We start from the raw sequence: 168,476 nt of genomic DNA on the forward strand, positions 1-168,476 counted from the left end.
CCGCGCAAGCATTGTCATAACAGTTTCCAGTTCGACTCATACTCGCCTCCATACCATAGCTATCAAGTCTTTGGCGATAATCATTTGACGTATATTGTGTTCCACGATCTGAATGGTGAATTAATCCCTTTTCTGGCTTTTTAGACTCATATGCATCATCCAACGCTTCCAAAACGAGGTCATTTGCCATGTGACTTTTGAGACTCCAACCTACAATTTCACGAGTACAAAGATCTAATACAGTGGCCAAATATAGCTTGCCTTCACGACAAGGAATGTAAGTGATATCTGTTGCCCAAACGCTGTTAGGAGTAAGTACGTTAAATTTCTGGTTTAATATATTAGGGGCGATTGGATTCGAATGGTTAGAATTTGTAGTAGCTATCCTGAATTTCCTTGAAACGCAAGAGCGTAATCCTAGCTCATTCATATATTTGCTCACCGTACGCTCACTAATAATGTAGTTTTCTTTTAATAATTGTTGATGAATTTTAGGACTCCCGTAACGCTCGTTAGTATCGTAAAAATGAAACTTAATACGCTTTTGAACATTTAGTTTACGTTGTTCTTGTGCACTGACTTCATGGTTTAGCCACTTGAAAAAGCCGCTCCGAGATACTTCTAGCACTTTACACATCTTCTTCACCGAAAATTCGGAGCGATGACTCTCGATGAACTCAAACCTCATGGCCGTGGTCTGCTGAAGATGTGCACCGCCTTTTTTACAATAGCTAATTCTTCTTTTGTAGATGCTAGCTCGCGGTCCTTTTCTTTCAATTGACGCTCTTTATCACGTAGCTGTTGTTCTAACTGAAGGTTACGTTCTTCAGCTGCTAGAGGTTCATTCTCAAACTCACGATATTGAGTCATCCACTGATGCAAGCAACTAAGCGGAATATCTAATTCCTGTGCAATATCTCTCATTGTTTTCCTTTGTCTTTGTTCTTGTGCGAATTTAACCGTTTGTCGCTTAAATTCTTCATTATACCTTTGCCGATGTTCACCCATGGGAACCCCTCCTTGTTATTATCATCATATCCAAAAATGATGTTCGTTAAAGGGGTGTCCACTTTTTATTCTAATTGCAGTGAGTTCCCTAATAATAGTAACGCTTCATATTACAAGCGTTAGTGCAGGCGGTTGTTTATATAAAGGAGATTGCTTCATAACACAATATAACCGATAAACACGCAGTACATATTTTCTGCATTTTTTAGGGACTATAATAATGAAGGTATTACCTGCAAATCCGTTGTAAGGTAATGATTATACATAAGAAGGTTGATAGAACTTCTTTACTCGAGACGTTTTAAATCTAAGTAACATAAATAAAGCAATGTGGAGGTTCCTTAAATGAAGAAAGAAAATATTGCAGCAAATAAACCAACGCTAACAGATACGCCGAATAAAGAAGAATATTCGATCCGGTCTGATGTGAGCAGCTATACACCACAAGATTCAAACCCTTACTACGCTGGGGACTCAGTAAACGAACATAAAGAACAAGAAGAAGCGAATCAAGGTATAGCAGGAGATGAAATTAAACAGCAAAACGAAAACCTGTAAAAGCCCGGTGGCGGTACCACATCGGTGCACTACCAGTGTCGCATCGGTGCCAGGTACCTTTAGTACTATGCTGTACTAAAGGTACCTGGCACCGTAAACAGTGGCGCCGGCTATAGATAGGAGTGGGAGGCTTGTTATTTATCTTCGACTTAATGAAAATAGTTGTGAAGATCAAAAACCTGACATTAGTTCTAGGTACTATTATTTTCATTGTTCTAAGCTCCTTTATTGTTCATTATTTAGAACCTGAGACTTTTCCAACTTTATTTTTAGGTTTTTGGTATGTAATGACAACTATAACAACGACAGGTTATGGTGACTTCGTTCCTCAAACAGTAGCAGGGAAATGGTTTGCTCTTTTTCTATACTTATTTGGGATAACTTTAATCGGTGTATTTATCGGAAAAATGGTAGAAGGAATAGGTGTGTACCGTAAGCTTAAGGAGGAAGGGAAATTGCGCTTTAAAGGAAGTGGCCATTATGTCATCATCGGTTGGTCGCAGAAAGCCCAAAAAACAATTGATGAACTTCTATTAGCAAAAGAAAAGGCAAATATCCTCATTATTGACCTTCACCATGTGACGCCCTATGACAAAGAACAAATTCATTTTATCCATGGTGATGCGACTGATTCTGACACACTTGAAAAAGCCAATATTACGAAAGCAGATTCTGTTCTAATCTTTGCTCCCGATACGATAAATGACCCAATATCAGTTGATGGAAGATCACTTTTGATTGCTTCTTCCATAGAGCACTTGGCGAGTAAAAAGAAAAAAGACATTTATACGATTGTGGAAATTGTGAGAGAAAGTCATATCCCAACATTTAAACATGCCTGTGTAGATGAATTTGTGTTATCTAGTGAGGCTTTTTCTGATTTAATGGCAAAGTCCGCATTGCATAAAGGGTCGACGAAAGTATTTATGCAATTGTTAAGCCGGGAGTACGGCGATAATGTATGGGAAATCGAAAAAAATCCAAATTGGAAAACTTACAATGATGCTTTTGAATCGTTGAAACAGATAGGCGCTAATTTATTATCAGACCGCAATGATTTTAGCATTATTCGCCGCCTGCAAGATGAAGTTCCAGACAACGCCAAACTGTATGTCATTTGTGATGAACCTACGTATCAAAAAATTAAATTAATGTGATATCGGTAGAGTTATTCTCCCAAGAGGATATTGCTTGATGATAAAAAAGACCCCTTTCTACATCGTCCAAATACATAATGATGCGGTATGTGAAATATGATTGAGATATATATTGCATACAACATTCTTAAATGTATTGGACAACAGAAGTAAGGGGTTTTGCAGATGATGCATGTAATACTGAGAAACTTCTTTTTGTTCCTTTCAAAAAATCAAATATTAAATCGCGGTGCAAGAAAGTGGGGTCTGAAATTAGGTGCTTCTCAAGTTGTAGCGGGTGAGACGATCTCTAAAGCAATGAATGCCGTGCGTGGTCTTAATGAAAAGGGGTTAGTTTGTACCGTGGATCATTTAGGGGAATTCGTAAAAACCGAAGAGGAGGCTGCTGTATCCACGGAATATTGTATTCGAACGTTAAATGCAATTGCGAAAACAGGTGTGAACTGTAATCTCTCACTGAAGTTAACACAACTCGGTTTAGATGTTGAACCGCAGCTCTGTTATGAAAATATGAAAGCCATTTTATCCACTGCAAAAAAGCATGATATTTTTGTTCGAATTGATATGGAAGATTATTCGCATTGCCAACAAACGATAGATATTCTTGAAAAGTTAAGAAGAGAGTATGATGGGTTAGTAGGAACAGCCATACAAGCCTATCTCTACCGGGCGATAGACGATGTAAAGAAATTAAAGGGGGTAAATCTCCGCCTTGTAAAAGGTGCTTACAGAGAATTACCAGAAGTTGCTTTTCAGAAGAAAGACGAAATTGACGACAATTATTTAAAGATCATCAAACAGCATTTACGAAGCGGTAGTTATACAGCGGTTGCAACTCACGATCACCAAATTATTGAGAAGGTAAAAGATTTTTGTCGAGAAGAAAAAATCGCGAAGACCCAGTTTGAGTTTCAAATGCTTTATGGATTTCGAACAGATCTACAAGAACAGATTGCAAAAGAAGGATACACAATGAGAATTTATGTCCCCTACGGGAAAGATTGGTACGGCTATTTCATGAGAAGGTTAGCAGAGCGCCCGCAAAATGTTTCATTTGCATTGAGGGGCTTTTTTTCCAAGTAACGTTAAAACATCCCAATTAAATAAAAGTTCTTTTCTAGTAACCGATTTGAGTTAGCTAGAGTCCTGGGTTTTTAAACATTGACTGCGTTTGACGTATCCTACTAGGTGAAAGCAGTAACTAGTAGCACGAATGGCGAGCGCTGTAGGGAAAAATTAGGAGAAAGCGTGAACGAAAAGAGCGGAATGACGAGCGGTATAGGAAGAATATAGGAGAAAGCGTGAACGAAAAGCATGGATTGGTGAGCAGTAGAGGAAAAAACTAGGAGAAAGCGTGAACGGAAAGAGCAGAATGATGAGCGGTAGAGGGAAAAACTAGAAGAAAGCGTGAACGAATAGAGTAGAATGATGAGCGGTAGAGGGGAAAACTAGGAGAAAGCGTGAACGAAAAGCATGGATTGGTGAGCAGTAGAGGGAAAAACTAGGAGAAAGCGTGAACGAAAAGCGAGGAATGATGAGCGGAAGAGGAAAAAACTAGGAGGAAGCGTGAACGAAAAGCACGGAATGGTGAGCGGTAGAGGGAAAAACTAGGAGAAAGCGTGAACGGAAAGAGCAGAATGATGAGCAGTAGAGGAAAAAACTAGGAGAAAGGGTGAACGAAAAGCGAGGAATGATGAGCGGTAGAGGGAAAAACTAGGAGAAAGCGTGAACGAAAAGCGAGGAATGATGAGCGGAAGAGGAAAAAACTAGGAGGAAGCGTGAACGAAAAGCACGTAATGGTGAGCAGTAGAGGAAAAAACTAGGAGAATACGTGAACGAAAGGCGAGGAATGGTGAGCGGTAGAGGAAAAAACTAGGAGGAAGTGTGAACGAAAAGCACGTAATGGTGAGCGGAAGAGGAAAAAACTAGGAGAAAACGTGAACGGAAAGCGCCCAATGGTGCACTGTGAAGGAAAAAAACTAGTAGAATCCATTGATCAATACCAGTATTTAGTGTTCAAGGGAGCTAGCCTTGGCTTTTAAAACAAATCAACTAGACTCTTTAACAGCATTAAATGAGGAGGCAGATTATGAAAATCTGTACTCCTCATCTACGTGTTCGAGTCATTTACACTATCCTTGTTTATTTTTAAACTTTCGAATGCGGTATTGTAAGTTTTGGCGGCTGAGTCCTAATGCTTCGGCTGCTCTAGAAATATTGCCATCATGCTCTGATAATGCAGCATTGACGTATTGTTCTTCGATGTTATCTAAATAGGCTTTTAAGGGGAGTCTATCTTTTCGCTGAAAATCATTGACAATTGGCGCTTCGACCTTAACGACTTGTGTCTGCTTTTGTGACAGAAACCGCTGTTGGAATATTCTAGGCAGGTATGTCATAGTTATTTCTTCTTCATCCAGCATTAAATTCATAGCAGCTTCAACCATGTGCTCTAATTCCCTGACATTTCCGGGCCAATCATAGCTATATAATTGATGGAGCGTCTCATTTGCAACCCCTGTGACATTCATGTGGAATTTATAATTATAGAGATCAATAAAGTGCTTCATTAACGGTTCGATATCTTCTAATCTTTCGCGTAACGGCGGGATAAATAATGAAACGACACTTAGACGGTAATAGAGATCCTTACGTAAACGACCCTCTGCAATCGCGTTGATTGGATCTTCATTAATGGTCGATATAATACGAACATCAATTGTACGGTCTTTCGTATCACCGACTCTTCGAATGGTTTTTTCCTGAATCGCCCTTAATAACTTAGCTTGAAGATTAGGATTTAAAGAATTGATCTCATCAAGCAATAACGTCCCACCATGTGCTTGTTCAAATAATCCTGGATGATCTGCAGCACCGGTAAACGATCCTCGTTTTGTTCCAAATAAGAGCCCCTCTATTAAACTATCAGGCAGCGCGGCACAGTTTTGCGAAATGAATGGTTGATCTGCACGGTCGCTGCCGTTATGAATACTTTGAGCAAATATTTCCTTTCCAGTACCTGTTTCACCAGTAATTAGAACTGAGGAAGGGGTACGTGTAACTCTCTTGGCATCTTCAATGACTTCTTTAATCGCTGTGCTCGTACCGATAATGCTATCAAAAGAATAGCGTGTGTTTTGGTTTTGTCTGTTTTGACGAATTAATTTTTCAATCTTTGTTACGTCTTTTGCAATCTCGAAAGCACCTTCAAGTTTATCGTTGTAAAGAAAAGGATACGTATGATTAATGGTGATGATTTCTTCGCCTTTATTATTGAAATACTGTTGCTTCACATTTTTAGTTGTTTGTTTCTTTTCTAAAGCTTGAAGTAGAGTACTCGTCTGTTCATGAGGAAACTGAAAAACGTCTCGAATGTTCTTCCCAATCACATCCTGGGCATTCATCGACTCAATCGCTGACATTTTATGATTATATAAAATCGTTTCCCCGTTTTTATTTACAACATGAATACCAACATCTAACTCTTTAATGACAGTGGTCAACATTTTTATTACCTTTTCATGATTGATGTTAGAACGATCTTGCTCTTGCTCCATAGCTTCTCACCCTCTCATTCTATATAAAAGTATAGAAGATTCATAATTCGCAAGCAAATATTTTTTGCATGAAAAATTAATAACCAAAATAATGTGCAAAAAAAATCATTTCTGTGATTATGAAAAGAAAAAACAGCGCTAGAAGTGACTTAAAATACTGTATAGTTGGCACAATTTTTGCAATAAGTAAAAGTAGAAAAGATCATGGAATGGAGGAATTGAAAATGACTAGAACAACTGAAATTATTGAAAAGACGGAAAAATACGGTGCCAAAAATTATCATCCACTTCCGATTGTCATCGCAAAAGGTGAGGGTGTGTGGGTGGAAGACCCTGAAGGCAATCGCTTCATGGATATGTTAAGTGCTTACTCTGCATTAAACCAAGGGCATCGCCACCCGAAAATTATACAAGCACTAAAAGATCAAGCAGACCGGATTACCCTTACGTCACGTGCTTTTCACAATGATAAGTTAGGGGATTTTTATGAAAAGGTGACGGCCTTAACAAGAAAAGACATGGTTTTACCGATGAATACAGGTGCAGAGGCAGTTGAGACAGCTGTAAAAGCTGCAAGACGTTGGGCATACGATGTGAAAGGTGTTGAAAACAATCAAGCTGAAATTATCGTTTGTGAAGAAAATTTTCACGGTCGTACGATGACAGCAGTATCGATGTCATCTAGTGAGGAATATCAACGAGGCTTTGGTCCAATGCTCCCTGGAATAAAAGTAGTTCCTTACGGTGATTTAGAAGCTTTAAGAAGTGCCATCTCAAAAAATACAGCAGCATTTATTGTTGAACCGATTCAAGGAGAAGCAGGTATTAATATTCCACCTGAAGGATTTTTATTGAAAGCTTATGAACTGTGTAAACAAGAAAATGTATTATTTATCGCTGATGAAATTCAAACAGGATTAGGAAGGACAGGTAAGTGGTTTGCGTGTGAATGGGAGAAGGTTGACCCGGATATGTATATATTAGGAAAGGCACTAGGCGGTGGCGTAATGCCAATTTCGGCTGTTGCGGGTGATGAGAACGTACTAGGCGTATTCAATCCAGGTTCTCACGGTTCAACATTTGGTGGAAATCCACTTGCATGTGCTACTGCAGTTGCATCTATAGAAGTGCTTGAAGAAGAAAACTTAGTTGAAAAGTCAGCGAATTTAGGTGCGTATCTATTAAATGAACTGCAAAAAATTGATCATCCTCATATACATGAGGTGAGAGGAAGGGGATTATTTATTGGAATTGAATTAACGGTCCCCGCTAGACCTTATTGTGAAAAGCTCAAAGAACTTGGACTGCTTTGTAAGGAAACTCATGAAAATGTCATCCGTTTCGCCCCGCCGCTTGTAATCAGTCAAGAAGAATTAGATTGGGCACTAGAGCGGGTACGCACTGTTTTTAAAGCATCATAATGAAGGGCTCTTCTCATAGATTGTTGATCTTGCTTTTTAATTGTAAGCCAAGCGAGATACATGATTCTCACGCATAGCGTGAAGCGCTTGAATAAAAAAGCCTCAGACAAATATTTTAAATAAGTAATGAAAAGCCGGCTTAATGAAAAGTACTTTTGCAGTTGTATTGTTTAAAAGACAATACTTCAAGTACGGACTTTAGCCGGTTTTTTTAATTCTATAACTTTATAATAAGATTTCACTGGAACTAATTAAATCTTTGTAAAATAAAGAATAATATTGCAAAATAGAATTTATATACATATATTTTTAACCAATAAAGAGAGGGTGGCACGGATGATTAAGCTTATAAAAAATGGAACGGTGTATAGTCCCGAGTATCAAGGAAAAAAAGATATTTTAATTGTCGATCGAAGAATTGGTGCAATTGATGACGACATAAATGTAGAAGGACTTCCTAATGTGGAGGTATTGGACGCTGAAGGAAAACTGGTTGTTCCTGGGTTTATTGATAACCATGTTCATATTATGGGGGGAGGTGGCGAAGGTAGTTATAAGACACGGACGCCGGAGCTTCAACTTTCAGATGCTATTAAAGGCGGAATTACAACTTTAGTCGGTGTCATTGGAACTGACGGAACAACACGAACGATGGCAAGTCTTGTGGCCAAAGCCAAAGGGATAAAAGAAGAAGGGCTGTCTTGTTTTATCCAGACGGGTTCTTACCAGGTCCCTGTTAAAACACTGACTGGGAGTGTAGAAGATGACATTATTTTAATAGAAGAAATCATCGGAGCTGGAGAAATTGCAATCGCTGATCATCGTTCTTCGCAACCTACATATGAGGAATTAGCTAAGATTGCTTCTCAGGCACGAGTCGCTGGAATGCTATCTGGAAAAGCTGGAATTGTAAATGTTCATATCGGTGATAGTCCTTCAAAGCTCTTATTAATAGAAGAAGTTGTTGAAAAGACGGATATTCCAATCCGACAGTTTTTACCTACTCATATTAACCGGAATCGGAAGTTATTTGAGGCGGGAATTAACTATGCTAAAAGCGGCGGGTATGTCGATTTTACAACATCGAGTATTGAGAAAAAAGTGACGAAAGGCCAAGTGAAGTGCAGTGAAGGTTTAAAAGAAATGCTGGAAGCTGGGGTACCGCTGGAACATATTACTTTTACTTCAGACGGTCAAGCTAGTTTACCAGAGTTCGATGAAAATGGTGTGTTTATCGGATTGCAAGTCGGCAGAGTGACGTCATTATACAAAGAGGTAAGAGATGCGATTGTTAATGAAAAAATTGAAGTAGAAAAAGCGATAAAAGTAATTACTTCGAATCCTGCTGATATCTTAAAGTTTACTTCGAAGGGTTATATTGAAGCAGGGAAGGATGCCGATCTTGTTATCCTCAATCAAAAAACGTATGACATAGAGTCTGTGATTGCTTTAGGGCAAACGATGATGTGGGAAGGCGATGTCCTTGTGAAAGGTACATTTGAATAAATTTCACAGAAATAACAACCGATAGTTTAAGGTTTGTTAGTACAAACGAAACGGGGTGCGCTGGCACTCCGTTTCGTTTGCAGTTTGGCAGTCGTTTAGTTTCTGCCATGACCGTTTCCATTGTTTTTGAGAAGAACTTTAAGTCCTTGACCCATATCAGATGCTAATACATAGTTTCGGTCTACAAATACGCCCCAAACGTTTGATTCCTCTGGTGTGTAGCGAGCAATTTCTACTGGATTACTAGGATCAGTAATGTCAACGGCTAGAACACCGCCAGAATAATAAGATAAGTATAAAGTGTTGCCGTGAACTTTTGGATCATGGACTGTCTTAGCAAACGAAACTACAGGAGCAGAGAAATCAAACGTTAAGTCTGTTTTAAATTCACTTAGTAATACTGGATTTGTTTTATCTTTAATATCAAAAATTCTTGTATAACCGTAGGCGCTTTCGTAGCCTGCACCGTGTGGATTAGCGATTTCGCGGGTTTCAATCAAAACAGTTCCACCTTTAGCAAGTGCTGCAGAGTGAGCTGCACCTTTTTGGTTATTCGCATAATCTGTTCGTCCAAGGTAAACTGGATTTTCCGGATCTTTAATATCGAAAATCACTGTCCCTAAATCCCACATCGACACATAAGCATGTTGTGCGTTATTGTCGGTAATTACACTATGGTTAAATACAGGGCGTGTTTTCCCGTCTGGAGATGCCCAGTGGTAACCGTTAAAATCTTCTGCAACTTCATCTAACTCTCTTGGATCCCATTGCCATAATAATTCAGGTTCTGCTGGGTTAGATACATCAATAATTTGAAAGTCTTTCTGTTCTCCGTGAGTGTAATAGTCTGCATATGGATTTGAAGCTAGAACAAGAGCACGATTTCCTTGCGTTGTTAAGTAAAGCTCATGTGTTCCTGTAATTTTTCGATCTAATTGATAAAAGCCTAAGCGCTCTGGGTTATAAGGGTCCGTTACATCATAGAGTAAAACACCGCCGACACTGTCTGGCCTGTTAGCATTATTTCTAGAGGTTTGCTGTAGACTTACTGCTGCTAGGTCGCCTTTAAAATGCGGAGTATTCACAGATTTAACAATTACTTTTTCTTGCCAAGTATTTGGAATTTCATCTGCAAAAACGGCGACCTCAACAGGATTTGAAGGATCTTTTAGGTCAAAGACTCTTACGCCCCCGTTTGCTCCGTTTGCAGTATGAGTGCCAGTATAAGCAAAGCCTTTATGGGCATAGACATCCGCCATATTATTTTGAACACCATTATTCTTTTCAATTTGTACGGCAGCAGCTTCTCTTAGGAACGAGAGGTTTTTTTGTCCTGTCATGGAGTGGGTTAAAGTTTGAAGTGCCTCACTATCGAATACATAAGCTTCTTTAGAAACACCTTCCTCCAGCGCATCATGTGCAAATACAACAGGAGAAAATGCGGAGAATGCGAGGACGCCTGCCAGTGTAGTATTAATAAATAATTTCTTTTTGTTCAATCAAAACAACCTCCAATTATTTGAATTTTATTACATTTCAGATTATAGCTGTATTTTTTCTTGTTCACTATATTTAACGTTCTTGGTATTTCGACATTCGAAGTTTTATAGTAGATTAGTAGTGGGACGTGATTATTTAAAGAGGATTGTTCAATATATTGAATTTTAATAAATGCGATAAAAGTATTGTGAGAAAATATACTTTTTCTCGTAAAAGTTAGTTCAATTATCATGTAAAAAAAAGTAAGTACTATCAATTTAGTGTAAAAGTAGGGTTTTTATAAGATTTTATTAAAAAAGTGAAAAATCAGCTCCATATCTAACATTTTTTGAAGGATTTAACTGCATGATATTGCCCCTTTTGAAACGTTTTTTCTAGTTACGAGATCAAAAATTCGGTACAATAAGAGGAGCAGAAGACGGAGAAGCAAGGGGATTAAATATGAGTGATTACAACTCAAAGAAAAATGAATTTAAAGTTGCGTTTAGTAACTTACAGGAAGTGGTTGATAAAATAAGTGAATTGCTTCATTGTCCTGTGACACTTGAAGACGAGACTCATCGATTAATTACTTATAGTAAACATGATATTCATACAGATCCTGCCAGGCTGGAGACAATCATTAGTCGTCAAGTACCTTTTAAAGTAACGCAACGGTTGTGGAAGCAAGGGATCATACAAAAATTAAATGAAAGTAATCAACCTTTGCGAATAAAAGCAATTGAAGATATCGGCTTAGGAAATCGAGTCGCCATATCTATTCGGCAAAAAGACGACGTTTTAGGATATATTTGGGTTATCGAAATGGAAAATACGATAGATCAAGTTGGTTTTGATCTGTTAACGGTCGCAGCTGAAACGTTGCGTATGTTTCTAATTAAGCATCGATTACAACAACGGAAGGAAACAGAGGGGCAACAACGTTTCTTTTGGAGGTTGCTAAATAATAGTTACCAAAAGAGAGAAGACATTATCGAGGGGTTTAATAAACTACAAGTCAAAATACCAGAACGCTTTGCGATTGCCAGCTTTCGATTTTCGACTAGGATAACCTCTAGACAAGAACAGCAATTTATTACGTACCTTCATGCTAATCAGGATTTAGAAATGGTTTTTTATCACATTGACCAATATGATTTTACACTGCTTCTGTCACCTAAACATCCGCGTATAACGTTACAAAAGCTTCCTGATATAATAGAAGACATTGTCACTTCTCTTAGTGGAAAAGAAAAAGGCGCTATTCAAGTAATAGGTGGATGTAGTCAGTTATATACCCAAATAGAGCGGATTGATAAAGCTTATCGTGAAGCACTTACTGTCATAGATTTGAAAGAAACATATGCAGGTGAGTTAACATCGACTTATGGTTATTGGGAATTGGGTGTTTTTAAATACCTGGATATTATGATTGAGAGAAAAGCAGAAGACAGTATTGATTGTTTTCCGATTTCGTTCTTAACTGAGTATGATGAAAAAAATCAAACGAATTTATTGGAAACATTAGAAGTGTTTTTGAATATGGATGGGAATGTAAATGAAGCGTCTAAAGAACTGCATGTACACCCCAATACGTTAAACTATCGAATGAAAAGAATTGTGGAGTTAACAGGAATAAAACTGAAAGATCCTAAATTAAAGCTGGATTTATACTTAGAGTTTAAAATAAGAAGGTGGATGGGCAAGTAACTTTGTAAAAATACACAAAGACACTTGCTCTTTTTTTAGGAGTTTAACAAAGCCGGAAATCTTTATAATCTATATACTGTAATTAAAGTAATTAGTTTATAGGAGGCATGTCCAATGATTATCGGCGTTCCTACAGAGATCAAAAATAATGAAAACCGCGTTGCACTTACGCCAGCAGGTGTTGTGGCACTAACTAACGCAGGTCATCAAGTATTAATTCAAGACCAAGCGGGAGTTGGCAGCGGATTTACAAACGAAGATTATACAGCAGCAGGTGCGCAAATTATTGCTTCTGCCAAAGAGGTTTGGAACCAAGCTGAAATGGTTATGAAAGTGAAGGAACCCCTTCCATCAGAGTACGAATACTTCCGTAAAGGATTAATTTTATTCACATACTTGCATTTAGCTGCAGAACCAAGTCTAGCTCAAGCATTAGTTGAAAAAGAAGTTACAGCTATTGCTTACGAAACAGTTGAAGTGAACCGTACTCTTCCATTACTTACTCCAATGAGTGAAGTAGCGGGACGTATGGCTGCGCAAATTGGTGCTCAATTCCTTGAAAAACCTAAAGGTGGAAAAGGGATTTTACTATCAGGTATTCCTGGTGTGAAAAGAGGAAAAGTTACCATCATTGGCGGCGGTGTTGTTGGTACAAATGCTGCGAAAATTGCAATCGGTTTAGGTGCAGAAGTAACAATGATCGACTTAAGCCCTGAGCGTTTACGTCAACTAGATGATATTTTTGGAAACTCTATTCAAACATTAATTTCGAATCCATTAAATATAGCTGAAGCAGTAAAAGAAAGTGATCTCGTTATTGGAGCTGTTCTTATTCCAGGAGCTAAGGCACCAAAGCTTGTCACTGAAGAAATGATCCAATCGATGACAACAGGTTCGGTTGTTGTTGATGTTGCGATCGACCAAGGTGGTATTATCGAAACGGTTGACCAAATTACAACTCACGATAATCCAACGTATGTTAAGCATGGTGTTGTTCATTATGCAGTTGCTAATATGCCAGGTGCTGTTCCGCGTACATCTACGATCGGATTAACGAATGTTACAGTTCCTTATGCATTACAAATTGCTAATAAAGGTGTACAACAAGCAATCACTGATAACACAGCATTAAAATTAGGAGTTAATGCTGCAAATGGTGTAATCACATATGAAGCGGTAGCTAAAGCTTTAGATATGTCATATGTGCCAGTAGAGCAAGCAATCGCTGGTGTTACTGCATAATTCAAACGTTTTCCCCAAAAATGTTTAATTATATAAAAAGAGAGGAAAAGCCATTTGGTTTTTCCTCTTTTTTATCAGCTCAGAAGTTATAAAGTTCGAGGGTGTCTAGCTCCAGTGCCCAGCGACTAGCGAGACTTCGCTCACCTCCTTGCGATAAGTCAACATCGGCTCACTAGCGATCACCGTGTTTCCTTTATCTCCTATGGTTCACTTCAGTCCGTTACGTCGCTAAACGGGCCCTTGCGCTTTTCTAATTTACAAATCTAAAGCAATATTCATGTTTAATTAATATGCTCTTAATAATCATTTGTTATCTTTTACTAATATATTACTGAGTTTTGAACAGGTTTGAAAGAATGTAAATGAACACTTTGGGGGGCACTGATGAAGGAATACAAAACATTTTTCTTTCATTTAGATAGTATGATAGTAACTGGTAACCTAACATTTCCATACATTAGTGAAGTTATTAAATTATTAAAACAACAAAGTAAAAAAGTTTATTTTTTTACGAATCAACTTGATTGCTCGACAACCATAAAGAAAGAATTGGAATTAATCGGGATAAAAACGGCTCTCAATCAAATTATTACCCCGATGCACGCCATCCAAGATTATTTTAGTGACAGAAGTAAAATAGTCAGTCTGTTTATTGCAGGTTCTGACCTGATAAAAGATGAAATGCGCAAGAAGGGAAGTCATATATTAGCTTCCGCCGGTGAGAAAACCAAAGGAGAGGTTTATGTTATTCTCTCGTTGACAAGTACTTTAGAAATTCAAGAGCTGCAAGATGCGTTTTCTCTATTACAACGAGGAGCGAAGCTTATTTTGTTAAATCCAGATTTAAATGGCCCTAATCAAAACAAAATGGAATCAGGATCGATAGCAAGAGTTTTTATCGGTGAACAACCAATCAATAGATTGAAGATCAATGTAACGGGGAAACCATCGATTTGGATGCAACAAGTGTTATTAAAGAAGATCCATAATCAATCTGGCCATGCAGTCATGGTTAGTCATTCATTAGCTAGTAATGTGGCTATAGGTCAAGCTTTAGGGATGGATACCATACTAATTACTGATGGCCAAACGCAAGAAGAAGTAATAAACATAAAGCAGAAACCAACATATACCTTTACAAACCTGGAAGAATTGACTAACGAACTAAAAGGTAAGCAAATGGTACAAGATCAATAGTTTTGAATTTTTCTAAAGGAATAAAGCGAAAAGTTTAGAATAGCTTTAACAAATTAAATACAATGTACAAGATAAAGTTTACTAGTGGCTACAATAAAAAAGGAAGAAAGAAGGGGTAAAAATGAAAAAGGTACATACGGAAGTATTTGCACACCGTGGATTGTCCAGCCTTTATCCTGAAAACACGATGATTGCATTCAAAGCAGCTGCCAAGCTGCCCATTGATGGGATTGAATTAGATGTACAATTAACGAAAGATAAAATACCTGTTATTATTCATGATGTGACGTTAGAGCGAACAACTGAAGGAAAGGGAATGGTACGTGACCATACACTAGACCAACTAATGACGTACAGTGCTGGTGCTTGGTACAGTGAACAATTTCGTCAAGAGAGAATTCCAACTTTAGAGGAAGTATTAATATGGGCAAAGGATTATACTTTCAGGCTTAATTTAGAGTTGAAGTGTCCCTCGTGGGAACGGAAAGAAATGTGGGAAGCTGTTAAGCATTTAATCGATCACCACGGTATGAGTGACCGCATTCTTATTTCATCTTTTGATCATGTATTAATTGCCAGTATAGAACAAGAGGCAACAACAGTAGAGACAGCGGTTATTGTTGTTGCTGGATTGTTTAAACCACTATCTTATATCCAATCAACTGGCACAAGAGGGTTTCATTACTTTTTTCCAATGATGCTAGATGGTGAGATAAAGCCCTTGATGGAAGCAGGCATTTCAGTAAGGCCTTATACGATTAATGATAATCAAATGATGAAACAGGCTTTCCAAAGCAGAGTGACTGGAATATTTACAGACTATCCACATGTCGCTCTTCAAATTAGAGAAGAAATATAAAAGATGAGGCTAAACCTTTTTTTACATTGGTTTAGCCTTTATCGATTAATCTTCAATTGACACCAGATGAGGACGGTTAGTGTTGATATAAACCAGGTTGACTTTTTTACCGACTAATTTATCAAATTTCTTTGCTGTTCCGTATGGGATTTGCAGAACTTTATGCTCTCCTCCAATAAGAACCTCAATTGAGATGTTATCAACAATTCCTACGACCGTAGCTGCGTTCTTTTTGATGTCATTTTTTTTAATAATCAGCTTTTGGTCAATAAGGATAATATCACTTTTGAGTTTATTATCACGTTTGATAGCCTCTATAGAGGTATTAAAGCGTTGTGCGATGCCCCATAACGTGTCGCCAGCTACTGCTGTGTATATGGCAGTTGTATGACTCTTTTGTGAATGGTTACGTTCAGTATCGTTTTTATGGTTGCTTTCACTAGTATTAGTCGATGTTTTAGGTATAACGAGCAGTTGATCGACTCTAATAAGGTCAGATGTCAAATGATTTGTTGATTTAATTTCTTCTATTGTAATTTGGTACCTTTTAGCGATAGAAAAAAGACTATCACCTTGTTTCACTCTATATTTTATATTGTCAATAGATACATCATGATTCGAGCTTTCAATTTGTGGGGGAATGTCAGTGTTGTTATGACTCGAGTTCGTTGGCAGATATAAAAGTTGTCCAGCTCTAAGAAAATCTGTCGTAAGATCATTTGCTGACATAATGTCATGTACTGAAACCCGATGCTTTTTAGCGAGCGAATAGAGAGTATCACCATACTTTACCTGATATTCAGCGCTGCATGCCAGCGCTTTTCCTGTAGCGCTATTAAGGTTGATTAAAGCACTTGTTACAAGAGCTCCTGCTAACGCATAACGTACGACTTTACCTCTTCTTATTTTACATGCTTTTTTCCTCTCATCTAAAATTCTTTGTTTTCGAGTTTTAGTAATCATTTTGTAATCAGACAATGTAAACCTCTCCCCATAACAAAAACTATGTGTCAAATTCCGCAATTTTTTAATAACCTTGTTTATTATTCGACAATTTTTCACATTTGGGAATATGGTTTTGACAAAAGGGTAGAAAAGTAATGTCATAAATCTTTTAGAGCAGGGAATAGGGAGGAGTTAATGAATATACGAGGGGGGATATTTTACTGTAAAGAGATATCTCACTTTATGTCTAAAGACACATTTGTCAATAGGTAGTTTATGGAATTCTATAAAAACAATCTAAGTTGCAGTCTATTATCTAAAGTATGATAAAAAACTCCTCATGGTGGATGCAACCGTTTCAGTCCATTCCCATAGAGGAGTTTTTTATTAATGAAGAGCTTTACTTAATATAAATTATTTATAGTTACTTCGTTTAAACGTGAACCGGACTAAGACGCCATATTTCACTGGCATATTCCGAAATTGTTCGGTCACTAGAAAATTTACCTGAATGAGCGATATTGGTAATACTCTTCTTCAACCAATTGTTTTGATCGCGGTAATTTTGATCGACCATTTCTTGAGCCTCAATATAGCTGTCAAAGTCTTTTAGTACAAAAAACTCATCATTGTTAGATAAAATATTATAGTAGATATCTTTAAATTCATATTCGTCCTTATTAAAGAAGCCATTAACTAGTTGATCAAGAATGGTCCGGATCCTATGGTCTGAGTTATAAATATGTCTTGCGTTATATCCGCCGAACTGATAATAGTTTAGGACTTCTTGTGCTGTTAAGCCGAAAATAAAGATATTCTCGTCACCGACCATTTCTTTAATCTCTACGTTGGCACCATCTAATGTTCCAAGAGTTAAGGCCCCATTCATCATTAACTTCATGTTGCCTGTTCCAGAAGCTTCTTTGCTCGCTGTGGAAATTTGCTGGCTGACATCTGCGGCAGGAATGATTTTTTCAGCAAGAGAAACACTATAATTCTCTAGAAAGACGACCTTTAATTTATTGTTCACAACTGGATCATTATTAATTAAGTTTGCTGCTGTGACAATAAGATTAATGACTTCTTTTGCAAAGTAATAGCTTGGTGCTGCTTTTGCCCCAAAGATAAATGTACGGGGTGTTATATCTAAGTTTGGATTTTCGCGAAGTACATTATATAGATGAATAATATGGAAAATATTCATCAGTTGACGCTTGTATCCATGGAGTCGTTTAATTTGGACATCAAATATCGAATGTTCGTCGACAGTAATACCGCACTGGTCTTTAATTAATCTTGCTAGTTTTCGTTTATTGTCTTGTTTGACATTTCTAACTTTCTCCTGGAATGACGGGTCTGAAGCATATTTTAGTAATCCAATCAGTTCTTTTGGTTGGCTGATCCATCTTTTGCCGATGGTATCTGTAATCAACTCAGCTAGTTTTGGATTAGCATTCAATAACCAACGTCTGTGAGTAATTCCATTTGTCTTATTGTTATACTTGTTAGGATAAACCGTGTAAAAATCTTTCATTTCTTTTTGTATTAAAATATCGGTATGAATTTTCGCAACACCGTTTACACTGAAGCTTCCCACAATTGCTAGATGAGCCATATGTACTTGGTCATAAGCGATGATGGCCATTTGTGGAATTTTTTCTCGTAAGTTAGGAAAATCAAACCATAGCATCTGACAAAAACGTTCATTGATTTCTTCAATGATCATGTAAATTCGTGGAATAAGTTGTTGCACAAGAGAAACGGGCCATTTTTCCAGTGCTTCACTTAAAGTTGTATGGTTGGTATAGGCTACTGTTTCTGTAGTAATCGCCCATGCTTCATCCCAACCGAAACCTTCTTCATCCATTAATATTCTCATTAATTCAGGAACTACTAAGCTAGGGTGGGTATCATTAATTTGCATTGTAATCTTTTCGGGAAGTTTTCTTAGGTCATTGTTATATTTTTCTTTAAACATCTTAATAATGCTTTGGACTCCAGCTGAAACGAGAAAGTACTGTTGCTTTAGGCGAAGCAGTTTCCCTTCAAAGTAGGAATCATCTGGGTATAGGAACTCAGAAATGGACTCTATAGAACGTTTATATTCTAGGTATTTGTAATAGTCGTTTCTATTAGAAGAATGGAAGTTAAAGTCGTTTGTAGTAGATTCAGCACTCCATAAGCGTAACGTATTAACCGTCTGATTTTCATAGCCTACAATAGGTACATCATAAGGAACAGCCATAACGGTTTCATAGTTCGTATGATGGAAAGTTAAACGACCATCTATAAATTCAGGGTTGACATTTCCGCCGAAGCGAACCCCAATTGCTTTGTCAGATCGACGAACTTCCCACACATAGTCTTCTTCTAACCAATAATCAGGAAGTTCTACTTGATGACCATCAATTAGTTTTTGCTGGAATAATCCATACTTATAACGGATCCCGCACCCGTGACCTGGGAGTTCTAATGACGCAAGCGAATCTAAAAAACAAGCTGCGAGCCGGCCAAGTCCGCCGTTCCCAAGACCAGCATCATGCTCTTGTTCAAAAATTTCTTCAGGGTCCATCCCTAGTTCTATTAATGCGTCTTTGACAGTTGTTAGTGTACCTGTATTTAATAGGTTACTTTCCAATAATCGTCCTAGCAAAAATTCCATTGAAAAATAATAAACTTGTTTTTCTTCATTTTTTAAATAATGTTTATTGGTTTCAACCCAGCTTTTATTCATTTTCTCTTTAACAAGTGTTCCAATCGTCTGATAGATTTCAATGGGTGAAGCGTCTTTTGCATCTTTACCAAACTTTTTTTCTAACCTTTCAGTTAAAGCAACTTTAAATGACTCTTTACTAGAAAACATAATCCCCACTCCTTAAACCTTTAAGGTTTTTATATACAAATCTGTATAACGTTTGGCCGATTGTTCCCACGAGTAATTGGATTGATAAACATTTTCTAAGATCTTGGTCCAGTGTTCTTTGTCTTTATAAAAACGAAGGGACCGTTTAATCGTATATAACATGTCATGTGCATTGTAATTGGTAAAACTAAAGCCATTGCCGTTAGATGAAAACTCGTCGTAAGGTTCAATTGTGTCCTTAAGACCGCCGGTTTCTCTAACAATTGGTACACTTTCATATCGTAAGGCGATAAGTTGGCCTATTCCACAAGGTTCAAAGCGGGAAGGCATTAAAAATAAATCGGAAGCAGCATAAATTTTTCGAGCTAACGGTTCACTAAATGTTACACTTGTTGAAACTTTTTCTGGAAAGCGATTAGCGGCATCTTTGAACGCATGCTCAAACTCGGGATCACCAGTACCTAAAATAACGAGTTGAATATCTAAAGAAAGTAATTCCTCTAATACATGTCGAATAAGCGGAAACCCTTTTTGCTCTACAAATCGACTAACGATAGCTATCATTGGAACATCTTCAACTTTAGGAAGACCTAATTCTTCCTGGAGGAGGCGTTTATTCACCATTTTTTCGATCGGTGAATGACTATAATTTTTATAAATATAAGGGTCTGTTTCAGGGTTATATTCTTCGTAATCAACTCCATTAACAATTCCGTGTAAATCATCTTTACGGTGGATGAGCATTCCTTCTAAATTCTCACCGAAGTATGGATATTGAATTTCTTTAGAATACGTTTCACTTACTGTTGTTAGCACGTCTGAGTGAAAAAGGGCTGCTTTCATGAAGTTAATACACCCGTTGTATTCTAAACCAAAATAATGTTCATCCGAAAAGTTAAGAAGATCATGAAAAATCGTTGCAGGATAAATTCCCTGGTACATCAGATTATGAATTGTAAAAACAGTCTTTAATTCACGGTAAAACGGCTGATATGTATACATTGTTTTAATGTAGGCAGGAATTAACCCTGTCTGCCAATCATGACAATGTAAAACGTCTGGTTTGTCTTCTAAATAAGGTAAAGAGTCGATTACGGCATGATTAAAGAAGGCGAATCGTTCGCCATCATCAAAATGTCCGTATAATCCCTTTCTCTTAAAGTAGTATTCATTATCGATAAAGTAATAAGTAATGCCATTATGAATGAACTGAAGCAACCCGCAATATTGTTTTCTCCATCCGACATGAACCGTTAATGTTTTAATTAGTTTCATTTCGTCTCTATATTCTTCCGGGATGTCACTGTAATTTGGTAACATAATAGATACATTAACACCAGTTTTTTTTAAGGAGGAAGGCAGAGAGCCGATCACATCGGCTAATCCACCTGTCTTAATAAATGGTGTACATTCTGATGCAATGAAGAGTACGTTCAATTTTTCCATCTCCTTGATGATGTTTAATATGTCCGTTTCGGCTATTAAACTTAGTTATAATGAAGTTTGTTGGTTAGATGACTTTACGCTTAGCAACAACATAGGGTTGTTCGCTGCAACCGACAAGTGTTCGTTCGGGTGATAAGACCACATCTTTATCTAATATGACATTCTCAAGTTTGCCATCTTCTTTAATATCACAACGTTGCATAACAATTGAATTTTTAATGACAGTTCCTTTTTCTACATGAACTCCCCGGAATAGGATGCTATTTTCAACCGTTCCTTCAATTATGCACCCATTAGCAATTAATGAGTTTTTGACAGAAGAGCCTTTTAAGTATTTGGCAGGAGGTTCATCTTTTACTTTTGTATAAATTAGGTTTTCATTAAAGAATAGATTTCGATACACTTTAGGGTCAAGTAAAGACATACTATGTTTGTAGTAACTTTCAATCGAATTAATCACCGCTAAGTAGCCATGATAAGAGTATCCCATAACTTTGAGTTGATCTAAGTTTTGGATAATGCCATCTCTAAAGAAATTATCCATTCGCCTTGCAATACAATGGTCAACGATATCCATGAGTAGCTTCTTATGAATAATCATCATATCTAGAGATACAAAATGGTTGAAATGGTCGTTAGTAATAGCTGTAATTCTTCCAGTCTCATCCATCTCTACTTTGTGACATTGCTTATGTTCCTCTTCAAGATTTGGGACAGGTTTATAGATCACTGTTACATCTGCACCTGTTTCTAAGTGATATTTAAATGCATGATTATAGTCGATATTACATACATTTTGACTACCTGTGATTAATACGTATTGAGAAATTCCTCTATCAAAAAAATCACGATTATTATGAAAGTGCTGAAGATCTCCTTGCGATATGTCAGAAGGATCATTCCAGTCAGGTGGAAGAATAAATAACCCTCCACGCTTACGGTCTAAGTCCCAAGCTGCGCCTGTACCAAGGTGGTCCATAAGCGAACGATATTTTCTTCTTGTAAATACAGCAGTATCACTAATTTTAGCATTGGTCATGTTAGATAAGACAAAATCGATTAATCGGTATCTTCCCCCAAAAGGAACCGCAGCCCCGCAACGAAAATATGTTAACTCATTTAACAAATCTAATTCACTATCTAAGTTAATAACACCCATCATTGAATCCATATAACATTCCCCTCTCTACTAAGACCCTCTACTAATAAGATCCTCTCCTAAGATCTTTTATCCATTTACAACGGCAATATCTGAAAGAACGGTGTCTTTGTCTATCACTACAATATCTTTTGGTGTACTTGGCTTAATGACAACATTATCCGGAATGATGGTACCATCATTTATAATAGCTCTCTCTATGGTTACATTCTTGCCAACCGTAACATTTGGCATAATGACACTGTCTTTAATTTGACTGTTTTCTTGAATTTCAACTCCATAAAAGAGGATAGAACGATAGACACTACCATAAATCAAGCAGCCTTCGTTAATCATCGAACACTCAATAGATGCTGTAGGAGCAATATATTGAGGTGGTTGATTAGGGTTTACCGAGTAGATCTTCCAATTCGGGTCACTCAACTGTAAAGATGGAGAATCTCTCAATAAATCCATATTGGCTTCCCAGAAACTTTTAACAGTACCGACATCTTTCCAATAGCCTCTAAACGGGAAGGCAACCATGTTCTTACCATCTTCAAGCATCTTTGGAATGATATCCTTTCCAAAGTCATTACTCGAATATGGGTAAGTTGAATCTTCAATTAAATACGATTTTAGAGCTTTCCAATTAAAAATATAAATTCCCATAGAGGCCAAATTATTTTTTGGATTTTCCGGTTTTTCTTCAAATTCATTAATGACATAGTTGTCATCTGTATTCATAATCCCAAAGCGACTCGCCTCATCCCAAGGAACTTCAATGACGGATATAGTAGCATCGGCATTATTCTTCTTATGAAAATCTAGCATAGCAGCATAGTTCATTTTATAAATGTGATCACCCGAGATGATCAGTACATATTCCGGGTCATACTGTTCAATAAAATTAATGTTTTGATAGATGGCATCTGCAGTTCCTTTATACCAAGAGCCACCTGTTTTTTCGATAAAAGGAGGCAACGCACTTAACCCGCCATTCCGGCGATCTAAATCCCACGGGCTTCCAATTCCTAGATGTGTATTTAATGCCAATGGTTCATATTGTGTAAGAACACCAACGGTATCTATACCAGAATTTGTACAATTACTAAGTGTAAAATCAATAATTCGATATTTTCCACCGAAGTAAACAGCTGGTTTAGCAATTTTTTTAGTCAGAAGACCTAATCTTTTGCCTTCTCCTCCAGCTAATAACATCCCCACACATTCTTTCTTTTGTTTCATATTATCGCCTCACTCTCTTTCTATTTCACTGCCTGTAAATTTCAAAACTAGCATAGCTAATGGAGGAACTTTAATCGTTAACCGATATGGTTGGTTATGCCATGTTTCTTTTTCGCTAATTAATGGCTGGTCTAGCGTTTGATTAGAGCCGCCAAATTCTTGTCTATCACTATTAAATGCTTCAACATAAGTCCCCATAAAAGGAACTCCGATATGATAGTTATAACGAACAATAGGAGTAAAATTGCAAACAACGATAACGAAATCTTTAGAGTCATTACTTTTTCTCATAAAACTAACAATACTTTGTTCATAGTCATGCGGGTCAATCCATTCAAACCCATCATTGTGATGATCTAATTCCCATAATGACTTTTCAGATTTATAAAAGGTGTTAAGTGATTTCATGTAGTGGGAAAAATCTTGGTGTGAAGGATACTCTAGTAGTTCCCAATCTAAGTCTTCAAGGTCTTTCCATTCATCAAATTGACCAAATTCCCCACCCATAAATAACAACTTCTTACCTGGGTGAGTCATCATATAGCCGAGGAATGCACGTAAATTGGCGAACTTTTGCCAATAATCACCTGGCATTTTGTTGAGTAATGATTTTTTACCATGAACAACTTCATCATGTGATAAGGGAAGGATAAAATTCTCTGAGAAAGCATAAAAAAAGGAAAAGGTTATTAATTGATGGTGCCATTTACGATGAACAGGTTCCATTTCCATATAACGGAGCATGTCATTCATCCAGCCCATATTCCACTTATAATTAAATCCTAGTCCGCCGACATATGTCGGGGCGCTGACTAATGGCCAAGAGGAGGACTCTTCTGCCATCATGTAAGTATTAGGGAAAACCTCAAATACGGATTCATTTAGTTTACGGAGAAATTGAATAGCCTCAATATTCTCTTCACCGCCATATTGATTAGTAATTTTTTCTTCATCTTCTCTGTCGAAGTTTAAGTACAGCATACTTGAAACAGCATCCACCCGGAGTCCGTCAATATGGAACATATCAAGCCAAAAAAATGCGTTTGATATTAAAAAACTATTCACTTCAGAACGTCCAAAATCAAAGGACAGAGTTCCCCAGCCCTTTTTTTCAGCTTTGCGCTCATCTGCGTATTCAAATAATGGTTCACCGTCAAATAATCGAAGACCGTGTTCATCTTTACAAAAGTGACTTGGAACCCAATCTAACAATACTCCAATATCATTTTGATGACATTGGTCGACGAAGTACATAAAATCTTCGGGTGTCCCAAATCGACTAGTTATTGAAAAGAATCCCGTGGATTGGTAGCCCCAAGAACGATCATAAGGATGTTCGGTAATCGGGAGGATTTCAATATGGGTATATCCCATCTCTTTTACATAATTAATCAACTCGGTAGCTAATTCTCTGTATGTATAAAACTCACCATTGTCTTTGCGTTTCCAAGATCCAAGGTGAACTTCATAGATGAGCAACGGTTCATTTAATAGATTTTTTGTTTTCTTTGCTTTTTGCCAAGCCTCATCTCCCCATTTGTAGTTATTTAAATTAGATACAATGGAAGCAGTTTGTGGGCGGAGTTCAGAGTAGAAGGCGTATGGATCTGATTTTAGGAGAACTCCCCCATGTTTGGAGTGGATTTCATACTTGTAGATTGCTCCCTCATGTAGATTTGGAATAAAGCACCACCAAACGCCTGACTCACTTATTTTATGCATAGTGTGGTTTGTTCCATTCCAATTATTAAAATCGCCTACAACACGGACGGCTTCTGCATTAGGTGCCCAAACTGCAAAGCGTACCCCTCTTGTTCCCTCTTTTTCACATAGATGGGCTCCAAGAGTTTTGTAGCTGTAAAAAAGGTTGCCTTGATGAAATAAATAAAGATCATATTCACTAAGCTTTTCTGTTTGCAAAAGACCTACAACCTTTCTGAAATAAAGTTCTTAGGTTAAGCTTTCTACATTATAAAAAGAAACCCTCTTGGATTTACACAAAGAAAATAAAATTAATGTTACAAAATCTAACAATCTTCTAGTGGTGATGAAGATTCAAACATCATAAAGGAAGAAAATAATACGGAATGTTGTCTAAAGATAAGAGGTTTTGTCGCAAAGAAGAGAAAATATAGTACAATGGAATTACTTGTATTGAAAGTTGCTTAGGTATAAAGTATTTATAATGTTATATTTTAATAATAATGTAGTGTTAAAATTTTAGTAGGTGATGCTAGTGAAACAGCAAATTGAGCCTTTATATGACAAAGAGATAACTTGTTTAGTATGTGGAGAAAGATATACTACAAAACGAATTCGTACTAGGTTTATAAGGACAGAAAGAATAGAAAGTGATTTTTTTACAGTGTATAAAGACGATAGCTGTAACCCTTATTTGTATGAGGTACATGTTTGTCCAAATTGTGGCTTTGCAGCAACGGACCATTTTACAAACACCTTCCCGCCGGAAGCAAAAAACAGAATTGAACAGGACATATCGTCACGATGGAAGCCAAGAGATTTTGGAAAGGAACGAACAGTTGTTGATGCAATAATGACCTATAAATTAGCTGTCCTTTCAGCGACATTAAAAAAGGAAAAGCATATTGTCTTAGCCGGAATTTATATGAGATTAGGTTGGTTGTATAGGATGATGGAAGAAGAGGATCAAGAGCAGCGTTTTTTAAGATTAGCACTTAAAGAATATGAACAGTCATTTGAACAATCTGATTTTATTGGGACACAGTTAACGGAAATAAGAGTTATTTATTTGTTAGGAGAATTGAATCGCAGAGTAGGTTCAGAAACAGAAGCGATTAAATATTTTTCTAGAGTAATACAACATCGACAGCGTGATACCGATGCTAAAGTAATAGAAAAAGCGAGGGAACAGTGGTATTTAATTAGAAACAAGGAGGAAAGTTATGGTATTTAATAAAATTTTCTAAAAAAATGCCATGTGATCGGTAGTGTATGATAAAATTGACACATGAATAAAGTTGCAGTTAATTCCGAGTGTTATACTTATATCATATCGTTTAAGTATTAATATCTACGATTAGTATGTGGAGGCTATTATGAATGTAAATCACGTGAATGCAATTTGTCGCGCAACGCAAACTATCTTACAAAGTCACTTTGGCATAGAAGTTACACCTTTAAAACCGTCAGCTGGAAAAGGGCCAGTGCCTTCTAATCATGTTTCTGTTATCTTAGGTGTCAGCGGTCAGCTGAATGGACAAATTATTTGTTCATTTTCTGAGAGTACAGCCAAAGGAATCGTTGGTGTCATGATGGGCGGGGTCGAAGTAGAAACCCTAGATGATATAGGCTGGAGCGCTGTGCAAGAGTTTGGAAATTGGGTGGCAGGAAATACAGCGACGGAGCTGTCTAAAGAAGAATGTATTATTGACGTCACGCCTCCTATCGTAAATGAAGGGGCTTCAAAATATCATTCGAATAAAACGTTTATTAGCATTCCATTAGATAGTCAAATCGGAATGATTGAGGTACATATTTCTGTATCAGATCAATAAGAGTTTTTAATTGAAGTGACATATACAAAACTAATATTGAAAACACAAGCAGCCGAAATAATTTTTTGGCTGCTTGTGTTTTTGTCCTAGTCATTGCTTTATTTGCTTGTATAGACTAGTCAATATGCTTATTATTGGTGCAATCGTGTGCGATGGAGGAAGAAATTAGGAGGAAGTGTGAATAAAAAGCGTAATCGTGAGCGGTGGAGGAGGAAATTAGGAGAAAGTGTGAACGGAAAGTGCGTGAACGTGTGTGGTAGAGGAAAAATCTAGGAGAATGATCCTCAAATCAATATAAACTATTAATGTCTTGAGTATTATCTGAGTATTATATGCCCGAACCAGGAGTGGGAGAAAGGACGTTAATTAAAACGCGTAAGTAAACTCATATAATTGAAGATAAATGAATCTGTTTAATGGTTCCTATTATAGGGGATAGGTTGTTATGGTTGTTGAAAGAGCTCGGTTAAGGGTACACTTCTTAATAGAGCTTCAAGGAAAAAGGAGTTGATGGCATGACAAAAATAGATGTATCAAAGTTTGAGAAAAAGATAGAAATTAGAAATATCATGAGAAAAGATTTTGATGAGATTATGGCACTGCAAAAACTTTGTTTTCCTAATATGGAACCGTGGGAAATTCAACACTTAGAAAGCCATATTCGCGTTTTCCCTGAAGGGCAGTTTGTTGTAGAGTATGATGGGAAGATTATAGGTTCATGTTCAAGTTTAGTAATCAATTTTGATGAATACGATGACCAGCATACTTGGGATGAAATTACGGATAAGGGGTATATCACGAATCATAATCCGGATGGATACAACCTATACGGTATTGAGGTTATGGTACACCCGGATTATCGAAGAATGAAAATCGGGAAACGGCTGTATGAGGCGAGAAAAGAATTAGCGAGAAGTCTTAATTTGAAAAGTATGATTATTGGCGGGAGAATTCCTAACTATTATAAACATGCAACGAAATATACACCTCGTGAGTATGTCGAACAAGTCATGTTACATAATATTTATGATCCAGTTCTAACTTTCCAAGTGATGAATGGATTTACACTTAAACGAATTAATCCGAATTATTTAGAAGATGATAAGGCGTCAATGAGATATGCGACGTTAATGGAATGGAACAACATCGATTTTCAACCGAAAAGTAAACGACATTTTAGAACATCGTTTCCTGTCCGGATAACAAGCATCCAGTACATGATGAAAAGAATTGACTCATTTGAAGAGTTTGCTACCCAATGTGAATATTACACTGATGTAGCTGCAGGGTATGGATCTGATTTTGCAGTGTTCCCTGAAATTTTTACCACTCAGCTGTTATCATTCTTACCGGAAAAAAGTCCGAGTCAAGCGATCAGACGCTTAACTGAATACACAGAAGACTATATTAAATTGTTTACCAGTTTAGCTGTAAAGTACAATGTTAATATCATTGGCGGCTCTCACTTTGTGGAGGAAGAAAATAAAATTTATAATATTGCCTACTTGTTTAGAAGAGATGGAACGATTGAAAAACAATATAAAATTCATATCACTCCAAATGAACGTAAATGGTGGGGGATCAGTCCAGGTGATGAAATCAAAGTTTTTGATACCGACTGTGGAAAAATAGCCATTCAAATTTGTTATGACGTTGAGTTCCCAGAGCTTGGACGAATTGCTGTAGATAAAGGAGCAAATATTATCTTTACGCCGTTTTGTACAGATGAACGCCAAGGGTATTTGAGAGTTCGTTATTGTGCGCAAGCACGCGCGATTGAAAATGAGGTTTATACCGTTATTTCGGGTACAGTTGGTAACCTTCCACAAGTCGAAAATATGGATATCCAATATGCTCAATCTGGAATTTTTACACCTTCTGACTTTGAATTTCCGCGTGATGCGATTGTTGGTGAATGTCACCCTAATATAGACACCGTTGTTGTTGGGGATGTTGATCTTGAAATATTGCGTCGTCACAGACGGAGCGGAAGTGTAAATCAATTACGTGATCGAAGAAAAGATTTATATGAAATTAACTACAAACTAGAAAAAAAATAATTTTACGATTGATTGGAGAGGGGCCGTTCGAATGGATCAAAAAAATCTTTTCGAACGGTCTTTTTTCTTTAGTATCATTCAAGATATTGTTAGTAGTTGAATGTGACCATATCATCAGAAATGTTTGTCTTATAAGCTTGGGTTGTAAATGCACATATATAAAACCGAAATGATTCACCCTTATGAGTTTAATTCATTCTTTCGTTGGAAAAGCTGTGATGAGAGAAAGGATGAGCAATTTGAATTTAGAAAAAGTAGTTGTAAAACGATCGGTTATGACCATCTTTATTGCTATGTCTTTTTTGATTATTACGGGATTACTGAGTTATGCTCTCTTATTTCGTGAAAATCTCGTTACGGATTGGTACATGGATGTTGTCGGAAGTGAAAATGTCATTTCGGCGGGGACCACTAATGATCTTCATATTTTTCTGTACGATGAAGAAGGAAATCCAATAAAAAATGCTAATGTTAAAGTAATATTAGACATGCCAGAAATGGTTCACTATATTAAGAAGCCGATGCGTCATGTGGAAAATGGTTTATATGAAGCTGAAATCCTATTATCCATGGGTGGAACGTGGGTTGGTTGGGTAGAGGCAAAACGCGGTAGTGAAACATACATTAACCAGTTTTTACTCCAATCTGATGGTAAAGTTATGTCCAATGATTTTCGTGATCCAAAAGACCACTTCCATTTAGATCAACCACTACCTCCTGTCATTCAACAACAGTTAGATTAACTGTTTATACGTTATTGACAAGCAGAACATCTACTGCTTAAATGACGTATTAGAGGAGGATGACATGTGATGGAGAATTTTAATGGACAAAAAATATTACCTGCTGCAAGAGATATTAAACAGCTAGAGAAATTGTTAGAAAGTCAGTTCACATATATTATTTTATTAAATAGTCATATCGGTCAGTTGAGGAGTCTCACCCGATTGGCAAAAAGTAAAAATAAACAATTGCTTTTGCATGCGGATTTAGTACAAGGACTTAAAAATGATGAATACGCTGCCCAGTTTTTATGTCAGGATATTCGGCCTGCAGGTTTAATTTCAACGAGGAAAAGTGTGGTACTATCAGCTAAAAAGAGTGGGTTAATTGCGATTCAACGATTATTTTTACTAGACAGTATTGCACTTGAAACGAGTTATAAATTATTAGAAGTAACAAAACCTGACTTTATCGAGGTCCTCCCAGGTGTAATGCCACATATTATAACGGAAGTTTATGAAGAAACAAAAATACCGATTATAGCAGGTGGACTTATCCGAAAAAAAGAAGAAGTAGATCATGCTATCAAGGCCGGTTCGGTTGCAGTGACTACTTCAAGGGAATTTTTGTGGCAGTATTAGGTTTATTATCAAAGTACATAAGGTAAAGAAAAGGCTGGAAAATTAATTCTGGCCTTTTTATTATGTGACTGCAGTTTACAATATCTTTAAACATCAATCCCATCGGCGGTCCATAACGTACCACTCATTGACATAGGTTTAATACTTATCTTATTTTGTAAAATACAGGGGGTTTCTGTCTTTATTTTTATAGAAAATTAGCAATGTGATGGCAGGAATGGTAAAGTATTTAGGGAAATAAATAAGTGTTTACTATTAATGAAGTAAGGTTATGTAGAGGACAAGGAGGAGACTATGGTCTGGAAACAAGCTTATAGTAGATGGGTAGGTTTTGGTGGTTTAGAAGTGGAGTTAAAAGAGGCATTAGAGGCTTTAAAGAATGATGATGTTCGCCTGGAAGATTGCTTTTATAAAGGACTAGAGTTTGGTACAGGGGGAATGAGGGGAGAAATTGGCCCGGGACCTAACCGGATGAATACATATACAATTCGTAAAGCCTCTGAAGGTTTTGCACGATATATTTCTGATTTTGGAGAAGAAGCGAAAAAGCAAGGTGTTGTTATTGCTTATGACTGCAGACATAAATCACCTGAATTTGCTAAAGAAGCAGCGTTAACACTTGGAAAGCACGGGATTCAAACGTATTTATTCCGTGATTTACGTCCTACTCCAGAATTATCATTTGCTGTTCGAACTTTAAAAGCATTTGGAGGAATTGTAATTACAGCGAGTCATAACCCTCCAGAATATAATGGTTACAAAGTGTATGGTCCAGATGGGTGCCAACTTCCACCAGGCCCAGCGAATACTCTCATTGAAAAGGTTAATGAGGTTGAAGATGAATTATTAATAGAAGTAGCAGATGAAAACGAGTTAAAAGCAGCTCAACTTTTAAAAGTAATTGGTGAAGAAATTGACTTAGCTTATAATGACGAGCTTCAAACGATTATTGTTAATCCGGAGATGGTGGTTGAGAAAGGAAATAATGTAAACATTGTGTTTACACCATTGCACGGAACAGCAAATATTCCAGTTCGTCGTGTCCTTGAAACGTCTGGTTTTAAAAATGTAGTAGTTGTAAAAGAACAGGAACTGCCTGACCCGAATTTTTCAACGGTTAAATCACCAAATCCTGAGGAGCATGCAGCTTTTGAACTTGCCATCAAATACGGCAATGAACACGATGCTGATGTACTAATTGCAACTGACCCTGATGCTGATCGTGTAGGGATTGCGGCAAGAAATGAACAAGGAGAATATATTGTACTGACAGGGAATCAAACGGGTGCGTTAATGCTTGAATATATTCTTTCACAAAGAAAAGCAAAAGGAAACCTTCCTGAAAATGGGGTAGTCCTAAAAACAATCGTTACTTCTGAATTAGGTAGAGTGATCGCCGAAGAATATGGACTTGAAGCAGTCGATACACTGACAGGCTTTAAATTTATCGGTGAAAAAATGAAGGAGTATGAAGAAACAGGATCTAAAACTTTCTTATTCGGCTATGAAGAGAGCTACGGTTATTTGGTTGGAGACTTTGTTCGTGATAAAGACGCCGTTCAAGCTTGTTTGTTAGCAGCAGAAATGGCAGCCTACTATAAGTCTCGTGGAATGACGTTGTATGATGGACTAATAGAAGTATTCTCTAAATATGGTTTTTATCAGGAAGGATTAGAATCACTAACGCTCAAAGGAAAAGCAGGAGTGGAACAAATCCAGTCGATCCTCGCTCATTTTAGAGCAAATCCGCTTAACGAAATGGGCGGAATGAAGGTTACTGTAGCTGAAGATTATCACTCACAGGAACGGTCCTTCCTAGTAGAAAATCGTAAAGAAGCATTGACACTGCCAGTTTCAAATGTTTTAAAGTATACACTAGAAGATGGTTCTTGGATTTGTATGAGACCATCGGGTACAGAACCAAAAATTAAATTCTACTTTAGTGTGAAAAGACCAACTCTTGATGAAAGCCAAACATGGTTATCAGAACTAAAGCAAGAGTTAATGAGTAAAATTAATGGTCTATTGAAGCAAGCGTAATGTGTGAGGGTGGATTGTAATAAGTCCACCCTCATGCTTTTTTATATAGCCATAAATATTGAACAGCAAAAATGATGTCGAAAAGTTATATCAAAAAAAATTGATATATTAGTTGTCAAAAGAAGAAGAACGATATAAAATAGGATTAACAAGATGACAATATTTGGTGGTGAACAAGGATGAAAGAAATTCCACTACTAGACGTTAACTTAGATAAGACGTTTGAGGAATATGAAAGCAAGTTTAAAGCTTTGGCTGATAAAAAACGGCTTGAAATTATGTATGAGTTGACGCAACGGGGAAAAGTATGTGTATGTGACTTATGTGAGATCTTTCAGATGCCTCAATCAAAAATTTCTTATCACTTAAAAATTCTTTTAAGTGCTGGTTTAATTAAGAAAGAAACAAAAGGTACTTGGAGTTATTATATGTTAAATGATGAACAGGTAAACCATCTTCTATCTGAAGAATTATGTTGTTTGTTTCGAGGCTGATTGTTTTCAGTCAGTCTTGATAACTTATAAATCAATTTTTTTTGTTTTAAATATCAATATTATTTGATTAAAGGGGAGATTGGAAATGAACATTCACGTGGGTTTAAATGTAACAAATTTAGGAAGGTCCATTGAGTTTTACTCAAAGCTTTTTGGAGCACAGCCAGTTAAAGTAAAAGAGAACTATGCGAAGTATTTAATCTCTGATCTTTCATTAAATTTTACGTTAAATGTACAGACCGCTGTCGAGGGAAATCAAATTAATCACTTTGGTATTCAAGTAGACCGGCCAGAAGATATTGAGAGGCATCGAGTTCGTATGACTGCTCAAGGAAATGAAACAAGAGAAGAAATAAACACCGTTTGTTGCTATGCAAGACAAGATAAATTTTGGATTTCTGACCCCGATGGAAATGAGTGGGAGTTCTTTTACACGTGGGAAGATACAGAACTAGAAAATAACTCTAATACATGCTGCTCATAAAGAGGAGGTTATTAAATCATGCTTAATGAACAGACATATCGGGCTGCTATTCAATATAAACAAGAAGTAATTAAGAAAACCTATGATGAAGTTCATCGTAAAGTTAGTAGTGAGGAGAAAAAACAGGGCACTTTATTTAAACGATTAGTAAGTTTTTTTGCAAAGAGAAGAGAAATACAGGTACAAAAACCTTGCTGCAACATGACGTGCTGCGCAGCTTAATCAATAACAGAAAGTAATTCCAAACCTAAAGAGCAACAACCAAAATTATGGTTGTTGCTCTTTTTGCTACACCACATTAAAGATGGAAAGAGTTAGAGAATTAAAGGTGCCAGGTACCCCTTTATGGTGCCAGGTACCATAAAGGGGTACCTGGTACCATAAAGGCACCATAAAAGGGTCATTATTTGCCTGTTTTTTTCATAAATTGTTATAACCGGAAGACTAGAGGAGGGTCGTCTATGTTACCGCACGAACAGAAAGATTTAGAATATGCGATTGATGAGATCACTGAAATTGCTCAAGGGTTTGGCTTAGATTTTTTTCCAATGCGATATGAAGTTTGTCCTGCAGATATTATTTATACGTTTGGTGCTTACGGGATGCCGACGAGATTTTCACACTGGAGTTTCGGAAAACAATTCCACAAAATGAAGCTCCAATATGATTTAGGTTTAAGTAAAATTTATGAGTTGGTCATTAATTCAGACCCTTGTTATGCCTTTTTACTCGATTCCAACACACTTATCCAAAACAAGCTGATCGTTGCCCACGTTTTGGCCCATTGTGATTTCTTTAAGAACAATGTCCGTTTCTCCAACACGAGACGGGATATGGTCGAAAGTATGAGTGCGACGGCTGAAAGAATTTATCGTTATGAAATGATCCATGGCAGGGAAGAAGTCGAGAAATTCTTAGATGCGATTTTAGCGATTCAAGAACATATTGACCCAAGTATTTTACGTTCTAAATTAGCTTGGTCGATGGAAGAAGAGGAAGAAGACGAAACAACGAAGGCAACTTCACCATATGATGATTTGTGGGACCTTGGAATTAATAAACCTGCTGAACCTCAAAAGAAAAAGAAGAAAAAATTCCCGCCAAAACCAGAAAAAGATTTATTGTTATTTATTGAAGAATATAGCCGTGAACTTGACCCATGGCAAAGAGATATCCTTACCATGATGCGTGAAGAAATGCTTTATTTCTGGCCTCAACTAGAAACAAAAATCATGAATGAAGGTTGGGCGTCGTACTGGCATATTCGAATTATGCGTGAACTTTCACTTACAACCGATGAAGCTATCGAATATGCTAAGCTAAACTCCGGTGTTGTTCAACCATCAAAGACGAGCATCAATCCATATTATCTCGGTCTTAAAATTTTTGAAGATATTGAAGAGCGATATAACAATCCAACGAAGGAAATGAAAGAACGACAAGGTGTGAAACCTGGCAGCGGAAGAGAGAAAATCTATGAAGTAAGGGAAATAGAATCCGATATTTCGTTTATTCGCAATTACTTGACGAAGGATCTTGTTAATCGTGAAGATTTATTCTTATTCCAAAAGCAAGGATCAGATTATAAGATTGTTGATAAAGAGTGGGAAAATATTCGTGATCAACTCGTTCAATCCCGAGTTAATGGCGGCTTCCCGTATTTAACAGTTACGGACGGTGACTATTTAAAGAATGGAGAGTTGTATATTACTCACCATTATGAAGGTACGGAATTAGACGTAGGATATTTAGAGAAGGTTATGCCGTATATCCACCAGTTATGGGGCCGGTCCACTCATATGGAAACCGTTATTAATGAAAAGAAAATCGTTTTTACGTACGATGGGAAGAAAATGCATAGAAAATATTTATAAAATGAAAAAAGCTGTCTCAGTGGGATGTGTGCCCATTTGAGACGGCTTTTTTGCTTTGTTTAAGGTGAAAGTTTATGGAATGAATATATAAGTCTTTGTTAATAGTAAAAAAGTAGGTTTATAAGGTGTTAGATTTGGGTATGGGTACTTTAGCATGGTGAAATATTAGTGTTTTACTATGGGGGAGTTTCAAAGAAATCATTTGGAGGAGTAAAAGTGAAAAAGAAAGTATTAATAGCCTTTTTACTGATCAGTTTAGTACCAATGTTAATTTTATTTAGTTTGAGCGTTACAACGTCCTCTTCTGCATTAGAAGAATCGACACTTAATCATCTAACATCGATTAGAGAAGTAAAAAAAGGAATGGTTGAAGATTATTTTGATGAAAGAGAAGGGGATATCACACTTTTAGCTAGAAATCGAATTACATATCTAACGATGGGAAATCAAACAACTGATGAAGGAAGGAATAATAATAGAACAATAGAGCGAACGGCAGAAGAGTATTTTGAAGAATTTATCAAGACGTACAATTATTACGATTTATTTTTAATAGATACAGAAGGAAATATCATATATACAGTGGAGAAAGAAGCTGATTATGGTACCAACTTAATAACGGGTCCCTATAATAATACTAGACTAGCTGATGTTTTCAAAAATGCCAATGATGGCTTTGCAATTGCTGATTATGAACATTATGAACCTTCCGATGCACCAGCTGCATTTATAGCTCACTCTGTTCGAAATAGCACTGGAGAGCATCTTGGCGTTGTGGCCTTACAACTGTCGGATGCCGATATTAGCCAGATGATGCAAAGCAGTGAGGGGCTAGGAGAAACAGGAGAAGCTTACCTTGTTGGTCATGATTTTTTAATGAGATCAAACTCTCGCTTTATTGAAGATTCTACCATAGGTGTAATGGAAGTGAAAACAGAGGCGACAGAGAACGCAATACAAGGTGAAACCGCGGTAAAGATCATTGAAGATTATCGTGGAAATGAAGTGTTAAGTGCTTTTACACCATTAAATATTAATGGACTGGATTGGATAATAGTAGCTGAAATGGATTCGAATGAAGCACTTAGTTCTGTTCAATCGTTGCTTTGGAAAATGGTGCTAGCTCTAATCATTACCACTGCGATTGTTATTATAGTTGCAATTTTATTTGCTTCTAAGTTAACTAAGCCATTACTTTTGTTAAGGTCAGAGTTAGATAATTTATCGCAAAGTGGTGGAGACTTATCGAAAAAAATTAAAGTTAATAGTAATGATGAAATTGGAGATTTAGCGGATTCAACCAACTTATTTATTGGAAATATCAAAAATATTGTTACTAGTGTTAAAGCAAATGCTGATAAAGCGGCATTAACGTCTCAGCAATTATCATTAAGTGCGGAACAGACGGAGCATGTTTCAAATCAGATCGCAGTTACAATTGGTGAGATTGCAGATGGAGTTACGACACAAGCTGATTTTTCAAGTCAAATTCTCACAAAAATGCAAAAGTCATCGGAAGAAGTTGTGCACGGCAGAGAAGAAGCGGTTCTTATGTTTAAACAAGCTAAGGAAACAACTCAATATTCCTATAATGGTGAGCAGTCGATAAAAGAGGCAATTGATCAACTTGCAACGATGTCTCTATCTGTAAAAAAGGCAGCTGATTCTGTAGAACAATTAGGAAAAAGATCAGGTGAAATTGGTGAAATTACGAGCATTATTACCGGAATTTCAGAACAAACCAACTTATTAGCTTTAAATGCTTCTATAGAAGCTGCAAGAGCTGGTGAACATGGAAAAGGATTTGCTGTAGTTGCAGATGAAATTAGAAAATTAGCAGAACAATCGAATGCTAATGCTAACCAAATTGCAAACCTAATTAAATCAATTCAATCTGAAACGAATGAAACAGTTGAACTTATGGGCGAAAATTCAAAGTTAGTTCAAACTCAAGTCGAGAAAATAAAGCTTGGCGGTGAAGCATTAACGAAAATAGTAGAACAAGTAGAATCGACAGAACGAGGCGCAAATGAAGTTAAAGAGTATTTTACAAAAATAGAAGAAAACATAAAAGAAGTGTTAGAGTCCATTGAACAAATATCAAGTATTACAGAACAATCAGCTGCAGCGGCAGAAGAAGTTGCAGCTGCGACAGAAGAACAGGCAGCAACTGTAGAAGAGGTAAATGTAAGTTCAGGGGAACTTGCCGATGTTGCTGAAACGTTACAAAAGGATGTTTCCAAATTTATCGTTTAATTAACAATAATAAACTACTATTGCTCGGATGATGAATAACCACACCTTGATAATAAGGTGTGGTTATTCTGTTATTGGCGGGTCTCAGTAATACCCCAATAGGTTACTTATTTTCAGTGGGAGATGAAAAAACTCCTGCTGAAAAGTTTCACTTTATTAGGATTATAAATATAAAATTTTTTTAAGAGAAAAGATTTTATATGTTTCTGTTTTATATCTAAAAAGTTTTAGTTTTTTTCAATAAATAATTTGACAATTTTGTATATTATAAATATAATCATTTTAGAAACTATAGTCGGTGACTGCGGTTTGTAAATTTTGGTACAAAATTGTTCAACAGCTCCTATTTGTGAATGTGACAGATTTACATTGCTAGGTAGGTAAATCGATTTTTAAGTGCCGCAGACTTTGATTAAGGAAAACAATCTATGAAGAAAGGGCTTAACTTGTCCATCAACTCAGAAAAAATGTAAGCGGTTACCACGTTTACCAACATTACGATATTGTTTTTATTAATTACTGGGGGTGATGAAGAGGTTAACTTGTTAGGTTCAAACTTAACTGGATTAAAAAATGGAAAGGGGCTAATCTAATGAAAAGAAATAGGAACTTCATTGTTTTTTTACTTATTTTAACCGTTATAATTATGAGCGCTTGTATGAACCAAGAGGCTGGCAGCAACCAAAACAACAACAACGATAATACTTCAACGAATACGGCTAGTGGAGAAACTTTTAATTGGCGAATGGTAACGCCTTGGGGTGGAGGCTCATTACACATTGGGCAAGATGAAAGATTTGCTGAACTTGTGAAAGAACTTAGTAACGGTCGATTAAACATTACTGTTCATCAAGTCGGGGAACTTACTGAAGCTGCTGGTGTTCTTGAGGCTGTTCGTGATGGTGTTGTAGAAATGGGTACGGATACACCGCTTTATTGGTCGAATATTAATCCTGCCTTTGATCTATTAAGCTCACAAGTCGTCGGGTTAAGTAATATTGATTATTTATTGTGGATGTATGCTGCTGATGGTTTAGAGATGTATAACAAAATCTACGGTCAACATAATATGGTTTATTTTCCACATACAGTTCATAGCATGGAGTCAGGAATTCGTTCTACTAAACCAATTGAGAGTTTAGATGATTTGCAAGGAATGAATATTCGTTTTGTAGGGTTGATGCAATCTCGTATCATTAACAAATTTGGTGCAAATCCCGTATCCATCCCAACAGTAGAAATTTATGAAGGATTACAGCGTGGTGTTATTGATGCCGCAGAATTTGCTACACCATGGGCAGATCAAATTATGGGACTTGATGAAGTGACAGATTATTGGGCTGTACCAGGCTGGCATCAAACGTCATGTGTGTTCGGTGCGATGATCAATGAAAAGGCTTGGAATTCTCTTCCTGAAGACTTACAAGAAATTGTTGCGATTGCAGCGAAAACGGCAATGCTTGAAAATACAACAAAAGCGATGTATAACGATGCAGTTGCTGCGAATGAAATGGTAGAACAAGGTATTACAATCAATCGAATGTCTGAAGAAGATATCAAACGAATTGAAGAAGTTGCAAATGAAGTGCGTGAGGAAATTGCGAGTGAAAACGAAGATTTTGCTATGGTATTGAATAGTCAAAAAGCGTATTTAGAGACATACGGAATGTATAGAGAGCTACAAGGTAAATGGGGCTTTGGAGATAATTATCCTTCCTTGCTAGATTGATAAGGAGAGGTTGTCCAAGGGCAACCTCTTATTACTATATGAAACATAAAATTTACCTTTTAGGAGAGTCTTAATGAAACTATTGAGAGGAATTATAAAGAGCATTGATACATTGAATAATTTTATAGGTAAGGTTGGTGCTTGGTCTGTTATATTGCTTACATTTCTAGTGGTCTATGAAGTTATAAGTCGCCGCTTTCTAGGTGCACCGACAATTTGGACCTATGAAACGATAACGATGATTTACGGCTTTCATTTTATGATTGTTGCTGCTTATGCTCTTGTGCATAAAAGTATGGTATCTGTAGACATTCTCTATGAAAAACTTCCCCTTAAAAAACAGGCAACCCTAGATATTGTAACGTATTGTATATTATTTTTCCCTTTTGTAATAAGTATTTTCTATGTAAGTATCGGCTACGCTCAATATTCTTGGAGTACTAAAGAGGTTTCCACCTCATTATTTGCACCACCTTTATATCCAATCAAAACGATCATCCCTATAGCATTTGGTTTACTTATGCTGCAAGGAATTTCGGAAGTTTTAAAACGAGTCTATATATTAATAAAGGGGGAGCGTTATGAGTCCTGAACTATTTATTCTTTTAATATTTATCGCTCTCCTAATTGGTTTGGTAACGGGTCATCCACTAGCGTTTGTTTTAGGTGGAGTTGGATTTCTTTTCGGTTATATTGGCTGGGGACCACAAGTAATTAATATTTTTGTCAGTCGAACTTTTGGTGTAATGAATAACTACACGTTAGTAGCAATCCCGCTTTTCACCCTAATGGCTAATCTGTTAGCGCGGTCACAAATCGCAGATGGATTATTTGAGTCGCTGCGTTATTTGCTAGGACGGTTACGTGGAGGTATTGCTTTAGCAATCATTGTTGTTTCAACAGTATTTGCAGCTACAACAGGAGTAGTTGGAGCTTCTGTCGTTACAATGGGGCTTTTAGGAATTCCTGTTTTGCTTAAATATGGATACAACAAAGAACTCTCAACAGGTGTTGTAGCAGCTGGAGGAACATTAGGTATATTAATCCCACCGAGTATTATGCTAGTCATCATGGGAGCACAATCACAAGTTTCCGTTGGGGATTTGTTTAAAGCAACACTTATCCCGGGGCTGATTTTAGCCGCATCGTATTGTATATATGTTCTATTTATTTGCTGGAAAAATCCGGATTACGGTCCTGCTTTATCGGTTGAAGAAGCTGCTGCAATGCCTATCAGGAAGAGAATTACAGGAGCTCTAGTAAACTTAATTCCACCAATGATACTAGTCGTTGCAGTTCTAGGTTCGATCTTTTCGGGGGTTGCAACACCGACAGAAGCATCAGGGGTTGGAGCGTTTGTAGCACTTTTAATGACTTTTGCCTATCGCAAATTCAGTATGAAGATGTTAAGTGAATCTGTGTATGATACGGCGAAAACAACGGCAATGGTTATGGTCATACTAGTTGGTGCAACCGCATTTTCTTCGATGTTTATGACACTTGGCGGCGATCAGGCAATTCAGAATTTTGTTCAGTCACTAGGCTTAAACAAGTGGGGCGTATTCATTATTATGATGGCTGTTACCTTTTTACTTGGAATGTTTATTGATTGGATTGGGATCGTTATGATTGTATTCCCTATTTTTCTGCCGCTTATTCAATTATATGATTTTGAGATGCTTTGGGTTGTTACTTGTATTGCACTCATGTTGCAAACATCGTTTTTAACACCACCGTTTGGTTATTCATTATTTTATGTCAAAGGTATTGTGCCTGAGGGGATATCATTAGGAACGATCTACCGAGGAGTTATACCTTTTGTAATCATTATTGTCGTTGTTATTGGATTAGTCGCTATTTTCCCGCAGTTGGTTCTTTGGCTGCCATCAATTTTAAAAACATAGAACAACTCTCTGCTCCTTTTTTAAGGAGCTACTCTTTACTACTTTTACAGACTGAAGTCTTTGAAATGCTTGAATGATTGGGGCTAGCTTTTCCGCAGGTATTAAATGATTAAGGTTTCAAAGTGGTAGATAGATAGTTTGATTGAGATTAACAAGGAGGGATTTATGGATGGAAAAAATCTGTGTTGACTTTATGAATGTCGGATTTATGTTGAAAAGAAATGCTCGTCACTATCCAAATAAACTGGCGGTTGTCGTAGGGGATTTGCGACTTACGTATAAAGAATTTAATGACAGAGTCAATCAAACAGCGAATTCTCTTGTTCAGCTAGGAGTGAATAAAGGAGATAAAGTGGCGATGTTGCTTTCAAACAGCATTGAAATGTTAGAACTGTTCTGGGCAACGGCAAAAATTGGTGCGGTCATTGTACCGTTAAATCCAATGGTAAAAGGTAAAGATAACGTGTTTATTATTAATGATTGCAGCCCTAATTTAATTGTGGTCGGTGAAAATTATTGGGATGAAATTGAAAGTATTAAAAAGGAAATTAAATGTACGAATACGTATGTTGTTGTTGGGGATACAAAAACACCGGGAGTATACAAGTACACTGCTGAAAGAGAGATGGCTTTAACAACCGAACCAATAACTGAAATCTATGAGCAAGATGAGTGTAATATTATGTACTCATCAGGTACAACCGGTCTGCCGAAAGGAATTGTTCATACCCATAAAACAAGAATTATGTATGCTTTTCTTTGGTCTGTTGAATATGGAGTTTCGTTTGAAAGTAAAGTACTAGCAGCTGGCAGTTTAGTATTTAACGGTTCATTAGCTTTTATGTACCCTGCCATTTGTGCGGGAGCTACTTATGTACTCATGCCAAAGTATGATACAGATACAGCGTTACAATTAATTGAAAATGAACAAATCACTCATACGATGTTTGTTCCGACGCAGATTATATCATTATTAGATTCCCCGAATTTTGATAGTGAAAAGCTTCATTCGTTAAGAGTTCTACTAACGTTAGGTGCTCCGCTGCCAACTACAAGGAAAAAGGAAGTTTGTGAGAAGTTACCTGGACGTTTATATGAATTGTATGGGTTAACAGAAGGTTTCTTAACGACGCTTCGCCCTGACGATGTGCTGCGAAAAACCGGATCTGTCGGACCGCCGATGATTTTTAATGAGTTTAAAATCATTGATGAGGGTGGAAAAGAGGTAGCTTTAGGAGATGTGGGTGAGATTATCGGGCGAGGACCGACCATTATGTCTGAGTATTACAATAACCCAGAAGTTACGAGAAGCTCGTTAGTTGATGATAATTGGATTAAAACAGGAGATTTAGGATATTGTGATGATGAAGGTTTTATTTATTTAGTGGATCGGAAAAAAGACATGATCATTTCTGGCGGTGTTAATATTTATCCTCGAGACATAGAGGAAGTTATTAGCAGTCATTCTGAAGTTGCTGAGTGTGCTGTATTTGGCATCCCGCATCAAAAGTGGGGGGAAACACCAGTAGCTCAAGTCATTCTAAAGCTAGGGGCATCGATTCCGGAAGAAGAACTTTTATTATGGGTAAATGAAAGAGTTTCAGCACGTTACCAGAAGCTAAGTCAATTATCAGTTGTTGATGAGTTTCCTAGAAATGCATCAGGGAAAATTTTAAAGCGGAAAATGAAAGAGGAATTTCCACTAACGAATTAATGCGATATGAACAATTGAGAGTAGGCTGAAAAAGAAAGGAAGGAAGGCATGCGAAGTGTTTCTGTTATTGGTATAGGTGAAACAAAAATGGGAAAGCTTCCTGATCAATCCTTAAGGGATCTAATTCAGGAGGCGGGAGTGAAAGCGATACAAGATGCAAAGGTCGATAAAAATCAAATACAAGCTTTATACATTGGAAACTTTAATGGATCTCAACTAGTAAATCAGAGTCATGTGAACGCATTGGCCTCAGAAGTATTAGGGTTGGGGTCTATCCCAACTATACGTACAGAAGGGGCATGTGCTTCAGGTAGTTTAGCTTTCAGGCAAGCATATATTGCGGTAGCTTCAGGCTTATATGATGTTGTTTTAGTTGGCGGAGCTGAAAAGATGACTCATCAAGATACGAATACGGTGACTTCAGCAATAGCTAGTGCTGCGGATGCCGAATTAGAAGTAAATCTCGGGACAACATTTCCTTCAATTTTTGCCATGATTGCAAATCGTTATATGTATGAATATGGTGATGTTCGTGATGCGATGGCTACGTGCGCGGTTCAAAACCATAATCACGCTCTATTAAATCCAGATGCCCAGCTCCATAAAAAAATAGATATCGAGAAGGTAAAAGCTGGTGTTCCTGTAGCGGATCCTTTTACTGTATATGATTGTTCACTAGTAAGCGATGGAGCGGCATTTACCGTTCTCGCAGCTACAAATGTTGCTAAGCAATATACAGATCAACCATTAATAGAAGTGATCGGTTCTGGTCATGCTGGAGATACATTAACCATCGCAGCAAAATCTTCAATTACTACTTTTCGTGCAACGGTTAATGCGGCAGAAGAAGCTTATCGAATGGCTAGATTAAGTCCGAGTGATATTGATTTAGCAGAGGTACATGATTGTTTTACGATTACCCAAATTATTAATATTGAGGATCTTGGTTTTTTTGAGAAAGGCAAAGGGGCAAAAGCTGTTTTATCTGGAGAAACAACATTTGGAGGAAGGATCCCTATTAATACGAGTGGTGGTCTAAAAGCAAAAGGTCACCCAATTGGTGCAACTGGTATTAGTCAAATTTATGAAGTAGTCACCCAGCTAAGAGGAAAGGCAGGGGACCGTCAAGTAAAAAATGCACAAATAGGTCTGACCCATAATTTAGGGGGAACAGGGGCAACTTGTCTAGTTCATATTTTTAAGAAAGTATAAAAATTCAAAGATGTCTATTCCTTGCGCTTTTCTTAAGAGGAGGTAATCGTGTTGTCTGAGAGAGCAAAAATTTATACTTATTCTGTCATTCATGTGGCATCTGTAGAGTTTTCGGAAAAAGTTCCTTATGTCGTTGCTGTTATTGAGGATGGTAACCGCAAACTTTTAACAAGAGTTGAGGGATATAGTCAAGATCAGCAAATCGAGATTGGGATGGAAGTAGTATATAAAACAGAAGATGAAAACGGGAAACCAATATACGAATTAATTAATGCATAGGAGATGGAGTTTATGAGATTACTAGATAAAGTATCAATCATAACAGGAGCAGGAACTGGTATTGGGCAAGCAACTGCTATTAAGTTTGCTCAAGAAGGTGCTAAAGTTATAGTCGTTGATGTGAATGAAGAAAATATGGAAGAAACTGTTTCTAAAATAACCGATCTTGGTGGAGAAGCATTAGCGTTTAGGGTTGATGTGACGAACAAACAACAAATTACTGAAATGGTTGATGCAGTGATGAAAAAATATACTCGTATAGATGTTTTAGTCAATAATGCAGGAATTATTGATGATGCCCAACTATACAAGATGACCGATGAGCAATTTGATAAAGTAATAGATGTCAATTTAAAAGGAACGTACAATACGACTCGTGCACTTGTTGATATTATGAAAAGCCAAAATTCAGGTGTTATTTTAAATGCATCATCGATCGTTGGAGTTTACGGCAACTTTGGCCAGACTAATTATGCAGCGACCAAGTTTGGTGTCATTGGGATGACCAAAACATGGGCAAAAGAGCTTGGCAGAGATGGAATTCGTTCTAATGCGGTTTGTCCTGGATTCATTGCTACGTCTATTCTGGCACCTATGCCAGACAAGGTGATTAAAGCAATGGAAGCCAAAGTACCTCTTGGTCGACTAGGGAAGCCGGAAGAACTTGCCAATGTCTATGCCTTTTTAGCATCGGATGAAGCAAGTTATGTGAACGGAGCTGTTATTGAAGTAAGCGGCGGCGTTGTAGTTTAATTATATTATTTATGTTTACACCCTTGTCTGTTCTTAAATTAATCATTGGTGAGTATCTAGGTCGTTAACTTGTCCAACATGATATTCCGTTATTTCTTACAAACAAACAGATGTGCTAATCCTAGTGATTGGCACATCTGTTTGTTATTTTAATAATTGGGCTCAATAGGTGAATTCTATTATATACCCCTGGGACAGGTGTTTTTATCATCTATCTGCTTTTAATGACGTTCTGTTTTTATTCCTTCTATTATAAGCTCGAGAAAGGTTGTACCTTCTTCTACGAGGTTAAAGTTATCATATAATCCCCAATCATAAAGTGTCCCCCGCGTACATCTGGTAACATAATTTGTTAATCGTTCAGCGTTCATATCCGTTCGAAATTCACCCGTTTCTTGCCCGGCTTCTATAAAGGTTTTTACGATCCTGTAATAAGGTCTTGCGGTACTTACGAGGAAATCGGATTGATTAGGATGAAGCGCATTAATATAGATGGTTCGAATTACTTCTTTACCAAGTTGTTCTTCTAGAAAATGTAACTGTGCATGGATAAGTTTTTTTATTTTAACTTCCTCTGTTTGTTCATTTTCTAGTTCCCTAAGAAAGTTGATATAGAAATCATCAATTTCCTTAAATTTCTCTAAAAATATTTCATACTTCGAGTTAAAATGGTTATAAAAAGCTCCTTTTGATGTACCAGAATCTTTTGCAATATCATCTATAGTTACATTGTTATAACCATTTTTCGAGAAAAGGTCTAGAGCTGTATTTAATATTTTCTTTTTCGTTTCAAGAGCTTTTATTTTTCTAGGGGTTAGTTTAGTCATGAAAATCTCCTCTATTTATTTTTTTTGCTCTTGTCACTTGGCTTTAAAAATCAATACAACAGAGCCAAAGATCCAAAAGTTTCTTAGTATAAAATTTTACAAACTAGAGTCCAAGACTTGAGTTTTTCATTTTGAATAAATTATACACTATTCCAGTTTCAAATTGAAATAAATGAGAAATATAATATGACTTATTGATTAAATCTTACAAAAATTTTCAATTTAAGATAAAATATAAGTAACATCTATACTAGTTATTTAATTTTTTTACGGAGGATACTAATGTGTTTAAACTTTCGAATAGTCAAGTAGAACAGGCATTGTATCAAAATGCTTTTGAGTATGCCTCTAATGGTAAAGCAATTGTTACGTTAGATGGAAAGTTTCATTTAGTTAATAGTACGTTATGTACTATTTTAGGATACTCTAAACGTGAGTTACAAATGTTAACACTATCACAATTATCTCATCTTGAAGATATTTCGAAGACTAATTATTTATTTACAGAACAACCGCCTAATATAGAAGGTAAAATTATTATTGATCAACGATTTATTCATAAAAACGGTAAAGAGCTATGGGTGGCTTTACATTTTTCATTGCTTAAAATAAATGAAGGAAGTAAACATACATCTCATTATCTTGTAGATATTTATGATATTAGTAAACAAATTGAAAAAGAGAAAGAGATTAAAAAGCTTAATCAAATTCATCAACTCATTTTAGATTCTATTTCTGATGGAATTTATGGTATTGATTTAGATGCGAATGTTATCTTTTGGAATAAAGCTGCCGAAGAAATGGTAGGTTATGGTGAAAACGATTTAAGTACTCAAAATTTGCATGATCTTATACATCATACAAATAAACAAGGAAATAAAGTTTCTATAACAAGTTGTCCTGTGTTCAAGGCACTTAAAGATGGTGAGAGCATTCATATCACTGATGATGTATTTTGGAGAAAAGACGGAATGAGTTTTGACGTCGAGTATACGACCAACCCAATCATAGAAAATGGTGAATATATAGGTTCGGTTATAACATTCAGAGATATTACCGAAGTTAAGAAAACGAAGGAAATCTTGCAGAAGTCAGAAAAGCTCTCCTTAGTTGGGCAAATGGCAGCAGGGATTGCCCATGAAATACGAAACCCCCTAACTTCTTTAAAAGGCTTCTTGCAACTTATACAGTCCGGTGAATCTGATAAACAATTATATTACAAAATAATGAATGAAGAATTTAATCGCATCGAATTAATTCTTAATGAATTGTTATTGTTAGCCAAACCCAATCCAACAACATTATGTGAGAAGAATATTATAGGTGTCTTAGATCAGGTCGTAGCTATTCTTCAACCACAGTGTAATATTCAAAATGTACAAATTAATTGTCTTTATCAAACAGAAGAAATTTTAGTCTTTTGTGATGATAATCAGTTAAAACAAGTATTTATCAACCTTATTAAGAATGCCATTGATGCGATGCCTAAGGGTGGTGAAATTTCACTGGAGGTCGAACGTGAAAGTGAACAGGTTATTATTCGTGTTAAAGACCAAGGAGTTGGTATTCCAGAAGAAAAACTTGCATCTATCGGACGACCATTTTTCTCAACAAAAGAAAATGGAACCGGCTTGGGGCTTATGATTTCATTTGGAATTATAGAAAATCATAACGGAAAAGTATCCGTCACTAGCAAAGAAAATCAAGGTACGACGTTTACTATTACGTTGCCTTTATAATAAGCTTTTGAAATTCAAACAAGGCAGTACTCCACATTTTATGGAGAACTGCCTTTTCTAGTTGTCATTTGTTGTACACTCTTATGCATCTACATCCTCATTTTACACTTCACAAACTTGCTTTATTTCTTCGACAAGAATCTTTTTTAAAGTTGTTTGAATTTTCCTTATAATTATTGACTTTATTTTTTAATGAGGTATATTTATTAAAAATTCGGAAAAAAACAGGGGTGTATATCATGAAGTATGCATTTGCAAAACGAGTACGCCATCTTCAATCTTCGGCTGTCCGTGATATATTAAAGGTCGTTTCTAAAGGGAATGTCATTTCGTTTGCAGGAGGTCTTCCTGACGATGATTTATTTCCACTTGAAGGGATTAGAGAAGCTTTTGAAGAGACGTTTAAATCAGGTAAAAAGTCTTTACAATATATAGAAACAGAGGGCTTTCTTCCACTGCGTGACTTATTAATTGACCGTATGAGCAGGAAAGATATTACTAGTTATCATTCAGATGAAATTTTGCTGACAACAGGTTCACAACAGGCAATCGATTTATTTTCTAGAGTTACATTCAACCCAGGAGACATCATTTTAACTGAAAATCCAACGTACTTGGCCGCACTTCAAGTTTTTGAATCGTATGAAGCGAAAGTGGTTCCTGTTGAATCAGATGAACACGGAATGATTGAAGCTGATCTGGTGAAAAAAATAAAGAAATACAAACCGAAATGCATTTATGTCGTACCGACTTTTTCCAATCCCGCAGGAAAAGTATGGTCAAACGAGCGTAGGAAAATGGTTTTGAAACTTGCACAAAAATACCATGTCATTATTTTTGAGGACGATCCGTATGGAGATATTCAGTTTAATAAAGATGAAACTTATTATCCCATCGCTTCATTTGATAAAGAAGGAACTCATGTATTGTATACGAGTACATTTTCTAAAACGGCCGTTCCAGCGTTAAGAACGGGATGGATTGCTGGTCCGCACCAAATTATTAGAATTATGTCTCAGGCTAAACAGGCGAATGATTTACATTCCAACTCTTTGTCACAGCAGGCTTTATATCATTTATGTACGAACTATGACTTAGATGGACATATTCGTAATTTAATTGAAGTCTACCATTCGAGAATGAACATTATGTTGCATGAGCTAGAGAAAGCGAATCTTCCTGGTATGTCTTACGTAGTTCCAAAAGGAGGAATGTTCTTTTGGATTGAATTGGATGAGAGCATTGATACGACCGAGCTATTGAAAACAGCGGTCGAAAGAGGTGTCGCTTATGTACCAGGAGCTCCTTTTTACGTTGGAAAAGGAAAGAAAAATGCACTTCGTTTAAACTATACACACTCAACTCCGGAAAAATTGGAAACAGGAATGAAGATATTAACTGATGTTATTAAAGAGCATACTTCGTTAAAGGAAGTCGTACGATAAACTGTAGTGTATATAAAGAGAGTGCAACTTCACTCTGTGTGTGTTGCTTGCTTATCAACTAACCTGTGAAAGGAGGATCCTTATTTATGCTAGTTGTTAATACAGAGCAGGTCGTAGGTAAAGAAATAGAAACTTCGCTTGGGGTAGTGAAGGGGAATACCGTACAGGCACGACATATTGGTAAAGATATTATGGGCGGTTTGCGCAATATAGTTGGTGGAAGAATGAAAGAGTATGAAGAGATGTTTATTGATGCTAGAAATTACGCAGAACAAGAGATGATCCGTGAAGCAGAAGCACTCGGAGCTGATGCGATTGTAAATGTCCGTTATACAACTTCTTCTATTATGGAAGGTTCATCTGAGATTTTGGTGTACGGGACAGCAGTGAAATTCAAATAGTATTACGAGGGCAGGAGGTGTACCTTCTGCCTTATTAAAGTTTAAGAAAGGTCTTTATTAAAAGACGAACTATTTTGAAAATAATTGTCGGATGATTAAATTTTTTGTATAGTAAGAGATAGAGATATTCTAATAGGTATAAAGGGGAATAAATGATGGTAGAGGTAGAAGATAAATTTTGTCAATATTTAGAGACAAATGCTGAAAGCTTTCTTTCTAACTGGAGGAAAAATGTGCGTATATCTGATGCTGATCCATTTACAATTAATGTAGAGGGTAATGGACAAGCGATGTTTGAACTTTTAATTTACTGTTTAAAAAATCCTTACCAAGACGAATTCGTGCAAGACCTAGCCTACAAAGTTGCAATTGAAAGAGCTGCAGCAAACGTAAACATTAGTGAATTTATTTACAACGTTAACATTGGGAGAAGTATTATTTTCCAATCACTAGAAGAAATTGACCTATCACTGAAAAGTATGCAACCGGTTATTAATAAGATTAATTTTTGTTTTGATCAGTTCATTTATCATGCGGTCTATAAATATACGGAGCTAAAAGATATCCAGCTCCAAGATAAGAGTTTATTTATAGAGCAATCACATAAAGATCGTCTAACCCTGCTAGGTCAAATGTCATCTAGCTTTGTACATGAATTTCGTAATCCGCTAACTGCTGTAATGGGCTTTGTAAAGTTATTAAAAGAAGAAGATCAAAATATCAAGTATATTGATATTATCACGCATGAACTAGAGCAATTAAATTTTCGAATTACACAATTTCTAGTAGCATCAAGAAGGGAAACCACTTCTCATCATCAAAGAGAAAACTTTGATATGAAGCAACTCATGGATGAAATTATTGAGTTTGTCTATCCGAGTATAGCTGATGGTGATGTGATTGTTACTACGGAAATAGGTGAAGAAAAAACAGTCAAAGGATTTCGAGAAGAGATACGACAAGTTTTTATTAATTTGATCATCAACTCTATTGATGCTTTAAAAGATAATAGCGGTAAAAAAGAAATTGTCATCAAATCAAAGGTTACACCAGATCAAAAGATAGAAATTACAGTTACGAATAATGGACCAGCTATACCTGAGCATGTACAAAAAACGATTTTTGAACCGTTTTTTACGACGAAAGAAATGGGTACAGGTATTGGTTTATATGTTAGTAAGAAAATTATGGAAAAGCATAACGGAGAAATATCCTGTGTATCTAATGAAGAATCAACGACTTTTACTGTTACTCTACAACTTGAATAAAAAAGCGTGCAGGCTAGGTTTATGCCATACACGCTTTTTTCTGCACTAGATTAATTGAATAAACCAATTGCACTCAAGAAGACGAGCGCAATTAGAATTGGTGCAATAAATCGAAGAATAAAGATCCAAGCGTGACCAATGAATGTATCACCGAAATCGGATTCTTTCATCGCTTCAGATTTGTTCCAGCCCCATCCAACAAATGTGGCAATAATTAACCCACCAAGTGGAAGGAAAATGTTCGAAGCTAGAAAATCCATACTGTCTAAAATGTCTCGATCAAAAATCGTTATATGTGACCAGACACCTAGACCTAAAGATGATGGGATCCCAAGCAAGAAAATAAAAGATCCAATCACTATGGCAGTAAACTTACGAGTCCAGCCAAACTTTCTAATGAAGTAAGCAACCGCAACTTCTAGCAGTGAAACAGCGGATGAAAGCCCAGCTGCTGCTAATAAGAAAAAGAATGCTAAGCCAACGAAACCGCCGTAAGCGATACTGTCAAATATATCAGGAAGTGTGACAAAGGCAAGTCCAGCTCCATATCCTGGCTCAATACCAAAGGCGAACACGGCAGGGAAAATCATAATACCAGCAACGACAGCGAATACAGTATCAAGTGAAGCAACGCTATATGCTGCACCTGGCAGTTTTTCTTCTTTTGATAAGTAGCTGCCATAAGTGATAAGAGCCCCCATCCCTAAGCTTAAAGAGAAGAACGCTTGACCTAAGGCGGCTAAATATACTTCTGGTTCTCTAAACGCAGACCAGTCGGGTGAAAATAGGAAGGCCAGCCCTTCTTTAGCGCCTCCTAGTGTTAAACTATAACTAGCCAAAACGAGTAACAAGATGGCTAGAATAGGCATTAACAGTTTATTTGTTTTTTCAATTCCATTCTTAACACCAATTAATACAACTCCAATCGTTAAGGCCATAAAGATAAATTGCCACAGAATTGGATGCGTAGGGTGTGTAATAAAACTTTCAAAATAGGCTCCGTATCCTTCAGGTGGAGCACTCCACAATGTTCCTGTTAAATAGTTAATAAAATAATATAAAGTCCAACCTGCGATCACACCGTAAAAGGAAAGAATGATAAATGCAGAAGCTACTCCTAAAAAACCGCCAATGAACCACGGCTTATTTGGCGCGAGTGTTTGAAATGATCCGACGACATCACTCTGTGCTCGACGTCCGATTGTAAACTCAGCCATCATAATCGGGATACCGATTAATAATATACAGAGAAAATATAAAATTAAAAAGGCTGCTCCTCCATTTTCTCCAGTTACATATGAAAAACGCCAAATGTTACCTAGTCCAACGGCTGAACCCATTGCGGCTAAGATAAAACCCAGTCGTGATGCCCATTGCTCTCTAGGTTGATTTCCTAACTGATTACTCAAAAAATTTCCTCCTTTAAACCACTAAAGATAAAACAGTGCTACTAATATAACATAGTATTTAGAAAAATTCGACACTGTTTGACAAAAAGTAATGGAATTAAAAAACATATAACGTTATAAGGAAAAAGGTGGAAATCATATCTACTACACTGAGGAAAAATAAAAAAGTTACAGAATTTTTCTCCCTTAATTTTCCTATTTATATATGCAAGAAATAACATTCATAGACTGTAATTCGGCATAGAGTGACCCCATAAATATAGGGATTTCATCTTATCTATTAAGTCAGGGATGATTTAGATGTTTTGCTGTAATAGTTTTGTTCTCGAAATAGTAAAATATCTAATTTAGAATTTTCTTAAAATTATAAATTTTATATTGACATGAACATATGCTCATCTTTATAATCATGATAGCGCTTACAAAATTACCAAAATCATGAGGAAAAGGGGGAAAATGCATGGGAGCGATATTGGAGGTGCAAAATGTTTCACTTCAATTTGGTGGTGTAAAAGCATTGAATGATGTGAGCTACCATATTAAAGAAGGCGAGATATTTTCACTGATCGGGCCAAACGGTGCAGGGAAAACAAGTATGCTGAATTGCATTAGTGGCTTATACCGTCCTTCAAATGGTTCAATTCGCTTTAAAGGCCAAGAAATACTAAATATGAAGCCTTATAAAAGAACGACGTTAGGAATTGCTAGAGCTTTCCAAAATATTGCCCTTTTTGCTCATATGTCAGTACTTGATAATTTAAAGTTGGGCAGACATACTTTAATGAAATCAGGACTATTGAAGGGCGGGCTATATTGGGGATCCGCACAAAAAGAAGAAGTAGAACATCGTAGGGCCGTTGAAGAAGTAATCAATTTTCTCCAATTACAAGATTATCGGCATACACCAGTTGGTACTCTCTCTTATGGACTTCAAAAAAGAGTCGAAGTAGGAAGAGCCTTAGCTTTAGAGCCAGAATTAATATTACTTGATGAACCAATGGCTGGTATGAATTCCTCGGAAAAAGAAGATATGTCAAGGTTTATCTTAGATATGCATGAATTGAAGAAGATGACTGTTGTCCTAATTGAACATGACTTAGGTGTTGTTATGGATTTATCAGACTCAATAGCAGTATTAGATTTCGGAAAGCAAATTGGGTTCGGTACACCTGCAGAAATCCAAAATAACCCTGAAGTTATTAAAGCTTATATTGGTGAGGAAGCTATTTAAGAAAGGAGGAACTGATAGCTATGTCCAAAGAAAAAACGTTACCTCATCTTTTAATTGAACGTGGTACAAAGATGGGCAACCAAGTGGCATTAAGGCAAAAGGAACTTGGCATTTGGAATGAAATATCGTGGGCCGATTACTTAGAAAACGTCCGCACATTGAGCATAGGGTTAGCTTCTGAGTTAGATGTCAAAAAGGGTGATAAGGTTGCTATTCTAGGTGATAATCGTCCACAATGGCTATATTCTCAGCTCGCAGCACAAAGCTTAGGGGCAATCGTTATTGGTATTTACCAAGAGGCAACAGGTGATGAATTAATTTACTACTTAAATCACTGTGATGCTAAAATTGTTGTTGCTGAAGACCAAGAGCAAGTTGACAAACTGCTTGAGATTGAGGAATTAATACCGAATGTTGAAAAAATTATTTACTACAACGATAAGAGTTTAAGGACCTATAAGAATGAAAAACTTCTTTATATGAGGGAGTTGCAAAAAGCAGGAGAAACACTCACTCAAAAGGAGCCGGACTTTTTTAACAAAAAAGCTGAGCAAGTATTCGGCGATGACGTAGCTATAATCTCCTATACATCAGGCTCTACTGGTGATCCAAAAGGGGTAATGTTAACTCATAACAATTTAATATCTGCCGCAAAAAGTTTAGCTGAAGTTGACCCTGTAGCTGAAAAAGATGATTACTTATCCTTTTTACCACTAGCTTGGATTGGTGAACAAGTAATGAGTGTTACGATGTCGCTGTGTAAAGGGAATACGATTAATTTCCCAGAACAACCGACAACTGTATTGACGGATTTAAGGGAAATTGGTCCACACTCACTTTTTGCACCACCAAGAACCTATGAAAATATCATTTCGAGATTTAAGTTACGAATTGATGGAGCTACATGGTTCAAGCGTAAAGTCTATAACTTTTTTAAACCATTCGGCGATAAAATGGCAGATGCAAAATTAAAGCAAGAACCAATATCACTACCCGCGAAAATCATGTATGGTTTAGGTGACTTTCTCGTGTTCAGTGCCATCCGTGATCATCTTGGTTTATCACGCATTAAGCGAGCGTACAATAATGGTGCTCCATTGGGAGAAGAAGCGATCCACTTCTTTCACTCATTAGGGGTTAACTTGAAACAGTGCTACGGCGCATCAGAAGTTTGTGGTATTTCACTTGTGCAAAGAGATGGTGATCTTAATCAATCAAGCGTCGGCTTACCGCTGCCAAATACGGAAGTAAAAATCTCAAATGAAAATGAAGTCTTGATCAAAAGCTCAAGTCAATTTGTCGGCTATTATAAAGAAGCTAGTGATCATGTTTCTGGAACCGATGGCTGGGTTTCATTAGGCGATCATGGAGACATAGATGACAAGGGTCACTTGCACATAAAAGATCAAGCAAATAGTATCTTTACTACACAAAATGGTGAAACCATTGCCCCGAGTTATTTTGAAAACAAATTAAAAAATAGCCGCTTTATAAAAGAAGCACTCGTCTACGGAAAGGATAAACCTTACTTAGTTTCAATGATTAACATTGATATGGCTAATGTGGGACGTTGGGCTGAGAAAAATCAAATCGTTTATACAACATTTGCAGACTTATCAATCAAAAAAGAAGTCCTTCAGTTAATTGAAAAAGAAGTTGCTTCTATTATGAAGGATATTAAGAGTGAAACGAGAATTAAAAAAATAGTCATCTTCAATAAAGAACTTGACGCTGATGATGGTGAGTTAACACGTACACAAAAAATACGTCGTGGTTATTTAGAAGATAAGTATGAATCTCTTCTTGAAGGCTTATACTCATCCAACGGTCAAGTAAGTCTAACATACAATAACGGAAATCAAAGTGACGTTAATACAAACTTAGAAGTTATTGATTTAGATACGAACAAGGAGGTGGCTTAATCTATGAGTTTTTTCTTGCAACTACTCATTACTGGTGTAGTCGTTGGAAGTATCTATGCATTGGTTGCTCTAGGCTTTGTACTTATCTATAAAGCAAGTGATGCATTAAATTTAGCCAACGGTGAACTTGTTCTAATAGGTTCCTATATATGTCTTACTTTAGTCGCAGTATATAAAATACCTTTTATCATCGCACTTATTATTACACTAATGTTCAATGCTCTTCTAGGAATGGCAATTGAACGAGTCGTACTAAGACCTCTCATAAATGCTCCAGTTATTTCAGTTATTATGGCGACAATTGGTTTAGCTAGTTTACTAGCTGGTCTTGTCCATATGATTTGGGGACATCAAACAAAATCTTACCCGCCTATTTTTCCATCAGAACCAATCCGAATCGGTGAAATTATCATTGCTCCAGTTTACTTATGGTCTTTCGTTATCGTCATGGTGTTACTCGTTATTTTTACAATCTTCTTCAAATACTCCAAAATGGGTCTTGCTATGAGAGCTGTTGCGGATGATCAAATGGCTGCACTTTCTATGGGCATTAGTGTTAAATCTGTATATGCTATCACATGGGGGATTGCTGCTTTAGTAGCTGCAGTAGGTGGAGTTTTATTAGGTAACATCAATGGTGTAAACGCTTCCATGGCTACGATCGGTCTAGCTGTACTCCCAGTTGTTATATTAGGGGGATTAGATAGTATCCCAGGTGCTATTATCGGTGGGTTTATTATCGGGATCGTTCAAAACTTGGCTGCGGGTTATTTACAACCTATCTTTGGTGGAGGATTAAAAGAAGTTATCCCATTTATTATTGTAACGATTATTTTAATGCTTAAACCAAATGGGCTCTTTGGTAAAGGCGGAATAGAGAGGGTGTGAGTCAATGAGAAATCCATTTGTTATGGAATGTGGAAACTATAAAACGAGTTACAGCAGAGACATGGAACTATTCCGAACGCCACAGATGAAACTGAGGATGCTGATCATCGTTATCTTGCTATTCTTGTTCCCGCTAGTTGCATCTAATTATGTTGTTGGTTTAGCAACCCTTTGTGCAATCGCTGTTATTGGTGCAATTGGTTTAAATATTCTAACTGGATTTACAGGGCAAATTTCTGTAGGGGTTGGGGCATTTTTAGCGGTAGGCGGTTACACTTCAGCCATTTTAACGATGACACTTGGATGGAGCTTCTGGATTGCACTGCCTCTAGCTGGGTTAATTACAGCTGTTATTGGTGGATTGTTCGGAATTCCATCTTTAAGGTTAAAAGGTTTATATTTGGCCATTGCCACTTTAGCTGCACAAGTAGTTATTCTATGGATCATCGGCCGCTGGAGCAGTTTAACCGGTGGTGGAGCTGGAATGGTATTAAATCGCCCCTCTATTGGCGGCTACACATTTTCTAGCCATAACAGTTATTACTTCTTGTGCTTGACCATTGCGATTTTAACAACTATTTATGCACTCAACTTATTCCGTACCCGTACAGGTCGAGCTTTTCTAGCGGTAAGAGACCGAGATGTGGCTGCACAAATTATGGGGATTAACTTATTTAGTTATAAAGTAATGTCATTTGCCATCTCTTCTTTTATCGTGGGGATTGCGGGGGCTCTACTAGCTCACTATACGATGGTTGTTACCGTAGAACTGTATAGTATTCAAGTTTCTATTCAATATTTAGCGATGATTTTAGTAGGTGGATTAGGTAGTGTATTCGGAGCGATCTTAGGAGCCATTTTTATTACACTCCTTCCAGTTGGTTTAGGTTTCATGGTTGAATTTTTAACGATTTATATGCCAAATGCTTACCATCTGCTTTCGTCGTTCCGTGAATTTGTCTTCGGTTTAGTCATTATCTTGTTCTTAATCTTTGAACCAGGTGGGTTAGTACACATATGGAATAACATTAAAAATTACTTTAGATTATGGCCATTTTCGTATTAAGGGTTCGCATTGAACTACCACTAAGGGATTTCGAAGTCTCTTACATAAAGGGTCTTCAGCCAATAAATGATGTATCTATTAAGGGGGAAAACAAATGAAAAAAAGTCATTGGAAAAAAACGATGGCAGCTGTTGCAACTTCTGTACTTGCACTAGGGTTGCTCGCAGGTTGTGGGGGAAATGAGGCATCAAGTGATACATCAAATGACTCCGACTCAGGAAAAGTCATTAAATTAGGTGGGATCTTCGATGAGTCAGGTGCAACTGGGGATGTAGGTGCACCTTATGCAGAAGGTGAAAGGGCATTCTTTGAATACTTAAATTCAAACGGCGGCGTTGATGGTTACACAATTGACTTTGTTGGAGAAGATTATGCTTATGATACAAGTCGTGCACAACAAGTTTATCAGTCATTAAGAGACCGACATGAAGTGGCTGCTGTTCTAGGTTGGGGAACAGCAGATACAGAAGCGTTACGTCAACAAATTATTAATGATGAAATTCCATTTTTCTCAGCTTCTTATTCTGAAAATTTAAAAGATACTGGAAGTGAGAGCGGATTTAATTTCCTTGTCGCAGCAAGTTATTCTGATCAGGGTCGTGCGATGCTCGAGTGGATTGCCGAAAATCATCAAGGGTCTTCTCCTGCAACAGTAGCATTAGTTTATCACGAAGGACACCCGTTCAGTGAATCGCCAATTCAAGATATTAAAAACTATGCGGCAGAACACTTAGCAGGTGTAGTTGAAATTGTTCCTGACATCCAAATCGAACTAGGTGACACGGATCCGCAAACTACTCTTCAATCATGGGCAAGAAATAATGAAGTTCCAGATTATGCGATCATCAACTATACATGGAATCAAACAAGAAATGTTGTACGTGATGGGAAACAACTTGGTTGGGATACGCAATTCATGGGTCTGAACTGGACAGCTGGAGAAGGTCTAGTTCCTAGTGGAAGTGATAACCAACAATGGGTTGATGCATTAGACGGATTTATCGGGGTAGTTACACACGCATTCCCGACGGAAGATCTTCCAGGAATGGAGCCTATTATTGAGTACCTAGATTCAAAAGGCAGAACGGTTGAAGATATTAACCAAAAGTTCGTTCAAGGATGGGCGACAGCATCAATCATGGCAGAAGCCATTCGAATTGCCATTGCTGAAACAGACGGAGACGTGACTGGCTCAGACATTCGTGCAGCGATTGAGTCGATCAACAACTTCGATCTTGGTGGTTTAGGTGCAAACGTTTCATTCGCTCCAGATAATCACGCAGGTACAGATCAAATTCGTTTAGGTCAACTGAATAACGGTGAGTGGGATATTATTACTGATTATTTTGGCGTAAGCGATATGCGTTAACTTTAAGGAGAGAGGGTACTTGCCGCTTAGTACCCTCTCAACCAATAAAGTATTTAGACAGTCTGCAAAGTTCAAGTCCTATCACTGTTTTTTCTAGACGTGGGCGAGTTAGCCGAACATCTAGTTTGGATCTTTTAGTTTCTTTATCTACTTTTTAGGGAGGGTAAATAATGCTCCGTCTAAACAATATAGAGGTTGTTTATAACAAAATGATTTTAGCCATCAAAGGAATGTCATTGGAGGTACCTGATGGAAAAATTGTTGCTCTTTTAGGAAGTAATGGAGCAGGTAAATCAACCACATTAAAAGCCATATCAGGATTACTTAAAAATGAAGGTGGCCAAGTAACAGACGGCTACATCGAGTTTGAAGGAGAAAAGATTAGCGGGGTTGATCCAGATAAGATTGTAAAACAAGGAGTCTTTCAATGTATTGAAGGAAGAAGAGTATTTAAACATTTAACGGTTGAAGAAAATTTATTAGCTGGAGCGTATACGAGGAAAGACCGTAAGAACATCTCAGACGACCTAGAGAGAGTCTATCATTACTTTCCGAAGTTAAAAACACTTAGAAGCAGGGCATCAGGGCTTCTTTCAGGTGGAGAGCAGCAAATGCTTGCCATCGGAAGAGGTATTATGGCAAAACCTAAAATTTTATTGCTTGATGAACCATCCCTTGGAATTGCACCGCTTCTTGTAAAAGAAATCTTCCAAAATATCAAGCAAATCAATCAAGAAGAAGGCACATCCATCTTAGTAGTAGAGCAAAACGCCAATGTGGCCCTTTCAATAGCTGATTTTGGTTACATTATGGAAAACGGAAGAATTGTTATGGAAGGACCTGTCGATCAGTTGCTTTCAAATGAAGGTGTCCGTGAATCCTATTTAGGAATGAATAAAGAGGGGAAGAAAAGTTTCCGCGAAGTAAAGTCGTATAAAAAAATAAAACGTTGGGTGTAAAACAGGTATTTTTTTCAAAGAGAGATACTACTTTATTAAGAGGTATCCAAATTAGAGGTTGATTAAAAGAATTTTAGTAAAGGCAATAATTAACTAGCAGTGCGTGTTCAAAAAGAAGGACAAAAAGATCAAGAAGTTCGAGGCGGGCCAGCTGCGAGTACCACAGCGTATGGTATTAATACGTGAGGAACGCAGCAACAAACCAATGAGCTTCCACAGGATGTGGTGACTTCGACGTTCCCACAGGACGTGGGGGGCTTAGTCGAAAGTCTTCTACCGCCAGAGATTCTTCCCGGACTTTTTGAACATCCTCTAGCTATCACTTTTTTTTAGTGAAAATTTGAACCAATGCTCAGTTACATCAAATTTATAAAAAAATTGATTATACAATAGGAGGAAATAATTATGAATTTTGAATTAACGAAAGAACAACAAATGATCCGTGATATGGTAAGGGATTTTGCACAAAACGAGGTAGCTCCAAAAGCAGAGCATGTTGATAAAACGGCTGAATTCCCGATTGAGACGTTTAAAAAAATGGGTGAGTTAGGCATGTTGGGAATTCCGTTTCCAGAACAGTATGGCGGATCAGGCGGGGATACGATTTCTTATGCTTTAGCCGTAGAAGAAATCGGCCGTGCTTGCGGAAGTACTGGATTAAGCTATGCGGCGGCAGTTTCATTAGGAGCGAGTCCAATCTATTATTTTGGCAGTGAAAAGCAAAAGCAAGATCACCTTGTTCCACTTGCTTCAGGGGAAGCATTAGGTTCGTTCGGCTTAACAGAACCAAATGCTGGATCAGATGCAGGTGGTACACAAACTCGGGCGGTTATCGAAGGAAATGAATACGTTATCAACGGTGAAAAATGTTGGATTACAAACGCAGGATACGCAAGAACCGTCATTGTTACGGCAGTAACTGGAAAGGATGCAAGAGGAAAAAATATTATCTCAGCCATCATCGTTCCAACAGGTACGCCTGGATTTACGATTAATAGTAATTATGAAAAGATGGGTGTCCGCGGATCGAATACATCAGAGTTAATCTTAGAAGATGTTCGTGTTCCAACCGAGAACATTTTAGGAGATCCACAAGCTGGATTTAAGCAATTTCTATACACATTAGACGGCGGCCGAATTTCAATTGCTGCACTTGCTGTTGGTATTGCTCAAGGTGCTTTTGATAAAGCATTACAATATTCAAAAGAGAGAAAGCAATTTGGTCAATCCATTTCTAACTTCCAAGCGATTCAATTTAAACTAGCTGATATGGCGATGGAAATTGAACTTGCACGAAATATGGTAATGAAAGCAGCATGGTTAAAAGATCAGGAAAAACCATTCTCTAAAGAAGGTGCTTTTGCAAAACTATTCGCATCCGAGATGGCCACAAGAGTTTGTAACCAAGCGATTCAAATTCATGGCGGATACGGTTATATGCGTGAGTACGAGGTTGAAAGAATGTTACGTGATGCGAAACTAATGGAAATTGGAGAAGGGACATCTGAAATTCAACGTATGGTAATTGCGCGTAATCTAGGTTGCGGTGAAAAAGCTAGAGTAAAAGCGTAAGACAAATCATAAAGTAAAAGTAAATAGATTAAAAGGAGGAATACAAATTGGCAGAGTTAATGAATGTTACGGTTGGTAGATTGCTAGAAGAGGTAGCAAGAAAGCAGCCGAGTCATGAAGCTGTCGTATATCCTGACCGCGGCTTGCGTTATACGTATCAACAGTTTGATGATCTATGTCGTCAAGTTGCCAAAGGGTTTATGAAGCTTGGGGTTGAACGCGGTGAACATGTTGCCATATGGTCGACAAACATGCCTGAGTGGCTGACTTCTCAATTTGCCACAGGAAAAATGGGAGCCGTATTAGTAACGGTTAATACAAACTACCGTACGGCTGAGCTTGAATACTTACTGAAACAATCTGATTCTACGACAATTGTTTTAATGGACGAATTTCGTGGTGCTTCTTACACAGAGATGCTCTATGAAATTATTCCGGAGCTAAAAACTGCAGAACCCGGAAAGTTACAATCAAAAAAACTGCCATACTTAAAAAATGTCGTTTTTCTAGGAGATGAGCGTAAGCCTGGTATGTATACTTGGGCAGATCTACTTGAAATGGGTGACCAAGTAACAGATGCCGAATTAAATGAACGGATGAGTTCGCTTGAACCAGATGATGTGATTAATATGCAGTACACTTCTGGTACAACTGGTTTTCCAAAAGGAGTAATGCTTACCCATAACAATCTAGTAAACAATGCTATTAATATTGCAGAGTGCATGAACTTAACAGCGGATGACCGAATGTGTATCCCGGTACCGTTTTTCCATTGTTTCGGATGTGTGCTAGGGACGATGGCATGCGTGACGGTAGGAGCAACGATGATCCCTGTCCAAGAATTTGATCCGAAACAAGTTCTTCAAGCCGTTCAGGATGAGAAATGTACTGCATTACATGGTGTACCAACGATGTTTATTGCAGAATTAAATGATAAAGAGTTTGAAAAGTACAATTTGTCTTCATTACGTACAGGTATTATGGCTGGATCGAATTGTCCAATTGAAGTGATGAAAGCTGTAATTGAGCGTATGGGTGCTTCTGAAATTACAATTGCCTATGGCCAAACGGAGTCTTCACCTGTTATTACGCAAACGCGTGTAAACGATTCGTTGGAACGACGAGTAGAGACAGTTGGCCGTGCCTTGCCTAATGTGGAAGTCAAAATTGTTGAACCAGGTACTGAAAAAGAAGTTCCGCGAGGCGTTCAAGGTGAACTTTGTACTCGTGGGTACCACGTGATGAAAGGATATTATAAAAATCCGGATGCAACTTCTGCAGCAATCTCCGAAGATGGTTGGCTTCATACAGGTGATTTAGCCGTCATGGATAAAGAGGGATATTGTCGTATTACAGGACGTCTCAAAGATATGATTATCCGCGGCGGGGAAAATGTTTACCCGCGAGAAATCGAAGAATTTTTATATCAACATCCAAAAGTACTGGATGTGCAAGTTGTAGGTGTGCCGGATCCAAAATTTGGTGAAGAAGTTTCCGCATGGATTGTATTAAAAGAAGGAGAATCGGCTACTTCTGACGAAATACGTAACTATTGCAAAGGAAAAATTTCCCGTCATAAAATTCCGCGCTATATCGAATTTGTTTCAGAGTATCCAATGACTGCGTCTGGAAAAATCCAAAAATTCAAACTTCGGGAAATTGCAATGGGTCGTTTTAATTTAACAGAGTCGGCAGAAGTTTAACTTTTTGTAAGCGTTATCAAATACTGAAGAACCTTGTCGAAACAGGTTCTTCAGTATCCTACTTTATTTCAAGAGCAAATATTTTAAAGAGGTGAAGCTATTGTTTCAAAAAGTGTTAATCGCAAACCGTGGGGAAATTGCATTAAGAGTTATTCGTACATGTCAACGTCTAGGTATTAAAACTGTAGCTGTATATTCCGAAGCTGATGCAGAGTCATTGCATGTAAAACATGCAGATGAAGCGTACTTAATTGGAAAACCGAGAGTTAATGAAAGTTATTTAAACATGGAAAAAATTCTTGAGAAGGCGAAAGAAACTGGAGCAGATGCTATTCATCCTGGTTACGGTTTACTTTCAGAGAATAGTAGTTTTGCGAAAAGGTGTAAAGAAGAAGGTATTGCATTTATAGGCCCTTCACCTGAGGTTATTGCTAGTATGGGCAGTAAAATTGAAGCGAGAAAAGCAATGGAAAAAGCCGGTGTTCCTGTTGTGCCAGGAATTACAAGACCGCTTGCTGATGCTGATGAGGCTGTTCTTATAGCGAATGAGATTGGATATCCGGTTATGCTAAAAGCTTCTGCAGGTGGCGGCGGAATTGGAATGCAAGTAGTAAGAAGTGATGAAGAAATTAAAAAAGCGTATGAAGGCAATCAAAAACGAGCAACGGATTTCTTCGGTGATGGAGCGATGTATGTTGAAAAATTCGTTGAAAACCCTCGCCATATCGAAATTCAAATATTAGCCGATCAAGCTGGAAATACATTGTACTTATGGGAAAGAGATTGTTCGGTACAAAGACGACATCAAAAAGTAGTCGAAGAAGCTCCTTCTCCATTTCTAGATGAAGAAACACGTAGAAATATGGGGGAAGCTGCTGTACGTGCTGCGAAAGCAATCGGCTATGAAAATGCCGGAACAATTGAATTTTTAGTAGATGAACACAAAAACTTCTATTTTCTTGAAATGAATACGAGATTACAAGTCGAGCATCCGGTAACAGAAGAGATTACAGGCTTAGACCTCGTCGAACAACAGCTGAAAATTGCTTCCGGACAATTACTAGAAATGAAGCAGGAAGATGTACAGCTGCAAGGACATGCGATTGAAGTTCGCATTTATGCTGAAGATCCAAAAACATTCTTCCCTTCACCAGGAAAAATTACGGCTTTTCAATTGCCTGAACAGCCATTTGTCAGAAATGAATGTGCAGTGAGCGAACACTCAGTTGTTACACCATTTTATGATCCGATGATCGCTAAATTAATTGTTAAAGGTGAAGATCGTGAAGAAGCGATTGAATATTTACAACAAGCATTAAAAAGTTATGTAGTTGAAGGAATTAAAACAAACATTCCAATGCTTCAGCAAGTTGTAGAACATCCTTCATTCATAGTTGGCGATGTGACAACGAACTTTGTATCTGAAAAATTACAAAATAAACCAATTAAAAAGTAAACCGAGGAGGAATTATTATGAGTCAAGTAATTACAAATATGGCAGGTAACCTTTGGAAACTATTAGTTCAAGTAGGAGATAAAGTAGAGGAAGGGCAAGACATTGCAATCCTTGAGTCGATGAAAATGGAAATCCCTGTTGCTGCAGAAGAAAGCGGAACAGTAAAAGAAGTATTAAAAGAAGAAGGCGATTTCGTAGATGAGGGTGAAGTGTTGATCGTACTTGAATAGTAACGGACTTTTTAGTGTGAACATTTATTTTCACATAAAGAAATTCAAATGATTTATTGTCTTCTCGGCAATAAGTTGGGTTTCTATTAAGGGGGAAAATCGGTGAAATTTCCTAACAACATTTTATTGAAGGAAGTTGGCCCAAGGGATGGACTGCAAAACGAAAAGTCCTTTATTTCAACTGAAGATAAAGTGGAATGGATCAATAGGTTGTCTGATACCGGACTTTCTTATATTGAGATTACATCTTTTGTTCATCCGAAGTGGATTCCAGCACTTGCTGACGCTGTCGATGTAGTCAAAAAAATTAAACGAAAACCAGGTGTCACTTATGCAGCGCTCGTCCCTAATGAAAAAGGGCTACAACGTGCTTTAGAGGCTGATATCGATGAAGTTTCGGTCTTTATGTCTGCAAGTGAAACACATAATCAAAAAAATATAAATAAAACGATTGATGAAACATTTAAGGTGCTCAGACCTGTAGTTCAGGAAGCCAAAGCAAATGGTAAGACGACAAGAGGTTATGTGTCTACTGTTTTCGGGTGTCCCTATGAACAAGATGTCTCAATCGAAGATGTGATTAAAGTGTCAGAGCACTTGTTTGAAATGGGAATCGATGAGTTGTCTTTAGGAGATACGATTGGTGTTGGCAACCCTGCACAAGTACAACGTATTTTAGATGAACTGCTAACGAGATTTCCAGCTAGTCAACTTGCTATGCACTTTCACGATACGAGAGGTACTGCTTTAGCAAATATCCTAGCTTCATTAGACATGGGAATTACCAAGTTTGACGCAGCTGTAGCTGGTCTGGGCGGTTGTCCATACGCTCCAGGTGCATCAGGCAATGTTGCTACTGAAGATTTACTTTACATGTTAGATGAAATGGGCATTGAAACGGGTGTAAATCAAGACCGTTTATTAGCAGCAGCACAGTGGATTGAAGAAAAAGTCGGCAGAACATTGCCTAGTCGAAATTTACAAGTAGCAAAAGCGGGCTGTCAAACTAGAGCCTAATTGTAAGGGGGACTTAACATTGGATAAAAAAGTATTGTTGACGATAGACGAGGCAGGTGTAGCACATATTACACTTGATCGTCCAGAAGCAGCTAATGCTCTATCCCTTCAAATGTTATACGATCTACACGAAGCGATACATGAAGTGAAATACAATCCAGAAGTCCGTTGTGTCGTTATAAAAGCATCGGGAGAAAAGGTATTTTGTGCAGGTGCAGATCTAAAAGAACGTGCAGGAATGGACCCTATTCAAGTGAAACGTACAGTGTCTTTAATTAGGGGTAACATTAATGATATCGAAGCTCTTCCTCAGCCAGTTATTTGCGCTTTAAACGGAAGTGCATTCGGTGGTGGACTTGAACTTGCCTTAGCTTGCGATATTCGTATAGCAGCAGATCATATCAAAGTGGGCCTAACCGAGACGTCTTTAGCTATTATTCCAGGGGCTGGGGGAACACAACGTCTTCCAAGGCTCATTGGAAAAGGAAAGGCTAAAGAGCTGATTTATACCGCTAGAAGGGTAGATGCGTATGAAGCAGAGAAAATCGGTTTAGTTGAATATGTAGTGCCTCTTGAAAGCATGGATCAAAAAGTGAGTGAAATCACTTCACAAATCGCAAAGAATGGACCGATTGCCTTGCAACAAGCAAAGTATGCCATTGATAGAGGGTTAGAAGTGGACCTGCAAACGGGATTAGCACTTGAACAAAAAGCATATGAAGTAACGATTCCAACAAAGGACCGAATAGAGGGGTTATCTGCTTTTAAAGAAAAGCGAACACCTAATTATACTGGAGAATAAAGAAATGATTTGAGGAGGAGACCTAGCATGTCATTTGAAAAAGAATTACAGGATCGCATTGAAACGATAAAAAAGGGCGGCGCGGACAAATATCATCAAAGCAATGCTGAAAAGGGAAAATTATTCGTTCGTGAAAGGCTCGAACTTTTATTTGATGACGGATTAAATTTAGAAGATGGATTTTTTGCTAATTGCACGGCTGAAGGACTTCCAGCAGACGGGGTAGTTACGGGGATTGGAAAGATTAACGGTGAGACAGTGTGTGTAATGGCAAATGATTCGACCATAAAAGCGGGATCTTGGGGATCGAGAACGGTTGAAAAAATCATTCGTATCCAAGAAACGGCTGAAAAGCTAAATGTACCAATGCTATATTTAGTAGATTCTGCTGGTGCTCGTATTACTGACCAAGTCGAGATGTTTCCAGGGCGTCGCGGGGCAGGAAGAATTTTTTATAACCAGGTAAAGCTGTCTGGCCGTGTTCCACAAATATGTTTATTATTTGGTCCATCTGCTGCTGGAGGAGCTTATATCCCAGCATTTTGCGATATTGTAATTATGGTTGACGGAAATGCTTCCATGTACTTAGGATCACCACGTATGGCAGAAATGGTTATTGGAGAAAAAGTGACACTAGAAGAAATGGGTGGAGCCAAAATGCACTGCTCTGTTTCCGGATGTGGTGATATTCTAGCCAAAACCGAAGAAGATGCCATTGAAATGGCAAGACAATACTTATCTTATTTTCCAGCAAACTACGGTGAAGATGCACCTGTTAAAGAACCGGTTGCTCCAAAAGCTTTTGACAAAACATTAGAAGAAATTATTCCTCAAAATCAAAATGCACCATTCAACATGCACGACCTTATTAATCGCATTATTGATGAAGGAACGTTCTTTGAAATTAAAAAACTGTTTGCTCAAGAGTTAATTACTGGATTAGCTAGAATAGATGGCCGTCCTGTTGGGATTATTGCGAACCAACCGAGAATGAAAGGCGGGGTATTATTCCACGACTCGGCTGACAAAGCTGCGAAGTTTATTAACTTATGTGATGCTTACAATATTCCTTTATTATTCTTAGCTGACATCCCAGGATTTATGATTGGTACGAAAGTAGAGCGAGCTGGAATTATTCGCCATGGTGCAAAAATGATTTCTGCCATGAGTGAAGCGACAGTACCTAAAATCTCAATTATTGTTAGAAAAGCGTACGGTGCCGGATTATATGCAATGGCTGGTCCAGCGTTTGAGCCTGATTGCTGCTTAGCGCTTCCGAACGCACAAATAGCCGTAATGGGACCTGAAGCAGCAGTAAACGCTGTTTATGCGAATAAAATTGCCCAACTTCCAGAAGAAGAAAGACCTGACTTTGTAGCGCAAAAACGTGAAGAGTACAAAGAGGATATCGATATTTATCGGTTAGCTTCTGAAATGGTTATTGACGGCATTGTTCCTGCTAATTCATTACGTGATGAATTGTCAAAACGTTTTGAAGCTTATATGTCTAAGTATGTTGCATTTACACACCGTAAGCATCCAGTATATCCAGTATAAGATAGGATACAGACTCATAAGTGCCTGGCTCAATCCCAATGCGATGTTGGTGGTGCCCGGCACTTGATGTTTTATGATGAAGCCCATAGTCATTAAAATTAAGAAATTAGTGTTTAAGGGGGATTATGCATGACTGTAGCGTGGAAGCCATCAGATGAAATGATTGAAAAGACGCGTCTTTATCAATGGATGAGACAGCTCGGATATACGGATTATGAAGAGTTTCTTAATGCCTCTACAAAAGATATTGCTTGGTTTTGGAAGGAAGCAGAAAAAGTCCTTAATATAGATTGGTACGAGCCATATAAAGAAACACTTTCACTTGAGGATGGTGTGAAGTGGCCGAAATGGTTTGTAGGAGGCAAATTAAATACAGCCTATAATACAGTTGAAACGTGGGCCGATAAAAAAGAAACAGCGAACGCAAAGGCTATTGTTTGGGAAAGTGAAGATGGGATTGTTCAAACGTACACGTATGAACAATTAGCAGAGGCTGTTGCTCGTGTGGCAAACGGCTTTAGACAACAAGGTTTGAAAAAGGGTGATATTATCGCCATTTATATGCCGATGGTGCCGGAGACAGTCATTGCGATGATGGCGGCAGCAAAAATTGGTGCGATTTATTCACCGATTTTTTCAGGGTATGGAACAGATGCGGTGGCAACACGCTTAAACGCGGCCAAGGCCAAAATGATCGTAACAGCTGATGGCTTTCTACGAAGAGGTCGACCGGTTGCAATGAAAGAAGAAGCCGACCGTGCAGTAGAAAAATCTCCATCAATTGAGAAAGTTATTGTCTTTCGAAGACTCGATCGAGATATTCCATGGAATGATTCAAGAGATGTCGATTGGAAACAATTAATGAAAGAGGAACCGTTAAAAGAAACCCTCTCAATGGATAGTGCAGATCCTTTAATGTTAATTTATACATCAGGTACTACAGGGCGTCCAAAAGGTGCTGTACATACACATTCTGGCTTTCCAATTAAAGCGGCGTTCGATGCTGGAATTGGAATGGATGTAAAGAAAGGCGACACATTATTCTGGTATACAGACATGGGATGGATGATGGGGCCGTTTTTAGTATTTGGTGGTTTGATGAATGGGGCAACGATTTTATTATATGAGGGGACACCTGATTTTCCGCAACCAGACCGGTTATGGGAAGTCGTTGATAAACATCAAGTGACCCATTTAGGGATATCGCCAACGCTTATTCGGTCCATGATGAAGCATGGTGAAGAGTGGCCTCAAAAACATAATTTAAGTACATTGCGTGTTATTGCTTCAACTGGTGAACCCTGGAACCCAGAGCCGTGGTTATGGTTATTTGAAAAAGTAGGTCAATCGCGAATCCCAATTTTTAATTATTCAGGAGGAACGGAAATTTCCGGTGGTATTTTAGGAAATGTATTAGTCCGTCCCATTGGACCGATTACATTTAATTCACCTCTTCCGGGGATGGACGTTGATGTTTTGGATGAAGACGGAAAACCGGTATTAAATTCAGTTGGAGAGCTTGTAATTAAACAACCATGGGTGGGGATGACAAAAGGATTTTGGAACGAACCCCAACGGTATGAAGAAGCCTACTGGAGCCGCTGGGAAAATATATGGGTTCATGGCGACTGGGTCATTAAAGATTCAGATGGCTTCTGGACCATTACCGGAAGATCGGACGACATTTTAAATGTTGCCGGAAAGCGTCTAGGTCCAGCAGAAATTGAGTCCATTTTAGTTGAACATCCTAATGTAGTTGAGGCAGGTACAATCGGCATTCCTGACGACATAAAAGGAGAGGTAGCGGTTTGTTTTGCTGTGCTTAATCAAAATGGTTTGCAGCTAGAACAATTGAGAGAAGAATTGCTTCAACTCGTAGCGGTGAAAATGGGGAAAGCTTTAAAACCGAAAGCGATTTACTTCGTTCAAGATTTACCGAAAACGAGAAATGCCAAAGTCATGCGTAGAGCAATCAAAGCGGCATACTTAAATAAAGATGCAGGTGATTTGTCATCACTTGAAAATCCACAGGCGCTTACGGAAATTAATCAATTAGGTAAAAACGCTTAAGTGTGTTAATTTAGCAAAACATCGCATCGGTCAAAACAACCAATGCGATGTTTTTACTTTAAACTAATTGTTACCTAATATTTCTAATTAAAATTGTACATAGACTTGTCCAAATGAAACATACTATGTTTACAAAGAGGAGGTGAACACACATGCCAACAAACAATAGCAACAACTCAAATCAACTATTAGTACCTGGTGTCCAACAAGCACTAGACCAAATGAAGTATGAGATTGCTCAAGAGTTTGGTGTTCAACTTGGTCCTGATGCTACTTCTCGTTCTAACGGTTCAGTAGGTGGCGAGATCACAAAGCGCTTAGTTCAAATGGCTGAGCAACAAATGGGTGGTTATCAACAACAATAATATATTTTGGCTTAGAAGAGGTGGGTAAACCATCTCTTCTTTTTAAAGAGATCACAATTTTTTTAGGTGACGGGCGTTTGCGTTTTTATTTGGTAAGACGATAGACACTTAAGGAGCTTATGATATGGACCACATTTGCCCAATATGTAATGGTTTTGAAATGATTAGAGCAGCTTGTGATCGGTGTGGGTGTACGCTTGAAGACAAAGGAAGGTTAATGGATTACTTTGACGACTATAGTGCATATTTAGAAATTGATGATATGAAGAAGTCAAATACAATTTCAAATGATTTACAAAATAATCAATGTCCACACACTCTGTCATGCCCCAATTGCGGTACTAACTCAATCATGCTCGTGGGTGAGTGGTAGAAGACAACTTGTAAATGTGAACAAATCAAGTCAGAGCTCGTAATTTATATACAGAAAGGCCACCGATTTTTAAGATCGGTGGCCTTTTCAGGATTAATTAACGAATGCGTTCTTCTGTTTCAGGGTTAAAGAAGTGAACTTTGTTCATGTCAAATGCAAGGTCGATGTTTTGTTCGTTTTGAATATCTGTGCGAGAGTCAATACGTGCTATAACATCTTGGTTATCAATTTTAGTATATAATACTGTTTCTGCACCCGTTAATTCAGCTACTTCTACTTTTGCTGTTACTTTTGTTTCCGGTGAAGATTCGATGAAAAGCAGTTCATCATGGATATCTTCAGGGCGAACCCCTAGAATAATTTCTTTGTCAGCAAAGCCTTTTTCTTTTAATGTTTTTAATTTACCTTGAGGAATACGTACTGATACGTTGTTTAATTTGAAAAACTCGCCTTCAATACGTCCGTTTAGGAAGTTCATTGCCGGAGATCCAATAAATCCACCAACAAACACATTTTCAGGGTTATCATAAACATCTTTAGGTGTACCTACTTGCTGAATAATTCCATCTTTCATAATAACAATACGAGTAGCCATCGTCATTGCTTCTGTTTGATCGTGTGTAACGTAAATTGTAGTTGTTTGCAGACGGTGGTGAAGTTTTGTAATTTCAGCACGCATTTGTACACGAAGCTTGGCATCTAAGTTAGATAATGGTTCGTCCATTAAGAAAACTTGTGGATCACGAACGATAGCTCGTCCAAGTGCAACACGTTGACGCTGACCACCTGACATCGCTTTCGGTTTGCGATCTAGCATTTCTTCTAAGCCAAGAATTTTAGCGGCTTCTTTTACACGACGATCAATTTCTTCTTTCTTGAACTTTCGAAGTTTTAGACCGAAAGCCATATTATCGTATACATTCATATGGGGATATAGCGCATAGTTTTGGAAAACCATTGCGATATCACGATCTTTTGGAGCAACATCATTCACACGCTTATCGCCAATGAAAAGATCACCTTTTGAGATATCTTCAAGTCCTGCAATCATTCGAAGAGTTGTTGATTTACCACAACCTGATGGTCCAACGAATACAATAAATTCTTTATCTTTAATATCTAGGTTAAAGTCAGTAACTGCTGTTACATCACCATCGTAAATTTTATAAACATGATTTAATTTAATATCAGCCATTTTTCATTACCTCCAGATTGTTTTTCATAGTCTTATTGTAATCCCTTACATTACAACTCACAATTGGCACCGTGAACAAAAAATAAACTCCCCCTTGTGCATAGTGCACTATTAGAGAGTCTGGTAAATAATAAGGGCGATATAAACAGAAACGGCTTGGTCAAAATGTTTAATATCAATCCCTGTTTTTTCAATAAATTTATCAATTCGATATTGTAAAGTGTTTCGATGCATAAATAACTCTTTGGCAGCAAGAGTCGTATTTAGATTGTTTTTAAAATACACTTGGATCGTCTTAATGAGCTCTTTATCTAGGTTTACTTCTTTAATTAATTGGCTCGATATCTTTTGAAGTGCTTCAAGCGGCACATGTTCTAGAAGTAAATAAGGAGTTGCTTGGTGAAAATAAGTAACGTGCTGTGAGGTAGAAAGATTTTTCATTACGGCGAAACACTTTTCTTCCCAACCGTATTGCTGGCGTGCTGTTGTAACCTTTGATAATTTAGCTCCTACAAAAAAGTGAACATTTATAAAGAAATCAGAAGTTAAGGCAGCGCTTAGCTCTTCAAAATCATCCGTTTCGATCGGTAAATCATTAAAGAATTCAACAATCAGTCCTTCTTGATTGCTTTTCCAGATAATTATGATTTGGTGATCAGAAAAACTATGTAAAAAAATATCATTGAGCTCACTGGTGTTTTCAATTTCATGACTTGTAGAAAAGTGAATAAATCGAAAGTAGTCTTTATCAAATTGCGGTTCATTTTCATTGGCATGTGTTAAATAATTCAGCCATTGTTGTTCTCTTTCATTTAATTGAACCGGTTGGATCTCCGTTTCCTCTAGAATAATATCCAATAAAGAAATATCTTGATCATCAACTGAAGCTGTATCAATTCCAAACACTTCTCCTGCGGGAGTTGTATACCACTTTATCGTGTTCGGTAACGACGATTGATATTTTAAGTAAAAAGAAGTCCCAAAACGACGTTCAAGTTCGTTAATCATATGTTTCTCCTTATAAGTTCTTATGGTTTGTGGACGATTAGGAGGTCTTTTATTGCCTCATTCAATATTATATCAAAAAAAGAAAGGGCAATCGCCCCTTCTATTTTCGTTCGTCTTCAGGCTGGTTTGGCGGTTCCTCTTCAACTAGGTCTCGTGCTTCTTCTATTATACCTGAGTTATTTTCGTAGCTGACCGTTCCGCCTCCGAGTCCTTCGTTTATCATTCGATCCACATCCATAAAGAAATTTGCCCGATCTTCATTAGCATTTTCAAATTTATCTTTATTTTGATCTTTTTCCAATGTAAATCCCTCCTTTCCCATTAACTTTTGACATTTGTTCAATGGTTATTCATTCTTCAACAGCTTAAAGTAATAATCAAAAAAAGACTAACTCATGACAGTAAGGCAAGGTGTGTAGGTTGGCACCTGGATAGTGCCAAATTCCTTAAATGCTTTACATATGAGTTAGTCTATATTCGTAATGGTTTTAATGTTCTTCATACACATGATAGAGGAAAAGGTCATGAACTCGGGGTTCTAACTGCTTTCTTTCTTCCTCTTTTGGCGCTGGGTCTGACCAGCTAATCGAACCATCTTTATAATATACGCCAAGAAAATATTCTCCTTTATAGAAAAAAGAAAACTCCCACTCTTGACGGACAAGGTTGTTACGAAGTTCTTTCCATTGAAAGTGTGAAATCATTGGCTTCTTCCCCTTTCTTTTCTGCACACAATCTTCATTTTAGCGCATCGAAAAAAAGAAAGCTAGGATAAGCCGTCTGAAACGAACGATTAGGTAATCAACTGATTAATAAATTGATGAGGGGATTCAAAGGCTCTCTTACTCAGATAAATGGCATACTCTAGAGGAAGTTCTCTAGAAATAATATCTTCTCTTTTAAGCTTGCCTTGTTCAAAAATCAATCGTCCTGGCTTTGAGTTTGCTTCAAACAGCCAAACATCCCCGTTCTCATCAATTCCTAAATCGAAGCCAATCTCACCAATGCACCCCTCTAATTGATGATCAAGTGCGTGACTTAATGTGAGCGCAGCCCGTTTCAGTTGACTCACTCTTTTCTTTGAAAGAAGTCCATCATGGACAAGGTCATCTACTGAGATCACTTCGCCTCCACGGTGAATGTGTGTCGTTACACTTTGCCAACCAGCCTTCTTTGCAGCGATCGCAGTAATCTCCCAGCGGCCGTCTATGTTTTTATTTGTATGAATCCGAAAGTCCATCGGTTGTTTACCGAGCTTTAATAGATGGATTCCCTGCTGGACAATGACATCCTCTAATCCATCGGGATATTCATGTTGTAGAAGGCGTGTTAAGCTAGAGTATCTTCGTAAGCGTATTTGATCTTCATCATGGTAACGACAGTAAAAATAAGGTTCTTCCGGAAGCTTAATGATTTGTTTGATTTGTTCACCGTGACTGCCTTCAATTGGCTTAAGATACAAATGCTTATACTTACTTAGTAATGCTTTAAGCTCATGAGAACTTGGTTTAACTAAGCTTTCAGGTAAAAAGGGTAGAACCGTGTCATCCTTAGATAATCTTTCATGAATTTCCTGCTTATTAAAAAAGTTCGGGTTAAAATACGGAATCGCATATTCTGTTTCAAATTTCTTTTTTGTCGATTGGATCGTTTCTAAATTTTCAGTTCGCCGGTTAGGGATACGATTATAAATAACATTTGGAAATGGAACCGTTAATAAAGTCCAAGATCCATCGTTTAAGAAGTACCCGTTAATCTCTCCATTTTCCCAATCGATAAGGTGGTGACCGAATACAAAATAAAAGCCGCCTATGTCCTCTTGGGATTGCAATATTTTTGCATACTGTGACGTTCTCTGGCCCAATGGAAACTGTTTAGAAGACGTAAATCCGGCTGTGAAAATTCCAACAAGAGGTCCCATTAGTAAGCACCCATTTTGATAAAAAAGATGAATAGACGTTTCAAATGGCAGCTTTAACTGTTCCCAAAGAGAGTCTGAAAGATAGACTGATTGATCACATTCGTTATTTTCTGTAACTCGACAACGGACGGTTTTGCTTCCAAATGACAATTCAATTGAAGTGTTCGCAACTAACGAATGTTGTTGGAGATAGGAAGCTGGCAGCTGAATGGCAGACTCTTCATCGAACCTTCTATTTAATTGAAAAGTTTGTTTCATTAGGAGCTCTCCTTCATTAATAAGATTTATCACATGATGGACATTTCACATGATCAAAATAAGATGTAGCCATTTCTTTTTTATCCATTTTTCGATATGATGGATAATAGTGTCAGTTTTAAATCCAATTTTATATAGGCATTTGCTGATAGCGTATAGTATGTTTTTAATCAAAATTTCGTGAATAGTTGAGTTTTAGGGGGCAAGTGGTAACGTGAAGGAAGTAATAATTATTCTTATGATGATCGTTATTGGAGCAACCATTGGAGGAGTAACGAACTCTTTAGCTATAAAGATGTTATTTAGACCTTATAATCCAATCTATATAGGTAAAAAACGAGTACCGTTCACACCAGGGTTAATTCCGAAAAGAAGAGATGAGTTAGCTGAGCAACTAGGTAAAATGGTTGTACAACACCTTTTGACGACTGAAGGACTGCAAAGAAAGTTACTGGATGAAAAGTTTACAAATGAAATGAAGTTATGGGCGCAAGGAGAAGCTAGAGCTATCCTAGAAAGTGATATGACATTAGCAGCTTTATTTAATGAACGATTTGGTGTAGAAAATGTTAGGGGTACGATTGAAGATAAAACCGAACAATGGATACGAGATGGATTTGAGACGTTCCGGATGCAAAATGGCTCCCGTCCTATTTCTGAAGTGTTGCCATCTAACCTAACACAGAAGTTAGATAATGCAATTCCCGATTTCACTCAATTTATCTTATCAAGAGCGAAAGATTATTTTGAAAGTGAAGAAGGAAAAGATCGTCTCAGTGATATGATTGATCGATTCTTAATGGGCAAAGGAACCCTGGGGAATATGGTGTCGATGTTCTTGGGGAATGACAGGCTAGTCGATAAAGTCCAACCTGAGATTATTAAGTTTTTGGATGATGCGAGTGCTGAGAAGATGATCGAGTCAGTGTTAAAAAAAGAGTGGAATAAACTAAAAGAAAAGCCCCTTTCGTACTACTTAAATAAAGTAGATAAAGAAGAAGTCATTTCTCTAATTAAGAAAACGATTATCAACAGAGTTCCTGTATATGAATGGATTGACCAACCATTGAATGATTGGACAAAGCCATATATGGAAACAATAGTTTCTGACTGGGTACCTAAAGGTGTCGATTTAATAGGACAAGCACTGGTCTCTCGTCTAGACCGTCTAATGAAAAAACTGAACTTAGAAGAGGTTGTTAAAGGTCAAGTTCAAGGATTTGCTGTCGAACGTCTAGAAGAGATGGTACTTTCGATCTCTAGGCGAGAATTTAAAATGATCACCTATCTTGGGGGATTACTTGGCGGAATGATTGGATTAATTCAAGGTATAATTGTTATTTTTCTTTAGGTTTTATAAAAAAATCGACATGAGAGATGAAATTAAACTCATATTATGTTAGAGTCGGTGAAGACCACTTTGAAGGAGGAATCGTTATGTCAAATATTTATGATATAGCTAATGAACTTGGAAGATCAATTAAGGAAAGTGACGAGTTTAAGTTACTAAAACAGTTACATGAGGAAATTGAAAAAGATCCGGCTGCGAACCAAATGCTTGAAAACTTCCGTAGAATGCAAATGGAATTACAACAAAAGCAAATGCAAGGAATGCAAATTACAGAAGAAGAAGCACAAAAAGCGCAACAACTATTTGAGTTAGTTCAGCAGCAACCAATCATTTCTAAAATGATGGAAGCAGAACAGCGTTTAAGTGTTATTATTACAGACATTAACCGTATTATCACTGAACCATTAGAAGAATTATACGGCAACCCTGAACAACAATAAGCTTTACAGGGTATGAGTTCAAAAAAGAGGATTAGAAAACAAGACTTAGCGCCTAATACTGCCAAAGTAAATGTCTTTTCTTATACTTTAATTGAACTAAAATTAAAAATGTTCTATTCAAGCCCCCGTTTTCATAGTCTTTACTATAACGTACGTCACGTTCGTAGTAGAAACAATGAGAAGGGGGATTTTTGTGGCTTATCGTCTATTAGCTCTAAATATTGATGGCGTTCTATTACGCTCAAACGCTCGCCTTAGTAGACAAACTAAAGATGCAATTGAATATGTAAAAAATAAAGGTGTATATATTACACTAGCGACCGACCGACCGTTTCCAGCTGCTAAGAGGGTTGCTAAAGCTTTAAAGCTAGATACGTGTTTAATTACACACGACGGTGCATACTTAGCTTCAGAATTAGATGAGCCTATATTTGAAAGACGTATTCATGAGGATAAAGTTTTTCAGATCGGTGAAATTCTAGAAAATTATACTTGTCATATTCGACTTCTCCATGAAAAATATGGGATCGGAAATAAGCTCAAAAGCAAAAGTCAACTCTTGGCCAAGATGACGATAGGAATTGGTGACCCATTATTTTATCCGGTAACATTTGTTGACTCTATCTGTGATTATATATTAGATAATCCGGTTGCCCCTCCCAAAATCCAAGTCCAGTTTTTAGATAAAGAGCAGCAGTTAGAAGCAATGGAAGAAATTGAAAAACAAGTTTCTAACATAAACATCATTGAAGGAAAACAAGGACGGATCAGCATTGTGCCTGAAGGTGTTTCTAAAGTTAGAGGCTTACAACGTTTAGGGCGCGAGCTTGATATTGGTCTAGATGAAATGGTAGCGATTGGCTCTTCTGAAGAAGATTTGGATTTAATTACTCAAGTAGGCTTAGGAGTGGCAATGGGGAACTCACCTAAAGCGGTCCAACAACAAGCCGATTGGGTGACGCGCTCTAACGACATGCATGGAGTAGCGTACATGGTACGCGAAGTTTTTCGTAAACAATTGAAAATTGAAAAATAATACACAAATAAGGAGACTGCAATTCAGTCTCCTTATTTGTGTAATCAGACGCACCGTTATTCTGTTGTCTAGCTCCAGGTACCATCGGCTCGTTTCTATCGATGGAATAAGAGAATTTTTCCTGCTCTTGTTAGGCGGTGAGCGTACTGACTGTAGTTTGTTTCTGCTAGTTTTTGCTCACCCATTTTTTTTGCTTCTTCATCATTTGCAGCTTGAATCGTTTCGTTTAACAACTGTTCACCAGATTGGTCAAATACAGTTAAATAGTAATCTGCCATTGCGTATCCACCTCTAATATTTGTTAGACTTGTAATAATATTTTAAATTCAATCGCTTACATATTCAAGTGTAACATATTTTGAAATAATATAGCTTTTTAGTGGTTGTTCAAAAGTATTTTAATATTTTGTGAAACATAATCCTAGTTCAACCGTATATAAAAGATAACAAGAGTTTTGGAGGTTTAAAATGAGTTTATTAATAGAGGATCTAACAAAAAAGTTTGGTAAAACAACCGCAGTCAATCATTTAAATTTGAAGATTGAGAAAGGTCAAATGTTTGGGATGTTAGGTGCAAATGGTGCAGGAAAGACGACAACCTTTCGAATGATTTTAAATCTACTAGAACCAACAGAAGGAAAGATTTCATGGAATAATGAGAAAATTAATTACAAGTCAAGTCAAATCATAGGATACTTACCAGAAGAAAGAGGATTGTATCCAAAACTGAAAGTATCCGAGCAATTAATTTATTTAGGAAGACTAAGAGGTATGGGAAAAGCTACTATTTTAAAAGAGATGAATCAGTGGCTTGAACGGTTTAAAGTTCCTGAATACAAGGATAAAAAAGTAGAAGAGTTGTCGAAAGGTAATCAGCAAAAAATTCAATTTATTGCCTCGGTTATTCATCGGCCGGAGTTACTCATCTTAGATGAACCTTTTAGTGGTCTTGACCCTGTAAATGTTGAGCTATTAAAAGAGGCAGTAATTGACCTTAATAAATCAGGAACGACGATCGTATTTTCCAGTCATAGAATGGAGCATGTAGAAGAACTGTGTGAACACTTAGTAATATTACATAATGGTTCGCCTGTTGTAAAAGGAAATATTCGAGATGTTAAACGGTCTTTTGGAAAAATGAATGTCGTCATCCGGGCCGATTTCTCACTCGAATTTCTTGATCAGTTAGAAGGTGTCCAAAAGGTTAAACATACGAAAGAAGGGGCTTTAGTTCAAATAGATGCTGAAGAAACAGCACATAAGTTATTTCAATTATTAGCAACAAAAGGGTTCGTTCGAAAGTTTGAGATAGAAGACCCATCGTTACATGACATTTTCATAGAAAAGGTGGGTGCTCAGTATGAATAAATTTTTTATTGTTTTAGCACATACATATCTTTCAAAGTTAAAATCAAAATCTTTTCTCATATCGACAGCAATAACCCTGTTATTTATTTTTGGCTTCATGAATTTTGATCGAATAATTACTATGTTTGATCAAGATCAAAAAGAGAGTAGTGTTGTATTAGTATTGGATGAAACGGGTCAACTTTTTGAACCTCTTAAACATACAGTTAGTCAAATTAACCCTACTGTAGAATTAAAGGATTTTGGGGGCTCGTATTCAGAAGCGGAAACGTTAGTTATAGATCAAGAAGTGGAAGGTATGATTGAACTATCACTAGGGGACACCGGGTTGCCTGAAGGAAAATACTATGCGATGACAGTTGTCGAACAAATATTGCCTTGGCAATTAGAGCAGGCACTTCAGCAAGTGAAAGAAGAAATTGTAACTTCGGGCTTAAATTTACAACCAGAAGAAGTAGCTAGCATTTATGCCCCGATTCAATTTGAGCGGGTTGCGATTGCGGAAACAGCAAAAACAGAAATGGAACTTAATCAAGCACGTATTTTTGTTTATATCTTACTCTTTATTATTTATTTTTCTGTCCTTATGTTCGGTAATATGATTGCGACGGAAATAGCGATTGAGAAGTCGTCAAGAGTAATGGAAATCTTAATTTCTAGTTCTTCGCCAGTCCAACAAATGTTTGGCAAAATATTCGGGATTGCTTTGTTAGGATTAACGCAATATGTATTAATTTTCTTAGTAGGAGTTCTTTCCCTTAGACAAAGGTTGTCAACAGACTCTTTTGATCAAGAACTAGGGGAGTTAATTGTTGGTCAAGGACTTCCGCTGCATTTGATTGGCTATGCATTCTTATTTTTCATACTCGGTTATTTCTTGTATGCAACGATATCAGCAATGTTAGGTTCGCTTGTTAGTCGCATAGAGGACGTTAATCAAATGGTATCACCGATGATATTTTTAATTGTAGCTGCCTTTTTAATCGCCATGTTTGGCTTATCGAATCCAGAAGCAAAGATTGTTACCGTGACTTCGTTTATTCCATTTTTTGCACCGATGATCATGTTTTTACGAGTAGGAATGCTGTCACTCCCATTATGGGAAGTGTTACTTGGAGTAGCTATCCTTATAGTAACAATCGTTTTATTTGCATGGGTTGGTGCTCGCGTCTATCGCGGTGGTGTACTAATGTACGGAAAGTCATCTTCCTTAAAAGACTTTAAACGAGCGCTACAGTTGTCCAAAAGGGAAAAATAATCGAATAATTCTCTCATACGGTGTACTCTAGTCGCCGATAAGCAGGCACCTTGCGCTTTTCTATGTCTAGCTCCAGGTGCCATCGGCTCGAGGTCGCTTCGGTCCATCAAGCGTGTCTAAAGAGCAAGACACTTATTGCTGGCCCTCCAGCGCTTGTCGCCGATAAACAGGCACCTTGCGCTTTTCTATACAAATGTTATAATTTAACAAAATAGGACTAGAAAGGGGGCGATGAGTGTGTTTGAGGTGACGTTTGATCTTCCTGTTATATGGCTTTTACTCGGTGTGTCCATGGTCTATATTACCGCTGCGTTATCGAGAAGAGTTGTACATTGGCATTTTCAACGCAAGGACTTTGCTAAAAGGAATGATAGAGAAAATCAAATACTCCATGTTATGCCGACAGTACTCATCGTCCTATCGTTTATATTAATAAAAAGAAAGATACCGAACTCTCATGATCGGAACTCGAAAAACGATGATGATGCAAACTCTTCCTTATTATTGAACTCATAGTATTCAATAATAAGGAGGATGTTCATTGAAAAAGACTACGAATACATTTATACTTTTCATTTTGTTAATAGGTTGTACCCTGTTGCTTGCAAGTTGTGGAGCAACGACTCAACCAATTACAGCAGAATCAACAGGGGTTTGGAATCACTACTTTGTGTATCCTTTATCATGGTTAATTACATTTGTTGCTCAACTCTTTAATGGCAGTTTTGGTTTATCGATTATTGTAGTTACGATCTTTATTCGCTTGATGATTTTACCGCTTACTTTAAAACAAAACCGAAGTAGCCGCGTGATGCAAGCGATTAAACCTGAAATGGAAGCATTAAAAGATCGATATAATATGAAAGATCCAAAAGAACAGCAAAAATTTCAAAAGGAAATGCTTAGTATATATCAGAAACACGGCGTTAACCCTATGGCAGGTTGCTTACCAATACTCATTCAAATGCCTGTTTTAATGGCTTTCTATTTTGCGATTATGAGAACGGAAGAAATTGCAAGGCATTCTTTTCTGTGGTTTAATCTAGGCAGTCCAGATCCACTGTTTATATTACCGATTGTGGCTGCGGTTACTACGTTTATTCAAGGGAAACTAACAATGCGTACGTTGCCCGCAAATATGCAAGTCACAATATATATCATGCCTGCAATGATCTTGATGGCTGCATTAGCGATGCCGTCAGCTCTAGCCTTGTATTGGGTAATTGGAAATCTATTTATGATCGTACAAAGTTATTTCCTGTATGGAAAAACAAAAGATCTTGAATTAAATGTATAAATTAGAATGACAGAGGATGACATTTATTAGTCATCCTCTTTTTATGTAGAAAGTATGAAATTCCAAGTGGTCGCGCTTCTCCATCAAAAGAGAGCAAGACAGTTATCGCTGGCCCTCCAGCGTTTGTCGCCGATAAGCAGGCACCTTGCGCTTTTCGAGTCACCATTCGCCCAATGTTGAATATGATGAAATGGACTAATCTTGAGGAGGGCGTAAACATGTATAATAAACAGTACATGCAATCGCTATGTCAGCAATACATGAATCAGCATGTAATGGTGCAAACGGCGGATCAGCAAACGTATCAAGGTATTATCGAACACGTTGATAATGATCATGTATACTTAGCGGTGCCAATGGATGATATACAGCAATCCGGTCATGGATATATGAGAAGTGATGAACGACAATGGGGTTACCCTTACGCGGGATTTGGATATCCTTATGCTCCGTACCCATTCTATCCAAGACCACGGCCGTTTCAACGACTCGTTTTGCCATTAGCAGCTTTAACTGCCATTTCCTTATTACCTTTTTTTTGGTGGTAAGTTCAAAAAAACAATCGGGAGGCTGGGGCCTCCTTTTTTGTTTGTGCTGTTAGTTCACCCTTGAAGAAAAAACAAGGAGAAAGCATGAACAAAAAGCGAGCAATCGTGAGCAGTAGAGGGAAAAAATAGGAGGAAGCATGAACAAACAGCGCGGTATCGTGAGCAGTAGAGGGGAAAATTAGGAGAAAGCGTGAACGAAAAGCGCGGAATCGTGAGCGTTAGAGGAAAAAGTTAGGAGAAAGCGTGAACGAAACAGCGTGAATCGTGAGCAGTAGAGGGGAAAATTAGGAGAAAACGTGAACGGAAAGCGCGAAATGACGAGCGCTAGAGGAGGACCCTAGGGGAGCCCACGGACCCATCAACCTAAACGCCTGAATGGTATACACTAGAGAAAATATCTATGAGACGACAACCGTCGTGAGCAACAGGAGATGGATGATGACGTTGCTTATGGTTATCACCTTATTACTCTTTTCTAAAGCTGCCAAACTATAGAAGTGGGATAGAACACATGTTCACTTTTTGCTATAATAAAACTATGAAAAACAGAAAGAGTTTCTAAGAGGTGGTGAAACATTGAAACAGTTACGTTTTATACATACTGCTGATTTACATTTAGATAGTCCTTTTAAAGGTTTGGTACATTTACCTGAACCACTGCTTAATCAGATATATCAAAGCTCGTTTGATTCATTTAGAAAAATCATTGACATAGCCATACAACATCAAGTTGATTTTATATTAATCTCAGGGGACTTATATGATCTTGATCAAAGAAGTTTAAAAGCTCAACTTTTTCTTAGGAAAGAATTTGCGAGATTAGCCGAAGAAAACATTCCAGTTTATATTATCCATGGGAATCACGATCATCTTAAAGGGAACTGGGTGTCTGTGAATTGGACCAATAATGTTCATTTCTTTTCAAGTGAATTAGAATGTAAACGATTTGTTAGTTCAAATGGTACATCAGCTCATATCTACGGGTTTAGTTATCAAGAACGAGAAATCTATGAGAGAAAAATTGACCATTATAAAAAAATAGAAGGAGCAGATTTCCATATTGGAATGCTTCATGGACAAGAGCATAGTATAACCGGTCATAACCCATATGCACCATTCCATACGAAGGAATTAGAAGAAAAAGACTTTAACTACTGGGCTTTAGGACACATACATCAAAGGATTCAACTAAAACCAACAATTTTCTACCCGGGAAATATTCAAGGCAGGCATAAAAAAGAAACAGGGAAAAAAGGGTGCTTACTTGTAGAGATTGATGAAACAAATGAAGTTCTTGTGGAATTTCATGAAACAGCTCCATTACTATGGGAAACGTTAGAAATCTCGATTAACAACATCCAAACACATGAACAGTTCTTAGCTTACTGTGAACAAATGATCGATGATCGACGGAATTTAAAGAAAAGCGCCATGTTACATCTCCAATTTACCGGCGAAGGGCCAATGACAGAACTATTAGAAGAAACAGATCAAATAGAGGATTGGATAACACATGTGAATGAGGACCAAGACGATGAAGAAACTTTCGTTTGGATCTCTTCTTATGATAATCAAACAGAAAAGAAATGGGATATTCAACAATTACAACAGCAAGATGATTTCTTAGGTGATATTACGAGAGTTGCAGCTGGATTAATGGAAAGTTCTCATGATGATGTAAAAGAAGTTCTCAAAGAATTATATAATCATCGAAAAGCTAAATCATTTCTAGAGCCATTGAGTGATGAGGACTATGAAAAATTACTAGAAGATGGCCGGGATTTGATATTAAAAGAATTATTAAGGGAGTGGAGTTAATGAGAATTACACACTTACATATTTACGGATATGGAAAATTCTACGATAAGCAAATTAACTTCCATTCTACAGGTTTACAAGTTATATATGGAGAGAACGAAAAGGGTAAGTCTACAATAAAATCGTTCATTACAGTGATGTTGTTTGGTTTCCCGACAAAATCACAAGCAGGTGCCCATTACGAACCGAAGCACGGGAACAGTTATGGTGGAAAATTAACGATAGAAATAAGTGATATAGGTAAAGTTACGATTGAGAGACAAAAGGGAAAAAATAATGGAAAAGCTATAGTCTATTTTGAAGATGGAACGGTTGGCGGTGAGGAAACATTAAATAATTTGCTAGGTGGAATAGATAAACGGGTATTCTTAGGGATATTTTCATTTAGTGCTAGTGATCTGCAAAAAATGGAGCAGTTAAAAACGGAAGAATTAAATCAATATTTGCAGGGGGCAAGTATTTGGGGAAAAGGCTCATTAAGTGAACTTGAAAAAAAGATCGAAAAAGGACAACAAGAATTATTTAAGCCTAATGGAAAAAGGCCAGTCCTAAATGAAAAGTTACAACAGTTAGAGGAAATGAAGAAAAATTTAAAACAAGTTGAGAGCCAACTCAATCATTATAATGACTTACTAGTAGAACGAAAGGAACTTCATTCTCAATATAAGCAGGTCAATGAAACGATTAATGTACTAAAGGACAGAATAAAAATTCAAGAAAAACTAAAGCTTATTGAGCCATTGTATGTTCAGGAAAAAGGTATTATTTCACAACTAGAGCAGCTTCCGTTTATTGAAAATTTTCCGATGCATGGCATAGATGCAGTGAAAGACAGCCTAGCAAAAGAACAGACACTGAAAGAGCAGTTAATCGACTTAGAACTTAAGTTAAGCGAACATAAACAACAAATAAAGGAAGGGACAGTAAAAGATGACTTTGAACTAATTAAAGAACAAGCACTACTGCTAAAAGAGCAGTCCTACGAATATGAAAGATTGAAAGAAGAGTTATCTAGTGTAGAGCTAGAGCTGCGAAAAACCAATCAATTAATTGCAGCTCATACAGAAAGATTGGGTCGCAATTGGAGTAATGAAACTATTTTACGTGCAGAAACTAGTTTAACGGGAAAAGAAGAGTTAAAAATACTAGTGCAACGAGAGAGAAAAACTCGTTATGAACAAGAACATTTAGATGGTGAACTGAAGACGAAATCCTTGCAACTTGAACAAATAAAGGAAAAACTTACAGACATACGTAAGCAGTGTCTGTCCAATGAAGATAAAGAAGAAATGGAACAAGAGTTGATAAAACGTAAAGAGGAAAAATCGCAAAGACTTGAATTAGAACAACAGATTCATTGGCAGAAGTTTCAGCCCAAAACCTCGGATCATCAAAAGAAAAACGGGTACTATCTTCTCCTTATATCTCTCCTGTTAGTTGGGGTTGGGGTATGGTTAGCCTATGTACAACAATGGATTCCATCTATGCTTTCATTGATTGCTGCCACCGTTATGCTCTATATGAACAGTACTAACAGGATGAGTACCGATCAAACTAGTGACTCTGAAATTCAAGACCTTGGAAAAAAACTCGAACGGTTAAGAACCATTCCTGAGCTAGAAAGAGAGATTGAACATATAGATCGGATCCTTAACGATAATACAGTCAAAGAAAATCAATTAGAGATAAGGCAACAACAGTTATCACAAGAGGAAAAAGGGTACAATCTAGTATTAGCAGCGATTGAAACTTGCGAAAACGAGCTTGAGCTTATTCAAAATCAATTAGTTGAATGGTGTAGAAAATATCAATTTGGTCATTATGGCAATGGCGAACATCATTTAGAATTGTTCGATCTTATTGTTGACACAAAACAACTAATCAACGATCACAACTACTTCGAAAAAAGAAAAACAGAAATTGGTGAGCGACTTGAGGAAATTGAAAAACTAGGAAAGAAAATAGCCGGTGAATTATTCATTAAAGAAAACGACAGTTTTGCTGTACTTGTACATAAAGTTCAGGAAGTGATAGAACGAGAAGAAAAAACAAGAATGCAAATCTTAGAAACAAACAAAATTATGAAGAGACTCGAATTAGAAATTGATACGCTGAAAAAGAAAATTCAGTATTTACAAGAGGAGCGTTCAACGTGGTTAGAGAAGGGTTCAGCTAATGAAGAAGAAGAATTCTTTTGTTTAGCAAACATTGCAAGTGAAAGACAAAAGCTTGAAAAAGAATTAGTATTTCTTCGTTCTCAACAAGCCCAAATTGGAACTGAAAGTCTAACTAAAGAAGAAGCAGGTGCTCAATTAGAGCAGGGTCTTGTTACTATTGAAGAAACTCTAGCCATGTTAAATGAGCAGTTAACAGAAACAATAGAACTCCAAGCTGCACAACAAAAGCAACTTGGGAGAATAGATCATGAAATTGAACAATTGGAGAAGGGAACGAATCATTCTCAACTCTGTCAAACGTATGAATTGCAAAAATCAGAATTTCAGGAAGCGGCCAAAGAGTGGGCTACCTTGCGAATCGGCCAATTGATACTGAGGCAAGCTAAGTCCATTTATGAATTGGAAAGACAGCCTGTAGTTGTTCAAAAAGCAAAAGATATCTTCTCACAGATGACAAATGGTGAATATATTCACTTATTTGCACCTATTTCAGAGAATACTTTCGTCGTTGAGCGACACGATGGGGTTCGATTTTATCCGGATGAATTGAGTCAGGGAACAGGTGAACAATTATATTTATCTCTTCGACTCGCTTTAGCACTGGCGTATCAGGCACATTCTCCTATGCCGATTATTTTAGATGATATTATGGTCAATTTTGATGATATAAGAAAGGTTAATGCCAAGACAGTCTTAGAGGAAGTAGCTAAAAAGCATCAAGTTCTTTTCTTTTCATGTCACGAACAAATTAAAAATCTTTTTCAACAAGAGTCAACGATGGTACTGTCATAATCATGTTTCTTTATAAAAAGAAATAGATTTGATAAAATATAAATCATATGTGATGACACATTTGTTTGAAAAGAAGAAAAAATCCTGCTGGAGAAGTGGGATTTTTTTAAAATTATAAGTTGTAGAAATTTATGTTGTTGATATTCGTTGATTTTGAGGTACTGCTGTTTTTAAAGTCAACTTCTTGTTAATCCTAGGAGGGATAAGGTATGAGTCAATTTATTGTACATTTAGTAGAAGATGAAGAAAATCTTTCTCAAGTTTTAAAGGCTTATTTAGAAAAAGAAGGTTGGTATGTAAAGACATTTGATAATGGTGATGCAGCTGTCCAGGCGATAGAAGAGAAACCACATTTATGGATATTAGATATTATGTTGCCTGGAACAGATGGTTATCAAGTATTGAAGGCAATTAAGGAACACGGCGATACACCAGTAATATTTATATCAGCACGTGATCAAGATTTGGATCGAGTTTTAGGGTTAGAAATGGGCAGTGATGATTATTTGGCAAAGCCGTTTTTACCTCAAGAACTAATTATTCGAGCAAAGAAATTGCTTTCACGTGTGTATGGAACTGGACAAAACGAACAGCGAAAGATTGAACTAAATGATTATCTGATTGACCCGATTGGCAGAACGGTGGTTGATAAGCACGGGCCTGCAGATCCGGTTGATTTAACGACGAAAGAAATGGACTTAATCTTATTGTTAACAGGAAAAGTCGGTAAGGCTTTTTCGAGGGAAGAAATAATTGAACATGTATGGGGAGAAAACTATTACGGATCGGAACGGGCCGTTGATGATGTGGTAAGACGAGTTCGTAAAAAGATGCCTCGCGTACACTTAGAAACTCTTTATGGATATGGATATCGAGTCTTATCATCATGATTAGAGTCAATTTAACACAAAGGATTTGGCTTTCGTTTATTTCGTTAATTGTACTCGTTGGCCTCTCCATAATTATTATTTATCCAATTTCCCTAAAAGGAACATTGACTGAAGAAACGTATCGAATTATTGAACAAGAGCAGGCAAGATTTGCTAATCCATACAGTGAATTTTTTACGCCACCCCAATCGGAGGTCGATTTCATTGAACGGCGTGAAGCTGAACGGTCTGTAGGGCATTTGTTTGTCATCAACCAATATGGTACAAGGCGTGGAGACTCCGTGCCAAACGAAGTTCTTCAAGAAATGGGTGAAAATGCTTTTGCTCAAGAAACAACTAGAGGGCGTTATGAATTAACATACAACGGAGCTACCTTATTTTATGTTATTACGAAAATTAAGACCACAAATGAGGAAGCTTATCAAATTTCTTATATGTGGGATACGTATCGCGACCGTATGGTTAATAGACTTTGGGAACGATTACTTTATATTTTATTGCTTACGAGTGCATTAAGTTTATTACCAGCTATTTATTTAAACCACTACTTAAGACAGCCTCTTACGGTATTAGGAAATCACTTTGAACAAATTGCTAAAAGAAATTGGCAAGAACCTTTTATTTGGTCGGGCGATGATGACTTCCAAAAGCTATCTTACCAATTTGAACGAATGCGCCAAAATCTGATGCGTTACGATCGAGCGCAAAAGACATTTATTCAGCATGCTTCCCATGAATTAAAAACACCAATTATGGTGATTAAAAGTTATGCTCAAAGTGTTAAAGACGGCATACTGCCAAAGGAAAATATAGAAAGCACAATGAATGTCATCCTTGAAGAAGCGGATCGAATGGAACGACGAGTAAAGGATATGTTGTACTTTACTAAATTAGATTCTTTAAAAGATGAGGATCCTGTACGAGAGGAAATTACATTTGGGGCGATCGCTTTCCACTTAGAAGAACGTTTTCGAATTCAGCGTGAAGATGTGACGTTCATTATTACTGGAGCCGATATTAAGTTCAGAGGAGATAAAGAACAAATACAAGTATTATTAGAAAACTTTATCGAAAATGCCCTTCGTTATGCCAATCAAAAAATCTATATTAAAGCTGAAAAAGGTGAACACACAGTTAGACTTACGGTTGAAAATGACGGTGATCAAATACCGGTAAGTGACATTCATAATATTTTTACCCCTTTTCATAAAGGAAATAAGGGTCAGTTTGGATTAGGATTAGCTATTGTAAAACGGATTGCAGAATTACATGGGGGTTATCCAGGTGTTGAAAACAAAGAAGAAGGTGTGAACTTCTTTGTTGTATTACCGCATGACTATGATTTTAACAAGAAAAAAATTAAAGTGAAAAAAGAGGAATAAAGAAAGAAGGTCAATCACTGATGGAGCAGCAATTCGAAGAAGAAAGAATGAGTAAGAAACCATTAATTATGCTCATGTTAAATATGTTTGTCATCATGATGGGAATTGGATTAGTGATTCCCATTCTCCCATACTATATAGAACAATTTGGTGCTTCAAGTATTGAGCTCGGTATTCTTATCGCCATTTTTTCTTTTATGCAATTTTTGTTGGCGCCATTTTGGGGAAGGTTATCGGACCGTGTAGGAAGAAAGCCGTTAATTGCCCTGGGAATGTTTGGTTTTGCCATAGCTGAATTTATTTTTGCATTTGCCACGCAACTATGGATGCTTTTTCTTTCAAGAATGCTGGCAGGGGCGTTTGGATCTGCGATCATGCCGTCAGCGATGGCCTTTGTATCTGATCGAACATCAGAACGAAAAAGAGGTCAAGGAATGGGGATGTTAGGAGCTGCTATGGCTCTAGGTTTTGTAGTTGGTCCTGGAATTGGAGGGTGGTTGGCAGAAATCAATTTAGCTGCACCATTTGTGTTTGCAGGTATTGCTGCTAGTCTTGCCGGGTTGTTTTCTTTATTTTTATTACCTGAGTCACTTCCAAAAGAACAAAGAGAAGCAAATGCAGTGAAACAAAGCGAAGTAAAACAAAGTCAAATTGCACAAATGGGAAAAGCAATCAAGAGCCCGATTGGATTTTGGCTGATCCTTGTTTTTGTGATGAGCTTTGCTCTCGCTAACTTCCAAGCGATCTTTGGAATTTATGCTCTCTATCAGTTTAACTATTCTCCTAGTCAGGTCGGTACGATCATGGTATTTGTCGGTGTCGTTGGCGCTGTTGCCCAAGGAGTTCTCGTCGGTCGTTTAACAACAAAGTTTGGTGATGATAAAGTCGTGTTAGGTGCCTTATTTATAGGTGGAATCGGATTTATATTCATGTCTCTCGCGTTTAATTTTACAACCGTTCTATTAACGACTTGTTTCTTTTTCTTAGGCAACTCCATATTGCGCCCTGCATTAAATACCACGCTATCAAGACTAGCAGACGGACATCAAGGGATGGTCATGGGCCTAAATAATTCGTTTATGAGTCTAGGAAATGTCGTCGGAGCTCTCATAGCAGGTGTATTATTTGAAGTAAATATCTATCTGCCATATAGTTTAGGGGCTGTGACATTGCTCATGGCATTTTTCGTTACAATCTTTTGGTTAGCTCAAAAAAAACGACGGCAAGCCGTTATCTAATTACATTCTCTTTACTTAATGTAAAAGAACGATATGATATACTAAGGGTAAGAAAACTGTTGAAAGTGGTGTAATTATGAGTAAAGGAATTGTCCACTACCGAACTGGGGATTCTTTAGATAGTTACTTTTTAATAAAAACTGCAATGAAAGGAACAGCCAGCAATGGCAAGCCTTTTTTGACACTTATATTAAGTGACAACACCGGGGAGATTGAGGCCAAACTATGGTCTTGTTCCCCTGAAGATGAAGCGACGTTTAAAAGTAAAGAAATCGTTCATATTATTGGTGAGCTTTCTGAATTTCGCGGAAAGAACCAATTGAAGATTAATAGTATTCGTCCTACTACAGCAATGGACAATGTTAAAATTGCTGATTTTATTCGATCAGCTCCCATTTCCCCTGAAGAAATGCTAGAGAAGGTAACTCAATATATTTTTGATATGAGAAATGCTAATATCCAAAGAATTACCAGACATTTATTAAAGAAGCATCAAGATGCTTTTATTGAGTCGCCGGCAGCTACGAAAAATCACCATGAATTTGTGTCAGGCTTGGCCTATCATGTCGTATCGATGTTAGACTTAGCTAAATCCATTTCGGTGCTGTACCCTAGTCTAGATACAGATTTACTCTATGCTGGAATTATCTTGCACGATTTAGGTAAAGTAAAAGAATTGTCTGGACCGATTGATACACAGTATACGATTGAAGGTAAACTTCTTGGTCATATAACGATTATGGTTAATGAAATAGGAGAGGCGTCAAAAGAGCTTGGAATTGACGGTGAAGAAGTGCTCATACTTCAACACCTTGTCCTTAGTCATCATGGTAAAGGAGAGTGGGGAAGTCCGAAGCCGCCTCTTATTCGTGAGGCAGAAATTCTTCACATGATTGATAACGTCGATGCGAAGATGAATATGATGGATCGAGCCTTAGAACGGGTTCAGCCAGGAGAGTTTTCTGATCGAGTACATGCTCTAGAAAATCGTTCATTGTATAAGCCTAGTTTTCATGAAAAACCGTTAGATATTTAAAGACTAATAATCTATTTAAGTGTGTGTTCAAAAAGGATAATAAGATCACTTTTTGAACAACCTATTAAAAAAACTTCCTTTCATTGTTAATTTAGACATACAAAAAAAAGACAAGCATAGATTAATAGAAAGACAGTGAAAGGAAGGGAGATTTGAATGAAAAATAAGCAAATGCAAATGATAGTCCTCGTATGTATCGGTCTTTTATTATTTCTTGTTTCAGGACTGGATTTTTCATCAATTGTTTTATTGAATGTTGAGCCATGGTGGATGTATTTTGTTATCTTAGGGATTATAATTAGTGCTTATTATTTTATAAAACATTCGCTAGAAGATAAGAAAGTGGATGATGAATTTATTGAAAAAGAAGGACAAGTTTTTATGGAACGGATCCAAGAAGACCGTGAAAAGCGAAAGCGCTACAGTGAAGAGCCATAAGTGATTTCCACTTATGGCTCTTTTTTAAATGCCGTGCTAAACCTGCGCTGGTTAGCAGTAAGCTGCACCGACAATAATTAATAAGATAAATAAAACTACGATTAAAGTAAATCCGCCAAATGCTGGAGTTGCTTTTGTCATTTCAATCATCCTTTCAGTGACCTGATTAGTTATCTAACTATACAATACCCTATGCAAAATGATTGAAGTGGGTTCTAGGCGGATTTAAAAACAAAGAAAACAGGTGAAGCAAAAATGCTACACCTGCGCGGTTATTATTCTTTAGAAAAGTTCTTTAAATTGTGGGTCATTTACCTTAATGTTAGCTTCATTGTATAGTTCTTCCATAACTTCATCGTACGTTTTTACAATGACACGCTTATCGGTAACTTTAATGATGTGGTAACCATATTCAGTTTCTACAAGCTCACTCACTTCACCAATTTCTAAGTTAAACGCAGCTGCCTCAAATTCAGGAACCATTCTCCCTTTTCCAAAAAAGCCAAGTTCGCCACCTCTTTGAGCTGAACCAGGATCAATGGAATGTTCAGTAGCTAGTTCTTGAAAGTCTTCACCTGCATTGATTTTAGCAAGTATTTCTTCAGCCGTTTCTTTTTCTTCCACTAGGATATGACTTGCTTCAACTTCAATTTGATCTTCATCAATAATTTCAAGGTCAGCTCCATCAATGTCCTGAGTCATTAAACCTTGGATAGCCAGTCTTGAAATAATAAATTCATTTTTAAATTCTTCCATTGTTTCTACAGGAAGACCAAATTGCATTTGAAGAATTTGCAGTAGTTCTTCATCAGTTTCTACACCAAATTCTGCTTTAAATGTATTAACTTCTTCTTCAACCTTTGCTTGGTCAATATCAGCATTAGCAATTACTTGATCTAAAATTTGCTTTTCGACCATTTCTTTTAATAATTCATCACCATGTCTATCTTTTAATTCCTGAAGAAAAGCTTCTTCGGTAACTGAAATGTTAGTTCCTTCAACAATAGTTCCACCTGTTGCACTGCCGCCATCATTTGCACAAGCCCCTAATAATAGCGCACCAGATAAACTAAGTGCGAGAATACTTTTTTTCATCATGCTTGTCCACTCCTCAACCAATATGTTTTTGCCTTTTTCCTTGCGCACTCTCTACTATAACATAATCCTTGATGAAAGAAAAAAGATGTTTTTTTAATCAATTGGCGGAATTGGTGCATTCGCCCAGTACGTTGAAATGGTTCGTGCATAGGATATGGTAACGAAGCAATGAGGAGGTGTTATAGATGTCTCACGCATATTACGGTGGCTTCGCGTTAATTGTTGTGTTGTTCATCTTACTAATCATCGTTGGTGCATCTTGGTACTAAGAGATACGGTCTAGATAAACCTCAATCATTTACTTCTGAGTAATTGGATCAAAGGCGATTCTTTTGATGAATGGTCTATAAAAATCCGAATCAATTTAAAGGAGGATGTATTATGTCACACGGATATCACGGTGGATTTGCGTTACTAGTAGTTTTATTCATCTTGTTAGTAATCATCGGAGCTAGCTGGGGTTACGGTTACTAATTAACTCATTAATGTAACAAAAAAGGATGAGACTACGTCTCATCCTTTTTTTCGTTAAGAAATATTAAATTGTAGGAAAAGAAGTACATTTTGACGTAGTAAACAATTTTAGTATTAAGTACAACTACGACTCAGTATTCGCTTAAACACTCGCCAATCCGCGAGTGTTCTTTATTGTTTTGTATTATGTGAATAGTATCTTTACATAAGTTGATGTTAATAAGATAGTAATAAGAACATTTATTGTACGAAAAACAATAGGTTGTCTTTCTTCTGGAATTTCTTTTTGCAAACATAAAGCATTCGTCATAGAATTAAAAATAAATAAAATAAATAAGGCAAATATAGCAAATATAAAAAGCATGAAAGAGCCTCCAATATATTTAATAAAAATAAGATGGACGTGACGCAGCATATTCTTATAAAATTACTTTAACAAAAGATTGGTGAAAAAGATAGTTGTTCGCCTTGAAGTTCTAAATATGATCAACATTAGTAACTAATTATATAGGTGGTGTAATGTGAAAAAGACGATCAATTGGAAAATTAGTTTTTTCATTTTAGCTGGGATCAATATCATCTTTTTACTTACAGTCTTCATTATCATTTTAACACTATTTCCAGCGGTTGATAAGAAAGAGTATTTGACAATTCCTGATGGAACACCTGAAGCAAACTTTACGATCCATACGACAAGAGATGAAATAAATCAACTTATTCAACTAAAACTTCTCGAACAACCTAATCACCTAGTTACATACGATGTTTATTTATCGGAAGAGCAAATTGAATTTAAAACGATGATACCGATATTGTCTAGGGATATTGGAGTACAAGTGGATATGGTACCTGAGGTTGCACCAAATGGGGACTTATTGCTGAACATCTCAACTATTTCAATGGGGGATTTCCAAATACCGCGGCATTTAGTTTTGCAGATGCTTATGGATTACATTTCATTTCCATCCTATGTAAATATTTATCCTAATGACCAATTAGTACATCTTAACATGTCAGAAATTACAGAAGAAGAGAATATCTCATTCTCTTTCAGCAAGTTTGACCTACTTAACAATGAAATTGAATTGTTATTAAAAGTGCAATAGCTAAAGGCTGACTCGGCTTTTAGTAAACGTTTCCCGAGAGTCAGCCTTAGATAGTACTGTTACTTAATGGAGTTTTCAAGTGAAGTTAGCTTGCTTTATTTAATAATATATGAAAGCCGTCTAGGTGATCCTCTATGAAGGATGATTTAGGTGCTTTAATTAAATGATTAACATAAATAATATCGTACACACTAAGTCCAAAATTGATCGTTGCATAAATAGCCAAGTAGGGGAGATGTTCTGGTGAATATATCGCCCCAATCGTTGAAAATAGAGTGATCGTTAGCAGCGGGAACAATGATGATGTAATACATAATCCTTTTGAGATTTTATTAGGTATATAACAAAATAAAACGGGGATTTTCCCGGTACGCTTTAACGTTAATCTCGCTCGTTTTCCGCAAATCCAAATCGGTAAACCATGCAGTAATTTATGAAATAAAGGAACTAAAAAAAGTCCAATAATAAAAGGAATTATTCCATATTGGTTAACAGTTGTAATTTCGACAAATGAACTCAAAAATAAATAGAAAAATAGAAAAAATAAAATTGCAGCACTTATTGATACAATGGCAAGTCTTGTACGACCGAAATCACGTGTAATATTAACAGATTTCCAGCAAAACAAGGTGGATGGCACCTCCTTAATCTATTTGAATAATTTACGATGAATCTGCAAGAAAATCAATAGGTACGACAAAAATATTAAATTTTCTATTTTTAACGACAAATGAAAATAAAAGGAGGGGGAGACATGAAGTTGTATGATGAGGATTATATGAGTAAATTAAAGTTTCAACACAGTTTGTTATTAAAAATGATTGATAAAAATTCGTTTCCTTTTTATTCTCTTGCACTTGAAAAAGACTTGTCGGAGAGCGAAGTAGAACAAGTATTAGTTTTATGTCAAGAACTGCAAAAAGAATACGAGGAGCAGTGTGAACTTGGTTTCGTCCATCATACACCGCTTCTCGTACACTTTGTTGGAATGTTGCCTGATAAATTACCGGTATCTGAAACTTTACAAGCTTTAAAAGCACAAAATTTATATGTTGACTTAATAGATGTATTGCAAAGAGCTGAAAAAAGAGTAGAAGAAGACTAATAATAAGGCTTTCTTATCTAGTTTCAGCAGTTTGTTGAGGTTTTAACGTTCCATCTTCGTCTGTAAATTCATTCTCAAATTTATTTAGTGTCTTTTCAAATATTTCTATAAAGTCTGGACCATAGATATGGCGAACGATACTCATTAACTCAGAAAACTCAGGAAATTTACCGTATAAATCTTTAATCGGCAAGGCCCCGCCATAAATGCTGTATGTCCCAGGGTTATAACATTCTAAAGTTTTAAGAAGTAACTCCTCACCTGCCGGCGTTAAATAAACATAAGTATTTCGTTTATCATTTTCTTTTTTTGAAAAAGTTAGTAAACCGCGTTCTTCAAGCTTTTTAGAAAAGTTGAAAGCTGTAGAGACGTGCATCACTCCGAATTTTGCAATATCAGAGATCGAGGCCCCCTCCAAGTGATAAGCAATCCATAGAATATGATGTTCATTGATGTTTAAATCGAACGGTTTAATCCATGACTGCCAATCTTTTTCAACAGATTTCCACAAAGCCTTACTGAGCTGAGCAACCTTGTGGCTGAACATAATTGACTGCTTAATTGAGTAAGGTACGTTATGGTCCATTGTTCTCCCCCATTACTAAAATATTTTTATACTATATTTTCTTTATATTATGACAAGAAATTGTATATTAATAAAGAGAAATTTTATTTTTTTTCAAAAAATTAGATTTTTTTGTGAATTAATATTCAATCAGGGAGATTAATCCCAGAAAATTTATCGCCACGTCCTGTGGCACCTCTGTGTGACACACATCGTATGGGTCTGAGTAACAATACGATTGCTTCACCTCCTTTTTCAGCGGAGGTGAAGCAATCCGCACTGAAAAAGTTTTAGTTTATGTGTTGCGGCTGTTTTGAAAAACTTCCTGTAATTCATCAATTTCTTTTTGGAGTTGTTTTATAGCAGGTTCGACTTCTTGCTTCCAGTCGTCAATTGAAACCTTTACATCCTGAGAAACAACTTCTATTGCTTCTTTACTTATTTTGGCTGTTTCAGACAATTGATGTTTAAGAGAAGTAGTTTGTTCTTTCGTTTCATTTAAATTTCTTTTTATTGAATTTACTGAATTTGTTAGTGAGGCTTGAACCTCTTTTCCAGACTTAGGTGTCACTAGAAGTGTTGTAATGCTTGCAATCGCACTTCCCGCAATTACTCCATATATCAACGATTTAAGCTTCATAAAAAGACCTCCAAAATTAATTAATTAATTTATTTATTTTCAGGAAATTAGACAATCGTTCCCACATATAATGGTTAAAATCGACACTGTCATACTATAAAGGAGGCTTACAATGATTGGATTAACTTTTGCTTTCTTTGCCTTTGCCATTTTACTATTTTTTAGTACGGGCTATACTTTATTAGTTACGGTTGAACGTTCCCAAGATTATGACGAAAGGAAGAAATGGAAACGATATGGACTAAAGTTAGGTATTTTATCGTTGCTATTTCTAGGTATGGGAATATGGTTATATGTCTCCTTTCATTAAGTTTTTAATAAAGCACCTCCAATAGAAATGGAAGGTGCTTTAAAAGTCCGTTTATTGGTTGTTTCTAAACGTAATCATAAATTCGCGCAGTGCCTCACAAGCCTCTATTGGAACCGCATTATAAGTCGATGCCCTGCAGCCGCCTACAGAACGGTGTCCATTCAGGCCAACAAACCCAGCAGCTTTTGCTTCCGCTAAGAATTTTTTATTCAGCTCATCACTAGGAAGATTAAAAGTAATATTCATGAGAGAACGACTGTCTTTTTCAGCATGCCCACGATAGAAGCCATTACTTTCATCAATGGCATCATAGATGAGTTTAGCTTTCTCTATGTTTCTTTTTTCAACGGTTTGAACTCCACCTTGATCTTTTACCCATTCCAGAACTTTAGCTAACATATAAATAGCGAAAGTAGGAGGAGTATTATAAAGTGAATTAGCATCAGCGTGGGTAGAGTATCGTAAAATTGTCGGTATATCCTGTCTTGAATCTTCAATTAATTGTTTTTTTACGATAACGACTGTTACTCCAGAAGGTCCGAGGTTCTTCTGAGCCCCTGCATAAATCATTGAGAAATTCTCTACTTGGATTGGGCGACATAAAATATCACTAGACATATCAGCTATTAGAGACGTATTTTCAAATTCAGGGAATTGATGCCACTGTGTTCCATAAATCGTGTTGTTAGATGTAACATGAAGGTAAGCGTCATTTTTGTTAATTGAAATCTCTTCTACATTAGGTATTGAGCGATATCCTTTTTCTTTAGTTGAAGCACCGATGAAAGTTTCTCCAATTAATTTCGCTTCTTTTAAAGCTTTTTCTGACCAAGAACCTGTAAGCACATAATTTCCGATCTTTCCTTCTTTAAGAAGATTCATCGGAATTTGTGCGAATTGAAGGCTTGCGCCACCTTGAAGAAATAGAACTTCGTAGTCGTTAGGAATTTGTAACAGTTCCTTTAACATGGATTGAGCTTGTGTATGAACGGCATCGTATTCTTTACTTCGATGGCTTAGTTCCATAACAGACATTCCAGTTTGTTTGAAATTCACAAGTTCTTCCTGCGCACGTTTTAAAACTTCTAATGGTAATGCAGAAGGTCCCGCATTAAAGTTGTATGCTCTCTCCAAGTCTTCCCACTCCTTTAACTCTTTAAAACACTAAGGTTTATAATACTCCTATACTATCATGGGCAGGGTCCTGTTTCTATTATTTTTTTAATTATTAATAAATTTGTCTTTTTTTGAAAAGAACGAGAACTACGAAGTCCTGTGAAGGCAGCAAATTGGGAACAAAAAAGTGAGACTGTTTAAATTCAGTCTCACTTTTTTACTATTTAATTCCGGCAGCAATAGAAGTCGCCATTTCTTGTAGTTGTTCAAATGAATATTGACTGCTGTGGTCTTTCCATACGGCACCAAATCCATCTCCTTCACCATAGCGAGGAATAAGGTGAATGTGATAATGGAACACAGTTTGTCCAGCAGCTTCACCATTGTTATTAACAATATTTAAACCAAGAGGCTTAAATTGTTTCTTAATTGAGTTTGCAATCTTCGGAACTACACTGAAAAGGTGTGAAGCCACTTCTTCATCCAGTTCAAAAATATCTTCTTGATGTACTTTAGGAATGACTAAAGTGTGTCCTTTTGTCACTTGGCTAATGTCCATGAATGCTAAAACATGCTCGTCTTCATAAACTTTTGCGGCGGGAATTTCCCCCTGTACAATTTTACAGAAAATACAGTTTGGATCAAAATTGGTCATCAATTACCCCCACTTTCAATTTAATGGTACTTTTTACTATATGTAAAGGATAACGTTTAATAGATAGGGATGCAACACACTAACAGAATAAGAAATAAAAGTAAGTAAACAAAGTTAATTACTCTGTTATAAAACAGTTGATAATTTTAATAGAATTATCATACAGAATATAGACACAGACTGAGCGGTTTGTTATAATTATTTTAAACATTAGAAAAATATAAAAAATTAAGTGTGGAGAAGATATCACCCAGGGGAGGAATACGATATGCATGTACCTTTAGTTTTAACTCATTTTTTAGACAGGGCTGTCAGTCTTTACGGAGAGAAACTAGCAATCATTGATGACACAAGAGAAATAACGTATAACCAATTAAATGAAAGAGTAAATCGCCTTTCACACGGCTTGAAAGCGCTTAATATTGAAAAAGGCGATAAAGTTGCCTACCTTGCACCAAATACAATAGAAATGTTAGAAGGTTTTTATGGAGTGTATCAAGTAGGCGGGGTAATGACACCGCTTAATACTCGTCTAAAGCCCGAAGACTATGTTTTCATTCTCAATCATAGTGAAAGCCAAGTCTTATTTGTAGATGAAGAGTTGTATCCTTTAGTTGAGCCAATTCGTAATGAATTAACAACAGTTAAAAAGGTAATTGTTCAGGGGGCTACAAAGGCATACGAGGACTGTGAGAACTATGATGAGTGGTTAAATCAATATCCTTCAACATGTTTTGAGCGTGTTGAATTAGAAGAAACAGATATTGCTAGTTTACTATATACAAGTGGAACTACAGGGAATCCAAAAGGTGTTCTATTAACACACCGTTCAAACTATTTACATGCTCTGAGTGTACAACATCATTTAAGAGTTTCTGATCAAGATAAATTGCTTCACATTTTACCGATGTTCCACGTAAATGGCTGGGGTTCGCCTTTCTACTATACAGCAAATGGAGCAACGCAAGTTATGCTTCGTAAAGTAGATCCTAAAGTCATTTTAGAAAAAGTACAAAAATACAATATTTCGATCATGCACATGGCACCGACTGTATTAAATATGCTTTTAGAAGAATACAATCAATCCAAACCTACGATTGAACAAGATGTACGTGTTGTCATCGCTGGTTCAGCACCACCTCCAGCCTTCGTAACACGTGTAGAAGAAGATCTTGGATGGGAGTTTATTCAGGTTTATGGTATGACTGAAATTTCGCCGCTAGTTACTATTGCTAGAGTGAAATCACATCTACAAGACTTACCGATGGATCAGCAATACCGCATCAAAGCGAAAACAGGATACCCGATGATCGGTACGCAAATTAAAGTTGTCGATGAAGATGGAAATGAAGTGGCAAAAGATGGTGTTGCAATAGGTGAGATCGTTACTCGTACGAATGGAGTAATGGAAGGATATCTAAAAAATCCAGAAGCGACAGCGGACACTATTCGCAATGGATGGCTTCATACAGGTGATATGGCGACAGTTGATGAGAATGGATATATTGAAATCTGTGACCGTAAAAAAGACGTCATCATCAGTGGTGGAGAAAATATTTCTTCAATCGAAGTTGAAGGGGTTCTTTACGACCATCCGGCAGTACTTGAAGCAGCAGTCATTGCTGTTCCACATGAAAAGTGGGGAGAAGTTCCGCATGGTGTCGTTGTTCTTCGCGAGGGAGAAACGCTTACTGAAGAAGAACTGATTGCATTTTCTCGTACAAAACTTGCTAATTTTAAAGCACCAAAAGGCATTACATTTACGGACGCTCTTCCAAAAACAGCATCTGGTAAAATTCAAAAAGTTGAAATTCGTAAAGAGTTCTGGGGCGAACGTACTCGCCTTGTGAACTAATAGCAACCAAAGGCTGACCATGTGTCAGCCTTTTATTTTTATCAAGAAAGGTCCCCTTCTATCAGTTTTCTTTTTTGTCAAATCGTTTGGACATCGTTTGTGATATACTTTCTTTGACTACAGGGAAGGTGGGAGTGGCAGAAATGAAACGACTTTCAATTATATCTTTATTTTTCCTACTAATGGCTTCTTTTTTAGCAGGTTGCGGCCAAGACCAAACTACGAACCATCAAGGTCACGAGGTAGGTCATGTTGAACAGTTTAAAGAGGATACTAGAGAGACAACAGCTTCTATTGAAGAGCTTCCAAATTTCTTAGAACATTATCATTCTAATATTATAGATATCTATGAACGCGTACCCTATTATCAAGATCTTTTAGAGCATATCCCTTGTTACTGCGGCTGCGCTGATTATGTGTCTCATCGTCATACTTACGATTGCTTTGTCCATGAGCACTTTGAAAACGGCAATGTTCAATGGGATGATCACGGTGCTAGATGCGGAGTTTGTTTGGAAATTGCACATTATTCCATGAAATATTACGATGAAGGAGTTTCTCCATTACAAATTCGACAGATCATTGATGAAATGTATAAAGAAGGTTTTCCGGAGCCAACAGACACTCCAATGCCTGTTTCTTAAAAAGTAACCATTATAATAATAATGTGTGTTCAAAAAAGAGGACAAAAAGATCCGAGAAGTTTGAGGAAGCGCAGTCTCTGAGTACTGGAGCGTATGGTGATAATACGTGTAGCACGGAAGAGCAAGCTGACAAAGAAATTCAACAGAGATTTTTCCCGGACTTTTTGAACAACCTCTAAAAGAGGCTGTTACCCCTAAGTGTTAGAGACGTTCAAAGTTAGTTGTTGCACTAATATGCACCTATCTTTTGTTTCCCTAATACTTACCGTAGGGTAGAGCCTCTTTATTCATGTATGATCATCGTTTAACGGCTGAATATCTGGTACAATAAGGTAATAGAATTGAGGAGATACAATCATTTTTGAGGTTAATATGTGCAAGATGTTATATAAACGGATAGAAAAGGAAGGGATAGACTAGTGGGAAAAGTATTGGATGTTAGAAACTTAACGGGTGGGTATCACGCCAGTAAACCGGTTCTTCATGATGTAAGTTTTGAAGTTCATCCAGGGGAAATTGTCGGCCTGATTGGCTTAAATGGTGCTGGTAAAAGTACGACCATTAAACATATTCTTGGATTGATGGAACCTATAAAAGGTAGTGTTACGATAGATGGACATTCATTTATAGAACAACCAAATGAATACCGCGCTTCTTTAGCATACATACCAGAGATTCCGATCTTATATGAAGAATTAACATTATGGGAACATCTAGAGCTAACGGCAATGGCTTATGATGTGGATGAAAAAACATTACAAGTAAGAGGAGAAGCGTTACTTAAAGAGTTTAAAATGGATAAAATGAAACGGTGGTTTCCAAGTCACTTTTCCAAAGGTATGAAACAAAAAGTGATGATTATGTGCGCTTTCCTAGTAAACCCTAGCGTTTATATTGTAGACGAACCAATTGTTGGTTTAGACCCTGTCGGTATTAAATCATTTTTAGACTTAACAGTTGAAATGAAAGAGAACGGGGCAAGTGTCCTAATGTCCACACATATTTTAGCAACAGCAGAGAAATACTGTGATCGGTTTATTATTCTCCACCGTGGAAGAGTTATTTTATATGGGACGTTACAAGATTTACAAGCGAAGTTAAACATGCCGAATGGAAGTCTCGATGATATTTATATTGAGGCGACAAAGGATGATAGCCAATGAAAGATGTAGGGCAGTTATGGAGTAGTCGTTTAAAGAGTTACTGGGAGATCGCTATAAGATATTTACGTCTAATTGGGAATAGCGGCTTCTTGTTTACGATCTACCTGTTAATTATTGTAGGCAGTTATTATTATCGTCATTTTCTAGATTGGCTTCCTCAGACATTTCCTGCAGTATTGTTCTTTGTGATCGTGAGTACGTTTTTATTGACGAGAGGTGCAGTTCGAACATTTGTAAAAGAAGGCGATTTAGTTTTTCTATTGCCTATGGAAGGTCGCTTGCAACCTTATTTTCGCTCTTCAATCATATATTCTAGCATTTTACAGAACTTTACGCTGATCGTTATTTTCTTTATTTTAGCTCCAATATTTGCAGAGAGAATTAATAGTTCATTTTCCTACTTTTTAGTCGTGTTACTTATTTTAGCTGGGGCAAAGGTATGGAACTTGCTCTGTCATTTCGAAGAGCAGCGGTTAGCTTCTTCAAGAGAAAGAATTTATCATATCGTGCTGCGTGTTGCAATGAATGCCAGCTTTTCATTTTTCTTATTTGTAGAAGGCAGCTGGGTCTTCTTATTAGCAGTAGCGGTTATTATGTTAGGCGTGTATTTGATTTATTATCGAAAGCTGCAAAGGAACCATAGTATAAAGTGGGAACAACTTCTTTCAATTGAAAATAAAATGCTAACTCTCTTTTTCCGAGTGGCTAATATGTTTACGGATGTTCCTAGTTTAAAAAGTTCATTTAAGAAGAGACGGTGGGCAAATGCGATTGTAACTAGAATTCCATACAAGCATAAGCATACGTTTGACTATTTATATACGAGAGCTTTTCTTCGTTCTAATGATTACTTCGGTATATATATTCGACTGATCATTGTGGGCACGATTATTTTGTTAGTGCTGCCTGATGGAATCGTTCGGTATCTCTTGTATTTTGTATTTATTTACATGTCGGGACTGCAATTATCTACGCTTTGGAAGCATTTCTACAAAGCGATATGGGTTGACTTATACCCAATACAGGCAAAAGATCGACAGCAGTCTTTTTTAAGATTAATATTTATTCTTCTATCAATTAAAGCAACGGTGCTTGTTGCACTATTAGTTATGTTTGCTGAAGTTAATATGGTAACACTTATCCTATTACCACTTGGACTTGCATTCTCATATGCATATAGCTTTCATTGGATGCATAGAAAAGTGAATGTAAGGTAATTACGCTTGTTGGGAGGGAGGAGGTCTAGATGACAGTAGATGTTAGAGTTCAAGATGAACTTCGGAGCTGGCAAAAAAAGATGGAAAAACGTCAATCCATGACAGGACGATTGGCGAAACGATTACAAACCAAAATGAATCAAATCATTCCTGAGAAAGTTCATCACGTCGTAACGACTAGTATAAAAAAGATGGTCCATGCGACTTTGATCGGATCAGAATATACAACTTCGGTAAAACGAATAGATCATACAAGCTTTGAAGAGCGAGAACGTCGAGTGGATGAAGCAATTAAAAAGTATAAAAAAACAGCTGCAGTAGAAGGTGCGGGTACTGGGGCTGGTGGTATCCTGTTAGGAATGGCTGACTTCCCGCTTTTGTTAGGGATCAAAATGAAGTTCCTATTTGAAACAGCAAGTTGTTATGGTTATGATGTAAATAATTTCAGGGAACGTTTATTTATTCTTTATTTATTTCAATTGGCATTTTCAAGCGAGGAGAAACGTAAAGAAGTGTATGAAATCGTTTCTAACTGGGATGCGTATGTTCATACGATCCCTACAGAAGAAGAGTATTTAGAAAACATCAATTGGAAGGAATTCCAACTTGAATATCGTGACCACATCGACTTAGTAAAAATGCTCCAGCTTATTCCGGGGGTTGGAGCCATTGTCGGTGCGGCAGCTAACTATCACTTTTTGGATGTTCTCGGGGAAACCGCTAAAAATGGATATCGAATGAGGTTATTGAAACTGTAAAAAGAATATGAAATAGCATATCAATTAACATAGTGATTGGTATGCTATTTTTTCGTTCGTACACTCACAATTGTGATGAAGGACAAAGCAAGGAAGAAATACAAGGAAAGTGGTCTTCGTAACGTATCGGAAACTACTTCGCGTTTTATTATGCTTTTTTCTTTTTACTGCTCACCACATTGCATAAATTACAATCTGACAACAGAGTCCGCTAATATGAAACATGAGCAGCATCAGGCTTCTTTATAATTAAGAGCGTTTCCACCTCAATAGTGAAAACGCTCAATCTCAAATAATATGGCATGGTAATATATTATACCGTTACTCTTTATCTTCATTACCAAGATAATGTAACGTAATATGACCTAACGTTTTTGCTGCAATTAGCATTGCTCTTTCATCAAAATCAAATTTTGGATGATGATGAGGATAAGCAACATTCCATTCTGGGTTTCTAGCACCTGTAAAGAAAAACGATCCTTTCACATGTTGAAGATAGTAGGCAAAGTCTTCTCCACCCATTTGCGGATCCATGTTTTCTGCCTCGTAGACGCCGGGTACTTTATTAGCGACTGTTGCTACAACTTCGGTTTCCTCATCATGATTTACAACTGCTGGGTATCCTCTAAAATAGTGATAAGTAGCCGAAACATCAGCAGCTAAAGTCGTACCGTCTATTATTCTTTTAATCTCTTGCTCCATTTTAGTACGGATGTCTTCATCAAAGGTCCGAACAGTACCAATCAATTTAGCTGAGTCAGCGATAACATTAAACGCATTTTGTGCCTGAAACGAACCGATAGACAATACGGCTGCCTTTAATGGATCCACTCGTCTGCTCACAAGTTGTTGTAAGTTCGTAACAAGTTGAGCACCAATGACCACTGCATCTTTGGTTAGATGAGGCATGGCACCGTGCCCGCCTTGGCCGTGAATTTCGACTTCAAACCGGTCAGCTGCTGCCATGATAGGGCCTTTTCGATACTGAATTTTTCCTAATGGTTCAGTTGCCCATAGATGAGTTCCGAAGACATAATCCACTCCGTCTAAACAACCGTCTTGGATCATGGCAATCGCCCCGCCTGGAGCATACTCTTCTGCATGTTGATGGATAAATACAACCGTCCCTGACAATTGCTCTTTCATACTGTTAAAAACTTTAGCTAAACCGAGCAGACTAGCGGTATGACCATCGTGACCACATGCATGCATCGCGCCGTCTACTTTTGATTTGTATGGAACCTCTTTCTCGTCTTGGATCGGCAACCCGTCAAAATCAGCACGCAGAGCAATCGTTTTTCCCGGCTTACTTCCGCGAAGAATGGCAACTACTCCTCGTTCTCCTACTCCTGTTTTAACTTCATGTCCAAGATTTTTATGAAATTCAGCAATGTACGCTGGAGTTTTCTCCTCTTGAAATGAAAGCTCAGGATATTGATGCAGGTATCTTCTCATATCAACCATTTCTGAATAAATGGCGTCCAACCCTTTATTAAGCAGTTCTTTCATGACTATCACCCCAACACTAAGAAAATGGCTTTCTTAACATCATACTTCGAGAAACGATCGAAATATTCCTCTAATTCTAATGTTTTAGAGGTTAAACAGTTGAAAACGAGTTAAGTAAGCTGCAATAGCTGCAAATTTTCCAGTGAATAGCAAGATCCCAAGAATGATTAAGAGATATCCGCTGGCTTTTTGGATCTTAGGAAGGATACGGTTTAATTTACGCAGCTTGTCAAGTGATCTCGACCATAATAACGCGACAAGAATAAATGGAACTCCAAGCCCCATGGAGTAAATGAACAGCATAAACATCCCTCTAAACATCGTTTCAGATTCCATCGCTAATAAAAGAATTGACGATAGCACGAGTCCAATACACGGTGACCAGCCTGCACCAAAAAATAAACCGAAAAATACAGAATTTGCAAAGCTTGTTGATTTCTTCGGTGTGTTATTAAAACGTTTTTCGCTTAGAAGCATCGATATCGAAATAATCCCAGCCATTTGCAATCCAAATACAACAATGACAATCCCGCCGATTTGTTGAATCAATTGCTGATTTTCAAGAAATGTTCTTCCAATGAACGTAGAAGATGCCCCGAGCATTACAAAAATTATAGTAAACCCGATAATAAATCCAATACTTCGTGAAAGGATTAAGGACCGATCTGCTTGTACTTGATTGTCACTTACTGATGTTCCTGTTAGTTGTGCTAAATAAGCAGGTACTAATGGGAAGACACAAGGAGATAAAAAGGAAATAACTCCTGCGAAAAAGGCTAACCATATTGTAATTTCTGTCATCATCTCACCTCGTTTAATAATTGCACTTTCGTTTTTCAGTTCGACCTCTCACTTTTAAGGAGTCTATGAAATAGGCAGACAAGTATTCATGTAATACCGTCATTATAACTGATTTTCCCTAAATGAAGAAAATGAATGGACGTTACAATCTTATGATACTTAAAAAATGTGTAGTATTTGTGAAGTTGGTCTGAAAAACAATCCGCCTCAAGGCGGATTGTAAAACCGTTCTCATGCTCGTTATCGCTTCACTTTTTACTGATTACAATAAAGGTAGCTTAAGACAAAGGAGGCGAGGAAATGAATTGGACTGGTAAAGCGATAGTAGGAATTATTCTACTCTTTATTGGAGCGAATCTTTTCTTACAAACATTAGGTATTCAAATTGGAGGGTTAATTGGATTAGCGATATCGGTACTCCTCATTATTTATGGGTATCGAAAAATGAAGTCAGATCACGGATCTAATTTACTCGGAATGGCCATTTTAATTTTTGGATTACTTCTTGCCATTGGTCACCTTCATATATTTACCGGCATCTTCATTGCGGCGATGATCATTTACTTTGGTTATCGATTAGTTACAGGTGAGAAAACGAAAAGAGTGGTTGACCAAGACGAAGAAGTAGCAGCTTCAACATCAGATGCATCTCAAACAAGCAAAGATGCTTTCGATGAAGAATGGAATAAATTTTTAGAAAAAAATCATTTGAAATCTTAGGAGGAATAAAGATGATATTTAAACGAATTCGCGACTTAACGGTAGCTAGTATTCATGAAGGCTTGGATCAATTAGAAAATCCAGTTGTGATGTTGAACCAGTACTTACGTGACATGGAAAAAGAGATCGTTGCAGCGGAAAAAGCAATTACGAAGCAAATGACAATTAAAGCAAATTTTGAAAAACAAAAAAACGAAGCTGTTGAATTGATGGAAAAACGCGGGCAACAAGCCGAACTAGCATTAAAAGCTGGAGAGGAACAGTTAGCCAAGAAAGCCTTACTCTCAAAAAAACAATATGAAGAAAAGGTATCCTATTATGAGGAAGTTTGCTTACAAAATGATGAAAAAATAGCTGAGTTAAAAGATCAGTTATATGAAATGAGAGAAAAGTATCAAGAAATGAAAGATAAAAAAGTAGTTTTAATCGCTCGAGCTAATGCTGCAAAGACAAAACAATCGATGGATGAAGCTATGGACCGTTTTGATCATGAAAAAGCTCAAGCAGGATTTGAGAGAATGGAACGCAAAATCTTTGAAATGGAAACGACCATTAACCTAAACAGAAATAAACGAGATGTTCTATTAAACAGTCAAACGATTGAATTCGAATATAATGAAGCGGTTGAACATGAATTGAATACACTTAAAGAAAAAATCCGCTCCCAAACAACAGTCTAAGGTAAATTTCATAGCAAATAAGATAGGAGAAAAGGAAAATTCTCCTATCTTCCTTTCTTATAGCTATAGTAAAATGAAGATGACTTGAAAAGGGAGGGTGAAAGTGTGAAACGTCCTTTAGGAGTATTGCTTATTATTATCGGCATCTTAATCGCTTTTAGTACCATTTTTCAACCGTTAATAAGCTCTAATCGAACGAGTACTGTCAACGAACAAGGGATTAATATCAATAATGGTTATGATAAGCTCTCTATTACTACATCTGTCGCAGATTTAAATATTCGTCAGTATCCGGGTGAAGAACTAATGTTGGAAGTAAAAGGGAACTCTTCAAATTATCACATCCAGTCAGAATCAAAAAAATCGATCTTAGAAATAGAAATAAAAAGTAATAAAAGATGGCAGTTCTTTAATGCTAGTAAGTCATCTGTAGATGTTCTTATTCCTGATCATTATACGAGGTCGGTCACGATTGAAAATACAGTTGGCGATTTAAGGTTTCAATCACCGCTTACCTTGGCAGAGTTAAATATTAAAATGACAGCAGGCGATGTTAAAGGATTAACAGGTTCGATTGATCACCTTACTTTTCATAGTACGGCAGGCGACTTTCATGCTTATGATTTAAATTCAGTAAGAACTGAGATAAAAGGAACTGCAGGTGACTTCCAAATAGAGAGATTTACAGGAGATTTAAAAGGGACAAACACAGCAGGAAGTATTACAGTAGAGTATGAACGAGAAAATGGTGACATTGAGTTGCAGACGACTGCAGGAGATGTCAGGCTATTGATTCCTGAACCATCTTTTGAACTTAATGCAAGCACAACATTAGGTGATGTTTCTATAAATATTCCAATTATGCTGGAACAAAGCGGGAAGACGTATAAAGGTGTTGTCAATAATGGTGAGAAGAAAGTTAAAGTATCAACAACAATAGGCGATATTAAAATTGATTAAGTGAAAAAACAAAGCAATGTTTACAGGAAGGAGGAACGAAGAATGCACACGTCAAGAAATGTAATCATAGGTATTATTATCATCCTCATTGGACTTAGTGCATTGTTAAACACAATAGGATTTAACTTTCATCTAGGGTTGTTAATCGGTCCCCTTATTTTCTTTGTTATCGGTCTATTCTTTTACCGGAAAGGTCATAGATGGTTAAGTATCATTTTTTTATTAATCAGCTTCGTTACGTTCTTCGACAATGTAGTAGGCGTTAATATTACTGGTATTATTATTGCTGTTGTATTTATATACTTTGGATACAAATTATTAACCGGGCATGAAAAAGCAAAAGACAATGGGGTCAATGACAATACGATTGATAGAGAAATTGATGAACTTGTAAAATCAGTGGATGAACTTGTAGAGGACGTTCCCTTCACAAAAGAGAAACCAAAACAAGAGGAACCGGTAAAAAAAGTTCATACTACACCTTCTTTTAGAAGTGCACTGATTGGAGATTTCAGGTTACTGTCAGACCGTTATGAATTACAAGATATGAACATTCGAAATGGGATTGGCGATATCAAAATCGATCTTTCCAAAGCAATTATTCCAGAAGGTGAAACGGTTATTGTTATTCATGGTTGGATTGGGGATATCGATGTTTACGTTCCCTACGATTTAGATCTGTCTGTCCAAGCTATGGTTACCGTCGGTGATTTAGATATTTTAGACAGCAGGCAAAGTGGAATTAATCGTAATATTGCAATTGCTACTAAAGATTACAAGCAAGCTCCTCGTCGAGTTAAGCTTGTGTTATCACTACTCATTGGAGATATAGATGTGAGGTACGTGTAATGAAACGAGTTCTTCTGGCTAATATTCAATGGCAAATGGTTCGAAATTCGATTTGGATCAGCTTACTTACGGCTTTATTTGCTGTTTTTATTTTAACATATGGGGAAGCAGAGGGGCTGGCCGTCCTGCTGCGAAAGAAATTATTCGGAATTCCTATACTTCTGGTTATCCCGGTGATAGCCATATTCATTGGCGGTGCTTTTGGCTATCTTGCTGGAGATAAGGTGAAAAAACGGTTAGAAATCTTACAACAAGGAACATTGTCATTAGAGCGGGGGAATTTCTCGTATCGCTTCCCGGATCTTGGTGCTGATGAAGTAGGATTGATAGGGAAACAGCTTAATGAAATGGTAAAAAGAGTAGAAAGCCAGGTCATATCGTTACAAAAGTTATCAACGGAACGAGCAGAGTGGCAGGAAACGATCAAACAATCTGCGATAAACGAAGAAAGGCAGCGTCTTGCTAGAGACCTGCATGACGCGGTCAGCCAACAACTATTTGCGATATCCATGATGACAGCAGCATTGCCGCACACTTTAGATAAGGATGTTAAAAAAGCAGCCCAACAAATTGAAATGGTCGAACAAATGGCCTCGAATGCACAATCTGAAATGAGAGCCCTGCTCTTACATTTACGTCCGTCCCATCTTGAAGGTAAGGATTTACAGGAAGGAATTCAAGAGTTACTCGTTGAAATAAAAACGAAACATGGCTTACAAATTGATGCAAAAATTGAAAAAACGAATCCGATACCAAAAGGAATAGAAGATCAACTGTTCCGAATTGTACAAGAAGCATTATCGAATATCTTGCGTCACGCAAAAGCTAGTCGAATTGAGTTTCAATTAAGACAAATCCATGATCAACTTCGATTAAAAATAATCGATAATGGAATTGGTTTTGAATTTAGTGGTCAAAAAATGGGCTCGTACGGTTTACAAATGATGAAAGAGCGGGTGACTGAAATTGGAGGGACGTTAGAAATTATATCAATCCCTAATAAAGGAACCCAAGTCGAAGCGATGATTCCTCTCGTTCCACTTTAGTATAGAGCGATATAATTCTTATCTAAATGCAGTTGGAGGTGGATGGATTTGATTAAAGTTTTACTTGTTGATGATCATGAAATGGTCCGGATGGGGTTAAGTGCATACCTATCAACGGAAGAAGATATAGAAGTAGTAGGAGAAGCTTCTAATGGTAAAGAAGGTGTAGCACTTGCATTACAATTACAACCGGATGTTATCTTGATGGACTTAGTTATGGAAGTGATGGACGGGATTGAAGCGACAAAGCAAATTACAAGTCAATTGCCGGCTGTGAAGGTAATCGTGCTAACAAGCTTTGTTGATGATGAAAAAGTATATCCTGTTATCGAGGCAGGAGCTTTTAGTTATTTATTAAAAACGACAAGAGCGCCTGAAATTGCCCAGGCAATCAGGGCAGCATTTGAAGGTGAATCAGTTGTTGAGTCTCAAGTGACGAATAAAATGATGCAACGAATGCGAACCCAGCAAAAGAAATTGCTGCATGAGGAATTAACACCAAGAGAATTAGATGTCCTTAAGCTAATCGGGATCGGTAAGACGAATCAAGAAATTGCAGATGAGTTATACATTGGAATAAAAACAGTAAAAACACATGTAAGTAATATATTAGCGAAACTAAATGTTGACGATCGTACGCAAATAGCCATTTATGCACATCGTCATGGTCTAGTAAATTAAGAAACTGTCTAAGGTATTGAATATACTTAGGCAGTTTTTTTCTTTAGTCATATGCAATTTCCATAATGTTGATTTCACGCTCATTGTTTTAATTAGAAGTAAAACTATATTATAATTACACTTAATCGGTTTCGACAAAAGGTGATGATTATGACGAAAAAACGACTACTTTTGAGTATTCTAGTTTTATTAGTAGCGATCGGTTTAGGATTTATTATTTATTTTTCAATTATATTAGCCGGGAATTACGTCGTTGATGATAAAAAGCTAGTCATGCACAGTTCATCTTCATTAGTAGATGAAGATGGGAATTTATTAACGAAATTATTTATAGAGAATCGGCAATTAGTTTCTATTCAACAAGTACCTCAGCATGTACAAGATGCGTTTGTAGCCATAGAAGATGCGCGTTTCTATGACCATCAAGGTATTGATTTTCGAGCGATCACTAGAGCTTTATATCGAGATATACGAGCAGGCGCTAAAGTTGAAGGTGGAAGTACGATTACGCAACAACTTGCTAAAAACACTTTCCTCAGTCATGAAAAAACGTTCTGGCGGAAGACAAAAGAAGTCCTTATTGCGATGAATCTAGAACATAAATATAGTAAGTCAGAAATTCTAGAATTTTATTTAAACCGCATCTACTTTGGGCATGGAGCTTACGGCATTCAAGCAGCCTCTAAACTATATTTCGATAAGGATGTCAGTGAGCTGACGATCGAAGAAGGAGCTTTATTAGCAGCGCTTCCGAAAGCACCCAATGCTTTTTCGCCGATTACCTATCCTGAAAGAAGTAAACAAAGAAGAGATGTTGTCCTAAGTGTAATGGAACGAAGAGGCTATTTATCACCAGAAGAAGCTGTTCGGCTGCAGGGAAAAACAGTTTCAGTGCAGCGAAATACAGTCAGTAAAAAAGAAGAATACTTAACGTATATCGATATGGTTCTGGATGAAGCTGAACAACGATATCAAATCTCAAACGAAGAGTTATTAACGGGTGGATATACAATCGTTGTACCGATGAGAACGGAACTGCAAGAAAGTGTTTATGAAAAGTTCCAGCAAAATGAATTTTTCCCTGGCCAAGATCCTAACGTCGAAAGTTCGATTGTTTTAATGGATGTTGAAACGGGCGGTGTTCTTGCGGTACAAGGTGGCAGAGAGTACGTGAGCAAAGGAATTAACCGAGTGAATGTAAAACGTCAGCCAGGATCGGTTATTAAACCATTAGCTATTTTTGGACCAGCGATTGAAACAGGGCAATATCATCCATATTCGATGTTAACCGATGAACTACTTGATTATGATGGATATGAACCGAGAAATTTTACGAATGAGTATAGAGGGGAAGTACCAATGGTCGATGCGCTGACACATTCATTAAATGCACCTGCTGTTTGGTTGTTTAATGAATTAGGAATCGACCGAGGAAAAACATACCTAGAGCAACTCGGTCTGAATACTGAAGATAATGGATTGGCTCTAGCATTAGGAGGAATGACAGAAGGATATACTCCTCTTGAAATTACAAAAGCTTACCGAGCACTTGCTCATCAAGGAACGTACACAGATCACTATTTTATTAAAGAGTTGTATGATCGTAATGGCGAACTTCTTGTAAATATTGAAAATAGTGAACAAAAAGTATTCTCAGAACAGACAGCTTGGTACTTAACGAGAATGCTTGAATTAGTAGTTGATGAAGGAACGGGTACTTCTGGATTTACAAGTGAACCGTTAGCAGGAAAAACAGGGACAACTTCGTTTACAGCTGTAAGTGGAGGGACAAGAGATGCATGGTTTGCAGGTTACACACCAAAAGTAGTAGGAACCGTATGGATGGGTCATGACCGAACGACAGAAACGTCCTACTTACAAGGTGGGAGCAGCTATCCTACAGCATTATTTAAAGACATCTTGAATGAATTGCCTGATGATCTTAAAACCGACCGTTTTGAAAAGTCAATAGCAGTAAATGATCTTGAACCGGCAATTCACCTTGAGAAAATTTCAGACCTTAACGCTTCAATAGTTTTTGGAGGCAGACGGGTTTTAAGTGTGAAGTTATCGTGGACACCAGCAGCTGATGAACGAGTTCGCTATCATATTTATGAAGTCACAAATGAACAAGGTGCTCAAAAAATTGGTTTCGTTGATGGGAGCGGTGAATACCTAGTTAGAAGTATTAACTTATTCCGACTGCACGAATACTTCGTTGTCCCGTATGATTATTTAACCGACCGAGAAGGGCCAGCATCCAATCTATCATCTGTGTCAGGTCCATTTGGTTTTTAATATCAGCATCATTTTAAAAAAGGTGTCAGTTCTTTCTAGAAAAAGGATGATTAATAATGTTGTTTTCAAATCAACCACAAAATAAACAAATATTGTATAAACAAATGTTAAATTCTGCTGGATCTTTATCAAATCTTTTCTCCGAAAGTGATTCACCTTTTCTAGTTTCAAGAAACGTAGAAAATGCCTATTGTGAGGCATTTGGTGCAAATAACCTGGGGCGGGCAGATTGCTCTGCTGATGCTTCATTAAACAATATTGGGGTAGGAATTAAAACATTTCTGCACGGCAATGGTAAGTCGCTTCAGAAAATTGCAGAATTTAATAAAGATGCCGACTTGTATCGAGATCAGTCGCCTAAGGCACTTGTACAAACAATCGCTAACCTTCGGAATGAACGGATTAAGTTTACAGAAAGAACATATGGCCTCAGCTCGATGATCTATCATTGTGTGACAAGAAAACCAGGGAAAATTCTCATCTTCGAAACGCCTATGGACTTAGTAAATGTTGAATCAATCACAAATATCAAGGTAAGTAATAATAGAAATAATATCACGTTTGAAGATGGCCTCAATGAATATAGCTTTAACGTTACCAAAAGTACTCTTTACAAGCGTTTTATTACAAAAGATCCATTAGAGCAAATTGATGTAGAAATATTCGCGAAACCCTATGAACAGTTGTCTAAATTATTCGGATTTGAGTTAAGCCCAGTCGAAACACCAACTGTTGTCAATCCATTAGAGAACGTTGAACATGTTGTCTTACCGCTGTTCTCTGATCGTGGCGGACGGAGACACGTCCCAGAAAAGAGCGGTTTAAACCAATGGAACGCAGCGGGTAGACCTAGAAATGAAAATGAAGTTTATATTCCTATCCCCATCTGGATTCACAGAGAGTTCGGTGAGTTCTTCCCTGAAAGAGATAAAGAATTCAATTTAACTCTTCCTGACCAGACATCATTGTCCGCAAAAGTTTGTCAAGATAACAGAAAGGCACTTATGACAAATCCAAACAGCGCATTAGGAGAATGGCTATTAAGGCAAGTTATGAATTTGAAGGAGAGAGAACTTCTCACATATGACCAACTTGAAGGTTTAGGAATTGACTCAGTAATAGTCTTCAAGCATGGAAAAGGACAATATTCAATTGATTTCCGTGGATTAGGCACTTATGACGATTTTGAAAATGAACATAACAAATGATATAGAAAAACCACCTATTATAGGTGGTTTTTTCCTTACACTATGGTGTCAATTCACTATTTTACTTATCAAAATATCTATGTGCATTACACTTTGAAATTCGAGATTTTTTGTTCAAGTTCACTCGCAATAATGGATAATTCTTCTGCGGATTGCGTGACACTTTCCATCGTTGCGACTTGTTGTTCCATTGTAGCCGAGATACTGTCCGTGCTGTCATTAGCAATCGTAGAAATGTTTTGAATTTCATTTACAGTCGCTAAGATGTTTTGACTTAACGTATTAACAGAAATAACCATTTCGTTTATTTGACTTGCTTGAGACAGCACCTGTTTTACGGATGTTAAAATTTCCTCAAATGATAGGCCTGTTTCTTGTATGACTTGTTCACCATGTTTAATCATCGTTGTACTAGCATGTGACTTTTCAATCGAATGTCCGACTTGTGTAGAGATTCGGTTAATAATTTCAGAAATCGTATTTGCGGCTTTTTCACTTTGAGCAGACAATTTACGAATTTCATCAGCAACGACTGCGAAACCTTTTCCAGCTTCTCCAGCACGAGCTGCTTCGATATTTGCATTTAAGGATAACAAATTCGTTTGTGCTGAGATTTCTTGGATCATTTGCACGATGTTTTGAATTTCTGTTGAATTTCTTCCTAATTCTTCAATGACAACAACATTCTCTTCATTTTGCTTGCGAATATTTTCCATCGACAAGATCGAATCTTCGAGCTTGTCTTTTCCAACAGTTGCTTTTTCGTTAGATGTTTGTACAGCGGTAACGATCGTTTGTGTAGAGTCCTGTACTTGTTTCAAGCGATCTTCCATCTCCTGAAAAATCGTTGCTGATTGATTGATCGATTGATTTAACTGAGTTTGTCCACTAGCCATTTCTTGTAATGAACCGGCAACTTCTTGCGACCCTGCATTGACTTCTTCTGATGAAGAAACGAGCTCATGGCTTGCAGCGGATACATTTTGTGAAGTCGACGTAATATTAGCAACAAGATCACGAAGGTTACGAGTCATTTCGTTAACGGCTGTCCCTAATAAACCTAATTCATCATTAGAACGAACTTTAATTTCTTCAGTTAAAAGATTACCTTTACTAACTTCAGTTGCTACAGTTAATGTACTTTGCACGGATTGTTTAATAGACCGTGATAAAGCGTAGAATATGATACCACCAAGTACTGCTGATACGATAAATGAAATCACACTAATAATGACAGCTAAAGTCACCGCATTATTTAAGTTAGTGCTTGTCTCAACCATTCGATTTTTTAGGATCGCATCTAGTTCATTAACTGCATTAATTGTTTCATTACGAATTAGCGCAAGTTGCTGCATGGTTTGTGGATTTGTGCCCGTTAAACCTTCAAGGATCGCATCGACCCTGCTGTCAAATTGTGAGTTATAAAGTAAAAGTGATTGATATAGTTGCTGTTCCGCTTCAGTCACCATTACATCTTCAATTGCAGCTAATGTTTCATGAAGTTTAAAGTCATATTGACGATAAAGGTTCTGATCAATTACTCCGTGATAATCGACATCGGTTATTGCTATGTATTTATATCGGAATATAGAGCCTATATCCGAAACTTGAAGTGCTCGATCACTTATTAGTTCCATATCACTTCTATGTTTATCTACTACTTGATACTGATAAAAATTAAGAATAAATCCAATAAAGAATAAGCCTAGAACGAATGCTAAACCACCTAAAAGTTTAAACTGAATACCGATGAAACGTTTCTTTCCTTTTTTTATGTTCTTCTTTTTACCTATTGACCTCATTTTCTCACCTTAGCCCCCTAATTCTAAAAGATGTCTTTGTGTTGCTTGGCTCAGCGCAAGTAGCCTTGCAGGTATAAATGTGCAAAAGCTACAAGTTACAAATATAGAACCAATGATTAAATATAAAGTACTATGTTCGCCAAAAATTTAAAATTTTCGACAAAATATCTTAACATAATTTTAACACATTTTAGTACTATTTGAACATTTGAAATACAAGGAATGTATAAATATATTAAAAAAAGCGGTTTCAAAGTAGGTTAGTTGTGAAAAATATAGGTAAAACATCCTGTTTGGACTTCAAGCTTTTAAATATACGAATGTAAATAAGTCCTAGATATTCATCAATTTTTTGACACTTTGTGACGGAGTATATACATTGTAATTTGTGGGATTTATATTAAAAAGAGTATTTTATCTTACTGTTTAGAAATTCAGAGAAAAATACCCTTTAATAGTTAGTTTTTTTCTTTTAAATTTGTTGCAGGACAACGTTAAGAGGATAAAAATGATTTTTTCCAAAGAATGATTTACAATAAACAGCGTATGATTTATTCGGAAGCAGAAAGGTGTGTAGGAATGACTACCCAATTTAATGATAACTTTTTACGAGCATGTAAAGGTGAAAAAACAGATCACACTCCAGTATGGTACATGAGGCAAGCAGGACGATCGCAGCCAGAATATCGAAAAATCAAAGAAAAGTACTCACTATTTGAGATTACGCATCAACCTGAGCTTTGTGCTTACGTAACGAAGCTTCCAGTTGATCAATATAATAATGATGCAGCGATTCTGTATAAGGACATTATGACACCACTTCCAGCAATAGGTGTTGATGTTGAAATTAAAGCAGGTATCGGGCCTGTGATTGATAATCCAATTCGCTCCAAAGCGGATGTTGAAAAGCTAGGAACGATTCATCCTGAAGATGATGTGCCTTATGTCTTAGAAACGATTAAGCTTTTAGAAGAGCAACTAAATGTTCCTTTAATTGGCTTTGGCGGTGCGCCATTTACGTTAGCCAGCTACATGATCGAAGGCGGACCTTCAAAGAACTATAACAAAACAAAAGCTTTTATGTATGCTGAGCCGGAAGCATGGCATCTCTTAATGGACAAGCTTGGAGAAATGACGATTACATATATAAAATCACAGATTAAAGCCGGGGCAAAAGCAATTCAAATTTTTGATTCGTGGGTTGGAGCATTAAATGTTGCAGATTATCGTTTATTTGTGAAGCCTGTAATGAATCGTATTTTTGCCGAGTTAAGAAGTGAAGGAGTCCCGTTAATTATGTTTGGTGTTGGGGCAAGTCATTTAGTCAATGAGTGGCATGACCTTCCATTAGATGTAGTTGGATTAGACTGGAGACTTTCCATCGCAGAAGCACGAGAAAAAGGTGTGAATAAGCCTGTTCAAGGAAATTTAGATCCAGCTATTCTTTTAGCCCCATGGGAAGTTATTGAAGAAAAGGCAAAGGCTATTATAGATCAAGGGTTAGATCACGCTCCTGGCCACATCTTTAACTTAGGCCATGGTGTATTTCCTGAAGTAAATCCAGATACACTACGCAGACTTACTGCATTTGTACATGAATACAGCAGCACTAAATAATTAGCATTGGAGTGTATGAAGAATGTCTAAACGTAAAATCGGTCTTTTAGTCATGGCCTATGGTACTCCTCGCAGTTTAGATGAGGTAGAACCTTACTATACTCATATCCGCAGAGGAAGAAAGCCTTCTGAAGAAGCGTTAAACGAATTAACTGAACGTTATGAAGCAATTGGCGGTATCAGTCCTTTAGCGAAAATTACAGAAGCACAAGCGCAAGGTCTTGAAGATGAAATGAACAAGCGCTTCGATAACCTAGAGTTTAAAGCGTATTTAGGTTTAAAACATATAGATCCTTTCATTGAAGATGCGGTTCAACAAATGAAAGAAGATGGAATAGAAGAAGCGATTAGTATTGTTTTAGCACCGCATTATTCTACTTTTAGTGTTAAGTCATATAACGGTCGTGCACATGAAGAGACAGAAAAAATATCCGGTCCGACAATACACAGTATCGATAGTTGGTATAATGAGCCATTGTTTATTGAATATTGGGCAGATCAAATTAAACAAACGATGGCTAATATTGAGGATAAAGACTCTGCTGTTGTCATATTCTCAGCTCACAGCTTGCCAGAGAAAATCCTTCAATATGGAGATCCTTATCCTGAACAGCTTCAAGAAACCGCTGATCTGATTGCAAGTGCAGCTAATATTAAAAATTACACGATCGGCTGGCAAAGTGAAGGAAACACGCCGGATCCTTGGATCGGACCAGATGTTCAAGATTTAACTCGTGACCTCTATGAAAAAGAAAAGTACCAATCTTATGTCTATTGCCCAGTAGGATTTGTCGCTGATCATCTTGAAGTTCTTTATGATAATGATATTGAATGTAAAGTTGTAACTGACGAGCTCAATGTGGATTACTATCGACCGGAAATGCCAAATGCGAAGCCGGAATTTATCGACTGTCTAGCAAAAGTGGTGACGGAAAAGCTCAAAGAGAAAGTGCGTGACATCTAGTGGCAGATGAACGGAAAAAAAGTGTGGCTATCGTTGGAGGGGGAATTACAGGTTTAACCATTGCCTATTATCTGCAAAAAGAAATTATGAGCAAAAGGTTAAACTTAGAGTATAAGTTGTTTGAGTCGAGTGACAAACTAGGCGGAAAAATTCAAACCGACTATACCAATGGGTTTGTCATTGAACAAGGTCCTGACTCATTTCTTGCGAGAAAGCAAAGTGCAGCTAAATTAGCAAGAGAAGTTGGACTAGAGAGTGAGCTTGTACATAACGATACAGGTCAATCATTCGTTTTAAAAGGAGACCAACTCTATCCCATTCCAGGTGGTGCTATTATGGGGATTCCAACCAAACTGGCACCATTTGCAACGACAAAATTGTTTTCACCAATGGCTAAATTACGAGCTGCCGGAGATTTGTTTTTACCTAAAACGAGTCAACCAGATGAAGATCAATCACTTGGTCACTTCTTTAGAAAGCGGTTAGGGGATGAAGTCGTTGAAAATTTAATTGAACCACTGTTATCAGGCATATATGCAGGTGACATTGACCAATTAAGTTTGATGGCCACTTTTCCACAGTTTCATCAGGTAGAACAAAAACATCGCAGTCTTATTCTTGGAATGAGCAAGGTCATGCCAAAACCAGCAAAAGCTGTACCGCCCACCAAGTCTAGAGGAATGTTCATGTCCTTTAAAGGGGGCTTACAGTCGTTCGTTGACAGCATTGAAAATCATTTAGATGAAGACGCAGTAAAAAAGTCTGTGCGTGTTCATTCCATTATGAAAGAAGGTGAGCAGTACAAGCTCACCTTTACAGATGGTCAGGTCGAGACTTTTGACCGTGTCATTCTAACAACACCACATGAAGTGACTTCGGATATATTAAGAAATTATTCTCACATTATTCAACCTCTTAAAGAGATCCCGTCAACATCAGTTGCCACGGTTGCGATGGCTTTCCCGCTGTCGAGTATCAAAGGTAATCTCGGTGGAACTGGGTTTGTTGTCGCTAAGAAAAGCGGATATTCCATTACGGCATGTACGTGGACGCATAAAAAGTGGAAACATTCTGCTCCAGAAGGTTATGCGCTTCTTCGCTGCTATGTGGGTCGGTTTGGAAATGATGAAATTGTAAGTCGATCAGATGATGAAATCCTTGCAGCAGTAAAAAAGGATTTAAATAAGATAATGAACATTGATGAACAACCAGATTTCTACAATATAACTCGTTGGAAAAAGGCAATGCCGCAGTATATTGTTGGTCATAAACAAAGAATTGAGATGCTGAAAACGAGCTTACAGAACGATATGCCAGGTGTGTATGTAGCTGGTGGAGCTTACGAAGGACTTGGTTTACCTGACTGTATCGATCAAGGTGAAGCTGTCGTTCAGAACGTCGTTCAATCATTGTAACAGAAAAAAGGAACGAGATTATATCAGGCTTAAACCAATATTTTATACTGAAATGTTAGGTGAACAAAGTTCCATTATAGTAGGATAAAGAACCACTAACAGATTAGTGGTTCTTTGCTTTCTGGTAGATAAACTATAATCCTGAACACAACAAAGTAGATTATGACGTTCAACTTTGGAAAAGGTGTCTTTTCTCTTTTATAGACCAAATCGTTCAAACTAAACCGTCCTAACTTCCTCTCTCACAGGATCAGCACCACCAAGCTCTGGATGGACTTTTCGAATTACAGCTGGCCTTGCAAGGACGAAAGTAGCACTAATTAATAAACTTGCTGACAATAGAAGGATCCACTGTCCTGGAAATTTATCGTACAAGAAACCGTATAACACCATTCCTAAAGGGATCAGCGCCATGGACATCGTTTCAATAATAGAAAAAACTCGCCCTTTGTATTTATCATCAATGGTCTTTTGCAGCATGACTTGTAGCGGTGTATTGACAATAATAATAACGGAACCGAAACAGAACATTAACACTAAATAGTAACCAAACACGAGATGATACGTCAATGGTGTTAATAAAGGAACTGATACCGCCCCAATAATCGCCCCCAGAGCAAGGATTCCTCGCTTTGATACGAGTATCGGATATTTCACTTCTTTTCTCATTGAAAAGTAAATTGACATTAATAGCATCCCTGCTGAAAAGGCACCTTGTGTAAAACCGAAATGCTGTGATTCCATTTTTAATTCCTCTATCAAAATATAAGAGTACCCTACTTCAAATGCGCCAAAGAAGAAATTCACCATTAAACCGATCCACAGCATGATTAATATAATCGGCTGCAGCTTTAAATAACCGATTCCTAATTTAATACTTTGCCAGATCGTTTCCTTCTGCTCTCCTTCAACGACCTTTTTCGGAGTGGCATATAGTTTAAAATTCATTGTTGATTCGAGGAAAACAGCAATGATTGATGCTGCCATATACATAACCAAAAATACAGGCATTGATACTGTTCCATACAATAAGCCGCCGATCGCTGGGCTTCCAATCGCTGCAAAAGAAATCGACATCTGATTTAAGGACATGGCCTTTTGAATACGCTCCTTATTAATCAGTGCAGTAATCGATGAAGTAAATGCAATTCCTGAAAACATCGATGTAATCGATAGAATACTTGTTGTCACATAAATAGCACCTAATGATAGGCCAGACGTTAAGGTAAAAACTAGCAGACCGCCTATAGTTAGCGTTGTAGCAATTTGTGCACTAATCACAATGGCTTTTTTCGAATAGCGATCTGTAATTGCCCCAGCGAACGGAGCTAAAACCGTTCGCGGTAGAATACTGCAAATTAAATTCGTTGCAAAGCTTGTAGCTGATCCGGTCATTTGTAAAATATAAAAACTAATCGCAAATGTATATACTTGTGCGCCAAACGAAGAAATAAGTTTACTAATCATAAATGTATACAGATGATATGTCGCCTTTTTTAACTTTAGTTTTGCGTCCATACGAACACCTCTTTTTTACAAAAAGTTTAATTTAATTAAACAAATCATAACACCCTTAAACTTCACTTTCAAGTCAAAGTTTAATATAATTAAACAAATGGGCGAAAAGGAGTGTTTTGATTCGTATGCTAGGAGAACGGATTAGAAAATTTAGAAAACAGAAAAAGATGACTCTTGAAGCATTAGCGGGTAAAGAGCTGACAAAGGGAATGCTTAGCCTTATTGAAAATAACAAAGCAAAGCCATCAATGGAAAGCTTGTCATATATCGCTCAACAGCTTGAAGTTGAAGTATCTGATTTATTAGGAGCCTTAAGTTCAGAGGAATTGAGAGTTATTTTAGAAAAAGCAGAAAAAATATACAATAGTGATCTTAATAAAGTAAAAGAGAGATCCAAACGGCTTATTGAGTTAATCGAGCCTTATGTTGATAAACTTTCACAAGGCTATGAAGCAGCTCGCTTATTAGAAATTTACAGCTACTCACTTTACAACGAAAAAAGACAAGGTTGGCAGGAACTGTCGGACCTGGCGGCTATGATGTATGACCAAATGAATATTTCAGTTAATCGAGCAGGAATTGCAGTTTTTCGTACATTGGACAAGTTCAATAAGCATGACTATGAGAAAGCGTTAGAAATCTTTTTGCATGAACGGAGCTTAATTGAAGAAAATCACGCTTATATTGACCCGTTGACTAGGCTCGAACTTGATTATCATGAAGCTGTTCTCTACTATGCAGTCGGTGATACAAAAGCTGCAACGGAGATTATGGAAAGTGCACTTCATTTTTCTAAAGAAAAACAGATTTTTTACCGCGTGGATGAATTATACCGACTTGCTGCAGCACATGCGATGATGTTAAGAAATGAGCGTCAAAAAGACTACTACTTAGAAAAGCTAAAGCTATACAGTGAATTTGCGGACAACTTGTTTTCGCTTCAGTTTTACAAGCTCATTCGTATTATGTCTCTAATCGATGAGAAACGTGAATACAAGAAAGCAATAGAAGAGATAGATCAACTCTTTTCCGACGGAGAAAAAATAAACTTTTACGATCCTTGGTTTAATCTTGAAAAGGGCAAGGCCCTTTATTATTTAGAGCGCTATGAGGAAGCTCTTTTATATCTTGACGTGGTTGTCATTCCACCAGAAATCCATCACCCGTTTGATTTATCGATTTTCTATGTCGTGGATGCCTTTAAGGCGCTTTGCTATCATGAGCTAGGAAATAAAAATGATGCGGTTACAGCAATTAAAAGAGCAGTACATCATTTTGAAACGCTCCCAGATACACCGTTTAAGGAAATGGTTTTAAAAGCGAATGAGAAAATAGGAAGTCAACGGTAAGAAGGAAATACATTAATCATAGCAACGGGTTCATAAATTGTACAAGTTAATAAAAAAGGACATGGAGATTAAACTCCATGCCCTTTTTAAAGATAATAATGTGATTTTTGAGATTTACAATTTCCAAGCTCACAAGTAATATCAGTAAATTTAAAAACGACTGTCATTAATTATTTTAACAGTTCTTCAAGTTTAGTTGTATCTACAAAGCCTGTTAAATCTGGATCGTCTTCAATAAAGCTTAATTGATATGAAGCATCAGCCCATGCTTGTAGTGCTTCTGGGAACGTATCTGTAGTAACGACCATACGTTGCCATGCGTTTTCTAGTACACTTTCTGGTAAACGTTGTTGTGTTAAGTTATATAGTGAGTCATTGATTGTTTTTAACGTATCTTCAGTGTTTTCATGTGTGTAGTTAACAGCTTGAATGTGTCCTTTAAGCATAGCTTCAACAATCTCAGGTTGTTCTTCCATGAAACGCTTAGAAGTAACGAGTACAACACTTGCTAATGTTTCTCCAAGGAATACATCATTCCATTCTGAGACAACTTTTGCACCTAATTCTTCAACAAGGTACGTTCCCCATGGTTCTGGAGCTGCAGCCGCATCAATTTGCCCTTGTTCAAACATAGCAACCATGTTAGCAGGAGCGACACGAGATTGGTGCTCTACAGTACCACCTAGACGGTTGGATTGAAGTCCAAGGTCTTGCAGCATAATTTCTAATTGAACGTTATGAGTACAACCATTTCCTGGCGTACAGAACGACTTCCCGTCGAAATCCTCAAGAGTTTCAATACCAGCATCTTCACGAGCAACAATTAATGTAGCACCATTAGCGGCTGCACTAATAACAACAACATCTCCACCACGTAAGAAGTAGTTAATTGCTGGACCTGGTCCGACATAACCGATATCTAACGTACCAGCATCAAGCGCTTCGATAAAGTCATTTCCATTTGGAAAGTCTCTGAAGTTTGCTTCAACCTCTCCAAGTTCATCTTGGAAGAAGCCTTTCTCCATTCCTACAATACCTGCAGCGTGATCTAAGTTTGGAAAGTATCCAATAGATACGCTGTCAGCTGAGCCGTCACCAGATGTGTTACCAGATCCACAAGCAGCGAGCATTCCAACTAAGGCAACACTTGCAACAGTTTTTAAAAACTTTTTCACTTTTTTTCCCCCTAAAAAATTAATTGTTTTTTGATAATCCAAAGCGAGTAAGCACTCGTTTTTCAACTCTATTAAAAATTAAATACTCAACAGTTAAGCCAATTAAAGAAATAATGACCATAATTGCGATAACGAGGTCCATATTAAACATATCTTTTGCATTTAATAGGGTACGTCCCAGACCACCTGTACCGAGAAGCTCCCCAGCCATCAATGCACGCCATCCGAATGCCCATGCAAGTCTGGCACCGGTTAAAGCAGAAGGGATAGAAGCTGGTATCATCACTTTCCAAACGAGTTCGGAACGGTTATAGCCCATAGTCCGTGCTGCCCGAATTAGCAGCGGTTGAACATTCTTTATTCCCATTCTTACATTCATTGTCATTGCCCATGTTCCACCTAACACAATAATAAAGATAATGGCAAGGTCACTTCCTGCAAAAATCATAAGCGCGATTGGTAACCACACAATACTCGGAACCGATTGAAGTGCAATAACGAGAGATCCTAATGTTTCATCAGCCAGTTTTGAACGTGCTAACAAAATACCTAATGATGCACCTATAATAACAGCGAGCACAAAACCGATTGCTATCCGCTGAATACTTGTTGTCAGCGCATGAAACAAAATACCAGTTTCAAAGAAACCACGATACAGCTGGGTTAGTGTCCCGCCTGGTGATGGAAACATCATAACAGAGAAGAACTGATAACTAAGGTTTAGTCTATATGTGATCTCCCATATCGCGATGAGTGCCATAAAGAAGAGCAGCCTTCTTACTATTGTAGTCATCTCCCATTTCCTCCCTCATGACTTTTTCGATTTCACCAGCTAGATGCTCCATAATTTCTTCTTCTAGTTTAATAAATTCTGGACTAGCTTGTTTTCTAGGCCTTGGAATCGTAACGTCAAACGTTTTAATAATTCCGCCGGGTCTAACACCCATTAAGACTATGCGATCAGATAAAAGAATGGCTTCACGAATGTTATGTGTAACAAACAAGATCGTTTTCTTTGTTTCTTCCCAAATGTATTGAACTTCTTTGTGAAGCATAGATCGTGTCTGTTCATCTAGAGCACCGAATGGTTCATCCATTAAAAGGATCTTCGGGTCCATTGCTAAAGCTCGGGCAATCGATACACGCTGCTTCATTCCTCCTGAAAGTTCATGAGGATATGAATTGATAAATTTGCTTAAATGGACGAGCTTTAAGTATTCGATTGCTTTTTTCTTTGCTTCTTCTTTTTTTATTTTCTTTTTCAAAGCAAACATGACGTTTTCAAGTACTGTCAACCAAGGCATAAGTGCTGCTTCTTGGAATACAACCCCGCGGTCAGATCCTGGACTAGTAATTACTTGGTTGCTAACTTCAACCGTACCAGTTGTTGCTTGGTCCAATCCTGCAACAATATTTAATAGTGTTGACTTACCGCATCCAGAAGGACCTAATAACGAAACAAATTCTCCTGATTTTAAATCAAGATTAATATTTTCAAAGACTGTGTAAGCTGTTTTATCATCTTTGTTATGAAATGTCTTACTTACATTTTTAATTTGAACCTCAGCCATTGCACAGACCTCCTTTTATATCCCTAAATTTTCTAATTTTTGATAAAACATATCTTTTTAGTCGGCTTTAATCATGTTGTTAGTATATGACGGAACTTTTTGTCTGTCAACACTTATTTCCGTACATTTTTAGTAAGTTCAACCCCTTGATGACAGCCATCTAAACATGTAAGGTTATATTTACGAAAACAGCCGTATGAAAGTCACATACCAATACAACAAGGGCATGAAGCAAGGGTTCTTCATGCCTTTGTTGTGAGGGGACTCTTCAAATCCCAATATATATCTTCTGATTTTATAACTCTTGTTGTTGATGTAACTGATGGTTTAATTCATATAACATGGCTTGGATTTGTTGTTCCGTTTGCAGTATTTCCTGTTGAATTTGCGGGACGGCTGATTTTTCTTCTTCTTTTAATTGTCGCATTAAATCCTGAAGTTTATTTTCGGCGTCGTACATTAAATTTGGGTTCTGGTCTTTAGTCTGCAAAGCTTGTAAAGCACGCTGCATAGCAAGTATTGATTGATGCACGACTTCGTTCTGTGATTGAGTCACTACAAATCCTCCTATGTAAGACTTTACGATTATTTAAAATTAAATAGAGTCTAACGTCTTTCAAGAAATTGAGTGTAAGATAGGCCAGCCATTTAATAGTATGGATTGGAAAGTAAGGATTATTTGCAAATGTTGTTTAATATGACTTTTATCCTATAAGATGCGGAATTGTCTGCTCAGTTAATAGGTCTTAATAAGATCGTCAGGATCGTCAGACGATTTAAGATATCGTAGAGAAATAGGTCTTAATAAGATCGTCAGGATCGTCAGACGATTTAAGATATCGTAGAGAAAAATGATGGCTGCGGTAATCTTTTTGCACTGAAAAAAGGATAAAACAATGAGCATTTGCTTATAACTTATAGGAAATAATTAGCTGACTTTCGCTTTTCTGACACAAATAAAAAGAAACGTACGTGAATTTTTGCTATACTGTTTAGAGCATAGTAATGATAAGGTGGAGTACAGGCATGGCAAAACCAAATGAAATTATTGATATTTTACGTCATTCCAGGCACGATTGGTTAAATGTAATGCAGTTAATTAAAGGAAATCTTGCCTTGAACCGACCTGAACGAATCGAAGAAATTATTCGTTCAGTCATACAGCAGTCTCAAAATGAAAGTAAGTTATCCAGTTTAAACATACCAGCGTTAGTTGCGGATTTATTAACTTTTAATTGGGAAAACCATTGTTATGAACTAGAAATCGAAGTCATTGGTGATGTGAAAGATTTAAGCCATTATGAGAATGAGCTCCATGAGTGGTATTCTCAATTTATAAAATTGCTGGATCAATGCTGTGATGAAGGTACTGAAAATCATTTATTAGTTACGTTCCAATTATTAGAGGAAGAAGTAAAGATCATTTTTGATTTTCAAGGACAGTTCAAAGATATTTCTGTAATTGAGTCTTGGTTCAAGTCCCCATCATCAGAACTATTAGTCATTGCTGAAAAAGAGCTTTCAGTTAATGAGATGTTTTGTGTAGTAACGTTGAATTAATTTAGAGGTGAGATCACGATGTTTGTAGATAAGGTCAAGGTTTATGTAAAAGGTGGCGACGGTGGAAACGGAATGGTTGCCTATCGCCGTGAAAAATATGTTCCAGACGGCGGGCCAGCTGGCGGTGACGGTGGAAAAGGGGCAGACGTAGTTTTTGAAGTGGAAGAGGGATTACGAACGCTCATGGATTTCCGCTACCAGAAGCATTTTAAAGCACCAAGAGGAGAGCATGGTCGTCCAAAAAATCAACATGGAAAAAATGCGGAAGATTTTGTGATTAAAGTTCCGCCTGGCACAACGGTTGTTGATGATGATACGAAGGAAGTAATTGCTGATCTAACACAACACGGGCAACGTGCAGTCATTGCTAAAGGTGGTCGCGGCGGACGAGGAAATTCGCGCTTTGCTACTCCTTCTAATCCGGCACCTGAAATTGCTGAAAATGGAGAACCGGGTATTGAACGTTATATCTCGTTAGAACTAAAGGTTCTTGCAGATGTTGGTTTAGTCGGTTTCCCGAGTGTTGGTAAATCAACATTACTATCTGTCGTTTCTGCAGCCAAGCCAAAAATTGCGGATTATCACTTTACAACGCTTACCCCGAACTTAGGTGTTGTAGAGACGGAAGATGGAAGAGGCTTTGTTATGGCCGATTTACCAGGATTAATTGAGGGCGCCCATTCAGGAGTAGGGTTAGGTCATCAATTTTTAAGACATATTGAACGTACGAAAGTCATTGTACATATTATCGATATGTCTGCTTTAGAAGGTAGAGATCCTTATGAAGATTACGTCAAAATTAATGATGAACTAAAACAATATAATATGCGTCTATTAGAAAGACCACAAGTCATTGTTGCGAATAAAATGGACATGCCTGATGCAGAAGAAAATTTAGCTAAATTTAAAGAGGCATTGCAAGAAGATATTCAAATTTTCCCGATATCTGCTTTTACAAGACAAGGGGTAAGGGAACTTCTTTTAGCAGTTGCTGATATAGTAGATACAACGCCAGAATTTCCGCTCTATGAAGAAGCACCGGATCAAACAAGAGTTCTTTATAAGCATGAGAAGAAAGAAGATCCTTTCATGATCTCTAGAGCTGACGATGGTTCGTATGTGATTTCAGGGACAGAAATTGAAAAGCTTTTCAAAATGACAGATTTCTCTCGCGATGAGTCCGTTCGTCGCTTTGCTCGCCAGTTGCGTGGAATGGGAGTAGATGATGCACTTAGACAAAGAGGTGCCAAAGACGGCGATATTGTCCGCTTGCTTGAATACGAATTTGAGTTTATTGAATAAGCTGTAAATAGAGAGCTGCCTTAATCTAGGGCGGCTCTTTAGACTTTCACAATTTAGAAAATTAACGATGTATAAAACTAAAAAGTGAAAATCAAATGACCAAGGCACGAAAAGTATTATGAGGTCCAGTGGATTTTACCATTGTCAAAAAGTTCTAACAAATTTATAATGAAAAATAACTTTAGGTAGGGATCGGTGGTGGTATTATGTCCAAGGGAATTGAACAGTTTTATCTTGTTCGAGAAGATATGTTAACTGAAGCGATGCAAAAGACGCTAGAAGCGAAGGAATTACTAGAGTCTGGAAAAGCAAAGAAAATTAATGAAGCGGTTAAAGAAGTCGGATTAAGCCGAAGTGCATTTTATAAATATCGTGATGGGATATACCCTTTTCATAAAATGCTTAAAGAAAAGATTATAACTTTATCGATTAATTTAGAGGATCGCTCAGGAACATTATCGCAGCTTCTATCGATTGTAGCTGAATCGGGATGTAATGTACTCACCATTAATCAAACCATCCCGTTAAAAGGAAGAGCAAATATTACGTTATCATTAGATACGGTGTCAATGAAAATGGAAGTAAGTAAACTTATGCAGTCAATTCGTGATTTAGAGACCGTAATTAAGGTAGAAATTGTAGGTTCAGGCTCTTAACAGAAAGGAACGGTGTACTTAGGTGAAAACGATTGGATTTTTAGGACCGGTGGGGACATTTACAGAAATGGCTGCTATGTCTATATTCCCGAAACAAAAACGAAAAGAATTTTCTACAATTCCAGCATGTATGGAAGGTGTTTCTACTGGAGAGGTAGATGCTGCAGTTGTTCCATTAGAAAATGCGATTGAAGGATCTGTGAACTTAACTCTAGACTATATCATTCATAAACATCAGCTTCCAATTGTCGGAGAAGTCGTTGTACCTGTCGAACAACATTTGCTTATCCACCCAAAACATATGAATGATTGGAAAGCCGTTAGTACCATATATTCTCATCCCCATGCCATTGCTCAATGTCATGAGTTTCTTAGAACGGCCTTACCTCAAGGTGAAGTGGAATATACCAATTCTACAAGTGCAGCAGCAAAATTTATAATGGAAAACTCAGATCTGAAAGCAGCGGCAATTGGTAATGAATTAGCAGCGAAAACCTATAATCTTTCAATTATTGCAAAAAATATACATGATTATGATAATAATCGTACTCGGTTTGTTATCTTATCTAAAAAGAAAGATGAAATCATTACACCTTATACTGTAGGGCATAAAACGACATTAATGGTGACCTTGCCGTCTGATTATTCAGGGGCACTCCATCAAGTGTTAAGTGCATTTTCTTGGAGAAAACTTAATCTTTCAAAAATTGAGTCTCGTCCAATGAAGACGGGCTTAGGTAATTATTTCTTTGTCATAGATGTTGAACAAAAAATGGATGAAATTTTAATTCCTGGTGTTATGGCTGAATTAGAGGCATTAGGATGTGGGGTTCGTGTACTAGGAAGTTATCCTTGTTTTACAATCGCATCGGTTAATGATGTATCTAAAAAGCCAATTCCGGAATAACAATACGAATAAAATAAAGAGTGGAACGATCCCCTTTTCTAATAATTGGTTACCTCCACTCTTTAATCGTGTTAATTTAATAAAAATCCCCTATGTTTTAAAGCCTCAATGGCAGCCTCAATATGCTCCATTCGATCCGCTTCTATCGTGTGAAGATGTACTCCTTCGGTTAATTCGGAGAGGAGAGCAGCTTTTGTATTACGCATTTTTTCAATAAATATTTTTACATCATTTCGATTATTTAACATTAAAGAACCTGTTAAATCCCCATATATCGGGTGTTCAATCATGACATCGCGTATCGTTACGCGATTATCTACGAGTAACAACAGCTCTTCTTCTGTTTCTTCTGGGGAATGCTGACAAGCAATGACTTGCTTAACCGTTTGCTCTTCTGAAGTTGGTTTTATATACATATAGCCTTGTGCCGTAGCGATGAGCGGATAATTTCTTGCTTTTAAAATTGAAATATCTTGGACGATCACTTGACGGCTTACACCTGTTTTTTCTGCTAGTTCATTTCCCGTAAGAGGAGTACTCGCTGTTTTTAACCAGCCTAAAATTAAATTCCTACGCTCTTCTCCTAATATTTTTTTTGTAGTCATTGGTTTCCCCTTCCTGTGTGTTTCAATTATGAGTGTTCCATTTCGAACTAGTGAATTAATTTAATGAGAATAAAATTGTTCAATGATTTCATTTAATGCAGCTACCGTGTAACGGATATGCTCTTCCGTCGTTTCTCTTCCAAACGATATGCGGATCATTTCTCTCGCTTCATCGAGAGTTTTTCCTGTTTCGGTCATTGCTCTTGAAGGTGAAGTTTGTCCAACTTTACAAGCACTTCCTGTTGAAATGGCGATACCCCTCCTGTTGCATTCAAGCATAATATACTGACCTTCTATTCCTTTTATCCGTAAACAAAGATGATGTGCTAAGCGGTTCGTCGGATGCCCTTCAAGGATAATCTTAGTTCGATCAATGGAATTTAAAAACAGCTGTTGTAGTTGCTGACAGCGTTTCATCTCTGTGTCTTGTTCTAAAAACATTTGCGATGCAGCAATTGTAAAGGCTGCGATTCCCGGGACATTTCCTGTACCTTGCCTGAAGCCTTTTTCTTGTGTGCTGTTTGGAACAGTAGCTTTCCATGACAGTTCAGGTGACAAGTATACAGCGCCAACTCCTTTTGGTCCATAGATTTTATGGGCAGACATTGTGACAGCTGACAGATTGCAGGCTCTCACATCAATTGGAACTTTTCCAAACGTTTGTACACAATCACTATGAAAAAAGATGTTTCTATCTTTTAACAGTAGTCCGATCTCTTCCATATTCTGAATGGTTCCAAGCTCACTGTTAGCATGTCCGATTGAAACAAGGACAGTTTCTGGATTGATTTGTCGTTCTAATTGTTCGAGTTCCACTTCCCCGTATGAATTGACAGGTACAAATGAAATTCTAAAACCTTCTTCTTTTAAAAGTTCTAACGAATTAAGAACAGAAGGATGTTCAATGTTTGTCGTTATAATGTGATTACCACGGTGCTTATTCCCTCTTGCAATCGATAAAAGTGACAAATAATTACTTTCTGAACCACCACTAGTAAAATAAATGCCCTCTTTTTCCCCGTTAATCATCTTTGCAATGTCAACTCTTGATTGATCCAGTAACTGGTTAGCGGTTGTTCCATAATCATGTAAACTGCTAGGGTTTCCAAAAAATTCTTTCGCTGCCTTAGTGTATATTTCCAACGATGTTTCAGACATGGGTGTAGTTGCACAGTAATCCAGATATATCATTTATAAAAACCTTCTTTCAGGCGGATTTGCTTGCGTTTCTATTATCTTACACGAATAGAATTGTAAAAAACTCTTGTCACTAGTTTAAAATTATGTAAAGATAGGTGTCAAGACAGGTGTAAATGGCTAAGGGGGTCATTTAGTATGAAAGTATTTACGTCAGATGTCATTATCATAGGAAGTGGAATTGCAGGATTAATGGCAGCTGAGCTTCTTTCTTTCGATAAGAATGTGATACTTATCACAAAGTCAGATGTGGTAAGCAGCAACTCAATTATGGCCCAAGGCGGTATTGCTGCAGTCGTTGATAAAGAAGATGATTGGAGAGATCATTTTCTTGATACGATTCGAGCGGGGTGTTACTACAACTGTGAGGATGTCACTGAGCTTCTTGTTAGACAAGGCGCGAAAATGATTGAAAAGTTGAAAGAAATTGGAGTTCAGTTTGATAAAGGAAAAGATGGTAAGTACTTACTAGGCCAAGAAGGTGCACACTTAAAACGGAGAATTCTTCATGCTGGTGGAGATGCAACAGGTAAGGAATTAATTACAAAACTAATTTCCAGAGTGAAACAAAATGTCACTATTCATGACCATATGGATGCGATTGATTTAATTATTGAGAATGGTCGTTGTAATGGTGTCATTTGTATAGATGAAGATCAACATTATGTTCAATACTTTGCACCGCATGTTGTTTTGGCTACAGGTGGGGCAGGTCAATTATATTCAGTTACTTCAAATGATATGTCGATCACAGGTGATGGTATGGCATTGGCTTATCGTGCAGGTGCTAGATTGGCGGACATGGAGTTTGTCCAATTCCACCCCACAATGCTTGTAAAGAATGGAAAAGGTGCCGGGTTAGTTTCTGAAGCAGTAAGAGGAGAAGGTGGTCGTCTCATTACAGAAGGTGGCAACTTGTTAATGGAAGGTAAACATGAACTAGGTGATTTAGCTCCTCGTGATGTAGTCGCCAGAGAGATTTATGAGAAGGCAGCGAATCATCAAAAAGTTTACTTAGATATAAGACCCATTAAAGATTTTAAACAAAAATTCCCTTCAGTTACTTCACTTTGTACGAAGGCTGGAATTAAATTAGAAGAAGGTCTCATTCCGATTGCTCCTGGTGCACACTTTGTCATGGGAGGCGTAGAAACAACATCGTTTGGAAAAACGACTGTAGAAGGTTTGTATGCGGTCGGTGAAGTTGCCAATACAGGTGTTCATGGAGCAAACCGGCTCGCTAGCAATTCGCTTTTAGAAGGAGTTGTGTTTGCAAATGAACTGGCTCGAGCCATCATTCATTCCGATGAGAGTATTATGAAAACGAATATTAAGCCGATTGCTATTATGGATAAGAAGTATCCGCAACCGCTTCCGACACAAGCTGAAGTACAAGCGGTTATGTCTAAGTATGTTGGTATTGTCAGAACGAAAGACAATTTAGTAAAGGCACTGAAATGGTTTGAGAAGTATCAAGAGTTCATTCAATCTAATCGAAGATACATCCTTTCAGGTGAACAACATACGGTACGTAATATGTTGACGGTTGGTTACTTAATGACGGCTTCGGCACTTTGCCGTAAGGAAAGTCGAGGAAGCCATTTTCGTTTAGATTATCCGCTTGCGAGTAATCGTTGGCTTAACCAAACGGTATGTTGTTCGATTAGTAAACAACAACCGTATGTACGAAATAAAAAAGATTACGTTAGGAACTTTGTTATATAGGGGGACAATCATGAACCATCTTAAGGTAAAAGAAAAACTACAGCAATTTTTCATTGAGGATATCGGTGAAGGAGACGTTTCAACCAGCACGATATTTTCCGATGATGATATTCAGACAGGAAAATTCATTATAAAAGGCGAAGGGGTCATTTCCGGGCTGCAAATTATTAAGCTAGGGTATGAACTTCTAAATCCAAATGTAGATGTCCAGTTGCATTATAACGATGGAGATAATGTCACCTTTGGAACTTGTGTCGCTCAAGTAACAGGACCTGTAAAAACATTACTGACTGGAGAAAGAGTCATTTTAAATTTATTACAGCGAATGAGCGGAATTGCAACCTTTACAAGAACCGCTGTAGATACATTAAATGATAACCATACAAGAATTTGTGATACGAGAAAAACGACTCCAGGCTTAAGAATGTTTGAAAAGTATGCTGTGCGAAGCGGCGGAGGGTTTAATCATCGTTTCGGACTTTATGATGGGGTCATGATTAAAGATAATCATATCACGGCAGCTGGCAGTATAATGTCTGCAGTAAATCAAGCAAAATCAACGCTTGGTCATATGGTTAATATTGAAGTGGAAGTCGAAACAGAGGAAGAAGTCCGAGAAGCAATTGAAGCTGGTGCCCATATTATTATGTTTGATAATTGTCCTCCAGAAGTAATGAGAGAATGGGTGAAACTTGTTCCAAAACATATCGTTACGGAAGCATCAGGCGGCATACAAGTCAGTAACCTTGGAAATTACCGAAATATCGGTGTCGATTATATTTCATTAGGTGCATTAACACATTCTGTTAAGGCATTAGATATTAGTTTTAATTTAGAAGGGGGTAAAAAAGGATGAGCTTAGTAGAATTAATGAATACAAATCAAGGTCTTCCTGAGAAATATAAACAAATGACAACAGAGGAAATGGAAAATAGGATTCGTGAAATCAAAGCGGAGTTAGGCGAACGTCTATTTATTCCAGGTCATCACTATCAACGAGATGAAGTCATTCAATTTGCCGATGCAAGCGGTGATTCGTTACAACTTGCTCAAATTTCTGCAAAAAACAGTGAAGCAGATTACGTTGTGTTCTGTGGTGTTCACTTTATGGCGGAGACTGCGGATATTTTAACCGATGACCGCCAAGTTGTAGTATTACCTGACATGAGAGCCGGCTGTTCGATGGCTGACATGGCCGATATTAACCAAACAGAAAAAGCATGGAAAGCATTGGGCAGTGATTTTGGAGATACAATTCTGCCGTTAACTTATGTAAACAGTACAGCAGCTATTAAAGCATTTTGCGGACGTAATGGTGGTGCGACTGTTACTTCTTCTAATGCTAAAAAAATGGTTCAATGGGCTTTTACACAAAAAGAAAGAATATTATTTTTACCTGACCAACATCTAGGAAGAAACACGGCGTTTGATTTAGGAATTCCACTGGAACAAATGGCAGTGTGGGACCCAATTGAAGAAAAGCTGGAGTATGAAGGAAACATAGACGATATCAAGGTAATTCTCTGGAAAGGTCATTGTTCCGTTCATGAGAAATTTACAGTCGAAAATATTAGAGAGCTTCGCGAAACGGACCCAGAATTCCAAATTATTGTACACCCTGAATGTACACATGAAGTTGTTCAATTATCAGATGATGCTGGATCTACACATTATATCATTGAAAAATTAAAGGCTGCTCCAGCAAATAGTAAGTGGGCAGTAGGAACAGAAATGAACTTAGTTCGCCGTTTAGGACAGGTTCACACAGATAAAACAGTGATTTCATTAAATCCTAATATGTGTCCATGTTTAACAATGAATCGAATTGACCTTCCACATTTATTATGGTCGTTAGAATCAATTGTAGAAGGAAAGCCAGTAAATCAAATAAAAGTTGATAAAGATGTTGCAAAAGATGCATTGTTAGCCTTAGAGCGCATGTTAGAACGAGTTTAACTCGTAATGAAGGGGGATTATTTCCTCCTTCTTTTTTTATTTTCTTATCATTTTGGTTCGGTTAAGGTGATGGTAGGTGGTTATAGGACGAGGTTTGAGCGCATAGATTGACCTTAGAGTAATCATTTCGTCCATTTATTTTATAAAGCAAATGGAAATTAAGCTAAGGAGGGACATTTATGAAGATTCACATCGTTCAAAAAGGAGACACATTATGGAAGCTTTCCAAAAAGTACAACGTCGATTTTGAACAGTTAAAAGCAGCTAATGATCATTTGTCTAACCCAGACATGATTATGCCAGGAATGAAAATTAAAATTCCAACGGGGAGTGTTCCTGTAAAAAAAGAACAGCCGTTAGATGCTCTCGTAGGGATGGCTAAGAAGAAAGAAGCTCCTATTAAAAAAGAGGAACCAGTAGCTCCTCCAGTAAAAGAGAAACCTATTGTTGCACCAAAACCGCCTGAAAAACCAAAGGAAATGCCAATGCCAGAAATGCCTCCAATGATGATGCCAACTGCACCACCGCCGCCGCCACCTCAGCCACAGCCTATTACTGCAAAACAAATGCAAGAATTTAATATGAATTTTAACATTTATAAGCCGCAGCCGTATCAACCACCAGCACCAGCACCTAAAGTGCCAAAACCACCTAAGCCTATTGCTCCAAAGGTGGAAAAACCGATGGTAAAGCCAGAAGTACCGAAAAAACAGCCAATTAAACAAGAGATGCCGAAAAAACCAGCAGTAATGCCAAAAGAGCCAATGAAAATGCCAACAATGCCAAAAGAGCAGCCGATGAAAATGCCGACAATGCCGAAGGAGGAGCCAATGATGAAGCCTCAAATGAAGCCTCAAATGGAACCGATGGAGCAAATGGCGCCGATGCCTCAAATGGCACCAATGCAGCACATGGCGCCGATGCAGCAAATGGCACCTATGCAACAGATGGTCCCATGCCCGCCATATTATCCTGTATCACCAGTTCTCCCGGGTTGTGCTCCTTGTGGCAGTGGCGGACAGTGGGTATACGGGCAACCAATGGCACCAAGTTACGGACAGCAAATGATGCCACAAGCGATGCCACAACAACATCATCAAATGATGATGCCACAAGCGATGCCGCAACAACATCATCAAATGATGATGCCACAAGCGATGTCGCAGCAACACCATCAAATGATGATGCCGCAAGCGATGCCGCAGCAACACCATCAAATGATGATGCCACAACAAGGAATGCCACAGCACCAGCAAATGATGGTGCCACAAGAAGGAATGCCACAGCATCATCAAATGATGCCACAACAACCATTTGCACCAGAGACACACGAAATGCCTGGAATGCAACCATGGACTGGAATGGCGCATTCGCCACAACTGCCAGGATCTCATCACCAAGCAGGGATGCCTGGATCAATGACAGGTCCAAGTCAGCCGATGAGTCCCCAGATGCCACATCAATTCCAAGAGTTTGATGAATTTGATGACTAATTAAATGAACTTATATATGAAGAGACAGTGTAATGATGCTGTCTCTTTTTTATATTTATTACACCACGGTAGTCATTTTATTTTTTTGTGAAGAAATCCGCACTCAATGAAAATTTTGAGATTTAAAGCCCTTGTTTTTACTTCTTTTCCTACATATTAACAGACTAAAAAAGATCACAAAATGCCACTATAAGTGGTGAAAGGAGGAGATACAAATGCGAAAATTCGCGATCACAATTACTGCAGCAACAATGATAATAGGTGGTTTAGCTGGATGTGGTGTCGATAATCAAGCAAGAGATATGGGTGGCGCTGGTGCAGCTAACAGAGAGATTGGTTATACAGATGCTGGTAGACATGGAGCCGCTGGAGCAGGTGCAGGTGGTCATGGTGAAGTTGGACTATTTGGTCAAGGCCGTGGAGCTGGCATGACTGGACAGGGAGCTGCTGGAGCAGGTGCTCATGGTGGTACTGGAGCTGGAGCAGGTGCTGGTGCTGGTGGTGGATTGTTCGGTGGTGCTGGATTTGGTGGCGCTGGAGCTGGCACTGGTGGACACGGAATGACAGGAGCAGGAGCTGCTGGCGGTCGTGGAGCAACTGGTGCAAGATGGACAGGGGAAGGTCCAATCACGGATATGTTTACACCAAATAACCGTGCTGGACGTCAAGGAATTACTGGCTATGGCGTTGAACAACGTCGTGGACAAGGTATCCGCGGTGGCCAATTAGGCGTTAACGACCGCAATGCTGGTTTAAGAGGTACAGGTGGAACAATGAACCAACGTATGACAGGTCCTAACTATGATATGCGTGGCACTGGTATCGGTGGAGCAGGTTTCACTGGTCGTGGCATGGCTGGAAGAACAGGTATGACTGGTGCTGGAACTGCAGTACCACATGGAACATTAGATGATGGTAACCAAACAGGTATGGGCGGTGCAGCTACTCGAGGCGCTGCTATCCAAGGTAAAGCAGGTACTCGTGGAGCAGGTATGCACGGTCAAGCTGGTACTCGTGGTGGTGCTACAGGTATTACAGGTGGCAACCGTGAAGGTATGGTAGACCAACGTGGTGTTCTACGTGGTCAAAATCGTACAATGAGAGGTCAGACTACAGCTAATTATCACCGTGGGTATGATGGACAAACAGTTCAAGAAATTGAACGTTCTGTAGAGAATATGGACGGTGTTAGAGATTGCCGTGTCGTTATGCATGACGATCAAGTTGTAGTAGCAGTTGAAGCAACAAATAAAGATAATGCAGCAAAATTAGAAGAAAAAGTTGAAAACAACATTGAAAACATGGTACGTGGTAAAAACGTTCATGTTGTAACAGAAAAAGATGCTATGACACGTGTTCGTACAATGGACGATCGATTACGTGGCGGTGCAGCATTTGATGAAGTTGGTGCTACTTTCACTGAAATGGTAAGAGACTTAGGACGTGCAGCGGGTCGACCGTTTGAACGTACTCGTAACTAGTTCTATGTAGGTCATTAAGATTGAGCAGGAGATCATTCTCCTGTTCAATATACATATTATGTATTCAATCCTTCTGTCTACTAGCATATTCAGTAATGGTAAATTTATACCTTTTTACCTTCGTCCCAATCATTGGAATGAATTTCATCACTTTACGGATAAAAGCATTTATTCATGGCTAGAATAAATATGAATAAATGCTTTTATTTTTTATATGGTGGTGATTATATGAAGGACGGTCAAATCATTAAGAAAATAACAAAAAAACATATGGTGATAGCTGTCCTATTTTCTTTATGCTTTGTCTTACTTTTAGGATTTCAACCAGAAGGTGCAAATACTATTCAATCCCATGCTTCTAAGTCAGTAGTTCCAGTAATGAAAATGGTTGAAAATGCAGATGCAGGACCTAAAACGATACAAGTAAAATTACAACGAGTATATCTAGATGGTGAAATAAGTGAAGAAGTAGTTGAAGAAACCATTTGGTCTATGGAAGATTTTTGGGCATTTTATGACCAATGGCTGCTGGTTGATCAAAACGAAGAAGAAATACTTTTTAAGCAGGAGATAGATGATATATCACCTTTATTAAAAATTAATGGATATTTTGGGATCTCGGAAGATGGTGTCTTAAATATTTATGAAGGAAAACCAGACGACCAAAAAATAATCCAGTCGTTCTTCCAGATCAATACCCAAAAATTAAAGAGCCATCATGAAAGTGAATTAAAAAATGGAATTCCCGTAATGTCACGTGAAAATTATCAGGAAGTTTTAAAAACGTTAGAAAAATATGCAATAACAGAAATGTAAAGAGACGTGATACTTCACGTCTTTTTTGTGTTTAGTGTTGCTACTTGTGTTATTACGATGCATTGGAGAAACAATCAATGGTGTGCCTACTAGAAAAAATAGGCGGAAGCAGTAACCAAAAGCACGGAATGACAAGCGACAGAGGAAAAAACTAGGAGAAAGCGTGAACGAAAAGGGTAGGATCGTGAGCGGCAGAGGGAAAAACTAGGAGAAAGCATGAACGGAAAGGGTTGAGTCGTTAGCGGTAGAGGGAAAAACTAGGAGAAAGAGTGAACGAAAAGGGTTGAATCGTGAGCGGTATAGGAAAAATATAGGAGAACCCAGTAACGAAAGAAGAGACTACGTGTCTCCTTCACTCCCCCTTGACACTTAGCTAAAGGGGTAAGGTTGTGTTTACACTATATGAAAAAGTTTGTATGTGATAATATAGAAATACATGTTCGTTTTTTTACATAAGATTAGACTATACTGAATTAAGAAATTAATGTTTTCACAAAGCATCCAGTTAAAAGGGAGAGAGTCGGTTGTTTGATTATATTCAAGGAAAAGTAGACCATATAGATGTTCAATTTATCGTAATTGAAACCCACGGGATTGGATACCAAATTCATTGTCCTAACCCATATATATTCCAAAAAGAATTAGAAGAAACATGTAAAATCTATACATATCAACATGTCAGAGAAGATTTAATCCGCCTCTATGGTTTTAAAACGAGGAAAGAGCGACACTTATTTGAAAAGCTATTAAATGTTTCTGGAATCGGACCTAAAGGTGCTTTAGCCATTCTTGCTTCGGGTCAACCTGAACAGCTCGTTAATGCAATTGAAGAAGAAGATGAAAAGTTCCTTGTCAAGTTTCCTGGTGTTGGTAAGAAGACAGCACGGCAAATCATTTTAGATCTAAAAGGTAAATTAGATGAATTCGCACCAAATCTTTTTCAACAAGATCTATCGGAAGCATTTAGTAAGCCTAAGAATAGCATTGCCTCAAAAGAGCTGGAAGAAGCAGTTGAAGCGTTAAAAGCACTAGGCTATGTGGATCGTGAAATCAATAAGATTGTTCCACAGTTGGAAAAAGAACAGTTGACGACAGATCAATACATAAAAAAAGCATTACAACTTATGCTGAAGCTGTAATAACAATCGGACAGGAGGAAAAATGGTGGAAGAACGTATAATTTCTGCACAATCGCAGATCGAGGAAGACATGATTGAGGGCAGTCTCCGTCCGCAGCAATTCTCTCAGTACATTGGACAGGAGAAGGTGAAAGACAACCTTAAGATCTTTATTGAAGCGGCTAAAATGCGTCAAGAATGTTTAGATCATGTCCTTTTATATGGCCCGCCAGGACTTGGGAAAACAACGCTGTCTGCTATAATTGCCAATGAAATGGGAGTTCAGATGAGAACGACTTCAGGACCAGCAATAGAAAGACCAGGGGATTTAGCTGCCGTATTAACAGCATTAGAACCAGGGGATGTCTTATTCATCGATGAAATCCACCGATTAAACAGGGTTGTTGAAGAAGTGTTATATCCTGCGATGGAAGACTTTTGTATTGATATTGTTATCGGTAAAGGACCAACAGCCAGGTCGGTACGTCTCGATTTACCGCCGTTTACGCTTGTAGGTGCAACGACAAGAGCAGGATTATTGTCAGCGCCGTTGAGAGATCGTTTTGGAGTTTTATCAAGGTTAGAATATTACAATGAGAAAGAACTGTCTCAAATTGTTTTACGGACCGCAGATATTTTAGAAGCAGAGCTAGGAGAAGAGGCTGCATTAGAAATTGCAAGAAGATCTCGTGGAACACCGAGGATCGCTAACCGCTTACTCCGCCGAGTCCGTGACTTTGCTCAAGTACAAGGAGATGGTCAAATAACGGCACCCATAGCTCATCACGCTTTAGAACGTCTGCAAGTAGACCGTTTAGGATTAGACCATATTGATCATAAATTATTAATGGGGATTATTGAAAAGTTTCGAGGTGGTCCAGTCGGTATTGATACGATTGCAGCAACGATCGGTGAGGAACCAGATACTATTGAAGAAGTGTATGAACCATACCTTCTTCAAATCGGCTTCTTACAAAGAACACCGCGTGGAAGAATAGTTACGCCTTTAGTCTACAACCATTTTCAAATGGAGGTGCCAGAAGCTTGAGCAATATGCCTAAGCTGTTAATAACGATTGGTGTCATTTTAATTATTATAGGAATTTTGTGGCAAGTAGGGGGAAGAATATTACCTCTAGGAAAACTGCCTGGTGACATCTTAATTAAAAAGGAAAATACCACTTTCTATTTTCCGATTGTTACTTCCATTGTATTGAGTGTAGTGATTTCACTTATTCTATTGATCATCGGACGATTTCGTTAGGTTGTACTTGTGTTTAAGTTTTTGTTTATGTATGCTAATAAAGATTGACATCTGACCATTTTGAAAAGGAACGAATAAAATGAATGTAAACGACTTTGACTTTCACTTACCAGAAGAATTAATTGCTCAAACCCCTTTACTTGATCGAACGGCATCACGGCTGCTTGTTTTAGATAAAGAAACGGGTGAAATAAAAGACCGACATTTCTACGAAATCGTTGATTTTTTTAACGAAGGAGACTGTCTTGTATTAAATGATACGAGGGTTCTTCCTGCTCGGCTATTTGGAATAAAAGAAGATACTGGAGCTAAAGTAGAAGTTCTTCTTCTCAAACAATTAGAAGGTGACTCTTGGGAAACGTTAGTAAAGCCAGGCAGAAAGGTAAAAGAAGGGACTGTACTCACTTTCGGTGACGGGAAACTTCGCGGGGTCTGTAGACAAAGTCTTGACCATGGTGGCAGAATTATCGAGTTTCAGTATGAAGGAATCTTTCATGAAATATTAGATTCTTTAGGTGAAATGCCCCTTCCACCATATATTAAAGAACAGCTTGAAGATCAAGATCGTTATCAAACCGTATTTGCTAAACATCGCGGGTCAGCTGCAGCACCTACTGCAGGTCTTCATTTTACTGAGGAACTTCTCGAAAAACTTCGAGAAAAGGGTGTACACATTGCTTTTATTACGCTTCACGTTGGTTTAGGTACATTTAGACCAGTTAGTGTTGAGAGTATTGAAGAGCATGAGATGCATGCTGAGTTTTATCAAATGACTGAAGGAACAGCTGGGCTTCTTAATCAGGTAAGGGAACAAGGCGGGAAAATTGTTGCTGTAGGGACAACGTCAGCCCGAACTTTAGAAACGATTGCCAGCCAATGTGATGGAAAGTTTGAAGCTGCTTCAGGATGGACGGATATTTTTATTTATCCTGGTTATACCTACCGTGGAATTGACTCTTTAATTACAAACTTTCACCTGCCAAAGTCAACACTAGTCATGCTTGTGTCCGCATTAGCAGGAAGAGAAAATATACTTTCAGCTTATGAACATGCCGTCCGAAATCAATATCGCTTTTTTAGTTTCGGTGACGCTATGTTTATTAGAGAAGGAGGGCAACGTTAATTGTCTGCCGTAACCTATGAATTAATTAAAACGTGTAAACAATCTGGAGCTCGACTTGGAAAAATTCATACTCCCCATGGCGTAATTGAAACACCGATCTTTATGCCAGTAGGGACATTAGCAACAGTAAAGACGATGAGTCCAGAAGAATTAAAAGAAATTAACGCACAAATTATCTTAAGTAATACGTACCACCTATGGTTGAGACCAGGTCAGGATATTGTTAAAGAAGCAGGGGGCTTACATAAATTTATGAACTGGGACCGTCCCATCTTAACCGATTCTGGCGGGTTTCAGGTCTTTAGTTTAAGTGACTTACGTAAGATCGTAGAAGAGGGTGTCCATTTTAGAAATCATCTAAGTGGTGAGAAGCTGTTCCTTAGTCCTGAAGGCGCGATGGAAATCCAGAATGCGTTAGGACCGGATATTATGATGGCGTTTGATGAATGTCCACCATACCCTGCGGAATATGATTATATGAAAAGCTCGGTAGAACGGACGAGTCGCTGGGCCGAGAGATGTTTAAAGGCTCATAAACGTACAGAGGATCAGGCGTTATTTGGAATTGTTCAAGGTGGAGAATATGAGGAACTGCGTAAACAAAGTGCTGCCGACCTTGTCTCATTGGATTTTCCGGGCTATGCCATTGGTGGTTTATCAGTAGGTGAACCGAAGGATGTTATGAATCGAGTGTTGGAATTTACTACACCGCTTTTACCGACAAATAAGCCCCGTTATCTAATGGGGGTAGGTTCGCCGGATGCTCTTATCGATGGTGCAATTCGAGGAATCGATATGTTTGATTGTGTATTGCCGACACGTATTGCCAGAAATGGGACATGTATGACAAGCACGGGACGTCTTGTTGTCCGTAATGCAAAATATGCTAGAGATTACCGACCGCTTGATGAAAATTGTGATTGTCATGTATGTAAAAATTACAGCCGTGCGTATATTCGACATCTTGTAAAATGTGAGGAAACTTTCGGATTTCGACTTACCTCTTACCATAATCTTTATTTCCTGATAAAATTAATGGAACAAGTGAGACAAGCAATTCGTGAAGACCGTCTTCTTGACTTCAAAGAAGAGTTTTTCGAACAGTATGGATTTAATAAACCTAATGCGAAAAACTTCTAAAGGTGGTTCAAAGGAAAGATCGTATGATCTCTTTTTGAACAACGAAAAACATTATATTTTATAAAGGGGGGAAATTAACATGGAAATGCTAACTACTATTTTACCGTTGCTGTTGATGTTTGCTATCTTCTGGTTTTTACTCATTCGTCCACAGCAAAAGCGTCAAAAAGCAATTCGTGAAATGCATGCAGCCTTACAAAAAGGTGATAAAATTATCACAATTGGCGGCCTGCATGGTGTCATTGATTCAATCGACGAAGACATTATGGTTATTCTTGTCAACGATAATCGCAAGCTTACGTTTGACCGTAATGCGGTACGTGAAGTTGTAAATCCAGATTGATTTACATAAAAGAGACTGACTCCTAAAGACTCGGTTCTTCTACCGCCATTGGTGTAGAAATGAACCTGAGCCTGTAAGTCAGTCTCTTTTTCTTTTTTGTGTTAGTAAGGGTGGAAATATTTGTTCGCGTAATAAAACAAGCTGTCCCTTAAGTGAGTAAACTTATAAGACAGCTTGTTTTATTTATTTTCCTACATTCACGCCAATTATTCCGCCAAATACTGAAGCGAGTAAATACCCGCCGTGATATAGATATTGTTCCATCGTAAAGGTCGAATTGTATCCTAAGTATTGGATCAAGAATGTGATGACTGTAAATAAAAGTGCGGTACCTGCTCCTACCATCCAACCTTTTTGTTTGGCTTTAACACCAGCAATCATCCCACCAATGAAAAGCGCCAAAAAGGAAACGATAAGAATGAACCAAGAAAATGATGCTTCAGTTAAAGAACTGAATGATAATATTAATGAAATAACAAAGCTAAAGGCAACAGCAATAAACAATACACCGATTAGACCATAAAGCATGGATCCGAATATTCCACGGTATACCAATGAAACCCTCTCCTTTCAACCATTCATTTATACAGTTAATACAGCTTATTCATGCTTGGCCAAACCTAGAATAAACTTTTAAAAAAAATGTTTGGTTTGTTAAAAATCAACATGAATGGGACATCCCTGACATAGGATGGTAGAAATAATAGGGAGAGGAAAATTCAACATGGAAGTGACCTTAGCCTTTATCATTTTTATCATCAGTTACATATTCATCATTAGTGAAAAAGTTAATCGGGCGTTAGTGGCCTGTTTAGGTGGAGTAGGGATGCTCTTTGTTGGAATTATTGATTTGGACGGAGCTTTCCTGCAATATATTGATTGGCATACGATCTCGCTATTATTAGCGATGATGATTTTAGTTTCCATTACTAGTCAAAGTGGTTTTTTCGAGTACATTGCCCTTCATGTTGCCAAATACGTAAATGGAAGGCCTATTCCACTTCTCATATTAATATCGCTAATGACTGCACTCGGTTCAGCTTTTTTAAATAATGTGACTATGGTTTTATTAGTTGTTCCGATCATTTTAACTCTAACTAAGCTATTAAAGCTTAATGCTGTTCCTTTTTTGTTATCGATCATACTGGCGTCAAATATTGGGGGAACGGCAACCTTGATTGGGGACCCGCCTAATTTGATGATCGGGCAAGCTGTAGAGCATTTAACGTTTAATGATTTTCTTGTACATCTGGGTCCTGTGGTAGTACTTATTTTTATAGTTGTCATGTTTGGCCTCGTTGCGTACTATCGAAATTCTTTACAGGTTTCATTAGAGGATCAATCGAAGTTAGAAAGAGTACGGCCGAAAGATTATTTAAAGGATAAAGTTTTATTATTAAAATCCATTTCAGTGTTAAGTATTACGACGATAGGCTTTATTATTCAACCGCTTTTGAATGTTGATATAACGAGTATTGCCATGGGTGGTGCGCTTCTGCTCATGTTGTTAACTTATCAAACGCAAGATGTAGAAGAAGTGTTTAAGTCGATTGAGTGGGTGACATTATTCTTTTTTATCGGGTTATTTATGCTTGTAGGTGGAATTAAAGAAGTTGGCTTGATTGATGAAATTGCTAAGTCGATTATTTATTATACAGAAGGTGATTTACCAAAAACCGCTATCTATATCTTGTGGGGATCAGGCATACTTTCTGGTTTTGTTGATAATATTCCGTTTGTGGCAGCAATGATACCAGTCATCCTTGAGTTTGAAAGTTACGGGATGACGAACTTAGATCCTTTATGGTGGTCCCTTGCTTTAGGGGCATGTCTTGGTGGGAATGCAACATTAATTGGCGCGACAGCAAATGTGATTGTTGCAGGCTTAGCGGTTAAAGCGAAACAATCCTTTAGCTATTTAGAGTTTTTAAAAGTAGGTGCGCCGGTTGCTCTTGTTTCGTTTATTATTTCCACTATTTATATTTATTTTCGTTATTTGATCTACTTTTAAAAGATCCTGTATTGTGTATGCGAATGGGAATGCAAAAAATACATTGGACGTGTTGCCAAAAGCTTCATCTCATTTTATAACTGTCTAAGGCAAAAATAAACCTAACTTTACTTGTCACAAGGAGGATTAGGTTTATTTGCTTTTACTGTGTGTTCAAAAACGATGACAAATAAATCCGGGAAGTATGGGAAGCACAGTCTCCGAGAATAAAGTTGGTTGCTCCGTAGCATCATCCTCGCACGCTGTTAATACGTGAAGAGCGAAAGAGCAAGCTGAATTCGACAGAGATTTTTCCCCGACTTTTTAAACAACTTTTAAGATAGGGACGTAGGAGTGAGACGAAGGGAGGCGCAATCAATGGATTTTTCAACGATAATTTTACGGACAATCTTTATTTATTTTATCATTTTGTTTATTTTTCGTTTCATGGGTAAACGTGAAATTGGTCAGTTATCAGTCCTTGACTTTGTCGTTTCAATTATGATTGCAGAGTTAGCGGTAATTTCAATTGAGAATATTCGTGTCCCGATGTTACATACCATCATTCCGATCGTCGTACTTTCATTAATTCAAATTCTATTTGCATTTATTTCGCTTAAAAGTGAGAACTTGCGAAAACTGGTAGATGGTAAACCGTCAGTGTTAATTAATCAAGGAAAAATTGATGAAGGAGAAATGCGAAAGCAGCGGTATAACTTTGATGATCTACTCGTTCAACTGAGGCAAAACAAAGTAAGTAGATTGTCTGATGTGGAGTTTGCTATTCTTGAACCTTCGGGTAAATTATCGGTGATTGAAAAAGATAAAGACCGGCCGGATGATCAGCAACCAAGATTACCATTACCGGTAATTCTCGATGGAAAAGTAAATGAAGAACATCTCGAACAGCTCGGTAAAACGCCATTATGGTTAAGACAACAGTTACGAAAGCTTGGATATCGAGAAGTTAAAAAAATTTCTTATTGTGCTATACATGACGACGACAGCTTCTTTATTGATCTAAAGGATGAAAAATAAAGCAAGTCCCCCTTTATGGATGGGGGACTATATTTTGTTCTTGGGCTTGTATAATTAAAAAAATTGTACAATACAGTACATCCGTACAAGCAATAGGCTCCTTTCTGCAATAGGATGCAGTAGTAACAGAAAGGAGGAGACAAATGGATTATTATCAAATGTGCTGCAAGCACCGAGGTAAGGTTGTTACTATTTATGAAAAATGTGGACGTAGGCATTATGGCCGTATCGTTAATGTAGATCATCAATTTGTTTATATTGAACCGGTACACCCACATTCTGGTGGATTAGGTGGATTTAGTTATGGGTTTTATGGAGGATGGGGTTTCCGTCCATGGGGAGTTGGAGTCGTTCCAATTGCATTAGCAGCAATCGGTGGATTTGCTTTAGCAAGCGCCTTCTTATGGTGGTAAACCACAAATTGCTACCACAGCAGTAAACGGTAATAAACGGTAGCAGGCACCTTTAACACATTAGTTCGTTAAAGGTGCCTGCTACCGACTTTTTTATGCCTTTGTGAATGGGGCTAGCCATTTTCCGATAAATGGTACGCGAATGATTTCTTCTCTTTTGATTAAACCTAATACGATTAGGAGTAATCCGTAGAATAGACCAACAATCGTAAGAGAGAGCAGGGTCTTAACAAGTAAGCTCATCGATAAGAAAGCATGTTCATATAAGAGCATTCCAACGGCTCCAGTCGCTACCATTGCAAGAAGCGATTTACCGACTTCTCGGACATGTAACGTAAAGCTTAATACTTTAACGATAGAAGCGAAGTGTAACAGCGTGACAAGGACCATGCCAATAACAATCGCTAAGGCAGCACCCATTATTCCAAGCTCTGGTCTAGTTGCAAGAACAAATATAGCAGCGGTTTTAATGACGGCGCCGAATAAACTGTTCATCATCGCAGCTTTTGCTAAATTTAAAGCTTGCAAAGTCGCTTGTAACGGCCCCTGAAAATATAAAAAGATGCTAAATGGTGCCATGACTTGTAAATAGATCGCTGTGTTTGGAGCATTATACATTAATGACATAATCGGCTCGGCAAAGATATATAAAACGACAACAGATATTCCACCTGAAATCAGGGCAAGTCGTAAAGCTTGATCTAACCGATGATTAATTAATCGATACTTTTTTTGTGCAGCTGCTTCACTAATTGCAGGGACAAGTGAAACAGACAATGAATACGTAATAAATGTCGGTAATAAAAGCAATGGAATAACAAATCCAGCCAGTTCACCGTACTGCTTAGTGGCAACGACAGTTGCAACACCAGCAATCGCGAGACTTTGAGCAACAACAATTGGTTCAAAGAAAAAAGCAATGGATCCGATTAGTCGACTACCCGTTGTTGGAAGCGCGATACTCATCAGTTCATTAAATGTCGTTTTTCCTTGACGCAAGTAATCCATAAAGCCTTTACGAATACGAATGCGTTTATTTGTTTTGAACATAAACAGCATGTACAGGAGTGATGCAAGTTCTCCAATAACGACAGAAGCCATTGCCCCAGCCGCAGCGTATTCGACCCCGTAAGGTAAAAACGCACTTGTCATAACCGCAACTAGTGTAATTCGTACAACTTGCTCGATAACTTGAGAAAAAGCGGTAGGCCTCATATTTTGACGCCCTTGAAAATATCCTCTAAGCACACTCGACAATGCTACAATTGGGACAATCGGTGCAATGGCAATTAGGGGAAGGTAAGCTCGTTCGTCTGTTAACAGGGTTTTAGCAATGATAGGTGCAAAAGCAATCATAGCTGTAGTAAAAATACCACTTAAAATTCCTGTCGTTGCTAATGAAACCACTAGGATTCTTTTTATCTTTTTACGGTCTTTTTTAGCTTCTGCTTCCGCCACTAATTTCGAAATCGCAACAGGCAACCCTAATTGTGTAATGGTAATTACGAGCAGTAGGGTCGGTACGGCCATACTATAGAGCCCTACACCTTCAGCACCCATAATTCTAGCGACTACAATTTTATTTATAAACCCTAAAATACGTGTAATTAGTCCAGCTAAGATTAAAATAATCGTACCTTGTATAAAGGTTTGTTTTGACATGTGAGAAGCCCTACTTTCTAATAATGGTCTATGTCTACATTCATTTATATGCAAGCAAGGTGGTCAAGCATGACAAGTTGTTCGGTGAAAATAATAGCTGAAAAATAAATTGACATAACTGTTAGAAAGTGAGAAGATGACTTTTGATTCTGAATGTTGACAGCATAAATAAAACAAGCTGTACATAAATTGAAATACATCTCATTGTTGAAGGGGATACAATATGTTTGAGTGGAAAAATATCTTTCGCGGTATGATGATTGGGATATCTGACCTCGTTCCAGGTGTTAGTGGAGGGACAATAGCAGTTATCCTAGGAATTTATGATCGTTTAATTGCAGCAATCAGTGGGTTTTTCAGTAAAAAGTGGAAAGACTATCTGGGCTTTTTAATTCCGTTAGCCATTGGAGCAATATTAGCAGTTTTTCTCTTAAGTCGTCTTATTAAATGGTTGTTGGAGTTCTATCCACAGCCCACTTATTTTTTCTTTCTAGGTTTAATAGGTGGAATTATTCCTTACCTATTTAGCAAGATAGATTATAAGAATACGTTTAAGCCCGCACATTATTTAGTTCTGGTTGTGTCTAGTATAGCTATTGGATCGACAACCTTCTTTGTTGAAAGAGAAAGTCATACCATAATTGAAACGGTGACAGCTTCATCTGGACTAGTATTTTTCTTCTCAGGCTGGATTGCGAGCATGGCGATGCTATTACCTGGAATTAGTGGATCTTTTGTCTTGTTATTACTAGGTGTATATCATTCTGTTATTCACGCTGTTGCGGAGTTAAACCTATTAATTATATTAATTGTTGGAGCAGGAGTAGGGGTTGGCTTAATTGTGAGTAGTAAGATCATTCGTTTCTTGCTTAAGACGTTACCTGTTTTCACATATGCTTTTATCATTGGAATGGTCATCGGATCAATCGTAGTGATTTTCCCTGGAATTGAAAATAACATAATGTTACTGATCGTTAGTGTTGTAACGTTTATCGCTGGTTTTTTTGTAGCTACCTTCTTTGGCAAAATGGAAACCAATCGGAATGGAAAACTGTCCTAAGGGGCAGTTTTTTTTTGGAGGTCGGGAAAACCCTAGCTGATTAAAAAACAAACGCGGAATGATGAGCAGTAGGATCAAGATCAACCCCCACCCAACCCAAAGCCTGGAATGACGAGCGTTAGAGGGGAAAATTAGGAGAAAGCGTGAGCGAAAAGCGCTGGATCGTGAGCGGTAGAGGGAGAAATTAGGAGCAAGCGTGAACGAAAAGAAATGGATCGTGAGCGTTAGAGGAAAATACTAGGAAGAAGTGTGAACGAAAAGGAATGGATCGTGAGCGGTAGAGGAAAATACTAGGAAGAAGTGTGAACGAAAAGGAATGGATCGTGAGCGGTTGAGGAAAGAATTAGGAGAAAGCGTGAACGGAAAGCGCTGAATCGTGAGCGGTAGAGGGAGAAATTAGGAAAAAGTGTGAACGAAAGGGGTAACGAATCGTGAGCGGAGGAGGAAACAATTAGGAGAAAACGTGAACGAAAGCTGAGATTATTATAGAATACACCCGAAGATTCCCAATCGAACGAAAAACAAAAACCATATGAATATAATAGTTTTTTTATCAGAAAAAAGATTATAATGGAAAAAAGGGGAAAAGGAGAGTCGATGGAATGAAACAGCAGTTTGAAGTTTGGAAAGATGATGTCATGCCCGCTTTGCAAAGTAAAGTGGAAGAGTTCCAGATGCTTGGATATAACAAAGCGACAGTGGATCACCTATGGAAAAGTGTTATGTACAAATTACGTAAAAAAAAGGAATATATACATCTCCATGAATTTGTTAATGTGATCTTAACCCTTCGTGCCCCTGAGTATATGAATTATTTAACCGTCGAAAATTACAATGCTGCCGATTGGTTTGCAAATGAAGGAGTTATCGAAGAGTTAGTGGGCGAAGGAATAAGTAAACCGTAATACTAACTATAATTGACATGGAAAAAGTACAATAGCTATAATTGAACTATTGCTTATTTTTTGGACAAGTATAATTGTTGTGATTGTTAAGGAGGAAGTTCATACTATGGTGAAAAAAGGTCGTATTATTACTTTTTTTCTCATTGTAATTATTCTTGGTGGTTTAATAAGTACGACCATTATGGGAATTGCAAAAGAAATTAAGTTAGGTTTAGATCTTCAAGGTGGATTTGAAATTTTATATCAAGTCAAGCCTGTGGATGAAGGCGGTGTCATTGATGATGACGTCCTCAATGCAACCGTTAGTGCTCTAAATCAACGTGTTAACGTTCTAGGTGTTTCAGAGCCATACATAACCATTGAAGGGGAAGACCGAGTTAGGGTTCAGTTGGCTGGAGTAGAGGACCAGCAAACCGCACGTGATTTACTTGCAACTGAAGCACAGCTAACCTTTCGTGACGTCGATGATGTTGTTAAATTAGATGGGGCGGACCTTCAAGAAGGTGGCGCACGTGTAACTTTCAATGAGGCGAACCAACCAGAGGTAGCGGTTACGCTAAAAGATGCGAACCAGTTTGGTGAAGTAACAAGAGAAATTCGTGACCGGGCTCCATTAGGTGAAAACCTTCTTGTCATTTGGTTAGATTTTGAAGAAGGCGATAGCTTCTATGGAGAAGTAGGTAAAGAAAACCCGAAATTTTTATCTGCACCAACGGTTAGGGAAGTTTTAAATACTAGAAATGTAGTTATCCAAGGAAACTTTACGATTGATGAAGCGACGTTTTTAGCAGAAGTACTGAATGCCGGTGCTCTTCCTGTTCAACTAGATGAGCTTTATTCGAACTCAGTTGGAGCGTCACTCGGTGAACAGGCGATGAAAAATACGATCTTCGCTGGATTTATCGGCGTCGCGCTTATTTTTATCTATATGTTAATTTTCTATCGTTTTATGGGGACAATCGCAGTTATTACTTTATCCGTTTACATTTTCCTCGTCCTCGTTATTTTTAACTGGATGAATGCGGTTTTAACACTACCAGGGATTGCGGCATTAATTCTAGGGGTCGGTATGGCAGTTGACGCCAATATCATCACATATGAACGAATTAAAGAAGAAATTCGTTCCGGGAAATCAATCATGTCAGCGTTTAAAGCTGGAAGCAGACGTTCATTATCGACGATACTTGATGCAAACATCACAACAATTTTAGCGGCTAGTGTTCTGTTTTACTATGGGACAAGTTCTGTACAAGGTTTTGCGATTATGTTAATTGTCAGTATCTTAACGAGCTTTTTAACAGCTGTTTACGGTTCAAGATTATTATTAGGGCTTTGGGTAAATAGTCGAATTTTCAATAAAAAGCCTCGTATGTTTGGTGTAAAGGAGAGTGAGATCAATGAGCTTTAATTTTCATGACCGGACGATTGACTTTGTCAAGCACCGTAAAAAGTTTTTCATCCTTTCTTTGGTCGCAGCTCTCGTTGGGGTGGTCTTACTCTCAACCGTTGGATTAAATCTTGGTATTGATTTTGAAAGTGGTTCACGAGTTGAGGTGGCGACAACTGAACCTGCTACGGCAGAGCAAATCATGGAGGACTTTGCTAGTATCGGTGAAGGGTACACCCCAGATGATATTACGATGGCGGGAGAACAAAATAATCTCGTCCACGCACGATTCATTGGTCAGCTTGAACCGAATGAGATTGCTGAGATCCAGATCTATTTTAACGAAAAATACGGCGCAGAACCGAATGTGAGTACTGTATCTCCGATGGTTGGTAAAGAGCTGGCTCGTAACGCTTTAATATCGGTAATGATCGCATCTGTTGGGATTGTTATTTATGTAGCGATTCGGTTTGAATGGCTTTATGGAGTTGCAGCGGTTGTGGCGTTATTCCATGATGCATTCTTTATTATTGCTGTTTTTAGTGTCGTACAGTTTGAAGTCAATGTTCCGTTTATTGCGGCTGTACTGACGATTGTAGGTTACTCGATTAATGATACGATCGTTACTTTTGACCGGATTCGAGAAAATATGAATAAAGCAAAGCGTGTAAAATCTTTTGATGACTTAGCAAATATCGTTAATGTAAGTTTAACGCAAACATTGGCTAGATCGATTAATACAGTTCTTACTGTAATCCTAGCTGCGGCTGCGATCTTCATTTTTGGTGGAGAAGCGATCCGTTCGTTCGCATTTGCTCTCGTTATTGGATTAGTAGCTGGAACCTATTCTTCCATTTTCTTAGCGGCTCAATTGTGGCTCGTATGGAAATCTAAGCAATTAGAAAGAAGAAAATTTAAAAGTAAACCCCAAGCTGAAGGGGAAGTATAAAATACTTAAGGTCATGGTGCATACCGTGGCCTTTTTGTTGGTATAATTTACTTATGTGCTTTTTTACACAGGACAATACGTAATGGAATACGATATTAAGAAGGTGACAGTATGGATGAAGAAATTCGCTATCAGAAAGTGAAGATGGGTGCATGGGTTGGAATTATCGGTAATATTATTTTAGCAATTATTAAAGGCGTCGTTGGATTTCTTTCAAACAGTCGCGCCTTAATTGCTGATGCTGTTCACTCAGCTTCTGATGTCGTAGGTTCAGTTGCTGTGCTCATTGGTGTTCGTGCAGCGAAAATGCCTCCTGATCGCGATCACCCGTACGGACATGGAAAAGCTGAGTCCATTGCTGCGATTATTGTTGCAGTACTTCTGTTTATCGTTGGCGTAGAAATTGCGATTGATGCGATAAAGGCTTTTACTGAACCGATCGCAGTTCCAAAGGTGATAGCCATCTATGCTGTCATTTTTTCCATCGTTGTGAAAGAAATTATGTTTAGATATAAGTATCATTTGGGTAAGAAATATAGAAGTGAAGCGTTAATAACAGATGCGTGGCATCACCGTTCTGACGTTTTTTCCTCAATAGCAGCTTTACTTGGTATTGGTGGTTCTATTATTGGAGGAGCTGTCGGAATACCTTGGCTCGTCTATGCAGATCCAGTCGCTGGGTTATTTGTCTCGATATTAATCGTTAAAATGGCGTGGAGTCTCGGAAGTCAGTCGATCCACAATACGTTAGATCACGTTCTTCATGAAGAAGATACGGTTGAGATGAAAAAAGCAGTAACTTCAGTTGAAGGGGTTTTAAATCTTGATGAATTTTTAGCGCGAGAACACGGTCATTACGTCATTATCGATTTAAAAATTGCCGTCGACCCTGACATTACGGTTAAGGAAGGTCATGCGATTGGGAAAGCGGTGAAAACGAGACTGCTTGAAGAAAACCATGTCCATGATGTGTTAGTGCATATTAACCCATACGAAAAAAATAAGGAGGTGACGTAAGATGCGCGGTCAATGGGGGTTTATATTAGGAATTATTGCTGCACTTATTATTGCAATTTTTGCTGTCATCAATGTTGAAGCAGTTCGTGTCAATTATTTATTTGGAACGGCCGATTGGCCATTAATTCTCGTCATTATCGGTTCCGTATTAATGGGCGGGATTATTGTTGGCGCGGTAGGTATGGTTAAAGTTTACCAATTGCAACAAGAAATAAAGCGTCTAAAGCAAACGAACGCTGTGAAAAATAGTCCAACGAATCAAAAGAAAAAGGACATAAATCAAGATCAATCAAACAAAGAAGGTAGTGAACAAACGAAAGCCAAGGGAAATTAAAATCGATCTAGCTGGATTTGTTATTCCTGTATAATTGGCTATTCATAATAATTGACGGACAATATTATTCCCGTTCATTGAAAACTACCAGATTATTATTCATTGCCCCTCTATGACCCCTCTTGTATAATAGTTAGGTCAAGGGGTGTTTTTTTTATGCTTAAATCAAACAAAAGATGGAAGCTAGCACAGCTAGAACAAGAGAAAGTAGATTTATTAGTAAGTGAATTGAACTTAACACCAATCGTGGCAAAGTTGCTCGTACTAAGAGGTATCGAGACGGTAGAGGCTGCCACACGTTTTTTATATAAAGAAGAAGTTTCTTTTTACGATCCTTTCTTACTTGATGGGATGAGAGAAGCTGTGGATCGAATTAAGTTGGCTATTGAGAGAAATGAAAAGATCTTAATATTTGGTGACTACGATGCGGATGGTGTTAGTAGTACATCCGTTATGGTTTATTTAATGCGAGAATTAGGAGCTAATTTTAATTACTATATTCCGAATCGCTTTACTGAAGGATATGGTCCTAATGAAGCAGCTTTTCGTCAAGCTAAGGTTGATGGATATGAGCTAATAATTACAGTGGATACTGGTATTTCCGCTGTTCATGAAGCAGAAGTAGCTAAAGAAATCGAGATTGACCTTATTATCACGGACCACCACGAAGCGCCGCCGCAATTGCCGGATGCCTATGCGATTGTAAATCCTAAAAAGCCAGGGTGTACATATCCGTTTAAAGGCTTAGCGGGAGTTGGAGTTGCATTTAAACTAGCACATGCGTTACTAGATGAAGTACCTGTTCATTTATTAGATATAGTAGCGATAGGAACGATTGCGGACCTTGTACCGTTAGTTGATGAAAATCGACTTCTTGCTAAAAAAGGAATTGAAGCGTTACAGCGCACGACGAAGCCTGGTTTAAAAGCATTAAAGAAGATAGCGGGTATTGATACGCAAGTAATGAACGCCGAGCATGTCGGTTTTGCAATTGGTCCTCGTATTAATGCAGCAGGCCGGCTTGATTCAGCAGATCCAGCAGTAGAACTTATGACGACAGATGATGAGTTAACTGGAAAAGAAATAGCTGAAGAAATCGACCAACTAAATAAAGAAAGAAAAGCAATCGTGGACGAAATGGCAAAAGAAGCGATTGAACAAGTGGAAACACAGTTTCCGCCTTCTGAGAATCATGTTTTAATCGTTGGAAAAGAAGGGTGGAACCCTGGCGTTATCGGGATTGTAGCTTCACGGTTAGTTGAAAAGTTTTATCGGCCGACGATCGTGCTGAGCATTGATAAGGAAAAAGGAGTAGCAAAAGGATCTGCCCGAAGTATTGAAGGATTTGATATGTTTGTCAATTTATCGGAAAGCAGAGATATCCTTCCACACTTTGGCGGACACCCAATGGCTGCTGGACTTACAATGAAAATTGAACATATTGAAGAGCTGAGAAGCCGGTTAAATAAACAAGCGGATGAACTTCTTACAAAAGAGGATTTTGTACCAGTTACGAACGTTGACCTTGTGGCTAAATTAGATGAAATTTCACTAGATGTCATTAATCAGTTAGATGAATTAGCTCCTTATGGCGTAAGTAATCCGATACCAAAAGTCATGATAGAAGATGTGAATATCGGACAAATCCGCCGAATCGGCAGTGATGAAAACCACTTAAAGGTCCTTTTTGAACAAGATGGAACAACGTTAGATGGTATCGGGTTTCAACTGGGTTATGTCCATCCTGAAATCAATCCAGCTGCGAAGGTTTCTGCCGTTGGTACGGTATCAGTCAATGAGTGGAACGGACATTGTAAGCCGCAACTGTTTATTGAAGATGTTCAAGTAAACGAATGGCAGCTGTTTGATTGGCGAAATGCCAAAAAGTTAGCAGCAAATATCGCGTCTTTACCCAAACAAAAACGAAAATTAATTGCATTCCAATCTACTACGATGGATAAGCTAGGATTAGACACTCTAAATGAAGAAGTTTGTTATGTTGGTTCGGATGATGATGTTAATATAGCCAATAAATATATTGTACTGTTAGACTTACCAAGGTCTACCAAGCAATTGGAAGGGTTACTTCTAAAGGAAACGGGAGGGCCGGAACGTATCTATTCCGTATTTTACCAAGAAGATTCCAACTATTTTTCAACACTTCCGAAACGAGAACACTTTAAATGGTATTATGCATTTTTATCGAAAAAAGGATCTTTTGATATGAAACGCTATGGTCAGCAACTTGCGACCCATAAAGGCTGGTCGAAAAATACGGTAGATTTTATGACACAGGTGTTTTTTGAATTAGATTTTGTTACAATAAACAATGGTATTATTAGCCTGCATCCTACCCCTTCGAAAAAAGGACTCGACGAATCTGAGACGTATCAACGAATGACAGAACAGTCGAAGCTAGAGCAGCAATTTTTATATTCCTCTTATTATGAGTTGAAGCTCTGGTTCGATCAAGCAATAGACCAGGTAAGAAAAGTTAAGGAGTCGGTATAAGAGATGGATTTTAAACAGTATATTACGATAGTAGAGGATTACCCAAAAGAGGGTATTCGATTTAAGGACATTACAACTTTAATGCAAGATGGACAAGCGTATAAAAAAGCGATTGAAGAACTAGCGAATTTTGCTCGCGAAAAAAATGCTGACGTTATTGTAGGTCCAGAAGCACGTGGGTTTGTTGTCGGATGTCCAATTGCTTTCGAATTAGAAAAAGGCTTTGTTCCTGTTCGTAAAAAAGGAAAGCTTCCCCGTGAAGTTATTTCAGTAGATTATGGATTAGAGTATGGAAATGATAGTCTTACGATTCATAAGGATGCTATTCAAAAGGGGCAACGCGTAGTAATTGCCGATGATCTTCTTGCAACTGGAGGTACGATCGAAGCAACCATTAATATGGTTGAACAGCTAGGTGGAGAAGTAGTTGGAATTGCGTTCTTAATTGAGCTGACTTACCTTGATGGAAGAGATAAGCTTCAAGATTACGATGTGTATACATTAACACAATACTAAATAATAACAGGCTGACTTAAAAGTAAATTGTCAGGAGCCTCCATAATGACTAAAGTTCTTTGGAACAAGGGTAATATTAATAGGTCATAGTGTGGGGAACCGAATACTTTTAGGTCAGCTTTTTTTAATGTTGTGTGTGATTTACGTTCAAATAGCGTCTCTCAGTCGGCCAAATGAGAAAAAAGTTTTCATTCTTTACTTATATACTACTCAAGCCCCTGAATCCACTGATCAAAGCTTTCTGCTTCAAATTTAAGGGCTATAATTCAAAATTCTCGTCTAAAATATAAATGAAGTTCGACATTTTTCGTATTTTATCTTTACACATATAGGCTACTTAATGATAATATAAAGAAATATAGAAAAAATGGGACCAATTATGTAGGGATAAAAAGGTGATTCCATGACGATAGATCAATTATTTGAAAAAGCAGAACGTTATCTTTCAGAGAAAGATATGGCGTTTATAAAAAAAGCATATGCGTACGCAGAAGAAGCCCATAGTGAGCAGTACAGGAAATCAGGGGAACCGTATATCCACCATCCGATTCAAGTCGCTGGAATTCTAGTTGAATTAGGAATGGATCCTGATACGATTGCAGCCGCTTTTCTTCATGATGTCGTTGAAGACACAGACGTAACGATTGAGGAACTGAAAGAAGCTTTTAATAGTGAAGTTGCGATGCTGGTAGATGGCGTTACAAAACTCGGAAAAATTAAATATAAGTCAAAGGAAGAGCAACAGGCAGAAAATCACCGGAAAATGTTTGTGGCGATGGCAAAAGACATTCGGGTAATCTTAATTAAATTAGCCGATCGACTTCACAATATGCGGACGTTAAAACATTTACCGCCTGAAAAACAACGTCGTATATCAAACGAGACGTTAGAAATTTTTGCTCCATTAGCACATCGTTTAGGGATTTCAACGATTAAATGGGAATTGGAAGACACAGCTCTTCGTTATTTAGATCCACAGCAATACTATAGAATTGTTAATTTGATGAAGAAGAAGCGTGCCGAGCGAGAGCAGTATGTAGATGAGGTTGTTAAGAGAATACGAGCGAACTTAAATGACATTCATGTCATTGCGGATATCTCAGGACGGCCCAAGCATATTTATAGTATATATCGGAAAATGGCGCTCCAAAATAAACAGTTTAATGAAATCTATGATCTATTAGCTGTTCGCATCATCGTTAAGAACATTAAGGATTGCTATGCCGTTTTAGGTGTCATTCATACGTGTTGGAAACCAATGCCTGGTCGTTTTAAAGACTATATTGCGATGCCAAAAGCGAACATGTATCAGTCATTACACACGACGGTACTAGGACCGAATGGTGATCCGTTAGAGGTTCAAATTCGTTCAGAAGAAATGCACCGGATTGCAGAATTTGGGGTTGCAGCTCACTGGGCCTATAAAGAAGGAAAAGACGTAGGAAATGATGCTGAGTCACTAGAAACGAAATTAACCTGGTTCCGAGAAATTATCGAGTTTCAAAACGATTCACAAGATGCTCAAGAATTTATGGAGTCACTTAAAATCGATTTATTTTCTGATATGGTCTTTGTTTTCACGCCAAAAGGTGATGTAATTGAACTTCCTAGAGGATCGGTACCTTTAGACTTTGCTTATCGGATTCACTCCGAAATTGGCAATCGCTGTATTGGAGCAAAAGTCAATGGGAAGATGGTTCCGCTTGACCATGCACTGAAGACTGGTGACATCATTGAAATTATGACGTCAAAACACTCTTATGGACCTAGTCAAGACTGGATTAAAATTACACAAAGCTCACATGCAAAAAATAAAATCCGCCAATGGTTTAAGAAAGAACGCCGCGAAGAAAATGTGATGAAGGGGAAAGAAGTCATTGAACGAGAAGTTAAAGCATTAGACTTAGATCCTAAAGATGTCATTACAACTGAGAACCTTGCTGAGGTGGCTCAAAAATTCAGTTTCGCAGGCGAAGAGGATATGTTCGCAGCGGTCGGCTATGGCGGAATGAGTCCGAAACAGATTGTGAACCGTTTAGCTGAAAAATTTAAAAAGGACACTGAACCAGAGCAAGAAGAGCAATCGCTCGCGCAAGCAGTAGCCGAAATTCAAACGTTGGCACCTAAGAAGAAGACGAGTACAGGTGTAACCGTAAAAGGTGTCGATAATTTATTAATACGTCTGTCAAAATGTTGTAATCCTGTTCCAGGTGATGACATTATCGGCTACATTACGAAAGGCCGGGGAGTGTCCATTCACCGTACCGACTGTCCAAATGTACTAACGGATGAAGCAAAAACGCGTCTGTTGGGAGTGGAATGGGAAGCTAACCATCTAGAAAACAAAAATTACAACGTTGATATTGAAATTACCGGCTTTGACCGCAACGGCTTACTGAACCAAGTGCTTCATGCTGTAACAGAATCGAGAACTACAATAAATGCTGTGTCCGGTCGTTCGGATCATCGCAATAAAGTCGCAACTATTCATATGACGATTTTAATTCAAAATGTAGATCACTTGCATAAGGTGGTCGAAAAGATAAAGCAATTACCTCATATTTATTCCGTACGAAGAATTATGCATTAAGGAGTTTTAATATGAAAGTCGTATTACAAAGAGTAAGTGAAGCGTCCGTAACGGTCAATGAAGAAGTAGTTGGAAAAATTGGTTCTGGCTTAATGCTTCTTGTGGGTATAACGCATGAAGATACGGTCGAAGATGTTCAGTATCTAACGGATAAAATTGTAAACCTTCGTATTTTTGAAGACGATGAAGGAAAATTAAATCTTTCTCTCTTAGATGTCGGTGGTCAAATACTATCTATTTCTCAATTCACATTATATGGTGATTGTCGGAAAGGGCGTCGACCGAATTTTATGGGAGCGGCTAAACCAGATGTAGCTGAACCCTTATATGAAGCATTTAATGAACAGTTACGCCAAAAAGGTGTTCAAGTAGAGACCGGTATTTTTGGTGCGATGATGGATGTACAGCTTATCAACCATGGTCCGGTTACTCTAATTATCGATAGTCGGCAAAATTAACATGTTTTTCTTCCAAAACTGAAAGAATTAGATGACTTTTGGTTATGCTAGTTCTAGATGTTATTACGGAAGGAAGATTCGATGCGGACAAGTATGAAGCAAGAAGGCAGCGGAAGAAACGAACACCAGCTATTTCATGTGAACTTTCACGATTTTGTAGAAAAAGAAAACAGCAGTACAAGTATGGAACTCGCAGATGAGTTTGGATTGTCGTTAAGAGAAGTAAAGCAATTGAAGAAAAAGCTTGGACGAAACTAATAAATTTATTGACAACTTTATTAAACATTCGTATGATAAAAAGCAAATGCAAAGACCGTAACAAACCGATGATGGGGAATAGTAATTAAGGTAGCACATGTTAAGAGAGGAAATGCCGTGGCTGTAAGCATTTCTACATGGACCTTAATGAATGAACACTCCGTAGGTTTTTTTCTGAAAACTGTTGGTTAGTAGGAAAAAACGTAAGCAAGGCGTTAACTGCTTAAAGTGGAAGCTTAGGCTTCAATAAGGGTGGCACCACGGGTATAACTCTCGTCCCTGATTGATTTATAATCAGGGATGGGAGTTTTTTATATTGCAATGAAAACTAAGGTGAAAGATAGGTATCTTAGTTGAAGCTGTGTAAGCTTTATTAGATGTTTTTGAAATGGGAGGATCAAGATGAGTATACATATTCCAAGAGGTACGCAAGACATTTTGCCAGGAACTTCAGAACTGTGGCAGTATGTCGAAGCCAAGGCACAAGATATTTGCCGCCGTTATAACTATAAAGAAATCCGCACGCCAATTTTTGAACATACAGAACTTTTTCAGCGCGGGGTTGGGGATACGACAGATATCGTTCAAAAAGAAACGTATACATTTACGGATCGCGGCGATCGAAGCCTAACGTTAAGACCAGAAGGAACAGCTTCAGTTACGAGAGCATTTGTAGAAAATAAGTTATATGGAAATCCGGGACAACCGACCAAACTTTACTATATCGGTCCAATGTTCCGATATGAGCGTCCACAATCAGGGAGAATGCGTCAGTTCGTTCAATTTGGCATTGAAGCACTAGGCAGTAATGATCCAGCAATAGATGCCGAAGTAATGGCACTGGCAATGGAGTTTTATCGTGAACTAGGCTTATCAGGTTTGAAACTAGTTATTAATAGTCTTGGAGATACGGAAAGCCGAATTGCACACCGTGAAGCATTAATCAATCATTTTAAACCGAGAATTAATGAGTTTTGTTCAGATTGTCAGCAACGTCTTGAGAAAAACCCGTTGCGAATTTTAGACTGTAAAAAAGATAGAGATCATGAATTGATGGCAACTGCGCCTTCGATTTTAGATTATTTAAATGAAGAGTCAGTCGCCTACTTTGAAAAAGTGAAACAACACCTCGATGCAATGGGCATTTCCTATGTCGTTGATCAAACATTAGTACGTGGTCTAGATTACTATAACCATACGGCTTTTGAGATCATGATAGAAGGTGAAGGGTTCGGTGCGATTACGACATTATGCGGAGGTGGCCGCTATAATGGACTCGTTGAAGAAATCGGCGGTCCTGAAACACCAGGTATTGGCTTTGCACTAAGTATCGAACGTTTGCTTATGGCTCTAAAAGCAGCGAACATTGAAATTCCAATCGAACAAACGATTGGCTGTTATCTAGTGGCACTTGGTGAAGAGGCAAAAGACAAAAGTGCAAGTTTATTGTTTGAACTGCGTAAAGCAGGGTTATCTGCTGAAAAAGATTACCTAGATAAAAAGGTTAAAGCACAATTTAAAGCTGCCGATCGACTAGAAGCGAAGTATACAGCTGTACTGGGTGATGATGAACTAGCTGCTAATAAAATTAATGTAAAAGAAATGAGCACTGGAGAGCAAGTGGAAGTATCACTCGATGATTTTATTACATATATGCAAGATAGATTAAAGGAGGAGTAAGAATGATAGGGAGAACACATCAATGTGGCCAAATATTAGAAAATACAATTGGAGAACGAGTGCAGTTAAAAGGTTGGGTACAAACTCGTCGTGACCTTGGGCAAGTTATTTTTATTGATTTACGAGATCGCTCAGGTATTGTTCAAGTCGTTTTTAACCCTGAAGTATCAAAAGATGCCCATGCAATTGCAGACCGTGTACGCGGTGAATTTGTTTTAGATGTAGAAGGTACAGTTGTTAAACGTGAAGATGAAACGATTAATGAAAAGATTCCTACTGGAAAAGTCGAAGTGCATGTTGATAAGATTACGATTTTAAATGCATCCAAACCGCTTCCGTTCCAGATTGAAGAAGATACAGATGCTTCTGAAGATGTTCGTTTACGTTATCGTTACCTAGACTTACGTAGACCAGATATGCAAAACATCTTTAAATTACGTCATCAAACGACGAAATTAATTCGTGAAACACTAGATAATGAGCAATTCTTAGAAATGGAAACACCAATGTTAACGAAAAGTACGCCTGAAGGAGCACGTGATTATTTAGTACCAAGCCGTGTGCACCATGGTGAATTTTATGCACTTCCGCAATCACCGCAGCTTTTTAAACAGTTATTGATGGTATCTGGTTTCGAACGTTACTATCAAATTGTTCGTTGTTTCCGTGACGAAGATTTACGAGCGGACCGTCAACCGGAATTTACTCAAGTCGATATCGAGACTTCCTTCATGGACAAAGAAGACTTACTTGCCATGATGGAAAACATGATGGCAAAAATCATGAAGGAACTAAAAGGAATTGAAATTTCAACTCCTTTCCAGCGTTTAACGTATGTTGAAGCCATGAATCGATATGGATCAGATAAGCCAGATACACGCTTTGGCTTAGAGTTATCTGAATTAACAGATGTAATGAAAAACTCACAGTTTAAAGTGTTTGCTAATGCGATTGCTAACGGCGGAATTGTAAAAGGGTTAAATGTAAAAGGGGCAGCTACAAAACTGACTCGTAAAGAAATTGATGACCTAGCACATTTTGTAGCGATTTACGGTGCAAAAGGTTTAGCTTGGCTTAAAGTCGAAGAAAACGAGTTGAAAGGACCAATCGCAAAATTCTTAAGCGAAGAAGAGGCTGCAGGCATGCGTGAAGCGATGAATGCAGAACCGGGCGATTTATTATTCTTTGCAGCGGATAAGAAACAAGTGGTGTATGACAGCTTAGGTGCACTTCGTCTTAAATTTGGTAAAGACCTAGACTTAATTGATAAATCTAAATTCAATTTCTTATGGGTAGTTGACTTCCCACTTGTTGAGTTTGATGAGGATGCTAATCGTTACGTCGCTCTTCACCATCCATTTACGAGTCCAAAAACAGAAGATCTGCATCTGCTTGATACGGATCCGGGTCAAGTACGTGCAGAAGCATATGACCTTGTGTTAAACGGATATGAGCTTGGTGGAGGTTCACAACGTATTTATCAGCGTGATGTACAGGAAAAAATGTTCTCTGCTCTTGGTTTTTCTGAAGAAGAAGCAAAAGAACAATTTGGTTTTCTGCTAGATGCCTTTGAATATGGTACACCACCACACGGCGGAATTGCGTTAGGACTAGATCGGCTAATTATGCTATTAGCAGGCCGAAACAACCTACGTGATACAATCGCATTCCCTAAGACTGCGAGCGCAAGTTGCTTATTAACCAATGCACCGAGTTCGGTTAGTGAGGCACAATTACATGAGTTGAATTTATCAATCGTTCCGAAAAAAGAGGAAGAAAAGAAAGTTCAAGTATAAACTTTAAGTTGACAAAGATAGAATAATCGCATTATAATCATAACTATTAAAATTCAAATAATTAATTGTAAAAATAAAACTTATCACGAGAGGCTGAGGGACTGACCCGATGACGCCCGGCAACCGGTTTGTCTGCCAGACAAACAAAGGTGCTAATTTCAGCAGAGCAAATTGCTCTGAAAGATAAGTGGAGGCGTTTTAAAAAAACCTTTCCCTTATCGGAAAGGTTTTTTTATTTTATGCACAACTGATGAGACTAAAGATAGAATCACTCTAAGTAAAAAAGAACTGTGGTGCGGAGGAGTTATCGGGGCATAAGTAAGTGTTTTATACAAGGAGGAGCTTAGGATGTTAAATGTTGGGGTTATCGGGTTCGGAACAGTTGGTTCGGGTATTTATGAGCGGTTATTGAATTCAAGCGAGGAATTAAAGGAGATTTTTCAAACTGAGGTTCAGATGACAAAAATTCTCGTGAAGGACGATACAAAAGATCGTGGTTATACTCAAGTAAAAACACTTACAACAAGTGACCCTAATGAGTTTTTTAATCAACAGTACGATATTGTCTTTGAAGCAATTGGCGGGGTTGAACCTGCTAAAGGCTATATTGTGCAGCTCATTCAATCAGGTACAGCGATTATTACAGCAAACAAAGAATTGATTGCGAAGCACGGTAAAGAGCTTGAAGAGCTGGCTCGCCAAAACGGAGTTTATTTAGGGTTTGAAGCAGCTGTTGGCGGTGGAATACCGATTGTGAACAGCTTTAAAACGTTATTTTCGACAACCCCGATCCATTCTGTGACGGGAATTTTGAATGGGACAACGAATTATATTTTAACAGAGATGAAAGAGAAAAATCGGCCGTTTGCTGATGTGTTAGAAGAAGCGCAACAATTAGGTTATGCCGAAGCGGATCCTACAGATGATATTGAAGGATATGATGCATTATATAAACTCAAAATTTTAAGTCGGCTGGCGTTTAACTCATGGCCAAATGAAGATAACTTTTTCTGTAAGGGGATGAATGTCATTGAGGAAGAGGCGATTGATTTTGCGGAACGAAATGAATTAGCAATAAAATTGATTGCTAGAACATCGAATGAAAATAGAGTTATTCGTGGCTTTGTATCACCCGCATTCGTTACAAAAGATCATCCGTTATATAATATTAACGGAGTGACGAACGGTATCTGTATTGACGGTGCAACCATCGACCGTATTACGATGAGCGGTCCAGGTGCAGGAAAGGATGCAACCGCAAACAGTATGGTAGAAGATTTTGTTCTGCATGAGCAGTTTCAAGGGTTTAATCGTCCATTAAGTCAACAACATAACGATAGAGCAAACGAGGAAATGAGTGTAATTGTCTTTGTTTCTGAACTAAAAAAGGAACAGTTTCATGCGGATTTACTCGGTATTATAAGCGAAGTTGAAATAGATAACGGTTTTAACGATAAGCAAGCGGTGATCCTTAAATTAACGAAGGGCAAGTCGTTGAATGACTTACCTCCTTTATGGCAGCAAAAAAGCTACCCGGTATTAGGTAAGGTAGCTGTTAATAAAATTGCTTTACCTTTTTAAATGTATCAATAAAAGGAGTTGGGTTGGTTTTCACGAGATGAGGTAAAACACCTTGATTCGTATGCAAATACAAAAAGCCAATCTTTTCTGTTGCTTGACGGTAAGAAATATCAAATACATGTTCTAATAGAAACTCTTTGTCTCGTGAGCGGATTTTATCATTAAAGAGCTCCATGTCGAAGTTTCTTTCAACTGTATACTTCTTGGTGTATTCGATTTTTTGTTCGACTTCGATGCAAACTTGAGTTGTAATGGGCTTCATGGAAAACATCCTTTATATAAAGAGTAAGAAACTTTGCTTGTAGAAATAAAATTTTATGGGACTCAAGGGCCCTTATTCCTTTAAAAAGCATGCCTTTTAAGTACGTAACGGACTCGGAGGCCCTTATTCCTTAGTTATTGTAGTAATGTTTTGTGATTTTAAGCAAATAGGGTCCTCTGTGGACCTATGTCAAGAAAGTGGACACCTAAATAACGGATTTTAGTTTTTATAATGGAAACAGTAGGCCCTTCTTCACTTTTTAAAAGCATAGATGATGCCGTGGATGCATCAAGCCCAACCCGCTTGACCCAACCACTCTATCATCTGGTTGGTGGTTAGGTGAAGAAGGAGCCTAACTGCCT

General features: G+C 37.7%; 156 protein-coding genes, 1 riboswitch and 1 other annotated feature. Of the genes, 117 read left to right on the plus strand and 39 right to left on the minus strand.

What is annotated here, in order from left to right:
• Together N7Z68_RS16095 and N7Z68_RS16100 are read right to left on the minus strand one after the other, a co-directional pair.
• On the minus strand, positions 1–688 hold a 688-nt coding region (locus tag N7Z68_RS16095; protein ID WP_275119497.1), incomplete at its 3' end, for an IS3 family transposase.
• Complete coding sequence (locus N7Z68_RS16100; RefSeq protein ID WP_275116927.1) at positions 685–1,008, minus strand: transposase; 324 nt, start codon at positions 1,006–1,008, stop codon at positions 685–687. The genes N7Z68_RS16100 and N7Z68_RS16095, both read right to left, overlap by 4 nt.
• Positions 1,009–1,353: 345 nt before the next feature.
• Here N7Z68_RS16100 and N7Z68_RS16105 point away from each other — a divergent pair, with 345 nt between their 5' ends.
• The 3 genes from N7Z68_RS16105 to N7Z68_RS16115 all read left to right on the plus strand — a co-directional run bounded on the left by N7Z68_RS16105 (position 1,354) and on the right by N7Z68_RS16115 (position 3,806).
• Positions 1,354–1,566 carry a hypothetical protein gene (locus N7Z68_RS16105; protein ID WP_275119498.1) on the plus strand — a complete coding sequence of 71 codons (213 nt, stop codon included), beginning with the start codon at positions 1,354–1,356 and terminating at the stop codon, positions 1,564–1,566.
• Positions 1,567–1,697: 131 nt separating this feature from the next.
• A complete protein-coding gene (locus N7Z68_RS16110) occupies positions 1,698–2,723 on the plus strand; it encodes a potassium channel family protein (protein ID WP_275119499.1) in 1,026 nt (341 codons plus the stop codon).
• A gap of 165 nt (positions 2,724–2,888) precedes the next feature.
• On the plus strand, positions 2,889–3,806 hold the full coding sequence (locus N7Z68_RS16115) for a proline dehydrogenase family protein (protein ID WP_275119500.1): 918 nt from the start codon (positions 2,889–2,891) through the stop codon (positions 3,804–3,806).
• A gap of 1,049 nt (positions 3,807–4,855) precedes the next feature.
• Here the strand turns inward: N7Z68_RS16115 and N7Z68_RS16120 are convergent.
• A complete protein-coding gene (locus tag N7Z68_RS16120; RefSeq protein WP_373323166.1) occupies positions 4,856–6,229 on the minus strand; it encodes a sigma-54 interaction domain-containing protein in 1,374 nt (457 codons plus the stop codon).
• A gap of 275 nt (positions 6,230–6,504) precedes the next feature.
• Here N7Z68_RS16120 and N7Z68_RS16125 point away from each other — a divergent pair, with 275 nt between their 5' ends.
• Together N7Z68_RS16125 and iadA are read left to right on the plus strand one after the other, a co-directional pair.
• Positions 6,505–7,701: an ornithine--oxo-acid transaminase gene (locus tag N7Z68_RS16125; RefSeq protein ID WP_275119502.1), complete on the plus strand. Its 1,197-nt coding sequence runs from the start codon at positions 6,505–6,507 to the stop codon at positions 7,699–7,701.
• Positions 7,702–8,037: 336 nt separating this feature from the next.
• Positions 8,038–9,207, plus strand: coding sequence for a beta-aspartyl-peptidase (gene iadA / locus N7Z68_RS16130; protein WP_275119503.1), 1,170 nt, complete (start codon positions 8,038–8,040; stop codon positions 9,205–9,207).
• A gap of 95 nt (positions 9,208–9,302) precedes the next feature.
• On the opposite strand, the gene N7Z68_RS16135 is transcribed toward iadA, so the two are convergent.
• Positions 9,303–10,706, minus strand: coding sequence for an LVIVD repeat-containing protein (locus tag N7Z68_RS16135; RefSeq protein WP_275119504.1), 1,404 nt, complete (start codon positions 10,704–10,706; stop codon positions 9,303–9,305).
• Between the two features lie 442 nt (positions 10,707–11,148).
• On the opposite strand from N7Z68_RS16135, the gene N7Z68_RS16140 reads away from it, so the two are divergent.
• From N7Z68_RS16140 to N7Z68_RS16155, 4 genes are all read left to right on the plus strand, one after another.
• Positions 11,149–12,396, plus strand: coding sequence for a PucR family transcriptional regulator (locus N7Z68_RS16140; protein ID WP_275119505.1), 1,248 nt, complete (start codon positions 11,149–11,151; stop codon positions 12,394–12,396).
• Positions 12,397–12,510: 114 nt separating this feature from the next.
• Entirely contained in the window at positions 12,511–13,638 is a 1,128-nt protein-coding gene (gene ald / locus N7Z68_RS16145; protein WP_275119506.1) for an alanine dehydrogenase, read from the plus strand.
• 384 nt (positions 13,639–14,022) lie between these two features.
• The gene (locus N7Z68_RS16150; protein ID WP_275119507.1) at positions 14,023–14,835 is read left to right on the plus strand and encodes an HAD hydrolase-like protein; all 813 of its coding nucleotides are present in this window, start codon (positions 14,023–14,025) and stop codon (positions 14,833–14,835) included.
• A gap of 121 nt (positions 14,836–14,956) precedes the next feature.
• Entirely contained in the window at positions 14,957–15,694 is a 738-nt protein-coding gene (locus N7Z68_RS16155; RefSeq protein WP_275119508.1) for a glycerophosphodiester phosphodiesterase family protein, read from the plus strand.
• A gap of 45 nt (positions 15,695–15,739) precedes the next feature.
• On the opposite strand, the gene N7Z68_RS16160 is transcribed toward N7Z68_RS16155, so the two are convergent.
• From N7Z68_RS16160 to glgB, 6 genes are all read right to left on the minus strand, one after another.
• Positions 15,740–16,672: a LysM peptidoglycan-binding domain-containing protein gene (locus tag N7Z68_RS16160; RefSeq protein ID WP_275119509.1), complete on the minus strand. Its 933-nt coding sequence runs from the start codon at positions 16,670–16,672 to the stop codon at positions 15,740–15,742.
• 400 nt (positions 16,673–17,072) lie between these two features.
• Complete coding sequence (locus N7Z68_RS16165; protein WP_275119510.1) at positions 17,073–19,502, minus strand: glycogen/starch/alpha-glucan phosphorylase; 2,430 nt, start codon at positions 19,500–19,502, stop codon at positions 17,073–17,075.
• Between the two features lie 12 nt (positions 19,503–19,514).
• Positions 19,515–20,939, minus strand: coding sequence for a glycogen synthase GlgA (gene glgA, locus N7Z68_RS16170; RefSeq protein WP_275119511.1), 1,425 nt, complete (start codon positions 20,937–20,939; stop codon positions 19,515–19,517).
• Positions 20,940–21,012: 73 nt separating this feature from the next.
• Positions 21,013–22,119, minus strand: a complete 1,107-nt coding sequence (glgD, locus tag N7Z68_RS16175) for a glucose-1-phosphate adenylyltransferase subunit GlgD (protein WP_275119512.1) — start codon at positions 22,117–22,119, stop codon at positions 21,013–21,015.
• Positions 22,120–22,176: 57 nt separating this feature from the next.
• On the minus strand, positions 22,177–23,334 hold the full coding sequence (locus N7Z68_RS16180) for a glucose-1-phosphate adenylyltransferase (protein ID WP_275119513.1): 1,158 nt from the start codon (positions 23,332–23,334) through the stop codon (positions 22,177–22,179).
• A gap of 9 nt (positions 23,335–23,343) precedes the next feature.
• A complete protein-coding gene (gene glgB, locus N7Z68_RS16185; protein WP_275119514.1) occupies positions 23,344–25,254 on the minus strand; it encodes a 1,4-alpha-glucan branching protein GlgB in 1,911 nt (636 codons plus the stop codon).
• A gap of 316 nt (positions 25,255–25,570) precedes the next feature.
• Between glgB and N7Z68_RS16190 the strand changes: the two genes are divergently transcribed.
• From N7Z68_RS16190 to fabG, 18 genes are all read left to right on the plus strand, one after another.
• Positions 25,571–26,269, plus strand: coding sequence for a DUF2225 domain-containing protein (locus tag N7Z68_RS16190; protein WP_275119515.1), 699 nt, complete (start codon positions 25,571–25,573; stop codon positions 26,267–26,269).
• 142 nt (positions 26,270–26,411) lie between these two features.
• Complete coding sequence (locus tag N7Z68_RS16195) at positions 26,412–26,870, plus strand: chemotaxis protein CheX (protein WP_275119516.1); 459 nt, start codon at positions 26,412–26,414, stop codon at positions 26,868–26,870.
• Positions 26,871–27,385: 515 nt separating this feature from the next.
• Positions 27,386–28,930, plus strand: a complete 1,545-nt coding sequence (locus N7Z68_RS16200; protein ID WP_275119517.1) for a bifunctional GNAT family N-acetyltransferase/carbon-nitrogen hydrolase family protein — start codon at positions 27,386–27,388, stop codon at positions 28,928–28,930.
• 230 nt (positions 28,931–29,160) lie between these two features.
• Positions 29,161–29,673, plus strand: a complete 513-nt coding sequence (locus tag N7Z68_RS16205) for a FixH family protein (protein ID WP_275119518.1) — start codon at positions 29,161–29,163, stop codon at positions 29,671–29,673.
• Between the two features lie 69 nt (positions 29,674–29,742).
• A complete protein-coding gene (locus N7Z68_RS16210) occupies positions 29,743–30,294 on the plus strand; it encodes a glycerol-3-phosphate responsive antiterminator (protein ID WP_275119648.1) in 552 nt (183 codons plus the stop codon).
• A 294-nt stretch (positions 30,295–30,588) separates the two neighbouring features.
• Positions 30,589–32,334, plus strand: a complete 1,746-nt coding sequence (locus N7Z68_RS16215; RefSeq protein ID WP_275119519.1) for a phospho-sugar mutase — start codon at positions 30,589–30,591, stop codon at positions 32,332–32,334.
• Positions 32,335–32,513: 179 nt separating this feature from the next.
• Positions 32,514–32,828: an ArsR/SmtB family transcription factor gene (locus N7Z68_RS16220; protein ID WP_275119520.1), complete on the plus strand. Its 315-nt coding sequence runs from the start codon at positions 32,514–32,516 to the stop codon at positions 32,826–32,828.
• Positions 32,829–32,913: 85 nt separating this feature from the next.
• The gene (locus N7Z68_RS16225) at positions 32,914–33,312 is read left to right on the plus strand and encodes an ArsI/CadI family heavy metal resistance metalloenzyme (protein ID WP_275119521.1); all 399 of its coding nucleotides are present in this window, start codon (positions 32,914–32,916) and stop codon (positions 33,310–33,312) included.
• 18 nt (positions 33,313–33,330) lie between these two features.
• The gene (locus tag N7Z68_RS16230) at positions 33,331–33,534 is read left to right on the plus strand and encodes a hypothetical protein (RefSeq protein WP_275119522.1); all 204 of its coding nucleotides are present in this window, start codon (positions 33,331–33,333) and stop codon (positions 33,532–33,534) included.
• 239 nt (positions 33,535–33,773) lie between these two features.
• A complete protein-coding gene (locus N7Z68_RS16235; RefSeq protein WP_275119523.1) occupies positions 33,774–35,186 on the plus strand; it encodes a SpoVR family protein in 1,413 nt (470 codons plus the stop codon).
• 216 nt (positions 35,187–35,402) lie between these two features.
• A complete protein-coding gene (locus N7Z68_RS16240; RefSeq protein ID WP_275119524.1) occupies positions 35,403–37,442 on the plus strand; it encodes a methyl-accepting chemotaxis protein in 2,040 nt (679 codons plus the stop codon).
• Positions 37,443–38,034: 592 nt separating this feature from the next.
• Entirely contained in the window at positions 38,035–39,171 is a 1,137-nt protein-coding gene (dctP, locus tag N7Z68_RS16245; RefSeq protein WP_275119525.1) for a TRAP transporter substrate-binding protein DctP, read from the plus strand.
• 73 nt (positions 39,172–39,244) lie between these two features.
• Positions 39,245–39,763: a TRAP transporter small permease subunit gene (locus tag N7Z68_RS16250; protein WP_275119526.1), complete on the plus strand. Its 519-nt coding sequence runs from the start codon at positions 39,245–39,247 to the stop codon at positions 39,761–39,763.
• Positions 39,753–41,075: a TRAP transporter large permease gene (locus N7Z68_RS16255; protein ID WP_275119527.1), complete on the plus strand. Its 1,323-nt coding sequence runs from the start codon at positions 39,753–39,755 to the stop codon at positions 41,073–41,075. Before N7Z68_RS16250 ends, N7Z68_RS16255 begins: the two co-directional genes overlap by 11 nt.
• Positions 41,076–41,244: 169 nt before the next feature.
• A complete protein-coding gene (locus N7Z68_RS16260) occupies positions 41,245–42,789 on the plus strand; it encodes a class I adenylate-forming enzyme family protein (protein WP_275119528.1) in 1,545 nt (514 codons plus the stop codon).
• A 48-nt stretch (positions 42,790–42,837) separates the two neighbouring features.
• Positions 42,838–44,001, plus strand: a complete 1,164-nt coding sequence (locus N7Z68_RS16265) for a thiolase domain-containing protein (protein WP_275119529.1) — start codon at positions 42,838–42,840, stop codon at positions 43,999–44,001.
• Positions 44,002–44,052: 51 nt separating this feature from the next.
• Complete coding sequence (locus N7Z68_RS16270; RefSeq protein ID WP_275119530.1) at positions 44,053–44,280, plus strand: Zn-ribbon domain-containing OB-fold protein; 228 nt, start codon at positions 44,053–44,055, stop codon at positions 44,278–44,280.
• Between the two features lie 12 nt (positions 44,281–44,292).
• On the plus strand, positions 44,293–45,033 hold the full coding sequence (gene fabG, locus N7Z68_RS16275) for a 3-oxoacyl-ACP reductase FabG (protein ID WP_275119531.1): 741 nt from the start codon (positions 44,293–44,295) through the stop codon (positions 45,031–45,033).
• 221 nt (positions 45,034–45,254) lie between these two features.
• On the opposite strand, the gene N7Z68_RS16280 is transcribed toward fabG, so the two are convergent.
• Positions 45,255–45,860, minus strand: coding sequence for a TetR/AcrR family transcriptional regulator (locus N7Z68_RS16280; protein WP_275119532.1), 606 nt, complete (start codon positions 45,858–45,860; stop codon positions 45,255–45,257).
• A gap of 284 nt (positions 45,861–46,144) precedes the next feature.
• Here N7Z68_RS16280 and N7Z68_RS16285 point away from each other — a divergent pair, with 284 nt between their 5' ends.
• From N7Z68_RS16285 to N7Z68_RS16300, 4 genes are all read left to right on the plus strand, one after another.
• Entirely contained in the window at positions 46,145–47,599 is a 1,455-nt protein-coding gene (locus N7Z68_RS16285) for a PAS domain S-box protein (RefSeq protein WP_275119533.1), read from the plus strand.
• A gap of 239 nt (positions 47,600–47,838) precedes the next feature.
• Positions 47,839–49,044, plus strand: coding sequence for an aminotransferase-like domain-containing protein (locus tag N7Z68_RS16290; RefSeq protein WP_275119534.1), 1,206 nt, complete (start codon positions 47,839–47,841; stop codon positions 49,042–49,044).
• 86 nt (positions 49,045–49,130) lie between these two features.
• The gene (locus tag N7Z68_RS16295) at positions 49,131–49,445 is read left to right on the plus strand and encodes a YbjQ family protein (RefSeq protein ID WP_275119535.1); all 315 of its coding nucleotides are present in this window, start codon (positions 49,131–49,133) and stop codon (positions 49,443–49,445) included.
• A gap of 152 nt (positions 49,446–49,597) precedes the next feature.
• Positions 49,598–50,713, plus strand: a complete 1,116-nt coding sequence (locus tag N7Z68_RS16300; RefSeq protein ID WP_275119536.1) for a histidine kinase N-terminal domain-containing protein — start codon at positions 49,598–49,600, stop codon at positions 50,711–50,713.
• Positions 50,714–50,763: 50 nt separating this feature from the next.
• Here the strand turns inward: N7Z68_RS16300 and N7Z68_RS16305 are convergent, their stop codons facing one another.
• Entirely contained in the window at positions 50,764–52,122 is a 1,359-nt protein-coding gene (locus N7Z68_RS16305) for a sodium-dependent transporter (RefSeq protein WP_275119537.1), read from the minus strand.
• A gap of 460 nt (positions 52,123–52,582) precedes the next feature.
• Between N7Z68_RS16305 and N7Z68_RS16310 the strand changes: the two genes are divergently transcribed.
• The 16 genes from N7Z68_RS16310 to N7Z68_RS16385 all read left to right on the plus strand — a co-directional run bounded on the left by N7Z68_RS16310 (position 52,583) and on the right by N7Z68_RS16385 (position 70,702).
• Complete coding sequence (locus N7Z68_RS16310) at positions 52,583–53,353, plus strand: ABC transporter ATP-binding protein (RefSeq protein WP_275119538.1); 771 nt, start codon at positions 52,583–52,585, stop codon at positions 53,351–53,353.
• 20 nt (positions 53,354–53,373) lie between these two features.
• Positions 53,374–55,275 (plus strand): AMP-binding protein, encoded by a 1,902-nt coding sequence (locus N7Z68_RS16315; RefSeq protein ID WP_275119539.1) that lies wholly within the window; start codon positions 53,374–53,376, stop codon positions 55,273–55,275.
• A 3-nt stretch (positions 55,276–55,278) separates the two neighbouring features.
• Complete coding sequence (locus tag N7Z68_RS16320) at positions 55,279–56,163, plus strand: branched-chain amino acid ABC transporter permease (protein ID WP_275119540.1); 885 nt, start codon at positions 55,279–55,281, stop codon at positions 56,161–56,163.
• A 4-nt stretch (positions 56,164–56,167) separates the two neighbouring features.
• Positions 56,168–57,229, plus strand: a complete 1,062-nt coding sequence (locus N7Z68_RS16325) for a branched-chain amino acid ABC transporter permease (protein ID WP_275119541.1) — start codon at positions 56,168–56,170, stop codon at positions 57,227–57,229.
• 94 nt (positions 57,230–57,323) lie between these two features.
• The gene (locus N7Z68_RS16330; RefSeq protein WP_275119542.1) at positions 57,324–58,598 is read left to right on the plus strand and encodes an ABC transporter substrate-binding protein; all 1,275 of its coding nucleotides are present in this window, start codon (positions 57,324–57,326) and stop codon (positions 58,596–58,598) included.
• A gap of 170 nt (positions 58,599–58,768) precedes the next feature.
• Positions 58,769–59,557 (plus strand): ABC transporter ATP-binding protein, encoded by a 789-nt coding sequence (locus N7Z68_RS16335; RefSeq protein ID WP_275119543.1) that lies wholly within the window; start codon positions 58,769–58,771, stop codon positions 59,555–59,557.
• A 405-nt stretch (positions 59,558–59,962) separates the two neighbouring features.
• Complete coding sequence (locus tag N7Z68_RS16340; RefSeq protein ID WP_275119544.1) at positions 59,963–61,129, plus strand: acyl-CoA dehydrogenase; 1,167 nt, start codon at positions 59,963–59,965, stop codon at positions 61,127–61,129.
• A gap of 59 nt (positions 61,130–61,188) precedes the next feature.
• Positions 61,189–62,832 (plus strand): AMP-binding protein, encoded by a 1,644-nt coding sequence (locus tag N7Z68_RS16345; protein ID WP_373323168.1) that lies wholly within the window; start codon positions 61,189–61,191, stop codon positions 62,830–62,832.
• A gap of 100 nt (positions 62,833–62,932) precedes the next feature.
• Positions 62,933–64,288 carry an acetyl-CoA carboxylase biotin carboxylase subunit gene (accC, locus tag N7Z68_RS16350; RefSeq protein WP_275119546.1) on the plus strand — a complete coding sequence of 452 codons (1,356 nt, stop codon included), beginning with the start codon at positions 62,933–62,935 and terminating at the stop codon, positions 64,286–64,288.
• 17 nt (positions 64,289–64,305) lie between these two features.
• On the plus strand, positions 64,306–64,518 hold the full coding sequence (locus N7Z68_RS16355; protein ID WP_275119547.1) for an acetyl-CoA carboxylase biotin carboxyl carrier protein subunit: 213 nt from the start codon (positions 64,306–64,308) through the stop codon (positions 64,516–64,518).
• Positions 64,519–64,620: 102 nt separating this feature from the next.
• The gene (locus N7Z68_RS16360) at positions 64,621–65,535 is read left to right on the plus strand and encodes a hydroxymethylglutaryl-CoA lyase (protein WP_275119548.1); all 915 of its coding nucleotides are present in this window, start codon (positions 64,621–64,623) and stop codon (positions 65,533–65,535) included.
• 19 nt (positions 65,536–65,554) lie between these two features.
• Entirely contained in the window at positions 65,555–66,337 is a 783-nt protein-coding gene (locus N7Z68_RS16365) for an enoyl-CoA hydratase (protein ID WP_275119549.1), read from the plus strand.
• 27 nt (positions 66,338–66,364) lie between these two features.
• Entirely contained in the window at positions 66,365–67,894 is a 1,530-nt protein-coding gene (locus N7Z68_RS16370) for an acyl-CoA carboxylase subunit beta (protein WP_275119550.1), read from the plus strand.
• A gap of 129 nt (positions 67,895–68,023) precedes the next feature.
• Positions 68,024–69,964, plus strand: coding sequence for an AMP-binding protein (locus N7Z68_RS16375; protein WP_275119551.1), 1,941 nt, complete (start codon positions 68,024–68,026; stop codon positions 69,962–69,964).
• Between the two features lie 152 nt (positions 69,965–70,116).
• Complete coding sequence (locus N7Z68_RS16380; protein ID WP_275119552.1) at positions 70,117–70,329, plus strand: alpha/beta-type small acid-soluble spore protein; 213 nt, start codon at positions 70,117–70,119, stop codon at positions 70,327–70,329.
• Between the two features lie 124 nt (positions 70,330–70,453).
• On the plus strand, positions 70,454–70,702 hold the full coding sequence (locus tag N7Z68_RS16385; RefSeq protein WP_275119553.1) for a hypothetical protein: 249 nt from the start codon (positions 70,454–70,456) through the stop codon (positions 70,700–70,702).
• A gap of 97 nt (positions 70,703–70,799) precedes the next feature.
• Here N7Z68_RS16385 and N7Z68_RS16390 read toward each other — a convergent pair whose 3' ends face one another.
• The 5 genes from N7Z68_RS16390 to N7Z68_RS16410 form a co-directional block, all read right to left on the minus strand.
• Positions 70,800–71,897 carry an ABC transporter ATP-binding protein gene (locus N7Z68_RS16390; RefSeq protein ID WP_275119554.1) on the minus strand — a complete coding sequence of 366 codons (1,098 nt, stop codon included), beginning with the start codon at positions 71,895–71,897 and terminating at the stop codon, positions 70,800–70,802.
• A gap of 111 nt (positions 71,898–72,008) precedes the next feature.
• Positions 72,009–72,905 carry a PucR family transcriptional regulator gene (locus N7Z68_RS16395; RefSeq protein WP_275119555.1) on the minus strand — a complete coding sequence of 299 codons (897 nt, stop codon included), beginning with the start codon at positions 72,903–72,905 and terminating at the stop codon, positions 72,009–72,011.
• A gap of 100 nt (positions 72,906–73,005) precedes the next feature.
• Complete coding sequence (locus N7Z68_RS16400) at positions 73,006–73,206, minus strand: hypothetical protein (RefSeq protein ID WP_275119649.1); 201 nt, start codon at positions 73,204–73,206, stop codon at positions 73,006–73,008.
• Between the two features lie 187 nt (positions 73,207–73,393).
• Entirely contained in the window at positions 73,394–73,609 is a 216-nt protein-coding gene (locus N7Z68_RS16405) for a YheE family protein (protein ID WP_275119556.1), read from the minus strand.
• 89 nt (positions 73,610–73,698) lie between these two features.
• A complete protein-coding gene (locus N7Z68_RS16410) occupies positions 73,699–75,084 on the minus strand; it encodes a YheC/YheD family endospore coat-associated protein (protein WP_275119557.1) in 1,386 nt (461 codons plus the stop codon).
• A 214-nt stretch (positions 75,085–75,298) separates the two neighbouring features.
• Between N7Z68_RS16410 and N7Z68_RS16415 the strand changes: the two genes are divergently transcribed.
• From N7Z68_RS16415 to N7Z68_RS16425, 3 genes are all read left to right on the plus strand, one after another.
• Positions 75,299–76,435: a DUF445 domain-containing protein gene (locus N7Z68_RS16415; protein WP_275119558.1), complete on the plus strand. Its 1,137-nt coding sequence runs from the start codon at positions 75,299–75,301 to the stop codon at positions 76,433–76,435.
• Between the two features lie 86 nt (positions 76,436–76,521).
• Positions 76,522–76,875, plus strand: a complete 354-nt coding sequence (locus N7Z68_RS16420) for a YlbF/YmcA family competence regulator (protein WP_275119559.1) — start codon at positions 76,522–76,524, stop codon at positions 76,873–76,875.
• A 193-nt stretch (positions 76,876–77,068) separates the two neighbouring features.
• Positions 77,069–77,911, plus strand: a complete 843-nt coding sequence (locus tag N7Z68_RS16425) for an HAD family hydrolase (RefSeq protein ID WP_275119560.1) — start codon at positions 77,069–77,071, stop codon at positions 77,909–77,911.
• 95 nt (positions 77,912–78,006) lie between these two features.
• On the opposite strand, the gene N7Z68_RS16430 is transcribed toward N7Z68_RS16425, so the two are convergent.
• Entirely contained in the window at positions 78,007–78,189 is a 183-nt protein-coding gene (locus tag N7Z68_RS16430; RefSeq protein ID WP_275119561.1) for a YhzD family protein, read from the minus strand.
• A gap of 190 nt (positions 78,190–78,379) precedes the next feature.
• Between N7Z68_RS16430 and N7Z68_RS16435 the strand changes: the two genes are divergently transcribed.
• The 12 genes from N7Z68_RS16435 (at position 78,380) to N7Z68_RS16490 (ending at position 92,153) form a co-directional block, all read left to right on the plus strand.
• The gene (locus tag N7Z68_RS16435) at positions 78,380–79,279 is read left to right on the plus strand and encodes an ABC transporter ATP-binding protein (protein WP_275119562.1); all 900 of its coding nucleotides are present in this window, start codon (positions 78,380–78,382) and stop codon (positions 79,277–79,279) included.
• Entirely contained in the window at positions 79,272–80,537 is a 1,266-nt protein-coding gene (locus N7Z68_RS16440) for an ABC transporter permease (protein WP_275119563.1), read from the plus strand. Before N7Z68_RS16435 ends, N7Z68_RS16440 begins: the two co-directional genes overlap by 8 nt.
• 237 nt (positions 80,538–80,774) lie before the next feature.
• Positions 80,775–81,053, plus strand: coding sequence for a hypothetical protein (locus tag N7Z68_RS16445; protein WP_275119564.1), 279 nt, complete (start codon positions 80,775–80,777; stop codon positions 81,051–81,053).
• A 25-nt stretch (positions 81,054–81,078) separates the two neighbouring features.
• Positions 81,079–81,834, plus strand: coding sequence for a membrane protein insertase YidC (gene yidC / locus N7Z68_RS16450; protein WP_275119565.1), 756 nt, complete (start codon positions 81,079–81,081; stop codon positions 81,832–81,834).
• Positions 81,835–82,052: 218 nt separating this feature from the next.
• Positions 82,053–82,382 (plus strand): hypothetical protein, encoded by a 330-nt coding sequence (locus N7Z68_RS16455; protein WP_275119566.1) that lies wholly within the window; start codon positions 82,053–82,055, stop codon positions 82,380–82,382.
• A 576-nt stretch (positions 82,383–82,958) separates the two neighbouring features.
• A complete protein-coding gene (locus N7Z68_RS16460) occupies positions 82,959–84,200 on the plus strand; it encodes a metallophosphoesterase family protein (protein WP_275119567.1) in 1,242 nt (413 codons plus the stop codon).
• On the plus strand, positions 84,200–87,169 hold the full coding sequence (locus N7Z68_RS16465) for an ATP-binding protein (RefSeq protein WP_275119568.1): 2,970 nt from the start codon (positions 84,200–84,202) through the stop codon (positions 87,167–87,169). Before N7Z68_RS16460 ends, N7Z68_RS16465 begins: the two co-directional genes overlap by 1 nt.
• 209 nt (positions 87,170–87,378) lie before the next feature.
• Entirely contained in the window at positions 87,379–88,059 is a 681-nt protein-coding gene (locus N7Z68_RS16470) for a response regulator transcription factor (RefSeq protein ID WP_275119569.1), read from the plus strand.
• Positions 88,056–89,441 (plus strand): sensor histidine kinase, encoded by a 1,386-nt coding sequence (locus N7Z68_RS16475; RefSeq protein ID WP_275119570.1) that lies wholly within the window; start codon positions 88,056–88,058, stop codon positions 89,439–89,441. Before N7Z68_RS16470 ends, N7Z68_RS16475 begins: the two co-directional genes overlap by 4 nt.
• A 20-nt stretch (positions 89,442–89,461) precedes the next feature.
• Entirely contained in the window at positions 89,462–90,679 is a 1,218-nt protein-coding gene (locus tag N7Z68_RS16480; RefSeq protein ID WP_275119571.1) for an MFS transporter, read from the plus strand.
• A gap of 76 nt (positions 90,680–90,755) precedes the next feature.
• Positions 90,756–91,715 carry a 3'-5' exoribonuclease YhaM gene (yhaM, locus tag N7Z68_RS16485; protein WP_275119572.1) on the plus strand — a complete coding sequence of 320 codons (960 nt, stop codon included), beginning with the start codon at positions 90,756–90,758 and terminating at the stop codon, positions 91,713–91,715.
• Positions 91,716–91,871: 156 nt separating this feature from the next.
• Positions 91,872–92,153 carry a sporulation YhaL family protein gene (locus N7Z68_RS16490; protein ID WP_275119573.1) on the plus strand — a complete coding sequence of 94 codons (282 nt, stop codon included), beginning with the start codon at positions 91,872–91,874 and terminating at the stop codon, positions 92,151–92,153.
• Between the two features lie 51 nt (positions 92,154–92,204).
• On the opposite strand, the gene N7Z68_RS16495 is transcribed toward N7Z68_RS16490, so the two are convergent.
• Both N7Z68_RS16495 and N7Z68_RS16500 read right to left on the minus strand, forming a co-directional pair.
• A complete protein-coding gene (locus tag N7Z68_RS16495; protein WP_275119574.1) occupies positions 92,205–92,294 on the minus strand; it encodes a YjcZ family sporulation protein in 90 nt (29 codons plus the stop codon).
• Between the two features lie 141 nt (positions 92,295–92,435).
• Positions 92,436–93,251: a peptidylprolyl isomerase gene (locus tag N7Z68_RS16500; RefSeq protein ID WP_275119575.1), complete on the minus strand. Its 816-nt coding sequence runs from the start codon at positions 93,249–93,251 to the stop codon at positions 92,436–92,438.
• Positions 93,252–93,436: 185 nt separating this feature from the next.
• On the opposite strand from N7Z68_RS16500, the gene N7Z68_RS16505 reads away from it, so the two are divergent.
• Positions 93,437–93,520 (plus strand): YjcZ family sporulation protein, encoded by an 84-nt coding sequence (locus N7Z68_RS16505; protein WP_075387556.1) that lies wholly within the window; start codon positions 93,437–93,439, stop codon positions 93,518–93,520.
• A gap of 112 nt (positions 93,521–93,632) precedes the next feature.
• The gene (locus N7Z68_RS16510) at positions 93,633–93,725 is read left to right on the plus strand and encodes a YjcZ family sporulation protein (protein WP_216829380.1); all 93 of its coding nucleotides are present in this window, start codon (positions 93,633–93,635) and stop codon (positions 93,723–93,725) included.
• Between the two features lie 184 nt (positions 93,726–93,909).
• On the opposite strand, the gene N7Z68_RS16515 is transcribed toward N7Z68_RS16510, so the two are convergent.
• Positions 93,910–94,089 carry a hypothetical protein gene (locus tag N7Z68_RS16515; protein ID WP_275119576.1) on the minus strand — a complete coding sequence of 60 codons (180 nt, stop codon included), beginning with the start codon at positions 94,087–94,089 and terminating at the stop codon, positions 93,910–93,912.
• Between the two features lie 157 nt (positions 94,090–94,246).
• Here N7Z68_RS16515 and N7Z68_RS16520 point away from each other — a divergent pair, with 157 nt between their 5' ends.
• A complete protein-coding gene (locus N7Z68_RS16520; protein ID WP_275119577.1) occupies positions 94,247–94,831 on the plus strand; it encodes a YpmS family protein in 585 nt (194 codons plus the stop codon).
• Between the two features lie 85 nt (positions 94,832–94,916).
• Here N7Z68_RS16520 and N7Z68_RS16525 read toward each other — a convergent pair whose 3' ends face one another.
• On the minus strand, positions 94,917–95,459 hold the full coding sequence (locus tag N7Z68_RS16525) for a DUF3267 domain-containing protein (protein ID WP_275119578.1): 543 nt from the start codon (positions 95,457–95,459) through the stop codon (positions 94,917–94,919).
• A gap of 126 nt (positions 95,460–95,585) precedes the next feature.
• Between N7Z68_RS16525 and N7Z68_RS16530 the strand changes: the two genes are divergently transcribed.
• Complete coding sequence (locus N7Z68_RS16530; protein ID WP_275119579.1) at positions 95,586–95,936, plus strand: DUF1878 family protein; 351 nt, start codon at positions 95,586–95,588, stop codon at positions 95,934–95,936.
• 13 nt (positions 95,937–95,949) lie between these two features.
• On the opposite strand, the gene N7Z68_RS16535 is transcribed toward N7Z68_RS16530, so the two are convergent.
• Positions 95,950–96,522: an HTH-type transcriptional regulator Hpr gene (locus N7Z68_RS16535; RefSeq protein ID WP_275119580.1), complete on the minus strand. Its 573-nt coding sequence runs from the start codon at positions 96,520–96,522 to the stop codon at positions 95,950–95,952.
• Positions 96,523–96,796: 274 nt separating this feature from the next.
• Entirely contained in the window at positions 96,797–97,141 is a 345-nt protein-coding gene (locus tag N7Z68_RS16540; protein WP_275119581.1) for a YtxH domain-containing protein, read from the minus strand.
• Between the two features lie 112 nt (positions 97,142–97,253).
• Between N7Z68_RS16540 and N7Z68_RS16545 the strand changes: the two genes are divergently transcribed.
• Positions 97,254–97,451, plus strand: a complete 198-nt coding sequence (locus N7Z68_RS16545; protein ID WP_275119582.1) for a hypothetical protein — start codon at positions 97,254–97,256, stop codon at positions 97,449–97,451.
• Between the two features lie 51 nt (positions 97,452–97,502).
• Here N7Z68_RS16545 and serC read toward each other — a convergent pair whose 3' ends face one another.
• Positions 97,503–98,585, minus strand: a complete 1,083-nt coding sequence (gene serC, locus N7Z68_RS16550) for a 3-phosphoserine/phosphohydroxythreonine transaminase (protein WP_275119583.1) — start codon at positions 98,583–98,585, stop codon at positions 97,503–97,505.
• A 202-nt stretch (positions 98,586–98,787) separates the two neighbouring features.
• Positions 98,788–99,222 (minus strand): HIT family protein, encoded by a 435-nt coding sequence (locus N7Z68_RS16555; protein WP_275119584.1) that lies wholly within the window; start codon positions 99,220–99,222, stop codon positions 98,788–98,790.
• 268 nt (positions 99,223–99,490) lie between these two features.
• Here N7Z68_RS16555 and N7Z68_RS16560 point away from each other — a divergent pair, with 268 nt between their 5' ends.
• From N7Z68_RS16560 to N7Z68_RS16580, 5 genes are all read left to right on the plus strand, one after another.
• Positions 99,491–101,077 carry a long-chain-fatty-acid--CoA ligase gene (locus N7Z68_RS16560; protein WP_275119585.1) on the plus strand — a complete coding sequence of 529 codons (1,587 nt, stop codon included), beginning with the start codon at positions 99,491–99,493 and terminating at the stop codon, positions 101,075–101,077.
• Between the two features lie 143 nt (positions 101,078–101,220).
• The gene (locus N7Z68_RS16565) at positions 101,221–101,721 is read left to right on the plus strand and encodes a PCYCGC motif-containing (lipo)protein (protein ID WP_275119586.1); all 501 of its coding nucleotides are present in this window, start codon (positions 101,221–101,223) and stop codon (positions 101,719–101,721) included.
• 419 nt (positions 101,722–102,140) lie between these two features.
• Positions 102,141–102,884, plus strand: coding sequence for an ABC transporter ATP-binding protein (locus N7Z68_RS16570; RefSeq protein WP_275119587.1), 744 nt, complete (start codon positions 102,141–102,143; stop codon positions 102,882–102,884).
• Positions 102,881–104,101 (plus strand): ABC transporter permease, encoded by a 1,221-nt coding sequence (locus N7Z68_RS16575; protein ID WP_275119588.1) that lies wholly within the window; start codon positions 102,881–102,883, stop codon positions 104,099–104,101. Before N7Z68_RS16570 ends, N7Z68_RS16575 begins: the two co-directional genes overlap by 4 nt.
• A gap of 29 nt (positions 104,102–104,130) precedes the next feature.
• On the plus strand, positions 104,131–104,859 hold the full coding sequence (locus N7Z68_RS16580; protein WP_275119589.1) for an EcsC family protein: 729 nt from the start codon (positions 104,131–104,133) through the stop codon (positions 104,857–104,859).
• A 321-nt stretch (positions 104,860–105,180) separates the two neighbouring features.
• Here N7Z68_RS16580 and N7Z68_RS16585 read toward each other — a convergent pair whose 3' ends face one another.
• Positions 105,181–106,368, minus strand: coding sequence for a M20 metallopeptidase family protein (locus tag N7Z68_RS16585; RefSeq protein WP_275119590.1), 1,188 nt, complete (start codon positions 106,366–106,368; stop codon positions 105,181–105,183).
• An 84-nt stretch (positions 106,369–106,452) separates the two neighbouring features.
• Positions 106,453–107,169 carry a cytochrome c biogenesis CcdA family protein gene (locus tag N7Z68_RS16590; RefSeq protein WP_275119591.1) on the minus strand — a complete coding sequence of 239 codons (717 nt, stop codon included), beginning with the start codon at positions 107,167–107,169 and terminating at the stop codon, positions 106,453–106,455.
• Between the two features lie 300 nt (positions 107,170–107,469).
• On the opposite strand from N7Z68_RS16590, the gene N7Z68_RS16595 reads away from it, so the two are divergent.
• From N7Z68_RS16595 to N7Z68_RS16630, 8 genes are all read left to right on the plus strand, one after another.
• Entirely contained in the window at positions 107,470–107,889 is a 420-nt protein-coding gene (locus tag N7Z68_RS16595; protein ID WP_275119592.1) for a LiaF transmembrane domain-containing protein, read from the plus strand.
• An 11-nt stretch (positions 107,890–107,900) separates the two neighbouring features.
• Complete coding sequence (locus N7Z68_RS16600) at positions 107,901–108,569, plus strand: PspA/IM30 family protein (RefSeq protein ID WP_275119593.1); 669 nt, start codon at positions 107,901–107,903, stop codon at positions 108,567–108,569.
• Positions 108,570–108,674: 105 nt separating this feature from the next.
• Entirely contained in the window at positions 108,675–109,529 is an 855-nt protein-coding gene (locus tag N7Z68_RS16605; RefSeq protein WP_275119594.1) for a DUF4097 family beta strand repeat-containing protein, read from the plus strand.
• Between the two features lie 42 nt (positions 109,530–109,571).
• On the plus strand, positions 109,572–110,378 hold the full coding sequence (gene liaF / locus N7Z68_RS16610) for a cell wall-active antibiotics response protein LiaF (RefSeq protein ID WP_275119595.1): 807 nt from the start codon (positions 109,572–109,574) through the stop codon (positions 110,376–110,378).
• Positions 110,378–111,424 carry a sensor histidine kinase gene (locus N7Z68_RS16615; RefSeq protein WP_275119596.1) on the plus strand — a complete coding sequence of 349 codons (1,047 nt, stop codon included), beginning with the start codon at positions 110,378–110,380 and terminating at the stop codon, positions 111,422–111,424. Before liaF ends, N7Z68_RS16615 begins: the two co-directional genes overlap by 1 nt.
• 48 nt (positions 111,425–111,472) lie before the next feature.
• Positions 111,473–112,105: a response regulator transcription factor gene (locus N7Z68_RS16620; RefSeq protein ID WP_275119597.1), complete on the plus strand. Its 633-nt coding sequence runs from the start codon at positions 111,473–111,475 to the stop codon at positions 112,103–112,105.
• 144 nt (positions 112,106–112,249) lie between these two features.
• Complete coding sequence (locus tag N7Z68_RS16625; protein WP_373323169.1) at positions 112,250–114,403, plus strand: transglycosylase domain-containing protein; 2,154 nt, start codon at positions 112,250–112,252, stop codon at positions 114,401–114,403.
• Between the two features lie 56 nt (positions 114,404–114,459).
• Entirely contained in the window at positions 114,460–115,611 is a 1,152-nt protein-coding gene (locus N7Z68_RS16630; RefSeq protein ID WP_275119599.1) for a phospholipase D-like domain-containing protein, read from the plus strand.
• Between the two features lie 86 nt (positions 115,612–115,697).
• Here N7Z68_RS16630 and N7Z68_RS16635 read toward each other — a convergent pair whose 3' ends face one another.
• Positions 115,698–117,413: a methyl-accepting chemotaxis protein gene (locus tag N7Z68_RS16635; RefSeq protein WP_275119600.1), complete on the minus strand. Its 1,716-nt coding sequence runs from the start codon at positions 117,411–117,413 to the stop codon at positions 115,698–115,700.
• Between the two features lie 579 nt (positions 117,414–117,992).
• Here N7Z68_RS16635 and hemE point away from each other — a divergent pair.
• The 3 genes from hemE to hemY are packed head-to-tail and all read left to right on the plus strand — an operon-like array spanning position 117,993 to position 121,409.
• Entirely contained in the window at positions 117,993–119,030 is a 1,038-nt protein-coding gene (hemE, locus tag N7Z68_RS16640) for a uroporphyrinogen decarboxylase (RefSeq protein ID WP_275119601.1), read from the plus strand.
• Positions 119,031–119,052: 22 nt separating this feature from the next.
• Entirely contained in the window at positions 119,053–119,994 is a 942-nt protein-coding gene (gene hemH, locus N7Z68_RS16645; protein ID WP_275119602.1) for a ferrochelatase, read from the plus strand.
• Positions 119,994–121,409 carry a protoporphyrinogen oxidase gene (hemY, locus tag N7Z68_RS16650; protein WP_275119603.1) on the plus strand — a complete coding sequence of 472 codons (1,416 nt, stop codon included), beginning with the start codon at positions 119,994–119,996 and terminating at the stop codon, positions 121,407–121,409. The genes hemH and hemY overlap by 1 nt, the downstream gene beginning before the upstream one ends.
• A gap of 219 nt (positions 121,410–121,628) precedes the next feature.
• Here the strand turns inward: hemY and N7Z68_RS16655 are convergent, their stop codons facing one another.
• A complete protein-coding gene (locus N7Z68_RS16655; RefSeq protein WP_275119604.1) occupies positions 121,629–122,927 on the minus strand; it encodes an MFS transporter in 1,299 nt (432 codons plus the stop codon).
• A gap of 125 nt (positions 122,928–123,052) precedes the next feature.
• Between N7Z68_RS16655 and N7Z68_RS16660 the strand changes: the two genes are divergently transcribed.
• On the plus strand, positions 123,053–124,276 hold the full coding sequence (locus tag N7Z68_RS16660; protein ID WP_275119605.1) for a helix-turn-helix domain-containing protein: 1,224 nt from the start codon (positions 123,053–123,055) through the stop codon (positions 124,274–124,276).
• 170 nt (positions 124,277–124,446) lie between these two features.
• Here the strand turns inward: N7Z68_RS16660 and N7Z68_RS16665 are convergent, their stop codons facing one another.
• From N7Z68_RS16665 to N7Z68_RS16680, 4 genes are all read right to left on the minus strand, one after another.
• The gene (locus N7Z68_RS16665; RefSeq protein ID WP_275119606.1) at positions 124,447–125,451 is read right to left on the minus strand and encodes an aliphatic sulfonate ABC transporter substrate-binding protein; all 1,005 of its coding nucleotides are present in this window, start codon (positions 125,449–125,451) and stop codon (positions 124,447–124,449) included.
• A 19-nt stretch (positions 125,452–125,470) separates the two neighbouring features.
• A complete protein-coding gene (locus N7Z68_RS16670) occupies positions 125,471–126,244 on the minus strand; it encodes an ABC transporter permease (protein ID WP_275119607.1) in 774 nt (257 codons plus the stop codon).
• Positions 126,177–127,022, minus strand: coding sequence for an ABC transporter ATP-binding protein (locus N7Z68_RS16675; RefSeq protein ID WP_275119608.1), 846 nt, complete (start codon positions 127,020–127,022; stop codon positions 126,177–126,179). Before N7Z68_RS16675 ends, N7Z68_RS16670 begins: the two co-directional genes overlap by 68 nt.
• Before the next feature lie 295 nt (positions 127,023–127,317).
• Positions 127,318–127,578 (minus strand): hypothetical protein, encoded by a 261-nt coding sequence (locus N7Z68_RS16680; protein ID WP_275119609.1) that lies wholly within the window; start codon positions 127,576–127,578, stop codon positions 127,318–127,320.
• Positions 127,579–128,048: 470 nt separating this feature from the next.
• On the opposite strand from N7Z68_RS16680, the gene N7Z68_RS16685 reads away from it, so the two are divergent.
• From N7Z68_RS16685 to pheA, 4 genes are all read left to right on the plus strand, one after another.
• The gene (locus N7Z68_RS16685) at positions 128,049–128,582 is read left to right on the plus strand and encodes a sporulation initiation phosphotransferase B (RefSeq protein WP_275119610.1); all 534 of its coding nucleotides are present in this window, start codon (positions 128,049–128,051) and stop codon (positions 128,580–128,582) included.
• Positions 128,583–128,600: 18 nt separating this feature from the next.
• Positions 128,601–129,884, plus strand: coding sequence for a GTPase ObgE (gene obgE / locus N7Z68_RS16690; RefSeq protein ID WP_275119611.1), 1,284 nt, complete (start codon positions 128,601–128,603; stop codon positions 129,882–129,884).
• A 206-nt stretch (positions 129,885–130,090) separates the two neighbouring features.
• Positions 130,091–130,540 carry a transcriptional regulator ThrR gene (gene thrR / locus N7Z68_RS16695; protein WP_275119612.1) on the plus strand — a complete coding sequence of 150 codons (450 nt, stop codon included), beginning with the start codon at positions 130,091–130,093 and terminating at the stop codon, positions 130,538–130,540.
• Between the two features lie 22 nt (positions 130,541–130,562).
• The gene (gene pheA / locus N7Z68_RS16700; RefSeq protein WP_275119613.1) at positions 130,563–131,447 is read left to right on the plus strand and encodes a prephenate dehydratase; all 885 of its coding nucleotides are present in this window, start codon (positions 130,563–130,565) and stop codon (positions 131,445–131,447) included.
• A 71-nt stretch (positions 131,448–131,518) separates the two neighbouring features.
• Here the strand turns inward: pheA and N7Z68_RS16705 are convergent, their stop codons facing one another.
• Both N7Z68_RS16705 and N7Z68_RS16710 read right to left on the minus strand, forming a co-directional pair.
• Positions 131,519–132,052 (minus strand): transcription repressor NadR, encoded by a 534-nt coding sequence (locus N7Z68_RS16705; RefSeq protein ID WP_275119614.1) that lies wholly within the window; start codon positions 132,050–132,052, stop codon positions 131,519–131,521.
• Between the two features lie 60 nt (positions 132,053–132,112).
• Positions 132,113–133,243: an IscS subfamily cysteine desulfurase gene (locus N7Z68_RS16710; protein WP_275119615.1), complete on the minus strand. Its 1,131-nt coding sequence runs from the start codon at positions 133,241–133,243 to the stop codon at positions 132,113–132,115.
• Positions 133,244–133,387: 144 nt separating this feature from the next.
• On the opposite strand from N7Z68_RS16710, the gene nadB reads away from it, so the two are divergent.
• From nadB to yajC, 12 genes are all read left to right on the plus strand, one after another.
• Positions 133,388–134,974 (plus strand): L-aspartate oxidase, encoded by a 1,587-nt coding sequence (gene nadB, locus N7Z68_RS16715; protein ID WP_275119616.1) that lies wholly within the window; start codon positions 133,388–133,390, stop codon positions 134,972–134,974.
• A 10-nt stretch (positions 134,975–134,984) separates the two neighbouring features.
• Positions 134,985–135,830, plus strand: coding sequence for a carboxylating nicotinate-nucleotide diphosphorylase (gene nadC, locus N7Z68_RS16720; RefSeq protein ID WP_275119617.1), 846 nt, complete (start codon positions 134,985–134,987; stop codon positions 135,828–135,830).
• On the plus strand, positions 135,827–136,930 hold the full coding sequence (gene nadA, locus N7Z68_RS16725) for a quinolinate synthase NadA (RefSeq protein ID WP_275119618.1): 1,104 nt from the start codon (positions 135,827–135,829) through the stop codon (positions 136,928–136,930). The genes nadC and nadA overlap by 4 nt, the downstream gene beginning before the upstream one ends.
• Before the next feature lie 179 nt (positions 136,931–137,109).
• Entirely contained in the window at positions 137,110–138,423 is a 1,314-nt protein-coding gene (safA, locus tag N7Z68_RS16730; protein WP_275119619.1) for a SafA/ExsA family spore coat assembly protein, read from the plus strand.
• Positions 138,424–138,638: 215 nt separating this feature from the next.
• Complete coding sequence (locus N7Z68_RS16735) at positions 138,639–139,904, plus strand: YhcN/YlaJ family sporulation lipoprotein (RefSeq protein WP_275119620.1); 1,266 nt, start codon at positions 138,639–138,641, stop codon at positions 139,902–139,904.
• A gap of 228 nt (positions 139,905–140,132) precedes the next feature.
• Positions 140,133–140,720, plus strand: a complete 588-nt coding sequence (locus N7Z68_RS16740) for an intercompartmental signaling factor BofC (RefSeq protein WP_275119621.1) — start codon at positions 140,133–140,135, stop codon at positions 140,718–140,720.
• A gap of 524 nt (positions 140,721–141,244) precedes the next feature.
• Positions 141,245–141,859, plus strand: coding sequence for a Holliday junction branch migration protein RuvA (ruvA, locus tag N7Z68_RS16745; RefSeq protein WP_275119622.1), 615 nt, complete (start codon positions 141,245–141,247; stop codon positions 141,857–141,859).
• A 70-nt stretch (positions 141,860–141,929) separates the two neighbouring features.
• On the plus strand, positions 141,930–142,886 hold the full coding sequence (gene ruvB, locus N7Z68_RS16750) for a Holliday junction branch migration DNA helicase RuvB (protein WP_373323170.1): 957 nt from the start codon (positions 141,930–141,932) through the stop codon (positions 142,884–142,886).
• Positions 142,883–143,101, plus strand: a complete 219-nt coding sequence (locus tag N7Z68_RS16755) for a DUF2905 domain-containing protein (RefSeq protein ID WP_275119624.1) — start codon at positions 142,883–142,885, stop codon at positions 143,099–143,101. Before ruvB ends, N7Z68_RS16755 begins: the two co-directional genes overlap by 4 nt.
• A 79-nt stretch (positions 143,102–143,180) precedes the next feature.
• Positions 143,181–144,224: a tRNA preQ1(34) S-adenosylmethionine ribosyltransferase-isomerase QueA gene (gene queA, locus N7Z68_RS16760; protein ID WP_275119625.1), complete on the plus strand. Its 1,044-nt coding sequence runs from the start codon at positions 143,181–143,183 to the stop codon at positions 144,222–144,224.
• Positions 144,225–145,364 (plus strand): tRNA guanosine(34) transglycosylase Tgt, encoded by a 1,140-nt coding sequence (gene tgt / locus N7Z68_RS16765; RefSeq protein ID WP_275119626.1) that lies wholly within the window; start codon positions 144,225–144,227, stop codon positions 145,362–145,364.
• Positions 145,365–145,443: 79 nt separating this feature from the next.
• Positions 145,444–145,707, plus strand: coding sequence for a preprotein translocase subunit YajC (gene yajC, locus N7Z68_RS16770; protein WP_275119627.1), 264 nt, complete (start codon positions 145,444–145,446; stop codon positions 145,705–145,707).
• Between the two features lie 183 nt (positions 145,708–145,890).
• Here the strand turns inward: yajC and N7Z68_RS16775 are convergent, their stop codons facing one another.
• Positions 145,891–146,262, minus strand: coding sequence for a TIGR04086 family membrane protein (locus N7Z68_RS16775; protein ID WP_275119628.1), 372 nt, complete (start codon positions 146,260–146,262; stop codon positions 145,891–145,893).
• 169 nt (positions 146,263–146,431) lie between these two features.
• Between N7Z68_RS16775 and N7Z68_RS16780 the strand changes: the two genes are divergently transcribed.
• From N7Z68_RS16780 to N7Z68_RS16790, 3 genes are all read left to right on the plus strand, one after another.
• Positions 146,432–147,718 carry an ArsB/NhaD family transporter gene (locus N7Z68_RS16780; protein ID WP_275119629.1) on the plus strand — a complete coding sequence of 429 codons (1,287 nt, stop codon included), beginning with the start codon at positions 146,432–146,434 and terminating at the stop codon, positions 147,716–147,718.
• A 357-nt stretch (positions 147,719–148,075) separates the two neighbouring features.
• Positions 148,076–148,735, plus strand: coding sequence for a DUF421 domain-containing protein (locus tag N7Z68_RS16785; protein ID WP_275119630.1), 660 nt, complete (start codon positions 148,076–148,078; stop codon positions 148,733–148,735).
• A gap of 143 nt (positions 148,736–148,878) precedes the next feature.
• Entirely contained in the window at positions 148,879–149,148 is a 270-nt protein-coding gene (locus N7Z68_RS16790; RefSeq protein ID WP_275119631.1) for a hypothetical protein, read from the plus strand.
• A gap of 93 nt (positions 149,149–149,241) precedes the next feature.
• Here the strand turns inward: N7Z68_RS16790 and spoVB are convergent, their stop codons facing one another.
• A complete protein-coding gene (gene spoVB / locus N7Z68_RS16795; protein ID WP_275119632.1) occupies positions 149,242–150,810 on the minus strand; it encodes a stage V sporulation protein B in 1,569 nt (522 codons plus the stop codon).
• A 223-nt stretch (positions 150,811–151,033) separates the two neighbouring features.
• On the opposite strand from spoVB, the gene N7Z68_RS16800 reads away from it, so the two are divergent.
• The 14 genes from N7Z68_RS16800 to N7Z68_RS16865 all read left to right on the plus strand — a co-directional run bounded on the left by N7Z68_RS16800 (position 151,034) and on the right by N7Z68_RS16865 (position 167,852).
• Complete coding sequence (locus tag N7Z68_RS16800) at positions 151,034–151,870, plus strand: DUF368 domain-containing protein (RefSeq protein WP_275119633.1); 837 nt, start codon at positions 151,034–151,036, stop codon at positions 151,868–151,870.
• A 602-nt stretch (positions 151,871–152,472) separates the two neighbouring features.
• A complete protein-coding gene (locus tag N7Z68_RS16805; RefSeq protein WP_275119634.1) occupies positions 152,473–152,775 on the plus strand; it encodes a post-transcriptional regulator in 303 nt (100 codons plus the stop codon).
• Positions 152,776–152,881: 106 nt separating this feature from the next.
• Complete coding sequence (secD, locus tag N7Z68_RS16810; RefSeq protein ID WP_275119635.1) at positions 152,882–154,183, plus strand: protein translocase subunit SecD; 1,302 nt, start codon at positions 152,882–152,884, stop codon at positions 154,181–154,183.
• Entirely contained in the window at positions 154,173–155,111 is a 939-nt protein-coding gene (secF, locus tag N7Z68_RS16815) for a protein translocase subunit SecF (RefSeq protein ID WP_275119636.1), read from the plus strand. The genes secD and secF overlap by 11 nt, the downstream gene beginning before the upstream one ends.
• A gap of 111 nt (positions 155,112–155,222) precedes the next feature.
• Entirely contained in the window at positions 155,223–156,128 is a 906-nt protein-coding gene (locus N7Z68_RS16820; RefSeq protein WP_275119637.1) for a cation diffusion facilitator family transporter, read from the plus strand.
• Between the two features lies 1 nt (position 156,129).
• Complete coding sequence (locus tag N7Z68_RS16825; protein WP_275119638.1) at positions 156,130–156,462, plus strand: LapA family protein; 333 nt, start codon at positions 156,130–156,132, stop codon at positions 156,460–156,462.
• A 156-nt stretch (positions 156,463–156,618) separates the two neighbouring features.
• The gene (recJ, locus tag N7Z68_RS16830; RefSeq protein WP_275119639.1) at positions 156,619–158,973 is read left to right on the plus strand and encodes a single-stranded-DNA-specific exonuclease RecJ; all 2,355 of its coding nucleotides are present in this window, start codon (positions 156,619–156,621) and stop codon (positions 158,971–158,973) included.
• Positions 158,974–158,976: 3 nt separating this feature from the next.
• Positions 158,977–159,489: an adenine phosphoribosyltransferase gene (locus N7Z68_RS16835; RefSeq protein WP_275119640.1), complete on the plus strand. Its 513-nt coding sequence runs from the start codon at positions 158,977–158,979 to the stop codon at positions 159,487–159,489.
• 403 nt (positions 159,490–159,892) lie between these two features.
• The gene (locus tag N7Z68_RS16840; protein WP_275119641.1) at positions 159,893–162,079 is read left to right on the plus strand and encodes a RelA/SpoT family protein; all 2,187 of its coding nucleotides are present in this window, start codon (positions 159,893–159,895) and stop codon (positions 162,077–162,079) included.
• Positions 162,080–162,090: 11 nt separating this feature from the next.
• Positions 162,091–162,537 carry a D-aminoacyl-tRNA deacylase gene (gene dtd / locus N7Z68_RS16845; protein WP_275119642.1) on the plus strand — a complete coding sequence of 149 codons (447 nt, stop codon included), beginning with the start codon at positions 162,091–162,093 and terminating at the stop codon, positions 162,535–162,537.
• Positions 162,538–162,618: 81 nt separating this feature from the next.
• Positions 162,619–162,795: a hypothetical protein gene (locus N7Z68_RS16850; protein ID WP_275119643.1), complete on the plus strand. Its 177-nt coding sequence runs from the start codon at positions 162,619–162,621 to the stop codon at positions 162,793–162,795.
• Positions 162,796–162,854: 59 nt separating this feature from the next.
• Positions 162,855–163,079, plus strand: a binding site (T-box leader).
• Positions 163,080–163,197: 118 nt separating this feature from the next.
• Entirely contained in the window at positions 163,198–164,475 is a 1,278-nt protein-coding gene (gene hisS / locus N7Z68_RS16855) for a histidine--tRNA ligase (protein WP_275119644.1), read from the plus strand.
• Between the two features lie 2 nt (positions 164,476–164,477).
• Positions 164,478–166,271 (plus strand): aspartate--tRNA ligase, encoded by a 1,794-nt coding sequence (aspS, locus tag N7Z68_RS16860; protein ID WP_275119645.1) that lies wholly within the window; start codon positions 164,478–164,480, stop codon positions 166,269–166,271.
• Positions 166,272–166,348: 77 nt separating this feature from the next.
• A riboswitch (SAM riboswitch) is annotated at positions 166,349–166,461 on the plus strand.
• Positions 166,462–166,619: 158 nt separating this feature from the next.
• Positions 166,620–167,852, plus strand: coding sequence for a homoserine dehydrogenase (locus tag N7Z68_RS16865; RefSeq protein ID WP_275119646.1), 1,233 nt, complete (start codon positions 166,620–166,622; stop codon positions 167,850–167,852).
• Here N7Z68_RS16865 and N7Z68_RS16870 read toward each other — a convergent pair.
• The gene (locus N7Z68_RS16870) at positions 167,827–168,114 is read right to left on the minus strand and encodes a hypothetical protein (RefSeq protein ID WP_275119647.1); all 288 of its coding nucleotides are present in this window, start codon (positions 168,112–168,114) and stop codon (positions 167,827–167,829) included. The two genes, N7Z68_RS16865 and N7Z68_RS16870, sit on opposite strands and share 26 nt — an antisense overlap.
• Positions 168,115–168,476: the final 362 nt, after the last annotated feature.

Source organism: Alkalihalobacterium chitinilyticum, assembly GCF_029028005.1.
In the GTDB taxonomy this organism is placed as follows: domain Bacteria; phylum Bacillota; class Bacilli; order Bacillales; family Bacillaceae_F; genus Alkalihalobacterium; species Alkalihalobacterium chitinilyticum.

Bases quoted from the DNA above. Each gene is read 5' to 3' on its own strand.
- N7Z68_RS16410 (WP_275119557.1), bottom strand. From the start codon at position 75,084: ATGAAACAAACTTTTCAATTAAATAGAAGGTTCGATGAAGAGTCTGCC.
- N7Z68_RS16260 (WP_275119528.1), top strand. From the start codon at position 41,245: ATGGAAAAAATCTGTGTTGACTTTATGAATGTCGGATTTATGTTGAAA.
- N7Z68_RS16280 (WP_275119532.1), bottom strand. From the start codon at position 45,860: ATGACTAAACTAACCCCTAGAAAAATAAAAGCTCTTGAAACGAAAAAG.
- N7Z68_RS16265 (WP_275119529.1), top strand. From the start codon at position 42,838: ATGCGAAGTGTTTCTGTTATTGGTATAGGTGAAACAAAAATGGGAAAG.
- N7Z68_RS16220 (WP_275119520.1), top strand. From the start codon at position 32,514: ATGAAAGAAATTCCACTACTAGACGTTAACTTAGATAAGACGTTTGAG.
- N7Z68_RS16120 (WP_373323166.1), bottom strand. From the start codon at position 6,229: ATGTTGACCACTGTCATTAAAGAGTTAGATGTTGGTATTCATGTTGTA.
- secF (WP_275119636.1), top strand. From the start codon at position 154,173: ATGAGCTTTAATTTTCATGACCGGACGATTGACTTTGTCAAGCACCGT.
- glgD (WP_275119512.1), bottom strand. From the start codon at position 22,119: ATGGATTCAATGATGGGTGTTATTAACTTAGATAGTGAATTAGATTTG.
- hemE (WP_275119601.1), top strand. From the start codon at position 117,993: ATGACTACCCAATTTAATGATAACTTTTTACGAGCATGTAAAGGTGAA.
- N7Z68_RS16455 (WP_275119566.1), top strand. From the start codon at position 82,053: ATGTATAATAAACAGTACATGCAATCGCTATGTCAGCAATACATGAAT.
- N7Z68_RS16555 (WP_275119584.1), bottom strand. From the start codon at position 99,222: ATGACCAATTTTGATCCAAACTGTATTTTCTGTAAAATTGTACAGGGG.
- N7Z68_RS16115 (WP_275119500.1), top strand. From the start codon at position 2,889: ATGATGCATGTAATACTGAGAAACTTCTTTTTGTTCCTTTCAAAAAAT.
- N7Z68_RS16390 (WP_275119554.1), bottom strand. From the start codon at position 71,897: ATGGCTGATATTAAATTAAATCATGTTTATAAAATTTACGATGGTGAT.
- N7Z68_RS16490 (WP_275119573.1), top strand. From the start codon at position 91,872: ATGAAAAATAAGCAAATGCAAATGATAGTCCTCGTATGTATCGGTCTT.
- thrR (WP_275119612.1), top strand. From the start codon at position 130,091: ATGTCCAAGGGAATTGAACAGTTTTATCTTGTTCGAGAAGATATGTTA.
- N7Z68_RS16820 (WP_275119637.1), top strand. From the start codon at position 155,223: ATGGATGAAGAAATTCGCTATCAGAAAGTGAAGATGGGTGCATGGGTT.
- nadB (WP_275119616.1), top strand. From the start codon at position 133,388: ATGAAAGTATTTACGTCAGATGTCATTATCATAGGAAGTGGAATTGCA.
- N7Z68_RS16635 (WP_275119600.1), bottom strand. From the start codon at position 117,413: ATGAGGTCAATAGGTAAAAAGAAGAACATAAAAAAAGGAAAGAAACGT.
- N7Z68_RS16595 (WP_275119592.1), top strand. From the start codon at position 107,470: ATGAATTGGACTGGTAAAGCGATAGTAGGAATTATTCTACTCTTTATT.
- N7Z68_RS16300 (WP_275119536.1), top strand. From the start codon at position 49,598: ATGATGGTAGAGGTAGAAGATAAATTTTGTCAATATTTAGAGACAAAT.
- N7Z68_RS16370 (WP_275119550.1), top strand. From the start codon at position 66,365: ATGTCATTTGAAAAAGAATTACAGGATCGCATTGAAACGATAAAAAAG.
- N7Z68_RS16150 (WP_275119507.1), top strand. From the start codon at position 14,023: ATGAAGGAATACAAAACATTTTTCTTTCATTTAGATAGTATGATAGTA.
- N7Z68_RS16805 (WP_275119634.1), top strand. From the start codon at position 152,473: ATGAAACAGCAGTTTGAAGTTTGGAAAGATGATGTCATGCCCGCTTTG.
- ruvB (WP_373323170.1), top strand. From the start codon at position 141,930: ATGATTGAGGGCAGTCTCCGTCCGCAGCAATTCTCTCAGTACATTGGA.
- N7Z68_RS16250 (WP_275119526.1), top strand. From the start codon at position 39,245: ATGAAACTATTGAGAGGAATTATAAAGAGCATTGATACATTGAATAAT.
- N7Z68_RS16740 (WP_275119621.1), top strand. From the start codon at position 140,133: ATGAAGGACGGTCAAATCATTAAGAAAATAACAAAAAAACATATGGTG.
- dtd (WP_275119642.1), top strand. From the start codon at position 162,091: ATGAAAGTCGTATTACAAAGAGTAAGTGAAGCGTCCGTAACGGTCAAT.
- N7Z68_RS16470 (WP_275119569.1), top strand. From the start codon at position 87,379: ATGAGTCAATTTATTGTACATTTAGTAGAAGATGAAGAAAATCTTTCT.
- N7Z68_RS16335 (WP_275119543.1), top strand. From the start codon at position 58,769: ATGCTCCGTCTAAACAATATAGAGGTTGTTTATAACAAAATGATTTTA.
- N7Z68_RS16840 (WP_275119641.1), top strand. From the start codon at position 159,893: ATGACGATAGATCAATTATTTGAAAAAGCAGAACGTTATCTTTCAGAG.
- N7Z68_RS16625 (WP_373323169.1), top strand. From the start codon at position 112,250: ATGATTATGACGAAAAAACGACTACTTTTGAGTATTCTAGTTTTATTA.
- N7Z68_RS16600 (WP_275119593.1), top strand. From the start codon at position 107,901: ATGATATTTAAACGAATTCGCGACTTAACGGTAGCTAGTATTCATGAA.
- queA (WP_275119625.1), top strand. From the start codon at position 143,181: ATGAATGTAAACGACTTTGACTTTCACTTACCAGAAGAATTAATTGCT.
- yajC (WP_275119627.1), top strand. From the start codon at position 145,444: ATGGAAATGCTAACTACTATTTTACCGTTGCTGTTGATGTTTGCTATC.
- N7Z68_RS16330 (WP_275119542.1), top strand. From the start codon at position 57,324: ATGAAAAAAAGTCATTGGAAAAAAACGATGGCAGCTGTTGCAACTTCT.
- N7Z68_RS16790 (WP_275119631.1), top strand. From the start codon at position 148,879: ATGGATTATTATCAAATGTGCTGCAAGCACCGAGGTAAGGTTGTTACT.
- obgE (WP_275119611.1), top strand. From the start codon at position 128,601: ATGTTTGTAGATAAGGTCAAGGTTTATGTAAAAGGTGGCGACGGTGGA.
- N7Z68_RS16515 (WP_275119576.1), bottom strand. From the start codon at position 94,089: ATGCTTTTTATATTTGCTATATTTGCCTTATTTATTTTATTTATTTTT.
- N7Z68_RS16825 (WP_275119638.1), top strand. From the start codon at position 156,130: ATGCGCGGTCAATGGGGGTTTATATTAGGAATTATTGCTGCACTTATT.
- N7Z68_RS16670 (WP_275119607.1), bottom strand. From the start codon at position 126,244: ATGACTACAATAGTAAGAAGGCTGCTCTTCTTTATGGCACTCATCGCG.
- ald (WP_275119506.1), top strand. From the start codon at position 12,511: ATGATTATCGGCGTTCCTACAGAGATCAAAAATAATGAAAACCGCGTT.
- N7Z68_RS16475 (WP_275119570.1), top strand. From the start codon at position 88,056: ATGATTAGAGTCAATTTAACACAAAGGATTTGGCTTTCGTTTATTTCG.
- N7Z68_RS16580 (WP_275119589.1), top strand. From the start codon at position 104,131: ATGACAGTAGATGTTAGAGTTCAAGATGAACTTCGGAGCTGGCAAAAA.
- N7Z68_RS16165 (WP_275119510.1), bottom strand. From the start codon at position 19,502: ATGTTTTCTAGTAAAGAGTCATTTAAAGTTGCTTTAACTGAAAGGTTA.
- N7Z68_RS16200 (WP_275119517.1), top strand. From the start codon at position 27,386: ATGACAAAAATAGATGTATCAAAGTTTGAGAAAAAGATAGAAATTAGA.
- N7Z68_RS16385 (WP_275119553.1), top strand. From the start codon at position 70,454: ATGGACCACATTTGCCCAATATGTAATGGTTTTGAAATGATTAGAGCA.
- N7Z68_RS16395 (WP_275119555.1), bottom strand. From the start codon at position 72,905: ATGATTAACGAACTTGAACGTCGTTTTGGGACTTCTTTTTACTTAAAA.
- N7Z68_RS16405 (WP_275119556.1), bottom strand. From the start codon at position 73,609: ATGATTTCACACTTTCAATGGAAAGAACTTCGTAACAACCTTGTCCGT.
- N7Z68_RS16125 (WP_275119502.1), top strand. From the start codon at position 6,505: ATGACTAGAACAACTGAAATTATTGAAAAGACGGAAAAATACGGTGCC.
- N7Z68_RS16100 (WP_275116927.1), bottom strand. From the start codon at position 1,008: ATGGGTGAACATCGGCAAAGGTATAATGAAGAATTTAAGCGACAAACG.
- N7Z68_RS16465 (WP_275119568.1), top strand. From the start codon at position 84,200: ATGAGAATTACACACTTACATATTTACGGATATGGAAAATTCTACGAT.
- N7Z68_RS16660 (WP_275119605.1), top strand. From the start codon at position 123,053: ATGCTAGGAGAACGGATTAGAAAATTTAGAAAACAGAAAAAGATGACT.
- N7Z68_RS16535 (WP_275119580.1), bottom strand. From the start codon at position 96,522: ATGGACCATAACGTACCTTACTCAATTAAGCAGTCAATTATGTTCAGC.
- N7Z68_RS16355 (WP_275119547.1), top strand. From the start codon at position 64,306: ATGAGTCAAGTAATTACAAATATGGCAGGTAACCTTTGGAAACTATTA.
- N7Z68_RS16420 (WP_275119559.1), top strand. From the start codon at position 76,522: ATGTCAAATATTTATGATATAGCTAATGAACTTGGAAGATCAATTAAG.
- N7Z68_RS16850 (WP_275119643.1), top strand. From the start codon at position 162,619: ATGCGGACAAGTATGAAGCAAGAAGGCAGCGGAAGAAACGAACACCAG.
- N7Z68_RS16870 (WP_275119647.1), bottom strand. From the start codon at position 168,114: ATGAAGCCCATTACAACTCAAGTTTGCATCGAAGTCGAACAAAAAATC.
- N7Z68_RS16430 (WP_275119561.1), bottom strand. From the start codon at position 78,189: ATGGCAGATTACTATTTAACTGTATTTGACCAATCTGGTGAACAGTTG.
- recJ (WP_275119639.1), top strand. From the start codon at position 156,619: ATGCTTAAATCAAACAAAAGATGGAAGCTAGCACAGCTAGAACAAGAG.
- N7Z68_RS16320 (WP_275119540.1), top strand. From the start codon at position 55,279: ATGAGTTTTTTCTTGCAACTACTCATTACTGGTGTAGTCGTTGGAAGT.
- aspS (WP_275119645.1), top strand. From the start codon at position 164,478: ATGATAGGGAGAACACATCAATGTGGCCAAATATTAGAAAATACAATT.
- N7Z68_RS16235 (WP_275119523.1), top strand. From the start codon at position 33,774: ATGTTACCGCACGAACAGAAAGATTTAGAATATGCGATTGATGAGATC.
- N7Z68_RS16295 (WP_275119535.1), top strand. From the start codon at position 49,131: ATGCTAGTTGTTAATACAGAGCAGGTCGTAGGTAAAGAAATAGAAACT.
- N7Z68_RS16800 (WP_275119633.1), top strand. From the start codon at position 151,034: ATGTTTGAGTGGAAAAATATCTTTCGCGGTATGATGATTGGGATATCT.
- yhaM (WP_275119572.1), top strand. From the start codon at position 90,756: ATGAGTAAAGGAATTGTCCACTACCGAACTGGGGATTCTTTAGATAGT.
- N7Z68_RS16155 (WP_275119508.1), top strand. From the start codon at position 14,957: ATGAAAAAGGTACATACGGAAGTATTTGCACACCGTGGATTGTCCAGC.
- N7Z68_RS16310 (WP_275119538.1), top strand. From the start codon at position 52,583: ATGGGAGCGATATTGGAGGTGCAAAATGTTTCACTTCAATTTGGTGGT.
- N7Z68_RS16780 (WP_275119629.1), top strand. From the start codon at position 146,432: ATGGAAGTGACCTTAGCCTTTATCATTTTTATCATCAGTTACATATTC.
- N7Z68_RS16255 (WP_275119527.1), top strand. From the start codon at position 39,753: ATGAGTCCTGAACTATTTATTCTTTTAATATTTATCGCTCTCCTAATT.
- N7Z68_RS16710 (WP_275119615.1), bottom strand. From the start codon at position 133,243: ATGATATATCTGGATTACTGTGCAACTACACCCATGTCTGAAACATCG.
- N7Z68_RS16865 (WP_275119646.1), top strand. From the start codon at position 166,620: ATGTTAAATGTTGGGGTTATCGGGTTCGGAACAGTTGGTTCGGGTATT.
- N7Z68_RS16340 (WP_275119544.1), top strand. From the start codon at position 59,963: ATGAATTTTGAATTAACGAAAGAACAACAAATGATCCGTGATATGGTA.
- N7Z68_RS16195 (WP_275119516.1), top strand. From the start codon at position 26,412: ATGAATGTAAATCACGTGAATGCAATTTGTCGCGCAACGCAAACTATC.
- N7Z68_RS16585 (WP_275119590.1), bottom strand. From the start codon at position 106,368: ATGAAAGAACTGCTTAATAAAGGGTTGGACGCCATTTATTCAGAAATG.
- N7Z68_RS16540 (WP_275119581.1), bottom strand. From the start codon at position 97,141: ATGAAGCTTAAATCGTTGATATATGGAGTAATTGCGGGAAGTGCGATT.
- N7Z68_RS16480 (WP_275119571.1), top strand. From the start codon at position 89,462: ATGGAGCAGCAATTCGAAGAAGAAAGAATGAGTAAGAAACCATTAATT.
- N7Z68_RS16530 (WP_275119579.1), top strand. From the start codon at position 95,586: ATGAAGTTGTATGATGAGGATTATATGAGTAAATTAAAGTTTCAACAC.
- spoVB (WP_275119632.1), bottom strand. From the start codon at position 150,810: ATGTCAAAACAAACCTTTATACAAGGTACGATTATTTTAATCTTAGCT.
- N7Z68_RS16705 (WP_275119614.1), bottom strand. From the start codon at position 132,052: ATGACTACAAAAAAAATATTAGGAGAAGAGCGTAGGAATTTAATTTTA.
- nadC (WP_275119617.1), top strand. From the start codon at position 134,985: ATGAACCATCTTAAGGTAAAAGAAAAACTACAGCAATTTTTCATTGAG.
- N7Z68_RS16685 (WP_275119610.1), top strand. From the start codon at position 128,049: ATGGCAAAACCAAATGAAATTATTGATATTTTACGTCATTCCAGGCAC.
- N7Z68_RS16500 (WP_275119575.1), bottom strand. From the start codon at position 93,251: ATGATGAAAAAAAGTATTCTCGCACTTAGTTTATCTGGTGCGCTATTA.
- fabG (WP_275119531.1), top strand. From the start codon at position 44,293: ATGAGATTACTAGATAAAGTATCAATCATAACAGGAGCAGGAACTGGT.
- nadA (WP_275119618.1), top strand. From the start codon at position 135,827: ATGAGCTTAGTAGAATTAATGAATACAAATCAAGGTCTTCCTGAGAAA.
- N7Z68_RS16210 (WP_275119648.1), top strand. From the start codon at position 29,743: ATGGAGAATTTTAATGGACAAAAAATATTACCTGCTGCAAGAGATATT.
- N7Z68_RS16590 (WP_275119591.1), bottom strand. From the start codon at position 107,169: ATGACAGAAATTACAATATGGTTAGCCTTTTTCGCAGGAGTTATTTCC.
- hemH (WP_275119602.1), top strand. From the start codon at position 119,053: ATGTCTAAACGTAAAATCGGTCTTTTAGTCATGGCCTATGGTACTCCT.
- N7Z68_RS16575 (WP_275119588.1), top strand. From the start codon at position 102,881: ATGAAAGATGTAGGGCAGTTATGGAGTAGTCGTTTAAAGAGTTACTGG.
- N7Z68_RS16835 (WP_275119640.1), top strand. From the start codon at position 158,977: ATGGATTTTAAACAGTATATTACGATAGTAGAGGATTACCCAAAAGAG.
- N7Z68_RS16230 (WP_275119522.1), top strand. From the start codon at position 33,331: ATGCTTAATGAACAGACATATCGGGCTGCTATTCAATATAAACAAGAA.
- N7Z68_RS16325 (WP_275119541.1), top strand. From the start codon at position 56,168: ATGAGAAATCCATTTGTTATGGAATGTGGAAACTATAAAACGAGTTAC.
- N7Z68_RS16565 (WP_275119586.1), top strand. From the start codon at position 101,221: ATGAAACGACTTTCAATTATATCTTTATTTTTCCTACTAATGGCTTCT.
- N7Z68_RS16510 (WP_216829380.1), top strand. From the start codon at position 93,633: ATGTCACACGGATATCACGGTGGATTTGCGTTACTAGTAGTTTTATTC.
- N7Z68_RS16180 (WP_275119513.1), bottom strand. From the start codon at position 23,334: ATGAAACAAAAGAAAGAATGTGTGGGGATGTTATTAGCTGGAGGAGAA.
- N7Z68_RS16545 (WP_275119582.1), top strand. From the start codon at position 97,254: ATGATTGGATTAACTTTTGCTTTCTTTGCCTTTGCCATTTTACTATTT.
- N7Z68_RS16440 (WP_275119563.1), top strand. From the start codon at position 79,272: ATGAATAAATTTTTTATTGTTTTAGCACATACATATCTTTCAAAGTTA.
- N7Z68_RS16215 (WP_275119519.1), top strand. From the start codon at position 30,589: ATGGTCTGGAAACAAGCTTATAGTAGATGGGTAGGTTTTGGTGGTTTA.
- N7Z68_RS16375 (WP_275119551.1), top strand. From the start codon at position 68,024: ATGACTGTAGCGTGGAAGCCATCAGATGAAATGATTGAAAAGACGCGT.
- secD (WP_275119635.1), top strand. From the start codon at position 152,882: ATGGTGAAAAAAGGTCGTATTATTACTTTTTTTCTCATTGTAATTATT.
- N7Z68_RS16675 (WP_275119608.1), bottom strand. From the start codon at position 127,022: ATGGCTGAGGTTCAAATTAAAAATGTAAGTAAGACATTTCATAACAAA.
- dctP (WP_275119525.1), top strand. From the start codon at position 38,035: ATGAAAAGAAATAGGAACTTCATTGTTTTTTTACTTATTTTAACCGTT.
- N7Z68_RS16435 (WP_275119562.1), top strand. From the start codon at position 78,380: ATGAGTTTATTAATAGAGGATCTAACAAAAAAGTTTGGTAAAACAACC.
- N7Z68_RS16105 (WP_275119498.1), top strand. From the start codon at position 1,354: ATGAAGAAAGAAAATATTGCAGCAAATAAACCAACGCTAACAGATACG.
- safA (WP_275119619.1), top strand. From the start codon at position 137,110: ATGAAGATTCACATCGTTCAAAAAGGAGACACATTATGGAAGCTTTCC.
- N7Z68_RS16380 (WP_275119552.1), top strand. From the start codon at position 70,117: ATGCCAACAAACAATAGCAACAACTCAAATCAACTATTAGTACCTGGT.
- N7Z68_RS16205 (WP_275119518.1), top strand. From the start codon at position 29,161: ATGAGCAATTTGAATTTAGAAAAAGTAGTTGTAAAACGATCGGTTATG.
- N7Z68_RS16290 (WP_275119534.1), top strand. From the start codon at position 47,839: ATGAAGTATGCATTTGCAAAACGAGTACGCCATCTTCAATCTTCGGCT.
- N7Z68_RS16315 (WP_275119539.1), top strand. From the start codon at position 53,374: ATGTCCAAAGAAAAAACGTTACCTCATCTTTTAATTGAACGTGGTACA.
- N7Z68_RS16655 (WP_275119604.1), bottom strand. From the start codon at position 122,927: ATGGACGCAAAACTAAAGTTAAAAAAGGCGACATATCATCTGTATACA.
- N7Z68_RS16785 (WP_275119630.1), top strand. From the start codon at position 148,076: ATGGATTTTTCAACGATAATTTTACGGACAATCTTTATTTATTTTATC.
- N7Z68_RS16615 (WP_275119596.1), top strand. From the start codon at position 110,378: ATGAAACGAGTTCTTCTGGCTAATATTCAATGGCAAATGGTTCGAAAT.
- N7Z68_RS16735 (WP_275119620.1), top strand. From the start codon at position 138,639: ATGCGAAAATTCGCGATCACAATTACTGCAGCAACAATGATAATAGGT.
- N7Z68_RS16225 (WP_275119521.1), top strand. From the start codon at position 32,914: ATGAACATTCACGTGGGTTTAAATGTAACAAATTTAGGAAGGTCCATT.
- hisS (WP_275119644.1), top strand. From the start codon at position 163,198: ATGAGTATACATATTCCAAGAGGTACGCAAGACATTTTGCCAGGAACT.
- N7Z68_RS16345 (WP_373323168.1), top strand. From the start codon at position 61,189: ATGAATGTTACGGTTGGTAGATTGCTAGAAGAGGTAGCAAGAAAGCAG.
- N7Z68_RS16495 (WP_275119574.1), bottom strand. From the start codon at position 92,294: ATGACAAAAGCAACTCCAGCATTTGGCGGATTTACTTTAATCGTAGTT.
- iadA (WP_275119503.1), top strand. From the start codon at position 8,038: ATGATTAAGCTTATAAAAAATGGAACGGTGTATAGTCCCGAGTATCAA.
- N7Z68_RS16505 (WP_075387556.1), top strand. From the start codon at position 93,437: ATGTCTCACGCATATTACGGTGGCTTCGCGTTAATTGTTGTGTTGTTC.
- N7Z68_RS16140 (WP_275119505.1), top strand. From the start codon at position 11,149: ATGAGTGATTACAACTCAAAGAAAAATGAATTTAAAGTTGCGTTTAGT.
- N7Z68_RS16630 (WP_275119599.1), top strand. From the start codon at position 114,460: ATGTTGTTTTCAAATCAACCACAAAATAAACAAATATTGTATAAACAA.
- liaF (WP_275119595.1), top strand. From the start codon at position 109,572: ATGCACACGTCAAGAAATGTAATCATAGGTATTATTATCATCCTCATT.
- N7Z68_RS16560 (WP_275119585.1), top strand. From the start codon at position 99,491: ATGCATGTACCTTTAGTTTTAACTCATTTTTTAGACAGGGCTGTCAGT.